General features: G+C 64.1%; 205 protein-coding genes, 2 tRNA genes, 3 rRNA genes, 6 pseudogenes and 1 riboswitch (2 of these 217 running past the window's edge). Of the genes and pseudogenes, 105 read left to right on the top strand and 111 right to left on the bottom strand.

The features are described 5' to 3' along the window. Positions 1-761 carry the 5' portion of a MocR-like pyridoxine biosynthesis transcription factor PdxR gene (pdxR, locus tag RD110_RS01310; protein WP_076195949.1) on the bottom strand. The gene continues 745 nt to the left of window position 1, outside the view, so the window shows 761 of its 1,506 coding nt (coding positions 1-761); it begins with the start codon at positions 759-761; its stop codon lies off the left edge, out of view. 127 nt (positions 762-888) lie between these two features. Between pdxR and RD110_RS01305 the strand changes: the two genes are divergently transcribed. The 8 genes from RD110_RS01305 to RD110_RS28780 all read left to right on the top strand — a co-directional run bounded on the left by RD110_RS01305 (position 889) and on the right by RD110_RS28780 (position 8,493). Then, entirely contained in the window at positions 889-2,157 is a 1,269-nt protein-coding gene (locus RD110_RS01305) for a 4-aminobutyrate--2-oxoglutarate transaminase (protein WP_076195947.1), read from the top strand. Between the two features lie 23 nt (positions 2,158-2,180). Continuing rightward, positions 2,181-3,287, top strand: coding sequence for an ABC transporter ATP-binding protein (locus RD110_RS01300; protein WP_076195945.1), 1,107 nt, complete (start codon positions 2,181-2,183; stop codon positions 3,285-3,287). Positions 3,288-3,325: 38 nt separating this feature from the next. After that, entirely contained in the window at positions 3,326-4,360 is a 1,035-nt protein-coding gene (locus RD110_RS01295) for an ABC transporter substrate-binding protein (protein ID WP_076195943.1), read from the top strand. A gap of 76 nt (positions 4,361-4,436) precedes the next feature. Continuing rightward, on the top strand, positions 4,437-5,690 hold the full coding sequence (locus RD110_RS01290; RefSeq protein ID WP_076204211.1) for an ABC transporter permease: 1,254 nt from the start codon (positions 4,437-4,439) through the stop codon (positions 5,688-5,690). 22 nt (positions 5,691-5,712) lie between these two features. Beyond that, a complete protein-coding gene (locus RD110_RS01285) occupies positions 5,713-6,546 on the top strand; it encodes an ABC transporter permease (RefSeq protein WP_076195941.1) in 834 nt (277 codons plus the stop codon). A 13-nt stretch (positions 6,547-6,559) separates the two neighbouring features. After that, on the top strand, positions 6,560-8,023 hold the full coding sequence (gene gabD, locus RD110_RS01280) for an NADP-dependent succinate-semialdehyde dehydrogenase (protein WP_076195939.1): 1,464 nt from the start codon (positions 6,560-6,562) through the stop codon (positions 8,021-8,023). An 84-nt stretch (positions 8,024-8,107) separates the two neighbouring features. Next, entirely contained in the window at positions 8,108-8,371 is a 264-nt protein-coding gene (locus tag RD110_RS01275) for a type II toxin-antitoxin system prevent-host-death family antitoxin (protein ID WP_076195937.1), read from the top strand. Further along, entirely contained in the window at positions 8,371-8,493 is a 123-nt protein-coding gene (locus RD110_RS28780; RefSeq protein ID WP_275425859.1) for a PIN domain-containing protein, read from the top strand. Before RD110_RS01275 ends, RD110_RS28780 begins: the two co-directional genes overlap by 1 nt. Before the next feature lie 124 nt (positions 8,494-8,617). On the opposite strand, the gene RD110_RS01270 is transcribed toward RD110_RS28780, so the two are convergent. After that, the gene (locus RD110_RS01270) at positions 8,618-9,463 is read right to left on the bottom strand and encodes a M48 family metallopeptidase (RefSeq protein ID WP_076195935.1); all 846 of its coding nucleotides are present in this window, start codon (positions 9,461-9,463) and stop codon (positions 8,618-8,620) included. Between the two features lie 31 nt (positions 9,464-9,494). Here RD110_RS01270 and RD110_RS01265 point away from each other — a divergent pair, with 31 nt between their 5' ends. The 3 genes from RD110_RS01265 (at position 9,495) to RD110_RS01255 (ending at position 13,336) form a co-directional block, all read left to right on the top strand. Further along, a complete protein-coding gene (locus tag RD110_RS01265; protein ID WP_239467148.1) occupies positions 9,495-10,865 on the top strand; it encodes an AmpG family muropeptide MFS transporter in 1,371 nt (456 codons plus the stop codon). 166 nt (positions 10,866-11,031) lie between these two features. Beyond that, complete coding sequence (locus RD110_RS01260) at positions 11,032-11,748, top strand: response regulator (RefSeq protein ID WP_076195931.1); 717 nt, start codon at positions 11,032-11,034, stop codon at positions 11,746-11,748. A 157-nt stretch (positions 11,749-11,905) separates the two neighbouring features. Next, complete coding sequence (locus RD110_RS01255) at positions 11,906-13,336, top strand: sensor histidine kinase (protein ID WP_076195929.1); 1,431 nt, start codon at positions 11,906-11,908, stop codon at positions 13,334-13,336. 12 nt (positions 13,337-13,348) lie between these two features. Here RD110_RS01255 and bla read toward each other — a convergent pair whose 3' ends face one another. Further along, the gene (gene bla, locus RD110_RS01250) at positions 13,349-14,284 is read right to left on the bottom strand and encodes a class A beta-lactamase (RefSeq protein ID WP_076195927.1); all 936 of its coding nucleotides are present in this window, start codon (positions 14,282-14,284) and stop codon (positions 13,349-13,351) included. A gap of 95 nt (positions 14,285-14,379) precedes the next feature. Here bla and RD110_RS01245 point away from each other — a divergent pair, with 95 nt between their 5' ends. Next, entirely contained in the window at positions 14,380-15,612 is a 1,233-nt protein-coding gene (locus tag RD110_RS01245; protein ID WP_076204209.1) for an FAD-dependent oxidoreductase, read from the top strand. Positions 15,613-15,682: 70 nt separating this feature from the next. Here RD110_RS01245 and RD110_RS01240 read toward each other — a convergent pair whose 3' ends face one another. The 6 genes and pseudogenes from RD110_RS01240 to RD110_RS01215 form a co-directional block, all read right to left on the bottom strand. After that, a complete protein-coding gene (locus tag RD110_RS01240) occupies positions 15,683-16,165 on the bottom strand; it encodes a nuclear transport factor 2 family protein (RefSeq protein ID WP_076195925.1) in 483 nt (160 codons plus the stop codon). A gap of 129 nt (positions 16,166-16,294) precedes the next feature. Then, positions 16,295-17,305 carry a lipopolysaccharide heptosyltransferase II gene (gene waaF / locus RD110_RS01235; protein ID WP_076195923.1) on the bottom strand — a complete coding sequence of 337 codons (1,011 nt, stop codon included), beginning with the start codon at positions 17,303-17,305 and terminating at the stop codon, positions 16,295-16,297. Then, a complete protein-coding gene (locus tag RD110_RS01230; RefSeq protein ID WP_076195921.1) occupies positions 17,295-17,504 on the bottom strand; it encodes a zinc-finger domain-containing protein in 210 nt (69 codons plus the stop codon). The genes waaF and RD110_RS01230 overlap by 11 nt, the downstream gene beginning before the upstream one ends. Before the next feature lie 2 nt (positions 17,505-17,506). Beyond that, complete coding sequence (locus tag RD110_RS01225) at positions 17,507-18,445, bottom strand: branched-chain amino acid transaminase (protein WP_076204206.1); 939 nt, start codon at positions 18,443-18,445, stop codon at positions 17,507-17,509. 91 nt (positions 18,446-18,536) lie between these two features. After that, on the bottom strand, positions 18,537-18,968 hold the full coding sequence (locus tag RD110_RS01220; protein WP_076195919.1) for a glycerate kinase: 432 nt from the start codon (positions 18,966-18,968) through the stop codon (positions 18,537-18,539). A 34-nt stretch (positions 18,969-19,002) separates the two neighbouring features. Next, positions 19,003-19,590: pseudogene (locus RD110_RS01215) on the bottom strand (magnesium chelatase domain-containing protein); the annotation flags it as partial. Positions 19,591-19,938: 348 nt separating this feature from the next. On the opposite strand from RD110_RS01215, the gene gmtY reads away from it, so the two are divergent. The 4 genes and pseudogenes from gmtY (at position 19,939) to gmtX (ending at position 26,467) form a co-directional block, all read left to right on the top strand. Further along, a complete protein-coding gene (gmtY, locus tag RD110_RS27395) occupies positions 19,939-21,387 on the top strand; it encodes a gamma-mobile-trio recombinase GmtY (protein WP_083686050.1) in 1,449 nt (482 codons plus the stop codon). 9 nt (positions 21,388-21,396) lie between these two features. Further along, on the top strand, positions 21,397-24,378 hold the full coding sequence (gene gmtZ / locus RD110_RS01205; RefSeq protein WP_076195915.1) for a gamma-mobile-trio integrase GmtZ: 2,982 nt from the start codon (positions 21,397-21,399) through the stop codon (positions 24,376-24,378). Next, positions 24,350-25,716 (top strand): annotated as a pseudogene (gene radA / locus RD110_RS01200) (DNA repair protein RadA). Before gmtZ ends, radA begins: the two are co-directional and overlap by 29 nt. Before the next feature lie 19 nt (positions 25,717-25,735). After that, a complete protein-coding gene (gene gmtX, locus RD110_RS01195) occupies positions 25,736-26,467 on the top strand; it encodes a gamma-mobile-trio protein GmtX (protein ID WP_076195913.1) in 732 nt (243 codons plus the stop codon). Positions 26,468-26,546: 79 nt separating this feature from the next. Here gmtX and RD110_RS27675 read toward each other — a convergent pair. Continuing rightward, positions 26,547-26,725 (bottom strand): annotated as a pseudogene (locus RD110_RS27675) (transposase domain-containing protein); the annotation flags it as partial. 1,462 nt (positions 26,726-28,187) lie between these two features. Between RD110_RS27675 and RD110_RS01185 the strand changes: the two are divergent. Beyond that, entirely contained in the window at positions 28,188-28,544 is a 357-nt protein-coding gene (locus tag RD110_RS01185) for a hypothetical protein (protein WP_157900027.1), read from the top strand. 158 nt (positions 28,545-28,702) lie between these two features. Here RD110_RS01185 and RD110_RS01180 read toward each other — a convergent pair whose 3' ends face one another. From RD110_RS01180 to RD110_RS01165, 4 genes are all read right to left on the bottom strand, one after another. Beyond that, positions 28,703-28,885 (bottom strand): hypothetical protein, encoded by a 183-nt coding sequence (locus RD110_RS01180; RefSeq protein WP_076195909.1) that lies wholly within the window; start codon positions 28,883-28,885, stop codon positions 28,703-28,705. A 153-nt stretch (positions 28,886-29,038) separates the two neighbouring features. Then, entirely contained in the window at positions 29,039-29,929 is an 891-nt protein-coding gene (locus tag RD110_RS01175) for a metallophosphoesterase (protein WP_076195907.1), read from the bottom strand. After that, positions 29,929-30,237 (bottom strand): hypothetical protein, encoded by a 309-nt coding sequence (locus RD110_RS01170; protein ID WP_157900026.1) that lies wholly within the window; start codon positions 30,235-30,237, stop codon positions 29,929-29,931. The genes RD110_RS01175 and RD110_RS01170 overlap by 1 nt, the downstream gene beginning before the upstream one ends. Positions 30,238-30,618: 381 nt before the next feature. Beyond that, positions 30,619-30,891, bottom strand: a complete 273-nt coding sequence (locus tag RD110_RS01165; protein ID WP_076195903.1) for a helix-turn-helix transcriptional regulator — start codon at positions 30,889-30,891, stop codon at positions 30,619-30,621. Between the two features lie 503 nt (positions 30,892-31,394). Here RD110_RS01165 and RD110_RS01160 point away from each other — a divergent pair. Beyond that, on the top strand, positions 31,395-31,592 hold the full coding sequence (locus tag RD110_RS01160) for a hypothetical protein (RefSeq protein WP_076195901.1): 198 nt from the start codon (positions 31,395-31,397) through the stop codon (positions 31,590-31,592). 38 nt (positions 31,593-31,630) lie between these two features. On the opposite strand, the pseudogene RD110_RS01155 reads toward RD110_RS01160, so the two are convergent. The 7 genes and pseudogenes from RD110_RS01155 to RD110_RS01125 all read right to left on the bottom strand — a co-directional run. Further along, positions 31,631-31,951: pseudogene (locus RD110_RS01155) on the bottom strand (IS66 family transposase); the annotation flags it as partial. A gap of 48 nt (positions 31,952-31,999) precedes the next feature. Then, positions 32,000-33,511 carry an IS66 family transposase gene (gene tnpC / locus RD110_RS01150; RefSeq protein ID WP_076195899.1) on the bottom strand — a complete coding sequence of 504 codons (1,512 nt, stop codon included), beginning with the start codon at positions 33,509-33,511 and terminating at the stop codon, positions 32,000-32,002. A 77-nt stretch (positions 33,512-33,588) separates the two neighbouring features. After that, positions 33,589-33,924, bottom strand: coding sequence for an IS66 family insertion sequence element accessory protein TnpB (gene tnpB / locus RD110_RS01145; protein ID WP_076195897.1), 336 nt, complete (start codon positions 33,922-33,924; stop codon positions 33,589-33,591). 207 nt (positions 33,925-34,131) lie between these two features. Further along, positions 34,132-35,718 (bottom strand): IS66 family transposase, encoded by a 1,587-nt coding sequence (gene tnpC / locus RD110_RS01140; protein WP_076195895.1) that lies wholly within the window; start codon positions 35,716-35,718, stop codon positions 34,132-34,134. Between the two features lie 75 nt (positions 35,719-35,793). Continuing rightward, positions 35,794-36,129 (bottom strand): IS66 family insertion sequence element accessory protein TnpB, encoded by a 336-nt coding sequence (gene tnpB, locus RD110_RS01135; RefSeq protein WP_076195893.1) that lies wholly within the window; start codon positions 36,127-36,129, stop codon positions 35,794-35,796. Continuing rightward, positions 36,126-36,524: a transposase gene (locus RD110_RS01130; protein WP_083686048.1), complete on the bottom strand. Its 399-nt coding sequence runs from the start codon at positions 36,522-36,524 to the stop codon at positions 36,126-36,128. Before RD110_RS01130 ends, tnpB (RD110_RS01135) begins: the two co-directional genes overlap by 4 nt. Positions 36,525-36,577: 53 nt before the next feature. Beyond that, entirely contained in the window at positions 36,578-36,841 is a 264-nt protein-coding gene (locus RD110_RS01125; RefSeq protein WP_157900025.1) for a transposase, read from the bottom strand. Positions 36,842-36,940: 99 nt separating this feature from the next. Between RD110_RS01125 and RD110_RS01120 the strand changes: the two genes are divergently transcribed. Further along, positions 36,941-37,258, top strand: a complete 318-nt coding sequence (locus tag RD110_RS01120; RefSeq protein WP_157900024.1) for a hypothetical protein — start codon at positions 36,941-36,943, stop codon at positions 37,256-37,258. Between the two features lie 1,188 nt (positions 37,259-38,446). Here the strand turns inward: RD110_RS01120 and RD110_RS27670 are convergent. The 3 genes and pseudogenes from RD110_RS27670 to RD110_RS01100 all read right to left on the bottom strand — a co-directional run. Then, positions 38,447-38,623, bottom strand: a pseudogene (locus tag RD110_RS27670) (arsenical-resistance protein); the annotation flags it as partial. A 289-nt stretch (positions 38,624-38,912) separates the two neighbouring features. After that, positions 38,913-40,349, bottom strand: coding sequence for a heavy metal sensor histidine kinase (locus tag RD110_RS01105; protein WP_239467147.1), 1,437 nt, complete (start codon positions 40,347-40,349; stop codon positions 38,913-38,915). 4 nt (positions 40,350-40,353) lie between these two features. Further along, complete coding sequence (locus tag RD110_RS01100) at positions 40,354-41,034, bottom strand: heavy metal response regulator transcription factor (protein ID WP_076195882.1); 681 nt, start codon at positions 41,032-41,034, stop codon at positions 40,354-40,356. 226 nt (positions 41,035-41,260) lie between these two features. Between RD110_RS01100 and RD110_RS01095 the strand changes: the two genes are divergently transcribed. The 10 genes from RD110_RS01095 to RD110_RS01050 all read left to right on the top strand — a co-directional run bounded on the left by RD110_RS01095 (position 41,261) and on the right by RD110_RS01050 (position 50,928). Further along, positions 41,261-41,551: a CopK family periplasmic copper-binding protein gene (locus RD110_RS01095; RefSeq protein WP_076195880.1), complete on the top strand. Its 291-nt coding sequence runs from the start codon at positions 41,261-41,263 to the stop codon at positions 41,549-41,551. A 51-nt stretch (positions 41,552-41,602) separates the two neighbouring features. Then, a complete protein-coding gene (locus tag RD110_RS01090; protein ID WP_076195878.1) occupies positions 41,603-42,034 on the top strand; it encodes a hypothetical protein in 432 nt (143 codons plus the stop codon). A 121-nt stretch (positions 42,035-42,155) separates the two neighbouring features. After that, the gene (locus RD110_RS01085; protein ID WP_076195876.1) at positions 42,156-42,473 is read left to right on the top strand and encodes a hypothetical protein; all 318 of its coding nucleotides are present in this window, start codon (positions 42,156-42,158) and stop codon (positions 42,471-42,473) included. Between the two features lie 10 nt (positions 42,474-42,483). Next, positions 42,484-43,905 (top strand): TolC family protein, encoded by a 1,422-nt coding sequence (locus RD110_RS01080; RefSeq protein ID WP_076195874.1) that lies wholly within the window; start codon positions 42,484-42,486, stop codon positions 43,903-43,905. A 28-nt stretch (positions 43,906-43,933) separates the two neighbouring features. Then, positions 43,934-45,346, top strand: a complete 1,413-nt coding sequence (locus RD110_RS01075; RefSeq protein ID WP_076195873.1) for a multicopper oxidase family protein — start codon at positions 43,934-43,936, stop codon at positions 45,344-45,346. A 35-nt stretch (positions 45,347-45,381) separates the two neighbouring features. Continuing rightward, positions 45,382-45,852, top strand: coding sequence for a cupredoxin domain-containing protein (locus RD110_RS01070; RefSeq protein ID WP_076195871.1), 471 nt, complete (start codon positions 45,382-45,384; stop codon positions 45,850-45,852). A gap of 98 nt (positions 45,853-45,950) precedes the next feature. Continuing rightward, the gene (locus tag RD110_RS01065) at positions 45,951-46,289 is read left to right on the top strand and encodes a copper-binding protein (protein WP_076195869.1); all 339 of its coding nucleotides are present in this window, start codon (positions 45,951-45,953) and stop codon (positions 46,287-46,289) included. A gap of 108 nt (positions 46,290-46,397) precedes the next feature. Further along, positions 46,398-48,779: a heavy metal translocating P-type ATPase gene (locus RD110_RS01060; RefSeq protein WP_083686047.1), complete on the top strand. Its 2,382-nt coding sequence runs from the start codon at positions 46,398-46,400 to the stop codon at positions 48,777-48,779. Beyond that, positions 48,776-49,615, top strand: coding sequence for a creatininase family protein (locus RD110_RS01055; RefSeq protein ID WP_239467146.1), 840 nt, complete (start codon positions 48,776-48,778; stop codon positions 49,613-49,615). The genes RD110_RS01060 and RD110_RS01055 overlap by 4 nt, the downstream gene beginning before the upstream one ends. Before the next feature lie 38 nt (positions 49,616-49,653). Continuing rightward, on the top strand, positions 49,654-50,928 hold the full coding sequence (locus RD110_RS01050) for a YncE family protein (RefSeq protein WP_076204194.1): 1,275 nt from the start codon (positions 49,654-49,656) through the stop codon (positions 50,926-50,928). Positions 50,929-50,982: 54 nt separating this feature from the next. Here RD110_RS01050 and RD110_RS01045 read toward each other — a convergent pair whose 3' ends face one another. Next, on the bottom strand, positions 50,983-51,141 hold the full coding sequence (locus RD110_RS01045; protein ID WP_076195867.1) for a heavy-metal-associated domain-containing protein: 159 nt from the start codon (positions 51,139-51,141) through the stop codon (positions 50,983-50,985). 139 nt (positions 51,142-51,280) lie between these two features. Here RD110_RS01045 and RD110_RS01040 point away from each other — a divergent pair, with 139 nt between their 5' ends. Further along, complete coding sequence (locus RD110_RS01040) at positions 51,281-52,219, top strand: IS5 family transposase (protein WP_076195865.1); 939 nt, start codon at positions 51,281-51,283, stop codon at positions 52,217-52,219. 291 nt (positions 52,220-52,510) lie between these two features. Here RD110_RS01040 and RD110_RS01035 read toward each other — a convergent pair whose 3' ends face one another. Continuing rightward, positions 52,511-52,792, bottom strand: coding sequence for a CopK family periplasmic copper-binding protein (locus RD110_RS01035; RefSeq protein WP_076195863.1), 282 nt, complete (start codon positions 52,790-52,792; stop codon positions 52,511-52,513). Positions 52,793-53,262: 470 nt separating this feature from the next. Between RD110_RS01035 and RD110_RS01030 the strand changes: the two genes are divergently transcribed. The 4 genes from RD110_RS01030 (at position 53,263) to RD110_RS01015 (ending at position 59,935) form a co-directional block, all read left to right on the top strand. Continuing rightward, on the top strand, positions 53,263-53,661 hold the full coding sequence (locus RD110_RS01030) for a hypothetical protein (protein ID WP_076195860.1): 399 nt from the start codon (positions 53,263-53,265) through the stop codon (positions 53,659-53,661). Positions 53,662-53,796: 135 nt separating this feature from the next. Then, positions 53,797-55,122, top strand: a complete 1,326-nt coding sequence (locus tag RD110_RS01025; protein ID WP_076195858.1) for a TolC family protein — start codon at positions 53,797-53,799, stop codon at positions 55,120-55,122. A gap of 2 nt (positions 55,123-55,124) precedes the next feature. After that, complete coding sequence (locus RD110_RS01020; RefSeq protein ID WP_076204192.1) at positions 55,125-56,774, top strand: efflux RND transporter periplasmic adaptor subunit; 1,650 nt, start codon at positions 55,125-55,127, stop codon at positions 56,772-56,774. Continuing rightward, positions 56,771-59,935, top strand: a complete 3,165-nt coding sequence (locus RD110_RS01015; protein ID WP_076195856.1) for an efflux RND transporter permease subunit — start codon at positions 56,771-56,773, stop codon at positions 59,933-59,935. The genes RD110_RS01020 and RD110_RS01015 overlap by 4 nt, the downstream gene beginning before the upstream one ends. A 126-nt stretch (positions 59,936-60,061) precedes the next feature. Here RD110_RS01015 and RD110_RS01010 read toward each other — a convergent pair whose 3' ends face one another. From RD110_RS01010 to RD110_RS00995, 5 genes and pseudogenes are all read right to left on the bottom strand, one after another. Continuing rightward, complete coding sequence (locus tag RD110_RS01010) at positions 60,062-60,733, bottom strand: hypothetical protein (RefSeq protein ID WP_239467145.1); 672 nt, start codon at positions 60,731-60,733, stop codon at positions 60,062-60,064. Beyond that, on the bottom strand, positions 60,730-61,872 hold the full coding sequence (locus tag RD110_RS01005) for a hypothetical protein (RefSeq protein ID WP_076195854.1): 1,143 nt from the start codon (positions 61,870-61,872) through the stop codon (positions 60,730-60,732). The genes RD110_RS01010 and RD110_RS01005 overlap by 4 nt, the downstream gene beginning before the upstream one ends. Further along, on the bottom strand, positions 61,869-62,873 hold the full coding sequence (locus RD110_RS01000) for a PD-(D/E)XK nuclease domain-containing protein (RefSeq protein WP_239467144.1): 1,005 nt from the start codon (positions 62,871-62,873) through the stop codon (positions 61,869-61,871). Before RD110_RS01000 ends, RD110_RS01005 begins: the two co-directional genes overlap by 4 nt. A gap of 438 nt (positions 62,874-63,311) precedes the next feature. Further along, on the bottom strand, positions 63,312-63,968 hold the full coding sequence (locus RD110_RS27665) for a hypothetical protein (protein WP_157900022.1): 657 nt from the start codon (positions 63,966-63,968) through the stop codon (positions 63,312-63,314). A 425-nt stretch (positions 63,969-64,393) separates the two neighbouring features. Beyond that, positions 64,394-65,179, bottom strand: a pseudogene (locus RD110_RS00995) (DUF7125 family protein); the annotation flags it as partial. Between the two features lie 105 nt (positions 65,180-65,284). Between RD110_RS00995 and RD110_RS00990 the strand changes: the two are divergent. Next, entirely contained in the window at positions 65,285-66,100 is an 816-nt protein-coding gene (locus RD110_RS00990) for an aldolase/citrate lyase family protein (protein ID WP_076195852.1), read from the top strand. A gap of 71 nt (positions 66,101-66,171) precedes the next feature. On the opposite strand, the gene RD110_RS00985 is transcribed toward RD110_RS00990, so the two are convergent. Continuing rightward, the gene (locus RD110_RS00985) at positions 66,172-67,221 is read right to left on the bottom strand and encodes an acyltransferase family protein (protein WP_076195850.1); all 1,050 of its coding nucleotides are present in this window, start codon (positions 67,219-67,221) and stop codon (positions 66,172-66,174) included. 116 nt (positions 67,222-67,337) lie between these two features. Here RD110_RS00985 and RD110_RS00980 point away from each other — a divergent pair, with 116 nt between their 5' ends. Then, the gene (locus tag RD110_RS00980; protein ID WP_076195848.1) at positions 67,338-68,330 is read left to right on the top strand and encodes a 2-dehydropantoate 2-reductase; all 993 of its coding nucleotides are present in this window, start codon (positions 67,338-67,340) and stop codon (positions 68,328-68,330) included. A gap of 18 nt (positions 68,331-68,348) precedes the next feature. Here the strand turns inward: RD110_RS00980 and alr are convergent, their stop codons facing one another. Beyond that, complete coding sequence (alr, locus tag RD110_RS00975; protein WP_076195846.1) at positions 68,349-69,470, bottom strand: alanine racemase; 1,122 nt, start codon at positions 69,468-69,470, stop codon at positions 68,349-68,351. 174 nt (positions 69,471-69,644) lie between these two features. Between alr and lplT the strand changes: the two genes are divergently transcribed. Together lplT and RD110_RS00965 are read left to right on the top strand one after the other, a co-directional pair. After that, the gene (gene lplT, locus RD110_RS00970) at positions 69,645-70,925 is read left to right on the top strand and encodes a lysophospholipid transporter LplT (protein WP_076195844.1); all 1,281 of its coding nucleotides are present in this window, start codon (positions 69,645-69,647) and stop codon (positions 70,923-70,925) included. A 22-nt stretch (positions 70,926-70,947) separates the two neighbouring features. Continuing rightward, positions 70,948-71,436, top strand: a complete 489-nt coding sequence (locus RD110_RS00965) for a glutathione peroxidase (RefSeq protein ID WP_076195842.1) — start codon at positions 70,948-70,950, stop codon at positions 71,434-71,436. A gap of 75 nt (positions 71,437-71,511) precedes the next feature. Here the strand turns inward: RD110_RS00965 and RD110_RS00960 are convergent, their stop codons facing one another. The 10 genes from RD110_RS00960 to glnK all read right to left on the bottom strand — a co-directional run bounded on the left by RD110_RS00960 (position 71,512) and on the right by glnK (position 80,354). After that, on the bottom strand, positions 71,512-72,240 hold the full coding sequence (locus RD110_RS00960; protein ID WP_076195841.1) for a helix-turn-helix transcriptional regulator: 729 nt from the start codon (positions 72,238-72,240) through the stop codon (positions 71,512-71,514). Between the two features lie 52 nt (positions 72,241-72,292). Continuing rightward, positions 72,293-72,742, bottom strand: a complete 450-nt coding sequence (locus tag RD110_RS00955; RefSeq protein ID WP_076195839.1) for an EVE domain-containing protein — start codon at positions 72,740-72,742, stop codon at positions 72,293-72,295. Next, positions 72,729-73,118, bottom strand: coding sequence for a VOC family protein (locus RD110_RS00950; RefSeq protein ID WP_076195837.1), 390 nt, complete (start codon positions 73,116-73,118; stop codon positions 72,729-72,731). The genes RD110_RS00955 and RD110_RS00950 overlap by 14 nt, the downstream gene beginning before the upstream one ends. Positions 73,119-73,197: 79 nt before the next feature. Next, positions 73,198-74,445 carry a glycolate oxidase subunit GlcF gene (gene glcF / locus RD110_RS00945; RefSeq protein WP_076195835.1) on the bottom strand — a complete coding sequence of 416 codons (1,248 nt, stop codon included), beginning with the start codon at positions 74,443-74,445 and terminating at the stop codon, positions 73,198-73,200. 11 nt (positions 74,446-74,456) lie between these two features. Continuing rightward, positions 74,457-75,269, bottom strand: coding sequence for a YoaK family protein (locus RD110_RS00940; protein ID WP_076195833.1), 813 nt, complete (start codon positions 75,267-75,269; stop codon positions 74,457-74,459). A 12-nt stretch (positions 75,270-75,281) separates the two neighbouring features. Next, on the bottom strand, positions 75,282-76,409 hold the full coding sequence (gene glcE, locus RD110_RS00935; RefSeq protein ID WP_076195831.1) for a glycolate oxidase subunit GlcE: 1,128 nt from the start codon (positions 76,407-76,409) through the stop codon (positions 75,282-75,284). 89 nt (positions 76,410-76,498) lie between these two features. Further along, positions 76,499-77,428, bottom strand: a complete 930-nt coding sequence (locus RD110_RS00930) for an SMP-30/gluconolactonase/LRE family protein (protein WP_076195829.1) — start codon at positions 77,426-77,428, stop codon at positions 76,499-76,501. After that, a complete protein-coding gene (locus tag RD110_RS00925) occupies positions 77,425-78,288 on the bottom strand; it encodes an aldose 1-epimerase (protein ID WP_076195827.1) in 864 nt (287 codons plus the stop codon). The genes RD110_RS00930 and RD110_RS00925 overlap by 4 nt, the downstream gene beginning before the upstream one ends. A gap of 148 nt (positions 78,289-78,436) precedes the next feature. Then, the gene (locus RD110_RS00920; RefSeq protein ID WP_076195825.1) at positions 78,437-79,984 is read right to left on the bottom strand and encodes an ammonium transporter; all 1,548 of its coding nucleotides are present in this window, start codon (positions 79,982-79,984) and stop codon (positions 78,437-78,439) included. A gap of 31 nt (positions 79,985-80,015) precedes the next feature. After that, positions 80,016-80,354 (bottom strand): P-II family nitrogen regulator, encoded by a 339-nt coding sequence (gene glnK, locus RD110_RS00915; RefSeq protein WP_076195823.1) that lies wholly within the window; start codon positions 80,352-80,354, stop codon positions 80,016-80,018. Positions 80,355-80,727: 373 nt separating this feature from the next. On the opposite strand from glnK, the gene RD110_RS00910 reads away from it, so the two are divergent. Further along, a complete protein-coding gene (locus RD110_RS00910) occupies positions 80,728-82,275 on the top strand; it encodes a YifB family Mg chelatase-like AAA ATPase (RefSeq protein WP_076195821.1) in 1,548 nt (515 codons plus the stop codon). Between the two features lie 11 nt (positions 82,276-82,286). Here the strand turns inward: RD110_RS00910 and RD110_RS00905 are convergent, their stop codons facing one another. From RD110_RS00905 to metH, 4 genes are all read right to left on the bottom strand, one after another. After that, the gene (locus tag RD110_RS00905; RefSeq protein ID WP_076195819.1) at positions 82,287-83,096 is read right to left on the bottom strand and encodes a PEP-CTERM/exosortase system-associated acyltransferase; all 810 of its coding nucleotides are present in this window, start codon (positions 83,094-83,096) and stop codon (positions 82,287-82,289) included. A gap of 404 nt (positions 83,097-83,500) precedes the next feature. Continuing rightward, positions 83,501-84,385: a YihY/virulence factor BrkB family protein gene (locus tag RD110_RS00900; protein ID WP_076195817.1), complete on the bottom strand. Its 885-nt coding sequence runs from the start codon at positions 84,383-84,385 to the stop codon at positions 83,501-83,503. A 60-nt stretch (positions 84,386-84,445) separates the two neighbouring features. Next, entirely contained in the window at positions 84,446-84,919 is a 474-nt protein-coding gene (locus RD110_RS00895) for a hypothetical protein (RefSeq protein WP_162277342.1), read from the bottom strand. A gap of 172 nt (positions 84,920-85,091) precedes the next feature. Further along, positions 85,092-87,833: a methionine synthase gene (gene metH / locus RD110_RS00890; protein ID WP_076195813.1), complete on the bottom strand. Its 2,742-nt coding sequence runs from the start codon at positions 87,831-87,833 to the stop codon at positions 85,092-85,094. A 23-nt stretch (positions 87,834-87,856) separates the two neighbouring features. Continuing rightward, positions 87,857-87,931, bottom strand: a riboswitch (S-adenosyl-L-homocysteine riboswitch). 93 nt (positions 87,932-88,024) lie between these two features. Between metH and ddpX the strand changes: the two genes are divergently transcribed. The 7 genes from ddpX to RD110_RS00855 all read left to right on the top strand — a co-directional run bounded on the left by ddpX (position 88,025) and on the right by RD110_RS00855 (position 94,897). Further along, a complete protein-coding gene (gene ddpX, locus RD110_RS00885; RefSeq protein WP_083686613.1) occupies positions 88,025-88,624 on the top strand; it encodes a D-alanyl-D-alanine dipeptidase in 600 nt (199 codons plus the stop codon). A gap of 71 nt (positions 88,625-88,695) precedes the next feature. After that, entirely contained in the window at positions 88,696-90,309 is a 1,614-nt protein-coding gene (locus RD110_RS00880) for an ABC transporter substrate-binding protein (RefSeq protein WP_076195811.1), read from the top strand. Beyond that, positions 90,310-91,392 (top strand): ABC transporter permease, encoded by a 1,083-nt coding sequence (locus RD110_RS00875; RefSeq protein ID WP_394329448.1) that lies wholly within the window; start codon positions 90,310-90,312, stop codon positions 91,390-91,392. After that, complete coding sequence (locus RD110_RS00870; protein WP_076195809.1) at positions 91,389-92,309, top strand: ABC transporter permease; 921 nt, start codon at positions 91,389-91,391, stop codon at positions 92,307-92,309. The genes RD110_RS00875 and RD110_RS00870 overlap by 4 nt, the downstream gene beginning before the upstream one ends. After that, positions 92,306-93,145 carry an ABC transporter ATP-binding protein gene (locus RD110_RS00865; RefSeq protein WP_076195807.1) on the top strand — a complete coding sequence of 280 codons (840 nt, stop codon included), beginning with the start codon at positions 92,306-92,308 and terminating at the stop codon, positions 93,143-93,145. The genes RD110_RS00870 and RD110_RS00865 overlap by 4 nt, the downstream gene beginning before the upstream one ends. Then, positions 93,133-93,912 carry an ABC transporter ATP-binding protein gene (locus RD110_RS00860; protein WP_394329432.1) on the top strand — a complete coding sequence of 260 codons (780 nt, stop codon included), beginning with the start codon at positions 93,133-93,135 and terminating at the stop codon, positions 93,910-93,912. The genes RD110_RS00865 and RD110_RS00860 overlap by 13 nt, the downstream gene beginning before the upstream one ends. 7 nt (positions 93,913-93,919) lie before the next feature. Continuing rightward, entirely contained in the window at positions 93,920-94,897 is a 978-nt protein-coding gene (locus RD110_RS00855) for a dipeptidase (RefSeq protein ID WP_076195805.1), read from the top strand. A gap of 63 nt (positions 94,898-94,960) precedes the next feature. Here RD110_RS00855 and RD110_RS00850 read toward each other — a convergent pair whose 3' ends face one another. Beyond that, entirely contained in the window at positions 94,961-96,370 is a 1,410-nt protein-coding gene (locus RD110_RS00850) for an MFS transporter (RefSeq protein ID WP_076195803.1), read from the bottom strand. A gap of 250 nt (positions 96,371-96,620) precedes the next feature. Between RD110_RS00850 and RD110_RS00845 the strand changes: the two genes are divergently transcribed. Beyond that, positions 96,621-97,406, top strand: a complete 786-nt coding sequence (locus RD110_RS00845) for an IclR family transcriptional regulator domain-containing protein (RefSeq protein WP_076195801.1) — start codon at positions 96,621-96,623, stop codon at positions 97,404-97,406. A gap of 38 nt (positions 97,407-97,444) precedes the next feature. Here the strand turns inward: RD110_RS00845 and RD110_RS00840 are convergent, their stop codons facing one another. From RD110_RS00840 to urtA, 10 genes are all read right to left on the bottom strand, one after another. After that, positions 97,445-99,145, bottom strand: coding sequence for a nitric oxide reductase activation protein NorD (locus tag RD110_RS00840; RefSeq protein WP_076204165.1), 1,701 nt, complete (start codon positions 99,143-99,145; stop codon positions 97,445-97,447). Next, a complete protein-coding gene (locus RD110_RS00835; RefSeq protein WP_157900020.1) occupies positions 99,129-99,962 on the bottom strand; it encodes a CbbQ/NirQ/NorQ/GpvN family protein in 834 nt (277 codons plus the stop codon). The genes RD110_RS00840 and RD110_RS00835 overlap by 17 nt, the downstream gene beginning before the upstream one ends. Before the next feature lie 4 nt (positions 99,963-99,966). Then, positions 99,967-101,007, bottom strand: coding sequence for an aliphatic amidase (locus RD110_RS00830; RefSeq protein WP_076195797.1), 1,041 nt, complete (start codon positions 101,005-101,007; stop codon positions 99,967-99,969). A 153-nt stretch (positions 101,008-101,160) separates the two neighbouring features. Further along, a complete protein-coding gene (locus RD110_RS00825) occupies positions 101,161-101,505 on the bottom strand; it encodes an FmdB family zinc ribbon protein (RefSeq protein ID WP_076195795.1) in 345 nt (114 codons plus the stop codon). 30 nt (positions 101,506-101,535) lie between these two features. Beyond that, positions 101,536-102,759 carry a formamidase gene (gene fmdA / locus RD110_RS00820; protein ID WP_076195793.1) on the bottom strand — a complete coding sequence of 408 codons (1,224 nt, stop codon included), beginning with the start codon at positions 102,757-102,759 and terminating at the stop codon, positions 101,536-101,538. 37 nt (positions 102,760-102,796) lie between these two features. Continuing rightward, entirely contained in the window at positions 102,797-103,486 is a 690-nt protein-coding gene (gene urtE / locus RD110_RS00815; protein ID WP_076204162.1) for an urea ABC transporter ATP-binding subunit UrtE, read from the bottom strand. A 132-nt stretch (positions 103,487-103,618) separates the two neighbouring features. Then, positions 103,619-104,362 carry an urea ABC transporter ATP-binding protein UrtD gene (urtD, locus tag RD110_RS00810; protein ID WP_076195791.1) on the bottom strand — a complete coding sequence of 248 codons (744 nt, stop codon included), beginning with the start codon at positions 104,360-104,362 and terminating at the stop codon, positions 103,619-103,621. Positions 104,363-104,400: 38 nt separating this feature from the next. Next, positions 104,401-105,594 carry an urea ABC transporter permease subunit UrtC gene (gene urtC, locus RD110_RS00805; protein WP_076195789.1) on the bottom strand — a complete coding sequence of 398 codons (1,194 nt, stop codon included), beginning with the start codon at positions 105,592-105,594 and terminating at the stop codon, positions 104,401-104,403. 39 nt (positions 105,595-105,633) lie between these two features. Then, positions 105,634-106,548: an urea ABC transporter permease subunit UrtB gene (gene urtB / locus RD110_RS00800; RefSeq protein WP_076195787.1), complete on the bottom strand. Its 915-nt coding sequence runs from the start codon at positions 106,546-106,548 to the stop codon at positions 105,634-105,636. 178 nt (positions 106,549-106,726) lie between these two features. Next, positions 106,727-107,989 carry an urea ABC transporter substrate-binding protein gene (gene urtA / locus RD110_RS00795; protein ID WP_076195785.1) on the bottom strand — a complete coding sequence of 421 codons (1,263 nt, stop codon included), beginning with the start codon at positions 107,987-107,989 and terminating at the stop codon, positions 106,727-106,729. Positions 107,990-108,177: 188 nt separating this feature from the next. On the opposite strand from urtA, the gene RD110_RS00790 reads away from it, so the two are divergent. Then, positions 108,178-111,690 carry a hybrid sensor histidine kinase/response regulator gene (locus RD110_RS00790; protein WP_076195783.1) on the top strand — a complete coding sequence of 1,171 codons (3,513 nt, stop codon included), beginning with the start codon at positions 108,178-108,180 and terminating at the stop codon, positions 111,688-111,690. Continuing rightward, positions 111,687-112,592: a response regulator transcription factor gene (locus RD110_RS00785; protein WP_076195781.1), complete on the top strand. Its 906-nt coding sequence runs from the start codon at positions 111,687-111,689 to the stop codon at positions 112,590-112,592. Before RD110_RS00790 ends, RD110_RS00785 begins: the two co-directional genes overlap by 4 nt. A gap of 85 nt (positions 112,593-112,677) precedes the next feature. On the opposite strand, the gene RD110_RS00780 is transcribed toward RD110_RS00785, so the two are convergent. From RD110_RS00780 to RD110_RS00770, 3 genes are all read right to left on the bottom strand, one after another. Continuing rightward, positions 112,678-113,331, bottom strand: coding sequence for an RraA family protein (locus tag RD110_RS00780; RefSeq protein ID WP_076204160.1), 654 nt, complete (start codon positions 113,329-113,331; stop codon positions 112,678-112,680). Between the two features lie 79 nt (positions 113,332-113,410). Next, positions 113,411-113,788 (bottom strand): energy transducer TonB family protein, encoded by a 378-nt coding sequence (locus tag RD110_RS00775; RefSeq protein WP_076195779.1) that lies wholly within the window; start codon positions 113,786-113,788, stop codon positions 113,411-113,413. 92 nt (positions 113,789-113,880) lie between these two features. Further along, entirely contained in the window at positions 113,881-114,933 is a 1,053-nt protein-coding gene (locus RD110_RS00770) for a homocysteine S-methyltransferase family protein (protein WP_076195777.1), read from the bottom strand. 157 nt (positions 114,934-115,090) lie between these two features. Between RD110_RS00770 and recQ the strand changes: the two genes are divergently transcribed. Next, on the top strand, positions 115,091-116,959 hold the full coding sequence (gene recQ, locus RD110_RS00765; RefSeq protein ID WP_076195775.1) for a DNA helicase RecQ: 1,869 nt from the start codon (positions 115,091-115,093) through the stop codon (positions 116,957-116,959). Positions 116,960-116,986: 27 nt separating this feature from the next. Here the strand turns inward: recQ and RD110_RS00760 are convergent, their stop codons facing one another. Then, positions 116,987-118,126 (bottom strand): nucleoside hydrolase, encoded by a 1,140-nt coding sequence (locus RD110_RS00760; protein ID WP_076195773.1) that lies wholly within the window; start codon positions 118,124-118,126, stop codon positions 116,987-116,989. Between the two features lie 221 nt (positions 118,127-118,347). Next, a complete protein-coding gene (locus tag RD110_RS00755; RefSeq protein ID WP_076195772.1) occupies positions 118,348-120,657 on the bottom strand; it encodes an ATP-binding protein in 2,310 nt (769 codons plus the stop codon). Positions 120,658-120,780: 123 nt separating this feature from the next. On the opposite strand from RD110_RS00755, the gene RD110_RS00750 reads away from it, so the two are divergent. From RD110_RS00750 to RD110_RS00745, 3 genes are all read left to right on the top strand, one after another. Then, complete coding sequence (locus RD110_RS00750; RefSeq protein ID WP_076195770.1) at positions 120,781-122,019, top strand: threonine ammonia-lyase; 1,239 nt, start codon at positions 120,781-120,783, stop codon at positions 122,017-122,019. A 44-nt stretch (positions 122,020-122,063) separates the two neighbouring features. Then, a complete protein-coding gene (locus RD110_RS28290) occupies positions 122,064-122,216 on the top strand; it encodes a hypothetical protein (protein ID WP_204250013.1) in 153 nt (50 codons plus the stop codon). A 444-nt stretch (positions 122,217-122,660) separates the two neighbouring features. After that, positions 122,661-124,529 (top strand): phosphoenolpyruvate carboxykinase (GTP), encoded by a 1,869-nt coding sequence (locus tag RD110_RS00745; RefSeq protein ID WP_076195768.1) that lies wholly within the window; start codon positions 122,661-122,663, stop codon positions 124,527-124,529. Positions 124,530-124,719: 190 nt separating this feature from the next. Here RD110_RS00745 and RD110_RS27660 read toward each other — a convergent pair whose 3' ends face one another. Next, positions 124,720-125,424: a hypothetical protein gene (locus RD110_RS27660; protein ID WP_076195766.1), complete on the bottom strand. Its 705-nt coding sequence runs from the start codon at positions 125,422-125,424 to the stop codon at positions 124,720-124,722. Between the two features lie 538 nt (positions 125,425-125,962). Between RD110_RS27660 and RD110_RS00735 the strand changes: the two genes are divergently transcribed. Then, positions 125,963-126,943: a LysR family transcriptional regulator gene (locus RD110_RS00735; protein WP_076195764.1), complete on the top strand. Its 981-nt coding sequence runs from the start codon at positions 125,963-125,965 to the stop codon at positions 126,941-126,943. On the opposite strand, the gene RD110_RS00730 is transcribed toward RD110_RS00735, so the two are convergent. Next, positions 126,933-127,127 carry a hypothetical protein gene (locus RD110_RS00730; RefSeq protein ID WP_076195762.1) on the bottom strand — a complete coding sequence of 65 codons (195 nt, stop codon included), beginning with the start codon at positions 127,125-127,127 and terminating at the stop codon, positions 126,933-126,935. The two genes, RD110_RS00735 and RD110_RS00730, sit on opposite strands and share 11 nt — an antisense overlap. A 196-nt stretch (positions 127,128-127,323) precedes the next feature. On the opposite strand from RD110_RS00730, the gene RD110_RS00725 reads away from it, so the two are divergent. After that, positions 127,324-128,169 (top strand): metallophosphoesterase, encoded by an 846-nt coding sequence (locus RD110_RS00725; protein WP_076195760.1) that lies wholly within the window; start codon positions 127,324-127,326, stop codon positions 128,167-128,169. 107 nt (positions 128,170-128,276) lie between these two features. Here the strand turns inward: RD110_RS00725 and RD110_RS00720 are convergent, their stop codons facing one another. Next, positions 128,277-128,894 carry a TetR/AcrR family transcriptional regulator gene (locus RD110_RS00720; protein WP_076195758.1) on the bottom strand — a complete coding sequence of 206 codons (618 nt, stop codon included), beginning with the start codon at positions 128,892-128,894 and terminating at the stop codon, positions 128,277-128,279. Between the two features lie 142 nt (positions 128,895-129,036). On the opposite strand from RD110_RS00720, the gene RD110_RS00715 reads away from it, so the two are divergent. Further along, on the top strand, positions 129,037-129,600 hold the full coding sequence (locus tag RD110_RS00715; protein WP_076195756.1) for a hypothetical protein: 564 nt from the start codon (positions 129,037-129,039) through the stop codon (positions 129,598-129,600). 22 nt (positions 129,601-129,622) lie between these two features. On the opposite strand, the gene RD110_RS00710 is transcribed toward RD110_RS00715, so the two are convergent. Beyond that, entirely contained in the window at positions 129,623-130,531 is a 909-nt protein-coding gene (locus RD110_RS00710; RefSeq protein ID WP_076195754.1) for a LysR family transcriptional regulator ArgP, read from the bottom strand. A 97-nt stretch (positions 130,532-130,628) separates the two neighbouring features. Here RD110_RS00710 and RD110_RS00705 point away from each other — a divergent pair, with 97 nt between their 5' ends. Further along, entirely contained in the window at positions 130,629-131,966 is a 1,338-nt protein-coding gene (locus tag RD110_RS00705; protein ID WP_076195752.1) for a D-amino acid dehydrogenase, read from the top strand. Between the two features lie 13 nt (positions 131,967-131,979). Here the strand turns inward: RD110_RS00705 and RD110_RS00700 are convergent, their stop codons facing one another. After that, complete coding sequence (locus tag RD110_RS00700; protein ID WP_076195750.1) at positions 131,980-132,909, bottom strand: LysR family transcriptional regulator; 930 nt, start codon at positions 132,907-132,909, stop codon at positions 131,980-131,982. A gap of 98 nt (positions 132,910-133,007) precedes the next feature. Here RD110_RS00700 and aptA point away from each other — a divergent pair, with 98 nt between their 5' ends. Then, complete coding sequence (gene aptA, locus RD110_RS00695) at positions 133,008-134,360, top strand: omega-aminotransferase AptA (protein ID WP_076204157.1); 1,353 nt, start codon at positions 133,008-133,010, stop codon at positions 134,358-134,360. 93 nt (positions 134,361-134,453) lie between these two features. On the opposite strand, the gene RD110_RS00690 is transcribed toward aptA, so the two are convergent. Further along, positions 134,454-134,885, bottom strand: coding sequence for a GNAT family acetyltransferase (locus RD110_RS00690; protein WP_076195748.1), 432 nt, complete (start codon positions 134,883-134,885; stop codon positions 134,454-134,456). Between the two features lie 163 nt (positions 134,886-135,048). Here RD110_RS00690 and RD110_RS00685 point away from each other — a divergent pair, with 163 nt between their 5' ends. From RD110_RS00685 to RD110_RS00675, 3 genes are all read left to right on the top strand, one after another. After that, positions 135,049-138,909, top strand: a complete 3,861-nt coding sequence (locus RD110_RS00685; protein WP_157900019.1) for a response regulator — start codon at positions 135,049-135,051, stop codon at positions 138,907-138,909. A gap of 73 nt (positions 138,910-138,982) precedes the next feature. Continuing rightward, a complete protein-coding gene (locus RD110_RS00680) occupies positions 138,983-139,576 on the top strand; it encodes a flavodoxin family protein (RefSeq protein ID WP_076195744.1) in 594 nt (197 codons plus the stop codon). A 48-nt stretch (positions 139,577-139,624) separates the two neighbouring features. Next, positions 139,625-140,308, top strand: coding sequence for a DsbA family oxidoreductase (locus RD110_RS00675; RefSeq protein ID WP_076195742.1), 684 nt, complete (start codon positions 139,625-139,627; stop codon positions 140,306-140,308). Here the strand turns inward: RD110_RS00675 and RD110_RS00670 are convergent. Continuing rightward, complete coding sequence (locus tag RD110_RS00670; RefSeq protein ID WP_076195740.1) at positions 140,305-142,929, bottom strand: PAS domain-containing protein; 2,625 nt, start codon at positions 142,927-142,929, stop codon at positions 140,305-140,307. The genes RD110_RS00675 and RD110_RS00670 overlap by 4 nt on opposite strands. A 146-nt stretch (positions 142,930-143,075) precedes the next feature. Between RD110_RS00670 and RD110_RS00665 the strand changes: the two genes are divergently transcribed. Next, entirely contained in the window at positions 143,076-143,462 is a 387-nt protein-coding gene (locus tag RD110_RS00665) for a response regulator transcription factor (RefSeq protein ID WP_076195738.1), read from the top strand. Between the two features lies 1 nt (position 143,463). Here RD110_RS00665 and RD110_RS00660 read toward each other — a convergent pair whose 3' ends face one another. The 6 genes from RD110_RS00660 to RD110_RS00635 all read right to left on the bottom strand — a co-directional run bounded on the left by RD110_RS00660 (position 143,464) and on the right by RD110_RS00635 (position 150,405). Next, a complete protein-coding gene (locus RD110_RS00660) occupies positions 143,464-144,309 on the bottom strand; it encodes a DMT family transporter (protein ID WP_338053089.1) in 846 nt (281 codons plus the stop codon). 105 nt (positions 144,310-144,414) lie between these two features. Beyond that, positions 144,415-146,760 carry a xanthine dehydrogenase family protein molybdopterin-binding subunit gene (locus RD110_RS00655; protein ID WP_076195734.1) on the bottom strand — a complete coding sequence of 782 codons (2,346 nt, stop codon included), beginning with the start codon at positions 146,758-146,760 and terminating at the stop codon, positions 144,415-144,417. 109 nt (positions 146,761-146,869) lie between these two features. Next, positions 146,870-147,931: a serine hydrolase gene (locus RD110_RS00650; RefSeq protein ID WP_076195732.1), complete on the bottom strand. Its 1,062-nt coding sequence runs from the start codon at positions 147,929-147,931 to the stop codon at positions 146,870-146,872. Next, entirely contained in the window at positions 147,876-149,051 is a 1,176-nt protein-coding gene (locus tag RD110_RS00645; RefSeq protein ID WP_083686042.1) for a serine hydrolase, read from the bottom strand. The genes RD110_RS00650 and RD110_RS00645 overlap by 56 nt, the downstream gene beginning before the upstream one ends. A 17-nt stretch (positions 149,052-149,068) precedes the next feature. Beyond that, positions 149,069-149,359: a hypothetical protein gene (locus RD110_RS00640; protein WP_076204154.1), complete on the bottom strand. Its 291-nt coding sequence runs from the start codon at positions 149,357-149,359 to the stop codon at positions 149,069-149,071. 113 nt (positions 149,360-149,472) lie between these two features. Further along, positions 149,473-150,405 (bottom strand): LysR family transcriptional regulator, encoded by a 933-nt coding sequence (locus tag RD110_RS00635; RefSeq protein ID WP_076195728.1) that lies wholly within the window; start codon positions 150,403-150,405, stop codon positions 149,473-149,475. Between the two features lie 118 nt (positions 150,406-150,523). On the opposite strand from RD110_RS00635, the gene RD110_RS00630 reads away from it, so the two are divergent. From RD110_RS00630 to RD110_RS00620, 3 genes are all read left to right on the top strand, one after another. Then, on the top strand, positions 150,524-151,078 hold the full coding sequence (locus RD110_RS00630) for a carboxymuconolactone decarboxylase family protein (RefSeq protein ID WP_076195726.1): 555 nt from the start codon (positions 150,524-150,526) through the stop codon (positions 151,076-151,078). A gap of 28 nt (positions 151,079-151,106) precedes the next feature. Further along, complete coding sequence (locus tag RD110_RS00625) at positions 151,107-151,967, top strand: alpha/beta fold hydrolase (RefSeq protein WP_076195724.1); 861 nt, start codon at positions 151,107-151,109, stop codon at positions 151,965-151,967. Positions 151,968-152,225: 258 nt separating this feature from the next. After that, positions 152,226-154,058, top strand: a complete 1,833-nt coding sequence (locus RD110_RS00620) for a PAS-domain containing protein (RefSeq protein ID WP_076195722.1) — start codon at positions 152,226-152,228, stop codon at positions 154,056-154,058. 12 nt (positions 154,059-154,070) lie between these two features. On the opposite strand, the gene RD110_RS00615 is transcribed toward RD110_RS00620, so the two are convergent. Beyond that, complete coding sequence (locus RD110_RS00615) at positions 154,071-154,880, bottom strand: alpha/beta fold hydrolase (protein WP_076195720.1); 810 nt, start codon at positions 154,878-154,880, stop codon at positions 154,071-154,073. A 98-nt stretch (positions 154,881-154,978) separates the two neighbouring features. On the opposite strand from RD110_RS00615, the gene RD110_RS00610 reads away from it, so the two are divergent. Continuing rightward, positions 154,979-155,497, top strand: a complete 519-nt coding sequence (locus RD110_RS00610) for a flavin reductase family protein (protein ID WP_076195718.1) — start codon at positions 154,979-154,981, stop codon at positions 155,495-155,497. Here the strand turns inward: RD110_RS00610 and RD110_RS00605 are convergent. Together RD110_RS00605 and RD110_RS00600 are read right to left on the bottom strand one after the other, a co-directional pair. Next, the gene (locus RD110_RS00605; RefSeq protein WP_076204153.1) at positions 155,494-157,578 is read right to left on the bottom strand and encodes an acetoacetate--CoA ligase; all 2,085 of its coding nucleotides are present in this window, start codon (positions 157,576-157,578) and stop codon (positions 155,494-155,496) included. The two genes, RD110_RS00610 and RD110_RS00605, sit on opposite strands and share 4 nt — an antisense overlap. A gap of 61 nt (positions 157,579-157,639) precedes the next feature. Then, a complete protein-coding gene (locus tag RD110_RS00600; RefSeq protein ID WP_076195716.1) occupies positions 157,640-158,941 on the bottom strand; it encodes an AsmA-like C-terminal region-containing protein in 1,302 nt (433 codons plus the stop codon). A gap of 130 nt (positions 158,942-159,071) precedes the next feature. On the opposite strand from RD110_RS00600, the gene RD110_RS00595 reads away from it, so the two are divergent. The 3 genes from RD110_RS00595 to RD110_RS00585 all read left to right on the top strand — a co-directional run bounded on the left by RD110_RS00595 (position 159,072) and on the right by RD110_RS00585 (position 161,657). After that, complete coding sequence (locus RD110_RS00595; protein WP_076195714.1) at positions 159,072-159,497, top strand: hotdog fold thioesterase; 426 nt, start codon at positions 159,072-159,074, stop codon at positions 159,495-159,497. Positions 159,498-159,647: 150 nt separating this feature from the next. Further along, positions 159,648-160,592, top strand: coding sequence for a CysB family HTH-type transcriptional regulator (locus RD110_RS00590; protein WP_076195712.1), 945 nt, complete (start codon positions 159,648-159,650; stop codon positions 160,590-160,592). A 90-nt stretch (positions 160,593-160,682) separates the two neighbouring features. Further along, positions 160,683-161,657, top strand: a complete 975-nt coding sequence (locus RD110_RS00585) for a Bug family tripartite tricarboxylate transporter substrate binding protein (RefSeq protein ID WP_076195710.1) — start codon at positions 160,683-160,685, stop codon at positions 161,655-161,657. 1 nt (position 161,658) lies between these two features. On the opposite strand, the gene RD110_RS00580 is transcribed toward RD110_RS00585, so the two are convergent. After that, positions 161,659-162,234, bottom strand: a complete 576-nt coding sequence (locus RD110_RS00580) for a cob(I)yrinic acid a,c-diamide adenosyltransferase (RefSeq protein WP_076195708.1) — start codon at positions 162,232-162,234, stop codon at positions 161,659-161,661. Positions 162,235-162,437: 203 nt separating this feature from the next. Here RD110_RS00580 and RD110_RS00575 point away from each other — a divergent pair, with 203 nt between their 5' ends. The 3 genes from RD110_RS00575 (at position 162,438) to RD110_RS00565 (ending at position 165,086) form a co-directional block, all read left to right on the top strand. Continuing rightward, entirely contained in the window at positions 162,438-162,743 is a 306-nt protein-coding gene (locus RD110_RS00575; protein ID WP_076195706.1) for an EF-hand domain-containing protein, read from the top strand. Between the two features lie 68 nt (positions 162,744-162,811). Continuing rightward, positions 162,812-164,236, top strand: coding sequence for an FAD-binding oxidoreductase (locus tag RD110_RS00570; RefSeq protein ID WP_076195704.1), 1,425 nt, complete (start codon positions 162,812-162,814; stop codon positions 164,234-164,236). 229 nt (positions 164,237-164,465) lie between these two features. Continuing rightward, a complete protein-coding gene (locus RD110_RS00565) occupies positions 164,466-165,086 on the top strand; it encodes a GntR family transcriptional regulator (protein ID WP_239467143.1) in 621 nt (206 codons plus the stop codon). A gap of 151 nt (positions 165,087-165,237) precedes the next feature. Here RD110_RS00565 and rrf read toward each other — a convergent pair. From rrf to mnmG, 13 genes are all read right to left on the bottom strand, one after another. Continuing rightward, a 5S ribosomal RNA gene (gene rrf, locus RD110_RS00560) occupies positions 165,238-165,350 on the bottom strand. A 157-nt stretch (positions 165,351-165,507) separates the two neighbouring features. After that, positions 165,508-168,384: ribosomal RNA gene (locus tag RD110_RS00555) — 23S ribosomal RNA — on the bottom strand. Between the two features lie 377 nt (positions 168,385-168,761). After that, a tRNA-Ala gene (locus RD110_RS00550) sits at positions 168,762-168,837 on the bottom strand. Positions 168,838-168,859: 22 nt separating this feature from the next. After that, positions 168,860-168,936: transfer RNA gene (locus tag RD110_RS00545), tRNA-Ile, on the bottom strand. A 109-nt stretch (positions 168,937-169,045) separates the two neighbouring features. Then, a 16S ribosomal RNA gene (locus RD110_RS00540) occupies positions 169,046-170,580 on the bottom strand. Together the 16S, 23S and 5S rRNA genes with 2 tRNA genes alongside form the textbook arrangement of a ribosomal RNA operon. Before the next feature lie 491 nt (positions 170,581-171,071). Then, on the bottom strand, positions 171,072-172,121 hold the full coding sequence (locus tag RD110_RS00535) for a peptidoglycan-binding protein (protein ID WP_076195702.1): 1,050 nt from the start codon (positions 172,119-172,121) through the stop codon (positions 171,072-171,074). A gap of 92 nt (positions 172,122-172,213) precedes the next feature. After that, positions 172,214-172,954: a class I SAM-dependent methyltransferase gene (locus RD110_RS00530; RefSeq protein WP_076195700.1), complete on the bottom strand. Its 741-nt coding sequence runs from the start codon at positions 172,952-172,954 to the stop codon at positions 172,214-172,216. Positions 172,955-172,958: 4 nt separating this feature from the next. Beyond that, positions 172,959-173,888 (bottom strand): ParB/RepB/Spo0J family partition protein, encoded by a 930-nt coding sequence (locus RD110_RS00525; RefSeq protein ID WP_076195698.1) that lies wholly within the window; start codon positions 173,886-173,888, stop codon positions 172,959-172,961. 7 nt (positions 173,889-173,895) lie between these two features. Continuing rightward, entirely contained in the window at positions 173,896-174,450 is a 555-nt protein-coding gene (locus RD110_RS00520; RefSeq protein WP_076195696.1) for an RBBP9/YdeN family alpha/beta hydrolase, read from the bottom strand. Positions 174,451-174,495: 45 nt separating this feature from the next. Beyond that, entirely contained in the window at positions 174,496-175,266 is a 771-nt protein-coding gene (locus RD110_RS00515; RefSeq protein WP_076195694.1) for a ParA family protein, read from the bottom strand. A 4-nt stretch (positions 175,267-175,270) separates the two neighbouring features. Continuing rightward, positions 175,271-175,885, bottom strand: coding sequence for a LysE family transporter (locus RD110_RS00510; RefSeq protein WP_076195692.1), 615 nt, complete (start codon positions 175,883-175,885; stop codon positions 175,271-175,273). 67 nt (positions 175,886-175,952) lie between these two features. After that, positions 175,953-176,606 carry a 16S rRNA (guanine(527)-N(7))-methyltransferase RsmG gene (gene rsmG / locus RD110_RS00505; RefSeq protein WP_076195690.1) on the bottom strand — a complete coding sequence of 218 codons (654 nt, stop codon included), beginning with the start codon at positions 176,604-176,606 and terminating at the stop codon, positions 175,953-175,955. Next, on the bottom strand, positions 176,603-178,585 hold the full coding sequence (mnmG, locus tag RD110_RS00500) for a tRNA uridine-5-carboxymethylaminomethyl(34) synthesis enzyme MnmG (RefSeq protein WP_076195688.1): 1,983 nt from the start codon (positions 178,583-178,585) through the stop codon (positions 176,603-176,605). The genes rsmG and mnmG overlap by 4 nt, the downstream gene beginning before the upstream one ends. Before the next feature lie 178 nt (positions 178,586-178,763). Here mnmG and RD110_RS28440 point away from each other — a divergent pair, with 178 nt between their 5' ends. Continuing rightward, positions 178,764-179,057, top strand: coding sequence for a YkgJ family cysteine cluster protein (locus RD110_RS28440; RefSeq protein WP_076195686.1), 294 nt, complete (start codon positions 178,764-178,766; stop codon positions 179,055-179,057). Here RD110_RS28440 and RD110_RS00490 read toward each other — a convergent pair. After that, a complete protein-coding gene (locus RD110_RS00490) occupies positions 179,029-179,949 on the bottom strand; it encodes a transglutaminase-like domain-containing protein (protein ID WP_239467142.1) in 921 nt (306 codons plus the stop codon). The genes RD110_RS28440 and RD110_RS00490 overlap by 29 nt on opposite strands. Further along, the gene (locus RD110_RS00485; protein WP_076195684.1) at positions 179,946-180,131 is read right to left on the bottom strand and encodes a DUF1328 family protein; all 186 of its coding nucleotides are present in this window, start codon (positions 180,129-180,131) and stop codon (positions 179,946-179,948) included. Before RD110_RS00485 ends, RD110_RS00490 begins: the two co-directional genes overlap by 4 nt. Positions 180,132-180,333: 202 nt before the next feature. Here RD110_RS00485 and gstA point away from each other — a divergent pair, with 202 nt between their 5' ends. After that, on the top strand, positions 180,334-180,942 hold the full coding sequence (gene gstA / locus RD110_RS00480) for a glutathione transferase GstA (protein ID WP_076195682.1): 609 nt from the start codon (positions 180,334-180,336) through the stop codon (positions 180,940-180,942). Between the two features lie 66 nt (positions 180,943-181,008). Here the strand turns inward: gstA and RD110_RS00475 are convergent, their stop codons facing one another. Then, complete coding sequence (locus tag RD110_RS00475; RefSeq protein WP_076204147.1) at positions 181,009-182,211, bottom strand: YbfB/YjiJ family MFS transporter; 1,203 nt, start codon at positions 182,209-182,211, stop codon at positions 181,009-181,011. Between the two features lie 167 nt (positions 182,212-182,378). Between RD110_RS00475 and RD110_RS00470 the strand changes: the two genes are divergently transcribed. From RD110_RS00470 to RD110_RS00455, 4 genes are all read left to right on the top strand, one after another. Next, on the top strand, positions 182,379-183,482 hold the full coding sequence (locus RD110_RS00470; RefSeq protein WP_076195680.1) for an alkene reductase: 1,104 nt from the start codon (positions 182,379-182,381) through the stop codon (positions 183,480-183,482). Positions 183,483-183,655: 173 nt separating this feature from the next. Beyond that, on the top strand, positions 183,656-184,114 hold the full coding sequence (locus RD110_RS00465; RefSeq protein ID WP_076195678.1) for a hypothetical protein: 459 nt from the start codon (positions 183,656-183,658) through the stop codon (positions 184,112-184,114). Positions 184,115-184,190: 76 nt separating this feature from the next. Beyond that, complete coding sequence (locus RD110_RS00460; protein WP_076195676.1) at positions 184,191-184,676, top strand: YegJ family protein; 486 nt, start codon at positions 184,191-184,193, stop codon at positions 184,674-184,676. A gap of 47 nt (positions 184,677-184,723) precedes the next feature. After that, complete coding sequence (locus tag RD110_RS00455; protein WP_157900018.1) at positions 184,724-185,002, top strand: hypothetical protein; 279 nt, start codon at positions 184,724-184,726, stop codon at positions 185,000-185,002. 92 nt (positions 185,003-185,094) lie between these two features. Here the strand turns inward: RD110_RS00455 and RD110_RS00450 are convergent, their stop codons facing one another. The 4 genes from RD110_RS00450 to RD110_RS00440 all read right to left on the bottom strand — a co-directional run bounded on the left by RD110_RS00450 (position 185,095) and on the right by RD110_RS00440 (position 188,605). Next, positions 185,095-185,508 carry a DUF4279 domain-containing protein gene (locus RD110_RS00450; protein WP_239467323.1) on the bottom strand — a complete coding sequence of 138 codons (414 nt, stop codon included), beginning with the start codon at positions 185,506-185,508 and terminating at the stop codon, positions 185,095-185,097. 101 nt (positions 185,509-185,609) lie between these two features. Continuing rightward, positions 185,610-185,912, bottom strand: a complete 303-nt coding sequence (locus tag RD110_RS27655) for a DUF6678 family protein (RefSeq protein WP_076204133.1) — start codon at positions 185,910-185,912, stop codon at positions 185,610-185,612. A 59-nt stretch (positions 185,913-185,971) separates the two neighbouring features. Next, a complete protein-coding gene (locus RD110_RS27650) occupies positions 185,972-186,328 on the bottom strand; it encodes a hypothetical protein (protein ID WP_157900017.1) in 357 nt (118 codons plus the stop codon). A 69-nt stretch (positions 186,329-186,397) separates the two neighbouring features. Continuing rightward, complete coding sequence (locus RD110_RS00440) at positions 186,398-188,605, bottom strand: heavy metal translocating P-type ATPase (protein ID WP_076195670.1); 2,208 nt, start codon at positions 188,603-188,605, stop codon at positions 186,398-186,400. A 451-nt stretch (positions 188,606-189,056) separates the two neighbouring features. On the opposite strand from RD110_RS00440, the gene RD110_RS00435 reads away from it, so the two are divergent. Together RD110_RS00435 and cueR are read left to right on the top strand one after the other, a co-directional pair. Continuing rightward, complete coding sequence (locus RD110_RS00435) at positions 189,057-189,257, top strand: heavy-metal-associated domain-containing protein (RefSeq protein WP_076195668.1); 201 nt, start codon at positions 189,057-189,059, stop codon at positions 189,255-189,257. A gap of 25 nt (positions 189,258-189,282) precedes the next feature. Next, complete coding sequence (gene cueR, locus RD110_RS00430) at positions 189,283-189,714, top strand: Cu(I)-responsive transcriptional regulator (RefSeq protein ID WP_076204131.1); 432 nt, start codon at positions 189,283-189,285, stop codon at positions 189,712-189,714. Here cueR and RD110_RS00425 read toward each other — a convergent pair. Then, positions 189,692-190,129, bottom strand: a complete 438-nt coding sequence (locus tag RD110_RS00425) for an OsmC family protein (RefSeq protein WP_076195666.1) — start codon at positions 190,127-190,129, stop codon at positions 189,692-189,694. The genes cueR and RD110_RS00425 overlap by 23 nt on opposite strands. Positions 190,130-190,285: 156 nt before the next feature. On the opposite strand from RD110_RS00425, the gene RD110_RS00420 reads away from it, so the two are divergent. Next, positions 190,286-190,936, top strand: coding sequence for a YbhB/YbcL family Raf kinase inhibitor-like protein (locus RD110_RS00420; protein ID WP_076195664.1), 651 nt, complete (start codon positions 190,286-190,288; stop codon positions 190,934-190,936). Between the two features lie 5 nt (positions 190,937-190,941). Here the strand turns inward: RD110_RS00420 and RD110_RS00415 are convergent, their stop codons facing one another. Next, a complete protein-coding gene (locus tag RD110_RS00415) occupies positions 190,942-191,517 on the bottom strand; it encodes a bactofilin family protein (RefSeq protein ID WP_076195662.1) in 576 nt (191 codons plus the stop codon). Positions 191,518-191,807: 290 nt separating this feature from the next. Here RD110_RS00415 and RD110_RS00410 point away from each other — a divergent pair, with 290 nt between their 5' ends. The 7 genes from RD110_RS00410 (at position 191,808) to RD110_RS27645 (ending at position 198,498) form a co-directional block, all read left to right on the top strand. Next, positions 191,808-192,911, top strand: coding sequence for an ABC transporter ATP-binding protein (locus RD110_RS00410; RefSeq protein WP_076195660.1), 1,104 nt, complete (start codon positions 191,808-191,810; stop codon positions 192,909-192,911). A gap of 59 nt (positions 192,912-192,970) precedes the next feature. Next, complete coding sequence (locus RD110_RS00405) at positions 192,971-194,257, top strand: ABC transporter substrate-binding protein (protein ID WP_076195658.1); 1,287 nt, start codon at positions 192,971-192,973, stop codon at positions 194,255-194,257. Positions 194,258-194,469: 212 nt separating this feature from the next. Then, positions 194,470-195,387 (top strand): ABC transporter permease, encoded by a 918-nt coding sequence (locus tag RD110_RS00400; RefSeq protein WP_076195656.1) that lies wholly within the window; start codon positions 194,470-194,472, stop codon positions 195,385-195,387. A gap of 2 nt (positions 195,388-195,389) precedes the next feature. Then, positions 195,390-196,280, top strand: coding sequence for an ABC transporter permease (locus RD110_RS00395; RefSeq protein ID WP_076195654.1), 891 nt, complete (start codon positions 195,390-195,392; stop codon positions 196,278-196,280). A gap of 53 nt (positions 196,281-196,333) precedes the next feature. Next, on the top strand, positions 196,334-197,062 hold the full coding sequence (locus tag RD110_RS00390) for a GntR family transcriptional regulator (RefSeq protein ID WP_076204128.1): 729 nt from the start codon (positions 196,334-196,336) through the stop codon (positions 197,060-197,062). A gap of 67 nt (positions 197,063-197,129) precedes the next feature. Further along, positions 197,130-197,885 (top strand): aspartate/glutamate racemase family protein, encoded by a 756-nt coding sequence (locus tag RD110_RS00385; protein WP_076195652.1) that lies wholly within the window; start codon positions 197,130-197,132, stop codon positions 197,883-197,885. A 94-nt stretch (positions 197,886-197,979) separates the two neighbouring features. Then, positions 197,980-198,498, top strand: a complete 519-nt coding sequence (locus RD110_RS27645; protein ID WP_157900016.1) for a hypothetical protein — start codon at positions 197,980-197,982, stop codon at positions 198,496-198,498. Here the strand turns inward: RD110_RS27645 and RD110_RS00375 are convergent. The 7 genes from RD110_RS00375 to RD110_RS00345 all read right to left on the bottom strand — a co-directional run bounded on the left by RD110_RS00375 (position 198,495) and on the right by RD110_RS00345 (position 206,473). Beyond that, entirely contained in the window at positions 198,495-199,472 is a 978-nt protein-coding gene (locus tag RD110_RS00375; RefSeq protein ID WP_239467141.1) for a recombination-associated protein RdgC, read from the bottom strand. The two genes, RD110_RS27645 and RD110_RS00375, sit on opposite strands and share 4 nt — an antisense overlap. A gap of 219 nt (positions 199,473-199,691) precedes the next feature. After that, entirely contained in the window at positions 199,692-200,519 is an 828-nt protein-coding gene (locus tag RD110_RS00370; RefSeq protein ID WP_076195648.1) for an amidohydrolase family protein, read from the bottom strand. Positions 200,520-200,529: 10 nt separating this feature from the next. After that, positions 200,530-201,531, bottom strand: a complete 1,002-nt coding sequence (locus RD110_RS00365; protein ID WP_076195646.1) for an NAD(P)-dependent oxidoreductase — start codon at positions 201,529-201,531, stop codon at positions 200,530-200,532. 13 nt (positions 201,532-201,544) lie between these two features. Next, on the bottom strand, positions 201,545-202,609 hold the full coding sequence (locus RD110_RS00360) for a LacI family DNA-binding transcriptional regulator (protein ID WP_076195644.1): 1,065 nt from the start codon (positions 202,607-202,609) through the stop codon (positions 201,545-201,547). Positions 202,610-202,628: 19 nt separating this feature from the next. Then, the gene (locus tag RD110_RS00355; RefSeq protein ID WP_076195642.1) at positions 202,629-204,542 is read right to left on the bottom strand and encodes a TRAP transporter large permease; all 1,914 of its coding nucleotides are present in this window, start codon (positions 204,540-204,542) and stop codon (positions 202,629-202,631) included. A 4-nt stretch (positions 204,543-204,546) separates the two neighbouring features. Next, positions 204,547-205,575, bottom strand: coding sequence for a TRAP transporter substrate-binding protein (locus RD110_RS00350; protein WP_076195640.1), 1,029 nt, complete (start codon positions 205,573-205,575; stop codon positions 204,547-204,549). 154 nt (positions 205,576-205,729) lie between these two features. Beyond that, the gene (locus RD110_RS00345; protein WP_076204123.1) at positions 205,730-206,473 is read right to left on the bottom strand and encodes a maleate cis-trans isomerase family protein; all 744 of its coding nucleotides are present in this window, start codon (positions 206,471-206,473) and stop codon (positions 205,730-205,732) included. Between the two features lie 134 nt (positions 206,474-206,607). Between RD110_RS00345 and RD110_RS00340 the strand changes: the two genes are divergently transcribed. Next, positions 206,608-207,354 (top strand): GntR family transcriptional regulator, encoded by a 747-nt coding sequence (locus tag RD110_RS00340; protein WP_076195638.1) that lies wholly within the window; start codon positions 206,608-206,610, stop codon positions 207,352-207,354. Between the two features lie 138 nt (positions 207,355-207,492). On the opposite strand, the gene RD110_RS00335 is transcribed toward RD110_RS00340, so the two are convergent. Next, positions 207,493-208,914, bottom strand: coding sequence for an amidase (locus RD110_RS00335; protein ID WP_076195636.1), 1,422 nt, complete (start codon positions 208,912-208,914; stop codon positions 207,493-207,495). A 219-nt stretch (positions 208,915-209,133) separates the two neighbouring features. Between RD110_RS00335 and RD110_RS00330 the strand changes: the two genes are divergently transcribed. The 13 genes from RD110_RS00330 to RD110_RS00270 all read left to right on the top strand — a co-directional run bounded on the left by RD110_RS00330 (position 209,134) and on the right by RD110_RS00270 (position 224,665). Further along, complete coding sequence (locus RD110_RS00330) at positions 209,134-210,219, top strand: ABC transporter ATP-binding protein (protein ID WP_076204121.1); 1,086 nt, start codon at positions 209,134-209,136, stop codon at positions 210,217-210,219. 31 nt (positions 210,220-210,250) lie between these two features. Next, positions 210,251-211,294: an ABC transporter substrate-binding protein gene (locus tag RD110_RS00325; protein ID WP_076195634.1), complete on the top strand. Its 1,044-nt coding sequence runs from the start codon at positions 210,251-210,253 to the stop codon at positions 211,292-211,294. Positions 211,295-211,425: 131 nt separating this feature from the next. Beyond that, positions 211,426-212,295, top strand: coding sequence for an ABC transporter permease (locus RD110_RS00320; RefSeq protein ID WP_076195632.1), 870 nt, complete (start codon positions 211,426-211,428; stop codon positions 212,293-212,295). A 4-nt stretch (positions 212,296-212,299) separates the two neighbouring features. Continuing rightward, positions 212,300-213,115: an ABC transporter permease gene (locus RD110_RS00315; protein WP_076195630.1), complete on the top strand. Its 816-nt coding sequence runs from the start codon at positions 212,300-212,302 to the stop codon at positions 213,113-213,115. An 11-nt stretch (positions 213,116-213,126) separates the two neighbouring features. Next, positions 213,127-214,560: a dihydropyrimidinase gene (gene hydA, locus RD110_RS00310; RefSeq protein ID WP_076195629.1), complete on the top strand. Its 1,434-nt coding sequence runs from the start codon at positions 213,127-213,129 to the stop codon at positions 214,558-214,560. A gap of 194 nt (positions 214,561-214,754) precedes the next feature. Further along, positions 214,755-215,498 (top strand): aspartate/glutamate racemase family protein, encoded by a 744-nt coding sequence (locus RD110_RS00305; RefSeq protein WP_076195627.1) that lies wholly within the window; start codon positions 214,755-214,757, stop codon positions 215,496-215,498. Continuing rightward, entirely contained in the window at positions 215,495-216,667 is a 1,173-nt protein-coding gene (locus RD110_RS00300; RefSeq protein ID WP_076195625.1) for an MFS transporter, read from the top strand. Before RD110_RS00305 ends, RD110_RS00300 begins: the two co-directional genes overlap by 4 nt. Before the next feature lie 159 nt (positions 216,668-216,826). Then, positions 216,827-219,505, top strand: a complete 2,679-nt coding sequence (locus RD110_RS00295) for a type VI secretion system Vgr family protein (RefSeq protein ID WP_076195623.1) — start codon at positions 216,827-216,829, stop codon at positions 219,503-219,505. 75 nt (positions 219,506-219,580) lie between these two features. Then, positions 219,581-220,228, top strand: a complete 648-nt coding sequence (locus RD110_RS00290) for a T6SS immunity protein Tli3 family protein (protein ID WP_076195621.1) — start codon at positions 219,581-219,583, stop codon at positions 220,226-220,228. 2 nt (positions 220,229-220,230) lie between these two features. Continuing rightward, positions 220,231-222,297 carry a T6SS effector phospholipase Tle3 domain-containing protein gene (locus RD110_RS00285; protein WP_076195619.1) on the top strand — a complete coding sequence of 689 codons (2,067 nt, stop codon included), beginning with the start codon at positions 220,231-220,233 and terminating at the stop codon, positions 222,295-222,297. After that, on the top strand, positions 222,294-223,661 hold the full coding sequence (locus tag RD110_RS00280; RefSeq protein ID WP_076195617.1) for a DUF2875 family protein: 1,368 nt from the start codon (positions 222,294-222,296) through the stop codon (positions 223,659-223,661). Before RD110_RS00285 ends, RD110_RS00280 begins: the two co-directional genes overlap by 4 nt. Before the next feature lie 46 nt (positions 223,662-223,707). Further along, the gene (locus RD110_RS00275; RefSeq protein WP_076195615.1) at positions 223,708-223,965 is read left to right on the top strand and encodes a PAAR domain-containing protein; all 258 of its coding nucleotides are present in this window, start codon (positions 223,708-223,710) and stop codon (positions 223,963-223,965) included. Positions 223,966-224,089: 124 nt separating this feature from the next. Beyond that, positions 224,090-224,665 carry a Spy/CpxP family protein refolding chaperone gene (locus RD110_RS00270; protein ID WP_076195614.1) on the top strand — a complete coding sequence of 192 codons (576 nt, stop codon included), beginning with the start codon at positions 224,090-224,092 and terminating at the stop codon, positions 224,663-224,665. A gap of 43 nt (positions 224,666-224,708) precedes the next feature. Here RD110_RS00270 and RD110_RS00265 read toward each other — a convergent pair whose 3' ends face one another. Continuing rightward, positions 224,709-225,071, bottom strand: a complete 363-nt coding sequence (locus RD110_RS00265) for a glutaredoxin (RefSeq protein WP_076195612.1) — start codon at positions 225,069-225,071, stop codon at positions 224,709-224,711. Positions 225,072-225,219: 148 nt separating this feature from the next. Here RD110_RS00265 and RD110_RS00260 point away from each other — a divergent pair, with 148 nt between their 5' ends. The 3 genes in view from RD110_RS00260 to RD110_RS00250 are tightly spaced (at most 50 nt apart) and all read left to right on the top strand, a layout consistent with a single transcriptional unit that may run on beyond the window. Beyond that, positions 225,220-226,380 (top strand): AI-2E family transporter, encoded by a 1,161-nt coding sequence (locus tag RD110_RS00260; RefSeq protein ID WP_076195610.1) that lies wholly within the window; start codon positions 225,220-225,222, stop codon positions 226,378-226,380. 2 nt (positions 226,381-226,382) lie between these two features. After that, complete coding sequence (locus tag RD110_RS00255) at positions 226,383-227,645, top strand: YbfB/YjiJ family MFS transporter (RefSeq protein ID WP_076195609.1); 1,263 nt, start codon at positions 226,383-226,385, stop codon at positions 227,643-227,645. Positions 227,646-227,695: 50 nt separating this feature from the next. Then, positions 227,696-227,858: the 5' end (the start) of a GntR family transcriptional regulator gene (locus RD110_RS00250; protein ID WP_076195607.1), read on the top strand. Its footprint extends 980 nt past the window's final position; only the first 163 of its 1,143 coding nucleotides appear in the window; it begins with the start codon at positions 227,696-227,698; its stop codon lies beyond the right edge, outside the window.

Below are 227,858 nucleotides of genomic sequence, written 5' to 3'. Positions count from 1 at the left end.
TTCGCGTCGGGGTTGATGCCTTCGCCATCGACCGGTATCGGCGTGAGCTTGAGCCCTGAAGACAGCAGGATGCCGCGCAGGCCCCAGTAGCACGGCTCCTCGATCCACACCTGGTCGCCCACGTCGCACAGCAGGCGCACCGCCAGGTCCACCGACTGGTGGATGCCGGTGGTGATGACGATCTGCTCGGGCTGGCAGTTGGCCGAGCGGGCCACGCGCAGGTGGTCGGCCAGCGCACGGCGCAGCGGCCGGTAGCCGCCACCCGGCGCATAGGTCATCAGCTCGGGCTTGGGGTTGCGCCAGATGCGGCTTTGCAGGCGGGTCCAGGCCTTGAGCGGGAACTCGGTCACATCGGGCACGCCAGGCATGAAGGCGCCCCACTGCTGCTTCGACACACCGCTGAGTTCGATGGTGCGTTTGCCGCGCGCCGACAGGCGATGGCGGTCGCGCACCGCACGCCGCGGCGCACCGGCCGAGCCTTCGTCCACACGGTCGGGCGAGGTGTCGGCCACGTAGGTGCCGCTTCCGCTCTGGGTCTCGACGTAGCCCTCGACCAGCAACTGCTCGTAGACCTGGATCACGGTGTTGCGCGCGATGGCAAGGTCGGCGCCCAGCGTGCGCGACGACGGCAGCTTGGCGCCGGCGGCCAGCCGGCCGGACAGGATGGCCTGCTGCAGCAGCCTGAAGAGTTGGCGGTAGGCCGGCTCCGGGGCATCGGTATCGAGGCGCTCGAGCAGCCAGTCGGACAGGATGGCATCCATGTTTCTTCCTCGCTAACCCTTAGAAAGTGGTTCCATGAAAAAGCGCTGAATGGTTCTTCAGTATAGGACCGAAAGTCCGCACACTCCGGCCACGCTTCAACGATCCAGCCGAACCGAGGACCATCCAGTGAACAACCAGACCCTGCAACAACGCAAGGATGCCGCCACCCCGCGCGGCGTGGGCGTGATGTGCAACTTCTACGCCGACCGCGCCGAGAACGCCGAACTGTGGGACGTGGAAGGCCGCCGCTACATCGACTTCGCCGCCGGCATCGCCGTGCTCAACACCGGCCATCGCCACCCCAAGGTGGTGGCCGCGATCCGCGCCCAGCTCGACCGCTTCACCCACACCGCCTACCAGATCGTGCCCTACGCCTCTTACGTGGAACTGGCCGAGCGCATCAACGCCATCACGCCCGGCAAGCACGCGAAGAAGACAGCGTTGTTCAGCACCGGCGCCGAGGCCGTGGAAAACGCCGTGAAGATCGCGCGCGCCGCCACCGGCCGGCCGGGCGTGATCGCCTTCGGCGGCGGCTTCCACGGCCGCACCATGCTGGGCATGGCGCTGACGGGCAAGGTGGCGCCCTACAAGGTCGGCTTCGGCCCTTTTCCGAGCGACATCTACCACCTGCCCTTTCCGAACGCACTGCACGGCGTGACGGTGGATGCCGCGCTCAAGGCGCTGCAGCAGTTGTTCAAGGCCGACATCGACCCGACGCGGGTGGCCGCCGTCATCATCGAGCCGGTGCAGGGCGAAGGCGGCTTCTACATGGTGCCGCCCGAATTCATGCGCGAACTGCGCAAGGTGTGCGACACGCATGGCATCCTGCTGATCGCCGACGAGGTGCAGACCGGCTTCGCACGCACCGGCCGGCTGTTCGCCATGGAGCATTACGACGTGTTGCCCGACCTGATGACGCTGGCCAAGAGCCTGGCCGGCGGCATGCCGCTGTCGGCCGTGTGCGGCCGCGCCGAGATCATGGACGCGGCCCAGCCCGGCGGCCTGGGCGGCACCTATGCGGGCAATCCGCTGGCGGTGGCGGCGGCGCATGCGGTGCTGGATGTCATCACGCAGGAGCAACTGGCCGAGCGTGCCCAGGGCCTGGGCGAGAAGCTCAAGGCGCGGCTCCATCGCATCCGCAAGGACGTGCCGCAGATCAGCGACGTGCGCGGGCCGGGCGGCATGGTCGCGGTGGAGTTCAACCGTCCCGCCGACGGCGAACCCGACGTGGATTTCCTGAAGAAGGTGCAGTCGCATGCATTGGGCCACGGCCTGCTGCTGCTCAGCTGCGGCACCTATGGCAATGTCATCCGTTTCCTGTTTCCATTGACGATCCAGGACGCCGTCTTCGACGAGGCGCTGGACATCCTGGAAGGCGCGCTGCGCCAGGCCTGAAGCGATCACCCGAAGGAGTTCCCATGCCTACCGACAAAGACATCCTGGTCAGTTTCCGCGGTGTGAAGAAGACCTACGACGGCGAGAACCTGGTCGTGAAACAACTCGACCTGGACATCTACCGCGGCGAGTTCCTCACCCTGCTCGGCCCCTCCGGCTCGGGCAAGACCACCTGCCTGATGATGCTGGCCGGCTTCGAATTCCCCACCAGCGGCGAGATCCGGCTGGACGGCAAGCTGCTCAACCGCGTGCCGCCGCACAAGCGCAACATCGGCATGGTGTTCCAGAACTACGCGCTGTTCCCGCACATGACGGTGGCGCAGAACGTGGGCTACCCGCTGCAGGTGCGCGGCGTGAGCGGCGAGGCGCGGCAGCGCCAGGTCCGCGAGGCGCTGGCGATGGTGCGCATGGAGGCCTTCGGCGAACGTTTCCCGGCGCAGCTCTCCGGCGGCCAGCAGCAGCGCATCGCCCTGGCCCGCGCGCTGGTGTTCAAGCCGCAGCTGGTGCTGATGGACGAACCGCTCGGCGCACTCGACAAGCAACTGCGCGAACACATGCAGCTCGAGCTCAAGGCCCTGCACCGCCAGCTCGGCGTGACCTTCGTCTACGTGACGCACGACCAGGGCGAGGCGCTCACCATGTCCGACCGCGTGGCCGTGTTCGACCAGGGCCTCATCCAGCAGCTCGACCCCGTGGGCGCCTTGTACGAGACACCGGGCAACGCCTTCGTGGCCAGCTTCATCGGCGACAGCAACCGGCTGCAGGGCCAGATCGGCCTGCGCGAAGGTGATCGCTGCACGCTGAATCTTCCGGGCGGCCACGTGCTGCGCGGCGTGCGCGTTGGCGAGGCCACGCCCGGCCAGGCGGCCACGGCCAGCATCCGCCCCGAACGCATGCGCCTGGTGGATGCGAGCGATGCCGCCAAAGCCGCGGACGCCGGCAACGTGCTGCGCGGCCACGCCGCCGGCGTCATCTACTTCGGCGACCACGTGCGCCTGCAATGCGACTTCACCGAGCAGCCGCAATGCTTCGTCAAGGTGCCGCTCGACACACCCGCGCTGGCCAGCCTGGCACCGGGTCAGCCCGTCGCGCTGGCCTTCGAGCCCGAGCATCTGCGCATCTTTTCCTGATTCCTTCCCCGCCCTCCAAAACCTGAAAGGTCTTCACCATGCATCGTTTCACCCTCCATGTCTCCGCAGCCGCCGCCCTGCTGGCCTGCGGTCTGGCCTCGGCCAAGGACCTCACCGTCGTCAACTTCGGCGGCGCCAACGGCAACGCGCAGAAGGCGGCCTTCGTGCAACCCTATGAAAAGCAGACCGGCAACAAGATCATCGGCGTCGAATACAACGGCGAGCAGGCCAAGGTCAAGGCCATGGTCGAGGCCAAGCGCGTGACCTGGGACCTGGTCGAAGTGGAGACGGGCGATCTGGCGCGCGGCTGCGAGGAAGGCCTGTACGAAAAGCTCGACTACAGCAAGATCGGCCCGAAGACGAGCTTCATCCCCGAAGCCCCGCAGGAATGCGGCATCGGCATCTTCGTCTGGTCCACCGTGCTGGCCTACAACAGCGAAAAACTCAAGACCGCACCCACCGGCTGGAAGGATTTCTGGGACGTGAAGAAGATCCCCGGCAAGCGCGGCATGCGCAAGACCGCGCTGTACAACCTCGAGTTCGCGCTGATGGCCGATGGCGTGCTGGCCAAGGACGTGTACAAGGTGCTGGCCACCAAGGAAGGCGTGGACCGCGCGTTCAAGAAGCTCGACGAAATCAAGCCCTTCATCCAGTGGTGGGAAGCCGGCGCGCAGCCGCCGCAGTTCCTGGTGGCCGGCGACGTGGTGATGAGCACGGTGTTCAACGGCCGCATCGACGCCGCGCGCCGCGAAGGCAAGGCATTGAACGTGGTGTGGGACGGCGGCATCTATGACCTCGACTACTGGGCCATTCCCAAGGGCTCGCCCAACAAGGACCTGGCGCTCGAATACATCGCCTTCAGCGTGGCGCCGGCCCAGCAGGCCGCCTACGCGAAGAACATCGCCTACGGCCCGGTGAACCAGGCCGCGATCAAGATGCTCGACGCCAAGACCCTGGCCGACCTGCCCAACGCGCCGGCCAACAGCAAGAACGCCGTGCTGCTCGACGGCGCCTTCTGGACCGACCACGGCGAGGAACTGCAGCAGCGCTTCACCGCCTGGGCCGCGAAGTAAGCCGGAACGCCGTACCATGAACGCCGACACCGCCCTGCCGCCACCGCCGCTGGGCGGTGCCGCGTCCACGCCAGCCATGACCGCGCCCCCCGCCACCCCTGTCGCCGCCCCTGTCGCCGCCCAGCGCAAACTCAAGCAGGAGCTGCGGCGCGCCGAGCTGCGCAAGAAGGCCTCGGCCCTCGCGCTGATCGCGCCGCTGGCCCTGTTCCTGCTGGTGGTGTTCGCGGTGCCCATCGGTGCGCTGCTGCAGCGCGCCGTGGCCAGCCCCGAGATCCCGAACGCCTTGCCGCAGACCGTGGCCGCACTGGCCCACTGGGACCGCAAGGCCCTGCCGCCCGACGTTGCGTTCACGGCCCTGGCTGCCGACCTGGCCACGGCCCGCCAGGGCAACGCGGCAGGCGAACTCGCGCGCCGGCTCAACAACGAGATCAGCGGCTACCGCTCGCTGGTCACCAAGACGGCGCGCGCCATGCCTGTCGAAGGCGACGCCAAGGCGGCCCTCGTCGCCATCGATGCACGCTGGGGTGAACTGCCCTACTGGCAGGCCATCGCCAAGAACGGCAGCCGCACCACGCCCTTCTTCCTGCTGGCCTCGCTCGACCTGCAGCAGGACAACTTCGGCAGCATCCACAAGGCGCCGCCCGAAGGCGCCATTTACCTCGACATCTTCGGCCGCACGCTGTGGATCGGCGCGCTCACCACCGCGCTGGCACTGCTGATCGCGTTCCCGCTGGCCTACTGGGCCTCCACCCTGCCGGCGCGCCAAGCCAACCTGGTGATGATCTGCGTGCTGATCCCGTTCTGGACCTCGGTGCTGGTGCGCATCGCCGCCTGGGTGGTGCTGCTGCAGCAGTCGGGCCTGGTCAACACGGGCCTCATGGCGCTGGGCGTCACCAGCGGGCCGATCGCGCTGCTGTTCAACCGTACTGGCGTGACCATCTCCATGGTGCACATCCTGCTGCCGTTCATGATCCTGCCGCTGTACAGCGTGATGAAGGCGATTCCGCCGACCTACCAGCGCGCCGCCATCTCGCTGGGCAGCCATCCGTTCGCCGCGTTCTGGCGCGTGTACGTGCCGCAAACCTACGCGGGCATCGCCGCCGGTGTGCTGCTGGTGTTCATCACCGCCATCGGCTACTACATCACACCGGCGCTGCTCGGCGGGCCGGGCGACCAGATGGTGAGCTACTACGTCGCCTACTTCACCAACCAGGCCGTCAACTGGGGCATGGCGTGCGCCCTGGGTGCACTGCTGCTGGCGGCCACGCTGGTGCTGTACGCGGTGTACCAGCGCATCGTGCAGACCAATGCCAACGCCAACATCCGCTGACATCCAAGGACACGGACCCACCATGCGCACCCTGCTCCACACCTTCCCGCCCTACACCTCGCTGGCCGAGCGCGCCTGGTACTACACCCTGCGCGGCCTGTGCGCGCTGGTGCTGCTGTACCTGGTACTGCCGATCCTGGCCATCGTGCCGCTGTCGTTCAGCGACAGCAGCTTCCTGGCCTATCCGATCACCGGCTTCTCGCTGCGCTGGTACCAGAACCTGTTCGAGGCCGAGGAATGGATGCGCGCCGCGAAGAACAGCTTCATCGTGGCACCGGCCGCGACGCTCATCGCCACCGTGCTCGGCACCCTGGCCGCCACTGGCCTGGCCAAGGCCGAGTTCCGCGGCAAGGCGCTCTTGATGGCGGTGCTGATCTCGCCGATGGTGGTGCCGGTGATCGTGGTCGGCGTGGGCATGTACCTGTTCTTCGCGCCGCTGGGCCTGTCGGACAGCTACACCGCGCTGATCCTGGCCCATGCCGCGCTGGGTGCGCCCTTCGTCGTCACCACCGTGCTGGCCACGCTGCAGGGTTTCAACCACAACCTGGTGCGCGCCAGCCTGAGTTTGGGCGCAAGTCCACTGGCCACGTTCTTCCGCATCACCCTGCCGCTGATCGCGCCGGGTGTGATCTCGGGCGCCTTGTTCGCGTTCGCCACCTCGTTCGACGAAGTCGTCGTCACGCTATTCCTCGCCGGCGCCGAGCAGGTGACACTGCCGCGCCAGATGTTCACCGGCATCCGGGAAAACATCAGCCCGACGATCGCCGCCTTGGCGACCATCCTGATCCTGTTCTCCACCACCTTGCTGCTGAGTCTTGAATGGCTCAGAGGACGCGCCGCTCGCCGAGGCGCTTGATAGAAGGAAACCCATGCTGAAACTCCGCAAACCCGAACTCTTCCGCCAGCAGGCCTACCTCGATGGCCAGTGGTGCAATGCCGACAGCGGCGCCACGTTCGAAGTCACGAACCCCGCCACCGGCGAAGTGCTCGGCCACGTGCCCGAAATGGGCGCGGCCGAGACGCGCCGGGCCATCCTCGCGGCGCAGACGGCCTGGGCCACCTGGCGCCGCAAGACGGCCAAGGAACGCAGCGCCATCCTGCGCAAGTGGAACGACCTGATGCTGGCCCACACCGACGACCTAGCCGCCATCATGACCGCCGAGCAAGGCAAGCCGCTGGCCGAATCCAAGGGCGAGATCGCCTATGCCGCCTCCTTCATCGAGTGGTTCGCCGAAGAGGGCAAACGCGTGAACGGCGACACGCTGCAGTCCCCCGCGAATGACAAACGCCTCCTCGTGGTGAAGGAGCCGATCGGCGTCTGCGCGGCCATCACGCCGTGGAACTTCCCCGCCGCGATGATCACGCGCAAGGCCGGCCCGGCCTTGGCGGCTGGCTGCACCATGGTGCTCAAGCCGGCGGAAAGCACGCCGTTCTCGGCCCTGGCGCTGGCGGTGCTGGCCGAAGAGGCCGGCGTGCCGGCCGGGGTGTTCAGCGTGTTGACCGGCGACGCGCGCGCCATCGGCGGCGAACTCACGGCCAACCCCATCGTGCGCAAGCTCAGCTTCACCGGCTCCACCGAAGTGGGCAGGCTGCTGATGGCGCAAAGCGCGCCGAGCATCAAGAAACTGTCGTTAGAGCTCGGCGGCAACGCGCCGTTCATCGTCTTCGACGATGCCGACCTCGACGAGGCCGTGGCCGGCGCCATCGCCTCCAAGTACCGCAACGCGGGCCAGACCTGCGTCTGCGCCAACCGGCTCTACGTGCAGGACGGCGTGTACGACGCCTTCGCCGCCAAACTCGTCAAGGCCGTGCAGGCGCTGAAGGTGGGCGCTGGCACCGAGCCCGGCGTGGAACAGGGCCCGCTGATCGATGGCGCGGCGGTGGAGAAGATCGAATCGCACATCGCCGACGCCGTCGCCAAGGGCGGCAAGGTGTTGACCGGCGGCAAGCGCCACGCCTTGGGCCACACCTTCTTCGAGCCCACCGTAGTGGCCAACGCCAGCGCCGACATGCTCGTGGCCCGCGAGGAAACCTTCGGCCCGCTGGCGCCGCTGTTCCGCTTCAAGACGGACGCCGAAGTGGTGCAAATGGCCAACGACACGGAATTCGGCCTGGCCAGCTATTTCTACAGCCGCGACATCGCGCGCATCTGGCGCGTGGCCGAGGCGCTGGAGTACGGCATGGTCGGCATCAACACCGGCCTGATCTCCAACGAAGTCGCGCCCTTCGGCGGCGTGAAGCAGTCGGGCCTGGGGCGCGAGGGCTCGTCGTACGGGATCGACGACTACGTGGTTGTGAAGTACCTTTGCATGGGTGGGTTGAAGAGTCTTTGAGGAGCCGGTGCGTTGACCAGACGGCCTCAATGTCATAACACACATGCATTGAGGTCCCTACTCTCCTCATCCAAGGAGAATCAGATGTCCGTTCATACTTTTTCGAGCCGCAATTTCACGCGTGATGTCGGTGCCGCCAAACGTGCAGCGGCCGATGGCCCGGTGTTCATCACCGACCGCGGCCGGCCAGCCTTTGCCCTGCTGAAGATCGAAGACTATTACCAGTTGGCCGGACACCAGGAAGCGTCGCTGCTGGACGTGATGGACGCCTTGCCCGGCGACGCGGCCGACTTCGAATTCGAGGCGCCGCGGCTGGAGGTCGAGTTCCGCTCGGTCGAACTCGGCTGATGCCGCAAACTGTTCCGCCGGTGTTCATCCTGGACACCAACGTCCTCTCGGAACTGCGCCATGGCAAGCCGAACCAGTCGGCCGAGGTCCGGGCCTGGGCTGCCCGCCAGCCGGCGCGATGATTGCGGCCACGGCGGTGGAACACGGCATCGTGGTGGCGACGCGCAACCTGGCCGACTTCAACGGCACCGGCGCGCAGATCGTCAATCCGTTCGCGCCTTGAACGCCTGACGCGAGGCCAGTGGCCTACCGCTTCCTCGCCTGCTCGTACAAGCCCTGCACCCGCGGCACGTTGGCCTGCAGCTCGCGGATGCGGTTCGGCCCGCTCGGGTGGGTGGACAGGAAGCCCGGCCCGCCCGCGCCGCCGGAAGCCTTGGCCATCTTCTGCCACAAGCTGACCGAGGCCTGCGGATCGTAGCCGCCGCGCGCCGCGAGTTCCAGGCCGACCAGGTCGGCCTCGGTCTCATCATCGCGGCTGAACTTCAGCGTGACGAGTTGCGTGCCCATGTCGGCCGCGATGTTGCCGAGCTGCCCCAGCCCGAGCAGTTGCGCGCCAAGTGACAGGCCCATGCTCGTGGCCTGCGTCTTGGCCAGGCGCGAACGCGCGTGTTCGCGCAGCGCATGCGCCATTTCGTGGCCCATGATCATCGCCGCCTCGTCATCGGTGAGCTTCAATTGGTCGAGGATGCCGGTGTAGAACGCAATCTTGCCGCCGGGCATGCAGAACGCGTTGATCTGCTTGCTGCCAATGAGGTTGACCTCCCAGCGCCACTGGCGCGCGCGGTCGTTCCATTGCGCGGTCAGCGGGATCAGCCTTGCTGCGATGGTGCGCAAGCGCTGCAATTGCGGGTTGCCGTCGGGCGCGAGCGCACCTTTGGACTTGGCTTCGGCGAGCATTTTGCTGTACTGCTGCGTGGCCGAGGCTTCCAGGGTTTCGGCGGGCACGAGCTGGCGCATGGCGGACGCGTTGCCCACGTCGACCTGCGCCAGCGACGGCACGGCGACGGCGCTGGCACCAGCGGCCAGCAGAAAGCCGCGGCGGCTGGACCAGGGCGAGGCACCGGGGGTTTTGAGGTCGCATGAAAAACACATGGCTAATAATAGTCAGAACTTCCCGCCGCCCATGTCAGCCAAACCCCTTACAGAACCCAGCCCATCGAAACTGCCCTGGCGCGCCACGCTGAAGGTCTACCTGGAGCCGGCCACGCTGCGCATGCTGTCGCTGGGTTTCTCGGCCGGTTTGCCGCTGCTGCTGGTGTTCGGCTCGCTGAGTTTCTGGCTGCGCGAGGCCGGCATCGACCGCACCACCATCGGTTACCTGAGCTGGGTGGGCCTCGCCTACGCCTTCAAATGGGTCTGGTCGCCGCTGGTGGACCGCATGCCGATCCCGCTGCTCACGCGTTTCATGGGCCGTCGGCGCAGCTGGCTGCTGCTGTCGCAGCTCGGCATCATGGCGGCGCTGGTCGGCATGGCCGTCACCGACCCGAAGGTGTTGCTCGAACCCATCGTATGGGGGGCGCTGGCCGTGGCCTTCTGTTCGGCCACGCAGGACATCGCGCTCGACGCGTTCCGCATCGAATCGGCCGCCACCGACCGCCAGGCCGCGCTGGCCGCCGCCTACCAGACAGGCTACCGGCTGGCGATGATCTGGGCCGGCGCCGGCGTGTTGTGGATCGCCGCGCGCTCCGAGGTCGCAGGCGTGGCCGGCTACCAGCACGGCGCCTGGCAGACGGCCTACCTGGTGATGGCGGCCAGCATGCTGGTCGGCGTGGTCACCGTGCTGTTCTCGCCCGAGCCCGCGCAGCAGGCGATCCCGCCGAGCCGCAACGCCGCCGAATGGCTGCGCGGCGCGCTCGTCGACCCATTCGCCGACTTCATCCGCCGCTACCGTTGGCAAGCCGCGCTGATCCTGGCGTTGATCGCCACCTACCGCATCAGCGACGTGGTGATGGGCATCATGGCCAACCCGTTCTACGTGGACATGGGCTACACCAAGGACGAGGTGGCCAGCGTCACCAAGGTCTTCGGCGTGGTCATGACGCTGGTGGGCGCGTTCATCGGCGGCGTGTTGTCGATGCGGCTGGGCACGATGCGGGTGCTGATGCTCGGCGCGCTGCTGAGCGCGGCCAGCAACCTGCTGTTCGCCTGGCTCGGCACGCGCGGGCACGACGTGACGGCGCTGGTGGCCGTGGTGTCGGCGGACAACCTGGCCGGCGGCATCGCCTCGGCGGCCTTCATCGCCTACCTGTCGAGCCTGACCAACGTGAGTTATTCGGCCACCCAGTACGCGCTGTTCAGCTCGATGATGCTGCTGTTGCCGAAGTGGCTGGCGGGCTTCTCGGGCAAGGCGGTGGACCTGTACGGCTACGCCAATTTCTTCACCGCCACCGCGCTGCTGGGTGTGCCGGTGCTGCTGCTGGTATGGCTGGCCTCGCGGCTGGAAGTGCGGCCCCATGTTCCGGCGGTCGCCGCGGCCAAGATCGTCAACTCCTGAATCGATAGCGGCACGCGCAGTACTGAACGGCCTTGAGCGTCGATTTGGCCTGAAAACTGGCGCCCTGGCCTGCGCCGGTTTTACTTTACTTTACAGCGCCTACAACGCAGGGTGGCGGCAAGGGAACAACATGGCTCAAAACCACCGCAAAGGCTAGACTGACCCCATGAGCGCACAACTTTTGATGATCGAAGACGACTCCCGCCTGGCCCACATGGTGGGCGAGTACCTCGGGCAGTCCGGTTTCACGGTGACGGAATGCGCCACGGCGCAGGCCGGCCTCACGCACCTGCAGAACCCGCCGTCTGGCACCGCGCCGGAGCTCGTGATCCTCGACCTCATGCTGCCCGACATGGACGGCCTCGAAGTCTGCCGCCGCATCCGCGCCGCGCAGGGCGACATGGCGCAGATTCCGGTGCTGATGCTCACCGCCAAGGGCGATCCGCTGGACCGCATCATCGGCCTCGAACTCGGCGCCGACGACTACCTGCCCAAGCCCTTCGAGCCGCGCGAACTGCTGGCGCGCATCCGCGCCATCCTGCGCCGCCGCGTCGAGGGTGCACCCGTGGCCAACAAGCTGCTGCGCTTCGGCTCGCTGGAGATCGACCGCGATGCGCGCGCCGTGACCGTGGCCGGCCAGTTGTGCGACCTGACCGCCTACCAGTTCGACCTGCTGGTGGCGCTGGCCGAACGCGCCGGCCGCGTGCTGTCGCGCGACCAGATCATGGAAGCCGTGCGTGGCCGCGAGCTCGAGGCCTTCGACCGCTCCATCGACGTGCACATGGGCCGCATCCGCGCCGCCATCGAGGCCGACCCGAAGAACCCGAAACGCATCGTGACCGTGCGCGGCGCGGGCTACGTTTTTGCGAAACAACAAGACTGAATAGGCACACCCCCAAGTCGCGCACTGCGTGTCGCTCCTCCCCCTCCTTCGACAGGCTCAGGACAGGCTTGCAGGGGGCAACATCTGCGGCCTGGCAAAGCCAGTTCCGCGATGTTCTGGAATTGGCGGCTCGCTGCGCATCGCCTCGTAACCACACATGCCTGCAACTGAAATCGACGAGTCCACACTGCCCGGGCCCACTTTGCCCGCGTTGCTGCAGCGGCTGTACGTGCGCATCTGGATCGCGGTGCTGCTGGCGGTGGCGGTGTTGACCATGCTGGTGGGCTGGGCCTGGCGCATGGCCACCGACCCGCCGCTGCGCGATGTGGTGGTGCGCAACGATGCCGGGCAGATCATCGGCAAGGGCGTTTCCCGCCGTGCGGGTTCGCACCGCGGGCTACCCGGCCCGTCGTATGGCGTGGCCGATACCGAAGCGCCACCGCCGCCGCCGTCCGATGACGACGAGACCGACGAGGCCAAGTCACCGGTGGCCGAAGGCGAGATGCAGTCGCCCGGCGAACCGGGAAGCCGCGCGCCCGTCTCGCGCGGCCCGGAGTTCGTGGTGCGCATGCAGGACGGGCAGCGCCTGCTGGTACACCTGCCGCGCCCGCCGCGCTCCTCGTGGTGGAACCGGCCGCCGTTCGGCTTTTTCTGGATGCTCGGCCTGGTGGGCGTGGCCATGGCGCTGGCCATGTACCCGATCATCCGCCGGCTCACGCGGCGGCTCGAATCGCTGCAGCGCGGCGTCGACCAATGGGGCCGGGGCGACCTGTCGGCGCGGGTGCCGATCCACGGGCGCGACGAAGCCGGCCTGCTGGCGCAGCGCTTCAACTACGCGGCCGAGCGCATCGAGACGCTGGTGGCCTCCCACAAGACGCTGCTGCAGTCGCAGAAGTCCCTGCTGGCCAATGCCTCGCACGAACTCCGTTCGCCGCTGACGCGCATCCGCATGGGCATCGAGCTCATGGGTTCGACGCCGTCGCCGACCTTCAAGAACGAGATCGCGCGCAACATCGGCGAGTTGGACGAACTCATCGAAGAGATCCTGCTGGCGAGCCGGCTCGACGCGCGTGAAGCCGATCTCGGCACCGTGGAAGAAGTCGACATGACCGGCCTGGTGGCCGAGGAATGCGCACGGCTCGGCGCGAGTTTCGAAGGCAACCAGGAAGGCGACCCCGACAGCGTGCCTGGCGCGCTCGCATCGGCCGAAACAGAAGACACCGGAGAAGCCGAAGGCCCGCCGGTGGCCGTGCGCGGCGTCACCAAGCTGCTGCGCCGCGCCGTGCGCAACCTGCTCGAGAATGCGCGCCGCTACACCACCGGCCCGGTGACCGTGACGCTGCAGCACACAGCCGACCGTGCGGTGTTGCAAGTGTTCGACCGCGGCCCCGGCGTACCGCCCGACCAGCGCGAGCGCATCTTCGAGCCGTTCTACCGCCTGCCCGGCGCGAGCGAGCGCGACGGCGGCGTGGGGCTGGGCCTGGCGCTGGTGAAATCGATCGCCGAACGCCACGGCGGCAGCGTGCGCTGCGAAGGCCGCGAAGGCGGCGGCGCCTGTTTCGTCATCGACCTGCCGAGCGCGGCCTGAACGGCGGCGCGCTCAGGCCGCACCGGTCGCCAGCGCCACCACCAGGCGGCCGACCTCGGCCAGGGCCTGGTCGCGCACGGCCTGGTCGGCGCTGGTGTCGGTGAGGTAGGCGGTGACCAACACCGGCAGCATTGGCAGTCGGCCCGGCGGCCAGAGCACGGCGATGTCGTTGTTCGTGCCGAACGCCCCGGCGCCGGTCTTGTCGCCGACACGCCAGCCCGCGGGCAAGGCGGCGCGGATCTTCCGGTCGCCCGTCTTGTTGTCCACCAGCCATCGGGTGATCTGTGCACGCGAGGGTGGCGACAGGGCGTCGCCGAGCACGATGCGGTGCAGGGTCTGCAACATGGCCTCGGGCGTGGTGGTGTCGCGCGGGTCGCCGGGCAGCGCCTGGTTCAGCTCGGGCTCGATGCGGTCGAGCCGGGTCTGCCCATCCCCCAGTCCGCGCAAGTAGGCCGTAAGCGCCGCCGGCCCGCCGAAGCTGCGCAGCAGCAGGTTGCCGGCCACGTTGTCGCTGAGGGTGACGGCGGCGTCGCATAGCTCGGCCACCGTCATCGGTTCGCCGCCGACACGCGGCTGGGTCACGGGGGCATATGGAACCAAGTCGGAAGCCAGCACGGCGATGCGCCGGTCGAGTTGCTCCGCGCCGCTGTCCACGCGCGCCAGCACCTGCGCCGCCGCCAGGAACTTGAAGGTGCTGCACAGCGGAAAACGCTCGCCGCCACGATGGGCAAAAGCCGCACCGGAATGCGTGTCGCGCACGGCCACGCCGAGCCGGCCGCCGCTGGCCTGTTCGATGGCCTGCATGCGCTGGCGAAAACGCGCGGCCGGCGCATCGCTCGCCGCAGCGCTCGGGCCGGACCGCGGTAACGCGCAGCCCGAGGCAGCGATGGCGGCGAGCGCGGCGATGGCAGCCTTCGCAGCTTTTTGGGTGAAGTCTCGTCTTTGCATGGTGTTGGTTCGCTTGGTGTCGTCCGGGAATATGCCAGACGGCGCGGCCGGCGCCGCGGGCTAACATGCGCAATCGACCCGGCCAGGAGTTCGCCATGCCCGTCATCCACACGCATTGCTGCATCGCCGGCGGCGGCCCGGCCGGCATGGTGCTCGGCTATCTGCTGGCGCGTGCGGGCGTGCCGGTGGTGGTGCTCGAAAAACACGCGGACTTCCTGCGCGACTTTCGCGGCGACACCGTACATCCGTCCACGCTGCGTGTGCTCGACGACATCGGCCTGCTGGCGGCCTTCGACCAACTGCCGCAGCAGAAAGTGGATCACCTCGGCATGCGTTTCGGCACGCGGCTGCAGCCGGCGATCGACTTCCGCGGGCTGAAGCCCTTTGCCTATATGGCGCTCGTGCCGCAGTGGGACTTCCTCGACTTCATCGCCTCGCAGGGCCGGCGGCGTTATGCCCATTTCGACCTGCGCATGCGGCATGCAGCCACGGCCCTGATCGAAGAAGGTGGCCGTGTCTGCGGCGTTCGCGTGCGCGCGCCCGAGGGCGAATTCGACATCCGCGCGGAGGTGGTGATCGCGTGTGACGGCCGGCATTCAACGCTGCGCAGCGCCGCCGGGCTCACCGCCACCGACTACGGCGCGCCGATGGACGTGATGTGGTTCCGCCTGCCGCGTGAAGCCACGGACCCCGACGACACCTTCGCGAGTTTCAGCGAAGGCCACATGATGGTGTTGCTGAACCGCGGCGACTATTGGCAGGCCGCCTTCGTGGTGCCCAAGGGCAGCGACGCGGACTGGCGCGCGGGGCCGCTCGGCGTCTTGCGGACGGCCATCGAAAAACTCGCCCCGTTTTTCCACGGGCGTCTGCAGGTGCTGACGGCGTGGGAGGAAGTGAAGACCCTCGAAGTGCGCGTGGATCGGCTCGCACGCTGGACGCGTCCGGGCCTGCTGCTGATCGGCGATGCGGCGCACGCGATGTCGCCCATCGGCGGCGTGGGCATCAACCTCGCGATCCAGGACGCCGTGGCCGCCTCCAACCTGCTCGCGCCCACGCTTCGGGCCGGTGGCCCCATCGACGAAGCGCTGCTGCGCCGCGTGCAAAGCCGGCGCGAAGCACCCACCAGGCTGATCCAGGCGCTGCAATTGCAAGTCCAGCAACGCCTGATCTCGCGCGCCCTCGCGCACAGCGCCAAGCCGATCGAAGTCCCCGGTCTGCTGCGCTGGCTGCTGCAATTTCGCGCGGTGCGCAACCTGCCGGCACGGCTCGTGGGTTATGGGTTTCGCGCCGAACGTGTGCAGACGCAGGCAATGACACCGGTTCCATGATTCGTGATTCGCACACGCCGTACCTTGCCGCGCCGGCGGCTCGGCGATTCCGGCGAGCCCCTTCCCGGCTTTACAGGCCGAGATCGCTCAGGCTGGCGTGGTCGTCGGGCCGGCGGCCGAGCGGCCAGTGGAACTTGCGGTCGGCTTCGGCGATCGGCAGGTCGTTGATGCTGGCGTGGCGCTCGGCCATGAAGCCGTGGGCATCGAATTGCCAGTTTTCATTGCCATAGGCGCGATACCACTGGCCGGCCGCGTCATGCCATTCGTAGGCGAAGCGCACGGCGATGCGGTCGCGGTCGTTGGCCCACAGTTCCTTGATGAGCCGGTAGTCCAGTTCACGCTCCCATTTGCGCTGCAGGAACTGCACGATCTCGGCACGGCCGCGCGGAAACTCGGCGCGGTTGCGCCAGCGGCTGTCGGGCGTGTAGGCCAGGGCCACCCGCTGCGGGTCGCGGCTGTTCCAGGCGTCCTCGGCCAGCCTCACCTTCTGCACGGCGGTTTCGCGGCTGAAGGGTGGCAAGGGCGGGCGGGGCGCTTCGGCGGGGATGTTCATGGCGGGCTCCTGAAGGGTGGTGCATGCACTGTAGGGCGTCGCCGCCCCGAGCGGAATGCACACCCGGCCCAATTCACCATTGCCAACGTCGGAACAATTCGGGCCGGCAGCACGCCTTGATGGACACTGCTAGGCGGCCAAGCCCGCCAGCACCCGCTCCGGCGTTACATCGACCAGGCAACGCGTGTGCCCCAGCGGGCATTCGCGCTGGAAGCATGGCGCGCAGTCCAGCGGCGGCTGGTAGGCCGGGTCCTGCTTGAGCCACACCACGGCGGCGCGATCGTTCAAGGGCGGCGTGTGCAGCGGGCTGCTCGATCCGAAGATGGCCGCCTGCGCGACGCCGAAGGCCGCCGCCACATGCATCAGGCCGGAATCGTTGCTCACTACCAATTTGGTAGCTGATATCGCAGACAGCGCCTGCGCCAGCGTTGTTTTTCCTGCGAGGTTTTGGGCCCAACCCGGGCGCTGCGCGTTGACCGCCGAGGCGATCTCCTCGCACAGCGCCGCCTCCTTGCCGGAGCCGAGCAGCACCACGGGTACATCCAGCCGCAGGCCCAGCCCTGCGAAATGGCTGGCGGGCCAGCGTTTGGCCGGGCCGTATTCGGCGCCGGGCGCGAACACGGCATACGCACCGCGCTGCAGGTGGAGTGCCGCCAGGGCTTCTTGGACCTGCTGCGGATTCATTGCCAGGTGCGGCACATCGACGTCAACGTTGCTTTCGCCACTGAGCGCCGAGTAGAACGCCACCATTGGCGGACGCACGTCCCGGGGCGGATTCCTGAGCCGTTCGTTGAGCAGGCCGATGCGCGATTCGCCCAGGTAGCCCACGCGTCGCGGAATGCGCGCCAGAAAGGGCAGCAGCGCACTCTTGAGCGAATTCGGCAACACATAGGCCGCGTCGAAACGGCCCTTGAGCTGGGCGGCCATGGCGCGCCGCGCGGCCCACTGCAGGCCGCCGTGCTGGAACGGGAAATCGATGACCTCGGCCACCTGCGGCATGGCGCGGTACACCGGCGCCACCCAGGGCAAGGCCCCGACGGTAAGCCGCTCGCCGCGCGCGGCCAGGCGGCGCATCAGCGGCTCGGTCATCACCGCGTCCCCGATCCACTGGGGCGCGACGACGAGGCTGTTAGTGGCCACCGGCGAAGTGCTCGCCCGCTTTCAACTGATAGACCGTGCCGCAATACGGGCACTTGGCCGAGCCGGTGCGGGCTACGTCGAGGTAGACCTTGGGGTGGTTATTCCACAGCTTCATGTCGGCCTTGAGGCTGGGGCAGAACACACCGCCTTGCGGGTTCAGATCCTTGGCGAGTAATTCAACGACGGCATTGGTGGACATGTTCAGACTTTCGCGAGCCAGTGGGCGTATTTTTCGTTGCGGCCGTTGACGATGTCAAAGAAGGCGCTCTGGATTTTTTCGGTGATCGGACCCCGCGTCCCGCTGCCGATCTCGATGCGGTCGAGCTCGCGGATCGGCGTGACTTCGGCGGCGGTGCCGGTGAAGAAGGCTTCGTCGGCAATGTAGACCTCGTCGCGGGTGATGCGCTTTTGCACCAGTTCCAGCCCGAGGTCCTTGCAGATGTGCGAGACGGTGTTGCGGGTGATGCCGTTCAGCGCGCCAGCCGACAGGTCGGGCGTGTAGACCACGCCGTTCTTCACGACGAACACGTTTTCGCCCGAGCCTTCGCTGACGAAGCCGGAGGCATCGAGCAGCAGCGCCTCGTCGTAGCCGTCGTCCAGCGCCTCGGTGTTGGCCAGGATGGAATTGGTGTAGTTGCTCACCGCCTTGGCCTGCGTCATGGTGATGTTGACGTGGTGGCGGGTGTAGCTGGAGGTCTTGACGCGGATCCCCTTGGTCATGCCGTCGTCGCCCAGGTAGGCACCCCAGGCCCAGGCGGCCACCATCAGGTGGATGGTGTTGCCCTTGGGCGAGACGCCGAGCTTGCGGTCGCCGATCCAGGTCAGCGGGCGCAGGTAGCAGCTTTCCAGCTTGTTCTCGCGCACGACGGCCTTCTGCGCCTCGTTCACTTCTTCCTTGGTGAACGGGATCTTCATGCGCAGGATCTTGGCGCTGTTGAACAGGCGCTCCGTGTGCTCTTCCAGGCGGAAGATCGCCGTGCCCTTGACGCCGTTGTAGGCGCGCACGCCTTCGAACGCACCGCAGCCGTAGTGCAGCGTGTGGGTCAGCACGTGGATCTTGGCATCGCGCCAGTCGACCATCTGGCCGTCCATCCAGATTTTGCCGTCGCGGTCGGACATGGAAGGTGCTGGGGGGATCAGGCTCATGCGGGCGTCCTTGTGGGGTGTTCTGGCGGAATCCGGCAGGGCAACGCCGGTTCCGCGCGTGGTTTTTCGGGCGAAGCGGCTGATTTTACGGCGCGGGCGCGCCTGTTGCGCCGTTGGCGTCGTCGGCCTGCACGGGGCGGAACAGCGCCCACTGCACGAGCTTGCCGTCGGCGAATTCGCAGTCCACGCGCGACTGCGTGCCGTCCGTCCAGCGGAAGATTTCGGGCTGCACGTCCTTGGCCGAGATTTGCTCGCCCAACGCCTTGGTCATGGCGATGACGTGCAGCAGCGTCATGCCCGGCTTGAGCTTGGCATTCAGCATGACGGCACTGCCGACATAGCCGATCGGCCGGTTGGCCGCGTTCTGCATCACCTTCATCGTGCGCGTGATGTGCAGCAGCGCCCACATCACGATGCCGCCGGTGACGACCAGCACGCCCTGCCAGCCGAAGCGCTGGTAGGCGAAGACGGTCAGCGCGACGCCGACCAGCATGGGGACGTATTTCATCAATTTCATGGGCGGCATTTTCGCAGGCCGATGGGGATCGCCTTCAGGTAAGACCACGTACCACCTCCATCGCCTCCTCCACCCGCTCGACCGCATGCACCGTCAAGCCTTCGATCGGCTTCTTCGGCGCATTGGCCTTGGGCACCACCGCCACGCTGAAGCCGAGCTTGGCGGCTTCCTTCAGCCGCTCCTGGCCGCGCGGCGCGGGCCGTACCTCGCCCGCCAGCCCCACTTCGCCGAAGGTGATGAAGCCCTTGGGCAGCGGCTTGCCGCGCAGGCTCGAGGTGATGGCCAGCAGCACGGCCAGGTCGGCCGCGGGCTCGCTGATGCGCACGCCGCCCACGGCGTTGACGAACACGTCCTGGTCCATGCACGAGATGCCGGCGTGGCGGTGCAGCACGGCCAGCAGCATGGCCAAGCGGTCGCGGTCCAGGCCGACGCTCAGGCGCCGCGGGCTCGGGCCGCCAGTGTCGACCAGCGCCTGGATCTCGACCAGCATCGGCCGCGTGCCCTCCAGGGTGACCAGCACGCAACTGCCGGGCACGGGCTCGGCATGCTGGCTCAGGAAGATCGCGCTCGGGTTGGTCACGCCCTTCAGGCCGCGCTCAGTCATGGCGAAGACGCCGATCTCATATGGGGTGTTACCGTTACATACTGATCATCTCTAAAAACCGTCTTTGCCATCAAGAACTGTTCGCTGAACTTGGTGATAAGCACACTTGGTTAGCTCAAATGGGGTGTGATAATTTACCGATTACCACAAGCCTCGGAAGTAGCTCCAGACTGCTCGGGAGAGCAGATCTGAACGGTGAGACGCACCGGAACGGATGTTCCGACCATGGCCTTGCGGCAGGTTCCGAAGGTTGTGATTTGCTTGTTGTTTAGTACAGCTTGACGCCTCGAAAGGCTACAACAGGGCAAGAGCGCAACCTATTAAGAATAATAAATTTTCTTTAGAAAAAAATAAATAAGCCAATCAATGAATCACGTTCGCCGATATTGCAATCTTATTACCGACAATACTGGCGTCACGACCAATGCCTTGGTAATACTTACAGACAATGGTCCAATTATTCCGCTTCTACGCTTTGTCGAAGAAAACCTTTATCGAAGCGCGAGTTGGCTAATAAAACTACATCAAGCGGTAAGCTTACTGATCGACTACATAAGCTCAAATCAGAATATCTTCTCGAGTGCAGACAAGCTATTCGGCGGCTTCGTGAAGCGACTTTATTCAGGAACCGTTGGAGCTGATGGGAAAGATCCGAGTGAGCTTTATTGGACTGGGAAAAATTCAACATTGGTCAGGCAGTTAGTTGGTCCATTGTCTGAGTTCTCTGATTGGATGGTAAAAGAAGGTTACTCCCAAAGCCCTATAAATCCCTGGAGGCCTGCCAATCATGTCGAAGAGATTCTCGCTTGGGCATCTTGGCAGCATGCAAACAGGAACGCATTTTTAGGACACACGTGGAATAAGAACGTCGCAGCGATCGAAATGAGCCAAGCTAGAAACGTCCTACTAAAAAGAGAGCCAGCCATAGATCACGCGGCGACAAAACGCTTTCCGGGTGATTCAATTGGAAAATTATTATTTAACGGCTTCTTGGTTCCACGCAAGAACTCATCCGATGGACTTGGTGGATTGAATCTGAGGGACATCTTAATCACGATGCTGATGCATTATGGTGGGCTGCGCGTTTCCGAGCCGTTTCACATATACGTCCATGATATACGACCAGACGTCATCAATCCTCAAATGGCAAATGTCCGAGTCTTTCACCCATCTGAAGGCAAAGCTCCCTTAGATTGGAAGGACGCCATAGGAAAACCGATCAATACAAATAGAGCAAATTATCTGAAGGGCAAATATGGTCTTCTCCCGCGGACAGACTACAAGGATACCAGCCAGATGTATGCAGGCTGGAAAAACAATTTACTAACCGACAGCACGAAAAGCATGCACGTACATTGGTTCCCAACATGGGCGGGCGAGCTCTTCCTAAAAATTTGGTCTCTTTATTTAATTCGCAGAGCGCAATTCAATGATCACCCGTTTGCATTTGTTACCCTCTCTGGAAAACCCTACGCGCTTGATTCTTTCCAATCCGCCCATAAAGCAGCAGTCAAAAGAATTGGACTCTCCTATTCGAAATTTGAGGGCACAACTCCTCATGGCCATCGGCATGATTTTGGACGCCGACTTGCTGAAGCCAAGGTAAATGAATTAGTAATAAAAAAGGCCCTTCACCATAAATCAATGAAGGCGCAAGTCGTATATACCGAGCCAGATATAAATCAAATATCGAAGATCTTTGAAGAGATAACATCCGAAAATTCCGACTTAAACATCACCCCAGCATCAAACCCTGTGGATTTTGGATTTCCGCAGTTAAGCTTGAGTGATTATTTTAAAAAACATTTCGATTAAGACAAGAAAATGGCGAGAAAAAGAAACTATAACCGACTGGGTGGACCCGAAAATATCGATCTGACTTTCGACGCAGATTTTAAATTCCTTTGCCAATCTGACAAAGAATTCGCCGCCTGGTCCAAGTATGCTGCAGAGTGGTTTAGTTTGGAGACAACTAATCGCTACACAAAGCAGACCGCCTTAACTTGCTTTTTCTTTGGATACATTAAAAAAAACTCAATAAGCAAAGATCCAGTTGCACTCTTTGACTCAAGTAGTCAGCTGCCTGATTTTGTCTCGATACTCAAAAATGATTTCGACCTATCCAAGAGCACGATCAATCAATATCATGGAACGATTTCTGAATTTTTGAATTGGGTTTTATATACATATTTCTCTTCTATTGATGGCGACGGCTATAGGGTTGTTCAATCGGGCCTGATGCACCCGTTCCCTAGGGATACCACTAGATATAACAAGCATAGAAGTAATCTCGATTTTCCAGACATTCGTCAGCCGCATCCAAAAATGGGGCCATGGTGTGATTTTGCTCGTGAGTGGATAACATTGCCAGACTCACCGAGAGAAAAGCGGCTCAATGCTGTAAGAGCATTTTTTGATAGGTATCTTATTCCCAAAAATGTCACACAAAATCCGCTTGCTTTTTTCAGTCGGAAAAATTCATTGCCGGATTTTCTTGAATCGTATGTGACATCAAAACTTCGAAACCCTGGGATTAAAGCGTCAACGGACGTTTCTGTGCATAACTATGTCACGGAATTTTTGGACTGGGTACTTAAAGAGAAATTTTCTTTCAGCGATGGCTCAGATGAAAATCGAGTTATTCCCACTGATTTGCGAAACCCGTTTAAAAAGGCTAGTTATTCTGGCCTTGAAACTCCTAATGAGTCCGTGCGGGCCCCGCTCTCGATACGCTATATCAACGACCTCCGGAAAATGGTGGCACAAGGTCCGAATTTCTGTGATTGGAAGCGAATGCAAGATGATCGTGGTGATCCTGCTGGCGGCGACTGGTTTTATATCGATTTTATTCCGCCGGATCATGGGGATCCCGATTGTGTTATTCGATACCGTGAAACCAGTAGATGGGAGCAGCAGCAAAATAATCTCCCAGAGATTGTCACAGAGATGTGGAGCCCGGTTCGTGCTGTGGCACTGTATCTAAAACTTGAGCTTCCACTTCGCACTTTCCAAGTTCGGATGCTTGATTCCGGTGAATCGGATACTTGGCGATACGTGCGCACCAACGGAGCTGGGACTGGAACGTTCGTACGTAGTGAATCAACCTTAGCTCGAGGCACGCCTGCACGCCCCCGCCAAACCGGTGTTTTTCATAGAACGCTTAACGAAGCGGATGCTGGCATTTATGTAAACACGAACAAGACAGCCGACATCAATAAACCCGAAAACAAAAAGGGATACGTGATCCCATGGGCTCACGCGGAAGTTCTTTACTGGCTCGAAAAACTGCGCAATTGGCAGGAACGGTATAACCCGATCATTGAACCCACGCCATGGAATACCCTTGACGCCAAACATTTTGGAAGAATAAAGCCGGCTCCCAGTGTCTTAGCTGAGCGCGGCGCGGCATGCTTTTTATTCAGGGATGCAGCAGGCCAAGGAGATGACAAGAAGAAGCCGATTACATCAGCCGCATTGGATGTTCCCTGGTTTCATCTATTGCACGATTTACAAAGGATGGTGCATCAACGTGGTGAGCGACTAGAAGACGGAAGTCAAATTGAGTTTGCACACAGTGACCGGCGCACCACGCATTACCCAATGCATAGCCTGCGCGTGTCACTGATCAGCTATTTAGTTCTCGATGTGCAACTGCCTCTTGCTGTGGTTTCTAAGTTGATCGCAGGCCATTCGCGCATTCTCATGACGATCTATTACACCAAGTTTGGTAAGGAATACATGCGTGAAACCATGGAGTTAGCCGAACGGCGGCAGTTGGAAATTGATCAGAAAAATCACATTCGATGGTTGAAAGACGCTTCAGTTGAACAGCTTGAAAATCGATTAGCTTGCTTTTCGCCCGATGCATTTGCGGCAGCCGTAGAACAGAGCAGCGCCGCGTCTTTCATTGTGGAAGATAAGGGAATTTGCCCCGTATCAGCATCGATGTGTAGCAGCGGCGGAGAGGAACTTGAGAGAAAAGGCTCTTTTGGTCCGGTACCTGGATGGCCAAAAGAGAGAAACTGCCCACGTTGCAGATTCTTTCTAACAGGGCCTGCTTTTTTACCAGGTCTACATGCGCATTTCAACACCTTGAGTTTTCTTGCTCATGAACAGTCCGAGCGACATAACGACTTGCAGGCCAAAGTCTCCGATTTGGAAAATCAACGGTTCGATTGCGAGAATGCCGGCCTAGCGTTTACCGGTGCACTAGATCTGCAAAAATTTCAACAGAGGTATGAGGCCGAGGCTGAAGGCCTAAGTAAAGCAGTCAATGATTTGCAGGCTACTTACCATTTGATTCGGCGAAGCTTAGAGATCTTAAATGACGAACACAAAGGCGCAGTTCAATTGGTCGCCGCTGGAAATATATCTGATGTGAAAGTTGGTTTCTACCAAGATGCCTCGAAACTCCATCAACTACAAGTCTTGTGCGAGAACGCTGTCGTATATCCGGAAATCGATGCACGTAAACCGTGCTTGGAAAGAAGCCAAACACTCGATGTCATGCTCGAAATGAACGGACTAGGCCCTGTCTTCTTTAAACTCACGCCTGAGCAACAACTCGCCGCCGGCAATGCAGTCATGCAACTCATCCAAGCGAGAACTGGATCGTTGAAGACCGCTCTCGACTTCGTCGAAGGAACACGCCTGTTGCAAGAAATTGGATTGGTTGAAGCGACCCAAGAGTTAATCGAAGGAGAAATTTCAACGGGATTGCCGCAGCGGGTGCTCGCTCGTCCTGGTCTCAAAATAACCTCATACGGAAACCAAAACGATGGCCAAAACAGCTTACACCTGCAGTGAATGCGGGGGGTCACAGCGAAGTGGCTAGGGAAATGCCCCAACTGCGGCTCATGGAACACGCTCATTGAAACCCGAGCCGAGAGCACTGGGCCAAGCAAAAATCGCTTTAAAGGTCTTGCTGCAAGTCAGCCTGCGAAGCTTCTCAACCAAATACCCGCAGAGGACGTACGCCAAATACCTACTGGCCTAGATGAACTAGATCGAGTGCTAGGCGGAGGCATCGTGGCTGGAGGAGTTGTGCTGATCGGAGGCGATCCCGGTATCGGCAAATCAACGCTCCTGTTGCAGGCGGCCGCATCGCTGTCACAGGCCATGGATGTCTTATATGTCAGCGGAGAGGAGAGTGCACATCAGGTTGCACTACGTGCGCAGCGTCTTGGTTTTGGAGACAGGCCAATCCACGTTCTCACTGAGATCAATCTTGAAAAGATTCTCCAAACGATCGACGCAACAAAGCCAGCTTTTGTGATCATCGACTCCATTCAGACTTTGTACAGTGAAGAGTTGACATCCGCTCCCGGGTCGGTCGCCCAGGTCAGGGAATGCGCTTCTCATCTCACAAGAACGGCTAAGGCAACAGGGTGCAGCATCGTTCTCGTCGGGCACGTGACGAAGGACGGTGCACTCGCAGGCCCTCGCGTGTTGGAGCACATAGTCGACACGGTGCTCTACTTCGAGGGTGATTCGCACTCAAGTTTCCGGCTTGTCAGAGCCATAAAAAACCGATTTGGAATGTGCGAACTTGCGGTCTTCGGTATGACCGAAAGAGGGCTCAAGGGAGTGACAAACCCTAGCGCTCTATTTCTTTCGACCCATGAAGATCCAGTTCCAGGATCATGCGTGCTAGTCACTTTAGAAGGCACTCGACCGCTCTTGGTCGAGATACAGGCGCTGGTGGACAGTGGTGGAGCAAATCCGAGGCGGCTCAGCGTCGGCTTAGAGAAGGACCGGTTAGCGATGCTCCTCGCCGTGCTGCATCGTCATGCAGGAATTTCATGCACCGACCAGGACGTGTTTATCAACGCAGTGGGTGGTGTACGGATCAGCGAGCCCGCGGCCGATTTGGCTGTTCTGCTCGCTATTCACGGTAGCCTTCGAGGCAAGGCTCTTCCGACGGGCTTTGTGGCGTTTGGGGAAGTCGGACTAGCCGGAGAGGTGCGTCCCGCCCCACGCGGACAGGAGCGTTTAAAGGAAGCAGCAAAATTGGGTTTCCGCGTCGCGCTTATTCCACGAGCTAATGCCCCCAAGAAACCGATCGAAGGATTGACCGTTCATTTGGTGGACCGAATAGAGGATGCAATTGAATCCGTTCGCGACCTGCATGATGGCAAAGCTTGACCACAGTTGAAAGAATCAAATGCATCCTGATGATTTTTTAGTTCAACTGAAAGCCAAATCAAACCCGCGAAAGCAACGCAATCTTGAAATAATTCATGCGGTTTGCAAAGAACAGTCTGAACGTGGCAGCAAAGATTTCACCATAGCGACGGTCGCGAAGTACGCAAAAATCGCGGGCGGTCCCGCCGCATCGACGATCCACAATCGTACTGGTGACGACTTCAAAGCACTGATCGCAGTTTGGTCAGCACATGTGGGCGGTGAAGAGAAAAAGCCCCGCCCAGTTGCAGAGGACCCTTTCACGACGGTCTTAGATCAGATTGATAATCCGGCGGTTCGAGCTTTGATGGGAGCAGTGCTAGCTGAGAATAAAAAGCTTAAACGCGAGATTAACCTACTTAAAGCGAATACCGATGTCACCATCGATTTACGCGGCGGAAGTGGCCCTGTCAAGTCAACGCCTTCGGCAAATGACCGATCATTACCGATCGGGTTTGAAGCTTTACCTGCGACAGTGACATTCACCAGTTCTGAGCGCGACGCTTTATTACACGCCATTAGCGAGCGGTTGCTTGTTGATGAAGGGTGGAAGAAAGATGCATATGGCAGGATTTTGACCAATGCAGGACGGCAAATCTTTAAACCAGGGTTCTTGACTGCAGTTTCCAAAGTTGTTGCCGGTCCGGAAACTTCGCCCCTTGAGATCCGCGATGGCGCAAGCGCGTTGGCCCCGCTCAAAACCTCTAGATAGGTCCAGTCAGATCGCTCAGGTTTTGCTGTTTTCTCGTATGCGTCCCGCCAAGTAATCTTGACCTGAACGGCCAGCGCAATCAGGCGGCGGGTGCCAGATTCGGCAGCAGTTCACTGATGCGCGATGCCGGCTGGGTCGGCGACCGCTCGAGCACGTCTTTGAAATATGCGTGGGATCGTGCCCCTTGATCCGGGCCGAATGCAGCAGGCTCATGATCGCTGCGGCACGCTTCCCAGCGCGCAGGCTGTCGACGAACAGCCGGCTCACGAACCCGCTTTGTCGACGTGTGCACCATGGCGAGCGCAATACCGGTAATTGATGAAGTGGCGGAGCGTGGCCGCTACAGCCAGACGCTCGCGAAACACGCGGGCCAGACCCGTGCACAGAAGTCCTCGCCAGGACTCCCTAAAGATGCGTCGGCAATGCACCTTGCTCCAAGTAGTCCACGAACGCTGCGTCGGCGATGACGCCGGTATAGAACACGTGTCCCCACGAGTTCGCCGACTCCTTGGCTAAGCCCTACGGTAGCGCGCAACTTCTTTAAAAACCTCGGCTCACGCTGTAGATACGACATGGTCTCCAAATCTCGACATAAGTTTGACTGCGAGCCAATCTCGGCCTATAGTTATATGCTTTTAGTCACCGGCTTATAGTCACTCATCGTAACTAACCGGTTTCGGCTGCATAAACGGAACGGGGTGAAATGGTTTCAAAAGACGTTCCACCGTCACCAATAAGTGATGTGTCGGATGGAACCAACAATTACTGCGGAATTGCTTGGGATTGGACAGGGATCCTGTGCGCATTCTGCGATCGGGAGTCTGATGATGTGACACCCCGACTCCTGTTGATAGCACCCACTTTTGAGGGCCTAACAGCATTTCTGGAGGACGGTCCTGCCACCCGAACTGTTTGGCTGGTGTTACCTTCGCGAAGAACCTCCAGTCTCAAAAGAACGGAGATCGTTGATCGCATCACTGTTTGGGATGCGCGGTCAGTTAAGGGCGAACCCGTAATAGTGCTTGAGTGTCGCTCCGGTGCAAATTTTGCGGTGGGTCCTTCAGGATGCACAAACTGGGCGCCAACCGGCGTCGTCTGGAGTGCCGCGAGCGAGCGCGCCGCGTTGGCGCCTAGTTCATGGGTGACACTCGGAGGAGGCCATCGCTCGCGTGATGAGCGGTTTAGAGATTTTCAGTGCGACGATCGTGACGCTGCATGACTTTGATTGGCGCATTCAACTTCGTGCGTCTAAGCTGTCAGAGCCTAGGCGGGAACATGGCGTGAAGGTCGAGATCTCCACTGGGAACTGAGGACTCACGCATGGCGTCCACCATTCCTGCTGCCCATAACTGCCTCTGATCCACTCGACTGGGTCGAATTTTGTAGCGGTCGGCTTTGCACCGCGAGCCACGCTTATCCTGATGGCAGCCATCGCTGAGCGGCAGCAAGCTGCCGACACAACATCTCGGGCAAGCATTAGCATCGGGCGATGACGACACAGGTCCATGATTCACTGCAACACTGTGGCGAACAGCATGTCCTGTTGGCGTGCAGCGATTGCCAACCGTTTTCTCCCGCCGACGCGGGATACCGCCCATTCATGACAAGCACGGCCTGTTGGCGGGGGTACATCGCCCAGTACCAAGTCGTCGATGGCCAACTAAAGTTGCATGATCTGTCCCTTAACCATCGCCCCAGAGTGGTACCAGGCCCGCGTCGCTTGGAACCACCCAGCCTCAATGGCGTGCAAGCGGTCCGTGAAGACGAAATGTTCTTCTGCGACTGGGGTTTCTCGAACGTCAATCTGCCGCTTGGCTACACCGGCGGCGTGGTGATCGGCCGAGACTTCATCGATGATCTGTCGACGCACCGGGGATTCGACCCGGTCTGGGAGTACCGACGCGTTCAAGAGCTGGTGTTTGACAAGGGGCGTCTGGTTGAGACGAACGATGCAAGTAATGACCTGGATCGCCGGCGAATCGAGTTGAAAAGCCAGGGGGCTTTTGATGATGCCGCGAAGCTCGGCGCGATCGACACGAAGATGATTGAAGGCTTGAGACGAAGCTACTTTCGGTAAGCCGGATCCGGGGTGCTACGCCGAATTATGGGGAATTATGTTGAGGCCCAAGAAGGACTTACGAAGCCCGCTCCGCTTTTCCGCGCGCGAGCACCGCAAGGATCTGTTTTAGCTTGACCGGTCATGGGCATTGCCCGCGCGAGACTGCGCAATCGCCTTCACCGACTGCGCGGGGTGGCGACGACGCTTCCGCAGTCGTCGCAGACCCCCACGAGGATGTTCTTGGCGATGCCTTGGCCATCGCTGAACCGAACATCGCGCAGAAGGATTGTCGTGTGAACGATATCCAAGCAGTGGTAGCAGTAGGCTCTGCTCTTGTCGCCTGCAGTGAAGACCTTCATCGCGCTCACTTTTGATGGGTGCTGCTCGCGGCAACCTGGATGGTCGGGTCCGGATGCCTCGGTTGCCGTGCAAGACCACCGGCGCCCTCTGTCGTTGTGGACGGCGGCTGCCACGCGTGATCGGCAATGCGCCCATCGATGCGGCTAAGTTGGTTACGCTCCACGATCGGTGCGCGTCTTCGAAGCGACACGTGGGAGTGCGCGCATTGCCGAGTGGTACGTGGATGGCTTGGCACCGCCCTCCTGGTCAAGCTTCCGATGCAGCGCAGTATTGAGAGAGGTGATCGGCGGTGCGACCGAATGTGCCAGGGGTCCAAAATGGAACTTGAAAGTTTCCAGCTCGAGAAACGCGAAACGACCGGTCGGCATCCACCCGCCGGTATCGATGTAGAACACGTTGCCCAGGGCCTTGGGCATTTCCAATGTCGCGTGGCCGTGAACGATCGCGCGCACATTCTTCACCGGTTCGTTCCAGCCGTTCGTCAGCCTGCGCGGCGACCAAAGACATTGGGCGGCAAGGCCATGCAGTTGGTTCATGTAGGACCAGTCGATACATCCGAAGCGTTGCCAGTCCTGCTCGGGATAGTCCGCGTGAACGATGGCGACCGGCCCCGCGCCTGTCTCGACCACCAACGCGCCTGGCAACGCGCTCAGCCTCCTCGCGACCAGCGCTCGCTGAGGTGGGGTAAGCGATTGGACCCAGGCGCCACCATGCGCCTGGTGGTTGACGCCATTGAAGGCCTGTCCCATGACCGAAAGCCAAGCCATGACGTCGTGGTTCCCCACGCAACTCGCAACCCACGATTCTCCGAGCAGCTCCACCATCTCCATCGATTCCGAGCCACGGTCGACGAGATCTCCGGTCAGGAACAACCGATCTTTCCCAATGTCGAATCCGATGTACTCGAGCGACCGCATCAGCACGCTGAAGCAGCCATGGGTGTCGCCACACGCAAAGTCGCGGCCCTGTGTATTGCGGTCGAAGTGGATGACAGGTGTGACGGCAAGCTTCGTCCCGGGAGCCGTCGACAATGAAGGTGGCATCAATTCAGCCTCCGTTGCATCTCCGCCCAGACTGCGTGCGTGACATCCGATACAGGCATCGGAAGCGCCGCATGCACGGCGGAGATCAGAATGTGGGCGCTCGCGAGCGAATCCCCTGGCGGTTCATCGCACAGATACCGGCGGCCCGACACTGTCACAAGAAGACGTTGGACATAGTCAATCGCCTGGACCTCAGTGGTCAGGCGCACTTGCTTGTGTTGAAACCTCAGTCCGAGCAGATAGAGCTTGCCATCGCTCGCACTGATCACACGCCATTCGCGCAGCCGCACAACAGGCTGCTCATTCACGGAAGGCGCACGTTGAGAGGGGATCATCACCTACCTGAGGTCACCGTTTTCCGACGCCGAATGGCAGAGCGACACAAACCGGCGCGATGACCACATTTGGGCCGTTGCGGAAGCTGTTTTCTGCGCACATGTGGAAACTCATCTGCCCATTCTCGGGCGATATGTCAGCAGACCCAAATCAGCGCCGAGGGATTTATGCGATTCGATGGAATGCTGATACCTCCCACACCATCGTGCCAAGAATTCACATGAAGTGTGGCCCGTAACCGGTTCTTGTAGAAGCTCCCGGTCGCCACGGAAAATTTCGCAGTAACCACTTACTGCACTTGGTTATGTACGCCCTCGGCGCCCAAATGAAAACAGGGAAGCTGGCTCAAGCAGTCACTCGCCGCCTGCTTCTGAGCTATGTGTCTTGCTCCACTCGCGATGAACCATCGCTACAACCTTCTGTGGTGTTTGATCGACAGCTTGCGCGATTGAGAAGATCAAACTCAAGCTGGGCTGCCTGGATCCCGCTTCAAGTCGACTGACAGATGTTCGATCGATACCAGAGATCAACGCGAGCTCTTCTTGGCTGAGCCCATGGGCTTGCCGCAGTTGCTTCAGGACTGCTGAGAAAGCTGTGGTTATCCCTTCATCGCGCGATTTCGTCATACGCTTGACCGTAACCAAGGCGAGGCTTATAGTCCACGGCGTTTAGTCACCGGCTTTTAGTCACATATATTTTTGTTTTTCCGAAAGAGCAGATGACGGTTGTTCCTAACGGAGAGCCTGGAGATTGCTTATCTTCAGCCACTTTAAGGTGCGGTATATCCGAAGCCGCCCATGGCTGACCGGTCGGTGATGCAGCGATACAGCTCCAATCAGGAGTAGCCGATGTGCCTCTGGGGCGGAAGATGCCAGAGGCAGCAGCCAAAACCGGCTGTGCGCGCTCTCGGTCAATGCGTCCCGCACTGACTATCACGAGGGTCGATCCTTATCCTTTTTAGGATAGAAGCAAGATCACGAGCGGGTATCAAGTGCCCATCGGCCTGCCCCCATCACTGGTCGTGCCGCAAATGCACTGAAAGGGCCTTTCAACGCGTCACGCATCAAACGTGGAATGACCTCGCCCTGTCCTGAAAAGCCCCCTACGGCCGGTTTGAGTAAGGTGAAGCATGGCGGTGAATGTGCAGTATGAACTCGTTTGCGTCGACAGCGCTCAAAGTGAAGAGGACGTCGCTCTCGGTATCTTTTTCCCGCTCGAAGCTGTCACCACGGATGAGTTGGAAAAAGCGCATCGGGTTGCTTTTGCGCTGCTGGACTATCGGCCCACGGACCGCGCTGAGCACCTGTATGCGGGCAGATGTGGGTAAGCGCGCGGCAAACCCATCTTGACAAGGGGTTGCGGGGGCTAGCCTAGCGGCTGCCAGCGATGCGGCAACAGTTCATGTACCAAGCTGGCCCGTTGGGTTGGCAGGCGCGTCAGCACATCTTTGAGATAAGCGTATGGGTCATGCCCATTGAGCCGGGCGCTTTGAATCAGGCTCATCATAGCTGCGCTGCGTTGACCCGCCCGTAGCGAACCGGCGAACAGCCAGTTGTTGCGGCCGATGGCAATCGGTCGGATTTGGTTCTCGATGTGGTTGTTGTCGACGGGCAATTGCCCATCATCCACGAAGCGGGTCAGCGCCTGCCACCGCCGCAGGCTGTAGTCCAGCGCTTTGGCTGTTGCCGGTAAGCGCGCAGCAAACCCATCTTGACGAGGTAGTGCAGTCGCAGGCTATGTCTGCGGTTGCCAGCGATGCGGCAACAGTTCATGAACCAAGCTGGCCCGTTGGGTTGGCAGGCGCGTCAGCACATCTTTGAGATACGCGTACGGGTCATGCCCGTTGAGCCGAGCGCTTTGAATCAGGCTCATCACAGCGGCACCACGCTGACCCGCCCGTAGCGAACCGGCGAACAACCAGTTGTTGCGCCCGATGGCTATCGGTCGGATTTGGTTCTCGATGTGGTTGTTGTCGACGGGCAGTTGCCCGTCATCCACGAAGCGGGTCAGCGCCTGCCACCGCCGCAGGCTGTAGTCCAGCGCTTTGGCTGTTGCCGTGCCATCCGTGACCTTCTGCCGGGTCAACAGCAGCCACGCGTGCAACGCATCGAGCAGCGGTTTTGAGTGTTCCTGACGTCCACGTTGGCGTTCTTCGGCGCTGCATGCTTTGAGCTCTCGCTCAATCTCATAGACCTGTGCAATGTGCTCCAACGCGCGCTGCGCCACCGGGCTCTTGGTCGCCGTGTGCAGGTCAAAGAATTTGCGCCGGGCATGGGCGAGGCAACCGACCTCGGTGACGCCCTGCACCATGAGCTGTTTGTAGCCACTGAAGTCGTCACATACAAGGCTGCCACGCCAGGTGCCCAAGAAGGCTTTGGCGTTCTCCCCGGCGCGTGATGCACAGAAGTCATACACCACCGCCTTGGTGTCTTCGAACGCACCGGCGGCGTACGCCCACAGGTAGGCGCGGTGGGTCTTGCCGTGTCCTGGTTGGAGCATCTGCACCGGCGTCTCATCGGCGTGCACCACCCGGTGCGTCAGGATGTCTGCTTTCAAGGCGTCGACCAGCGGCTGGAGCTGCACCCCACAACTGCCCACCCAAGCACCCAGTGTGGAGCGTGGAATGGCCAACCCGGCCCGGCCAAAGATGGCCTCCTGGCGGTACAGCGGTAAGTGGTCGGCGAACTTGGCCACCAGCACCTGGGCCAACAATCCAGTGGTCGGGATGCCTTTGTCGATGACGTGTGCCGCCACGGGGGCCTGCACCAGAGTCTCACACTGGGCGCAAGCCCATTTTCCCCGCACGTGGCGCTCAACACTGAAGACACCTGGCTGGTAGTCCAGCTTCTCGGCCACGTCCTCCCCAATGCGTTGCATCTGACAGCCGCAACGGCAGGTGGTGACGTCTGGCTCGTGGCGGATGTCGATGCGTGGCAGGTGCGCAGGCAACGGTTGGCGCTTGGGCTGGTCTTTGACGCGCGCCGGGATAGGTTCGGTATTGAGCTCGGCCATCTCGTCATGAACGGCCTGCGTGTCCTCATCCAGCGTTTCTTCCAGCAGGCTGCGTTGCTCGGCGCTGAAGCGCTCGGACTGCGCCGCAAACTTCAGCCGCTTGAGCAGCGCGTTCTCATGCGTGAGCTTGTCGATGGTGGCTTGTTTGAAGGAGACAGTTTGACGCAGCGACTGCACCATCTCACGCAGTTCGTCTGCGTTCAGATGGGAGAGCGTGTCGGTGGCGACGTCCATGAGGCAGAGTCTGCCAAACCAAGCCCTACCCAGCTATCGGCACATCTCCCGATTGATGGTCACCGCCACGTCACGCGTCAGATGAGGGTGATGACGCCAGCCTCACCGAGACGCTGCCACGGTAGGCCCAGCACGAGGGCGTCGAGTTGCTCACGTTGAAGAGATTGCTGCGCCGTGCCGCCCGGTGAGGGCCAATGGAAGCGGCCTTGGTGCAACCGGCGTGCGGCCAGCCAGATGCCCATGCCGTCGTGCACCAGAACCTTCAAACGCGTGCCGCGCTTGTTGGCAAACAGGTAGGCCGTGTGCGGGTGTGCCGCACCGAACACCGCCACCACCCGCGCCAAAGCCGTCTCAGTGCCCGCTCGCATGTCCATGGGCGTGATGGCCAGCCACACGGCATCGATGCGAATCACTTGAGCACCGCCGCCGCCCACTGCGCAAAATCGGCCGCTGCATGTATGGGCCAAGTGACGGTCATGGACAGGGGCCCCTTGCGCAGTTCGACCTTGAGCTCGACCGGGACGGCCTCAGTGGTGGAGTTGGACAGGCGCAGGGGGATGAACTCTGTAAGCGTCTGGCCATCCCACGTTGACGCGATCGATCTGCCGTGATCTCGTTGTTCAGCGAGTCGGGGTCCACCGATGTGGCAGCAATTCGTCGATGCGATGGTTCGGATGCATCGGCAACCGTTCGAGCACGTCCTTGAGGTAGACCCAAGGATCATGACCATGTAGCTTGGCCGAGTGCAGGAGGCTCATGACGACTGCAGCACGCTGACCGGCGAGCTCGCTGCCCGCGAACAGCCATGCCTTTCTTCCCATGGCCCACGGACGGATCAGGTTCTCGCAATGATTGTTGTCGATGCTCACGTCACCGTCTTCCAGGAAGTGGCCGAGCGCCTTCCAGCGATTGAGGCTGTAGTCGAGCGCTGCGGCTGCGCCGCCACCATCAGGCACCTTGCGGCGTTCAGCAATCATCCAGGCATGTAGGGCGTTCCAGAGCGGCCGGCTGCGCTCGCCTCGAGCCTCCAGACGTTCACCCGTCGTGACCGTGGCAACTTCGTGCTCAATGCGATAGAGGGCAGCGATGCGCTGCAATGCCGGTGCAGCGATCGCACTTGCGCCAGCCTTGAGCAGTTCGTCGAACCTTCGTCTGGCGTGTGCCATGCAGCCCGCTTCGACGCGATCCTCCAGTTTGAAGACCACGTCGTAGGCACCGTAGTCGTCGCAGGTGAGCGTGCCGCTCCACCCACGTAGGAAGGCGACCGGATGCCGCGCCGCCCGGCTGACGCAGAAGTCGTAGACCACGCCCGGGATCTTGTCGAACACACCTCGCGCGTAGGCCCACACATAGGCCTTGCGCGTCTTGCCAGCGCCGGGGTCGAGCAGACTGACGGGCGTCTCGTCGGCGTGCAGCACTCGCGTGCCAAGGATGAATGCGCGATGTGCGTCATACAGCGGCGCGAGTGCTGCACCGGCTGCTCCGCTCCAACTTGCCAGCGTCGCGCGCGGCGTCACGACGCCCGATCGCGCGTTGATCTGCTCCAGTCGGTAGTAAGGCAGGTGGTCGATGAAGCGGCCGACGAGCGTGTGGGCGACCAAGCCTGCGGTTGGCATGCCTTTGTCGATGATCTGCGGATCCACTGGCTCTTGCACCAACGTCTGGCAACACCGGCACGCCCACTTGCCGCGGATGTGACGGTGCACGAAGAACTCGGCCGGGATCACGTCCAGTCGCTCACTCACGTCCTCGCCCACGCGAGTCATAGGCTGGCCGCAGCCGCAGGTGGTATCGGCCGGCTCGTGATGGTGGTCGACCCGGCGCAGGTGATCGGGCAAGGGCTTGCGGCGCGGTTGCGTCTTCGGCCTGGACGAGGGTGCTCCAACGGCCGACGTGTCATGACCTTGCAGCGCAGCGAGTTGGGCGGCCAGGTCGGCTTCGTCCTCGGCAGCCGTGGTCTCGAACATCTGCCGCTGCTCGGCGTTTAGTCGCTCGGTATGGGCGCCGAACTTCCACGCCTTCAACCGCGCGAGTTCGAACGTGATCTTCTCGAGCTTGGCGTCCTTGAAGCGGATCGTCTTCGCATCGCGCTCGGCCTGCACAGTGCGAACCTTGAGCTCGGCCAGCAAGCGCGTGGCCAGCTCGGTGACGACGCCAGGGCTCAGACCTTGAAGGTCCTCGGCCTGGAGCGAGGAGAGATCGACCATGAGCGCCAATTGTGCTGAGAGCACTGGCGCTCGCCATCAGAACAACCTCGAATTGCCGAAGCCCTCAGCATCACATCACACATAGGCGATGCGCTGCATTTCTTCAAGCCGCGCCCATGGCAGCCCGATGATGAGCGCGTCGAACTGCGGCTGCGTGAGCGCTACGCCGTTGGCCGCGGTCTGTGCCGTCCACAGGAAGCGGCCCTGATGCAGCCGTCGAGCAGCGCACCAGACCCCGAAGCCATCGTTGACCAGCAGCTTGAGTCTCGTGCCGCGGGCATTAGCGAAGATGTAGCCATGATGCGCCTGGGCAGCACCGAACACGGCCACGACGAGCGCAAGAAGCCGGCCTGGCCCAGCGCGCATGTCCACTGCCTCCGTAGCGAGCCACATCGCGTCGATGCGGATCATCGCAGCAGCTCGCGCATCCAGGCCGCGCACTCGGACGCCGCGCCTACCGGCCACGTCACGCTGATCGCCATCGCGCCGCGACGAAGTTCTACGCGGATCTCCGACAGCGGCGGGCTGGGTGGCAGGGATGCCGGAACAAATGGCGGAGGTAGCGCCAGCTTCGGCGACGCCGTCTCAACGGCGCGGTCCTCCTGGACAGGCACGCGATCACGCGCGCCACTTGCATCGAAGATCCAGCGTCGCGCGAGGTTGGCGTTCACCCCGTGGGCCATCGAGACTGCCGCGATGGATACGCCCGGCTGGCTGCAGGCAGCAACGACCTGTACCTTGAATTCATCGCTGTGCTTGCGCCGTCGGCGGCCAATCAGGATGCTCGGTTCAGAGATAGTGTTCACGAGTCCACGGAGAAGTTAAGTGGACTGGAGGCTCCTATGTCCTCGGCTTCGAATCAAGATGGGATGGCTGTTCGCTTACTGAACTCTGGCATCGAAGGTGATGGTGTCGGCGCGATGGGCTGGTGGCATCCAGTGCGCTCATGCTCCTTGAGCCAGCGATGCAGCACGTTGGCGTTCATGCCATGACTGCTGGCCAAGGCCGCGATGGAAGTTCCGGGTTGCAGGCAAGCGGCAACTAGTTCTGCCTTGAAGGCCGGGGCGTAAGTCCGATGGGTGCGTCGAGCCGCGTATCTCGCAATGTCTGAGTCTTTGAGCATGGTGTGCACGATGGTTACGTGCACACGATGTTGCGAGACGGAGAGAGTCACCTCAAGATGGGTTCACTGGGTGCTTACAGATGTGGCGCGAAGATAGTGATGGGAGAAACCACGGCCGACGTAGCCACCGCGGAATTTAATTTGGCGAAACTCGACGTGAAATCGATCGGAGCGATCGCAGAAATCGCGGCCGAGATGCGATGCAAACTCGTACCTCGCTGTGGCGGGCCGGCTCTGGTCCCCACCACTGCGGCCTTGCTGCTCGACCTGGCACGCCGTGCGGCTCAAAATGTATGTCCGTCTAGCACGACGTTGTTCGATGATGCCTGCGCCAAGAAGCCCGGGCTCAGAGATTCTGAATTGGTGTGGAACCTGGAGAGGATGTCGATTGACCAAGCCAAGTATGCCTCTCAATGATCGCTACCGGCCGACCGAGCTTTACAAAAATGCCTCGAGTTGCACCGGATCGGAGTGCACAAAATCCCGTGGGAGCCACTATTGTTTCCTTGCGTTCAAGAAACGCTTGGTCCGCGGTACCACAGTAGGCTGCCGCAGCACGGCCTGGCCTTGCTGCGTGATAAGGCTTCGTCGACCATGGAATGGAGGTCGCTTTGTTGATCGCACTGGGAGATTCTGAACGTGCTCGAACCTTGCGGCAATCATCGCCGTTTGCGGGGATCCTGACCGAGGTGGAGCGCGTCGCATTTCTGAATGCCTGGGGATCTGTCGCACGAGCCGCTGCAACAAATACCGGGCTCATCAACTCAGCGGCTCGCACCGTTTCTGCAATTTCCTCCAGATGCGGCGTTTTCCAGAAACTCTGAGAGGCTCATGGTGCAGGGCGCGCATGGTTTGGTTCTGATCCGCACCGGCCGCTCGCCACGGTGAACCCAGAGCGTTGTATCTCCGCTGTTGAGATTTTCCCGCGCGAGTGCCCTCAACCCCTCGCAAAGGCATTCGAAGAAATCGATTTCTGACGGCATGGCTAGCTCCGCGGATCCACGGCGCAAGTCCGCACTAGGCCGAACGCGGAATCGACGCAATGGTCCCAATGCGACTCATCCGCGATATGGCGCCGGATGTCGTCCCCGGTATCTGGCACGCACCAGGCATCAATCTCAAATGCCGAAGGGAAATGCCGGAGGGTCCGGCGTACTGCGTCACACCACTCATCCTGCTTGTCTCTCGAAATCGCCGAATCGACGAGCAGTTCCCGCACCATGTGCATAGCGCATGCGAGTTCGAGTGGTACAGGCATATCGGGTTGCTTCAGAAAATCTACCCAGCGTTGCGACGTGGGGTAAACAGTCAATGCTTTTTTCGCGATATCACGCATGAGAGGCGCTACTGAGCGGTCGATTTCGAGTATCTCAGACAGTTCGCGCCCGAATCGAAGCGCACGCATACGTTCAGAAGGTGTTGTCATAGTAGTGGGCTTTCATCAATACACAGCGTCTGATCAACTGTTCGGACGACCTTACGCCTCTCAGCCGGCGCTGTCCGGAAAAACCACACCAGCCAATATCTTCCCAGACGTGTGCGGTCGATGCTGTATTGAGCACCGTTCCGAAGCGGACGCGCGTTGCCACCGGACGGCTCCACGGTCACCAGCGGTTGTGCCAGGGTAGCATGCCCCTGGAAGGCGAAGAGCAGCACCAAGGTCAGCAGCAGCGCGGAAATCGAATACGGCCCCAGCTTGCTCACGGCGGCCTGGAAACGCGCCTTACCACCGGCCAGCAAGGCCTTGCGAATGAGCTGCGACACGACCACCGGCACCACGATGCAGGCCGACCGAGATGAGCAAGGTACGCGGAAATACGCACTCCGCGCTCCCGGCGATATATTCGTTTTCACCGGACCTCGTCGATCAACGCCCCAAGACCATCGGCCAAAGCCGAGTTTGGATACCAAGCCATACCTGGAAAGTGATTTACAGCCCTGGGGAAAATCGTGCTTGGGCGTATTGGAGGACCAATCCCGGAGGCAAGCACAGCCTTCAACCGATCAGCTACCAAGTATTCCAGCAGCGATCTGGCATCACCCTCCTTCGAACCGATACGCCAGCAGGTTCTCAGCTGGGCAGCGGTGATTGACGACGTCCATCGATGATAGGGAAGGTCAAGACAAAAGACGTTTCATCGATAGGCCGATGGAATGAAGACACACTGCCGCCGTGGGAAATCATGATTGAACGCACGATGGCCAAGCCCAAGCCGTTCCCACCATCCATTCTCGCCCGTGCCGAATCAACGCGGTAGAAGCGATCAAAGATTCTTTTTAAGTGCTCGTCGGCGATGGCTTCACCATGATTCATCACGGTCAACGTCACATTTCTTTCGTCAGTCGAGATGTTGATCGCGATCGTCGTATTCTCGTAAGCATGCCTGATGGCATTCGTCAACAAGTTGGATATCGCTCGTTCCAGCAGAAGGAAATCCCCCATCACCTCAGCATTACCGTGGACTTCTACGGATACGTTTCGCTCCTCCGCAACGATGGCAAGGTAGCTTGCGACTTTCTGGGTCGCCAGCGTTAGATCGACAGATTGGAAAGCAGTTGGCTTATCTACGCGCTCCGTGCGAGCGATAAACAACATGTCGGAAATAAGGCGAGACAGACGCTCAAGTTCATCAACATTACCCTCGATCACTTCTCGAAGTTCTGCGATGGTGCGCGTATGCGAAAGTGCGACCTGTGATCGACCAAGCAGGGTGGAGACCGGTGTGCGCATTTCGTGTGCGAGGTCACCTGAAAACTCCTGCAGGCGCTGATAGCCTTCATGCACCCGCTCAAGCATGCTGTTGAACTCTGTGGCGAGTTCCGTCAATTCTGCGGGCAATCCGGCAGAAGAGACACGGTGACCCAGCGATTGGGTACCCACAGATGCGGCCAACCGATGGAATCTGTGAAGAGGCGCCAAGCCGGTTTTTGTGATGATCCAGCTCCCCAAAGCAACGATCAATAGGAGCACAGGTAATCCTGCCATCGTCGATCGGATGAAGTCGCGAAGCAGCTGTGCGTCGCGCTCGCGATCAAGGGACAGATAGACCCTCACTTCCTGACCATTGCGCAGTCGGCTCGTTCCCTTGAAGGAATCCAATCTTGCCCCAGTCGCTGAAAACCATGTACCGGTTGAATTTTCTTGGACATCTTTCAAAGCTGCCAAAGACTGGTCCGCCAAAGGTGAGAAACTAGCCAGAACTTGGCCAGTGTCTGTCCTCACTACTGCAAGGTGAAGATCCCCATGGCCGGTGAGTAAATCGCCGAATCGGTGGTTATCTGGTCCGATATCTTCAATTGCGGGAACTTCGGACAAGGCGTGCAGCACCAGATCCCGCTTTCCTTCGATTTCAGTGCGGGAACGGGTATCCAGCTGCGTTGACAATGCAACACACCCAAGCAGGATGGCGCCACTGGCAGTAATCAAGCCGAACAAGGCCGAAGCAAATGCGGTCCGTAGCGCAAACGACATTGGTGCTGTCAACCGAAAAAATCGAAACTGCTTCACGCCGTCATTCCCTTGCGCGGTGCTCCATCACGTAGCCCACACCTCTTACTGTGTGAATCAATTTTTCCTCGAATGGGTCGTCGATCTTGGCTCTTAGCCGCCGCATGGCAACCTCCACCACGTTGGTGTCGGAATCGAAGTGAATGTCCCAAACCAAAGAAGCGATCTGTGTGCGTGAAAGGACTTCGCCCGTCTTTTGAGCCAGGAGACTCAGCAAAGCAAACTCTTTCGCTGAAAGATCGATCCGCTGACCGGCTCGGGTGGCGCGGTGCCGTATCGGATCTATAAGAAGATCAGTTACTCGCAAAGTTTGAGCAGGCACCTGCGATTGCCCGCGCTTGAGCAATGCTCGCACGCGGGCTAGCAGCTCTGGGAACTGAAAAGGCTTGACGAGGTAATCGTCGGCACCCATGTCGAACCCCCTCACCTTGTCATCAACATTCTCTCGAGCGGTAAGCATCAGCACAGGTATTTGCCTGAACGTACGCAACGCGGACAGCACGGCAAAACCATCGATGCCTGGAAGCATCACGTCCAAGATTACCAAATCGTGGTCGCCATTAGCAGCCGCATGCAAGCCATCGGTGCCGTTGTAGGCTACCTCGACCGCATAGCTGCTTTCCGTCAGTCCCTGACGTAAATACTCAGCTGCCCGTGGTTCATCTTCGATCACCAGAATTTTCAAGAGACCTCCGCAAGCGTTGACTTAGGTGGGGCCAATGCCGCACGTGAGGCATTTTGGCGCATATGCCAGATCGCGGGATTGGGTGTAGGCGAACATCTCAAATCTGTAATGTACGGGTCATGCCTCTGTGCGCGTGGCATCTCTACATTCACTACCAGTGATGCAAAAAGCGCGTCACTGGCCCCAAAAAATTTGGGGATTTCGCAAAATATCTTATGGATTTCAAATGAACTTTCGTACAGCAATCGTGTCTTTCGCCCTTCTCGCCCCGGCCTTGTCTGCTTTTGCAGTGGATCAAGCAGACATCGAGAAGTCGGTCCAACTCAAGGACGGCAGTACCGTGCATATGTTCAAGGACGGCAAGATGGCGATGGAAAGCAAGTTCGGCCGGGCTTACCGGATGAAGGAAGGTGAGAGCATGCAAGCCGCTGATGGCAGCATCATCACGATGAAAGGTGACGAAGTAGCGCGCCTTTCCAGCGCCCTTCAAGCACACTACGGCGGTGGGAACAAGTAAACTGTCGCAATTTGCGCACTGACCCCACGTATCGCTAGAATTCCTGTCCACATGCGACTCCTCTCGTCATTTTTGCTATGGCTCGTGATGCTGGCGATTCCTGTTCAGGGATTCGCTGCCGCATCAATGCTGTACTGCGGGATGGGCGCGGAGCATCACGCTGTGCAGGTTCAGACGATGCCAGAGTCAGCTCAAATGGCTCAGCCCACCGTTCACATGGACCACGGTGGTGGTGCCATGGATGACGAGGCCATGATGATGGTGATCAACGCACAAGTTGATCAGCCCGATCACATGTCGGCCAAATTACCCGATGCCACGCACAAGTGTGGCATCTGCGCTGCTTGCTGCAATCTCATCGGTATTGCAGAGGTGCCCTCACTGATGGCATTCGCCATTTCTCCCCCCGCGCAGTATCTGGAGCCCTTGGCCCAGTCCTACGCCGCGCCGTCAAGCCTTCTCGAGAGACCGCCCCGCTCCTGACGCACCCTACCGACAGGGCCTGATGGCCTGAGTGGTTCGAGGTGCCTTTTCATTGCCCGCCTTAAAGCGTCCCGTTGCGGGTTGCTTTCTGTGCGCCGTCCCATGAATTGCAAGGAATTCCATGATCAATCCTTTATTGGCTGCCGGCATGGTGCTGTGCGCTGCCGTCCCAGCCACCGCTGGAGCGCAGAACACGCCCCTTCCAGCTCTCCCCGCTTCACAAGCAAAGGCAGCAACGCCGGACACCTACCGTTCCGCTTTTGAGGGCTACAAGCCCTACACCGAAGAAACCGTTGGCGATTGGAAGGCCATCAACGCGACGACCGCCAAGATTGGCGGATGGCGTGTCTACGCCAAGGAGGCCCGTGAACCCCAGGTTCCCAATACCACCGTCGACCCAGGCAAGGGCATTGCGCCCGCTGAACCCGCCAAACCTTGACTGGATCACCATGAAAAGCTTTTTTAAATTGGGCGCGGTCGCGATGGCGACCTTTGTCCTGGCCGGATGCGCTTCGGTCAACTTCGACCAAACCCTCGCCGATACGAGCAGCAGCGTGGGAACCTTTACCGGTGGCAAGCTTGAGCTGAGCCGCACTAAACAGCAGACGCAGGCGCGGAACAAACTTACAGCAGACCTGTTGGCGCAGCCACTCGGAATGAACGAAGCGGTTCAGCTGTCGTTGGCCAACAGTCCATCGTTGCAAGCCTTGCTGGCCCAAAGCTGGGCCGAAATGGCGCAGGCCGAGCAGTCTGGCAGGTTGGCAAATCCCGTGTTTACCTTCGAGCGCATGCGTTTTGTTGACGAACTGGAGATCGGTCGGCTGCTGTCGTTCGGCTTGCTGGATCTCCTGACGCTCCCGCGACGCCAGGCCATCGCGCAAGGCCAGGTCGCACAGGCGAAGATCCAGCTCAGCGCGTCCGTGGTCGAACAGGTCACTCAGGTACGTCAAGCCTGGGTGCGTGCGGTCGCAACTCAGCAAACGCTGCAATACGCACAACAGGTCAACGCGGCAGCACAGGCAGGTGCCGAATTGGCGCGCCGTATGCAACAGGCTGGCAATTTCAACAAGTTGCAGCGTGCCAAGGAACAAAATTTCTACGCTGAAGCTGCAGCGCAACTGGCAGCTGCTCAACACGCTTCAACGGCCGCACGGGAAGAGTTGGTTAGGCAGTTGGGGCTGACGGATGCGCAGGTCGAACAGCTGAAGTTGCCTGAACGTTTGCCTGATCTCCCGAAAACGCCAATCCAAGCCAGCGTCCTCACGGCGAGCGCAAAAGAGCAGCGCCTGGACGTGCAACTGGCCAAGCATCAGTTGGATGTTGCCGGCAAATCGCAAGGTTTGAATCTTCTCACCAGCTTGCTGGATGTCGAGCTCGGCATTCGCCGCGACACGGTGTTTGACAACGGTGCCGGTACCTCCGCAGTCCGCAAAGGTTACGAGTTGGACGTGCGGCTGCCCATCTTCGACTGGGGAACGTCGCAGCGCGCAGCCATGAATGCGCAATCGCTCGCCGCGGCCAACCGGTACGAGAGCACCGTGCGCGGTGCCTCTTCCCAGCTTCGCGAGAGCTACTCAGCCTACCGGACCGCCTACGACGTCGCGCGTCACTACCGCGATGAGATCGTTCCTTTGCGCAAGACTATGGGTGAGGAAACCATGCTTCGCTACAACGGCATGCTCATCGGCGTGTTCGAGTTGCTGGCAGACACCCGAGAGCAGATCTCGAGTGTTTCCGCAGCGATCAACGCCTATCAACAGTTCTGGCTTGCGGATGCCGCCCTTGCTGCGTCCGTGACCGGAAAGCCCACCTCTGCAGGCGCGATGTCGGTCTCGAGCGCCGCAACTGCTGGCGCCGAAGGCGGCCACTGAGCCGACCTCAATCAAATACGGAAAACATATGACGAACAGAAGAAATTTCCTGACCGGCGCCGGCGCAATCACTACGGCGGTAGCTGCAGCTTCCGTCAGCCGAGTGGCGATGGCGGCTCTGCCCGAGCCGGTGTTGCAGACAAAGCCCGACACCATGGATCCCTTGGTTCCCAACACGGGACGACCCTACAACCCAGTGGTCACGCTCAACGGATGGACGCTGCCTTGGCGGATGAACAACGGTGTCAAGGAGTTCCACCTAGTGGCCGAACCTGTGGTGCGTGAGATGGCGCCGGGTTTCAAGGCCCATCTTTGGGGCTACAACGGCCAGTCTCCTGGACCGACCATCGAAGTGGTCGAAGGCGACCGGGTGCGCATCTTCGTGACCAACAAGTTGCCCGAACACACCAGCGTTCACTGGCACGGCCAACGGCTTCCCAATGGCATGGACGGTGTCTCCGGTTTGAACCAACCGGCGATTCCATCAGGCAAAACCTTCGTCTACGAATTCGTAGCCCGTCGCCCAGGCACTTTCATGTACCACCCGCATGCCGACGAGATGACGCAGATGGCGATGGGCATGATGGGTTTCTGGATCACGCATCCAAAGGCCAAACATCCACTAATCGACGAGGTCAACCGCGATTTCGTGTTCTTGCTGAACGCCTATGACATTGATCCGGGTGCCTATACGCCCAAGATCATGACCATGCTCGACTTCAACCTGTGGAGCTGGAACAGCCGCGTGTTCCCGGGCATCGATCCGCTGGTCGTCCGCAAGAACGACAAGGTACGCATCCGTATTGGCAACTTGACGATGACGAACCACCCGATCCATCTGCACGGTCACGAGTTCCTTGTGACCGGTACCGATGGCGGGCCGACACCAAAATCGACACGCTGGTACGAGGTCACTACCGACGTGGCAGTCGGGCAAATGCGGCAGATCGAGTTCCTGGCTGACGAAGAAGGCGACTGGGCGTTCCACTGCCACAAGAGCCACCACACCATGAATGCGATGGGCCATGAAGTGCCGACCATGATCGGCGTGGACCACCGAAAGGTTGCACGCGACATCACCAATGTGATCCCCGACTACATGGTGATGGGTGAGCGTGGCATGGCCGACATGGCGGAGATGGAGATGCCACTGCCTGACAACACCGCGCCCATGATGACCGGGACCGGCCCCTTCGGTTCCGTTGAAATGGGCGGCATGTTTTCCGTGGTCAAGGTTCGCAAGGACCAGAAAGCCGGTGATTACAAGGATCCTGGTTGGTACAAGCACCGACCCGGAGAGGTCGCCTACGAATGGACGGGGGCCCTGCCAAACCCTGCCCGCTTTGCCGCGGAAGGAGGTAAGTCCATGCCGGTACAGAACATGCCGGCCAAAGAAGTTGAAGTCCAGGTACGCAAGCCCATGGGCAACATGAAGCACTGAGTCAGTTTTTTTACACCCACAGAAAGGTTATTTTTATGAAAGCAATTCACCTCCTCATCGCAGTCCCAGCCATCCTTTTGGGGATGAGCGCCATGGCCTCGGGCAACCACGCAGGCGGCCACGGCGATGATGCCATCGGTAAACCCGGCGTCGCATCCAAAGTGACCCGTACCGTGAACGTCGACATGACCGACGACATGAAGTTTCACTCATCCCTCATCGACGTGAAGCAAGGCGAGACCATCAAGTTCGTCGCCAAGAACTCCGGCAAGGTCAAGCACGAGATGGTGCTGGGGACAGAGAAAGACTTGCAGGACCATTACGAGGTCATGAAGAAAAACCCTGAGATGGAACATGCGGACGCCAATATGGTCACCGTGGCTCCGGGCAAGACTGGGGAGATCATTTGGCAATTCACCAAGTCCGGCAAAGTTGATTTCGCCTGCTTGCAGCCTGGCCACTACGACGCCGGCATGAAGGGGCTGGTCAACGTCTCCAAGAAGTAGGTCGCGAACCTCAGCACCTGCGTTTACCACCAGCAGACGAGGTGCCACCTTTGCTTCTGACAATTTCGTCAAGTGACAATTTTTAAGGACAAGTCATTATGAAAAAGCTCAACACGTTGATGATCCTTGCTGCAGCTCTGGTTGCCGCAGTCCCAGCATTTGCCGCCACGCCCGCGGGGACACCAATGGTGATGGCCGAAGGCGCCGCCGCAGGTGACATGGTCGATGGCGAAATTCGCAAGGTCGACATGGAAGCCAAGAAGATCACCATCAAGCACGGCGACATCAAGAACCTGGACATGCCTGGTATGACGATGGTGTTCCAGGTGAAGGACCCGGCCATGCTCGACAAGGTCAAGGCAGGCGACAAGGTCAAGTTCAAGGCTGAAAAGGCCGGTGGCGCGATCGTGGTGACCGAGATCGCTCCTGCAAAGTAAAGCATCGGCGTAGGCTGTGGACGGGTTGTAGTCCGAGCTGCTCCAAATGCGGCAGCGACTTGCCCTTTAAGGCAGGTCGCTTTTGTCTTTTCCAACTCCAAGGGCGATATGGACCATCCACACCATGAGCACAGCAGCGGCCCCTCGAAGACACGGGGCGGAGCGATTCCCGTTAAAGCGGAACCCACCACTGTTGACACGCCGACCTTGAAGGATCCGGTGTGCGGCATGGCAGTGACGGAGCAGTCGCCGCATCAGCTCGAACATGGAGGGCTAAGCTATTTTTTCTGTAGCACCCGGTGCCAAACCAAGTTTGTTTCAGAGCCTGAGCGCTACTTGAAATCGTCCTCGACCACGGCCAGGCCGCCAGTGGCCCAGGTCGAGCAGACTGGCAAGGTCTACACCTGCCCTATGCATCCAGAGATTCGCCAGGACCATCCCGGCAATTGCCCCAAGTGCGGGATGGCACTGGAGCCGGAAATGCCGGCGCTTGATGATGACGAAAATCCAGAACTGAAAGACTTTACAAGACGGTTTTGGTGGACCCTTCCCCTCACGGTTGTTGTGACGGTTTTGGCCATGTTCGGACATCAGCTTGGATTTCTGGAAATGGCAACACAAAGCTGGGTGGAGCTTTGTCTTTCTCTTCCAATCGTTCTATGGGCGGGTTGGCCATTTTTTTTGCGAGGTTGGGAGTCGGTGGTCAATCGCAGTCCCAACATGTGGACCTTGATCAGTCTAGGCACCTCCGCCGCGTTCATCTATAGCGTCATTGCCACGGTCAAACCTTCGGTATTTCCGACCAGTTTTGTGTCCATGGGGCGGGTGGCGGTCTACTTCGAAGCCGCGGCCGTGATCATTTCCTTGACGCTGCTGGGGCAACTTCTTGAACTCAAGGCACGTTCACAGACGTCAGCGGCGATCAAATCCTTGCTAGGCCTGGCACCTAAAACCGCCCGGCGCATTGCGGCGGACGGCACCGAAGAAGATGTGCCTTTGACGCATGTTCACGAGGCCGACCTGCTCAGGGTACGGCCTGGCGAAAAAGTGCCCGTGGATGGAGTGGTGATCGAAGGTAGCAGCGCCGTCGACGAATCCATGCTCACCGGCGAACCCTTGCCTGTGACAAAACGGCCGGGAGACAAACTCATCGGTGCAACCCTGAACACGTCGGGGGCACTCGTCATGCGGGCTGAGCACGTAGGGGCATCCAGTGTTCTTTCTCAAATCGTCCAATTGGTTGCGCAAGCCCAGCGATCCAGGGCGCCGATGCAACGCATGGCGGATCACGTCGCGGGCTACTTTGTCATGGCCGTTGTCGTAGCGGCATTGCTAACCTTGGTACTTTGGGGTTGGCTTGGACCACAGCCAAGTTGGGTTTACGGCCTCATCAACGCGGTTTCCGTGCTCATCATTGCCTGCCCTTGCGCACTGGGTCTGGCCACACCGATGTCCATCATGGTGGCCACAGGAAGGGGGGCAACGCAAGGTGTTTTGTTTCGGGATGCTGCAGCCATCGAAAATTTGCGCAAGGTCGATGTTTTGATCGTGGATAAGACAGGGACTTTGACCGAAGGAAGGCCAACGTTCAACAGAGCCGTTCCCGCAGAAGGCATCACCGAGCAAGAGGTTTTAAGGCTGGCTGCCAGTATGGACCAAGGGAGTGAACACCCCTTGGCTCAGGCGATTGTCAGCGCTGCACATCAGCAGGGTTTGACGCTTGCAAAAGTTGACGCCTTCGATTCGATCACCGGCATCGGGGTACGCGGCCTCGTTGAATCGCGCACCTTGCTGCTTGGGAACACAGCGCTGATGTCTCAGGAGGGTGTTGTCATCGATCCCAGCGTGACGGCGAGCGCTGAAGCATTGCGTGTCGAGGGGGCCAGCGTCATGCTGCTTGCCGCAGACGGAAAGTTCACGGGTTTGCTCGCCGTGTCCGATCCGATTAAAGCGAGTACCCAAGAGGCGCTCCAGGCGTTGCGTGCTGCGGGTATTCAGATTGTCATGGCCACTGGCGATGGCGTCACGACGGCCCGGGCAGTGGGGCAAACACTTGGTATTGACGAGGTTCACGGCGAGGTCAAGCCGGCTGACAAACTAGAACTGGTGCGAAGCCTGCAGGCCCAGGGACGCATTGTGGCCATGGCAGGTGATGGCATCAACGATGCCCCGGCGTTGGCGAAGGCGGATGTGGGTATCGCCATGGGTACCGGCACCGATGTCGCCATGAACAGCGCGCAGGTGACACTGGTGAAGGGAGACCTTCGCGGTATCGCCACCGCCCGCGACTTGTCGGAATCAACCGTCGCGAACATGAAGCAGAACTTGGGCTTCGCGTTTTTTTACAACGCGTTGGGGATACCCTTGGCCGCAGGTCTGCTTTATCCCTTCACCGGCTGGCTTCTGTCCCCCATGATCGCGGCTTTGGCCATGAGCCTGAGTTCCGCCTCCGTGATCACCAACGCCTTGCGCTTGCGCCGCACTAAATGACGCTCCTTAAAGATCACTGGCGTTTTGCCTGGTTTCGACGCTGGCTCATCTCTACCGTGGTCATCGGAGCCATGACGTCAGGGGTGCATGCGGCCCCCAACCAGGTCTACCTGGACGACATGACGTGGACCGAAGCCCGGGATGCCGTTCGATCCGGTGCGACCACTGTCATTGTCCCGGTCGGTGGCACCGAGCAGAGCGGCCCTCACATGGCGCTTGGCAAGCACAACGTCAGGGTGCACGTTCTGGCGGGTCAGATCGCGGAAAAACTCGGTAACACCTTGGTTGCTCCCGTTGTCGCTTATGTGCCGGAAGGCATCATTGGTTCGCATTCCGGACACATGAGGTTCACAGGCACGATCTCGATACCAGCGGATGCCTTCACGGCCGTGCTTTCCGGCGCTGCCCGCAGCCTAAAGCAACATGGGTTTCTGGATGTCGTGTTCGTTGGGGACCATGGCGGCTATCAGAGTCTGCTGCAACAGACAGCAGACCGCTTAAACCGCGAATGGACTGGCTCGAAGACCCGCGCCCACTACGTGGCGGACTACTACCGGGCAGCAGACAACGGCTTCTCGCAGGCGTTGCGTGCCAAGGGTTTTACAAGCGCTCAAATTGGGGCACATGCTGGGCTCGCGGACACATCGCTGATGCTCGCCGTCGATCCGAATCTTGTCAGGATGGACAAGCTTAGCGGCTTCTCGACTCCTGAGTCTGTCACCGGAATCTCAGGAGACCCCAAGGCATCGAGTGCGGTGATCGGAAAAATTGGCACTGAGCTGATCATTGAGTCGAGCGTCAGGGCCATTCAGGAAGCCGTCGATCGACGACGCTAAATCATTCGCTTGATCATCCATTGAAATTCATGCATACGATGAAATACCTCAACTCATCGGCACTACCAGCCGTCGCTCTTTCCGTACTCTCTGCCGTATCCGTGGCGACCGGTTACGCACAAACTACCAAAGAAGGCGTGCCTGAAAGTCGAGCCTTGCCTGCGACGAAAGATCGTCCTAACGTCTACAGTGAGACCACTGCGGGGCGACTCTCTCCTGCCGTCAATGGCGCTCTGAACCGAATTTATGTCCCAAACCGCTCTGCTGGCACTGTCTCAGTGATTGACCCCACCACGCTGAAGGTAGTGGACACGTTGAAAGTAGGCGTGGATCCACAGCACATCGTGCCTTCATGGGATCTCCAGACACTTTGGGTTGCCAATAATGCTGAAGGTCGATCCGACGGAAGCTTGACACCCATCAACCCCCGCACAGGAAAAACCGGAACATCAATTCCGGTCGATGATCCCTACAACCTCTACTGGACGATAGACGGCCGCTATGCCATCGTGGTGGCCGAAGCCTTCAAGCGGCTCGACTTTCGGGATCCTCTCACGATGAAGCTGGCTTTCTCAATTGAAACCCCGCTGTGCGAAGGCATCAACCACGCCGACTTCTCTGCAGAGGGCGACCAGGCGGTGTTCACTTGCGAGTTCGGTGGTGCCATCACAAAGATCGACATCGGTAAACGCAAGGTCGTACAGACCCTCAAACTCAGTGCTTACTTCGACCGCCCGCAGGTGCTTGCCTTGTTGACCGATTCGGGCAAAACATTCATGCAGATCCCTGACCCTGAGAACCCCACGCTGAAGATCAGCACGGCACAAGGCATGCCACAAGATATTCGAGTCTCGCCAGATGGAAAGACCCTCTTTGTTGCCGACATGGTGGCTGGCGGTCTGCACGTGGTTGACTTCGATTCATTTCGACAGGTCGGGTTCATCACCACGGGGGTCGGTGCACACGGCCTTTATCCCAGTCGCGATGGCAAGCACCTCTATGTTGCCAACCGAGGCACCAACCGAATTCGTGGAAAGCCAGGTGGCAAAGGCAGTGTGTCGGTCGTCGACTTTGCCAAGCGCGAAGTGCTGGCGACTTGGAAGGTGCCTGGCGGTGGGAGTCCCGACATGGGCAATGTGAGCGCAGACGGAAAATACCTTTGGCTATCGGGCCGTTACGACAACGTGGTGTACCGATTTCAGACCTCCACCGGTTCGGTCGACAAGGTGAACGTGGGCAAAGAGCCACATGGACTGACAGTCTGGCCTCAACCCGGCCGGTACTCCCTGGGGCACACTGGAAACATGCGCTGAGTCAGCGATCCGAAAATGTGCCCAGATTGTCGGATAACCCGCTTCTGTCAGCGCCTACGCAAACGTGGTGCGATCTGCTGCGGACTGAACGCTGACCTTTTTGGTGGGTAAGTCGACCTCAACCAATGCACCAGGGTCGATCTGTTTGACGGTTTTGGTTACGTTGCCGACACAGTGGCCGCAGCTCATGTTCTTGACTTCGAATTCGATCATGGAAACTCCTTGATTTTGGAAATTCAAACTCTAAACCTTGTCCTTGTGGGAGAGTCAACTGTCATTCCGTTCCAGCTCATTTCAAGTACGACCGGCTTTGTTGCACCAAGCGCCCGCCCCGCGCTGGTAGGCTGAGCTGATGGAGCAAGACAAGCCGAAGCAGGGCAAGTACAAGACGACGAACTGGGCGAGCTACAACACTGCACTGAAGGCGCGGGGCTCGCTGACGGTGTGGCTGGATCGGGACATGCGATGGCTGGCCGAGCCCACCGGCAAACGAGGTTGCCAGCCGATCTTCTCGGACGCAGCGATCCAGTTCTGCCTGAGCGTCAAATGCCTGTTTGGTCTGCCGCTGCGGCAAAGCCTGGGCCTGGTGCAAAGCCTGCTGCAACTCGCCCAACTCGACTGGCCGGTGCCTGACTTCAGCACCGTGTGTCGGCGACAGGCCCGGCTGCAAGTGCAGCTGAGCTACCGGCCCAGCAGCGCGCCGTTGAACCTGCTGGTGGATAGCACCGGCATCAAGTTCGTCGGCGAAGGAGAATGGAAGCGCAAGAAGCACGGTGCCGAGTACAGGCGGCAGTGGCGCAAGGTTCACCTGGGCATCGACGAGCAGACGCTGGAGATCCGGGCCATCGAGGTGACGGACAACACTGTGGGCGATGCGCCCATGCTGGCCGAGCTGCTCAAGCAGATTCCTGCGGACGAAGCGCTGGCCAACGTGAGCGCTGACGGCGCCTACGACACCAAGGGCTGCCATGCCGCGATTGCCGAGCGGGGCGCGATGGCGGTGATCCCGCCGCGCAAGAACGCGCAAGTCTGGAAGGGCGCGGGGGTGGGGGCGCAAGTGCGCAACGCGGCCGTAGCGGCATGCAAGCGCCTGGGCCGCACGATCTGGAAGTGCTGGAGCGGCTACCACCGGCGTAGCCTGGTGGAGACCAAGATGCACTGCTTCAAGCGCCTGGGCGAGCGGGTGATGGCCCGCAGCTTCGCGCGTCAGGTCGTGGAGCTGCATGTGCGCGCGGCGCTGCTCAACCGCTTCACCCAACTGTGCACTCCCGCCACGGTCGCCGTGGCATGAGTGCGTCTGGGGTAGGGGTTATTGCGGCTGATCGTCAATTTGCGCAACAAAGCCAGTACGACCGCATGGCGCCAATCACGACATCCCACCCTTTGCCTATCGACAAGGCCGAACTCGCCAAGATGCTCCATGAGATGGCATCCCAGCGTTCCGAACAGTCTATGACGTTGCATTTTCCGTCATCTATGCTCCGTACTTATTCAAGAACAAGGCGATCGGCAGAACCGCGTCCTCGCTCACGTCCAAAGTCTGATCTGGTTCGTTTCAGCGAGGAACACTGTTCACTTCGCATTAATTCTTGTAATGTTTTTGCAATGCCTGATTCAGTCGGGCAACTTCGTCACCGACCATAGTGATGGATTTGCCATCGGCCGTTTCCATGACCGTGCTGTGGTTCAAGTGAGAGGCTCGCCCGTATTTGTCTTCCATGGCCATTTTTCCATCGCTGAACTCGTGCAATACGGCGCCACCTTTCAAAGGTGTGGATTTGACGATACCGCTCGAATCGAGAGCGAAGGCGGACAATGCAGGGAGAGAGAGGGCCAGGACAATGATCGATTTGCGAATGGACATGATGGGTATCTCCTTGGGTAGTACGTGATGCCCCAGTTTGTGTGGAGCAGTGACGCAAGTGCTGCATCACTGGTAGTAAATGTAGATATTGAGCACCGTGCCCTGACTGACCAAAACATTACAAGTTTGATACCCAGGCTGGGGGTGGCTTCATAGATTCCATTACCGAACTCCACTGGAAGCCGCATTTGGCAATGCCTACTGTTCGGTCCACCCATTCGGCTGCTGGGGCAGGTCATGGCATCAACGATGCCGCTGCGATTGCACCAGTCGGTACTGAAAGCCTGAGTACGGCTCAATTTAGGCAACCGGCAAAAGTAAGCTCAGCGGATAGTGGAAAATCTAGTACCCCTGCGATCGCCACACTGCCAAAATAGTGCTTGTATCAAACAGGAACTTTTTGTACCGACAGCAATCGGAAACGTTCAGTTACCAGTCATCTGCAGTGCAACTACCGTTCTCATAAGTCCATGCCCTCCCGTCGCCAATCCCGCCTCATCACAGTGTTCATCGCACTGGTGAGCCTGCTGTTCATGCAGCTGGCGGTGGCAGGCTATGCGTGTCCAGGTGTGCAGCAAAAGATCGCAGAAGCTACTGCTATGGCCGAGGCGACGATGCCCTGTGCCGAATCCATGTCCATTAACATGGACGATGCCCAACCCAACCTGTGCCAGGCACATTGCCAGGTGGGGCATCAAACGGCAGACAAGTACGAACTGCCCGCGCCGCTAGACATCAGTGCGGTTCCAGTCAGCTTTTTACTGCCGGATATGGCTTCAGTGCTTGGGGGGGCACCACTGCAGCAGCCCCACTTGAAGCGCACCACGGCACCGCCCGTGGCCATACGATACTGCTGCTTCCGAATTTGATCCTCCAGACGATCTTGCACTGACTGCTTTCAAGCTGGAAGTGCTTTTGTCGTGCTCGTTTGCGGTTGCCGGATCCCCTCCTGCACCGGCGTGCCGGGCCGACATGAAACCCCCGTTTCATTGTCTGGAGATTCCATGTTTTCTGTTCTCTTTCAGCGCGTGCACTCACGTCCTCGGCACGGCCGCCGGGCTTATTCGGTCTGTCTACTGATCCTGGCTTCAACCCTGCTGTGCCTGGGTGCCCAGGCCCAGCAGGCATTGAGCCTCGACCAAGCCCTGCAGCTCGCACAAGACCGGTCGCGCCAACTCGTCGCCCAAGATGCCGTAGCACGATCGTCCCGCGAGATGGCTGCCGCCGCCGGGCAACTGCCCGACCCGGTCCTCAAGGCAGGAGTCAACAACCTGCCCATCAATGGCGAAGATAGCTTCAGCGTCACGCGGGATTTCATGACTATGCGCTCAATCGGCGTGATGCAGGAAATCACTCGGAGCGACAAACTCAAGGCCCGCTCCACTCGCTTCAACCGGGAAGCCGAGGCCGCCGAAAGCAGCCGTGTAGTGGCACTGGCCAACCTACGACGGGATACCGCGATGGCTTGGCTGGACCGCTACTACCAGGAACGCATGCTGGATGTCTTGCGCGCACAGCGGGCCGAGGCCAGCCTGCAGATCGAAGCCAGCGATGCCGCTTACCGGGGCGGGCGCGGTAGCCAGACCGACGTGTTTGCCGCACGCTCGGCAGTGGCGCAGATGGACGACCGCATCCGGCAAACCGAGCGTCAGATCAGTACCACCAAGATCAAGCTGGCACGCTGGATCGGAGAGCCCGCCAGCCAAGCTCTGGCACTTCCACCCAACTTGAACCAAGTCCACCTCGAACCGACCAGCCTGGATGCGCAATTGGCCCACCATCCAGAGATCGCGCTGATGCTCAAGCAGGAAGAGGTTGCACAGGCAGACGTGGATATCGCGCAAAGCAACAAACGTTCTGACTGGAGTGTGGAGCTGATGCTGAGCCAGCGTGGCCCGGCCTACTCCAACATGGTGTCATTCAACGTCTCGATCCCGTTGCAATGGGACCAGAAGAACCGGCAAGACCGGGAAGTGGCCGCCAAGCTGGCCATCGCCGAGCAGATGCGCGCCCATCGCGAGGAAGCCACACGTGAACACGTCGCCGACACCCGCATGTGGCTCCAGCAATGGCAGAGCGACCGTGACCGTGTGGCCCACTTCGACAGCACGCTGGTCCCGCTTGCTGCCGAGCGCACCCGTGCAGCCTTGGCCGCCTACCGTGGTGGCAGCGGCTCACTTACTGCTGTGCTCGAAGCCCGGCGTATGGAGATCGATACCCGCATGGACCGCCTTCGCTTGGAAATGGAAGCTGCCAGCCTGTGGGCGCAGCTGGAATACCTGCTGCCCGCAGACCACCCAGCCACCACGACCACCTCAAGGGAGAAATGACCATGCCGAAACTCAAAACTTTCATTGCAGGCCTGATCTGTGTCGGTGTGCTCGGGGCCGTAGGTTATGGCCTCTATGCCATGGGCATGCAGCGTGGCAAGGACCTGACCGCCATGCCGGCGTCTTCAGAATCTGCTGCAACGACACCAGCGTCGACGGTGGCTGTGGCCGGACCGCAAAGTGTGGCCCAAGGCGAGGAAGCAACCCGTCGACATATCGCGGCGGGTATCAAGGCGGGGGATATCGATCCCACCACTGGAAAGAAGATCCTCTACTACCACGACCCCATGGTGCCGGGGAACAAGTTCGACAAGCCTGCCAAGTCTCCATTCATGGACATGATGCTGGTGCCCGTCTATGCCGACAGCGACGGAGATGGCAGCAAGGTCACAGTGAGTTCGCGCATCCAGCAGAACCTGGGCGTACGTACTGCGGAAGTGACACAGGGCACACTGGCGCCCCAGCTATCCGCCGTCGGCAACATCGCATTCAACGAGCGCGACCAAGCCTTTGTGCAAGCCCGGGCCACGGGTTACATCGAACGTCTGCACGTGCGCGCTACGCTCGACCGAGTCAACAAAGGGCAGCCTTTGGCCGAGCTCTACGTGCCGGACTGGATTGCCGCACAGGAAGAGTTTCTCTCGGTGCGGCGCATGCAGGGGACGGATCTGGCGAGCCTGGTCGATGGCGCACGCCAGCGCATGCGCCAAGTCGGCATGAACGAGGAACAGATGCGTTGGGTCGAGAGCAGTGGCAAGACCCAGCCACGGACCACGCTTTTCGCACCCATCGCCGGTGTGGTGGTGGAACTGATGGCCCGCGAAGGCATGACCGTCATGCCCGGTGCAACGCTGTTCCGCATCAACGGTTTGTCGTCCGTCTGGGCGAATGCCGAAGTACCGGAAGGCCAGGTTGCGTTGATCCGCCCTGGCACCAAGGTCCAGGCCAATAGTGCCGCTGCACCCGGCACCGCCCTGCAGGGCACAGTGCAAGCCCTGGTACCCGAAGTGAACATGGCCACCCGGACCCTCAAAGCCCGAGTGGAACTGCCCAACCCCGGCGGCCTGCTGGTACCCGGCATGTTCGTCAATATGCAGTTCATGGACATGCGGGCCGAGAAATCGCTGCTGGTTCCGACCGAAGCGGTGATCCAGACCGGTAAGCGTGTTGTGGTCATGCTCGCCGAAGACAAAGGCAAGTTCCGGCCCGTCGAAGTGGAAACCGGTATCGAGAGCAATGGACAGACTGAAATCAAGCGAGGCTTGCAAGCCGGGCAGCGCGTGGTGGTGTCATCCCAGTTCCTGATCGATTCCGAAGCGAGCCTCAAAGGCATCGAAGCCCGTCTGAACGACACACCCCAGCCCAATGCGGCCAACACGGCACCCCGCCACGAAGGTGAAGCCAAGATCGAAGCCATCGGAAAAGATGCCATCACGTTATCGCATGCGCCGATCGCCTCACTCAAATGGGGTGCAATGACCATGGATTTCAAGCTGCCGGCCAGCGGCAAGCCTCGTAATCTGGAGCGTGGCGACAGGGTCAGCTTTGAGTTCTACATGGACGCCGAGGGCTTGCCGCAACTCACCCGCATCACCTCCGTGGCTCCTGAATCCCAGGCTGCGCCGGCCAAAGTGACAGGAAACAAGCCATGATCGCCAAGTTCATCCGCTGGTCCATTGCCAACCGCTTCCTCGTCCTGTTGGCAACCGTGATGTTGTGCGCCTGGGGGATCTATTCAGTCGTGCGCACACCGCTGGACGCATTGCCTGATCTCTCGGACGTGCAGGTCATCATCCGCACCACCTATCCTGGGCAGGCACCGCGAATTGTCGAGAACCAGATTACCTACCCGCTGACCACCACCATGTTGTCGGTGCCGGGGGCCAAGACGGTGCGCGGCTATTCGTTCTTTGGCGATAGCTTTGTCTACGTGCTGTTCGAGGACGGAACCGATCTCTACTGGGCCCGTTCACGGGTTCTGGAGTACCTGAACCAGGTGCAGTCACGCCTGCCGGCCGCGGCCAAGGCGTCCATCGGGCCAGACGCTACCGGAGTGGGCTGGATTTATCAGTACGCGCTGGTGGACCGCAGCGGCACCCAGGACGCTTCGCAGTTGCGTGCCCTGCAAGACTGGTTCCTCAAGTTTGAGCTGAAAACCATCCCCAACGTAGCCGAGGTCGCTTCAATCGGTGGCATGGTCCGCCAGTACCAAATCGTGCTCGACCCAAACAAGCTGGTGGCCTATGGCATTCCACACACCAAGGTGGTCGAAGCCATACAGAAAGCCAACCAGGAAACCGGCGGCTCGGTGCTGGAGCTGGGCGAGGCCGAGTACATGGTACGTGCATCGGGCTATTTGCAAGGCCTGGACGACTTCCGCAAGGTGCCCTTGATGACCACCGCTGCGGGTGTGTCGGTACGTCTGGGCGACGTAGCGCGCATCCAGCTTGGCCCGGAAATGCGCCGTGGCATCGGCGAACTGGACGGTGAAGGCGAGGCTGCAGGTGGCGTGATCGTGATGCGCTCTGGCAAGAACGCGCTGGAGACTATCACTGCGGTGAAGGAAAAACTCAAAACCTTGCAGTCCAGCTTGCCCCAGTGCGTGGAGATCGTGCCCGTCTACGACCGCTCCAACTTGATCGAACGTGCGGTGAACAACCTGACCTACAAGTTGCTGGAAGAGTTCATCGTTGTCGCGGTGGTGTGTTTCCTCTTCCTGTTCCACCTGCGCTCCGCTTTAGTGGCCATCGTCTCGCTGCCACTGGGCATTCTGGCGGCATTCATCGTCATGCACTACCAAGGCGTCAACGCCAACATCATGTCTTTAGGAGGGATTGCCATCGCCATCGGGGCCATGGTGGATGCGGCGGTGGTGATGATCGAGAACGCGCACAAGCACTTGGAGCAATGGGGTCACGCGCATCCAGGGGAAACGCTGCACGGAGAAGCCCGCTGGCGGGTGATTGGCGATTCAGCCGCGGAGGTGGGGCCGGCTCTGTTCTTCTCGCTGCTGATCATCACCCTGTCGTTCATTCCGGTGTTCACCCTGGAGGCGCAGGAAGGCCGCCTGTTCTCACCGCTGGCATTCACCAAGACCTATTCGATGGCCGCTGCAGCAGGCTTGTCAGTGACCCTGATCCCGGTGCTGATGGGCTACCTCATTCGCGGTCGCATCCCCGAAGAAAAGAACAACCCGCTGAATCGCCTCCTGATCGCGGTGTACCGCCCGCTGCTCAATGCGGTGCTGCGAGCACCCAAGATGACCTTGGTGGTCGCAGCGGTGCTGCTGGTACTGAGCCTGTGGCCCCTGCAGCACATCGGCGGCGAGTTCATGCCGCGTCTGGACGAAGGCGATCTGCTCTATATGCCCTCCGCTCTGCCGGGGCTGTCCACCGGCAAGGCCAGCGAGTTGTTGCAGCAGACTGACCGCCTGATCAAGACCGTGCCCGAAGTGGCCAGCGTCTACGGCAAAGCCGGACGGGCCGAGACCGCAACCGACTCCGCGCCCATGGAGATGTTCGAGACCACGATCCAGTTCAAGCCCAAGGAGCAGTGGCGCCCCGGCATGACGCAGGACAAGCTGGTGGAGGAGCTGGATCGCATCGTTAAATTACCGGGATTGGCCAACATCTGGGTACCACCAATCCGCAACCGCATCGACATGCTGGCCACCGGTATCAAGAGCCCGGTGGGCGTCAAGGTGGCGGGGACCGATCTGGCCGAGATCGACCGTATCGCCGGAGAGATTGAGCGTGCAGTAAAAGACGTGCCGGGTGTGAGCAGCGCCTTGGCCGAGCGCTTGACCGGTGGCCGCTATGTGGACATCAATATCCGTCGGGAGGAAGCTGCGCGGTTCGGCCTGAACATTGCCGATGTCCAGTCGGTGATCTCGTCGGCGGTCGGTGGCGAGAACATCGGCGAGACCGTCGAGGGCCTGCAACGCTTCCCCATCAACCTGCGCTATCCCCGCGAAATCCGGGATTCGCTGGAAAAGCTGCGCGTACTACCCATCGTCACGGAACGCGGCCAGCGTCTGGTTCTGTCGGATGTGGCCGATATCCGCATTACCGATGGCCCGCCCATGCTGCGTAGCGAGAACGCCCGCCTGTCCGGCTGGGTCTACGTGGACATCCGCGGGCGCGACCTGCGCTCCGCGGTGCAGGACATGCAAAAGGCTGTGGCGCAGCAGGTCAAGCTACCTCCCGGCTACTCCGTCTCGTGGTCGGGCCAGTTTGAGTACCTGGAGCGCGCCACGGCCAAGCTCAAGGTGGTAGTGCCATTCACGCTGCTCATCATCTTCGTACTGCTGTACCTGACGTTTGCCAGTTTTGGCGAAGCAGTGCTGATCATGGCAGCGCTGCCGTTTGCGCTGATTGGGGGCATCTGGCTGCTCTACCTTCTGAACTACAACCTGTCGATCGCCGGCGCGGTGGGCTTCATTGCGCTGGCCGGGGTGTCCGCCGAGTTCGGCGTGATCATGCTGCTGTACCTGAAGAATGCTTGGCATGAACGGCTGGACCAAGGCAAAACCACGGAAGCTGACTTGCTGGATGCCATACGGGAAGGGGCGGTACTGCGGGTGCGGCCCAAAGCCATGACGGTCGCGGTCATTCTTGCGGGTCTGTTTCCGATCATGTGGGGCACCGGTACCGGCTCCGAAGTAATGCAGCGCATCGCAGCGCCGATGGTCGGCGGGATGATCACTGCACCCCTGCTGTCGATGTTCGTGATTCCGGCTGCCTATCTGCTGATGCGGCGTCCAAGAGAAGCTAGGGCCAACGCCTCCAGGCGGGTATTGTTTTGGACAAAGTAATCTGCAGGCCGGCCGCAACGCACATGCCCGGACCTTCAAAACCTAGCCTCTGAGTGAGAAAAAGCGGTGGTCAACAAAACCCCCAATTGGTAAATATCACCACGTCATCATGTTAGAAATACCAACTCAGCGGGGCAGTGAATCTCGGAGCGCTTCGAGAATTCGCTCCTCTGGATCATCTACGCCCAATGATGCCGAGGCGGTGTTTCCGAAGATGATCGTACCGATGCTTGGCTTGGTAAAACGAAGCTGAATCTTCTCCATGGAAAATTTTCGCGGACCAGTCAATGTCGTGCAGGAGGATCGGACGTCACGATCTCCTTTGATCACAATCTTTGCGCGAATACCAGGTTCGAGCTCCAAGGAATTGACCTGCAGCGAGTCGACCACTGATGTAAGTTCGGCCAGGCTTTGGAACTTCGCGCTCCATGCAAGTACGTCCACTGCCTGAGCCGTGATGGCCACCTCAAAGTCAGAAGCCTCTGAAAGCCGATTAAGCAGCGACTGAACGCTGCGTGGTGGGTCTCGCAGCTCCAACCCTGGGCCCGATGGAGTCGCGCGAAATGAACTCTGACGGAATTCAACTCGCTCAAAAGCCAACTCGACGCCGAAGGGATCAGTCACGGTGTCTGTGTACTCGATGCGCTCGATGTATCGTCCCTCTAACAAGTCATCGCGTACCCGATCAATCACGAAGCCATGAGAAACGTCGGAGCCAAACGGCCGCGCCTTCAGACGCTTGCCGAGCGCACGCATCGAGATAGGCCAGTCAGCCTGCAGCCAACGATATCGTTTCAAGGCTTTTCTCCCTGTTCGCCATCGCTACCTTGCGAAAGCTCAGCATCTTCTGCAATTAGCTCAACTAGCACCTTGCGCGCGGTCGTTTCAATCAAACCAAGCAACTTGGCCTTCTCAGTGTCGCCCACTGGAGCGATCGTCTTACGATGAGCGCCTTTATGTGCGCGGAAAGCGCCCTGCACGTTGTACTTGAAGCCAGTCCCCAGTTTTCGGTCTTGAAAGCCAGCCTCAAACTGAACTATGTCAGGAGGATTTGCATCCTGCTCTGAACGCCACGAGATAGAAGTGATGTAGAAGCCCCGTGCAGTTAAATCTTTGTATTCCTGTGATTGCACCAGATTCTGCCCCGACAGTGCCATGCTATGGACAACCGCGAACATTTCAGCACGTGCTTCGCTTTCTTCAACATCCTCAAGATCCAGTGCCTCATCATCTTCACCCTGTTCCGAGAGGTTAGACGACACGCGCAGATTCATCACGTTTTTCAACTTAAAACCATCCAACGTTGAAATCAGTCGCGTAAAGAACTTGGACCGCAATGCCACCGAGCTGAGTCCCCCCAGCTCGATCACCTCTTCTTGAATCGATTCTTTTCGTCGTCGTTCAACGTTGTCTTTTAAGGCCTCGACGATCCGCTTTGCTTTCTCGGTGGCGGGCATCCGAACGACCGTCTGTCCATCTACAACGAAAAACTCAATATCGGCCTCTTGTCGCTCGCGTTGAAGAAGACGAGCGCGCGAATGATTGAATTCCTCATACTTCACATTAACGATAAAGCCTTCATTGCTTGCAGGCCGGTGAGTAACACGCTCCGTTCTGGCCGCTCCTCCAATGTATTCCTCCACCGCGGCCCGAAGATCCGCCGGAGGGACAACGACGTTTAGCCGGATCGACGTCATCTTCTCCTTACGGCCACCAGGCTCGCGCTTGTGCACGATGCTCGCCACGTCTTGAAATGCATGAGGCAAAATCGAGAGGTAGTCGGCCAAATCCTCTCGAGAGTCCTGTGGCGAACAGAAAATTCCCCGATCTCGGGCAAGCTCCCTGAGAACGTTTTCCGTGATCTTCTGCCTGCCGGAAATCAACAGATCGTAGATGTCGTTGTCGTTCGCACTTAGATGGTCAAGAAAGTCGCTCATGACCACGTCCCCAGGTCAATGTTGGAGTACACGCTACGCGTCTCCCTCATCGGTTCATAACGGATCGCTTTAACGTACTCACCAAGATCGGTGTCCACGCCTGCGCCGGTAAGCCCCTCAATGTATTGAAGCTGCGCCTTCTGAAACGTGGGAGACGAAATAGGTGAGGCGCCAAGCGTTTTGACCTTCACGGACGTGTTTTCGTCGAGAAGTTCGTACTTGCGCATGGTGTCGATGAGATACATAAACTCGTCTACGGTGTCACCTGGCCTCGAATAGAAGACGATTACCCCACGCTGGTGCGAACGACGAGGGTCGCGGTGCTCCAAAATGATGATCGGAGACGTCAGTGTCTCAAGCGTTGCTGCTTTTGCCTTCTTCACTTGCAAATTTGCGCGCCGCATCAGTTGAGGATGAAAAAAGAAACAGAACTCAGGCGCAGGCACCTCAGGGTTGCTTTTTCCACGCATCTGCTGAATATCGGCGCGGATGTTGTCAAGCCAAAAAATTTCCTTCGGACCAAGAACGAAAAGCTTGCTACCGCGCGGTAGTTGAAGACTTTCCGGTGCGATATGCATCAAATTTTTCTGGAAGTCGGCCTCATATTCACCGTCGTGGTTGTAGACGAAAAGTAGGCCGCTAACTGAAAAGGTGACGTTGTCGTGAGTGTGCAGCTTGCGCCACTCTTCGCTTCGCTCAGCGCATGCCACCTGTTTTGCCAAACTCTCAACAGCCGCTTTCACTGCCGCCGCTGTGATTGTTCCCTTGGCATAGCTTTTAAGATCACAGTGCACGTACGTCTGTCGAGCCGCATAGGGCTCGTCGTAGTAGTACACGACATCACAGGGGTGAGTGGCAACTTGATGACGTTCTTTGTCTTCACATGGCCAGTCGTGGTTTGTAGGTCCAAGCTTCGACCAGAAAAATTCCGAAAAGAGCTCGCTTGCCAAAAGCTCGGCTTGATGCGCCGTATGTTCGTTTTCTGCCAAAGTACCCCCCATTTTTGGCAAATGTTACAGGGCGCCGAGAACTTTGTGATGTTGTAACTCAAAACATGCGGATTTTTGAGTGTTCATTTACATGGCTGCGTGCTGCAAGTCGTGCTGAGTTGATGCGGTAGGCATTGCTACAGGAGCTGAAATCTGCTGCCTACTGGGCGACCATATCGTCACCGGTTCGTGGTGATCGGAACGACGTCCGCGCTCACAACAATTATGAAATGGGTCGATCGCGCTTTGAGCATAAAAAATTTTGAGCCTTCGCTGAACTCGCCAAGTGCGCCAAGTCGTTTATTGAATTGAGGCAGAATCTCCTGGTAATCGTGAAACTCTCACGGTTGCATCCGTTCATGTCGAGATATAGCAATTCCAATAGAGAAAACTAAAATGGGAGCTAATAATAATTTATTTGCGATACAGTGGCGCAGATTATTTTTATTGTTAGCTAACCATGCCCTTTAAGAGGGCCTCATAGTTCATTGACGGAGGTGCGCCTCGGAAATAATCGTCCGCTCCAGCAGGTTCTTCAGAAAATCTCTGAATCTGAAGATGTTCAGCGGCCTTCTGCTCAATAACACTCTTCAAATCGGAATTTTCAGAGATAGTCTGCATAAAAGGCTTTGCTGATTCAGGAAAGTCTTTATGGTAAACGTGTGTTACTAAGCCCTTGAGAAATTCAAATTCATTGATTAGTACGCTGCCTCGAAGCTGCATTTCAGGTCGCTCGGTCAGCCAGAGCGAGATATCTGTTTTTTTCCCCTCGTGCTCTATCCAAGCATGAGAAGTAGCCCCCGCCCAACTCTCGTCTGTGATCCATCCTACGATCATCTGAACACCGATGCCTTTTTCTCTCGCAAGATATTCGCGAAGAAAAAACGCAAGGTGATAACAACCAGCAAACATTTTTCGAGGAATTACGATATTTTCAAATGCATAGATTGCTGCCTCTGCCACGACTTTAGAATCACCCTTTAGATCATTTCGCCAAGCTTGTACGCGATTTTTTAATTTCTCGATCTCTGCCTTGCGGCGTTTTGCATCACCCACAACCTGCTCCCTTTTTAGTTTGTAGTTAAATTTTTTTAAAGTACCGTCCATGATGTCGGGCGTAGTATCAGCTGGGTATCTTTCGCAAGGGCTAGGGAAAAGTTGCCAAAATGAACTCGGTCCAAAATTTTTTATATTTTTCTCTAGGGAAGTTCGATTTTTCTGCACGCTGAACCTAGTGAGTGAAATGGAACGGAATACCCAACTCGCTGCTTATTATGGGGAAAGGCTGAAGAGAACGAGGCTTCGCGCAACGCAGACACTAACCGTCAAGCACGCGTTCGAGGCATCCAACGGCGAGCTAAGCAGGACAAGCAAGACACAGATGGAGCTCTCATACTGCCACTGCCCCACGACGCGTTGATAGCATTGCTAACCCCTGAGAATAGTAGAGATTAGTAGTAGTCTTACTATTAAGTCATCATCCCATCTTGACTGGCTCAGGTCATCAATAGTAGTGATCCCACACCCCATTGGATCTCGTTGACCGCGCCGAAGCGGTTCTTGATGGCCCGCACCAGGCGAAAGCTGCTGTGGGTGTCGCCCTCGAAATACAGCACGGTATCGACCATGTGTTCCAGCACGCGCGGCCCGGCGAGCGCGCCCTCCTTCGTCACGTGGCCGACCAGCACGATGGCCACGCCACTGGCCTTGGCGGCGCGCGTGAGGTGGGCCGCGCATTCGCGCACCTGGGCCACGGAGCCCGGCGCCGAGGTCAATTGCTCGGAATAGACCGTCTGGATCGAGTCGATGACGGCGATGTTCGGCTGGTGCGCGTCGAGCGTGGCCAGGATTTTCTCGAGCTGGATCTCGGCCAGCACCTGCACCCGACTGCCCTCGATGCCGAGCCGGCGCGAGCGCAGCGCCACCTGCGCGCCGCTCTCTTCGCCCGTGACGTACAGCGTCTTCTGGCCGGCGCGCTGCAGCGCGTCGAGCGCCTGCAGCAGCAGCGTCGACTTGCCGATGCCCGGATCGCCGCCGATCAGCACCACGCCGCCTTCGACGATGCCGCCGCCGAGCACGCGGTCGAGCTCGTCCATGCCGGTGGGCGTGCGTTCGACCTCGCTGGCTTCGATATCGGCCAGCGCCACCACGGCCGCCGTCTTGGCCAGCGCGGCAAAGCGGTTGCGCGCGGGCGCGGCGCTTTCGGCCACCGACTCGACGAGTGTGTTCCAGGCATTGCAGTGCGGGCACTTGCCCAGCCACTTGGGCGTGGTGCCGCCGCACTCGTTGCAGACGTAGATTGTTTTTTCTTTGGCCATGCCGGAATATAACTGGACGGATAACCAGTGTCGACCCGTGTCGATGCGCGCCACCCGGCCAAACCTAGAATCGATGCGGTCACAACAGCCCAGCCAGGAGACCAGATGCACACGCCGATCAACCCGTTCAAGCAGGCCATGCGCGAGGGCCGGCCCCAATTCGGCCTGTGGCTGGGCCTGGCCGACGCGTATGCCGCCGAAATCCTCGCCGGCACCGGCTACGACTGGCTGCTGGTGGATGGCGAACATGCGCCCAACGACCTGCGCAGCACCTTGGCGCAACTGCAGGCGATCGCGAGCTCGAACGGCGCCTTCGCGGCCGAGCCCGGCTCGCACGCCGTCGCACGGCTGCCGGTCGGCGAAACGGCGTTGATCAAGCAGTACCTGGACCTGGGCGTGCAGACGCTGCTCGTGCCGATGGTCGACACGCCGGAACAGGCGCTGGCGCTGGCGCAGGCCATGCGTTATCCGCCGCAAGGCATCCGCGGCATGGGCAGCGCGCTGGCACGCTCGTCGCGCTGGCAGCGGTATCCGAACTACATCCATGAGGCCAACGACCAGGTGTGCCTGCTGGTGCAGGCCGAAACCGTGGAGGCGATGCGCAACCTCGACGCGATCGCCGCCACGGACGGCGTGGACGGCATCTTCATCGGGCCGGCCGATCTGTCGGCCTCCATGGGTTACCCGGGCCAGCCCGGCAATCCCGAGGTCCAGGCCGCGATCGAGGACGGCATCCGCCGCATCCTGCGCGCGGGCAAGGCGCCGGGCATCCTGGCCACGACCAAGGACCAGGCCGACAAGTGGCTTGCGGCCGGCGCTTTGTTCGTGGCCATCGGCATCGACACCATGCTGTTGACCGCAGCGGCGACGCACCTGCTGACGCAGTTCAAATACACGGCCACGCGCGGTGACAGCTATTGAGCGGACCGTTCAGTACTATCGAAACATGAGCACTCGGCGCTCACAATTCATGGCCTCCAGGCCGATTTGATTCACGAAGCCAACGTCGTCGATTGGTTTGCACTGCGCAACGCCTGCCGGCGAGATTGCCATAGCCGCAGGTAGCGCAGGCTGGGTCTTTCGATCCAGAAAGTGAAGGCGCTCGCCAGCGCCAGCACGCCGGCGAGGACGATGAAAAATGAAATGCGACTGTCGACACCCAGCGCATGCAGCTTGAAAAGCGCCACGTATCCGACGTTGCGATGCACCAGATAGAGCGAGTAGGAAATGGCGCCGAGCCACAAGGTGGGTGCGGCAACGAGCAGACGCAATTTGCCGCTCAGTGCCAAGCCCATCAGCACGAACACCACCGCAGCGACCACGCCGATTTCGGTACCCCCGGTGTTCCATGCGGTGAGCACGCACAGCGCGAGGACACCCAGCCCGGGCATCGGCGTCTTCCAGGCGGATTTCCGCAGCAGGTGGAAAACCATGCCGCCCACGAAGTAGGGCGCGTAGACCAGCACGCCGGCAAGCGTCTTGATCACCGGGAACTGCACTGCCGGGACGTCGATGACCAACGGCCATAGGTTGGCCACGAACAGCCACAGCACGGTCACGGCCACCGCATGACGGATCGCGCCCGTGACCATGAGCAGCGCCATCAAACCGTAGAAGGTCATTTCGACCGCGAGACTCCAGAACACGATGTCGATGTCTCCCTCGCCAACGAAAGCCTGCAGCATCGTCGCATTCCAAAAGTAGGCCCTGAGCCAGGGGTGCTGGTGGGCGATCAGGACCTCATAAGCCATCCATGCCGCCAAGGTCGCCCAATACACGGGATAGAGCCTGCTGAAACGCAGGGCCAGAAACTCCCGGGCGTTTCGGCATTTCTCCACCGTCATGAAGATGAAAAAACCCGAGATCACGAAGAACATCTGCACGCCATAGTGACCGAGCTGGAAATCGAATGGGAAATCCGTCATGTAGCGATGCAGGTGCCCGGTAAAGTGAAAAACCACCACGGCCAACGCCGCCAGACCGCGGAGCACGTCGATCTCCCCAAGCCGCGTACTCGCCGTCTGCCCTGTCGAGTTGCTCATCGCTCGATTCCTTTTTTAGTAGCAGCGCTCTGGAACGCTTTCATTGACGCCTCGAAGCAAGTTACGCTTACGCGTTGCGTCGCTCGCACCATCGTACTTGGACTCCAGGCATCAACATGATCACCAGCAAAATCTCGCGTGTTTGCATCTACGGCGCCGGCGCCATCGGCGGCTGGATCGGCGCGCGGCTGGCCGCCATCGGCCAGGACGTCAGCGTGGTGGCCCGCGGCGCGACCCTGCAGGCCCTGCAACAGCATGGCCTGCGCCTGGAGGCAGACGGCGCGACGACCTCGGCAGCCGTGCAGGCCACTACCGACCCCGCCACGCTCGGCGTGCAGGACCTGGTCGTCGTCGCCGTGAAGGCGCCGGCGCTGCAGGACGTGGCGCGCCGGATCGGGCCGCTGATCGGCCCGCACACCATCGTGCTCACCGCGATGAACGGCGTGCCGTGGTGGTTCCTGCAGGGTTTCGGCGGCGCATTCGAAGGCCGGCCGCTGCAGGCCGTGGACGCCACCGGCGACATCGCGCGTGCGATCCCGGCCGCCAATGTCATCGGCTGCGTGGTCCATGCGAGTTGCGCGCTCAACGGCCCCGGCTTCGTGCGCCACCACTTCGGCAACAAGCTGATCCTCGGTGAACCCTCGGGCGAATACACGCCACGGGTGCAGGCCCTGGCCGCGCTGCTCGCACAGGCCGGCTTCGAGGCGCCGGTGTCGGAGCAGATTCAAAAGGACACCTGGTTCAAGCTCTGGGGCAACATGACGGTGAACCCGATCAGCGCCTTCACCGGCGCCACCACCGACCTGATCATGGACGACGACCTGGTGCGCGGCTTCGTCTCGCAGGTGATGCTCGAGGCCAAGGAGATCGGCGCGCGCCTGGGCATCGCCATCGACCAGCAACCCGAGGACCGCCATGCCGTGACGCGCAAGCTCGGCGCATTCAAGACCTCGATGCTGCAGGACGTGGAAGCCGGCAGGCCGGTCGAGCTCGACGCGCTGGTCACGGTGGTGCGCGAACTCGGCGCGATGACCGGTGTGGCCACGCCGTTCACCGATGCCCTGCTCGGGCTGGCGCGGCTGCATGCGCGCAGGCACGGGCTGTATTGAGCCCGGCCGCCCGGAACGCTAGTCCACCACCACCGGCACCCGCGGTGCCAGGCCGCACATCAGCTCGTAGCCCACGGTGCCCGCCATGCGGGCCACCTCGTCGATCGGCATCAGCGCGCCGTTGGCCGCCCGGCCCCACAAGGTGACTTCGCTGCCGAAGCCCGCGTCCGGCACCGGCGTGAGGTCCACGGCCAGCATGTCCATGCTGACGCGGCCGACCGTCTGCGTGCGCACGCCGTCGACCAGCACCGGTGTGCCGGTGGGGCAGATGCGCGGATAACCGTCAGCATAACCGCAGGCCGCCACGCCGATACGCATCGGCCGCTCGGCGACGAAGTGGCAGCCGTAGCCCACGGCCGCGCCGGCATCGAGTTCCTGCACGCCGATGAGCTTGGCGGCCAGCGTCATCGCCGGCTGCAAGCCCCACTGCTCGGCCGTGTACTCGGGAAAATCGGGCGCGCTGCCGTAGACCACGATGCCGGGGCGCACCCAGTCGGCCGCCACCTGGGCGGCGAGATCGGGCCGCTGCAGCGGCCCGCCGACGGTGTGGCGCAGCGTGGCGGCGCTGTTGGCCACCGTGCGTTCGCCAGGCAGGTCGGCCGTGACGGCATTGAACACCGCCATCTGTTCGGCCACGCCGCGCCGGCCGTCGGAATCGGCGAAATGCGTCATCAGCGAAATCTCGTCGACCTGCGGCAGGGCGTTGAGCCGGGTCCAGGCGGCGCGGTAACGCTGCGGCGTGAAGCCCAGGCGGTTCATGCCCGAATTCATCTTCAGGAACACCCGGTGCGGCACCTGCGTCTTGTGCGTGGCCAGCATGTCGATCTGCTCGTCGCAATGCACGGTGTGCCACAGGCCGAGCCGCGAGCACAGCTCGAGGTCGCGTTGCTCGAACACGCCTTCGAGCAGCAGGATCGGGCCGCGCCAGCCGAGTGCGCGCACACGTTCGGCCTCGTTCAGGTCGAGCAGCGCAAAACCGTCGGCGCCGCGCAGGCCTTCGAACGCCCGTTCGATGCCGTGGCCGTAGGCGTTGGCCTTGACCACCGCCCAGACGCGGGCCTCGGGTGCGGCCGCGCGTGCGCGGGCCAGGTTGTGACGCAAGGCTTCGGTGTGGATGGTGGCCTGGATCGGACGTGGCATGGCAAAAAACCTGATGTTGGATCAGGCCATTGGGCCGGTTGCCGGCCCAGGGACCTAGGAGTTGCGGGGCTTTCAGGGATTTTGGCATTGGCCCGCGTGATATAACCCGCTCTCCTAAGAGAGATGTCTTAAATCACCCTGCATCAGCCCCACTGATGCCGCCCACAGCATTTAATGAAGCGCGGTTTTTTCACCATCATGTCGGCGCAGTTTTTCAGCTCGCTGGCAGACAATGCATTGTTCGTGGGTGCCGTGCAGTTGTTGCGTACCAGTGGTGCGCCGGAATGGCAGCAGGCCGCGCTGGTGCCGATGTTCGCGCTTTTCTACGTGATCCTGGCACCGTTCGTGGGTGCGTTCGCCGACGCCATGCCCAAGGGCAAGGTCATGCTGTTCAGCAACGGCATCAAGGTGCTGGGCTGCCTGATGATGCTGTTCGGCTCGCATCCGCTGATCTCCTACGCGGTGGTGGGCCTGGGCGCAGCCGCCTATTCGCCGGCCAAGTACGGCATCCTCACCGAGTTGTTGCCGGCCTCGCAGCTGGTCAAGGCCAATGGCTGGATCGAGGGCCTGACGATCGGCTCCATCATCCTGGGCGTGCTGCTGGGCGGCCAGCTGATCGGCGCGGCAGTGTCCAAGCACCTGCTGGCCATCGACATCCCGCTCATCGACACCGGTGTCGACACCCCGGCCGAGGCCGCGATCTCGGTGCTGATCCTGGTCTACGCGCTGGCCGCCTGGTTCAACACCCGCATTCCGCACACCGGGGTGGAGATGCGGCCCATGCCCAAGAACACCATCGCGCTGCTGCCCGACTTCTGGCGTTGCAACAGCCGGCTGTGGCGCGACAAGCTGGGCCAGATCTCCCTGGCCACGACCACGCTGTTCTGGGGCGTGAGCGGCAACCTCAAGTACATCGTGCTGGCCTGGAGCGCGGCCGCGCTGGGCTACAGCACGACGCAAGCGTCCAGCCTGGTGGGCGTGGTGGCCATCGGCACGGCGGTGGGTGCGGTGGTGGCGTCGATGCGCATGAAGCTGGACACCGCCACCAAGGTGATTCCGCTGGGCATCGCCATGGGCGTGCTGGTGATCCTGCTGAACTTCATCCACAACGTGTGGATCGCCGCGCCCTTCCTGATTCTGCTCGGCGGCCTGGGCGGCTTCCTGGTGGTACCGATGAACGCGCTGCTGCAGCACCGCGGCCACAACCTGATGGGCGCGGGCCGCTCGATCGCGGTGCAGAACTTCAACGAGCAGGCCTGCATCCTGGGCCTGGGCGCGTTCTACACCCTGTCCACCGGCATGGGCCTGTCGGCCTTTGGCGCGATCACCGTGTTCGGCCTGGTGGTGGCCGGGTTCATGTGGCTGATCCGCCGCTGGCACCAGCGCAATTGCGTGAACTACCGCGAAGAGGTGGATCACCTGCTGTTCATCGCGCGCAACGACAACCTGCATTGAGTTTTTGGAGTCCAATGGGCGCATGACCTCTTCCATCTACGACTTCGAAGCGCTCGGCATCGACGGCCAGCCGGTGCCGCTTTCCCGGTTCAAGGGCCAGGCCCTGCTCATCGTGAACACCGCGAGCGCCTGCGGTTTCACACCGCAGTTCGCGGGGTTGGAAGAACTGCACAAGGCCTACGGCCCGCAAGGCCTGGTGGTGCTGGGCTTCCCGTGCAACCAGTTCGGCGCGCAGGACCCGGGCGCCAACGCCGAGATCGCCAGCTTCTGCCAGCTCAACTACGGTGTCGATTTCCCGATGATGGCCAAGATCGACGTGAACGGCGCCAACGCCCATCCGCTCTACCAATGGCTGACCAAGGAGGCGCCTGGTTTGCTCGGCACCAAGGCGATCAAGTGGAACTTCACCAAGTTCCTCGTGGGCAAGGACGGCCAGGTCATCCAGCGTTTTGCGCCGACGGACACGCCCAAGAGCCTGCGCAAGGACATCGAGGCCGCACTCGCGGCCTGAGCCGAGGATGGATAACTAAATCGGCCTCTGGCGCAATCCATCTCTGCGCAGGTAGCTATATTTTAAATAGCAATTCTAGCCAGCGCTATTTCCGTTATTGCCCCGTGCCGCCTTGGCGGCCAGTTCCCCTTTGACCTTGCGCAGCATGTCGGCCAGGGTCTTGCCGGCTTCGTCGCGGAAAGACGCGTCCAGCACCTGCCATTGCCGGATGCGGTCGATCCGGAAACTGCGGAAATCCTGCCGCGTTTCGCACCAGGCCGACAGCGTCCAGATCTTGCCCCAGTAGAAGCAGCCCAGGGGGCGCACCACGCGCTGGCTCGGAAGGTCGGCCAGGTCCAGATAGCCGAGCCGCAGCTTGCGCCGGGCCTGCGCGGCCTCGCGCACCGCCTGCAGCAGGTTCTGCTCCGCTGGTGTCAGGCCGCCCACTTCCTGCGCATACAGCGCCAGGCTTTCCGCCGAGGCCCGCGCCGTCGGCGGCAGCACCGAGAGGATCTTGCCCAGCGCGCCCTCCACCTCGCCCGCCAGCCCCGCGTCGAGCCAGGCCTGCGCCACCCGTGCGGCGGCCACCAGCGCGTTGGCCTCGCCCTGGGTGAACATCAGCGGCGGCAGTTCGAAGCCCCGGCCCAGCCGGTAACCCACGCCGGCCTCGCCCTCGATGGGCACGCCCTGGTGCTGCAACTGGCCCACGTCGCGGTACACGGTGCGTTCCGACACCTCGAGCCGCGCCGCCAGGAAAGCCGCCGTGGTCAGGCGCCGGCCACGGATCAGCTGGACGATCTGGAACAGGCGGTCGGCGCGGCGCATGGGCAGTCACTATTTCGACGAATAGAGCAGGTGGATACTGCGTGAGAAGCTATCAAAAACAGAGTGCATCGAGCGGCGCCGCCATCGCTTGCGCGATGAGCCGCATGTCCGGACCACTCACTTCGAACAGGCCGAAGCGGAACTTATAACCCCAACGGCTGCGGTCCTCCACGAATTCGAAGGCATCCAGCAGCGGCGCGATCGGCGCCTCGCGGGCCGGCACGTAGGCCACATCGCGCCGGTAGGGCACGAAGCCGCCGCCCATGTCGACCGTGTACGGCGCGCCCGGCTGCACCAAGCCGATGGCGACGAAGCTCTGCAGCCTGTCCTTGCCGCCCATGGTCAGCGCCGGCGCGTAGTAGGCCACGCGGTCGCCCGGCGCCACCTTGCGCAGCGGTGCAGCCTTGCCGTGGCAGACCTGCATGAAGCCCGAAGGCTGCGCCGCGCAGCCGCGCCGCGCGTGTTCGGCGCTGGCCACGGCGATCCAGTTACGCGGCGGCATGCAGGCCCACCCGGTTGCCCTCGAGGTCCTGGATGTGGGCGAAGCAACCCATGCCCGGCGGCAGCGCCGTCTTCGCCTTGAGCAACATGCCGCCGGCCTGCCGGCAACGCGTGATGGCCGCATCGATGCTGTCGCCGCAATCCAGGTACACCAGGCTGCCCTCGGTGCTGGAGGCCAAGGTATCGTGCCCGCTCATCAGGCAACCCTTGGTGCCGTGTTCGGTGGCGGGAAAAATCGCCAGAGGGTACACCTTGTCGCCCATCGGGAACTGCTGGCGCAGGAGTGTCTTGCGCAGCACGGTTTCATAGAAATTCTGCGCACGGTCGAGGTCGCGCACGGGAATCTCGAACCAGCTGATGGCGTGTGGGTTGGACATGATGGAGGGACCTTTCGAACAAGTTGTGAAGGCCTCCATGGTGGGCGGGGGCTGCTGACAACGTGGTGTCAGCAGGCTGTCACGCTGCGGCCAGCGCCGCGTCGAGCACCTCCACCCAATGCCTCACCGGCGTGGCCGTGCCGCTCTGCAGATGCGTGATGCAGCCGATGTTGGCGCTGATGATGGTCTCGGGCTGGTCGGTGCCGAACGACTGCGCGAGGTGGCCGAGCTTGCGGTCGCGCAACTGCGTGGCAATGCCGGGGTTCAGCACCGAATAAGTGCCGGCCGAGCCGCAGCACAGGTGTGCTTCGTTCACACAGGTGCGCACGTCGAAGCCGAGCGCGCGCAGGTGGGTTTCCACGCCGCCGCGCAGTTGCTGGCCGTGCTGCAGGGTGCAGGGCGGATGGAACGCGAGTTTCTCGCCCGCGTGCGCGGGCCGCGCCTGCAGCGCCGCGGTGAGCGCGGGCAGCATCGTCGGCAGCAACTCGCTGAGATCGCGCGTGAGGGCGCTGATGCGAGCGGCCTTTGCGGCGTAGGCCGGGTCGTCGGCCAGCAGATGGCCGTATTCCTTGACGGTGACACCGCAGCCCGAGGCGTTCATCACGATGGCTTCGACCTGTTCGACGAATGGCCACCAGGCATCGATGTTGGCGCGCATCTGCGCCTTGCCGCCTTCCTGGTCGTTGAGGTGGAACTTCACGGCCCCGCAGCAGCCGGCCTCGGCCGCCACCAGGGTCTGGATGCCGGCCGCGTCGAGCACGCGCGCGGTGGCGCCGTTGATGTTGGGCATCATCGAAGGCTGCACGCAGCCCGTCAGCATCAAGACCTGGCGCGCGTGGCTGGCGCTGGGCCAGACGCCGGCGCTCTGCGGTGCCGGCACCTTGGCCTTGAGCTTGCCCGGCAACACGCCACGCACGGCCTGGCCCAGTTTCATGGCCGGCCCGAACATCGGCGAGTTCAGCCCCTCCTTCAGCGCCCAGCGCATGGCGCGCTCGCTGGCGGGGCGCGGCACCTTGGCGTCCACGATCTTGCGGCCGATGTCGACCAGGTGGCCATAGTCCACGCCGCTCGGACAGGTGCTTTCGCAGTTGCGGCAGGTGAGGCAGCGGTCGAGGTGCAGCTGCGTGCTGCGCGTGGGCTCGGCGCCTTCGAGCACCTGTTTCATCAGGTAGATGCGGCCACGCGGGCCGTCGAGCTCGTCGCCGAGCAGCTGGTAGGTCGGGCAGGTGGCGGTGCAGAAGCCGCAATGCACGCACTTGCGCAGGATGGCCTCGGCGGCCAGACCGTCGGGGGTGTTCTCGAATTCCGGGGAGAGCTTGGTCTGCATCGTGCGGTTTCTCAGGCGGGCGGTGACGCGGGTTTGCGGCCGCGGCGCAGGCGTTGCCCCAGCGCGACCAGGCGCGCGCGCAGGTACAGCGAACGCCGCAGGTCATGCCGCACGGTGGGCAGGGACAGCGCCAGCAGCAACGCAGCCAGCGGCACGACCCACAGGAATCCGACGTACTTGAAGCCGGCCGCGCCGAACAGGCCACCGGCGATGAACATGCCGATCAATCCGCCGTGCAGCGTCATGCGGCTGCGGTTGGAGCGCACCTGCGCCTCAGGCGGCGTGCCGTTGCGGTTCCAGTACAGCAGCTTGCCGAGTTCCATGCCGAGGTCCGTCAGGTTGCCGGTCATGTGGGTGGTGCGGATGCGCCCGGCGGAAACCTTGCTGCCCACCGCGTTCTGCAGGCCCATGATGAAGGACAGCAGCAGCACCGTCAGCGGCACGGCAAAGGGTGTGTCCCAGGTGAGCGTGATCGCCCCCATCAGGCCGAACGGCAGCAGCAGCGCGGCTTCCAGCAGCAGCGGCAGGGCGTAGGCGCTGCGCAGCCGGTGCACGCGCGCCCAGTTGACGATGATGGCGGTGGTGGCGGCACCCGCGGTGAAGGCCAGCAGCGCGCCCAGCGCGCCGAGCAGCAGGGTGACGTTGCCCAGCACCAGGCTGTCGGCCACCTGCGAGGCGAAACCCGACATGTGCGAGGTGTACATGTGCACCACCAGCAGGCCGCCCGCATTGATGGCGCCGGCATTGAAGGCCAGCAGCAATCCGAGCAGCCGGGTGGTCGAGGCTGTGCGGTGGCGGTCGGCAACGTGGAGCAGGCGGCGCACGGTGTGGATGGGTCAGAACTGCGGGTACAGCCGGCCAGGGTTGAAGATGCCGGCCGGATCGAACTGCTGTTTCAGGCGGAGATGGATGCCGTCCAGCGGCGACAACAGTGCATCGAAACGCGCCTCATCGGCCACCGCTTCTGTGGCGTCAGCTCTGAAAAGAGTAGCACTTCCGCCGACTTGCCGGGCCGTCGCGCGGATGCGGGCTTCGTCGCCGGGCGCCGCCTTGAGCCAGCGCTGCCCGCCGTGCCATTCGACCAGGGTCGGGCCGGGCAGATCGAGCACCGGCGCGGTCTGTGGCACGGAAAGCCGCCACAACTGGCTTTCGGCGGGCGTTGTCGATCGGAACCAGGGCAACCGATGGTTGCGCAGCGCCTGCCAGGCGAAGCCGTCTTCGCCTGCCAAAGCGGCGGGTGCGAGCAGCTCCCCGCCCAGGCGCGTGCAGGCCGCTTCCACCGCGGCCACGGCGCCGCGCAGCCGCAGGAACAGCACGCCCTCGCCCGCCGGCGCTTCCATCCAGCAGCTCGCGTTCAGCGGCAGCGGCTGGCCGCCCCAGGCGTGCAGCAGGCGCAAGGCTTCGGCCTGGCCGCAGGCGAAGCGCAGCGTGGCCTCGGCCGGCGGCACCGGCAGCACCTTGAGGTGCACTTCGGTGATCAGGCCGAGCGTGCCGAGCGAGCCGGCCATGAGCCGCGACACGTCGTAGCCCGCCACGTTCTTCATGACCGTGCCGCCGAAGCTCAACAGCTCGGCGCGGCCATTGATCAGCGTCACGCCTAGCATGTAGTCGCGCACCGCGCCGACGCTGGCCCGGGCCGGGCCGCTGAGGCCGGCAGCGACCATGCCGCCCACCGTGGCACCTTCGGCGAAATGCGGCGGCTCGAACGGCAGGCACTGGCCTTTCGCGGCCAGCACGGCCTCGAGTTCGGAAAGCGGCGTGCCGGCACGTGCCGACACCACCAGTTCGCTCGGCTCGTAGCTGGTGATGCCGGAGAACACCGTGGTGTCGACGATCTCGCCCCGCAGCGCCTGGCCGTAGAAATCCTTGCTGCCGCCACCGCGAAAACGCAGCGGCGTGGCCGTGGCCGCCGCATCGGCGATGCGCGTGATCAGGCTTTGCAGTGCGGCGTCCATGCCGGTCATGGTAACTGTTGGTATCCGCTGCGGCGCTGGAGCGGCTTGTGAATTTTTTGCAGGCGCGGCGTGCAATTCTTGCGCGGCTTCACAACAGGTCAGTCCTGGAAGAAGTTGACCGGCAGGCCCGGCACATCCACGTCCATGGCGAACACGCAGCCCGATCCCGGCAGGGCCGCGAGTTCGGCCGCCGGGCGCTTGTGGCGCGCGGTGGTGAGGTAGAGCGTGCGTAGTTCCGGCCCGCCCAGGCAGGGCATGGTCGGGCATTGCGCCGGGGTTTCGATTTCGGCGAGGAGGCGGCCGTCGGGTGCGAATTTGCAGACGCGCCGGCCTTCGAACATGGCGGCGTAGTAGTTGCCTTCGGCGTCCACGGTGGCGCCGTCGGGTCGGCCGCCATAACCCCCGTTGTCCGGCAGGCCCGGCGTCCAGCCCGCCGGTTTGCCGGCGAACTGCTGGAACACTCGATGCCGCGTCAGCGTGTTGGTGTCGGCCGCCCAGTCCCAGGCGTGGATGACGTGGTGCGGCGTATCCGACCAATACACCGTGTCGCCACGCGGCGACCAGGCCAGGCCGTTGGCCGTGATGGCGTCGCCGGCCTGCAGCTTCACCTCCGGCGCGCGGCCGCCGCGGCCATCGACGGAATACAACTTCGCCTCGTTGGCGCTGCGCGGCTCGAAGATGGTGCCGGCCCAGAAGCGGCCCAGCGGATCGCATTTGCCGTCGTTGAAACGCGTGGTGGCCGGGTCGTAGTCAAAAGTCGCGATGCGCGTGAGCGCGCCGCCCCATTCGTGTGCGCGGTACACCCCGTCGCGCAGGGCCACGACCAGCCCGCCGCGCGCCGCGGGGGCGATGCAGCCCGGCTCCTGCGGCACGGCCCAGCGCTCGACCAAGCCGCTGCCGGGCTGGGTGCGCAGGATCAGCTTCGCCTCCAGGTCCACCCAGTAGAGCCGCTGCTCCGCCGGATGCCAGAAGGGGGACTCGCCGAGTTCGTTGGGTTCGGCCACCACGGTGCGCCAGCGATCCGTCATACGGCCTCCACGCTGATGCTCATGGTGGCGGTCTTGGTTTCGCCGGGCTGCAGCACGCTCACGCCGAGTGCCGCGGCGTTGTAGCGGCCGGCGGCCATCAGGTTCAGCGCGTTGTTGACGTGGCTCACCGGCTCGATGGCGACGAAGTTCTTGCCGGCGTTGGTGAACACCACCAGATGGTCGAGGTTGGAGCCGATGCGGATGCGCAGCCTTTCGTCGGTGAGCTGCACCACGCCGTTCCAGCCGTCGAAGCAATGGTCCACGTCGATGGCGGCGCAGTCGGCGTCGATGCCTGTGCTGGCCTCGCGGTGCGTGGGCAACATGTCGGCGCCGTTTTCCCAGCGGCCGGCGGCGGTGAAGGCGATATGCGCCTCGCCGCGTTTCGCGAAATAGGGATGCCAGCCCAGCCCGATCGGCGCTTCGGTGGCGGATCGGTTGGTGGCGCTCAAGGTGATCTCCAGCGCGTGGCCGGTAATGCGCAGGCTTTGGGAGGTGTCGAAGGCGAACGGCCAGGCCGCGTCGGGCCGGTGCTCGAAGCCGATCAGCGCCGAGGTGGCGTCGCACTCGAGCACTTCCCATGCGCGCTGCCAGCCATGGCCGTGGATGGCATGCGGCTCGGGGCCGTTGTTCTGCACCAGCGGATGGCTCGTGCCCTGCCAGAGCAGGTGGGCCTGCGCGATGCGGTTGGAAAACGGCACCATCGCGTAGCTGCCGCCAAGCCGCGCGGTGGCCACGGTGTGGGCCGGTGCGGAGCGCAGCACCGGCACGTCGCCGAACCAAAGGCCGGTGATGCAGCCGCCGAGTTCGGGCCTGAGTTCGCAGCGCAGCGCGCCGCTTTGCAGGACGAGGGGAGAAGTCATGGGAATGTCTCTAGAGGTCGCGAAATTGTTTCGCGCCATTGTGCGCCGACTGACATCGACCAAAGACAAAAGCCCGCGGGAACCGGAGCTCCTGCGGGCTTTTCGAGACAGGAGCCGGAAGCGCCCTGCGCTCCCGGTTGCCTCCAGCTTATCTGTTGTAGGCGGTTTCGCCGTGGGACGTGATGTCCAGGCCTTCGCGTTCGTCTTCTTCGCTGACACGCAGACCGATGGTCATGTCGACGATCTTGTAGGCGATGATGGAAACCACACCCGACCAGACGATGGTCAGCAGCACGGCCTTGGCCTGGATCCACACTTGCGAAGCGATGGAGTAGTCGGCAGCGGTGACACCGGTGGCCGTGACCCAGTCGGCCACGAAGCCGGGGCCGCCCAGGGAAGGCGAGTTGAACACGCCGGTCAGCAGCGCACCGACGATACCGCCGACACCATGCACACCGAACACGTCGAGCGAGTCGTCCGCGCCGAGGATCTTCTTCAGGCCGGTCACACCCCAGAGGCAGGCGAAGCCGGCGATGAAGCCGATGATCAGGCCGCCGCCGATGCCGACGTTGCCGGCAGCCGGCGTGATGGCGACCAGGCCGGCCACGGCGCCGGAAGCGGCACCCAGCATCGAAGCCTTGCCCTTGTGCAGCGCTTCACCGATGGACCAGGCCAGCACCGCGGCCGCCGTGGCGCCCAGGGTGTTGATGAAGGCCAGGGCGGCGAAGCCGTTGGCTTCGAGTGCGGAGCCGGCGTTGAAGCCGAACCAGCCCACCCACAGCAGCGAGGCACCGACCATGGTCAGCGTCAGGCTGTGCGGCGCCATGGCTTCCTTGCCGTAGCCGATGCGCTTGCCGACCATGAAGGCACCGACCAGACCGGCGACGGCGGCGTTGATGTGCACCACGGTGCCGCCGGCGAAGTCCAGCGCGCCCCATTGCCAGATCTGGCCGGCCTTGCCGTTCATCGCGTCGACCACTTCCTTGCCGGTGTAGGCGTCAGGGCCCATCCAGAACCAGACCATGTGGGCCATCGGCGCGTAGCTGAAGGTGAACCAGATGACCATGAACAGCAGCACGGCGGAGAACTTGATGCGTTCGGCGAAGGCACCGACGATCAGCGTACAGGTGATGCCGGCGAACGTGGCCTGGAAGGCGGCGAACACGATTTCCGGAATCACGACGCCCTTGCTGAAGGTCGCGCCGTTGGCGAACGTGCCCGCGGCGTTGTCCCAGATGCCCTTCATGAACAATCTGTCAAAGCCCCCGATATAGGCATTGCCCTCGGTGAATGCGAGGCTGTAGCCGTAGATGAACCACAGCACCACGATCAGCGAGAACGTGACCATGACCTGCATCAGCACGGACAGCATGTTCTTGCTGCGCACCAAGCCGCCATAGAACAGGGCCAGGCCGGGCACGGTCATCAGGATGACCAGCAGGGTGGAAACCAACATCCAGGCGGTGTCGCCCTTGTTCGGAACGGGAGCGGGCGCAGCGGCGGCGGAAGCCGCATCAGCCGGTGCGGCAGCAGCAGGCGCCGCGGCGGCGGGAGCGGCGGCAGCCGGCGCCGGTGCGGCGACGGAAGCCGCAGCGGCCGGCTCGGACGCGGTGGCGGCCGGCGCCTGGGCCATGGACATCGTGCCGCCGGCCAGCAAACTCAGGCCAAGCACAAAAGAAGCAAGCAGTTTTTTCATTTCGAAGTTTCTTTCTTTTTGCGAATGCGGCTTACAGCGCCTCTTTGCCGGTCTCGCCGGTGCGGATGCGGACAACCTGCTCCAGGTTGTAGACGAAGATCTTCCCGTCGCCGATCTTGCCGGTGCGGGCCGCGCCTTCGACGGCCTCGATCACGCGGTCGACCAGTTCCTCGGAGACGGCCGCCTCGATCTTGACCTTGGGCAGGAAGTCGACCACGTACTCGGCGCCGCGGTACAACTCCGTATGGCCCTTCTGGCGGCCGAAGCCTTTGACTTCGGTCACGGTGATGCCCTGCACACCGATGCCGGACAGGGCTTCACGCACCTCGTCAAGCTTGAACGGTTTGATGATGGCCGTTACGAGTTTCATATTGCATTCTCCAGTGGAAGATTCAGGAATTGCCGCAGACGCGGCCAACGGAGACCGCCCCGACAGCGCAAGCCAAGGTGTTGTCGGGCGCAGGTGCCGGCTGTGCGGAAACACGGCCGGACGCTGCGGGATCCACAAGAACCAAGGTCTTGGGGGCTGTCAGTTTCATGGTTCGCTCCAAATGTAAAAAAAGGAATGACGCGTCGTCATAAGCACGGAGCGTGCCAAATTCCCCAAGGCCAGGGTGCACGCGGCACCCGCGTAGCGCGTTAAACCCAGACACCCATGGTGGTATTGGCACCATGGTGGTGCGAACAAACTGATGCATTGTTTTACTTTGCGCGCATGCACCGAATGAGGGAGGAATGAACGAATGAGCTTATCTTTGGTGCAAAGCCGCGCTTTGCTGGGGTTGGAAGCGCCGGCTGTCACCGTTGAGGTGCATCTCGTCAACGGTTTGCCGAGCTTCACCCTCGTCGGTCTCGCCGATGTGGAGGTCAAGGAGGCCCGCGAACGCGTGCGGTCGGCCATCCAGAATGCCGGGCTAGCGTTTCCGCACAACAAGCGCATCACGGTCAACCTGGCCCCGGCCGATCTGCCGAAGGACTCGGGCCGCTTCGACCTGCCGATCGCCCTGGGCATTCTTGCAGCCAGCGGACAGATCGACGGCAGCCGCCTTGCCGGCTACGAGTTCGCGGGCGAACTTTCGCTTTCGGGTGCGCTGCGACCGGTGCGCGGCGCCCTCGCGGTGAGCCTGGCGCTGCAGGCGCAGCAGGTGCGCACGCGTCTGGTGCTGCCGCCGGCCAGTGCGGAGGAGGCCGCACTGGTGCCCGATGCCGAGGTGTACCGCGCGCGGCATCTGCTGGACGTGGTGCGCCACTTTCTGCCGGAACCCGCAACGGCAACGGCCGAAGACAGCCACCTTGACGCCGATGGCTGGGCACGGTTGGCACCGCGCGTGCTGCCGCCCACCGCGCCCTACGCCGACCTGTCCGACGTGAAGGGCCAGGCCGCTGCCAAGCGTGCGTTGGAGATCGCCGCGGCCGGAGGCCACAGCCTGCTGATGGTCGGTCCGCCCGGTTCCGGCAAATCCATGCTGGCCCAGCGTTTCGCCGGGCTGCTGCCGCCAATGACCGTGGAGGAAGCCCTGCAAAGTGCCGCCGTGGCCAGCATCGGGGGGCGTTTCGTGCTCGAACGCTGGGCCACCCGGCCCACCTGCACACCGCACCACACGGCCAGCGCCGTGGCGCTGGTCGGTGGCGGCTCGCCGCCGCGCCCGGGGGAAATTTCGCTGGCGCACCACGGCGTGCTGTTCCTCGACGAACTGCCCGAGTTTCCACGCTCGGCGCTCGAGGCCCTGCGCGAACCGCTGGAGACCGGCCGCATCACCATTGCGCGTGCGGCGCGGCGAGCGGAATTTCCGGCCCGGTTCCAGATGATCGCGGCCATGAACCCTTGCCCTTGCGGCTACCTCGGCTCCAGGCAGACCGCCTGCCGCTGTTCTCCCGATCAGGTGCTGCGTTATCAGAGCAAACTCAGCGGGCCGCTGATCGACCGGATCGATCTCCACGTGGAGGTGCCGGCGCTCGCACCGCAGGAGCTGATCCATGCGCCGCCCGGCGAATCGACCGATGCCATCCGCACACGCAGCAGCGCGGCGCGCACACGGGCCATCGCACGCCAGGGCAAATCCAACCAGGCGCTGGAGGGGCAGGAGATCGATGCGCAATTGCGGCTGGACGCGGGGGCGGCGAAGTTCCTCAACACCGCGGCCGCGCGATTGGGCTGGTCGGCGCGCAGCATCCACCGTGCGCTCAAGGTGGCGCGCACCATTGCCGATCTGGCCGGGGCGGAGAACACCGAAACGGCCCACGTGGCCGAAGCCGTGCAATACCGGCGGGCATTGCGCCCGCAGGCTTGACGCCGAGCGCGTCAGTGCAGTGCGAGCAGTTCGCTATTGGTTTCGAAATCGGCCTGGGAAGACACCACCGGCAAACCGGCTGCGTAGGCGACGTCGAGCTGTTTCTCGATCGCGTGCCAGATCGGTCGAAACAGCGTGCGCAAGCCGGGGTAGATTTCGGCCACGCGCATCACCGACGGCACCCGGATGCCATGGAAGTCGATGGGTTCGCCGATCGGGGTGATGTTCACGCCGAATTTGGCGAAATGCTTGGACAGGCGCGGCTCGGTCAGGACGAACAGGTATTCGATGTCCTGGCGCTGCGCCATCAGCACGGCCGCGCTGTACAGGCTCAGGGGGATGTTCGGGAAACGGTGCACACCGACGCCGCCGAAGTCCTGCTCGTTCAGGCTCGCGTCGGCCGAGAGCTTCTCACCCTTGCGCCGCCGAAAATCCGCCATCACGGCGAGGCGAGACACCTCGGCGATGCGGTGGCGCGGCAGCTTGGCCGGGTCAATGATGCTGCGGTCCAGCGTGTCGCGGCAGGCGATCTCGAAAGGCAGCGGCGCATGCGGTGCGTCGGGGTCCGGCATGACGATGCGGGCACAACCCACGAGGTGATCGGCGTCGTCGGCGGTCTTGACGATGCAGTGCAAGGAATGGCGGTCGTAGGCGTCTGTCTCTTTTTCGTCAGCACGAAGCGGTTCGAATCCGAATTCCCGTGCGTAAACCTCGTGGCGAATGTGAAACACCTCGTTACGAAGTTGATCGCACAAAGCCGGGGCAATCTTGAAATAGCGATTGAACCGATCCCCGGGCTGCGTGTGATGTTGTTGTGGCATTGGAGTTCCCTCGGACTGTGTGCCATTGCAGTAGACACCGCTTGTATGACATCTTTAAAACTACAATGCTACGGGCATTCGTCCTACGATGAGGTCACAAAATGTCAGTAAACGTGACTAGTACCCTTTGATTTCAGGGCAGACTCTGGTATAGCGGGCTGTCATCATATTGACGCAAATCGGCGTTTCCAAAAGGCGGAAAAGGCCGCAGCCGCTCGGCCTTTTTTGACCATGATCTGCTATTAAATCAGTAGCTGCTTCTGCAGACTGCGCTTGCGGAATGGACGATTTTCGTATTTCCCTGGCTGGATTGCCACCCGAGTAGGGGCAGCGGTGGCACGGTCGGCGGACTGGCGACACAACTCATTACCTGCACCGGCGTTTATTACGTCTCGGGGTCGCCGTCAGCCCGGCGCACCGCGGTCGAGCGCGGCGTCCGCAATGCAACGCGCGCAACAGGCGGAAAACAGCAGGATGGCGGAGGAGAAATAGATCCACATCAGCATCACCACCAGCGAGCCGGCGGCACCGTAGGCCGACACGGCCGCCGCGCCCGACAGGTACGCCGCGAGCAGGTGCTTGCCCAGCGTGAACAGCAGGGCGCCGACCATCGCCCCCATCACCAGGAAGCGCAGCGACGGTTTGCGGCCCACGCTCATGCGCATCAGCGCCACGAACAGGCCGGTGCAGAAGGCAAAAGACACCAGTTCGTTGAGCACGAAAAACACGGCCTCGAGCAGCCATCGGCTGCCGGCCCATCCCGAGACGAAGTTCAGCGCCGCCGAAATCACCAGCGACACCAGCAGCAGGAAGCCGAAAGCCAGGATGTAGGCGATGCCGCGCAGGCGCAGCGAGGCACTGCGCCACCACTTCGGCTTGACGGGATTGGGCACGCCGTGCTGCCAGAGCATTTCGAAGGCGTTCTGCAGTTCGGCAAACACCCCGGTGGCGCCAGACAACAACAGCACGAACGCCACCACCGATGCCAGGGCGCCCTCGGCGGGCCGCTTGGCGCTGTCGAGCGCCTGCTGGACGAGCTGCGCCCCCTGCACGCCGATCAACTCGCGGATCTGCTGGATCAGGTTGTGTTCGATGATGCTTTTGTCCACCCACCATCCGACCACGGCCACCACCAGCACCAGCAGCGGCGCGAGACTCAGGATGCCGTAGAAGGACATGGCGGCGCTCATGCGCAGGCCGTCGGCCTCGAGCCAGAGTTCGACGGCGCGATGCACGGTGCGCACGGGCGCGGTCAGCGTGGAAAGAAGTCTTGGCAAGGACAGGCGCATGGCCACATCCTAAGGCGCCGCGCCGCCGCGCGTGAAACGCCAACCCCGGTCAAGCGGGGATCAGGCGCTGGCGACGCGCAGAACGCCGTGCTCCAGCATCACCGGGGTGCCCACCGCCAGGCGCTTTTCCACACGTACCGTCTGGGCGCGACCATCCTCCATGCGCACCCTGACTTCGAACACGGTCTTCTTGCCGGACGCCTGGACATGCGGCATCGACGCGACGGCTTCCACCCTGCCGCAGACGGCGCAGGTCGGCGTGGCCGCGGCCTGGGGTGCCGCGGCTTGCGCCGCAGGGCCCACACCCAGCGGAGAACTTGCGGCCCAGTCCCGGTCCAGCGCATAGCCCGGGGAAGCCACGTGCTCCTCGCTGCCTGTGTAGACGAGGGAAACGCCAAGCGAGGCGGCGGCCAGCAGCCACACGCCTGCCTTCATCCACGGCGAGGAGAACAAGCCTGGCGCGGGCACGGGCGCCCGGTGGGAAGATTCGACAGAAGAAGGGTGCGGCGAAGTCCGCATCTCGGCACGTAACATGAGGTTCCTCAGAGTCAAAGACCCTGACGCAATTTAGAGGCCAGAAGGAAAGGTAAATCCGCACAGCGGTACCGTGGCGCCTTTTTTGTAAGCCAGGGTAAACCCGAAGTGGGTGACGGCGCGTCTCGGAAAATGCCATCCAGAGCGGATGGAGAGCTCAACTCATCCGCGGTCACCCCAGCACCGGCGCCAACAGCCGCCGCAGTTCGCCCTCGGCCATGCCGCGTCGGCGCGCCAGATCCTGCAACTGGTCTTCGCCGATGCGGCCTACATTGAAATACACACTTTCCGGCTGGCCGATGAAAAAGCCACTGACGCTGGCCGCGGGCCACATGGCCAGGCTCTCGGTCAGGCTCATGCCGATCTCCTCGCACTGCAGCAGATCGAACATGGCCGGCTTGACGCTGTGGTCGGGGCAGGCCGGATAACCGGGCGCGGGCCGGATGCCCTGGTATTTCTCGCCGATGAGTTCCTCGATGCTGAGCGACTCGCGCGGCGCATAGCCCCACAGGTCGGTGCGCACGCGGTGGTGCAGGCATTCGGCGAAGGCTTCGGCCAGCCGGTCGGCAATCGCCTTGAGCATGATCGACGAATAGTCGTCCAGGTCTTCCTGGAAGGCCTTTTCCTTTTTCTCGGCGCCGATGCCGGCCGTGACCGCGAATACGCCCGCGTAGTCGGCGATGCCGCTGGAAGCGGGTGCCACGAAGTCGGCCAGGCAGCGGCTCGGGCGCATGACGCCATCCACCGCCTGCTTTTCCGCCTGCTGGCGCAGGCCGTGCCAGGTCAGCGCGATCTCGCTGCGCGACTCGTCGGTGTAGAACGCGATGTCGTCGTCGTTGACCGTGTTCGCGGGGTACAGGCCGACGACACCGTTGGCGGTGAGCCAGCGGCCTTCGATGGCGCGCTTGAGCATGCGCTGGCCATCGGCGTAGACACGCACCGCCTCGGTACCGACAACCTCGTCCTTCAGGATGGCGGGAAAAGGCCCGGCCAGGTCCCAGGTCTGGAAGAACGGGCCCCAGTCGATGTATTTGGCGAGTTCGGTCAGGTCGAAATTCTTGAACACGCGCCGGCCCAGAAACTTCGGTTTGGTGGGCTGGTAGGCGCCCCAGTCCACCGGCGTCTTGTTGGCGCGGATCTTGGCCAGCGGCCACAGCGGCACCTGCTTCTTGTTGGCGTGCTGGATGCGCACCTTCTCATAGTCGGCGTTGAGCTCGTCGATGTATGCGGCCGCCTGGTCGGACAGCAGGCTCTGCGCCACGCCCACGCTGCGCGAGGCGTCGGGCACGTAGACGACGGGGCCCTCGTAATGCGGCGCGATCTTCACCGCGGTGTGCACGCGGCTGGTGGTGGCGCCGCCGATCATCAGCGGAATCTTCTTGATGCGGAAGTGGTCGTCCTTCTGCATCTCGCCGGCCACGTACTGCATCTCTTCCAGGCTCGGCGTGATCAGGCCACTCAGCCCCACGATGTCCGCGCCCTCCACCTTGGCCTTGGCCAGGATCTCGTGGCAGGGCACCATCACGCCCATGTTCACCACCTCGAAGTTGTTGCACTGGAGCACGACGGTGACGATGTTCTTGCCGATGTCGTGCACGTCGCCTTTCACCGTGGCGATGATGATCTTGCCCTTGGTGCGCACGTCGCGGCCGGCGGCCTCGTCCTGGCGCTTTTCCTCCTCGATGTAGGGGATCAGGTGCGCCACGGCCGACTTCATCACCCGCGCTGACTTCACCACCTGCGGCAGGAACATCTTGCCCTGGCCGAACAGGTCGCCCACGATGTTCATGCCGGCCATGAGCGGGCCTTCGATCACGTGCAGCGGCCGGCCGCCCTTGGCGAGGATGGCCTGGTAGGCCTCTTCGGTATCGGGCACGATGAAGTCGGTGATGCCGTGCACCATGGCATGGGCGAGCCGGTCTTCCACGCTCACCGGCGCCTCGGGCGTGCCGCGCCAGTCGTTCTTCTTGCTCTCGTCCTTGGCGCCGCTCTTGGCGGTTTCGGCCACCTCGACCAGGCGCTCGCCGGCATCGGGCCGGCGGTTCAGCACCACGTCTTCCACGCGTTCGCGCAGCACCGGCTCGAGCGCGTCGTACACGCCGACCATGCCGGCGTTGACGATGCCCATGTCCATGCCGGCCTGGATCGCGTGGTACAGGAACACGGTGTGGATGGCCTCGCGCACCGGGTCGTTGCCGCGGAACGAGAAGCTCACGTTGGAGACCCCACCCGACACCTTCGCGCCCGGCAGGTTCTGCTTGATCCAGCGCGTGGCCTCGATGAAATCGACGGCGTAGTTGTTGTGCTCCTCGATGCCGGTGGCCACGGCGAAGATGTTCGGGTCGAAGATGATGTCCTCGGGCGGAAAGCCCACCTCGTCCACCAGCACGCGGTAGGCGCGCTCGCAGATCTCGATCTTGCGCGCGAAGGTATCGGCCTGGCCCTTTTCGTCGAAGGCCATGACCACGGCCGCCGCGCCATAGCGCCGCACCAGCCGGGCCTCGTGCTTGAACTTCTCGATACCTTCCTTCATGGAGATCGAGTTGACGATGCCCTTGCCCTGGATACAGCGCAGGCCGGCCTCGATCACCTCCCACTTCGAGCTGTCGACCATGATCGGCACGCGCGCGATATCGGGCTCGGAGGCGATCAGGTTCAGGAAGCGCACCATGGCCGCCTTGCTGTCGAGCATGGCCTCGTCCATGTTGATGTCGATCACCTGCGCGCCGTTCTCCACCTGCTGGCGCGCCACCGACAGGGCCTGGTCGAACTCGCCGTTCAGGATCATGCGGGCGAAGGCCTTGGAGCCGGTGACGTTGGTGCGCTCGCCGATGTTGACGAACAGCGCGCCTTCGCCGATGGAGACGGGCTCCAGGCCGGACAGCTTCAAGGGAGGAACGGAAATTTCGGGCATGCGGCTCACCTGTGGGTCGAGGAATCAGGCGAGCGTCGTTGGTGTTCCCAAGCCTGACGGCACCCATCCGGGTGGGCCGCTGCAACGCTCCTTGGGAGCCCGGATTTTACCGCCACATCCCGGCGCCAGCAGCGAGGCGGCTTCCACCCGATAATCGAAGGTTTTTCGCCGTGTTCGCCGCCTGCGCGCCGATGCCCATGCCACACCCTCTCGTCCAGATCACCCCAGAAACCCACCAGGTGCAGCTGCACCTGGCCTATGCCACGCCGGACAACGTTGCCGGACAGCGCATCTACGACCGGGCCGTCTGCCTGCTGCACCGCGACGCCGAAGCCTGCCTGCGCCGTGCGGTCGCGCTCGCCGCGGACGCCGGCTACCGCCTGAAGATCTTCGACGCGTTCCGTCCGCACGAAGCCCAGGTCAGGCTGTGGGAAACCGCGCCGGACCAGGCCTATGTGGCCGACCCGAAGATCGGCTCCAACCATACCCGCGGCACGGCCGTGGACCTGACCCTGGTCGATGGCCAGGGCGCCGAACTCGACATGGGCACCGGCTTCGACGACATGACCACGGCCTCGCACCATTTCAGTGACGCCGTGTCGCCGGTTGCCCAGGCCAACCGGCTGCTGCTGATGAAGGTAATGGAAGACGCCGGTTTCGTGCACCTGCCCCACGAATGGTGGCATTACGCCCTGCCGGCGAACGACCGTTATCCGCTCATCGACAGCGCCCTGCTCGGCGAACTGAGCCCGATGCACCTGGCAACGACGGAGACCGCCACCGAGGGTTAGCATGGTTCTTGCGTTGGAAGTCGATCGGTAAGCTTCACCCGTTTGCCGCTATACAACAGAAGGACTTCCCCATGCGCACCCTGAGCCCCGTGTTGAATCGCCGAATCCTCGTCGCGGCCGCCGCGTCCGCCCTCGTGCTCGCCGCGGGCATGCATTCCGCCGTCGCCGCCACGCCCAAGGACACCCTGGTCGTGGCCTTCGGCTTCGACGACATCATCACCATGGACCCGGCCGAAGCCTTCGAGCTGTCTGCCGGCGAGATCATGGGCAACACCTACGACCGCCTGGTGCGCCTGGACCCCGCCGACTCCTCCAAGCTCGTCGGCGACGTGGCCAAGGCCTGGACCATCTCGCCCGACGGCAAGACCTATACCTTCGAACTCAAGCCCGGCCTGAAGTTCGCCTCGGGCAACCCGCTCACGGCCGAGGACGTGGCCTATTCACTGCAGCGCGCGGTGATGCTCGACAAGTCGCCCGCCTTCATCCTCACCCAATTCGGCTTCGGCAAGGATTCCGTCAAGGACAAGATCAAGGCCACCGGCCCGCTCACGCTGACGATGGAAACCGACAAAGCCTACGCGCCGTCGTTCGTGCTCAACTGCCTCACCGCCAACGTGGGGGCCATCGTCGACAAGAAGCTCGTCGCCAGCCACGAAAAGGACGGCGACTGGGGCTACGCGTGGATGAAGACCGGCTACGCCGGCTCCGGCCCGCTGAAGCTGCGCGAATGGCGCGCCAACGAAGTCATCACCCTGGAGCGCAACGACAACTACTACGGCCCCAAGATGCCACTGGCGCGCGTGCTCTACCGCCACGTGAAGGAATCGGCCACGCAGCGCCTGCTGCTGGAGAAAGGCGACATCGACATCGCGCGCAACCTGGCGCCGCAGGACCTCGCCGCGCTGGCCAGCAACAAGGACGTCAAGACCACCTCGGCACCCAAGGGCACGGTCTACTACATCAGCCTGAACCAGAAGAACCCGAACCTGGCCAAGCCGGAGGTGCGCGAGGCGTTGAAGTGGCTGGTGGACTATTCGGCCATCGGCGACACCCTCATCAAGAACATCGGCGTGATCGACCAGAACTTCATGCCGGTCGGCCTGCTCGGCGCGAGCACCGAAATGCCCTACAAGCTCGACGTGGACAAGGCCAAGGCGTTGCTGACCAAGGCCGGCCTGCCGAACGGCTTCAAGGTCACCATCGACATGCGCACCATCCAGCCGGTGCAGGGCATCACCGAATCCTTCCAGCAGACGGCCAAGCGCGCCGGCATCGACATCGAGATCATCCCCGGCGACGGCAAGCAGGTGCTGACCAAGTACCGCGCGCGCACCCACGACATGTACATCGGCCAGTGGGGTGCCGATTACTGGGACCCGCACACCAACGCCACCTTCGTGCAGAACAGCGACAACAGCGACGACGCCAAGGCCAAGCCGCTGGCCTGGCGCAACGCCTGGATCGTGCCCGCGCTCGACAAGATGGCCGACGCCGCCGTGCTCGAACGCGACACCGCCAAGCGCAAGAAGATGTACGAGGACATGCAGGCCGAGTTCCGCAAGACCAGCCCCTTCATCATGCTGTTCCAGCAGACCGAAGTGGCGGCCGTGCGCAGCAACGTCGATGGCTTCAAGCTCGGCCCGACCTTCGACACCAACTACATGTTCCTGGTCAGCAAGAAGTAACTGCCGAAGCCGAAGTTGAGCGTTTCGAGCCCACTGCCCGGCGCCGGGCCAGCCAGGAACCGTCGCCTGCGCGCGCTCCGCAACGCAGGCCGTTTCCTGGTGGTCATCCTGTTGACCTACCTCGGCCTGCTGGCCGTCACTTTCTTCATCGGCCGCGTGATGCCGATCGACCCGGTGCTGGCCATCGTGGGCGACCGCGCCTCGGGCGAACTGGTGGCGCGCGTGCGCGAGGAGATGGGCTTCAACAAGCCGCTCTACGAGCAGTTCGTCATCTACATCGGCAAGATCCTGCGCGGTGACTTCGGCACCTCGGTGCTGAGTTCGCACCCGGTGATGGACGACATCCGCCGCGCGTTTCCTGCCACGCTGGAGCTGGCTACGCTGGGCATCCTCATCGGCGTGGGCTTCGGCGTGCCGCTCGGTGTGTGGGCCGCCGTGCGCCAGGGCCGCTGGGTCGATCAGATCGTGCGGGTGATGGGCCTCATCGGTTATTCGGTGCCGATCTTCTGGCTCGGACTCATGGCCCTGGTGCTGTTCTACGCCCGGCTCGGCTGGGTCGGCGGGCCGGGGCGGGTCGATGTGGTCTACGAATACACGCTGGCCAACGTGTCGGGCCTGCTGCTGCTCGACGCGGCCATGGCCGGCCAGTGGGATGCGTTCGCCAACGTGTTGTCGCACCTGATCCTGCCCGCCTCGCTGCTGGGCTATTTTTCGCTGGCCTACATCAGCCGCATGACGCGCTCCTTCATGCTGCACGAGCTGTCGCAGGAATACGTGGTGGCGGCGCGCGCCAAGGGGCTGTCGGAGGCGCGCATCATCTGGCGCCATGCGCTGCGTAATGCCATGGTGCCGCTGGTCACGGTGATCACGCTGTCGTACGCCGGCCTGCTCGAAGGCTCGGTGCTGACCGAAGCCGTGTTCGCCTGGCCGGGCCTGGGCCTGTACATCACCAATTCCTTGCAGAACGCCGACATGAACGCCGTGCTCGGCGGCACCATCGCCGTGGGCTCGGTGTACATCGGCCTCAATCTTTTGTCCGACGTGTTGTACAGAACCTTGGACCCACGCACCCGTAGCCGATGAGTACATCGCCCATCAAACCCGGCCTGCACGACTGGCTGATGTCCGACCGGCCCGCCTCGCGGCGCCAGGCGGCCTGGGGCCGGGCCTACGGCGCCTGGCGCGTGTTCATGCGCAACCGGCTGGCCATGCTCGGCCTGTTCATCGTGCTGGCGCTGATCCTGGTGGCGATCTTCGCGCCGCTGCTCGCGCCCTATTCGCCGACGGTGGGCGACCTGCGCACCACGCGCCTGTTGCCGCCTTCGGGCCAGTTCTGGCTCGGCACCGATGACCAGGGCCGTGACATCCTTTCGCGGTTGATCCACGGCTCGCGTATCACGCTCTTCGTCGTCGTGCTGGTGGCGGTGCTGGCCGCGCCCATCGGCCTGCTGGTCGGTACCGTCGCGGGTTATGCGGGCGGCCTGGTGGACGCCACGCTGATGCGCATCACCGACATCTTCCTGGCCTTCCCGCGGCTGATCCTGGCGCTGGCCTTCGTGGCCGCGCTCGGCCCGGGCATCGAGAACGCGGTGATCGCCATCGCCATCACCGCCTGGCCGCCTTATGCGCGCATGGCCCGCGCCGAGACGCTGACGATCCGCCAGACCGACTACATCGCCGCCGTCAAGCTCATCGGCGCCTCACCGTGGCGCATCGTGCTGCACCACATCATGCCGCTGTGCCTGTCGTCGCTGATCGTGCGTGTGACGCTGGACATGGCCGGCATCATCCTCACCGCCGCCGGGCTGGGTTTCCTCGGCCTGGGCGCACAACCGCCGATGCCTGAATGGGGCGCGATGATCGCCAACGGCCGGCAGTACGTGCTCGACCATTGGTGGGTGGCGGCAGCACCCGGTGCGGCGATTTTCCTGGTGAGTCTGGCGTTCAATCTGGTGGGCGACGGACTGCGCGACGCACTCGACCCCAAGGGGGTCAAATGACCGAGCCGCTCCTCGTCGTCGACGACCTGCGTGTCTCGTTCCCCAACCGCGAAGGCGGCCGGACCGAGGTGGTGCGCGGCGTGTCGTTCACGCTGGGCCGCGAGCGCCTGGGCATCGTGGGTGAATCGGGCTCGGGCAAGTCGCAGACCGGCCGCGCCATCCTGGGCCTGACGGCACCGGGCGGCATCGTCACGGCGAAGCGCCTGGCCTTCAACGGCATCGACCTGTTGAACTGCCCGCCCAAGCAGCGGCGCGCACTGCGCGGCGGCCACATCGCCATGGTGCTGCAGGACCCGAAGTTTTCGCTCAACCCGGTGATGACCATCGGCGAGCAGATCGTCGAGGCGCTGCAGGCCCACACCAAGGTGCCGGGCGGCGAGGCGAAAAAGCGCGCGCTGGCCGCGCTTGAATCGGTGCAGATCGACGACCCCGAACGCGTCTACCAACTTTATCCGCACGAGGTCTCGGGCGGCATGGGGCAGCGCGCGATGATCGCGATGATGCTGATCGCCAACCCCGAGCTGCTCATCGCCGACGAACCCACTTCAGCGCTCGACGTGACGGTGCAGTTGCAGGTGCTGGCGATCCTCGACGCCCTCGTGACCGAGCGCGGCATGGGCCTGGTGTTCGTGTCGCACGACCTGCGGCTGGTCTCCACCTTCTGCGACCGCGTGCTGGTGATGTATGCCGGGCGCGTGGTCGAGGAACTCAGCGCGGGCGGCCTGGCCCAGGCCAAACACCCGTACACGCTGGGCCTGCTGAATTGCCTGCCGCAACTCGGCGAACACCGGCATCCCTTGCCCACATTGGACCGGAGGCCGGAGTGGGCCCTGTAAGTCACCAACCCATCGGCCTCGACGTGCAGCACCTGCGCGTGAGCTTCGACGGCTTCGTCGCCGTGGCCGACAGCTCGTTCACCGTAAAGCCCGGAGAGAGCTTCGGCATCGTCGGCGAGTCGGGCTCGGGCAAATCCACCGTGCTGCGCGCCATCTGCGGGCTGGCGCCGCGCGAATCGGGCGAAGTCAGGCTGCTCGGCCCGGGGCCCCAGCCCGAACCCGGCAGCAAGGCATTTCGCCGCCTGGTGCAGATGGTGTTCCAGGACCCGTATGGTTCGCTGCACCCGCGCCACACCGTGGACCGGTTGCTGGCCGAGCCGCTGGCCATCCACGGCATCGGCGACGAACAGGCGCGCATCGAGCGCGCACTCGACGAGGTGGGCCTGGGCACGGGCTTCCGTTTTCGTTATCCGCACCAGCTGTCCGGTGGCCAGCGTCAGCGCATCGCCATCGCCCGCGCGCTGATCCTGGAGCCGCAGATCCTGCTGCTCGACGAACCCACCTCGGCGCTCGATGCCTCGGTGCAGGCCGAAGTGCTCAACCTGCTGGAGACGCTGCGCGCGCGCCGGGGCCTGAGCTTCGTCATGGTCAGCCACGACCTGGCCGTCGTCACGCACCTGTGCGAACGGCTGATGGTGATGCAGCGCGGCCGCACGGTCGAGATGCTGGCCTCCGGCGACCTGGCCGCGCACCGTGTGGCCGAACCCTATACCCGCCAACTCATGGACGCCTCCACCGGCTTCCGCCGCAAACCCGTCATTTCCTGAAAACCCCATGATCCCTGCCCGCGTCAATTGGGAATCCCATGCCTGCCTGCCACTGCACCCGCAGGCCAGCTTCGCGCCGATCGACCGGCTGCGCGAGGCCGGCGTGAACTACGTGTCGATCAATGTCGGCATGGACATGAATCCGGTGGCGCAGGTGATGGCCGTGATCGCCGGCTTCCGCGCCACCATCGCCGCCCATCCCGACCGCTACCGGCTGGCCGGCAGCATGGCCGACATCGCGCAGGCCCAGGCCGGCGGCCAGATCGCCATCGGCTTCGACCTGGAAGGCGCCATGCCGCTGCTGGAGCAGCCCGACATGGTGGCGCTGTACGCGAGCCTGGGCGTACGCCAGATCCACTTCGCGTACAACCGCAACAACAGCGTGGCCGACGGCTGCCATGACGTCGAGCGCGGCCTGACCCCGCTGGGCGTGCGCATGGTGCAGGCGGTCAATGCGGCCGGCATGTTAATGGACTGCTCCCACACCGGCCGCCGCTGCAGCCTGGACATCATGGCCACCTCGAACCAGCCTGTGATCTTCAGCCACGCGAATCCGCTGGCGCTCGTCGAACACGGCCGCAACGTCAGCGACGAACAGATCCGCGCCTGCGCGGCCACCGGCGGCGTGGTGTGTGTCTCGGGGGTGTCGTTCTTCCTCGGCAACGATGCGCCCACCGTGCAGGATGTGGCGCGCCATGCGGCCTATGTGGCCGACCTCGTCGGTGTGCGCCATGTCGGCATCGGCCTGGACATCAGCTTCCACCAGGGCGAACTCGACGACCGGCCGCCGGGCGACTACGACCCGGCCTACTGGTGGCCCCGCTCGGCGGGCTACGACCGCGCCATCATGAAGGCGACCTACACGCCGGTGGAGAGCTGGCGGCTGTTGCCCGACGCGCTGCGCGCGGTGGGCATGGACGGTGACGATGCGGCGCTGGTCATGGGCGGCAACATGGCGCGCGTGGCCCAGCAGGTCTGGCGCTGAAGCGTTGGAGCTCCAAAAAAATGGCCCGCATCGGCGGGCCATTTGTATGGGGATTCGGTCGCTTCAAGCCGTCCGGCGCGCCATCTGCGCTTCGTCGATGATTTCCTTGCGCATGCGGTCGTAGTCCGCCTTCGGGATCGGCACGGCGTTCGGATTGCCCAGGTCGTTCATGCGCACGCGGTAGGTTTCGCGGGCGGTGAAGGCGGCGATGGCGGCGATCACACACACGGCCAGCGTGATCGAGCCGATCATGATCGGGATGTTGGCCGCGCCGGGAGGCGCCACGGCCACGAACAGCGCCGGCAGCAGGGCCGACACCAGCGTGCCCAGGTTCTGCGAAATCGCCATGCCGGAGACACGCGTGCGGGTCGGGAACATCTCGGGGTAGAAGCTCGGGAAGATCGCGTTGTAGCCCTGGTAGACCACGCCCCACATCAAGAGCGACATGACGATGGCCAGCGGCACGTTGTGGATGCTGATCGCGTACAGGTAGCCGAACGACAGCAGGCCGGCGAGCAGCGAGCCGATGATGATCGGCGGCTTGCGGCCGATCTTGTCCGACAGGTTGCCCACGAACGGGATCACCAGCACGGCGACGATGTTGCCCATCACCGGAATCCACAGGTAGACGTCTTTCGCGAAGCCGATGCCGTAGCCCGGTTGCACCGCGTAGGCCGCGCCGAAGATGGTCGTGACCACCGGGATCACGTTCATCAGCGAGCAGCACATCACGCGCAGCATGTCGCGCCAGTTCTCCGTGACGGCCTGGATCACCGGCGCCTTCGGAATCGCCTGGCGTGCGCCTTCCTCGGCGAAAGCGGGCGTTTCATCGACTTCGCGGCGGATGATGTAGCCGGCCACGATCACCAGGAAACTCAGCAGAAACGGAATGCGCCAGCCCCAGGTGTTGAAGGCTTCGGTCGGCATGTAATGCGCCAGCGGCAGGAACACCGCCGCGGCCAGGATCTGCCCGGCCTGCACGCCCTGCAGCGTGAAGCTGGCATAGAAGCCACGCTGCCCGAAAGGCGCGTGCTCCAGGATCATCGAACTCGCGCCCGAGATTTCCCCGGCCACGGCGAAGCCCTGGATCAGCCGCAACGTCACCAGCAGCGCCGGCGCCCACAGGCCCACCTGTGCATAGGTCGGCAGCAGGCCCACGGCCACGGTGGAGAAACCCATCAGGAACATGCAGATGATCAGCACCGTCTTGCGGCCATGGGTGTCGCCCCAATGGCCAAGGAAAAACGCGCCGATCGGCCGCGCCACGTAACCGACGCCGTAGGTCGCCAGCGAGGCGATGATGGCCACCTTGGGATCGGTCTGCGGAAAGAAGATCTGCGGGAAGATCAGCGACGCCGCGGTGGCGTAGATGAAGAAGTCGTAGTACTCGAGCGCGGAGCCGATCCAGCCGCTGGCCGTGGCCTTTTTCGACTGATCCTTGTTGTGCGCGGCTTGTCCGGTGTGATTGGCCATGGGATGTCTCGCTAGTTGATGCTGATGAAGGCGCAGGCCATCGACGTGGACGGCCACACCTGTGAGGCGGGGAATGGGGGGTGCACGCTTGTCTCCTGGAAATGTCCTGGCCGCTTTGTACGCACGGCGACCATTGAAAGTGGTGCGACTTTACGTCTGATCGCAGTGACGCCGCCATCCCCGCCACCGTTTGCGCGATCGCTGAGTGAACGCTTGCGTACACTATGCGCACAAAACACGGGTTACCCCTATGACCAACTTCATCAAGGATGCACCGGCGCCGATCAATCCCCGGCTGCTGATCGAGGGCCTGGGCAAAGGCTTGCGCGTGATCGAAGCCTTCACCGAAGACCGCCCCCGCCTCACCGCCACCGAGGCGGGCGTGCTCACCGGCCTGACCCGCACCGCCGCGCGCCGCTACCTGCTGAGCCTGGTGCACTACGGCTATGCCGATACCGACGGCAAGTTCTACTGGCTGCTGCCGCGGGTGCTGCGGCTGGGCCAGGCCTTCCTGGAAGGCGCGCGCATTCCGCGCATGGTGCAGCCGTACCTGCAGCGGGCCTCGCTGCAATGCGGCGAAACGCTGAACGTGGGCGCGCTGGACGGTCACGAGGTCGTCTACCTGGCGCGCAGCAGCGCACCGCGCATGATCTCCATCGGCTTCCACCCCGGCGCCCGCGTGCCGGCGCATGTGGTGGCCCAGGGTTTCGCGCTGCTGTCCACGCTGGACGACTTCGCGCTCGACACCTGGATCGCCGAACACGACTTTGCCAACTTTACCGGCTCCACGGTCGACGACCCGGCCCTGTTCAAGGAACACATCCTCGCCGCGCGCAGCATGGGCTACTGGGCCGCCGACCAGTACCTGAGCTTCGGCCTGCGCGGCCTGGCGGTCGCGCTGAAGGACCGCAAGGGCCGCTGCCACTATGCCCTGAGCGTCACGGTGCAGCGCGATGCCTATCCGGGGGATCAACTGGTGGCGAAGTTGTTGCCGGTGCTGCGGGAGGTGGCGGAGACGCTGCGGCCGATCTTGTGAAGCGGCGCGGGCAACCGCGCGCTTCGGGCCCACCCCGCTCAGCCCAAGCCCGCCAGCAAACCCGGCAGACGCCGCGCCAGATCGGATGCGCACGGCAGCGGCGCGCAACTGCCTGGCCCCAGCAAGCGCGCCAGCGCCTCCGGCTTGCCCGGCGGCAGGACGAGTGCACGCACGACCATGCCGCGCTGGCGGGCCTCCATCGCGGCGCGGCGCAGGTCGGCGCCGAGGTAAGTGGGGTTGGGCACGTCGATGTCGTGCGGCTCGCCGTCGGTGACGAACACGATCACGCGGTGCCAGCCGGGGCAGCGCACCGCATCGGCCGCACACACGGCCATGGCGTGGCGCAACACGGCGCCCAGGCGCGTGGAGCCGGCGCTGTGCAGCGCGGCCATGCGGCGGGCGACGGCGGGCGCGTGTACCGGTTCGTCCCAGTGCTTGAGGCAGGGCATGTCGATGGATTGCCGGCCATTCGAAGCAAAGGCCCATAACGCGGCGCGGTGGCCCAGCGTCTGCAGCGCGGTGCCGGCGCCAAGCGCGGCGTGGCGGATTTCGTCGAGCAGCGGCGCATCGGCATCCGGGCCCCGATGCGCGGTGGAGGCGGACGCATCGAGCAGCAACAGCACGGCCAGCGGTGGCGCGGGGCGCGACACGCGGCGGTAGATGCGCGGGTCGGGCGGCTGGCGCAGGTGCCGGGCGATGCGCGTCTCCACGAGCGCGCCGAAGTGCAGTTCGTCGCCTTCCCGGGCGCGGCTACCCGTCAGCATCGCGGCACCCTGAAGGCCGGCCAGGGCCTGGACCAGGCGGCTTGGCGTAACGGGAACCGACGACGCAGCGGTCGTCTCCGCAAGGCGTGGCGAAAACACCTGGCACCACGCGGGCCGATAGCGGCCGATCACGCGGTCCCATTCGGGGTAGACGGCCACCGGCGCTTCCGCCTCCTGCGGCGGGCCGCTGTCCCGGGGCGAGGGCGATGCCGGCAGCACCATCGGCGCCCCGGCCGCGTCGTCGGGCTGCGCCGATGCGCCCTGCCCGCCTTCGAGCGGCGTGTCCGACGGCGGCAGGTCGTCGTCGGCTTGCCACAGGTGGCTGTTGTCGTCCCGGTAGGCCGCATGGACGCGGTAGGTGCGCACGTTGAACGGCAGGCGCATCTGGCCGATGTCGGCGCCGAGCAGCGAGGCCGCTTGCCGCACGGCCTCAGGCGTGTGCAATGCCGGCGTTTGCCCATCGGCCTCGAAGAACACGGCACGAGCCTTGGCCACCCATGGGTGCGGATCAATGTGTGCTGGATCCAGCAGCGTTCGCGCCAACCGGCCGAGCAAGGCGTCGAAACCGCTGCCCTGGGCCGCCCCGGAACCTTCGTGAAACGGCAACCACAGCCCGCGCAGCCCAGGCAGCGCCTGCAGCGCCAGCCACTCGACCCGTGCGTCCTCGAGCACGCCGAGCAGCGCCTGCTGCACGGGCTTCAGCTTGCCGCGCGGAATCGGCGGCCCGCCGAATCGCCAATGGGCAGCGGCATGACTTGCGGCGGCCTGGCGCCATGCGTCTTCTTGTGCGAACGTGGCGTGCAGCGGCAAGTGCAGCACGCGGGGATCGATGCCCGAGAGGATGGGCCGCGGCGGCACATCGGCTTCGTTCGGCGACGGCTGCATGGGTGCCAGGCGCGGCTCCATGCCCCAGAGCGCGGCCAGGTAAGGCGGCAGCGAGGCGCCGGGGGTGTTGGCCTCAGGCGAAGCTGGCATGGACCACGCCACGCAGCGCGACACCAATGTCCGCGTCGTCCGAAAGCGGCGTGGCGATGGCCTGCAGACACGCCGCCCGCGGCGCCAGCCCTTCGCGCAACAGCACGGCCGCATGCACCAGCATGCGCGTGGAGGCCCCTTCTTCCAGGCCATGTTCCTGCAGCCGGCGTGTGCGTTGGCCGAGTGCGACCAGACGCGCGGCCATGTCGAGTTCAACACCGCCTTCACGCGCCACGATCGCGGCTTCGATCCCCGCTTCGGGGTAGTCGAAAGCCAGTGCCGTGAAGCGTTGCCGCATCGACGGCTTGAGCCCCTTGTGCAGGCCCTGGTAGCCGGGGTTGTAGCTCACCACGAGCTGGAAATCAGGATGGGCGTGCAGCAACTCACCACGTTTTTCCAGCGGCAGCACGCGGCGCGTGTCGGCCAGTGGATGCAGCAGCACGGTGGCGTCGGAGCGTGCCTCGACCAGTTCGTCGAGGTAGCAGATGCCGCCATAACGCGCGGCCTGCGCGAGCGGACCGTCCTGCCAGTGCGTGCCCTCGGCGTCGAGCAGCCAGCGGCCGGCGAGATCCCCCGCGCTCAGGTCTTCGTGGCAGGCAATGGTGATCAGCGGCAAGCCGAGCCGCCAGGCCATGTGTTCGACGAAACGCGTCTTGCCGCAGCCGGTCGGCCCCTTGAGCAGCAGCGGCAGGCGTGCGGCGTGCGCGGCCAGGAAGGCTTCGACTTCTTGCCCCGCCGGCTGGTAGAACGGCTCGGCACGCAGCCGCCAGGCGTCGAGCTGGTGCACGACCGTACCACCGTCACCCATCATTCCCATGGCCTCAGCGGTGCCCGGCACTCTCGGGATTCGGAATGCCCTCGATCGGGCATTCCTCGGTGCCGACCATCGGCCGCGTGAACGCCTCCACCGACTTGCGCGTGCCTTCCGGGTCGTTGACCCAGCGCGTGTAGAAGTCGTAGGGGCAGGCGGCCACGCCCTTGTCGCCTTCCTGCGAATTGATCATGCCGGTGTAGCCGCGGTGCAGCAGCTTGAACAGGTGGTTCTCGCTCTGGCCGTTCTTGCGGAAGTCGCGGATCAGGCTGGTGGACAGCGCCGCGTACTGCACGCCGTATTCCTCCTCACCACATTCGCCGAGCGTGCGCCCGTCGAAGCCGATGAGCGCGCTGTGGCCGAAGTAGCTGTACACGCCGTCGAAGCCGGCCGCGTTGGCCACGGCCACATAGGTGTTGTTGGCGAAGGCCATGGCCTTGCTGATCAGGATCTGCTGCTCCTTGGCCGGGTACATGTAGCCCTGGCAGCGCACGATGAGCTCGGCACCCTTCATCGCGCAGTCGCGCCAGATCTCGGGGTAGTTGCCGTCGTCGCAGATGATGAGGCTGATCTTCAGGCCCTTGGGGCCTTCGCTCACATAGGTGCAGTTGCCCGGGTACCAGCCTTCCACCGGCACCCACGGCATGATCTTCCTGTATTTCTGCACGATCTCGCCCTGGTCGTTCATCAGGATCAGCGTGTTGTACGGCGCCTTGTACGGATGTTCCTCGTGCTGCTCGCCGGTCAGCGAGAACACGCCCCACACCTTGGCTTTGCGGCAGGCCTCGGCGAAGATCTCGGTCTCGGCGCCGGGCACGGTGGCGGCGGTCTCGTACATCTCCTTGGCGTCGTACATGATGCCATGGGTGCTGTACTCGGGGAAGATCACCAGATCCATGCCGGGCAGCCCAGCCTTCATGCCGACCAGCATGTCGGCGATCTTGCGCGCGTTGTCCAGCACCTCGGCCTTGGTGTGCAGGCGTGGCATCTTGTAGTTGACGACCGCGACGCCGACGGTGTCCTTGCTGCTTGAAATGTCGCCGTGAATCATGGGGTTTCCTGTTGATCGAATGTCTGGAAACCGATTATGGAAACCGCCACGTCCGGCGCGAATACGTTGTTTGACGTAGCGGCGCCGGACGAAAAAATGGGCCTGTTCCACGTTGGTGAAACAGGCCCCGAAGCGATCGATCAAGGGAGGTGGCTAGTGGCTGATCATCCAGGGCCGCTTCGACGGGAATGTCTTGTTGCCATTCGCACCGGTGACCGTCGCCCCGCGCTTGCCCGCCGTGCTGCAGCAACCGCAGCCCGAGCCATGTTTGAGCCGCGCGTAGTCGCCCGAGCGTTTGGGCTCGTGCGAAGCGCGTTCGTTGGTGGCGATGGCACGGCGCGTGCCGTCGGCCATCAGCGCCAGGCGCGGCGCGGCCGACATCACGCGCACCGACGCCGCGCTGCAGTCCGGGCAGGCGATGGGTTCGTCGCGTTCGCTCACGCTGCGCCGGGCTTCGAAGCCGCCGCAGGCGCTGCATTGGTAGTCATAGGTCGGCATGGCGCGGGTTCCTCTGTAGGTCGGTTCGGCTTATAGATCGTGCGACAGCGGCATCTGGATGCTGCCATCGATGAACTTCGTCGGCCCATTCGCATTCGGGTTGATGTCGAAGTCGAAGATGCCGGTTGGCAGCCATAAGGTAGCACAAGCGTTGGGCACGTCCACCACGCCGCTGATGTGGCCCTGCACCGGTGCCGTGCCAAGGATGGAATAAGCCTGCGCGCCCGAGTAGCCGAACTTCTTCAGGTATTCGATGGCGTTCAGGCAGGCCTGGCGGTAGGCCACGTTCACGTCGAGGTAGTACTGCTTGCCGGTCTCGTCGACCGAGATGCCTTCGAAGATCACGTAGTCGTTGTACTGCGGCGTGATCGGGCTCGGCTTGAAGATCGGGTTCTTGATGCCGTACTTGGCCATGCCGTCCTTGATGATCGACACCTTCATGTGCACCCAGCCGGCCATTTCGATCGCGCCGCAGAAGGTGATCTCGCCATCGCCCTGGCTGAAGTGCAGGTCGCCCACGGAGAGGCCGCCGCCGTCCACGTACACGGGGAAAAACACCTTGGATCCGCGCGACAGATCCTTGATGTCGCAGTTGCCGCCATGTTCGCGCGGCGGCACGGTGCGCGCGCCTTCGGCCGCGGCCTTGTCGCGGGCCTCGCCCTTCATCTTGCCCATGTGGGCGGTGCCGGGCGATGGCGGATTGGCCAGGCCGCCGGTGGGGTTGGTGTCGATGAGTTGCTGCTCGCGTTTATTCCAGAGCTCCAGCATCTTGGGATCGGGCAGGCAGCCGATCAGGCCGGGGTGGATCAGGCCGGCGAAGTTCACGCCCGGGATGTGGCGCGAGCTGGTGAACATGCCCTTGAAGTCCCAGATCGATTTTTGCGCTTCGGGGAAATGTTCCGTCAGGAAACCACCGCCGTTCTTCTTGGAGAAAAAACCGTTGAAGCCCCACAGGCTGTCCTGCTTGGCACCGATGTCGAGCAGTTCCACCACCAGCAGGTCGCCGGGCTTGGCGCCTTTCACACCCACCGGGCCGCTCAAATAGTGCACCGTGGTGAGATCGATGTCGCGTACGTCGTCGGCACTGTCGTTGTTCTTGATGAAGCCGCCGGTCCAGTCGAAGGTCTCGAGGATGAAGTCGTCACCCGGATTGACCCAGCAGGCCATCGGGATGTCCGGGTGCCAGCGGTTGTGGATGTTCTCGTTTTCGGTGGGCGACTTCGTCAGGTCGACTTTGATCAGCGTGTCTGTCATTGCAATGGCTCCTGGGTGGTTGTGGTGAGTGAAAGGATCAGACCGACAGATAGGCTTTGATGTGATTGATGTCAGTCTTGTCGCGGGCCGTCTCATGGACGAGCCGGCCGCCTTCGATGACGAACAGCCGGTCGGCCACGTCCATGGCAAACGACAGCACCTGCTCGGACACGATGATGGTGATCTTGCGCATCTTGCGGATCTCGTTGAGCGCCTTGGCGATGTCCTTGATGATGGACGGCTGGATGCCTTCGGTGGGTTCGTCGAGCAGCAGCACTTTCGGGTCGGTGACCAATGCACGTGCGATCGCGAGCTGCTGCTGCTGGCCGCCGGAGAGGTTGCCGCCCTTGCGCCGCTTCATGTCCCACAGCACCGGGAACAGCGCGTAGATTTCCTCGGGAATCTGCTTGACCTTGGCGTTCTCCAGGCCGGTCTGGATGTTCTCTTCCACGGTGAGCGTGGGGAAGATCATGCGGCCCTGCGGTACGTAGGCGATGCCCTTGGCCACGCGTTTGTAGCTCTCGTCCTTCGACACGTCCTGCCCGGCCACGGTGATGCTGCCGCTCTTGAGCGGCAGGATGCCCATCAGGCTCTTGAACAGCGTGGTCTTGCCCATGCCGTTGCGGCCCATGATGGCCACGGTCTCGTTGGCATGGCCTTCGAAGCTCAGGCCGTGCAGGGCCTCACTCTGGCCATAGGCGACGTGCAGGTCGTTCACTTTCAACATCACGCTGCTCATAGGTTCTCCTTTAGTCGTGGAACACCGCGGAACCGGCTTTGCCGGGCCGCTGGTGTTGCCCCCTGCAAGGGGGTTGGTGGCCACACGAAGTGGGCAAGCCTGGGGGTGTGCAACATTTTTTCAGTGCCCCAGATAAACGTCGATCACCTTCGGGTCGGCCTGCACCTGCTCCATCGGCCCCTCGGCCAGGATCTTTCCCTGGTGCATCACGGTGACCTTGTGCGCGATGCGCTTGACGAATTCCATGTCGTGTTCGATCACGATCACCGCGCGGTTCTTGCAGATGCGCTGCAGCAGTTCCGCAGTGAGCTCACGTTCGCGCGAGCTCATGCCGGCGATGGGTTCGTCGAGCATCAGGAGCTCGGGCTCCTGCATCAGCAGCATGCCGATCTCCAGCCATTGCTTCTGCCCGTGGCTCAGCAAGCCGGCCTCGGTGTCGAGCTTGTCGGCCAGGCCGATGTCCTCGGCCACCACCTGCACCTTGGCCTTGACTTCGTCCGTGCACTTGAAGCCGAGCGCGCCGAACACCGAGCGCCCGCCGGGGTACGACACCTCGAGGTTCTGGAACACCGACAGGTTCTCGTAGATCGACGGCGTCTGGAACTTGCGGCCGATGCCCATGCGCACGCGGCGGTATTCGGCCATCCTGGTGAGCTCGGTGTTCTTGAACTTGATGCTGCCGCTGCTGGCGCGCGTCTTGCCGCAGATCAGGTCGAGCAGCGTGGTCTTGCCGGCGCCGTTGGGGCCGATGATCACGCGCAGCTCGTTCTTGTCGATGTACAGGGTCAGCGTGTCGATGGCCTTGAAACCGTCGAAGGACACGGTCAGGTCTTCGACGGCGAGGGCAAAGTCGGTGTTGCTCATGGGAGTTGCTCGGTGGACGTGTCGGGGGATCGAACGCTTCAGCTGCGCGCGCCGTCGGGCAAGGCGTGGTCGGGCGCCTGGGGCACCGTGGCCACGGCCGGGGCGGCAGGCACATGAGCCGCAGGCGGGTGCACTTCGGCGCGGCGCAGGGCTTCGCGGCGGCCTTTCCACCAGGGCACGATGTGGCTTTCCCACAGGCCGGCCAGCCCCATCGGGAAGGCCATGGTCACGCCGATGAACAGGCCGGCCATGAGGAACAGCCACAGGTCGGGGAAACTTTCTGAGAAGAAGGTCTTGCCGGCGTTGACCAGCAGCGTGCCGTAGACCGCGCCCACCAGGCTCATGCGCCCGCCGACCGCGGCGTAGATCACCATCTCGATCGAGGGCACGATGCCGACGAAGCTCGGCGACATGAAGCCCACCTGCAGCGAAAACAGCGCACCACCGATGCCCGACAGCGCCGCCGCCAGGCAGAAGGTGAAGACCTTGAAGTTCGCCACGTCGTAGCCTGAAAAGCGCACGCGGTCTTCCTTGTCGCGCATGGCCAGGAGCAGCGTACCGACCTTGCCGACCTGGATCCAGCGGCACAGCAGGATGGCGCCGGTGAGCAGGGCCACGCACAGGTAGTAGAGGATGTACTTGGCGCTGTCGGTGCGGGTGTCCCAGCCCAGCACGGTCTTCAGGTCGGTCATGCCGTTCACGCCGCCGGTGTAGCCCTGCTGGCCGATGATCAGCACGGTGAGGATCAGCGCAACGGCCTGCGTGATGATGGCGAAGTACACGCCGCCCACGCGCCGCTTGAACATGGCGAAGCTCACGATCCAGGCCAGCAGCGTGGGCACGGCGATGATGGCGATCAGGGTCAGCGGCAGGCTCTTGAACGGCAGCCAGAACGCGGGCAGTGCGGTGATCTGGTTCCAGTCCATGAAGTCGGGAATGCCGGGTGTGGACTGGATCTTGGTGGTGATCGGGTCCGAGGCCTCGAGCTTGAGGAACATCGCCATGGCGTAGCCGCCGAGGCCGAAGAACACACCCTGCCCCAGGCTCAGCACGCCGCCGTAGCCCCACACCATCACCAGGCCGATGGCGACGAAAGCGTAGGTGAGGTATTTGCCGACCAGGTTCAGGCGGAAGATGTCGAGCGTGAGTGGCAGCACCACGGCCAGCAGGAACACCAGCAGCACGACGCTGGTGAGCTGGTAGCGCAGGATCCAGAACTTGAGGGACTTCATGAGAGGGCTCCGGGGCAATGCAATAGGGGGAACGGGCGCTTATCTGCGGACCTTGGAGGCGAACAGGCCTTGCGGACGCATCATCAAAATCAGCACGATCAGTGAAAGCGTGATCACTTTGGCCATCGAGCCGGCCAGGAAGAACTCGGTGATCGATTGGGTCTGCGCGATGCCGAAGGCAGACACCACCGTACCCAGCAGGCTGGCTGCGCCGCCGAAGGTGACGACCAGGAAGGCGTCGACGATGTACAGCGAGCCTGAGGTGGGGCCGGTGGAGCCGATGGTGGTGAAAGCCGCACCCGCCACGCCGGCGATGCCGCAGCCGATGGCGAAGGTCAGCCGGTCGGTCTTCTTGGTGTCGATGCCGATGGCGTTGGCCATGACGCGGTTGCTCACCGTGGCGCGCACCCGCAGGCCCCAGCGGCTCTTGTGCAGGGCCAGCAGCACACCGCAGGTGACGACCACCGTCAGGCCGAGCACGAACAGGCCGTTGATCGGGATGTCCAGGCCCTCCGAGGGCGCCCAGGAGCCGAGCAGCCAGTCGGGCAGCGTCGGGCTGACCTCCTTCGGGCCGATGAAGGTACGAAAGCACTGTTGCAGTGCCAGGCTCACGCCCCAGGTGGCCAGCAGCGTGTCGAGCGGGCGCTTGTAGAGGTGGCGGATCAGACCCCACTCCACCAGCCAGCCCGCGATGAAGGCAAAACCGAAGGCCGCGAGGATGGCCAACGGGAAGTAATAGGGCATGAACTGCGGCGCGTGTTCGGCCGTGAGCACGGAGCCCAGGTAGATGGTGTAGGCGCCGATGGTCATGAACTCGCCATGCGCCATGTTGATCACGCCCATCTGGCCGAAGATGATCGCCAGCCCCAGGCCCATGAGCAACAGCACGGCGAACAGGCTCAGACCCGCGAAGCCCTGCATCAGGCCGATGTTCATCATCTCGGAAATAGTCATAGCGGCAATCTCATCAAAGACATCAAACGGTCAACAACAGCTTGCCGCTCCTCAAACGGCAAGCGCAGCGAAGCCCCTTCCAGGGACACCGCGGAACTGGCTTTGCCAGGCCGCTGGTGTCGCCCCCTGCAAGGGGGGAGGAGCTACACGAAGTGAGCGACTTGGGGGTGTGCCCAGTTCACTGATAGCCTTTTGGAAACGGATCGGGTTTGATCAGTTCTGGCGATTCGGCAACGACCTTGAAGGTCGCGTCCGGCATGCCCATGGCGATGCGCGACTTGCTCCACAGGTGGTGGTTCGCGTCGAGCTTCACGTAGCCTTCGGGCGCGGTCTTGAGTTCGATGCCGGGCGAGGCGGCAACCACCTTGTCCACGTCGAAGCTCTTGGCCTTTTCCACGGCGGCCTTCCACAGCCAGGGGCCGAGGTAGCCGGCCTGGGTCACGTCGCCGATCACGGCGTCCTTGCCGTACTTGGCCTTGAACGCGGCCACGAACTTCTTGTTGTTCTCGTTGTCGAGCGACTGGAAGTACTTCATCGACGAGTAGAAGCCGGCGAAGTTTTCGCCGCCCACGCCGGTCATTTCGTCTTCGGTCACGGCCAGCGTCACAAGCAGTTGCTTGTCACCGGTGATGCCCGCGGCCTTCAGCGCCTTGTAGAACGCCACGTTGGAGCCACCGACCACGGCGGCGAAGATGCAATCGGGCTTCTGCACCTTGATCTTGTTCATCAGCGAGCCGAAGTTGGTGCTGCCCAGCGGGTAGTACTCTTCGCCGACGACCTTGCCCTTCTGGAAGTTCTCGATGTGCTTGCGCGCGATCTTCATGGAGGTACGCGGCCAGATGTAGTCGGAGCCGATCAGGAAGAAGGTCTTGGCCTTCTTCTCGGTCTTGGCCCAGTCCAGGCTGTACAGGATCTGCTGCGTGGCTTCCTGGCCGGTGTAGAACACGTTCTTCGACTGCTCCAGGCCTTCGTAGAAGGTCGGGTAGTAGAGCAGGCCGTTTTCCTTCTCGAACACCGGCAGCACGGCCTTGCGCGAGGCCGAGGTCCAGCAGCCGAACACCGCGGCGCAGTGGTCGTTGATCAGCAGCTTCTTGGCCTTTTCGGCGAAGGTGGGCCAGTCGGAGGCGCCGTCTTCCTTGATCACCTTGATCTTGCGGCCCAGGATCCCGCCCATGGCGTTGATTTCGTCGATGGCCAGCTGTTCGGCCTGGATCGCGCCGGTTTCCGAGATCGCCATCGTGCCCGTGGCCGAATGCAACTGGCCGACGGTGACTTCGGTGTCGGTCACTGCCAGCTTGGTGGTGTTGACCGAAGCGGTCGGCTGGGCGGAAGACCAGGCCGGCAGGCCCGCGACCGAGGCGGCGCCCAGTGCCTGCAGCAAACGGCGGCGGCCAGCGTCCGTGGTTGGGGTGGGGACGTTGGCGTCGGATTGATGCTTCATGATGGAAAAGCTCCTTGCAGCGGACAGGTTGAGGTTGGTTCGGCGACGGTTTCTGGGTGGTGCCGCGCTGGAGAGAAGGTTAGGGACAACCCCTAAGCACGCACATACGTCAATTAACGTAGGCGGGCGCTGACACGCCACGAAGTGCTGGCCAAATCTGCCTAGAACGTTTCTTGCATCAATCCCCCATGGCCCTTCCTCCCGTTCTCGAACCCAAACCTGCCGGCCCGGCCGCGCCGCAGACCATCTTCCGCTTCCGTCGCGAATACAACGCCTGGGTGGCCGACGAGACGATGGAGGACTACGCGCTGCGCTACACGCCCAAGAGTTTTCGGCGCTGGAGCGAATTCCGCGTGGCCAACACCGCGTTCGGCTCGCTGTCGTTCCTGGCGCTGGAAGCCATCGGCGGCGCCATCGCGCTGAACTACGGTTTCGCCAACGCGATGTGGGCGATCCTGGCGGTCGGCGTCATCATCTTCCTCACCGGCCTGCCGATCGCCTACTACGCGGCGCGCTACGGCCTGGACATGGACCTGCTCACCCGCGGCGCGGGCTTCGGCTACCTGGGCTCGACCATCACCTCGCTGATCTACGCGGTGTTCACCTTTATCTTCTTCGCGCTGGAGGCGGCGATCATGGCGCTGGCGCTGCAGATGGTGGTCGACTGGCCGCTCGAATGGTGCTATGTGCTGTCGTCGGTCATCGTCCTGCCGCTGGCCATGCGCGGCATCACGCTGATCTCCAAGCTGCAGGCCTGGACGCAGCCGCTGTGGCTGTTCCTGCTGTTGCTGCCCTTCGTGTGGATCGGCATCAGCCAGCCGCAGCTGTACCGCGACTTCGCCGGCCTGTCGGGCCTGAAATCGGGCAGCAGCGGCTTCGATCCGCTGATGTTCGGCGCCGCCGCGGCGGTGATCTTCTCGCTGGTGGTGCAGATCGGCGAACAGGTGGACTTCCTGCGCTTCCTGCCCGAGCGCACGGCGGCCAACCGCAAGCGCTGGTGGGGCGCGGTGCTCGTGGCCGGCCCGGGCTGGGTGGTGATGGGCATGCTGAAGATGGCCGGCGGCGCGTTCCTGGCCTTCGCGGCGCTGCAGTTCGAGGTGGGCGCGGGCCGCGCCGCCGAGCCCACGCAGATGTTCCTGGCCGGGTTCAACCAGATCATGCATGCGGTGGGCCTGCCCGGCGCGGCGGTGGGCATCACCGTGCTGTTCGTGGTGGTGTCGCAGATCAAGATCAACCTGACCAACGCCTATGCCGGTTCGCTGGCCTGGTCGAACTTCTTCGCGCGCGTGACGCGCAGCCACCCGGGCCGCGTGGTCTGGCTGGTGTTCAACGTGGGTATCGCCACGCTGCTGATGACCATGGGCGTGTTCGGCGCGCTGGAAAAGGTGCTGGCGGTGTACAGCAACGTGGCCATCGCCTGGGTGGGCGCGCTGGTGGCCGACCTGGTGATCAACAAGCCGCTGGGTCTGTCGCCCAAGGGCATCGAGTTCCGCCGCGCGCATCTGTACGACTTCAACCCGGTCGGCCTGGGCGCGATGATCCTGGCCGCCATCGCCGGCTGCTGCGCCTATGCGGGATGGCTGGGCGAGACGGCTGCCGCGTTTTCGCCGATGGTGGCGCTGGTGGTGTCGATGGCGCTGGCGCCGCTCCTGGCCTGGGCCACGGGCGGCCGCTACTACCTGGCGCGTTCGCCCGACACCGGCTGGGCGCCGGGCGAGATCGTGCGCTGCACGGTGTGCGAGAACCAGTTCGAATCGGAAGACATGGCCCGCTGCCCGGCCTACGGCGCGCCGATCTGCTCGCTGTGCTGCTCGCTCGAATCGCGCTGCCACGACCGCTGCAAGACCGGCTCGCGCGCTACCGACCAGCTGCGCGCCGTGGCTGCCCTGCTGCTGCCGCGGCAGTGGGCGGCCAAGGTCAACTTCCGGCTCGGCCAGTATTTGATGGTGATGATCACGTTGTGCGCGGTGATGGCCTTCCTGGTGGGCGTGGTGTACGTGCAGGAAAGCCTGGAGACCCCGGCGCAGTTCCTGCGCGCGCCCTTCCTCAAGGTGGCGCTGCTGCTGGCGCTGCTGGCCGCCGTGTGCGCCTGGTGGGTGGTGCTGAGCACCGACAGCCGGCGCATGGCGCAGGACGAATCCGAGCGCCAGACGCAACTGCTGCTGCAGGAAATCGAGGCCCACAAACGCACGGACGCCGAACTGCAGGCCGCCAAGGACCATGCCGAGTCGGCCAGCCTGGCCAAGACGCGCTACGTGGCCGGCATGACGCACGAGCTGCGTTCGCCGCTCAACAGCATCCTCGGCTACACGCAGATCCTGCTCAAGAACCCGCAGACCGATGGCTGGATGCGCGAGACGCTCTCGACCATGCAGCACAGCGGCCAGCACATGCACGCGCTCATCGACGGCTCGCTGGAGCTCGCGCGCATCGAGGCCGGCCGGCTGAGGCTCGACCCGGCGCCGCTGCCGCTGGCCGGCCTGCTCGACGACGTGGACGGCATGCTGCGGCCGCAGGCCGAGGCCAAGGGCCTGCGCTTCACCGTGCAGACCGAAGGTGCGGCGCCGGCCTGGATCCGCGCGGACGCCAAGCGGCTGCGGCAGATCCTGATCAACCTGCTGGCCAACGCCGTGCGCTTCACCGACCAGGGCGAGGTGCGCCTCAGGCTCGACTTCCGCCAGCACGTGACCCGCATCGAGGTCATCGACACCGGCATCGGCATCGCGCCGCAGGACCAGGAGCGCATCTTCCTGCCGTTCGAGCGCGGCAGCGCGGGCCGGCGCGCCAGCGAAACCGGCACCGGCCTGGGCCTGACCATCACCCATCTGCTCACGCAGTTGATGGGCGGCGAGCTCAGCATGACCAGCACACCCGGCCAGGGCAGCACCTTCACCGTGCGGCTGTACCTGCCCGGCATCGCCGCCGACCCGACACGGCCGCCTCTGCGGCCCGTGGCGCTGCGCCCGGTCATCGGCTACCTCGCGCCGCGGCGCACGCTGCTGGTGGTGGACGACCAGCCGCTGCAACGCCAGCTGCTCGCCGGCCTGCTGGTGCCGCTGGGCTTCGACGTGCGCGAAGCCGCCAGCGGCCGCGAATGCCTGGAAATCGTGCAGCACGAGCCGCCCGACCTGGTACTGCTCGACTTGACCATGGACGACCTCGACGGCTGGCAGACCGCGGCCCTGCTGCGCGGCCTGATGCCGGCCGGGCAACTGCCCATCGTCTTCGTCTCGGCCAATCTGTTCGACCACCAGCCTGAACGGCTGGCGACGCTGGATTGCCAGGGCTTCGTCGGCAAACCGGTGATCGAGTCCGAACTGCTCGATGCGCTCGAGCGTGCGCTGCAGCTCGAATGGGTGCGCGACAACACGCCGCTGTCGCTCGTGGACCGGCACCGGCCGATGCGCACGGCCGGCACGCCCTATGATGCGATGCGAAGCGATGACGACGAGGCCACGCCGGGCCGGGCGAATGCCGATCCTGCCGCACAGCTGGCCGCGTTGCCGCAAGCGCTGCGCGAAGACCTGAACCGGCTGGCGCGCCAGGGCCAGGCCGGCGCCCTGCGCGAAACTTTGCGCACGGCGCGGGCCACGTGGCCCGAACACGCCGCCGCGCTGCAACGGCTGCAGGCCTGCGCCGACCGTTTCGACTTCCAGGCCCTGGCCCACCATTTGCGAGAACCCGAACATGACGCGACATGAACCGATTTGACCCCCCACCCGAACCTGCGCGCCGCGTGATCCTGGTGGTGGACGATGCCCTCGACACGCTGCGCATGCTCGTGGATGCGCTCGACGCCGAAGGTTATGCGGTGCTGGTGGCGCGCGACGCCGAAGAGGCCCTGCAGCGCTTCGAGATCGCCGTGCCCGACGGTGTGCTGCTCGACGCGGTGATGCCCGGCATCGATGGCTTCGCCCTGTGCCGCCAGCTCAAGGCGACACCACCGTGGTCGCATGTGCCGATCGTGTTCATGACCGGCCTGTCGGAGACCGAACAGATCCTGCAGGGCTTCGCCGCGGGCGGCGTGGACTACGTGGTCAAGCCACTGCGCATCCCCGAGGTGCTGGCGCGGCTCGCCACGCACGTGCGCAATGCGCAGGCGACACGGCTGGCGCGCGAAGCGGTGGACGTGGCCGGCATGGGCGCCGTGGTGCTCGACGGCCTCGGCCGCGTCGCCTGGCGCTCGCCGCAGGCCACGCGCTGGCTCGACGAAGCCTTCCAACCCGACGCGGCGGATGAACGCACGACCTGGCTGCAGTCGGCCATCGGGCTCGGCCAGACCAGCGCGGCCATGCCCGGTCGCCGGCGCCTGGTGGCGCGGCACATGGGCCAGAGCGGATTCTCAGAGGCCACGCTGCTGCTCCATGTGCTCGCGGCCGACACGGTGACCGCGCTGCGCCAGCCCGACGTGCCGCTCACGCCACGCGAGACCGAGGTGCTGTCGTGGCTGGCCAAGGGCAAGACCAACCGCGACATCGCCGACATCCTCGGCATGAGCCCGCGCACGGTGAACAAACACCTGGAGCACATCTTCGAGAAGCTCGGCGTGGAGACGCGCTCCGCGGCCACGGCCATCGCCGGGCGGCTGCTGCCGCCGGCTTAGGTTCACCTGATCACCCGTTCGCCTTGAGCCTGTCGAAGGGCCGTGCAAATGCTTCGACAGGCTCAGCACGAACGGCAAGCGTGGATCAGAACTTGCCGTGCCGCAGGTACGCCTCCTGCGGGTCCACCCCCTCCAGGATGGCGTTGCGCACCAGGTTCTCCTTGCCCATGGCCTCCTCGGCCGCGGCCACGATGGACTCGGCCTGGGCCTTCGGCAGGCGGACCATGCCGTCCGTGTCGCCGAACACGTAGTCGCCCGGCGCGATCGTCACGTCGCCGATCTGCACCGGCACGTCGAACGCATCCGGCAACCAGTGGCTCACGATGTCGCGCGGCGTGAAGTAGCGGTGCCAGACTTGCAGCCCCATGTCGATGATGAACTCGGCGTCGCGCGTGCCGCCATCGGCCACCACGCCGCGTACGCCGCGGAACTTCAGCGTCTCGGCCGAGAGCTCGCCCATGTGCGCCACGGTGGAATCGTTGGGCTGGATCAGCAGCACATGGCCCGGCTTGGCTTTCGACAGCAGCCCCGTCCAGGCCAGCAAGGTGGTGTGCGCATCCGCGCTGGTGTCGACCTTGCCGCTCACGGTGAACACCGGCCCGCACAGCTTCTGGCGCGGGATCAGCGGGCGCAGGCTCGGCGGCAGCGTGAAGTCACGCAGCCCTTGGCCGCGCATCACGTCGTTCAGTACGCCGGAATAGGTTTGTTCGAGTCGCGCGACCAGAGGGTCGAGGGTCATGGCCAGGTCCTTTTGGAAAACCTGCATGTTGGCCTGTGCGGGGCGGGCTGTCCATTCGGTCAACCAGGGTTGACAGGACTCAGAGTTTCTTCACCGGCACATGCATGGGCATCACCACGCTGACGGCCTCGGGCGCGCCGTCCACGGTGTAGGGCGCGAAACGCGCCTCCAGGAGTGCCAGCTTGGCGGCCTCATCCACGCGGGCGTGGCCGCTGGATTGTTCGACGCGTGAGCGAACCGCCTTGCCCTGCGCATCCACATGCACCACCAGCACGGTGGTCAACACGCCGCTCTTTTCCTCGGAGGTGTGGATGAACTTCATCCGGATCGGCGTGAGCACTTTCATCTGGTCCACGCTGACCACCTTGGCTGGCCAGGGCTGGGGATCGGTGCTGGCACAGCCGGCCAGTGCGGCGGCGATCAGTACGGCAGCGACACGTACGTTGAAAACTCTCAAGGGATTCCTCCTGCTGTTGGAATGAAACGCGGTTCGTCACGCCGCGCACTGTCGAGCGACAGCAGGAATCCTACCGCGTGCCCGGTCCGGTCTCAGGCCGCCGCTTCGTAGAAGCGCACGTTCCCGCCCAGCAACGCCCGCCCCGCCAGCGGTGCCACCGCCTCATGGATCGCCGCGATGTGGTCCGGCGTGGTGCCGCAGCAGCCGCCGACGATGTTGACCAGGCCCTCGGCCGCGAACTCGCGCACCAGGGCCGAGGTGTCGGCCGGGGTTTCGTCGAAGCCGGTGTCGCTCATCGGGTTGGGCAGGCCGGCGTTCGGGTAACAACTGATGAAGGTGTCGGGCGCGGCGCGGTTGAGCTCCTGGATGTAGGGGCGCATCAGCGCGGCGCCGAGGGCGCAGTTCAGGCCGATGGCCAGCGGCTGCGCGTGGCGCACGCTGTGCCAGAAGGCGGTGACGGTCTGGCCGCTCAGGATGCGGCCGGAGGCATCGGTCACCGTGCCGCTGATGATCAACGGCAGGCGTTCGCCGGATTTCTCGAAGTATTCGTCGATGGCGAACAGCGCAGCCTTGGCGTTCAGCGTGTCGAAGATGGTCTCGACCAGCAGCACGTCGCTGCCGCCTTCGACCAGGGCCTCGGTCTGCTCGTAGTACGCGGCGCGCAGTTCCTCGAAGCTCACGTTGCGCGCGCCGGGGTCGTTCACATCGGGGCTGATGCTGGCCGTCTTGGGGGTAGGGCCGAGGGCGCCGGCGACGAAGCGCGGCTTGTCCGGTGTCGAATATTTGTCGCAGGCGGCGCGGGCCAGTTTGGCGGAGGCCAGGTTCATCTCGCGCGCCAGGTCGGCCATGTCGTAGTCGGCCTGGGCCACGGTGGTGGCGCCGAAGGTGTTGGTCTCGATCAGGTCGGCACCGGCGGCGAGGTAGCCCTCGTGGATGTCGGTGATGACGTCGGGCCGCGTCAGGCTCAGCAACTCGTTGTTGCCCTTCACGTCCTTGTGGAAGTCCTTGAACCGCTTGCCCCGGTACTGCGCCTCGCCCAGCTTGAAGCGCTGGATCATGGTGCCCATGGCCCCGTCGAGGATGGCGATACGCTGCGCCAGGATGGCGGGCAGTTGCTGGGCGCGGGTGTAGGTGGGCGTTTTCATGAGGCCTCGATTGTAGGAACAGCCGGTTTTCCTTGGACAATACGGGTTGATGCCGCGCCGCATGCGCCATGTTTTGAATCAAATCAGCCTCTCGCGCAATTTCCATCTACGCTTCCAGCTATCTTTTGGATAGCAATCTCTCCTTTCCCATCGCGCCATGAATTCCAACCTGACCGCCATCCTGCGCGAGACTTTCGGCTACGAGCAGTTCCGTGGCCCCCAGCAGGCCATCGTGGAGCACGTGGTGGGCGGCGGCGATGCGCTGGTGTTGATGCCCACCGGCGGCGGCAAGTCGCTGTGTTACCAGATCCCGGCGATCGCGCGGCAGCAGGCCGGCCAGGGCGTGGCCATTGTGGTGTCGCCGCTGATCGCGCTGATGCACGACCAGGTGGGTGCCCTGCACGAAGCCGGCGTGTCGGCGGCGTTCCTGAATTCGACCCTGAGCTTCGACGAGGCGAACGACGTCGAGCGCCGGCTCCAGCGCGGCGAGATCACGCTGCTGTATGCCGCACCCGAGCGGCTGACGACGCCGCGTTTTTTGCAGCAGCTCGACGCGTTGCATGCGCGCGGCCAGCTCAGCATGTTCGCCATCGACGAGGCGCATTGCGTGAGCCAGTGGGGCCACGACTTCCGCCCTGAATACCGCGCGCTGACGGTGCTGCACGAACGTTTTGCCGGCGTGCCGCGCATCGCGCTCACGGCCACGGCGGATGCGCTCACGCGCGCCGACATCGTGGAGCGGCTGCAACTGGAGGAAGCGCGCCATTTCGTCAGCAGCTTCGACCGGCCGAACATCCGCTACACCATCGTCGAGAAGAAGGACGCGACTTCGCAGTTGCTGCGCTTCATCCAGCGCGAACACGCGGGCGCCGACTTCCAGGACGCGGGCGTGGTGTATTGCCAGTCGCGCAAACGCGTGGAAGAGATCGCCACCATCCTCAGCGACAACGGCATCAAGGCCCTGCCCTACCACGCCGGGCTGGACGCCAAGGTGCGGCAGGACCACCAGGACCGCTTCCTGCGCCAGGAAGGCATCGTGATGGTGGCCACCATCGCCTTCGGCATGGGCATCGACAAGCCCGACGTGCGTTTCGTGGCGCATGTGGACATGCCGAAGAACATCGAAGGCTACTACCAGGAGACGGGTAGAGCAGGCCGCGACGGCCTGCCAGCGGCCGCGTGGATGACGTACGGCCTGCAGGACGTGGTGAACCAGCGCCGCATGATCGACGAAAGCCCGGCCGGCGAGGAATTCAAGCAGGTGATGCGCGGCAAGCTCGATGCGCTGCTGACGCTGGCCGAAGCCACGGATTGCCGGCGCGTGCGGCTGTTGCGCTACTTCGGGGAACAGTCGGTGCCTTGCGGGAACTGCGACAACTGCCTGACGCCTCCGCAGGTCTGGGACGGCACGGACGCCGCGCGCAAGCTGCTCAGCACCATCTACCGCGTACAGCAGGCCAGCGGCATCAGCTTCGGCACCGGCCACATCATGGACATCCTGCGCGGCAAGGCAACGGACAAGGTCAAGCAGTTCGGCCATGAACGCGTGAGCACCTTCGGCATCGGCGCGGAGTTCAGCGAGACACAGCTGCGCGGCGTGTTGCGCCAGCTCATCGCCATTGGCGCGGTGGCGGTGGACTCCCAGGCCTTCAACACCTTGCAGCTCACCGACGCCTCACGCGCCGTGCTCAAGGGCGAAACCAAGGTGCAGCTGCGCGAGACGTTGTCCAGCCCCACCGACCGCAAATCGCGCCGCAGCAACGGTGAAAAGACCGCCGCCCCGCCCGCCGCGCTCGGCCTGGACGACGCGGCGCAGGTGCGCTTCGCCAACCTCAAGGCCTGGCGCGCCGAGGTGGCCAAGGAACACAATCTGCCGGCCTATGTGATCTTCCACGACGCGACGCTGGCCGCCATCGCCGGCCGCTCGCCGCATTCGCTGGAAGATCTGCAGGGCATCAGCGGCATCGGCACCAAGAAACTCGAGGCCTACGGCGCGGAAGTGCTGCGGGTGTGCACGGCGGGCTGATGCCGCCTGGCCCGCCGCGCACGGGGCTCAGGGCGCGAGGGTGACCGGCACCGGACGGGTGAGCAGGTCGACGTAGAGTTCGAAGAAACGCTTGTTGTCGAAGGTCTTCACCACCGTCATCTTCTGCAGTGCCGGCCCGGCGGGCTGCTCGGCATAACCGACCGAACGGCCGTTGTCCGCCGCGCCGGGCTTGGCCAGCACGTCGACGTAGCGCTGCACGGTGCTGGTGGCGTAGGCCGGGTCGAGCAGGTAGGCCAGGGTCAAGGTGTCCCAGATGTTCTGGGTGTAGCTCGGGTTGGTCTCGAAGCCGTTCTTGCCGTCGAAGCCGTAGCCGTTGAGTTTCTGGAACACGTCCGTCACCGCCGTGGGCTTGGCCGGATGGGCGATGCGGTCGTAGACCGTCTTGTCGAGCAGCACGGTGTCGGTCACGTCGAGCGGCACCACCACCTGCGGGATCGGCAGCCGCACGACTTCCTGCGCGGCTTCGGGGTCGAACCACCAGTTGAACTCGGCCAGCTTGGTGGTGTTGCCAGCCACATCGACGGCGCCGCCCATGTAGATGATCTGCTTGATCAGCGGCACGATCTCGGGATTGCGACGGGCGGCCATCGCGATGTTGGTCAGCGGGCCGATCGCGAGGATGGTGACCTCCTTCGGATTGGCCTTGACCGTGTCGACGATGAAATCCACCGCGCTTTTGGCCTGCACCTTGGTATGGGTGGCGAAGCCGTCGGGCGAGGGTTTCAGGTCGGCATCGCTCAGCGGCTCGGGGCCGTTCCACGCACCTAGGTAACCGTCACCGCCCGCACCCGCGGCGAGTTCACGCTGGATCGTGGCGAAGTCGTGGTTGAAGGCATGGTTCGCGCCCGCGTAGACACCGATGCGGTCTTCCACACCGAGACGCTCGACCGATTTCAGCGCGTCCGCCACGCCCTGCTTGAGCCATTGGTTGCCCGACACCACGCTGATGCCCATGACCTTGAGTTTGCCCTGCGCCTGCAGTTGCGCCGCCATGACACCCAGCTGGCCGTCGTCGCTCATGGTGTTGTAGTCGCTGTCGATGATGACCTTCGGCACCACCGCGGAAGAACTGCTGCCGCCACCGCAGGCAGACACCGCCACCGAAAGAACCGCCACCGCCAGGAAAATACGCCGCTGAATTTTCATTCCCACTCCCGTTGTTGTCCGATCACGTTGAAAAAGCAAACGTTTGCGGCTTAAGCGGGATCGAGTCTAGAGGGCAGGTCGCGCGGGCGGCAAGGAGGCGCTTGTAAAAATTTGCACGCCGCCTGATTCGCGCAGAATCGATTCACGGCAGGTGGAGAAACCCAGTCAGACGTTTCATCAAATGTGCGGCGACCATCGGTCGCCGCGTTGCGCGCGCCGACTCAGCGCATGAAGCCCATGCCGCGGGCTTCGCGCACCTCGGGCTTGATGCGGTGTTCGGCTTCGAGCTGGTCGAGGAACTCTTCGGCGGGCAAGGCTTCGCCGAGGATGTCGGACTGGCGTTTCACCGCGGCGAAGTCACCGGGACATAGCTGCTCGAGCCGGGCCAGCCGCGCGGCCAGCGCCGCGTCCAGCCGGGCGGCATCGCCGGCAAGGGCCTCGACCACGAACATGGCTTCGCGCTGCGCCCGCGTCAGCGGATTGAACTTGATCTTGAAAGTGAAGCGGCGCAGCGCGGCCTGGTCGATGCGGTCCAGCAGGTTGGTGGTGCAGACGAAGATGCCGCGGTAGCGCTCCATGCCCTGCAGCATTTCGTTGACTTCCGTGACTTCGTAAGTGCGCTGCGCACCGCGCCGGTCCTGCAGAAAGCTGTCGGCCTCGTCGAGCAGCAGCACGGCCTGCTCGGCTTCGGCCTCCCGGAACATCGCCGCCATGTTCTGCTCCGTTTCCCCCACGTATTTGCTCATGAGGTCGCTGGCTTGCTTGATGATCAGCGGCTTTTCGAGCGACTTGGCGATGTGTTCGGCCAGCGCGGTCTTGCCGGTGCCTGGCGCACCGTAGAAGCACAGCGTGCCGTGGCCGCGGGCCTTGAGCGCCTCCACGATGCGCGGTACTTCGAAGCGGCTTTCCACGTTCAGCATGTCGAGGCTGTAGGTGGTGACGCTGAGCCGGCCGGTGGTGTCCGCGCTGCGGTTGCCCAGCGCCATGTCGGCATTGCGCAACTGGCGTTCGATCAGGCTTTCCATGCCCGCCGCATCGTTCGTGGCAAGGTCGGCAAAACGCACCGCGGTGCGGATCTGCGCCGGCGTCAGACCCTTGCGTTCGGTAAGCTTGGCCACGAAGGCATCCGACACCTGCACGCCTTCGAGGGTCTTGCGCACCAGGCCTTCCCTTGCGCCGGGAGGCGGCGACTTGAGCTCGAGGTGGTAGGCGAAACGGCGCCGGAACGCCGGGTCGATCTGCTCGATGCGGTTGGTCACCCAGATGGTCGGCACGCTGTTCGATTCGAGGATCTGGTTGACCCAGGCCTTGCCGCTGACCGAGCCGTTGCTCGGCGCCACGACCTGCTCGGCGCGCGCCATGAGCTGCGCGGCCTCGGAACTGATCGGCGGGAACACGTCCTCGACTTCGTCGAACAGCAGCGCAGCCTGCACGCTGCCCTTGAGGAACACCTGCGCGATCTGCAGCGAGCGGTAACGGTCGCGGCCGCTCAAGGAATTGCCGTCGCGGTCGGCGTACTCGACCTCGAAAAGATCCAGCCCCGCGGCCTGCGCCACGACGCGCGCGAGTTCGGTCTTGCCGGTGCCGGGCGGGCCGTACAACAACACGTTGACGCCCGGCTCCTTGCGCACCACGGCGTTGCGCAACAGCGCCAGCAACACCTGCGCATCCTCGTCGACGAAGGTGAAATCGCGCAGGCTCAGCGTGCTCTTGGTGGCCGGCCGCGTGAACACGGCCATGAGTTCGTTCTGGTCGCGGTATTCGCGCATCAGCACCGGAGGCAGCTTCTCGCTGACCTTCATCAGGTCGGCCAGGTCGGTGATGTTGTGTTCGGAGATCAGGTTCTCCACCAGGCCGATACGTTCCAGCCGGGAGCCGGCACGCAAGGCCTCGCCGACTTCGGCCGCGCTCACGCCGGCGACTTCGGCGATCGCCGCATACGCCTCGGGCGCGTTGTTGACCTTGACCTCGACGAGGATGGTGCGCAGGTCGCGCTGGTAACGCGCGAGCGTGCCATACAGCAGCAAGGCGCGCTCCGCCTTGTTCAGCTGCAGCAGGCCCGACAGCGCGTCGATGTTTTTCTCGACGAGCGTGGATTGTTTCTTCAGCACGTGGGTCAGCCAGTCGCCAGTGACGGCGAGCGCGGCCAACAGATCCTTGGGCTGATCCTTCGCATATTCGTCGAGGTAGAAGAACAGCGTGCCTTCTTCGTAAGGACCGCGCCAGACACCGTGGCGCTCGAGGAACTCCGCCGTGTCCAGCGTGGTGTGGCCGCGCCAGAACTCGTTGTCCTTGCAGCGGCGGCCGAGGAATTCGCGCAGGCGCAACAGCACGGGTTGCGGCCAGACCAGATGCCGGCCGGCCATCGCCAGCAGACTGTTGAGATCTCGCCGCACGTTGAACTTGGCGCCTTGCCGGGCCACCAGCGTCAGTACGAAATGCGAGCACATGAGATCCAGCACCGGCGCTTCCTGCAAGCCGGGAGACGGGATCAGATGGGCGTCGGCCGCGGAGGCAAACGAGCGTTTCATGGGGAAAGCATGCTCCAGCAACGAGATACGTTGGTCCGCACCATAACGCAGCCCGACAGGCAAGGGAATACCGGCCGGCCGAAAATGCGCCAGCCGCATGGGCATTTGGCACACAATCCGAGCATGACATCGATCGACGACATCCGCCAGGCCGCCGCGCGCCTGCAAGGCCAGATACTGACCACGCCTTTCGTGGACTCCCGCACGATTTCCGAAATCGCGGGTGCGCACGTCTTCCTGAAATTCGAAAACCTGCAGTTCACCGCCTCGTTCAAGGAACGCGGTGCGTGCAACAAGCTGGCGCAGCTCGTCGACGCCGAAGCCGCCCGCGCCGCCGGCCTGGCCCCCGATACCCCGCACCTGCGCGGCGTGGTGGCGATGAGCGCGGGCAACCACGCGCAAGGCGTGGCGTACCACGCCCAGCGGCTCGGCCTGCGCGCGGTGATCGTCATGCCGCGTTTCACGCCCGGCGTGAAGGTCGAGCGGACCCGCGGTTTCGGGGCCGAAGTCGTGCTGCATGGTGAAACGCTGGAAGAAGCGCGTGCCCATGCCTTCGAACTCGCCGAGCGAGAGCAGCTGGTCTTCGTGCATCCCTACGACGACGTGGCCATCATCGCCGGCCAGGGAACGGTCGGGCTGGAAATGCTGGAGCAGGTGCCGGACATCGACACCCTGATCATCGCCGTCGGCGGTGGTGGGCTGATCGCCGGCATTGCCACTGCCGCGCGGGCGCTGAAGCCCGGCATTGAGATCGTGGGTGTCCAGGCCTCTCGCTTCCCGGCCATGGTGAATGCGATCCAGGGCACGCACCACGCGCAGGGCGGCAGCACGATCGCCGAAGGCATCGCGGTCGGGTCGCCGGGAAAACTCACGCAGGAAATCGTGAGGCAACTGGTGGACGACCTGGTGCTGGTCGAAGAGGCCGACATCGAACAGGCCATCCTGATGCTGCTGGAAATCGAGAAAACCGTGGTCGAAGGCGCCGGTGCGGCGGGCCTGGCCGCGCTGTTGAAATACCCCGACCGCTTCCGCGGCAAGAAGATCGGCCTGGTGTTATGCGGAGGCAACATCGATCCGCTGCTGCTGGCGGCCATCATCGAACGCGGCATGGTGCGCGCGGGCCGGCTGGCGCGCATCCGCGTCGGGGCGCGCGACAACCCGGGTTCGTTGGCGAAGATCACGGCCACCGTGGCCGGTGCGGGCGCCAACATCGACGAGGTGCACCATCAGCGCGCGTTCACCGCGCTTTCGGCGCAGAACGTGGACATTGAACTGGTGATCCAGACCCGCGGCCGCACCCACATGGACGAAGTCATCGCCGCGCTGCACGCCGCGGGCTTCGAGGCCAGCGAGCAGAGGTAGAAATCCTCTGCTCTAGAATAGCGCGAACCTGCAAGGAACCCTCCATGTCCAGCCCGACCCCGTCCGCCGACCGTTCGGCCGAAAACCATGCGGCCGATCCCATCGAAGCCATCGTGCCGCTGATCCCAATCGTGCTGCCCGTCGTCGGCGGCGTGCTGATCTTCCTGCTGGCATTCATCGCCGTTTTCATGGCGTAATCGCGCCGAAGCGCCCGCCTGTTCGGCGTAACTCGCTTCCAATTTCATAGCAGATTCTCTTCGCCCCGATGCCGGCGCGCATCGGCTGGGCCGCATGCCCTGCGGCGCCAGCGCGCTCAATGCCCCACTTTCCTCTTATTGAGCCGGTTGCACCTACCGGCTCAGCCGCTGCATGTACGCGCCAAGCCCCTGTTTCGCCGCAATAGTTTGATGCATAACCCCATGCGTCTTTTGCATGAAATTCGCTCGTAATCGTTTGGTAACTCGGGGGCATCTCCCTAAAATCGATTTCCCAGCCGACCCGCGGACCTTGGAACCCTCTCGGGATTCGACCCGCCGCCCGCCGACTGAGCAGCCCAAGCCGTTTTCTGAAAAGGCCGCTCTCAGCATTCAAGTCCGGAGCTCCTTTTGAAAAGACGATTTTCAACTTAGGAGTTTCCCCCGATGAACGCACCCACCATGCCGGGTCTGCAGATCAATGCGCCCAAATATGTGAAGAACGCGAAGCTGATCGCGTGGGTGGCCGACATGGCCGCCCTGACCCAGCCCAAGGACATCTATTGGTGCGATGGCAGCGAAGAGGAATACGCACGCCTGTGCCAACAACTCGTCGACGCGGGTACCTTCAAGAAGCTGAACCCGGCCAAGCGCCCCAACTCCTTCCTGGCCTGCAGCGACCCGAGCGATGTGGCGCGGGTGGAAGACCGCACCTACATCTGCTCCGAGAAAAAGGAAAACGCCGGCCCCACCAACAACTGGATGGCGCCCGCCGAAATGCGCGCCACGCTGCAACCGCTGTTCAGCGGCTGCATGCAGGGCCGCACGATGTATGTGGTGCCGTTCAGCATGGGCCCGCTGGGTTCGCCCATCGCCCACATCGGCATCGAGCTTTCCGACAGCCCTTATGTCGCCGTCAACATGAAGACCATGACCCGCATGGGCCAGGCTGTGTACGACGTGCTGGGCGTGGACGGTGAATTCGTGCCTTGCGTGCACACCGTGGGCGCACCGCTGCAGCCCGGCCAGGCTGACGTGAAGTGGCCTTGCAACAGCACGAAATACATCGTGCATTACCCCGAAACGCGCGAGATCTGGAGCTATGGCTCGGGCTACGGCGGCAACGCGCTGCTGGGCAAGAAATGCTTCGCGCTGCGTATCGCGTCGAACATGGGCCGCGACGAAGGCTGGCTCGCCGAACACATGCTGATCCTGGGCGTGACCAATCCCGAAGGCAAGAAATACCATGTGGCGGCGGCGTTCCCGAGCGCCTGCGGCAAGACCAATTTCTCGATGCTGGTGCCGCCCGCCGGCTTCGAAGGCTGGACCGTCACCACCATCGGCGACGACATCGCCTGGATCAAGCCCCAGGCCGACGGCACGCTGCGTGCGATCAATCCCGAGGCCGGCTATTTCGGCGTGGCGCCCGGCACCAACATGCTGACCAATCCGAACTGCATGAAGAGCCTGGACAAGAACGTCATCTTCACCAACGTCGCGCTCACCGACGACGGCGATGTGTGGTGGGAAGGCATGGAGCAGGATGCGCCCGGCAAGGCTTTGCCTGCACATCTCATCGACTGGCAGGGCAAGGACTGGACGCCGCAGATCGCCAAGGAAACCGGCGCGAAGGCCGCACACCCGAACTCGCGCTTCACCGTGGCCGCCACCAACAACCCGGCGCTCGACGGGGCCTGGGACGACCCGAAGGGCGTGAAGATCGACGCCTTCATCTTCGGTGGCCGCCGTTCGACCACCGTGCCGCTGGTGACCGAAGCCCGCAACTGGGTCGAGGGGGTCTACATGGCGGCGACCATGGGTTCGGAAACCACGGCCGCCGCCACCGGCCAGGCCGGCGTGGTGCGCCGCGACCCGTTCGCCATGCTGCCCTTCATGGGCTACAACATGAGCGACTACTTCCAGCACTGGCTCAACCTGGGCGAAAAGCTCGCGAAGTCCGGCGCCAAGCTGCCGGCGATCTACACCACCAATTGGTTCCGCAAGGGCGCGGACGGCAAATTCGTGTGGCCCGGCTACGGCGAGAACATGCGGGTGCTGAAGTGGATGATCGACCGCATCGAAGGCAAGGCCGACGGATCGGAGCATGTGTTCGGCGTGAGCCCCACCTATGAAGAGCTCAACTGGACCGGCCTGGACTTCAGCCCCGCGCAATTCGAGACGGTGACCAGCATCGACAAGGCCGCCTGGCAGAAGGAGCTGGCCCTGCACGCGGAGCTTTTTGCCCAGCTGGCCTACCACTTACCCAGGGAGCTGGAGGAGACCAAGGCGCAGATCGAACGCCGGCTGGCCGCCTGAGAGACCAGCCCGAGAGCCAACAAGATCATCTTGGCGGGCGGCGCATGCGATGCGTGGCCCGCAAATGGCAGACCCGGTCACAAGCCGGGTTTTTTTTCGTCCGATCACGGATGCTGCGCACATGAAAAAGCCACCCGCAGGTGGCTTGAAGATGTCGTCCGGCCCAGGGGCCGGGGTGACCAGACGTGGATCAGACGTAGTAGGCGAACTTGGGGCGCAGGGCAAACAGCGCCTCGCGCAGGGATGCCGCATTGTCGGCCTTGATCAGCGTTTGCGTCTCGGCGGGCAAGGTCTGTTGTGTTTCGACTTCGGCACGGGACTGCGCAGCCATCAAGTCGTCCATCACACGAGAGTCGCGTTGCGCCACGGCCCACAGGCGGGCGTCGGCGCGGGCACGGGCGGCATCGGCACGCCATTGTGCAAGGGCCTTGCTGGCGGAGAAGGTCTGCTTCGGCGCAGCGACGGCGATGGCCGGAGCCGACACTTCGCTGCGTTCGATGGCGGCCTTCAGGTCGGCCATGACGCGGGGATCGTTCTGGGCCGTGTTCCACAGGCGCTCATCGGCACGGGCCTGGGCCACGCGGAACGACCAGGCATCGAGCGACTTGACCGTCACCGAAGCCACCTTGCGAGCAACACCGGCGAACAGGGCGATGGCGGCGAAGCCGACGACCCACAGCAGGATCCAGGCGGTCATCGAATCGCTGGCGAAGCTGTCGACCATGCGGTCGGCGGCCACGATGAGGGCCGAAGCGACGGCGGCGAGCAGCACGGTCGACAGGCCCTTGGTGCTGTCGAAACCGCGACGCAGCCGGCTGGCCGCGGAGAAGACCGATTCCGCACGCGCCACGCCCGGATGCACGTTGGAGTAGGTGGTATGGACAAAGCTGGTCATGGTGAATTCCTTTTAACAATCACACCAGAAGGCCGAATGGCTTGGTGCGTGACTGAATATTAGGGTTAACACTAGTCGTCTTCAACTTTATCTTGGTGATTGGATTCATTCACCTTGGTGATGAGTCAAACCGGACCTGTGGTGCCTGTGCCGCCTTCCGCCGCGAGAGCGTGAAATAGTTGGCAATTCAGATTTGTCATTGATTTTCAACGGTTTTTGGCAGTTACGTGAAGCTACATGCGCATATAGCGCTACATTTAGCATAGCAAATCTATTGCTTGAAATGTTGCGACGCAACAAATCTTTGGCTTTCTACGGTTCAAAGCCACCGCAGGGAAAGTGACATCGTCAATTGGGCGTGCAACTCTAATTTGCAATAAAACAACAGTTTACAGGCCAAGGTCTGCTGCGCGGCAACACAGCCAGGGGGCCTTGCGGTGAACACCGCCGCCAGCGTATGCAAGGGTTTTCACTTATATGATCCAAGCCAAGGCAGCGCACGCTCCACATTCACCACAGTGATACACCCCTTCCAGCCATGTCGACCACCGCGCCCAACTTCCGCACCCTGGATCTGAATCTCTTGCGTGTCTTCGACGAGGTGATGGCCGAACGCAGCCTCACGCGGGCGGCGCGCAACCTTTCCCTGACCCAGCCGGCGGTGAGCAACGCGCTGCGCCGATTGCGCGATGCGCTCGGCGATGAATTGGTACGACGCAGCGGCCAGGGCATGGAGCCGACGCCGCGCGCCCTGGTGTTGTGGCCCGCGGTGCGCGAGGCCCTGCGGCAGTTGCAGCAATCGCTCGCGCCGAGCAACTTCGAGCCTGCGGAGGCCGACAACACCTTCGTGCTGGCGATGGCCGACGCCACGGCCGCGGCGCTGATTCCGGGGCTGGTCGACATCGTGGAGACCGAGGCGCCCGGCATCTCGCTGCGCGTGGTGCCGCTCACGACGCGCGACCCGCGCAAACTGCTGGAAGAGGAAACCGTGGATTTGGCCGTGGGCTTCTTCCCGGCCATGCTGGCCGACCTGACGGCCCGCGCCCAGGTCGGCAAGAACGTGGCGTTCGCACACCAGCGCCTTTATGACGGCCAGTACGTGTGCGTGATGCGCAGCGGCCATCCGCTGGCAAGCGGCGCGTTCACCTTGAACCGCTTCTGCGCCGCGCGCCACCTGCTGGTCAGTTTTTCGGGCCGGCCCTATGGCTTCATCGACGAGTCGCTGGCGCACCTCAAGCGCGACCGGCGCGTGGTGCTGACGGTGAATCAGTTCTTCACCGCGGGCCGGGTGGTGGCCAATTCGAACCTGCTGACGGTGCTGCCCAAACATTTCGTGGGCGTGACCGGCATCGCCGATGAACTCGTGCAGCGGGAGCTGCCGTTCGACGTGCCGGCCGTGCACGTGGATGCCGTCTGGCACCGCCGGATGGAGCACAGCGGCGCCCATGCCTGGCTGCGCCACGCCATCGCCCGTTCGGGCGGCCAGGCCTTCGAGGGGGAAACGATGCTCAGCGAATGACGCTGAGGAATGCCAGGGCGGCCCCGCGCAATTCGGCGGCTTCGTGCGGGTTCTGCCCGGCACGCGCCTCGGCGGACTGCATCAGACCATTGGCAACACCGCCGGCGGCCGGGTCGGCGCCGATGGCGCTCTTGCCCAGTTGCCAGTAACGCAAGTGGGCCATTTGGTTGATGAGATTCAACATGGTGAGGTCACCGGGTTGGCGGTGAAAAGTTTCGATGCATGAAGAATAAGGGTTTTCCCTTATTTTCCAAGCCCATCCTGATGCGCTTACGGCATAACTTGCCAGCGACCAGGAATGAAGTCAGGTTTCGCCGACGATTTGTGAACGATTCGTGGTTTTTGATCACCCGCCGATCTGCCCCTAGACTCGCAGCGCCATGCAAATCCAGCTCCTGTCCGACCTGCACCTCGAAGTCCACCCCCATTTCAAGCCCGAACCCGCGCACGGTGCCGACGTCCTGGTGCTGGCCGGCGACATCGGCTCCTACCAGCCCGGCTCGCTTTTGCAGGATACGGATTTCGGTCTGGCGCGCTTCTCGCCGCTGCCGCAGTTCGCCGGCTGGCCGACGCCGGTGCTCTTCGTGCCCGGCAACCACGAATACGACATGCAGGATTTCGACGTGGCGCACGCCCGGCTGCGCGCCATCTGCGAGCGGCTGGGCATGGTTTGGCTCGAGCGCGAAGTCGCGCACATGCGCTTCGGCACGCAGGCCGTGCGGTTTGTCGGCACCACACTGTGGACGGACTTCGACGCGCTCGGCCCCGCGGCGGAGGATCCCCAGGCCACGCTGGCCGACGCACTCAAAGCCCGGGACAAGGCCTTTCGCGCAGCGAACTTCTACCTGAAGAAAACCGGCAGCACACGCAGCGGAGAAGCCATGCTCGCGCCCGCCATCCGGGAACAGGGCCTGGCCTGCCAGGCGTGGCTGCGCGAGGCCCTGGCGCGCCCGTTCGACGGCGACACGGTGGTCGTGACCCATTTTGCGCCGAGCCTGGCCAGTGCGGACCCGCGCTATGGCCTGACACCCGGCACGGCCGGCTTCTGCAATGCGCTGGATGACTTGCTGCCCCAAGCCCGCCTGTGGCTGCACGGCCACCTGCACGCGCCGAGCGACTACCTGCGCAACGGCTGCCGCGTGGTGGCCAACCCGCTGGGTTATGCACGCAAGAATGAGCAGCAGGGGTTCGATCCGCGTCGCCTGATCCAGCTTGCAGCGCGCTGACGCCCAAGATTGCACCGGGCATCACACGCCGGATGCAGGAAACGGTGACATCGCGTGGTCCGATGGCAAGACCAGCCTGAAGACGCCTCTCGGAGGCGCCGATCGCCTCAGCGGGTCCGCAGCCCGTCGAAACAGCTGGACAAGACCAGCTCGATGATTTCCCCGTCGCTGTGTTGTCCGCCTGCCTTCAGGAATTCAAGCACCGGGTCGCAGGCGCGCGCGTACAGGGTGTAGAGCACCACCAGGGGCGGGAGCCGGGTGCTGAGCTGGCCTTGCTGCTGCGCGGCTTCGATCCAGCCACCGAGTTCGTCGCTCACCGTCACCAGCGCATCCAGATAGGCCTTGTTGCCCAGCAGGTTGGCGCGCAGGCTGGAGTTCTGGCTCGGCAGCGAGGGCATTTCACCGGCCAACTGCACTTCCATCGCCCACCGTGCCACCGCGCGCAGCTTTTCGATGGGCGCATCATCCTCGGGCAGCGTGGCGAGAAACACCTGGGCGCGGTGCAGCACGCGCACCATCGCTGCGGCAGCCAGGTCTTCCTTGCTGGCGAAATGCTTGTACAGGCTGGCCTTCGCAATGCCTACGCCGGCCGCCACTTCGTCCACCGTCATCGCGTCGAAACCCTTCTCGGCCAGGAGGCGGTTGACGGTCTGCACGATCGCTTCTTCCCGCGCCTGCAGCATCTTTTCCTTGAACGAGATCTTGGCGACGGTGTTGGTTTTCATGCGTCGATTTTAACCTCCATCGTCGTTAGGCAGTACGCCAGGCTGTTTAAAAACCAGCAAGTCACAAAACATTCGGAACGAACGCACAAATAGTGTTTCCAAACGTCGCATCGGTACTATCGTGATCACATGGAGGTCTGCCATGAAAACTGTCTGGCTCAACACTTTGGCCTGGATCGCCGCGATCCTGGCCGCCATGACCCTGGCCGTGGCGACGCCCACGGAGTCCTCCGTCATGGGTCGCCTGCCCTCGCTGATGGTGACGCGGTTCGACCAGCAGGCCATGCCGCTGCAGGCCGGCCTTTCCGCTGATCGCACGCTGGCGCTGATCGGGTTCGACCGCAGCCATCGCGCCGACATCGAGAGCTGGATCAAGGGCCTGTGCCTCACGCGCAGCGACGCGATCCCGTGGGTGCGCATGCCCGTGCTCAACGATCCGGGCGATGCGGCGGGCCGCCAAGCCATCGAAGAGCGCCTGCGCACCCGGTATGCCAACGATCCCACGCGTGCCAGCGTGATGCCGGTGATCACCGACCGCGCCGCGTTCAGTCGCGCGGCGGGTCTTTCGAGCACCGACAAGGCCTATGCCGTGGTGATCAACCGGCACGGCGAGGTGCTGGCCCGCGTGGAAGGCGAATACAACCCGGAAAAGGCACAGACGTTGCGCGCCACCCTGGAAGACGTGAACCCTTTGTACGGGTTCTGAAGCGGGCGGCCGCGCGCCAGGTTCAACCCAGCGCCGCGGCGGCGGCCAGCGTCAGCGCGGTGCTCAGCGTGTCGAGCACCTCCGACTGCAGGTTCCAGCAATGCCAGTAGAGCTGGATCTGCAGGCTGTGCGCGGGCGCCAGATTCACCAGTTGCCCCTGCGCCAGCAAGCCGCGCACCAGCAGTTCCGGCACCACGCTCACACCCCAGCCGGCCAGCACGGCGCGCACCTGGCCTTCGGAACTCGGCACGAACAACTGGCTCAGCGTCACGCGCTTCAGGCCGAAGGCGCGGCCGACGAACTCGGTCTGCATGTCGTCCTTGCGGTTGAAGGCCACGAACGGCACCTTGCGGAAGTTGTGCGGGGTGAGGCCGCCTTGCAGCCGCTCGGCTGCGAACGCGGGCGCGGCCACGGCCACGTAGTTCATCGCACCGAGCGGCACCACCTTGCAGCCACGCAGCGCCTGCTTGAAGGTGGTGACGCAGCCCAGCACCTGGCCCTCTCGCAGCCAGTCCTGCGTGAAGTCCTGGTCGTCGGTGATGATCTCCAGCGGAAGGCCCTGCTGCACCACACCCTGCAGAGCCCCCATGGCCCAGGTGGCGATGCTGTCGGCATTGATGGCGATCGAGATGCGTTCCTCGTCGCGCGAGCCGCCGAGCAGGCTGGGCGCGAGTTCGCGCATGTCGCGCTCCAGGTCGGCCCGCAGCAGCCGCAGCTGTTTCGTGTGTTTCAGCAGCAGATGGCCCGCGGCCGTGGGCCGCAGCGGCCGGCTGCGCACGATGAGCACGGTTCCTGCTTGCGACTCGAGGGAACGCAGGCGCTGCGATACCGCCGACTGCGTGATGTTCAGCCGCTGGGCCGCGCGTTCGAAGCCGCCTTCCTCGACGATGGCGGCCAGGCATTCGAGGGCGTCCGGGTCAAGGGTGCTCATCTTCCGCTGCTCTTTGTTGAATTAGTTCTACTGATGTTTTCACTGTTAGTTTAATTTTTCTTTTGTTGAAACGCCACTTCGCAGAAACTTCACTCCCATGAAAATCATCGTTCTTGGCGCAGGCATCATTGGCATCAGCACGGCGTGGCACCTGCTCGAGCGGGGCCATGAGGTCACCATCGTCGACCGCCAGCCCGATGCCGCCCTGGAGACCAGTTTCGCCAACGCGGCGCAGATTTCGGTCAGCTACTGCGAACCCTGGGCCAACCGCGACGCCCCGGCCAAGCTCGTGAAATGGATGTTCCGCAACGACGCGCCGCTGCTGTTCCGCCCGCAACTGGACTGGCAGCAATGGCGCTGGGGCCTGCAATTTCTGAGCCAGTGCAATGACACCGCCTTCGAGCGCAACGTGCAGCAGATCGTGGCCCTCGGCGCCTACAGCCATGTCGCGCTGAAGGAAGTCGTGCGCCGCACCGGCATCGAATACAACCGCCTGGAGCGCGGCATCGCCCACTACTACACCGACCAGAAGTCGTTCGACACGGCCGGCGACGCCGCGGCGCTGATGCGCAAGTTCGGCGTCGACCGCAAGGTGGTGAGCCGCGACGAACTGATGCGGATCGAGCCCGCGTTCAAGTCCTTCGCGCACCGCATCGTCGGCGGCACCTACACGGCCAGCGACGAGAGCGGCGATGCACGCGTCTTCACGCAGGAACTGGCCAAACGCTGCGCGGCGCGCGGCGCGCAATTTCTGTACAACCACGACGTGCTGCGCTTGAACCAGGATGGCGATGCTATCAAGTCAGTAGCTGTACGCGCACGCTCCACGAGCGCTGGAGGCCAAAAAGACCAGGTATTGCAAGGCGATGCCGTGGTCGTGGCCTGCGGCTCGTACACCGCGCCGCTGCTGCGCACCGTGGGCGTGGACCTGCCGATCTACCCCGGCAAGGGCTACAGCGCTACCTTCAAGCTGCTCAGGCCCGAACTCGCGCCGATGGTCTCGAGCATCGACGACGAGGTGAAGTGCGCCATGAGCCGCCTGGGCGACCACCTGCGCGTGGCCGGCACCATCGAGGTCGGCGGCTACGGCCTGTCGCTCGACACGCCGTTGGCGCGTGCGCGCTGCCAGATGCTGGCCGACCGCATCGAGGCCGTGCTGCCCGGTGTCTGCGACACGCGCAACGAAGCGCAGGGCGGCCAGCCGAATTTCTGGACCGGCCTGCGCCCGGCCACCCCGACCAACATCCCCTACATCGGCCGCACCAAGGTCGGCAAGCTGTGGGTCAATGCCGGCCACGGCACGCTGGGCTGGACCCACGGCGCCGGTTCGGGCAAGGCCATGGCCGAACTCATCAGCGGAGAGCAGCCGGCGATGCAGTTCGGGTTCTACGGGTTCAAGGCCGGCAAGCGCCACGGGGAGATGGCGAACGCCTGAACCAGGCCCGGGTTCAGCCGATGCCGTGCGCCTGCCGCAGGCACTGCTGGAAGGCCAGCGCCACCCGCGACGGCTGGGGTGAGCGGCGCAGGATGCCGAAGAAGCGGCACTCGTAACGAAACAGCGACGGCTTCACCGCCTGCATCTGGCCGGCATCGACAAAGCCCTGCGCGTAATGGTCGGGCAGGAAGCCGAGGTAGCGGCCCGACAGGATCAGGTTGGCGATCGACTCCTGGTCCGAGCCCGTGGCCTTGCGCGGCAGCCGCATGCGCTGGCTGAGCTCCATGTTGGGCGAGTGGTAGCCGAGCCCCGCGAACTGGTGGCGGCGCAGCGCCTCCCAGTCCATGGCGGCGTGGTCGGCACCGAACAACACGTGGCGCGCGCCGCAGTGCAGGCTCATGGTCTCGCCGAACAGATCGTCGTAGCTCAGGCTTTCGGAATGGCGATGGCCGGGGATCACGCCGACCTGGTATTGCCCGTCGATCACGCCGCGTTCGATCGCGTTCAACGAGCCGACATGCAGGTTCAGCCCCACGTCGGGCGCCTGCTCGCTGAACAGCGCAATCGCGTCGCCAAGATGCGCTTCGGGATTGCTGGCCGTCTTGTCGAACACCGCCACATGCAGCTCGCCGCCCATGCGCCGGTGGATCTCGTCCACGCTGTGTCGGAAGGCATCGGCACCGGCGAGCAGCCGCAGGGTTTCGGCGTAGATGCGCTGGCCCTCGGCCGTGAGCGCGAAGCCGGCCCGGCCACGCCGGCACAAGGTCAGGCCGAGCCGGGTTTCCAGGTCCTTCACGTGCCGGCTGACGGTGGAGGTACCGATGTTGAGTTCGAGCTCGGCCGCGGCCATGCCGCCGCAATCGACCACGCTCTTGAACACCCGCAGCAGCCGCAGGTCCATGTCGGTCAACTGGCCCAGAACGGCGCGGCTTTTTACTTGCATGGATCGTCAACTGAACATTGATATTTAGGCCTTTATAAGAGTAACAGAGGCGACAAGAATGGGCGAGCACTCCGCACCACCCAGGATTTCCCATGGACATGACCGACGCCAGCCACCTCGCCACGAAAACCGCCGTCCGCACCGATGCCGCCTGGCTCGACGCGCACTGGATGCCCTACACCGGCAACCGCGACTTCAAGGCGAATCCGCGCATGATCGTCGGCGCCAAGGGTTGCCACTACACCGATGCCGACGGCCGGCAGATCCTGGACGGCCTCTCCGGCCTGTGGTGTTCGGGCCTGGGCCATGGCCGCAGCGAAATCACCGAGGCCGCCACGCGCCAGCTGGCCACGCTCGACTATTCACCGGCCTTCCAGTACGCGCATCCGCTGTCCTTCGAGCTGGCCAACAAGCTCAAGGAACTCACACCGGCCGGGCTCGACCACGTGTTCTTCACCGGCTCGGGTTCGGAAGCCGCCGACACCTCGCTGAAGATGGCGCGCGCCTACTGGCGCGCCAAGGGCCAGGCCAGCAAGACGCGGCTGATCGGCCGCGAAAAGGGCTACCACGGCGTGAATTTCGGCGGCATCTCGGTCGGCGGCATCGCGGCCAACCGCAAGGTCTTCGGGCAGACCATGGAAGCCGACCACCTGCCGCACACCATGCTGGCGAAGAACGCGTTCTCGCGCGGCCTGCCGACGCAAGGCGCCGAACTCGCCGACGAACTGCTGAACATCATCGCGCTGCACGATGCGTCGAACATCGCCGCGGTGATCGTCGAGCCGTTCGCGGGATCGGCCGGCGTGATCGTGCCGCCGCAGGGCTACCTGCAACGCCTGCGCGAGACCTGCACGGCGCACAACATCCTGCTGATCTTCGACGAGGTCATCACCGGTTTCGGCCGCACCGGCGCCTACACCGGCGCCGAGGCCTTTGGCGTGACGCCCGACATCATGAACGTGGCCAAGCAGGTCACCAACGGCGCGCAGCCGTTGGGCGCGGTACTGGTCAAGAAGGACATCTACGACACCTTCATGGGCCAGGGCGGGCCCGACTACATGCTCGAATTTCCACACGGCTACACCTACTCGGCGCACCCCGTGGCCTGCGCCGTGGGCCTGGCCGCGCTGGACATCCTGGTGCGCGAGAACATGATCGACCGCGTGAAGGCCATCGCGCCGCACTTCGAGGCCGCCGTGCACGGCCTGAAAGGCGCGAAGCATGTCACCGACATCCGCAACTGCGGCCTGGCCGCTGGCCTGACGCTGGCCGCCCACCCCGGCGAGCCGGCGCGCCGTCCGTACGAGGTCGCGATGGCCATGTGGAAAAAAGGCTTCTACGTGCGTTATGGCGGCGACACGATCCAGCTCGCACCGCCGTTCGTCATCGAAGCCGCGCAGATCGACAGCTTGGTCAACGCATTGGGCGAATGCCTGAACGCGGCCGATTGACCTATCCCCCATCCCCCGTTCGAACTGCGCACGTCGAAGTGCCTCGTCGGCATCACGCAGGGATTTCGACAGGCTCAGCCCGAACGGTATTTCTCAAGCGGCCGCCGGGCCGTCTTCGATCAGCCGCTTGCCCAGGGCGACCACGTCGTCCTGCCTGTAACCCAGCGCCTCGTAGAAGGCCACGACGCCCGCGTTGCTGCTGCGCACCATCAGGCTGAGCTTGGGGCAACCCAGCGCCGTGAGCCGCTGCTCGGCCTCCTGCATCAGTCGCCGGCCGATCGACTGCTTGCGAAAGGCCGGTGCCACCGCGAGGTAGTTGATCCAGCCGCGGTGCCCCTCGTAGCCGATCATGATGCTGGCCATCAGCACGCCGTCCACCGTCCCCACCAGGAACAGTTCGGGGTGTTCGCCGAGCTTGCGGGCGATGTCCTTGCGCGGGTCGTTCCACGGCCGGGTCAGGCCGCAGTCCTCCCATAGCCGCACCACCGCCTCTTCATCGCCTGGCGCGAAACACCGGATCTCCATGGATGGCCTCTCCTTCTGGAACCGTGGAATACGGCCTTTCCATTGTCCCGCAAGTACTGGAGCGTTGACCGGGTCGGTATTACACTGGATTACATCGGGTGCCCGAACTCGCATTCGTTTACATATTGTCCGGGCTTCGGTCGCGGTCGGTTCAGGAGAGCGCATGGCAACAGGGAAAGACGGCCTGGAAGGCTTGCTTGCTGCGGCTGGACAGCGTTCCAGATTTCCCCGAAGTGCCCTGGGCGCCTGGGCCGCCCTGATGGCGCTGGCCTGGCTGCTCGCCGGCGGCGCGTTGGCCTATTGGCTGTCGAACCGCATCGTCGTGGCCCATGTCGAGGCCATCGCGGCCAGCGCCGACCACGACGCCGTCGCTACGGCGCGCATCATCGACCGCAGCTTCATCGAGATGGCCAGCATCGCGCAGATGGTGGCCCGCCAGCGGCAGACCCTGGAGCTGGCGCTCAAGTACAACGAGCGCCACCAGGACGGGCCGATGCCGCAGGCGGTGCGACGCGACGCATTGCGCGAGGACTTTCAGGTGCGCACGCTGAGCGAATTCCTCGAGCAGATCGCCGACGACATCGGTTACAGCCGCATCTTCGTGCTCGATGCCCGCGGGGCGGTCACGGCCTCCAGCGACTGGCGCAAGCCGGAATCGATGCTCGGCCAGTCGCAGCGCGACAGTGTCTTCTTCAGCGACAGCGTGGCGATGGGCAGGAGCCTGCAATTCACGGCCGGCCTCGCCCCCGACTTGCCCGGCTTCTATTTCTCCAGCCGCATCGACCAATGGGGTGTGCCGCTCGGCGCCGCCGTGATCAAGCAGGACGCCGACCAGGTGCTGACCATCCTCTCCGGTGGCCGCCTGGCGCTGGTGGTCGACAGGCAGGGCACCGTCGTCAGTGGCTCGCGCGCCGACTACATCCTGCGCCACATCGGCCCGCTGGCGGAGGATCGTGCGGATCCGGCCGCGGCGCGTGACGTGCCCGCCGCGGATGGACGGCCGACCCTCCCCATCGCACGCCCCGCCCGTGTCCTGAACGCCGGGCACTGGCGGGTGGATGGCGACGACTACCTGGTCACGCGCAAGCCGCTGGCCCAGAACGCCTACCAGCTGATCACGCTCAGCGGGCTCGGCGATATCCAGGCCACGCGGCGCTGGCATGCGGCCGTCGCCGCCGTGGTGCTGCTGCTGGGACTGGCGCTGATCCTGCTGGGCCATCGCATCGCCCGGCAAAGCGGGCAAAAGCATGAGGACGAGCTGCGCATCCACACCGAGCACAACCTCTTCCTGCAGGCAATGATCGACCGCATTCCCAGCCCGGTGTTCTACAAGGACCGGGAGGGCCGGTTCCTGGGCTGCAACAAGACCTTTCTCAGCGCCTTCGACTACCGGCTCGAAGACCTGATCGGTCGGACGGTGCTCGAGATGAAGCTGTCCGACGAAACCAAGCGCCCGGCCTTCCTCGCGCTGCACGAAGAGCAGCTGGCCCTGATGAACAAGGGCACGGACCTGCACCGCGAGCAGGTCCTCACCTTCTCCGATGGCCAGCCGCACAACACCCTGTATTCGGTCAGCACCTTCGAGAACGCGCAGGGCGAGGTCGCGGGCGTGGTCGGCGCGATGGTCGACGTCACGCCGCTGGTGCACGCCCAGGCCGAACTGCGCAAGGCGCTGGCCCTTGCCGAGGAGGCCACGCAGGCCAAGTCCATCTTCCTGGCCAACATGAGCCACGAGATCCGCACGCCGATGAACGCCGTCATCGGCCTGTCGCACCTGGCGCTGAAGACCGAGCTCTCGCCGCGCCAACGCGACTACCTGACGAAGATCCACACCGCCGGCATGTCGCTGCTGGGGCTGATCAACGACATCCTCGACTTCTCCAAGATCGAAGCCGGCAAACTCGAAATCGAAGCGGTGGATTTCGAGCTGGATCAGGTGCTGGCCAACGCCACCGCGCTCGTCGCCGACCGCGCGGCCGACCGTGGCCTCGAGCTGTTGCTCGACGTGTCGCCCACCGTCACCCAGTCCCTGGTCGGCGATCCGCTGCGCCTCGGCCAGGTGCTGGCCAACCTGCTGAGCAACGCGGTGAAGTTCACCGAACACGGCAGCGTGACCGTGACGGTGCGCCAGACGGAGGCAACCGCCGAGCGCGTGCAGCTGCAGATCGACGTCAGCGACACCGGCATCGGCATGGACGCCACGCAACAGGCGCGCCTGTTCAGCGCCTTCACCCAGGCCGACGGTTCGGTGACCCGCAAGTACGGCGGCACCGGGCTGGGCCTGGCCATCACGCGCAACCTGGTGGAGCTGATGGGCGGGCACATCGAGGTGCATTCGGCACCCGGCCTGGGCAGCAGCTTCGGCTTTTCGATCTGGTTCGGCGTGGGCGGCGCCAGGACCAGCCGCAACGTCGTGCCCGACGTGCTGAACCGGGCGCGGGTGCTGGTGGTGGACGACAACGCCTCGGCCCGCCACATCCTGGCCGAGCACCTGCGCGCGCTCGGCGCCGGCCTGAGCGTGAGCGAGATGGACTCCGGTGCGCGTGCCCTCGACGCCGTGCGCGAAGCCGACGCCGACCATCCCTTCGACGTGGTGATCCTGGACTGGAAGATGCCGGGCCTGGACGGCATCGAGACCGCGCGCCGGCTGCGGGCGGACACCAGCCTGGGCGCGCCACCGCGCCTGGTCATGGCCACCGCCTTCGGCCAGGACGAGGTGCGCAGCCAGGCCCGCGGCGTCGGCATCGAGGCGTTCCTGGTCAAGCCGGTGAGCCAGTCCACACTGGCCGACACGCTGATGGACATGTTCGCGCACCAGGCGGCGTCGGCCGAAAGCTCTTTGCCGCCCGGCCCCGCCGTGGCCGACGCCGTGGCCGGCAGCATGGCCGGTCTGCGCCTGCTGCTGGTGGAAGACAACGAGATCAACCAGCAGATCGCCCTGGAGCTGCTGCGCGGCGCCGGTGCCGAAGTGCAATGGGCCGACAACGGGCGCAAGGCGGTCGACATGGTGCTCGCAGCGGGCCCTTCGGCCTTCCACGCCGTGCTGATGGACCTGCAGATGCCGGTCATGGGCGGACTGGAGGCCACGCGCCTGATCCGCGCCGACGCGCGCTTCCAGGCGCTGCCGATCATCGCCATGACGGCCCACGCCATGCGCGAGGAGCGCGAGCGCTGCACGGCCGCCGGCATGGTCGACCACATCAGCAAGCCGCTGGACCCGAACAGCATGCTGCTCACCGTAGCGCGCTGGGCCCGGTCGCACACCGCGGCCAGCGCCGCGCCTGCGCCCGAAGCCCCGGAGGCTCCCGATGCGCCAGCACCGCCAGCGGGCATCGGCGCGCCGATGGCGCAAGCCGTCGCCAGTCCGGTTGGCGACCAGCCGCCCGCCAACCCCTTCGCGACAGGCGCTCTGGCCTCCGTGCCGGGCCTGGACGGCCAGGTCGGGCTGCGCCGCGTGGCCGGCAACCAGGCGCTCTACCTGCGCCTGCTCGGCCAGTTCCTGCAGAACCATTCACAGACGCCGCAGCACCTGGACCAAGCGCTGGAACGTGGCGACCGCGAGGCCGCACTGCGCATGGCCCACACCATCAAGGGTGTGGCGGGCAACATCGGGCTGGGGCCGCTGGCGCAGGCCGCCGCGGCGCTGGAAGATGCGCTGCGTCAGGGTCTGGGCCCGGCCGAGCTGGCCCCGGCCCTGGCCCGCTTTCAAACGGCGAACGCCTCGGCCGTGGACGGGCTGCGGCAGGCCCTGGCGCTGCCTCTCGAGCGCGCCAGCACCACCGGGGGCATGCCGGACGGGCCGCCGGTACCGACGCTGCCGATACAGCCGGCCGCGACCGCGCTCGCGGCGCTGACACGCCTGCTCGAAGACAGCGACAGCGAAGCCGTCACCTTCTTCGAAAGCCAGGCGTCCCACCTGCGCACCGCGATGCCGCCCGAAACCTTCGGCGCGATGGAAGCCGCGGTGCAGCGGTTCGATTTCGAGGCTGCGCTGCGGCTCATCCGGCCGTTGCAAGGCGCCTGAACCCCGCGCCGAGCGGTGTTTCGCCGGCTCGGCCAGAATCGCGGCTGGCCTCAACGCTCCAGATTTCCGCAACATGCCCCAGACCCCCTCTCCGAACCTGCGCCAGGACGGGCGCCATTTCCTGTTCCTCGTCGGCTCCACCCGCGAGCCCGGCCATCTTGGCAACACCGAATGGCTGGCCCGCCAGGCCGCGGCCGCACTGCCCGAAGGCACGCGCCAGACCTGGCAACCGCTCGCCCGCCTGCAACTGCCCACCTTCGTCGACCGGCGCCACACCAGCGGCAGCTACGCGCCGCCCACGGGCGACATGGCCATCCTGCTCGAAGCCACCCTGGCCGCCACCGACATCGTGTTCGTCGCGCCGGTGTACTGGTACGGCCTTCCCGCGCCGCTGAAAACCTACATCGACCACTGGAGCGCCTGGATGCGCACGCCCGGCGTCGCCTTCAAGGAAGCCATGGCGCAGAAGACGCTGCGCCTTGTCACCACCAGCGGCGATCGCGCCAAGGCCCAGCCGATGATCGACTCGGTGCGGCTGTGTGCGCAGTTCCTCGGCATGGCCGACGGCGGCGTGCTGTGGGGCAAGGGCGGGCCGCCGAATGCGGTGTTGGCCGATGCCGAGGCCACGGCGCATGCCGCTACGTTTTTGGAAGCAACTGGCGCTTGATCCGCCTGCGCCGCAACCCGTTTTGATGCATCGAAAAAGGAACCCAGGATGACCACGCCACTGACCATCGACATCGTCTCCGACGTCGTCTGCCCCTGGTGCTACATCGGCAAGCGCAAGCTCGAAGCCGCGCTCGCCCTGCCGGAAGCGGCCAGCCTGCCGCCGGTGGTGATCCGCTGGCATCCGTTCCAGCTCAACCCCGACCTGCCCGAGACGGGCATGCCGCGCAAGCAGTACCTGGAGGACAAGTTCGGCGGACCCGAACGCGCGGCCACCATCTACGAACGGGTGCGTGCGGCCGGCAGCGCCGTCGGCCTGGCACTGAACATCGACGGCATCGCGCACCAGGCCAACACGCTGGCCGCGCACGCGCTGATCGCGTTCGCGCAGCGCGGCGACCGGGACGGCAGCGACATGAAGGAGCGCCTGCTCAAGGCCTACTTCGTGGAAAACCGCAACATCGGCGACATCGAGGTGCTGGTCGCCATCGCCACGGAGGCCGGCTTCGACCCGGCCGCGGCGCGCGCCTTCATCACCAGCCCCGAGGAACGCGCCGCCGTTTCCGAATCCGACCAGCAGGCCCGCCAGCTCGGCGTGAGCGGCGTGCCGTTCTTCATCTTCAACCGCCAGCTCGCGGTGTCGGGCGCGCAGGATCCGGCGACGCTGCTCGAGGCGATGAAGCAGGCCGTGGCGGGCGCGCCAGAAGCGGCTGGCGACACGGCCGACCGCTAATCCAGCATCTTCCGCACCTTCTGCGCCAGATCGACGAACTCGAAGGGCTTGGTGATCAGCGCCATGCCCGGGCCGAGCAGGCTGTCGCCGGTGGTGCCGACGTGTTCCACATAGCCGGTGATGAACAGCACCTTGAGCGCGGGCCGCACCAGCCGCCCGGCCTCGGCGATCTGCTTGCCGCTCAGTCCGCCAGGCAGGCCGACGTCGCTGATCAACAGGTCGAGTTGCTGGTCGGACTGCAACACGGCCAGCCCCTGCGGGCCGCTCTCGGCCACGACCACGCGGTAGCCGGCCTCCGTCAATTCCTCGTCGAGCAGCGTGCGGATGATGGCATCGTCCTCGATCAGCAGGATCACCTCCTGGCGAGCCGTCGCCGGGGCGGGCGCGTTGCGAGCCCCGGCTGGTGAGTCCGGCGCTGCGGCGTGCCAAGGCAGGTACAGGTTCATCGTCGTGCCCTGCCCTGGCTCCGACGCGATGCGTACCTGGCCGCCCGACTGCCGCACGAAGCCGTAGACCATGGACAGGCCCAGCCCCGTGCCTTCGCCGAGCGGCTTGGTGGTGAAGAACGGATCGAACGCGCGGGCCATGACCTCGGGTGTCATGCCGCAGCCCGTGTCGGCGACCGAGATGCAGACATAGGGCCCGGGCGGCAGGTCCAACTGCGCGGCCGCCTCGGCGTCGATGCGGCGGTTGGCGGTGCCGATGACGAGCCGGCCGCCGCCGTCGCGCATCGCGTCGCGCGCGTTGATGCACAGGTTGAGCAGCGCGTTCTCGAGTTGCGGCGCATCGATCAGCGTCGGCCACAGCCCCTCTTCCAGCGCGGTCCCGACCTCGATGCCCGGGCCGACCGTGCTGCGCACCAGGTCGCCAAGGCCGGCGATCAGCTGGTTCACGTCGGTCGGGCGCGGGTCCAGCGCCTGGCGGCGCGAGAAGGCCAGAAGGCGCTGGGTCAGCGAAGCGGCGCGTTGCACCGCCCGCTGGGCCATGTCGATGTAGCGCTGGTTGTCTTCGGTCTTGCCGAGCTGCAGCCGCCGTTGCAGGATTTCCAGGCTGGTGCCGATGCCGTGCAGCATGTTGTTGAAATCGTGCGCGATGCCGCCGGTGAGCTGGCCGATCGCCTCCATCTTCTGCGCCTGGCGGAACTTGGCCTCTATCTCCATCAGTTCGCGGCCCCGGGCCTCCACCTTGGCTTCCAGCGTTTCGTTGGCTTCGCGCAGCCGCGCCTCGCTGAGCCGCAGCGCGGCCTCGCCCCGGGTGCGCGCCAGCGCCGACCAGGTGCGCTCGGCCACCTCGCGAACGAAGGCCAGCTGTTCCAGCCGCCACTCGCGCACCTCGGCCGCGTTCACGAACAGCACCGCCACCAGCCGGCCATGCTCGACCACCGGCACGTTGATGAAAGCCCGCGTCGAACGGCCTTCGAGTGCGGCGGCGGCGGCCTGGGTGCGCGGGTCTTCGCGCACATCGCCGATGGCGACGAAGTCGTCGCACTTGAGGCTGTCGATGAAGGCGCCGTAGTCGCGCAGCCGGGTCACACCGGCCAGTGACTCGACGCCGGGTGCCGTCCAGTCGCGCTCGACGTGCAGGGTTTCCGCATCGTGGTCGATGCGGCCGTAGCCGACCCGGCTCGCACCGAGGGCTTCACCGAGCGCCTGGGACGCCGCGAAAACCACCTCGCCCGGCTCGCTCAGGTCGCGCAGGTGGTCGGCCAGCGAGGCCAGCCTTTCGCGCAGGCGGTCGGACGCGACGCGGCTGGTCACGTCCACGCCTTCGATGAAGATGCCATCGACGGCACCATTGCGGTCGCGGATCGGCTGGGCCACGAAATCCGAGAACGTCTCCCGCCGCGGCGCCCCGGGCGCCGCTTCCAGCACGAACCGGAAGGCCTCGGCCGAAAACGCCTCGCCGGTGGCATACACCTCGTCGAGCAGCGCCACGAATCCCTGTTCCACGGACTCGGGCAGGACTTCGGCCAGGGGACGGCCGATCACGTCGGCCCGGTCCAGGGCACGCAGATAACTCGGGTTGGCCAGTTCGATGCGGTGCTGCGGCCCGCGCAACATGGCCATGAAGCTCGGCGCCTGCTCGAACAGCTGGGCCAGCCGCTCCCGCTCGCCGCCGAGCAGCCGCTCGGCCTCCACCTTGGCCGTGGTTTCGACGACGACGGCCAACACCCCGGCGGGCACGCCCTCGGCATCGAGCAGCGGCGAGTAGTCCAGGTTCATCCACACCGGCTCGGCGCGGCCGTTGCGGTGCAGGATCAGATGCTGGTCGCGGTAGCTCAACGTGCCGCCGGCGAGGCCGACCTTCATCACATGGTCGTTGAAATCGGCCACCTCGGGCCAGCCTTCGCGCACACGGGAGCCCAGCAGTTGCGGATGGCGCCCCCCGGCGATCTTGGCATAGGCGTCGTTGTAGACCATCACGCCGGATTCCCCCCACAGCATGACCATGGGCACGGCCGTGCGCAGCATCAGCGCGGTGGCCACGGTCACATGCGGGGGCCAAACGGCGATCGGGCCGAGTTCGGTCCGTTGCCAGTCGAAGGCGGCGATCAGGCCCCCGAGCTCACCACCACCTTGCACAAATGAAAGGGAGGCGCTTTCCGATTCGACGTGCGGCATCCGTGTTTCCTTGACTCTTTTGTTGCATTTTGAGGCCAGGTGCACCGATTCGGCGATCGCCGGCTTCAGAACCGCCGTGGTCCTACAAGAGGGCGCGCGCGAGGTTCATAAAATGCAGTTTTTATCGATGGAAACAAGGCGAGTCGATGTCCCAAGATGACGTTCAAGTGCTGGTGGTCGACGATTCGCTCGACGCCGCCGCCGGCATGGCCGAATTGCTGGAACTGGACGGCTATGTCGTGCGTACCGCCTCCGATGGCCACGAAGCCCTGCGCCTGGTGGCGCAGCAGGTGCCGCACTGCGTGATCCTCGACATCAACATGCCGGGCATGGATGGCTGCGACCTGGCCCAGGAACTGCGTGCGCGGTACGACAACAGCATGGTCATCATCGCCATCACCGGCATGGGCGACAAGTCCGAACGCGTGGCCAAGACCATCGCGCTGGCCGATCACTTCCTGCGCAAGCCCTTCCAGTCCTCGGTCGTGCGCAAGCTGCTGCGGCCATCGCACCGGCCTGCCGCCGAGACCTGAATCAAGGCTTCGCGCGTTCCTTGCGCACCACGTAGAGACCGCTGCCGATGATGATGGCGCCGCCGAGCAGGGTGGCTTCGTCGGGCACGGTCTGCCAGAGCAGCCAGTCGAGCACCACACCCCAGGCCAGCGCCGTGTATTCGAACGGTGCCACCACGGCCGCCTGGCCATGGCGGAAAGCCTGGGTGATGGCCAGCAGTCCGAAGAAGCCGGTGAAGGCCAGCCCCGCCACCAGCGGCCAGTGCGACGGCTGCACCGGCACCCAGCCCGGCTGCGCCAGGACGCCCCCGGACACGGCCACGAACGCGGTGGTCCAGAACACCAGGCTCGCCGTCGAATCGGTGCGGGTCAGCACCCGGCCGATGATGGCGGACAGCGCGTAGCAGGTCGCGGCGCCCAGCACCGCGAGTGCGCCCAGGGTGAAGAACGCCTCCTGGTCGGGTCGCATGGCCACCAGCACGCCCAGCAGGCCGACAGCGATGGCCAGCCAGTGCGCGGGCCGCACCCGTTCGCCCAGCACCACGGTGGACAGCGCCGTGATCAGCAGCGGCGCGATGAAGAAGATGGTGTAGGCCTCGGCCATCGGCAGCGACTTCAGCGCGTAGCTGAACAGGCTCAGCGTGAGGATGTTGCACACGCCGCGCAATACATGCAGCCCCCAGCGCACGCGCCCCAGGCTCGCCACCTCGCGTCGCCACAGCACATAGAACGTGACCAAGGGCAACGCGGCCATGCCACGCAGCGCGGCCACCTGGATCGGCGGATAGGTGCCCGCCAGCGTCTTCATGAAGGCGTCCATCAACGAAAAGCAGCCCACGGCGATGAGCATCGCGCCGATGCCGCGCAGGTTCTCCGCTTTCGATCCGTGTCCGCCCGCGAGGGGCTTTGCTATTGTTTCGGTAGCTGCTTGTACAGGATGGGATTGCGCTGGAGCCCGATTCGACTCAGACAATCATGCCCCCTGTAACAGGCTCCACAGACGGCCTGGCGACAGCGGCATCTGCAGCCTGGTCGTCAAGCCGGCATGGCCGGCCCGGGCCAGCGCGTCGGCCACCGCATTGACCACCGCGGGTGCGGCGCCGATGGTGCCGAGCTCGCCCACGCCCTTCACGCCGAGCGGATTGTTCTTGCACGGGATGGTGGTGTTCATCTCGGTCTTGAAGTCGGGCGCATCTTCCGCGTGCGGCATGGCGTAGTCCATGAAGCTGCCGCTCACGAGCTGGCCGGTCTCGCCGTCGTACACCAGGTGCTCGCACAGCGCCTGGCCGATGCCCTGCACCGCGCCGCCATCGAGCTGGCCTCGCACCACCATCGGGTTGATGACTCGGCCCACGTCGTTCATCGAGGCATAGGCCACCACCGCGACCTGCCCCGTGAGCGGGTCGATCTCGACTTCGCTGATGTGGCAGCCGTTGGGCCAGGTCGGCCCGTCCACGGTGCTGGTGGAATCCATGAAGATGCGCTGCTCGGGCTGGCGGCCGGCCAGGTCGAACAGGCCGATCTGCAGGTCGGTGCCGGCCACGGTGAAGCGGCCTTCGGCGTATTGCAGGTCTTCGGGCGCGGCCTCGAGTTCCTTGGCGGCCAGTTGCTTTGCCTGGTCGATGGTGCGTTCGGCGCCGATGCGCACGGCCGAGCCGCCGGTGAAGATGCTGCGCGAGCCGGCGCTGCCGAAGCCGTTGCCGCGGTCGGTGTCGCCGAGCACCACACGCACCTGCTCGATGCCGACGCCGAACGCGTCGACCACCAGTTGCGCCAGCGTGGTGGCGATGCCCTGGCCCATGGCGTTGACGGCGGAGAAGACCTCGATGATGCCGTCGGCCTGCACGCTGACGGTGACGCGCTCCTCGAACACGTTGCCACCGGTCCATTCGAGAAACGTGGCGATGCCGAGGCCACGGAGCTTGCCGTTTTTCGCCGACGTTGCGGCGCGCGCCTCGAAGCCGTTCCAGTCGGCCAGCGCCAGGCCCTCGTCCATGATCTGCTCGAAGTGGCCGGTGTCGTAGGTCTGGCCCATCGGGTTCTTGTACGGCATCTGCTCGGGCTGGATGAAGTTGCGCCGGCGCAGCGCCACGCGGTCGATGCCGGTCTGGCGCGCGGCCTCGTCCATCAGCCGTTCCATCATGAAGATGGCCTCGGGCCGGCCCGCGCCGCGGTAGGCGCTGGTGGGCGTGGTGTTGGTCAGCACGGCCTTGAAGTTGAAGTCGATCGTGGGGATGTCGTAGACGCTGGTCTGTACCCAGGGGCCGATCAGCAGCTGGATGGCCACGCCGGCGCCGGTGGCGTAGGCGCCGACGTTGGCCAGCGAGGACAGGCGCAGCGCGAGGATCTTGCCGTCTTCGGCGAGCGCGAGTTCCGCATGGCTGTGCAGGTCGCGGCCATGGTAGGCGGCGAGGAACTCCTCGCTGCGTTCGCTGACCCATTTCACCGGCCGCTTCAACAGGCGTGCGCCGTAGGCCACGGCCACGTCTTCGGGATAGACGCCGGTCTTCATGCCGAAGCCGCCACCCACGTCGCCGACGATCACCCGCACCTGCTCCTGTTCCAGGCCGAGCGCCGCGGCCACCGAGTTGCGCACGCCGGTCGGCATCTGCGTGCTCATGCGGATGGTGATGCGGCCCGGCCCCTTGTCGCTGTCCGCGTCGGCCTCGGCCAGCACGGTGCGCGGCTCCATGGTCACGGCGACGATGCGCTGGTTCACCACCTCGAGCTTCACGGTGTGGCGGGCCTTGGCAAACGCCGCGTCCGTGGCCGCCGTGTCGCCATGGTGGGCCACGGCCGCGATGTTGTCGGGAGCGGCCTCGGCCAGCGCGGGTGCGCCCGGCGCGGTGGCGGCGGCCATGTCCACCACCATCGGCAGTTCTTCGTAGTCGACGAACACGGCCTCGGCCGCGTCGCGCGCCTGCTCCAGGGTTTCGGCCACCACCAGCGCCACGGCCTCACCAACAAAACGCACGCGCTCGTGGGCCAGCACCCGCTGCGGCGGTGTGACGGCCGCGCTGCCATCGGCGCGCTTGAAGCCGCTGACCCCGGGCAACACCTTCACGCCCTCGGCTGCCAGGTCGGCGCCGGTGACGATGGCCAGCACGCCGGGCAGTTCCAACGCCGGGGAGGTATCGACCGACACGATGCGCGCATGCGGATACGGGGAGCGCACAAAGACGGCGCTGGCCTGGCCCGCGGGCACCACGTCGGCGGTGAAACGGCCGGCACCGGCCAGCAACTGGTCGTCTTCGAGGCGTCGCACCGACTGGCCGCTGCCGAAACGTAGGGGGTTGTTGTTCTGCACTGAGGTCTCCATGGGGGAAGTGGTCCGGCCGCCGGCCACGCGAGGCGGCGGCAGCCTGGGAATACCGAAGGGAACACTATAGGCGGAGTCGGCGCGGCCTGCAGGGACCGGCCGCCCGGTCTCAACGTTCGGTCAGCATCGTCTGTGTGATCGCCCGGCCGATCTGCTCGAAGGCGCGGCCGGCCTCGGCGTGTTCGTCCAGGCCTTCCGCGCAGGTGGCCACGACGATGGCCGCGCGGCCGCCGTCCTGCGGGTCGATCACGCCCATGTGGCAGGCGCGGTGCATCTGGGTGCCGGTCTTGTGGATGAACTTCACCGTGCGCGGCAGGCCGGCTTCGAGCCGGTAGGCGTCGTAGGTATCGAACTTGAGGTCGGTGTAGAGCAACTTCATGTGTTCGGCCGACAGCAGCTTGCCGCGCACGAGTTGCTCCAGCATGCCGCCGTAGCCTTCGAGCGTGGCGGTGTTGGCACCTTTGGCGTAGTACCGCGCATAGGCCTCGTCGATGGTCTTGACCCGCACCGCGGCCTTGTCCACGCCCATGGTGCGCACCAGGGTGTCGAAACGTTTCGGGCCGAGCGGCGCGGCGGCGGCGCGCACCAGGTCCATGTTGCTCAGCTTGCGGGCATCGGTGTGGATCTCGGCATAGACGTCGTAACGCACGGCCGTGAAATCGGTGATCTTCTCGAAGCCCTTGCGGCCCAGGTAGTCCCTGGCGTAGTCGTTCAGTGTGTCTTCGCCGATGGTGCGGATCAGCATGTTGGCGGCGGTGTTGTCGCTGTCCATGAGCATGCGCTTGAGCAACGAATCCACGGTGTAGGAGGTGCCGTTTTTCTGCCAGACCACGGCGCCCGAGCCGTCGACCTTGTCGGTCTCCTTCAGCACGAGTTTGTCGCTCAGCTTGATCTTGTTTTTCTCCACCTCCTGCAGCAGCGCGATGGCCACGGGCAGCTTGGCCGAAGAGGCCAGGTACCAGGGGCGATCGGCTTCAAAGCGCATCGTCTCGCCGTTGTCGAGCCGCTTGACGTAGACACCGAGCTGGCCCGGCGTGGCCTGGTCGATCTGCGCCACGCGTGCCTTCAGCGCGTCGGACCAGTCCGCCGCATGGGCCGGTGCCAGCCATGCCAGGCTAGTCAGCAACAGTGCCAGGCACGAGGCTGGGCGTGGCGAAACAAATGGGTTCATCGGGTTTCCCGTCGGTCAGCAGGCCGGATTTGCAAAGGGCCGTGCCCACCTGCCGCAACGTGTGGTCCGACCGGGTGGAAGACAGCTCGCCGCTGGTGCAGGCCACCACGACCACGCGCTGGTCGCGGCCGAGCCTGGGCAGGGTGACCACGCCCGAGTCGCAGGTGCGCGCGCGCTGCGTGCCGGTCTTGTGCGCGAAATGGGCGCGCGGGGGCAGGCCGGCCTTGATGCGGTTGGGCCCGGTGCGCACGCGCTCCATCACGCCGAGCAGGTACTTGGTGCTGCCCGCGCTCAGGGCCTTGCCACGCGCGAGCAGTTCGAGCAGGTCGGCATACGCATCGAGCCGGCCCGAATTCAGGCCGGTGGCGTAATACGCCTCGAAAGCCGCGCCGACGCTGGGCAGGCGGAACGCCGCGGTCGGCACCTGGATCAGGTGGCTCAGCGCGGCCTGGCGTTCGGCATCCGTGCGTTGCGCCTTGAGCAGCAGGAAGTCGTAACCCGAAAGCCGCGCGGCCTCGGGCGCCAGGTTTTCGTAGGCGTGGCGGCGCACATCGGCGAGCGTGGTGATGCGCTGGAACCCCTGCGGCACGAGTTCGTGCACCACGGCGTTGACCGCGTCGATGCCGACCAGGCCGATCAGCATGTCGCTGGCGGTGTTGTCGCTGTAGACGATCATCTGGTTCAGCAGGTAACGGATGGACAGCGGCGCGCCCACATGCTGCTTCACCGTCTGGCCCGCGCCGTCGACGAGATCGGTGTCGCGCAGCACGAGCCGGGTGTCGAGCCGGTAGTCGCCCCGATCCACGCCGCGCAGCACGGCGATGGCGATCGGCACCTTGACCGTGGAGGCCAGATACCAGGTTTCCTCGGCACGGTGGGAAGCCGCATGGCCGGTGCCCAGGTCCCGGACGTAGACGCCCAGGCCCGCGCCGCTCTGAGTTTCGATGCGCGTGAATTCGGCCTGCATGCGGCCAACCCATTCCGGCTCTGCGGTCTCACTGGCCGCCTGGGCCGGACCCTGGACCCAAAACATGCAGGCGGCGACGGCCGGCACGAAGCCGAGCACGACGGCCCGGCGAAACCCTGGGAGCTGGCGCAGTGAAGGCCTGGGGAGGTGCATGCGCGGCGGGCAACGCCTCAACGCTGCTTCTGGTAGGCGCGGTCCATCTCCGCCCCCTTGCTGGTGTCTTCCAGGCCGCGCTCCACGTCCTTCGCGGCCTGCCGCACCTTGGTGCTCGGCACGCCGTCGGTCATGTGGCTGCTCTGGTCGCGCTCGTGCGGAAGCGGCATGTCGCCCTGCACATCGCCGCCATCCTGCCGGGCGGCCTTGGTATCGGGCTCCGCAGGTGTTTTCGTCGGGCCATTGCTGCGAGTGGCAGCAGGGCCTTTTTGCGCTTGATGCGCATCGTGCTGGGTGGCTGCGGTCATGGTCATCTCCTGGTATCACACCAGTATCGAAAAATCACCGCCAGCCATCTGTCGGCCGGCCGTCAGCGCCTCGCGTAGGAGACTGCGCCGCGCGGCCGGCCCGCAGACCCGGCTCACCGCCGGCCCATGACCGCCTCGACATCGGCCAACCGCTGCACCAGGCGGGGCGACGCAAAGTCCAGCAGCGCCCGCAGCTTCAAGGGGATCAACCGCTTGCCCGGGTAGACCAGGGTCACGGGGTAAGGTTCACTGTCATGGGCCGTCAGCACGGGTACCAGCCGCCCGGCCGCGACATGCGGTGCCACCTGGTAGCTCGTGGCCTGCACCAGGCCGAGCCCGGCGATGGCGGCCTGCAGCGCCGACTCCGGCGTGGTGGTGGACGTGCGCACGCGAACCGGCACCTGCGCATCGGTGCATCGATCTGCCCGGCGCACCGTCAGGGTCCAGACCCTGTGGGGCCCCAGCCCCGTCCAGCTGATGCAATCGTGATCGGCCAACGCCGCCAGATCCGGCGGTGTTCCACGCGCCGCAAGATAGTCCGGCGACGCACACACCACGACCCGGACCGCGCCCAGTTCGCGGGCCACCAGGCTGCTGTCACCCAGGTTGCCAATGCGCACTGCGCAGTCCACATGTTCGTCCACCAGCGCCACCACCCGATCGGACAGCTGCAGGTGGACATTGACCTGCGGGTAGGCGCGCAGGAACTCGTGCACCACCGGCTGCAGATGTTGCTGGCCGAAGCCCAGCGGCGCGGTGACGACCAGGTCGCCCTTGGGCTGGCGGTATTCGCCAGTCACTTCTTCGTCGGCGTCGCGCAATGCATCGATGACCCGGCTGCAGGCCTCGAAGTAGCGCTTGCCGGCTTCGGTCAGGGCCACGTGCCGGGTGGTGCGCACGAACAGCCGCACGCCCAGCGCATCTTCGAGCAAGGCCACCTTGCGGCTGACGTTGGCCACCGGGGTGCCAAGCGTGCGGCCGGCGGCCGAGAAGCCGCCGGCACGGGCGACGGCGACAAAGGCGGTGATGGCGTCAAACCGGTCCATTGTTCCAGTTTTCAAGAAGGTTATTCACAAATCATCTGGATTATCAAACTCAATGGTAAGAAAAATAATCCTTCCACGCCAACAAGGCGTGTACCTCAACCCACTTCTGGAGCACCTCATGTCCCGTCTGAACACCCCCGCCACCATCGACGCCGCACCCGCCGCCACCCACACCGCATTGAAGACCGTGGAAAAGCAATTGGGCGTGGTGCCCAACCTGTTCAGGGTGGTCGCCAACAGCCCTGCCGCGCTGGCCGGCTACCTGCAATTGAGCGGGGCGGCCGCGCAAGGCGGCCTGGACGCGGCCACCCGCGAGCGCATTGCCTTGGCGGTGGCCGAGATCAACGGCTGCGGCTATTGCCTATCGGCCCATGCATACCTGGGCCGCAAGCTGGCCAAGCTGGACGACGCCGAGATCGCAGCCAACCGCCACGGCGCGTCCAACGATCCCAAGGCCGACGCCGCCGTGCGCTTTGCGGTTGACGTGGTGCGCCAACGCGGGCATGTGAGCGACGACCAGGTCGGGGCGGTGCGCAGCGCCGGCTACAGCGACGCACAGGTGCTGGACATTCTGCTGGCGGTGGCACTGAACACCTTCACCAACTATGTCAACGAAGTGGCAGAGACCGAAATCGATTTCCCGGTCGTCCAACCGCTGAAGCTGGCGGCCTGATGACGTGATGCCAGAGCATGCGAACACCATGAGCGCATCCACCGCCTCCATCCTGGTCGAGCACCACCATGTCGACGTCAAGGGGCTGAGCATGTTTTACCGCGCGGCCGGCCACCCGGCGAGCCCGGTGATCGTGCTGCTGCACGGCTTCCCGTCGTCGTCGCACATGTTCCGCGACCTCATCCCGCTGCTGGCCGACCGCTTTCGCGTCGTCGCGCCCGACTACGTCGGCTTCGGCCATTCGGCGGCACCCACGGTCGACGAGTTCACGTACAGCTTCGATGCGCTCGCCATGCAGGTGGGTGCCCTGCTCGACCGCATCGGCGTGACGGACGCCATCTACTATATGCACGACTACGGAGGCCCCATCGGCCTGCGCCTGGCCACGGCGCACCCGGAACGCGTGCGCGGCCTGGTGGTGCAGAACGCCAATGCCTACATGGAGGGCCTGACCCCGGCGGTCGCTGGCGTGTTCATGCCGCTGTGGGAGAAGGGCGACGAGACCGGCGCGCGACAGATGCTGCTGGCCGAAACGACACGCATGCAATACGTTGCCGGCGCGCGCCAACCGACGCTGCTGAATCCGGATGCCTGGGTCATGGACCAGGCCCTGCTGGACCGAGCGGGCAGCGCCGAGCGCCAGATGGCGCTGTTCAGAGACTACCGGCACAACGTGCCATTGTTCGATGTGTGGCAGGCCTACTTCCGTCGGCATCAGCCGAAGACGCTGGTCGCCTGGGGGCGCGGCGATCCGTTCTTCGGCGTGCCCGGGGCGGAGGCTTTCCGGCGCGACCTGCAGGACGTGCGCGTCGAACTGCTGGACAGTGGCCACTTCGCGCTGGAAGAGGATGCGCCCCGCGTCGCGGAGCTGATCAGGCAGACGTTCTGAGCTGCCCCCGGGTCGCGTGTGAGCGGCCCGGCCGAGGCCATCGCGCGTGCTCGATCCGGCCTCATCGCTCCCTTGAGCCGGCCTGAATTGCCAGGGTTTGTCTGCATGGCCCCTGCGCCACTGTCGAGCCGCAAACCCACCGGACTCGGCTACAGTCTTTTTGGACGACCCGCAGCCAAATAAAAAATCGGGCGTACGACGGGGGAACACGCGATGAAGCAGCAAGCCAATCTTTCGCATCCTGCGCTTGACACAGGCATGCCCGCCGCCACCGCGCAAGCCCTTCTGGGACGCCTGCTCAGCCCCCACGACGATCAAAGGACTGCCGCGTTGGTGTGGACGGTGGCCGAAGCCCTTGACAGCCTGGGCGTGGCGATCTGCCTGTTCGACGAATCCGACAATGTCTGCCTGTGGAACCGCTGCTTCACGCGCCTGTTCCCCGAACACGCCGGCCACGTGGCCATCGGCGAAAACTACCGTGGCATCCTTCAGCGTTTCTACCAGGTGCGGCTTTCGGCCGAGGAGTTGCCGGCCATCGATCGCTACATCGAGGAGGCGGTGGCGCGGCACCACACGCAGCGGCGGCCTTTCGATTTCGAGCACCACGGCGTGCGCCTCTCGGTGGCGTCGCTGCCGATACCGGGCGTCGGACGCATCCGCATCTGGCAGCAGCTGGCGGCGCCTCCCACTCAAGCCATGCAGCCGCCGGCCGCGGTGGAAGGGCCGCTGCCGATCGACGGTGCCGCTTTGTTCGATCAGCTGGCCGATGGGGTGATGGTCAGCCGTGCCGACCACCGCATCGTCTGGGTGAACCTGCCCTTCGTCGAGATGTACGGCCTGGGCGCACGCAGCGCCGCGCTCGGTATGCGCTTCGAGGACGCGTTTCGCAAGGCCTGGCAAACGGTGCCGACAGCAAGCCGCGCACTCTTCGACCGCGGGCTGGCCATCCTCGCCGATCAGATGCGTTTCGCCGGCGCACCTTTCGAACTGCCGCTGCCGGGGATGCGCTGGACGCGGGTGATTGAGCAGCGCAGCGCAGACGGCCACTGCTTCTTCATGCATGTCGACATCACCATGCTCAAGCGCCAGCAGCAACAACTGCTCGAGGCCGAGCGCCGCGCGCGCGAGAGCGAGCAGGTGCTGCAGGAAAAGTCGGCGCTGCTCGAGGCCACGCTGGAACGCATGGAGCAAGGCGTGATGATGGTCAATGCGGAGCAGGTGGTCGAGGTTTGCAACCGCCGCGCGCGCGAGTTGCTGGACTTGCCGCAGGCCTTGATGGACAGCCGGCCCACGCTGGACGCGCTGGCGCAATACCAGATCGCCCAAGGCGAATTCGACAGCACACCGCCGGACCTCATCGCCTCCAGGAGCACAGGCCGAGCCTTCCGCCAGGCCTATTCCTATGACCGCAAGCGCCCGAACGGCCGCGTGATCGAGGTCTCCAGCGTGCCGACCGAAAGCGGCGGCGTACTGCGCACCTACACCGACGTCACCGAGCGCAAACGTGCCGAGGAACGCATTCGCCACGTGGCGCGCCACGATGGCCTGACTTCGCTGGTGAACCGCGAGGTGTTCCTCGAATGCCTGTCGGCCGCCCTCAACGATCCGGTGCGACGGGCCGAAGGTTTCGCCGTGCACTTCATCGACATCGACCGCTTCAAGCCCATCAACGACCGCTGCGGCCATGCCATCGGCGACAAGGTGCTGGCCCTGCTGGCCAAGCGCATGCGGCAGGTCGCGCGCGATGTGGACGTGGTGGCGCGCATGGGTGGCGACGAGTTTGCGGTGCTGCAATACCAGGTCGACCAGGCCGAGGGGGCGGTGGGCCTGGCGAACCGGCTGCGTGACGGCGTGGCGCGCCCGATGGAGATCGAAACCCAACGGCTCACCGTGGGGGCCTCGGTGGGCATCGCGCTCTACCACGCCGAGGATACGCAGGCCGAACTCGCCTGCGGGGGCGCTCGGCCGCAGACCGCCGACAGCCTGCTGCGCCACGCCGACGCCGCGATGTATGCGGCCAAGGCCGCCAATGGCGTGCGCATCTTCGGCGTGGACGGGCTGGACAGCCACTGGGCGGCGATGCAGCCCTAGTCACCTGCGCGCTCAGTTGAGCAGGCTGGGCATCGCCAGGAAGTTCAACACCAGGCCGTCGAAATCGTCAGGCGCCTCGAGCTGCGGCAGATGGCCGATGCCAGGCAGTTCGAGGTAGCTGCTGCCGCCGATGGCCTGGGCCATCTGGCGCATCACGGCCGGAGGCGACACGGTGTCGGCCGCGCCGCCGAGCAGCAGCGTGGGCACGTGGATCCGGTCCAGGCTGGCCTGGCGGTCGAAGCCGACCAGCGCTTCGAGCGCACGCCGGTAGGTGGCCGGGCTCAGCTGCGCCATCACATGCTTGGCCAGGGCCACGCCCTCGGGCAGGGCCGCCGGGCCGATGAGCTGCGGCACGACGGTCTGCGCCAGCGCGGTCATGTCCTGCCCATCCTCGAGCGGCGCGAGCGAGGCGGCCACGTAGTCGCGCTGCCAGTCCAGCCGTGCGTCGGCCTCGGCCGGGCCGACCTGGGCACTGGTGGCGCACAGGACGAGCCGGCGTACGAGTTCGGGCCGGCGCGCGGCCACCTCCTGCGCCACCATGCCGCCCATGCCGTGGCCGAGCAGGATCACGCCGCCGCCGCCGCGCGACTGCATGAGGCTGTCGATGAGCACGCCGCAGCTCTGCGCCAGGCCCTTGAAGGTGTAGGGGTCGATGGGCGCGCTGTGGCCGTAGCCCGGCATGTCCCAGGCCACGGCGCGGTAGCCGGCGGCGGCGAAGCTTTCGACCTGCGGCGCAAAGGCGCGGTGGCCGCCGCCGATGTCGTGCAGCATCAGGATGGTGGGGCCGGCGCCGAGGGTGGTGAAGGTGGGCAGAGTGGTCATGGGAGAGGCAGGCGTGATCAAAGGCTCGGGTCGTTCGATCCATTATCACCATGGGTCCGCGGCCGCGTCCTGGCGGGGGAATGGGGTAAATTCCAGGCATGCCCTCTTCTCCCCCGCCGCCCAAGGCCAGCCCGCCGAGTTTCTCGGCCCAGGAATTCCGCAGCGCGCTGGGCATGTTCGCCACCGGCGTGACCATCGTCACCGCGCGCACGGCCACGGGTGAACTTGTGGGGCTGACGGCCAACTCGTTCAACTCCGTGTCGCTGAACCCGCCGCTGGTGTTGTGGAGCCTGGCGCGCGCGGCTGGTTCGATGCCGGCGCTCAGCACCGGCTCCCACTACGCGATCAACATTCTCGCGGCGGACCAGAAGGCCCTGGCCGAACGCTTCGCCACCAAGGGCGTGAAACGCTGGGCTGGCGTGGAATTCAGCGAGGGCGTGGCCGGCGCACCACTGCTGGCCGGCGCCGCCGCCACCTTCGAGTGTTTCAACCGCAGCCGCTACGAGGAAGGCGACCATGTGATCTTCGTGGGCGAGGTGGAGCGTTGCCACCACGCGGCGGGCGCCTCGCCGCTGCTGTTCCACGGCGGGCGTTTCTACACGGAACACGCGCTTTAGTCGGCCTTCTTTTTCAGCCGCGAAGCCGCAAAGTCTTCGTACCACGCCAGGCAGGCCGCGTTGGCCATGGCGTCGCGGTTCAGCACCTTGGCCAGCGGCTGGCCGAGCAGCAGCTTCTTGATCGGCAACTCCTGCTTCTTGCCGGTGAGCGTGCGCGGGATCTCGGGCACGGCGAGGATGTCATCAGGCAGGAAGCGCGGCGACAAGGCATTGCGGATTGCCTCGCGCAGGCGTTCACGCAGGGCCGCATCCAGCACCGCGCCGGGACGCAACACCACGAACAGCGGCATGTAGCTGGCGCAGCCGAGTTCCTCGATGTCGACGACCATGGCATCGAGCACTTCGGGCAGCGCTTCCACCGCGCGGTACAGCTCGCTGGTGCCCATGCGCAGGCCGTGGCGGTTCAGCGTGGCGTCGGAGCGGCCGTAGATGGTGCAGCCGCCATCGGCGTCGATCCGGAGCCAGTCGCCATGCCGCCACACCGGGCCGCTGCCGCCATGCCGGCCATGGCCGGGCGGGTACATGTCGAAGTAGCTCGCCAGGTAGCGCTGGTTCTGGTCATCGCCCCAGAAGTACAGCGGCATCGAGGGCAGCGGCTGGGTGCAGACCAGTTCGCCGACCTCGCCGATCACGGATTCGCCTTCTTCGTTCCAGGCCTCGACGGCGCAGCCGAGCAGGCGGCACTGCATCACCCCTGGGGTCTGCGGCAACTCGCGGTTGCCACCGATGAAGGCGCCCGCGAAATCGGTGCCGCCCGAGATGTTGTCCCACCAGATTTCAGTGCCGAGTTTTTTGAATTGATCCGTACCCCAAGCCTGCACCTCCGGGCTCAGCGGCGAACCCGTGCTGCCCAGGGCGCGTACGCGCGACAAGTCACCGCAGGTTGACAGGTCGAGCCCGGCCTTCATGCAGCCCGCGTAGAAGGCCGCGCCAGCGCCGAAGAAACTCACTCCCGTGCCGGCGGCGAAACGCCACAGCGTGGACCAGTCGGGCAGGTTCCTGCCGGTGACGGGGTCGATCTTCGCGCCGGCCGGGTTGCCATCGTAGATGCAGGCCGTGGTGCCGTTCAGCAGCGCGGCCATCTGCACGTTCCACATCACCCAGCCGGTGGAGCTGTACCAGTGGAAACGCTCACCCCAGGTGTTGGGCGCGTAGCTGCAGCCGGCGTCGTTGTGCAGCACGTTGAGCACCAGCGCCACCAGGATGCTGCCGCCATGGCCGTGCACGATGGGCTTGGGCAGGCCGGTGGTGCCGCTCGAATACACGATCCAGGCCGGATGGTCGAACGGCAGCCAGCGTGGCTCGAAGGCCATGACTTCGGCATCGTTTCGCGCAGTGGCGCTCGTGAAATCTGCGGTGTCTGCTATCATTTCTGAAGCAACCGACTGGTATTGCACGATCACGTGCTGCAGCGACGGCAGGGCCGCGCGCAGGGCCTGCACCACCTCGCGTCGGTCCAGATCGCGGCCACCGTAACGCACGCCGTCCACGGCGATCAGCACCTTGGGCGCGATCTGGCGGAAGCGGTCGAGCACGGCCTGGCTGCCCATGTCGGGCGCGCAGATGCTCCAGATGGCGCCGAGGCTGGCCGTGGCCAGGAAGGCGACCATGGCCTCGGGAATGTTCGGCAGGTAGGCGGCCACGCGGTCGCCGGGTTGCAGCCCCTGGGCTTGCAGATGCAGGGCCAGGGCCGAGGCCTGGCGCCGCAGTTCGGGCCAGCTCAATTCGATGCGTTCGCCGCGCTCGTTGAGGCTGACGATGGCCGGCATGCCGGCCGCATGCGCCGCGTCCACATGCCGCCAGACTTGCCGGGCATAGTTGCACTGCGCACCGGGAAACCATTGCGCGCCGGGCATCGTATTGCTGGCGAGCACCGCGCCGTGCGGCGTGGGGGAGACAAGTTCGAAGTAGTCCCAGATGCTTTGCCAGAAGGCCGGCAGGTCGCTCACCGACCACTGCCACAGGGCCTGGTAGCTGTCGAAGCGCAGGCCGCGCTGCGTGTGCAGCCAGTCCTGGTAGAGGCGAATCTGCGGAAGGTTCTGTGGAAGAGTCCGAGGACTGTGGGCGGGCAGGCTTGTCATGGCCTGCGAGCTTAAGGCGCCGGTCGTGCCGCCGCACAGCGGGAATGCCCGAGGCGCACGGCTACGGCCGCCGCGGCGCGGGCTTCGGCGGCGGGTCGTCGCGGCCAAGCAGCTTGTCGATGGTGGCGCCGATGCGCGCGCCGATGGCCGTGCCGATGCCGGGCAGCACCGCGGTGCCGACCACCGCGCCCGCGACCGCGCCGCCGGGCACCGACACCTGCATCTTGGCCAACGGCCCGGTGATCCGCAGCGGCACGCCGACCACGCCGTCCACCAGGTCCACCGCCGCCGTGGCGTCGATCTGCTGCTGCGCCAGCGTGACATCGCCCGAGGCGGTGAGGGAGCCCGATTTGGCCTTGAGGCCGGTGAAGCGCACGATCATGCCGTCGGCGGAATTCTGCGTGTCCATCAGCCCGGTGAGCGTATCGAGCCGGGTCGTGCCCGCATGCTCCTTGCCGAGCGTGCGCACGGCGCGGTCGAGGTCGAAACGCACCAAGGTGGCCGGCGCCATGCGGAAACTGGTGTGCGTGTGCGCAGAGCGCACGATCTCACCGAACTTGAGGCCCTGCGCCGCGACTTCGGTCTGGCCCGAGGCCCGGCCCGAAACCGGCGAACGGCGGCCGAAGGCGTCGAGCGCGCTCTGCACCTCGATGTTCTTCGGCGCCAGCTGGCCGCTGATCTTCAACAGATCACCGGGGTCGATCTGCAAGGCCAGCTCGCCATCGGCCGTGCCGCCACCGATACGGACCTCGGTCTGCCAACGGTCGGCACCGTCGACGCGCATGAGCTGCAGTGTGGCGGGGTCCGTTGCACCGGGCCGCCGCAACCGCGCGCTGTGCGGACGCCAGCCGGGATCGAAATCCGCCTCGCCCTCATAGACCGCGGTGCGGCCATTGCGAGAGATCCAGCGGATGTCGCGTACCTGGAGGTGCGCCAGCGGCCTCTCCTGCTTGGCTAGGTGGGAAGCGACCGGCTGGCTGTCCGCTGCGCCCAGGCCGCGCAGCGAGAGTTGCGGCACGGTTGCGCCGTCCACCTCGAGCCGGGTGAGCTCGACCTGGCCACGCCACAACGCCGCGACACGCAGCGTGGCGTTGGCGCGATCGATCACGATGGGCTGCGGCTGGTCCGTTCGCACGTTCTCCACCTGCACACCAGGCGCCGGCAGCAGCTGCCAGTGCAGCGCCCCCACCGTGACCGGCACGCCGAGCCGCTCGCTCGCCGCCCGGGCCGCGCGCTCGGCCAGGTCCTGCTCCGAAGGGAACCACCAGGCCAGGCCAAGGCCTGCGACCACCGCCACGCCCCCCGCGATCAGCAGGCGCGGGTGCCTGCGTCGCCCGGGGGAAGGTGAATGCGGATCGGTCATGGGAACAGGGTAACTTAGCGCGGATGGCTGCCACGTAGGCGACCACCGCTAACGGCGGCGGGGCCGCGGACCCAGCCGGAATTACCTATAGTCGGGCCTTCGTCTTTTCCTTCTCTTGCAGGACCCGGCCATGCCCATCTGGAAACGCCCCATCAGCCTCGAAGCCCTGAATGCCGCATCGCCGAACACGGCCATCGCCCACCTGGGCATCGAGTTCACGGAGATCGGCGACGACTTCCTGCGTGGCCGGGTGCCGGTGGACCACCGCACGGTGCAGCCCTTCGGCCTGCTGCACGGCGGCGTGTCGGTCGTGCTGGCGGAAACCCTGGGCTCGATGGGCGCCAACTATGCTGCGCCCGAAGGATGGGGCGCGGTGGGCCTGGACATCAACGCCAACCATCTGCGCGCGGCCACCTCGGGCTGGGTGACGGGCACGGCCCGCGCCGTGCACGTGGGCCGCACCACGCAGGTGTGGCAGATCGACATGGTCAATGACGAAGGCAAACCGTCGTGTGTCTCGCGCATCACGATGGCGATGTTGCCGCCCAAGTCGTGAATGTGGCCACCCGGGCGTTGGCGCGCGTCCAAAGATGATTTGACTATTTGGATTCAATAAATCAGTCGTTTTCAAACTAAGGCGGCGTCTCCACAATCCGGCTTCTGTCCTTCTGGAGCCTTTTGCCGCGGTTTTGCCGCGCCGCCCGCCATGAACTTCCAACAACTGCGCTCCGTGCGCGAAGCCGTGCGCTGCAGCTTCAACCTGACCGACGTGGCCAACACGCTGCACACGTCCCAGCCCGGCGTGAGCCGGCAGATCCGGGAACTCGAGGAAGAGCTCGGCATCGAACTCTTCGTGCGCGCCGGCAAACGCCTGACCGGCCTGACCGAGCCCGGCGGCCACGTCCTGCCGATCATCGAACGCATGCTGCTCGACAGCCACAACCTGAAGAAGGCCGGCGAGGAATTCGTGGCCCAGCAAAGCGGCCTGTTGTCGATCGCGGCGACCCACTCCCAGGCGCGGTACGCCCTGCCGGGGGCGGTACAGGAATTCCGCGAACAGTTTCCCGGCGTGAAGCTGCACCTGCACCAGGGCTCGCCCAAGCAGGTGGCTGAGATGCTGCTGTCGGGCGAAGTGGATGTGGGCATCGCCACGGAAGCACTGAGCGAATACGACGAATTGCTGGCCCTGCCCTGCTACCGCTGGACGCATTCGATCGTGGTGCCCGCGGGCCACCCGTTGCTGGACGGACCACTGACGCTGGAAGCGCTCGCGGCCTATCCGCTGATCACCTACGGCCCGGGCTTCACGGGCCGCAGCCACATCGACGAGGCCTTTGCCCAGCGGCAACTCACGCCCAACATCGTGTTGACCGCGATGGACGCGGACGTGATCAAGACCTATGTGGAGCTGGGCATGGGCGTGGGCATTGTGGCGTCGATCGCCTTCGAGGCCGAGCGCGACACGGGTCTGCGTGCGCTGGACGCCGGGGCGCTGTTCGGCATCAACCAGACCAAGCTCGCGGTACGCAAGGGCAGCTACATCCGCGGCTATGTGTATGCCTTCATCGCGTCGTTTGCGCCCAGCCTGCCGCGCGAGGTGGTGGAGCAGGCGCTCAAGGGCGAAGTCGAACACCTGCACGAGGGTCTCTGACGCCGGCAGCCCGGGTGCCTAGAATGCGGGGTTCCTGCACGGCGGCTTCGGCCATCGCGCCGCTTTTCGAATCCCCCTCAGGAGACACCCATGCTTCGTAGAAAGCTGCTGACCTTTGCGTCGCTCACCCTGGCCATGGCGGCCGGTCACGCGCAGCCCGCGCCGGCCTTCCCGGCCAAGCCGATCCGCCTGATCGTGCCGTTCCCGCCCGGCGGCGGCACCGACATCCTGTCACGCCTGGTCGCGCAGAAGCTCACCGAGACCGCCCATTGGACGGTGGTGCCCGACAACCGCGGTGGCGCCGGCGGCACCATCGGCATCGCGGAAGCCGCGCGCGCCGCGCCCACCGGCTACGACATGGTGATGGGCCAGAAGGACAACATGGTCGTCGCCCCGTGGCTCTACAAGAACCTGAGCTACGACCCGACCAAGGACCTGGTGGCGGTGGCCCACGTGGCGTATACGCCTGTGATCATCGTCACCAATGCCAATTCGCGTTTCAAGACGCTGGCCGACGTGGTGAAGGCTGCCAAGGCCGACCCGGACGGGTTGACCTATGGTTCGCCAGGGAACGGTACCACCATCCATCTGGCGGGCGAGATTTTCAAGACGGCCGCCAACATCAAGATGCGCCACGTGCCCTACAAGGGTTCGAACGCGGCGCTGATGGACGTGCTGGCCGGCAATGTGGATCTGCTGATGTCTTCCGTGCCATCGGCGATCCAGCAGATCAAGTCGGGCAAGCTGCGGCCACTCGCCGTGACCTCCGCGAAGCGCAGCAGCTCGTTCCCCGACGTGCCGACGGTGGCCGAACTCGGCTACAAGGATTTCGACGTGAGCACCTGGTACGGCCTGTTCATGCCGGCCAACACGCCGAAGGACATCGTCGCCACGGTGAACGCCGAGGTCAACAAGCTGCTGGCCACGGCGGACATGAAGGCACAGATCCAGGCCCAGGGCGCCGAAGCCGAGAGCATGACGTCCGAGCAGTTCGGCGCGCTGCTGAAGTCCGATTACGCGAAGTGGAAGGGCATCGTGCAGGCCTCGGGCGCCACCGTCGAATGATTCATCCGGGCGGCGGCGTTTGCGCTGCCGCCAGCCGCTCGCTTTTCCAGTAGACGTCGTCGCCGCCGTTCAGGCGGTTCAACACCCGCGCCAGCACGAACATGAGATCGCTCAGGCGGTTCAGGTATTGCCGCGGCGTGTCGTTCAGTGTTTCCTGCTGCTGCAGCGCTACGACGCTGCGCTCGGCACGGCGCGCCACCGTGCGGCACACATGGGCCAGCGCCGCCGGCCGGCTGCCCGCGGGCAGGATGAATTCCTGCAGGCGCGGCAGCGCGGCATTGTGGTCGGCCAGGGCCTGGTCGAGGTGCAGCACGGCCTCGGGCTTGAGCAGTTCGAAGCCCGGGATCGACAATTCGCCGCCAAGGTTGAACAACTGGTGCTGAATCTCGACGAGCAGGGCTCGGACCGCCGGGGGCAGGTCTTCGCACAGCAATACGCCGATCTGCGAGTTGAGTTCGTCCACGTCGCCCATGGACTGCACACGCAGATGGTGTTTGGGCACGCGGGTGTTGTCGCCCAGCCCGGTCGTCCCGTCGTCGCCGGTGCGCGTGGCAATTTGTGTAAGGCGTTGGCCCATGAGGTCTCCTGTTGCAGCGTTCGGTTCGGTCCCGTGGTTCGGTCCCGTATTAGAACGGAGCGCGATGTGTCGCATGTGTGGCCGAATGTTGCCGGAGATTTGTCTTTAGTTGTGAGCGAGAGAAACAGCGGGCAAGAGTGCTGGCCTCCGGGCCTGGGCTGGGGTGCAATCCGGTCCTGTTCCACTCTTGAAAGACAAGCTCCATGTCCGTGAAGCGACGAAACAAGTTCAATCTCCTGCCCAATTTTGAAGCCTGCAGCGTTGCGCTGTTTGCCGCCTGCGCCATTGGTGCCGCCGTGGGTGCTCACGCCCAGTCGCCGAATGGCAATGCCGGTCGCAGCCGCAGTGGAGACACGGCTTTTTCGCGCGCGGACACCAACAAGGATGGCAAGCTGAGCCGGGACGAGGCGAAACTGCTGCCCGCGATTTCGGAGCGATTCGATGAGATCGACGCGGATCGGGACCAGTTCATCTCTCGTTCCGAGTTCGAAGAAGCCTTGAAACACTGACGGCCACAGCTGCGGCCAATAGGCAGGAGACCGGGCATGCCGCAAAATGGCGTCTTCAAGGAGACACCATGAACGCGCCCACCCATCCAGACGATCTGATGCCCGAAGTCCACCAGCGCGAGGTGCCGCAGGTGCTGATCGACGCGCTGAAGGTCCGTTTTTCCGAACGATGCTCCACCGCATTGGTCGTGCGCGAGCAGCATGGCCGCGACGAATCGTCCTTCACCGTACCGCCGCCTTCGGCCGTGGTGTTTGCGGAAAGCGCCGCCGAAGTGGCCGAGATCGTGCGCCTCGCCAGTGAGTACGCGGTGCCTGTGATCCCCTTCGGTGTGGGGTCCTCGCTGGAAGGCCATCTGCTTGCGGTGCAGGGGGGCATCAGCATCGACGTGAGCCGCATGAACCGCGTCCTTTCGGTGAACGCCGACGACTTGACCGTGACGGTGCAGCCGGGCGTGACGCGCAAGCAACTGAACGAAGAGCTCAAGAGCACCGGCTTGTTCTTCCCGATCGACCCGGGCGCGGACGCTTCCATCGGCGGCATGAGTGCCACGCGCGCCAGCGGCACCAATGCCGTGCGCTACGGCACGATGCGCGAAAACGTTCTGGCACTCGAAGTGGTGACAGCGAGCGGAGAGATCATCCGCACCGGCACACGTGCCAAGAAATCGAGCGCGGGTTACGACCTGACGCGGCTGATGGTGGGCAGCGAAGGCACGCTCGGGGTGATCACGGAAATCACGCTGCGCATCTATCCCTTGCCGGAGGCCATATCGGCCGCCATCTGCTCTTTCCCGAGCATCGAAGCCGCGGTACGTACGACGATCCAGGTGATCCAGCTCGGCGTGCCGATCGCGCGCGTGGAGCTCATCGATGCGAACACGGTGCGGATGGTCAACGCCTATGCCAAGCTGGGCCTGCGCGAGGAGCCGATGCTGCTGATGGAGTTCCACGGCTCACCCACTGGCGTCAAAGAGCAGGCGGAAACGGTCCAGGAGATCGCCTCGGACCACGGCGGCAATGCCTTCGAATGGGCCAGCACGCCGGAAGAACGCACGCGCCTTTGGACGGCACGGCACAACGCCTATTTCGCCGCTGTGCAGTCACGACCGGGTTGCAAGGTCATCTCCACCGACACCTGTGTGCCGATCTCCCGCCTGGCCGATTGCCTGCTGGATTCGGTGCGCGAAACCGATGCCTCGGGCATTCCCTATTTTCTTGTCGGCCATGTCGGTGATGGCAATTTCCATTTTGGCTACCTGCTCGATCCCAATCTGCCGGAAGAACGCGTCATTGCCGAGAAGCTCAATCACGACCTGGTCAGCCGTGCGCTGCGCCTGGAAGGCACTTGCACGGGGGAACACGGCGTGGGCCTGCACAAGATGGAATTCCTCGTGAACGAAACCGGCGCCGGCGCGGTCGACATGATGCGCACGATCAAACGTGCACTTGACCCGAAGAACATCATGAATCCCGGGAAGATATTCGCGATGTAGGTGATGCGGCGGTCGCGGGCGCCCAGAACTTGGCCCCGCTGACGAAAATGGGAACAGAAGCGGGTCGGTCAGTTGATTTGTAGGATGATATGACCCTTCCACAAGCGGCTTCAGATTGAACGACAATTTGGACATGCCAACCACATCACCCGCCACTTCCTCTCGAGCAGAGGTCTCCGCAGTTTCAGCATCCACCCTGAGTTCGCCGGCCACGAGTGCATCGGACACCGTGTTCTACGGCATCGTCAATGGGCTGGAGGTGCAGACATTTGTTCCGTCGCAACGCCTGGTGGAATCGGACTTGGCCGCCTTGTTCAAGGTCGGGCGGAACTCTGTGCGGGAGGCACTGCAGAGGCTTGCGGCCGAGGGTTTTGTCGAACTTTCGCGTCACAAGGGCGCAGCGGTCCGGCTGCTTTCTGCGGAGGACACCCTAGCCGTTTTGGATGTGGCCGAGAGGATGACGGGCTTGTTGGCCAGGTCGGCGGCAATCAATGCCTCGTCGTCCGGGTTGGTTGCGGCATTGAAGACATGCGTCGAGGATATCTCTGCCGCCGATGCCGCGCAGGATGTCGTTCTTTTCGCGAAGGTCAGGCGTCGTTTCTACCGTGTCCTGCTCGACATGAGCGGAAGCCGCGAACTGAAGCGACTCTTCCCTGCGATCCAGTTGCCCATTGTCCTGGCACAGCACCGCTTGCCCTCCTTGCAAAAAATCCGCGTACGGGACTATCGGCAGATTGCCACCGCAGTCGCGGCGGGACAGGTTGATGCGGCGGACGCGGCAGGCATGGCCCACGTGCAGCATGTGCGCGAAGAGATTGTCCGTTTGTTGAACGACCCACCGGCCGATTGACGTGATCGAATCGCACTCGACATGGCTGCATGGTCGAGAGGGAATCTGACGAGACGTTACGCTTAGTGTTCAGGACAGGCGTGGAGGTAGTTGATTTGCGCAAAGCAAAACGCCCAGCCTGTTGAGGGGCTGGGCGGTTTGGGCTGTAGGAGCCTGACGATGACCTACTTTCACACGGGAACCCGCACTATCATCGGCGCGGAGTCGTTTCACTGTCCTGTTCGGGATGGGAAGGAGTGGGACCAACTCGCTATGGTCATCAGGCATAACTTGGTGCTTTGTTGATTTTGTGGTCAACAAGGCGAATTCATAGAGATTTAATCAGTACCGGGGTAGCTTTTGTGGCGTACCGGTTGTTATTTTGAATGCGTCTACTTGGCATAACTAATTCTTTGAATCACGGGATGGTGATCAAAGTTATAGGGTCAAGCCGCACGAGCAATTAGTATCAGTTAGCTTAACGCATTACTGCGCTTCCACACCTGACCTATCAACGTCCTGGTCTTGAACGACTCTTTAGGGGGCTCAAGGCCCCGGCAGATCTCATCTTGAAACGAGTTTCCCGCTTAGATGCTTTCAGCGGTTATCTCTTCCACACTTAGCTACTCGGCAATGCCACTGGCGTGACAACCGATACACCAGAGGTGTGTCCACTCCGGTCCTCTCGTACTAGGAGCAGGCTTCCTCAAATCTGCAGCGCCCACGGAAGATAGGGACCAAACTGTCTCACGACGTTTTAAACCCAGCTCACGTACCTCTTTAAATGGCGAACAGCCATACCCTTGGGACCGGCTACAGCCCCAGGATGAGATGAGCCGACATCGAGGTGCCAAACACCGCCGTCGATATGAACTCTTGGGCGGTATCAGCCTGTTATCCCCAGAGTACCTTTTATCCGTTGAGCGATGGCCCTTCCATACAGAACCACCGGATCACTATGTCCTGCTTTCGCATCTGCTCGACTTGTCAGTCTCGCAGTTAAGCACGCTTATGCCATTGCACTATCGTCACGATGTCCGACCGTAACTAGCGTACCTTCGAACTCCTCCGTTACGCTTTGGGAGGAGACCGCCCCAGTCAAACTGCCTACCATGCACTGTCCCCGATCCAGATAATGGACCTAGGTTAGAACCTCAAACACACCAGGGTGGTATTTCAACGTTGGCTCCACAAGATCTAGCGACCCTGCTTCAAAGCCTCCCACCTATCCTACACAGATCTGTTCAAAGTCCAATACAAAGCTACAGTAAAGGTTCATGGGGTCTTTCCGTCTTTCCGCGGGGAGATTGCATCATCACAAACATTTCAACTTCGCTGAGTCTCAGGAGGAGACAGTGTGGCCATCGTTACGCCATTCGTGCAGGTCGGAACTTACCCGACAAGGAATTTCGCTACCTTAGGACCGTTATAGTTACGGCCGCCGTTTACTGGGACTTCAATCAAGAGCTTGCACCCCATCATTTAATCTTCCAGCACCGGGCAGGCGTCACACCCTATACGTCCACTTTCGTGTTTGCAGAGTGCTGTGTTTTTAATAAACAGTCGCAGCCACCGATTTTTTGCAACCTCATTGGGCTCCGGGAGTAAATCCCTTCACCTACTAAAGGCACACCTTCTTCCGAAGTTACGGTGTCAATTTGCCGAGTTCCTTCTCCTGAGTTCTCTCAAGCGCCTTAGAATACTCATCTCGCGCACCAGTGTCGGTTTGCGGTACGGTCGTGTGTAGCTGAAGCTTAGTGGCTTTTCCTGGAAGCAGGGTATCACTCACTTCGGCTGCAAGCAGCCTCGTTATCACCCCTCATCTAAGCCCGGCGGATTTACCTACCAGGCACGACTACAGGCTTGAACCAACATATCCAACAGTTGGCTGAGCTAACCTTCTCCGTCCCCACATCGCACTACACATCGGTACAGGAATATTGACCTGTTTCCCATCAACTACGCATCTCTGCCTCGCCTTAGGGGCCGACTCACTCTACGCCGATGAACGTTGCGTAGAAAACCTTGCGCTTACGGCGAGGGGGCTTTTCACCCCCTTTAACGCTACTCATGTCAGCATTCGCACTTCTGATACCTCCAGCACGCTTTACAACGCACCTTCACAGGCTTACAGAACGCTCTCCTACCACTTGCAATAAATTGCAAATCCGCAGCTTCGGTAACTGGCTTAGCCCCGTTACATCTTCCGCGCAGGACGACTCGATCAGTGAGCTATTACGCTTTCTTTAAATGATGGCTGCTTCTAAGCCAACATCCTGACTGTTTTAGCCTTCCCACTTCGTTTCCCACTTAGCCAATTTTAGGGACCTTAGCTGGCGGTCTGGGTTGTTTCCCTCTTGAGTCCGGACGTTAGCACCCGGTGCTCTGTCTCCCAAGCTGTACTCGTCGGTATTCGGAGTTTGCATTGGTTTGGTAAGTCGCCATGACCCCCTAGCCAAAACAGTGCTCTACCCCCGACGGTAATACTTGAGGCACTACCTAAATAGTTTTCGGAGAGAACCAGCTATTTCCAAGTTTGTTTAGCCTTTCACCCCTATCCACAGCTCATCCGCTAGTTTTGCAACACTAGTCGGTTCGGACCTCCAGTACCTGTTACGGCACCTTCATCCTGGCCATGGATAGATCACTTGGTTTCGGGTCTACACCCAGCGACTGAGACGCCCTATTCGGACTCGGTTTCCCTACGCCTTCCCTATTCGGTTAAGCTTGCCACTGAATGTAAGTCGCTGACCCATTATACAAAAGGTACGCAGTCACCCTTGCGGGCTCCTACTTTTTGTAAGCATGCGGTTTCAGGATCTATTTCACTCCCCTCCCGGGGTTCTTTTCGCCTTTCCCTCACGGTACTAGTTCACTATCGGTCAATGATGAGTATTTAGCCTTGGAGGATGGTCCCCCCATATTCAGACAGGATTTCTCGTGTCCCGCCCTACTTGTCGCAAGCTCAGTACCACACAGGTCATTTCACGTACGGGGCTATCACCCGCTATGGCCAGCCTTTCCAAGCTGTTCCGTTATGTCTTGTGCTATCACTTGCAGGCTTCTCCGATTTCGCTCGCCACTACTTTCGGAATCTCGGTTGATGTCTTTTCCTCGAGCTACTGAGATGTTTCAGTTCACCCGGTTCGCCTCGCATGACTATGTATTCATCATGCGATACCTTTCGGTGGGTTTCCCCATTCAGAAATCTCCGGATCAAAGCTAATTTGCCAGCTCCCCGAAGCTTATCGCAGGCTATCACGTCTTTCGTCGCCTATCATTGCCAAGGCATCCACCACATGCTCTTATTCACTTGACCCTATAACTTTGATTTCTCTTATCGAGATTTCTCCGTTGTTTCAAGGAATGTCTGTCAGGTCTTGCACCTGACGCGTTATGCCGTAAACGACTCTAGCTCTTTCGAGCCATCATCGTTAATTTTGAATTTCAAACCTAAGTCTGAATATTCGTTTTGACGCAATCAAAAATTTGTCGCTAACCACCACCACCAGGCACGGTCTGCACTAAACCTTTACGAATGTGCAGTTTCCCAGAGGCAGCTAAACGGTTAGCAACACTGATTAAACTCTATGAATTTTTAATGAACAGCCGATTGACCAGGAGATCCTGATCAACAACAAAGTAGCCTCGTTAAAAGCCACTTTGGTGTTGATTTTTTTGTTGTCGAGAAAGAATTGGTGGAGGTGACAGGACTCGAACCCGCTACCTACTGCTTGCAAAGCAGCCGCTCTCCCAGCTGAGCTACACCCCCAAAGCACTAGGTATTGAAGGAATGGTGGGTCTGGTTGGTCTCGAACCAACGACCCCCGCCTTATCAAGACGGTGCTCTAACCAACTGAGCTACAGACCCGAGTCGGTCACCAGCAACCAGTCTCCAGCAAAGCCAGAGCCTCAGTCGTCAGCGACTACCTTCCAACAACCGATAAGTGTGGGCGTTCAAATTTGATTGCAGTTTCCAGAAAGGAGGTGATCCAGCCGCACCTTCCGATACGGCTACCTTGTTACGACTTCACCCCAGTCACGAACCCTGCCGTGGTAATCGCCCTCCTTGCGGTTAGGCTAACTACTTCTGGCAGAACCCGCTCCCATGGTGTGACGGGCGGTGTGTACAAGACCCGGGAACGTATTCACCGTGACATTCTGATCCACGATTACTAGCGATTCCGACTTCACGCAGTCGAGTTGCAGACTGCGATCCGGACTACGACTGGTTTTATGGGATTGGCTCCCCCTCGCGGGTTGGCAACCCTTTGTACCAGCCATTGTATGACGTGTGTAGCCCCACCTATAAGGGCCATGAGGACTTGACGTCATCCCCACCTTCCTCCGGTTTGTCACCGGCAGTCTCATTAGAGTGCCCAACTGAATGTAGCAACTAATGACAAGGGTTGCGCTCGTTGCGGGACTTAACCCAACATCTCACGACACGAGCTGACGACAGCCATGCAGCACCTGTGTTACGGCTCTCTTTCGAGCACTAAGCCATCTCTGGCAAATTCCGTACATGTCAAAGGTGGGTAAGGTTTTTCGCGTTGCATCGAATTAAACCACATCATCCACCGCTTGTGCGGGTCCCCGTCAATTCCTTTGAGTTTCAACCTTGCGGCCGTACTCCCCAGGCGGTCAACTTCACGCGTTAGCTTCGTTACTGAGTCAGTGAAGACCCAACAACCAGTTGACATCGTTTAGGGCGTGGACTACCAGGGTATCTAATCCTGTTTGCTCCCCACGCTTTCGTGCATGAGCGTCAGTACAGGCCCAGGGGATTGCCTTCGCCATCGGTGTTCCTCCGCATATCTACGCATTTCACTGCTACACGCGGAATTCCATCCCCCTCTGCCGTACTCTAGCGATGCAGTCACAAATGCAGGTCCCAGGTTGAGCCCGGGGATTTCACATCTGTCTTACATCACCGCCTGCGCACGCTTTACGCCCAGTAATTCCGATTAACGCTCGCACCCTACGTATTACCGCGGCTGCTGGCACGTAGTTAGCCGGTGCTTATTCTTACGGTACCGTCATGAGCCGTCTTTATTAGAGACAACCTTTTCGTTCCGTACAAAAGCAGTTTACAACCCGAAGGCCTTCATCCTGCACGCGGCATTGCTGGATCAGGCTTGCGCCCATTGTCCAAAATTCCCCACTGCTGCCTCCCGTAGGAGTCTGGACCGTGTCTCAGTTCCAGTGTGGCTGGTCGTCCTCTCAGACCAGCTACAGATCGTCGCCTTGGTGGGCCTTTACCCCGCCAACTAGCTAATCTGATATCGGCCGCTCCAATCGCGCGAGGCCCGAAGGTCCCCCGCTTTCATCCAGAGATCGTATGCGGTATTAGCACAGCTTTCGCTGCGTTATCCCCCACGACTGGGCACGTTCCGATATATTACTCACCCGTTCGCCACTCGCCACCAGGATTGCTCCCGTGCTGCCGTTCGACTTGCATGTGTAAGGCATGCCGCCAGCGTTCAATCTGAGCCAGGATCAAACTCTATAGTTCGATCTTGATTTTTTTGCCACCGACTATTACCACCGGTGGCCACTCAAAGAATTGAAGGAAATTCACAAGTGAATCTCTCTTCTATTTCATGAGCGTTTGATAGTGACAAGCACTAGTTCCGAAGAACTTGGCAATCGCACTCAAACGCCCACGCTTATCGGCTGTATGTTTTTAAGGAACCCGAAGAACTCAACCAGCCTCGCAGCCCGTCAACCTCTTCTTTTATCAGCGCGCTGTGATCAGCGCAGCCTTGAATTATATACCGAATTTTTTGCTACTTTCAAAAGTTTCGAAAAACTTTTTTTACTTGCAACCCACTCGACCTACTCTTCGCCTCGACCGATCTGAACAAGTCCATCATCAGCCGAGCCCTCGACTATAGCACCGTTTTGACACGCTTGGCAAGACCCGTGTGAAAAAGCGGAACAACCAAAGAAAATGGCCTCCCCGGCTGGCGCCGGGGAGGCCATTCGATCGATTCTGCTGGGTGCTTACTGCTTGGACAGTTCAGCCGAGGTGGCGGCGTCCAGGCGGCCCGTCTGCGGCAGGTTGCGGCTTTGCTGGAAGGAGCGGATCGCCGTTGCGGTCTTGCGTCCCATCGCGCCATCGGGCGTGCCGACGTCATAGCCGAGCGTATTGAGTTTCTCCTGCGCGGTCTTCAGGCTGATCAGAGGAGCACCTGCAGCGCCCGGGGCGTAGGTTTGCGAAGGAGCGGCCGCCCCGTCCACGCCCAGCCGGCCGCCGCCGCCCAGGCCCTGCCCTTGCACGCTTTGAGCTTTATAGGCGCGCAGCGACTTGACCATGCCGTTGTAGGCATCCATAAAGGCCGCCGCGATCACCTTGCCTTGGGGCGTGCTGCTGTAGCCACCGACGGCACCTGCACCCGAGCCGCCGAACAGGCCGGCCATGCCGCCCCAGTCCGTCTTCGACGCGCTGCCCTCCGAAGCTGCGATCTGCACGCTTGACCGGTTGTCGATCATGGTCAGCATCACGCTGGCTTCACGCGTGGCCGTTGCGCCGGCGACGGTGCCCAGCACCCGGCCGGCGTTGCCGAAAAGCCCACCCAGGGAGGCCGCCGTGCCGCCGGTGTTCTGGTTGAAGATCACTTCGGGCGACAGGCCGTAGTCGGACGACACCACCTGGCCCTTGCCGAAGTTGCTGCCGGCGCGCATTTCACCCGAGCCCTGCAGTGCGCGTTCGCGGCTCATGGCGTTCATGCCGGCCGCAGAGCGTTCCACCACCACGAAGCAGTTGGACTGCTGGATCATCAGGCGCAGCAGATTGGCCGTGGGCGGCAGGCGGTATTCGTTGCGCAGGATGGTGTACCAGCCCGCCTGTTCGTTTTCGATCAGCGAAACCGTGCCCAGGGGCGACTGGCATTTCTCCAGCTGGGAGTTCTCATTGGTCGCCGTGGCTCCGCCAGCGCTGCCGGTGGCAACCGTCTTGGCTTCCGAACTACCCATCTTCATGTCCGTGGTTTCACAGCCGGAAAGCAAAGCGGCGACGGCGATGGCGCTGAGAGACAGGTAGCGGATTTTCATGATTTTCGGGCCCAGGGCGGGACTGTAATAAGAGGTCAACAGACGCCGGTCCTTGCACCGAGAGCGCAACAAACCGGCAAAGGCGTAACAGTTTACCCGTGGAAAGGCGCCCGATACAACCAGATCAAACGCTGATTTTGGGTAGTAAGCACAGTGTCGGCGCGCAATCCGGCCGCCTCGAATTCCAGGCTCACCAGCCAGGCGCCGGGCCGCAATTCGGCACGCGCCTTCTGGACGGCGCGCGGCATGCTTTCGGGTCGCTGGAACAGGTACACCATGTCATAGCCGCGCCAGTCCGCGCGCCAGATGTCCCCGTGCCGCACACGTGCCCAGGGGCAGCGCAACGCAGACGCGGCGCGCAGTGGCCAGCTCCATTCCAGCCCATGCAGACGCGCGCGTGGATACGCCTGGTGCAGTGCCTGCAGGCCGTGGCCGAGTCCGCAGCCGGCGTCGAGCACCAGCGCGCCATCCGGGAGCGGCGCGGCGGCCGCCAAACCGGACAGCGCGCCCGATGGCGTGGGAAACAGGGGCGCATCGCGCCAAGCATTGAGCGGATAGATCAACAGGCACAGGCCCAGCGGCAGCAACCAGGCCCAGCCGGGCAAGGCCGCCGCGCCCGACAAGGCCAGCGACAGCGGAAAACCCAGCGCGATCCATCCGCGCCGCCACCAGGTGCCGCCCAGCCCACTCAGCGCCACACCCCAGGCGGAAGCGAGCGCCAACGCCATCAACGCCGACAGCCCGAGGCGCCCCAGACCTAAGAAAAGCCCCCAGGCACTGGCCCAGGCCAACAGGGCGGGCAGCGGCCAGACCAGCCAGCGCGGCGTCGCCACAGACTTAACGCCCGGCCGCGCGCGTCAGCTTTTCGATCAGGCCGTTGAGTTCGTCCATGGAGCCGAATTGCACCACCACCTCGCCCTGCTCTTCCACGCGGCCATGCCGTTTGACACGTTTCTTGATGCGGATCTCGACATCGGCCATCAGCAGGTCGGACAACTCTTCCTCCACGCGCTTGAGGTCGCGCGATTTTTCCTTCTTCGGCTTGTGCGAGGTCAGGGCGAACTCCGCGCCGAGTTTCTTCACCAGGCTCTCGGCCTCGCGCACCGACATCTTCTTCGCCGCAATCTGGTTGCCCGCGGTGATCTGCGTCGCGCGGTCGAGTGCCAGCAGCGCCCGCGCATGGCCCATGTCGAGGTCACCGGCCATCAGCATGGTCTGCACCGGATCGGCCAGGTTCAGCAGCCGCAGCAGGTTGCTCGCCGCGCTGCGCGAACGGCCCACAGCCTGCGCCGCCTGCTCATGGGTGTGGCCGAACTCGCGCACCAGGCGCTGCAGGCCCTGGGCTTCCTCGAGCGGGTTCAGGTCCTCGCGCTGGATGTTCTCGATGAGCGCCATGGCCGCCGCGGATTCGTCGGGCACGTCGCGGACCAACACCGGCACGCTGTCGAGCCCGGCCAGCCGCGCGGCCCGAAAGCGCCGCTCGCCGGCGATGATTTCGTAACGGCCTTCGTTGACGCCACTGAGCAGCCTGCGCACCAGCACCGGCTGCATGATGCCCTGCACCTTGATGCTTTCGGCCAACTCATACAGGGCGCCCTCATCCATGCGGGTGCGCGGCTGGTACTGGCCGGGCACCAATTCGCTCAAGGCCAGCACGGTCGGCAGGCCGGGTTCGGCGGGCGTGTCGGCGGTGGCGCCCTCCTCCACCTTGGGTCCGAGCAAGGCTTCCAATCCGCGGCCGAGGCCCTTGGGTTTTTTCGTCGCCATGTGCGGATCAGCTTTCTGTTGGATGAGAGGAATGGGGCAGCGCCAACAGCCAGGCACGGCCCTGGGGCCAGTCGCCAAGGCCGGATTCGGCGTTGACATGGCCACGTGCGCCGACATCGGCCAGATCCGCGCCCCAATCGCGCGCCAGGTCGGCCGAGGCTTCGAAGCTGCAGTACGGGTCGTCGGTGGAGGTCACCAGCTTCGACGGAAACGGCAGCGGCTGCAACACGGTTGGCGACCAGCGGTGCAGTTGCGGCGGGAAATTGTCGCGCCGCACATCCGGCGGCGCCACGAGCAAGGCACCGGCCACACGCGCCGTCTGCTGCGAATGAGCGGCCCAGGCCGCGACCAGATGACAGCCCAGGCTGTGCGCAGCCAACAGCACCGGCCGGTCCTGCTGCAGCAACACTTCTTCGAGCCGGGCGATCCAGTCGCCGCGCAGCGGCTGCATCCAGTCGTGCTGTCCGACGCGTTCGTCGCCGTAGGCCGCTTCCCAGCGGCTTTGCCAATGATCCGGGCCGGAGTTCTGCCAGCCGGGCAGCGTCAACACCTTGAAATTCATGATGCTATCTTTTATGTAGCTAGATACGCAGGAAAAATCTGTGTCCTACATCGATTTGATGCGCTGGACCATTTCTTCGGCGAACTGCAGGTAGGCCAGGCTGCCTCTCGCCGCCGGATCGAACACCACACCGGGCAGGCCATAACTCGGCGCCTCGGCCAGGCGCACGTTGCGCGGGATCACGGTGTTGAACACCTTTTCGGCGAAGTGCGACTTGAGCTGTTCGCTCACCTGTTGCTGCAAGGTGATGCGCGGATCGAACATCACACGCAGGAGGCCGATCACCACCAGTTCCTTGTTCAGGTTCGCATGCACCTGCTTGATGGTGTTGACCAGATCGGTCAGCCCCTCGAGCGCGAAGTATTCGCACTGCATCGGCACGATGACGCCATTGGCGGCGCACAGGCCGTTCAGCGTCAGCATCGACAACGACGGCGGGCAGTCGATCAGTACGAAGTCGTAACTGGATGCCGCATCGGCCAAGGCCAGCTTCAGGCGGGTTTCGCGGCGCTCGATGGCCACCAGCTCGACCTCGGCGCCGGCCAGGTCGCGGCTGGCGCCCAGCACGTCATAGCCGCATTTCTCGGAATGAACCTTGGCCTCGGCAATGGACGCCGATTCCAGCAGAACGTCATAGACCGACATCTCCAGCTTGCGCTTGTCCACACCCGAGCCCATGGTGGCATTGCCCTGCGGGTCGAGGTCGATCATCAGCACCCGTTGCCCGACCTTGGCCAAACCGGCGGCCAGGTTGACCGTGGTGGTGGTCTTGCCCACCCCACCCTTTTGGTTCGCGATACAGAATACTTTTGCCATGGGTTTATTTGCTCAGAGCCAGTTTGACGCCGAAACCGATCAGCATGACGCCGGCGAGCTTGTTCAGGGCGTTCGCCACCGAGGGATTGGCACGCATGCGGGCGGCCAGAAAGTGGGTCAGCAACACCGCCACCAGGCAGTAGGCAAAGGTCAGCACCGCCACTGTAGCCGCCATCACGCCGAAGGTGAACAGACCCTGATGCCGCGCGGGATCGACAAACAGCGGGAAGAAAGCCATGTAGAACACGATGGCCTTGGGGTTGAGCAAGGTGATCATCAGCGCCTGGCGCAGGAAGTGAGAGGGCCGGATGTTCAAAATCGGCGCCGCGCCCGGCTTGGCCAGCAGCATCTTCACGCCCAGAAAGGCCAGGTAAGCCGCACCCAGCCATTGCACGGCCGCAAATGCAAGCGGGTAGCTGGCTAACAGTGCCGCCACACCCGCAACGGCCGTCCACATCAACAGCTGGTCCGCCAGGATCAGGCCGCACGCCGCCGCCAGACCGCCACGGATACCCCCCTTGCCGGTGGAGGTGATCAGTGCCAGGTTGCCAGGGCCGGGAATCAGCAGGAATACGATGATGGCGGCGACAAAAGCGCCGTAATTTGCGATGCCGAACATGCTTACTTCCGCGGGGATAGGAGTCGGAGTTTAAGCGACGACTCCACCTGCTCGGCTGTCTTCTAACTCAGCCGGCGGAAGCGCGCATCCAGACGATGCAGCGTTCGGCATCCAAACCGGGCACTTTCAACTGTTCCACGTGAAACACCTGCACGGTGGGTGGCAATGCAGCCACCTCTTCCACCGGATTTTTGCCCTTCATCGCCAGCCAGACACCATCGGCGGCCAGCGCCTGTTTCGACCACGCCGTGAAGTCCGCCAGCGAGGCGAAGGCGCGTGAACTCACGACGTCGAAAGTTTGCGTCAAACTCTCGACCCGGGCATGCACACCGCGCAGATTGCGCAGGCCAAGCTCGGCCGCGGCCTGCTGCACAAAGGCCGCCTTCTTGCCCACCGTGTCGACACAACTCACTTCCAACCCCGGGCAGCAGATGGCGAAGACGACCCCCGGCAGGCCGGCACCCGAACCGACATCCAGCAGTCTGCCGCTCCTGCCCTGCAGGTGCTTCTGCAAAGGCGGCACCGCCGCCAGGCTGTCCAGCAGATGGTGCGTGAACATCTCCGCCGGCTCGCGCAGCGCGGTGAGGTTGTAGACCTTGTTCCATTTCTGGATCAGCGCGAGGTACTGCAGCAGCTTGCCCAACTGCGCCTCGTCCAGCGAAAGCCCCATCTGCAGGGCCAGCGCCGGAAGCTGAGCCGGTTCGATCGATACCGCACTCATGCTTCGATCTGCACGGCAGCCTGGCGGTCTTTCCAGCCATGCTTCTTCAGATGCACGAGCAGCAGCGAAATCGCCGCCGGCGTCACGCCCGAAACCCGGGACGCCTGCCCCAGGGTTTCCGGCCGCAACTTGCTGAGCCTTTGACGCACTTCGAAGCTCAAGGCCGTGACCTGCAGGTAGTCCAGCTCGGCCGGAATCTTCAGATGCTCGTAATGCGCCGCGCGATCGATCTCGTCCTTTTGGCGGTCGATGTAGCCCGAATACTTGGCGCTGATGTCGATCTGCTCCACCACGGCGTCGATGAAGCTGAACTCCGCTGTTTCACGTGGAACATCTGCATTGCCGACCGGCAACTCGGCACTGGCAAACCGCCCCGCATCCAACGACATCAGGCTCGCATAACTCACGTCCGGCCGGCGCAGCAGTTCGGCGAGGCTGTATTCGTGGTCGATGGCCTTACCGAGCACGCGCTCCGCTTCGGCCGCGGCCAGGTTTTTCGGGCTGATCCACAGCGAACGCAGTCGCTCTGTTTCACGTGAAACAGCGTCGCGCTTGCGGCTGAAAGCTTCCCAGCGCGCATCGTCCACCAGGCCCATTTGGCGCGCTGCTTCGGTCAAGCGCATATCTGCGTTGTCTTCGCGCAGCTGCAGGCGGAACTCCGCCCGGCTGGTGAACATGCGGTACGGCTCCGTCACACCCTTGGTGATCAGGTCGTCCACCAGCACCCCGAGGTAGGCCTGGTCGCGGCCCGGCAACCAGGGCGCCTGTTCCCGGCACAAGAGCGCGGCGTTGATGCCGGCGAACATGCCTTGCGCCGCCGCTTCCTCGTAGCCGGTCGTCCCGTTGATCTGGCCGGCGAAGAACAGCCCCGCGATCGGCCGCGTCTCGAAGTTGCTCTTCAGTCCCCGCGGGTCGAAGTAGTCGTATTCGATGGCATACCCAGGCCGCAGGATGTGCGCGTTCTCCAGTCCGGCCATGGAGCGGACCAGTTCGTACTGGATGTCGAAAGGCAGGCTCGTCGAGATACCGTTTGGATAGATCTCGTGTGTCGTCAGCCCTTCGGGCTCCAGGAAGATCTGGTGGCTTTCCTTGTCGGCGAAGCGGTTGATCTTGTCTTCCACGCTCGGGCAGTAGCGCGGCCCCACCCCTTCGATCTTGCCGGTGAACATCGGGCTGCGGTCGAAACCGGAGCGGATGATCTCGTGCGTGCGCGCGTTGGTGTGGGTGATCCAGCACGGCACCTGCTCGGGGTGCATGCCGGCATGGCCCATGAAGCTGAACACCGGCACCTTGTCGCCCATGCCGCCCGGCATGCCGTCGCCGGGCTGTGGCGTGCACTTGCTGAAATCGATGCTGCGACCGTCGATGCGCGGCGGCGTGCCGGTCTTGAGCCGGCCCTGCGGCAGCTTCAGTTCCTTGAGCCGCGCGCTGAGCGACACGGCCGGCGGATCACCGGCGCGACCGGCCGCGTAGTTGTTCAAGCCGACGTGGATCTTGCCGTCGAGGAAGGTGCCGGCGGTCAGCACCACGCTGCGGCTGCGAAAACGGATGCCGACCTGCGTCACCGCCCCCACCACGCGGTCGCCTTCCACCATCAGGTCGTCCACGGCCTGCTGGAACAGCCACAGGTTGGGCTGGTTCTCCAGCATGCGGCGGATGGCCGCCTTGTACAACACGCGGTCGGCCTGGGCCCGCGTGGCGCGCACGGCCGGGCCCTTGCTCGAATTGAGAATGCGGAACTGGATGCCGGCTTCGTCCGTCGCCAGCGCCATGGCGCCGCCCATCGCATCCACCTCCTTCACCAGGTGGCCCTTGCCGATGCCGCCGATCGAGGGGTTGCAGCTCATCTGGCCCAGGGTTTCGATGTTGTGCGTCAGCAGCAGCGTCTTGCTGCCCATGCGGGCGGCCGCCAGCGCGGCCTCGGTGCCGGCATGGCCGCCGCCGACCACGATGACGTCAAATTCTTGGGGGTACAACATACGCTTCCTCTGGGAGTTCAGGCGCCCAGGCTGGCAGACTGCGCCAGGGCGGCACATCGAAAATCAGGTGGGCAGGGGGTGATTTTAATAAGCTGCCCATTTCCGTGCGAGGCCACGCTTATCATGGCCGACCTTGTCCGAAAGCCGTCCCCCCTTGAGCCCATCCCTTCCCGCCGCGATGCCATGCCAAACCGCCTGCCGCGATGGTTGCGGCGCGTGCTGCATCGCGCCGAGCATCAGCTCGCCAATCCCGGGCATGCCGGTCAAAGATGGCATCAGCAAGCCTGCAGGGGTGCGCTGCGTCCAGCTGGACGATGCCCAGCGCTGCCGCATCTTTGGCCGACCGGAACGGCCGGCCGTGTGTGGCGGACTTCAGCCGTCGCGTGAGATGTGCGGCGACACCGCGCCCCAGGCCATGCGCTACCTGGTGCGGCTCGAAGAGGCTACGCGGCCTCGCCCGCCGTCTCGCTGACGGGCGGTTCGGTCGGCTGTTTCTGTCCCGCTGCCATGATCGGCACGACGTTGGTCGCAGGCCGGGTGCGGCCGTCGTACACGTCGAGCAACATGCCGGTCATGTAGGCCGCGCCGAACAGGGTGGCAAAAGCCACGTCCTTGGCGTCGCGGCCGCTGCCCACGCGCACCAGTTTTTCCACCGGCGCCATCTTGGTCGGATCGAACAGTACCCAGCGGTCGCCGAGCCAGGCTTCGAAGATTGCGTGGAAATCCTGCGGCGGCTCTTCGAACTCCACATAACCCACCACCAGGCGCGCCGGAATGTTGAGGGCGCGGCAGAAGGTGATGGCCAGGTGAGCGAAGTCGCGGCACACGCCGGCGCGCTGCACGAACACCTGCTGCGCGGTGGTCGTGGCGTCGCTCGAACCGAGCATGTAGGCCACGTTGTCGTGCACCCAGTCCACCACCGCCTCCACCCGCTTGATGCCGGGTTCGATGCCGCCGAACTGCTGCTGCGCCGCACGCGACATCAGGTCGGATTCGCAGAAGCGCGTGGGCAGCAGGTAATGCAGCGCGGCGTCGGGCAAGGCATTGATTGAGGCCTGGGTCAAACCGCTGCGCGAATGCTTGCGCCGCACGAGTTCGACCTTGGCCTTGTAGCGCACCGAGACCTTGCCGGGCTGCGCATCGAAACGAAAGAAGCGGTTGCCCTTGGAATCGTCCATGAAATGGTGCACCTGCACCGGCGGACTCACCGTCAACGACTCCTCGATGATGCGCTGGCTGGAGTGGTGTGCGGCTTCGAGGTTGAACAGGAAATGCGTGTCCTGCTGTACTTCGTAATCCAGCGTGGCATCGATGTTGGAGGTGGTCATGGTGTCGCTCGGCCCGGTCAGGTGGTGCGCAGTCATTTCAGGGCTTTGCGCGCCGCGCCTACGCCGAGCGCGGCCAACACCACGAACACCACCGCAAGGATGAGAAACAGGCCGAACAGGATCTTGGCAATACCAGCTGCGCCGGCCGCGATGCCGCCGAAGCCCAGGGCACCGGCCACGATGGCGATCAGCGCAAAAATGATGGCGTACTTCAACATACAAGGCTCCTTGCGCGGACGGGCCGCAGTGGTTTCAACGATGGTTCAATCCTACGAAAAGCCGTGTATGCAACGCATCGGCCAAACCCATCTCGGGATGTAGGACAACGGCACAAGCCACGCCGCGCCCTGGCTGCGGCAAAATCGGTCCGCTCACCCCTCCGCGATCCCCTTCCTATTCCCAGCACATCCAAGGAAAACCATGAAGCTGTACTACTCGCCCGGCGCCTGCTCCCTGTCGGCCCACATCGCGCTGCATGAATCCGGCCTCGCCTTCCAGGCCATTCCCGCGCCCACCAAGACCCACCAGTTGCCCGACGGCACCGACTACTACACCATCAATCCCCTGGGCTACGTACCGCTGCTGGAACTCGACGACGGCACACGGCTGCGCGAAGGCCCGGTCATCGTGCAGTACGTGGCCGACCAGGTGCCGCTGAAGAACCTCGCCCCGGCCAACGGCACGCTGTCGCGCTACCGCCTGCAGGAATGGCTGTCCTTCATCGGCACGGAATTGCACAAGGGTTTCTCGCCGCTGTTCAATCCCGCCATGCCGGCGGAAGCCAAGGCCATCGCCACCACCAAGCTGCTGTCGCGCTACAAGTGGCTCAACGCCGAACTCGAAGGCAAGCAATTCCTGTTGAACGACCACTTCACCGTGGCCGACGGCTACCTGTTCACCGTGACCACCTGGGCCGCGAAGGTGGGCGTGGACCTGTCCGGCTTCGCCAACATCCAGGCGTTCCAGGCCCGCATCGCCGCCCGCCCGGCCGTCCAGGAAGCCTTGCGCGCGGAGAGCCAGGCTGCCTGAGAATTTAGAAGAATTGGCCTATAACGCAGTCTGCATCTGCGTTGGAAGCTATCTAAAATATAGCGTCTAGCGATCCAGCGGGCGTTGCCGCCAGGCCAGCGCCGCGCCCAGCCACAGCGCGGCGGCTGAGAACACCAGGCCACGCGCCAGTCCGCCCGGGCCGTCGGCGATCCAGCCGACCACCGTCGGCCCGACGATCTGCCCGGCCGCGAACACGATGGTGAATGCGCTGATGCCCGAGGCCCAGGCACTGGCGGGCAGGTTGTGGCGCACGAGCGCCGTGGTCGACGCCACCACCGACAGGAATACCCCGCCGAACACCAACCCCGACAGCAGCACCGCCGGCCAGGCCGAGGTCAGCGCCGGCAGCACGGTCGCCACGCCCAGCAGCGCATTCAGCCGGGCCAGCGCCTCGCCACCCCGGCTGCGGTCCAGCAAACCGGCCCAGATGCGCGAAGACGCCAGCACCGCCAGGCCGAGCAGCGCGTAGAACACCGTCACGGCCGTGGCACTGGCGCCCTGCTCGCGCAGCAAGGCGATCACGAAGGTCATGTAGCCGATGTAGCCCACGCCGAACATGCCGTAGCCCGCCAAGGCAAAGCCGAAGGGCCGCCAATGGAAATCCGGCGCCGCCGCGGCGGGCTGCGCGCTCGCCGCCTGCGGGCCTTCGGGCAACACGCGAGCCGGCCAGCACAACACCGCCGTCGCAAGCACACAGGCCAGCGCCAGCGCCCACCATGCCCAGGCCCAGCCGTGCGGCGCACCTTGCATGGCTGCCAGCACCGCCGGCACCAGCCAGGCCGACAGCACGATGCCCCAGCCCGTGCCGCCGTAATACAGCCCGAGCACCAGGCCCCCGCGGCCTGGCTGCTGGCCGCCCAGCCGCGCGGCCAGCAAGCCACCGGCGATGAAGACGAAGGCGCTGGCCACGCCCGCCAGCAAGCGTTGCGCCAGCAGCGGCGCCGCCTCGGTGAAGAACCCGCTCAAACCCATGAACAGGCTTGCCAACACCGCGCCCGCCACCAGCAGCCTGCGCGGGCCGTAACGCCGCATCAGCCTGGGTGTGACCAGCGCCCCGAGCAGATAACCCAGCGCGTTCACCGTGTTCATCGCCCCGGCCAGCGTGTACGACCAGCCAAGGTCGGCACGCATCGGCGGCAACAGCAGGCCGTAGGCGAAACGCGTGATGCCCAGCGAGATCGCGGCGCCGAGCGACAAGGCCAGCGCCAAAGCCAGAACCGGTACATGTGCATGCTCGGGTGCAGGCATGTCATCGCTTGAGGAAGATTTCAGTTGTTCGGTCATGGCCCGTCCATTGTCGCGGGGAAGCAATACCACAGGCGCGCCACGCGAGTGACACACAAGGCTTTGTATTTGGGTTTACCCTGCAATCCCGCCAGACCCGTCTGGCGAAATTTTTTTCCAGGAAAAAACCAATGACTTCTCTGTTCGAACCCACCAAGGCCGGCCGCATCGAGCTCGCCAACCGCATCGTGATGGCGCCGCTCACGCGCAACCGCGCACCGGGCGCGGTCCCCACGGCGCTGATGGCCGAGTACTACGCCCAACGCGCCAGCGCCGGCCTGATCGTCACCGAAGGCACGGCCATCAGCCAGCAAGGCCAGGGTTATGCGGACGTGCCCGGCCTGTACGGCACCGAACAGCTCGATGCCTGGCGCGTCGTCACCGACGCCGTGCACAAGGCCGGCGGCAAGATCGTGGTGCAGCTCTGGCACGTGGGCCGCGTCTCCCATGTGGACCTGCAGGAAGACGGCCAGGCGCCGGTCGGCCCGTCGGCCATCGCCGCCAAGACCAAGACCTTCCTGATCAAGGACGGCAAGGGCGGCTTCGTCGAAACCTCGGTGCCGCGTGCGCTGCGTGCCGACGAATTGCCGGGCATCGTGCATGCGTTCCGCCACGCCGCGAGCAACGCCGTGCACACCGCCGGGTTCGACGGCGTCGAAGTCCACGGCGCCAACGGCTACCTGTTCGACCAGTTCCTGAAACTGGGCAGCAACCAGCGCACCGACGACTACGGCGGCAGCATCGAGAACCGCTCGCGCCTGCTGCTCGAGACCATGCGCGCCATCGCCGACGAAATCGGCGGCGACCGCACCGGCCTGCGCCTGTCGCCCGTCACGCCGGCCAACGACGTGAACGACCCGCATCCGCAGCCCTTGTTCGAACACGTGGTGCGCGAGCTCGCGCCGCTGAACCTGGCCTTCCTGCACATCATCGAAGGCGCCACCGGCGGCCCGCGCGAACTGCCCGACCGGCCCTTCAACTACGCCGACCTGGAGGCCGCCTACCGCAATGCTGGCGGCAAGGCCGCCTGGATGGTCAACAACGCCTACGACAAGGCCCTGGCCGAAAAAGCCGTGCAAAACGGCGCCGACCTGGTGGCCTTCGGCAAGGCCTTCATCGCCAACCCCGACCTGGTGCGCCGCCTGCGTGAAGACGCACCGCTGAATGCGCCGGATCAGAAGACTTTTTATGGCGGTGGGGCGCAGGGGTATACGGATTACCCGGCGTTGGGGTGAGTCCCCTGCTCCGCGCGCCCTGAGGTTGTCGAAGGGCGTTTGAACATCCAGATGGCCCGACCGATTGAGTTTCGTCGGGCCATTTCAATTTGCAGCTGGTTTGAAGATTCTGAACCTGACTTCGGGAGCGGTTGTACGATGGCTGCTATCGGCCAAAAGCGGACCTTCGACTTATGACCAGAGTTCAAAAGCTGTGCGCGGCCTACGAAAGCTTCGGAATCGCCATTGCGAATGTGCCAGATGACCGAGCGAAGGTCCTGTCACGGACGAGTGCGGGTGTTCGTGAGTTCGTTACTGCTGCTCTTCAGCGTGTTCCAAAGCCCACACCCTCGCAGGTTGCAACAGGCTTAGAGCAAGGCTGGCGCGAAACGCCAGGACTCATCCAGGAAATTGCTCAACAGTGGCGATCTGACGTATCGCGAGCCTGGACAGACGCAAATCGGGCGCACTACCCCGAGTTCCTTGTCAACGAGGAGCAGCGTCTTAACAAAGTGATCGCACGCGGGAAAATCAAGACCGAATCTGAGTTCTTTCGGGTGAGGCACCAGATCGATATCTTGGAAGGGGAAGTGGCTCAAAAAGACGACCTGCAAACCTTGTATTCATTGGTCGATGCCTACGAGAGCCGCTAACGGCCAAGAGCCGACATTCAACGGTCAAGTCCTACGGCATTCTCAGTCAACAGTAAAGTTGCGGAGGGATTTATACATGCGCTTTTTGAAGGGAGTCTTCTCGTTAATTTTGGTGGCCTGCTCGTCTCTCGCATCGTCGCAGCAAAGAGACGAGAATGAAGTTGTGTTGGTTGGCGAAACAGACCCGGAAGTGGTCGCTGCGATAAAGCAGGCTCGTAAAACGCTGCCGGAATTTCTCAAGCTTGCCGCTGCACCTCCCTCTAACACGGACGACTACAAACTGAAGGTAGTCGTTGTTGACGGTACCAAAACCGAGCATTTTTGGGTGACGCCGTTTAAGACCTTGCCAAATGGGTTCGCAGGCGTACTTGCCAATGAGCCAAAGGTCGTTGGTAACGTGAAGAAAGACCAGATCGTGCGCTTTGATGAATCACTGGTCTCCCACTGGGGATACGTCAAGGACGGCCGTCAAGTCGGAAGCTTCACGGTATGCGCACTCTTCAAGAAGATGCCAATTGCGCAGGTTGAATACTACCGAAAGACCCACGGATTTGATTGCTAGGGCATTCGGCAGCAGTTGGCCAGAAGAAGACGTTGGAGATGCGACCTATGTATGCCTTGGCACGGCTTGATGCGCTTGTGAACGAGCGATTGGGAGGTGACAAGTCTCGCCTCTTCGAACTGTTTGAAAGTCGAGAAGTCTTTGATCTTTTACGAGCTGCCGACCAACCTGAGGATTGGTATCACTTCGAGCCCAAAACCTTCGACGGGGACTATCTGGTGGAAACGCCTGAGGGTTTTCAGATTTATTGGCAAGAGCGAGGCACCAAGGCCGCCGTTCGAAATTTCACATTGCTGCTCGATGCTGCAAGGGCATTTTTCCGCTGACGCCGAATGCCGGCTTTCGCAAGCCTCGAACTTCTGCAAAGGGCCCAAAGCAGTCCTAGCGTTTGCTCCATAGCTGACATTCACCAGTCAACCTATCCCTGTGGCGAGGCCTCGTCGGAACTATCACCATCCGAGGTGTCGGGACCGTAGATGTCGAGTGACAACCGAATGCCGCGCTGCCCCAACGCAAGCATGGTGGAGGGCAAAATCTCTACGCCTTCATTCCCGCTGCCCATGAACCATCCGCAAAACAAATCAACGCGAAACCGGGCCGTGAGCTCGTGCCAGACCGATGGGTCCGAAGTCACTCGACCGAGCAACTCAGAGACTTGGCCGTTCAAATCTTCTGGCTCGCTATCTGTCGCTTGGAGACGCCACATGCCCGAGTTCCTGGTGACGATGCGACCCGACGGTTCAGAGAGAAATTGAGGCCCTTTCACATGCGCAGACGTGGGCTCAGCGTTGAGTAGCCTCGAAACTTCTTCGGGCACAAGTTCGTCGCCCATAAGCCGCAAAGTTGCCACTGACCGTTCAAGTTGAGCCATCGGAGAAGCCTATGCAGATTGGGGATGACGAGAGACCGTTACTGGCCGATAGACGCCATGCCTTACAGGTAGTCTACCGGTGTACCCGGTTCAACGTAACCGAATATTTTGAATCCGCTATCAGTCGCTACGCCAGGTACATGAACACGGCGGAGCACTGCCAAAACTGCCGCTCGCTGCGCAGGGGAGACCACGGCAATTTCAACCCACTCATCTTCTTCGTGGCGTCCGTAGAAATGATGAAACCATTCGCCATCCCAAGCCCCGATAAGACCTGATTTGATGCTACGCGCTCGGTATCTTGGATGCGGGCCTTTCAATGCACACACACCCAGGCGAATTTCGTTCCATTTTGTGTTGTTCATGACAGGCGTCATCAGCATCCCCGATGATGATTTTTATGTCAGGTTCTGGTCGATTGGCGTCACTGCCCAAGAGCTAGCAGAAGGTCTCGGGCTGCTCTGCGGGGGGCGTCCCAAGCGGCATGACTCATGTCCGCCAGAGATGCTGCGGCTGAAGTATCACTATTTCTTGCTTCTGGGGGAACTCTGCCGACGCAAGCGCGAAGGCGTTTAAGGGCATCTCTTTGGTCGTCAGACATCGCCAATTCATCAAGTACAGGCAATGGCTCTTGCAGAAAATGGAAGAGTTCTGTAGCCACCAGATAACTTCCTTGGTCCTCGCAGCACTCTTTTGGACTCATGGCAAGGGAGCGAACGTGCCCGATAAACCATGCTGCTGATTCGCTTGAATGGAACACGGTTTTTGGCATATTGGTCATACAGGAAACTTCTGGGCTTGAATGTCCGCTTCTGGCCGATAGCAGCCATCCTACAGTCACCACAAAACTCTATCGCCCGCGATTCTCCCCAGCCCCCCACCGCTTCAACAACAACGCATTCCCCATCACACTCACCGAACTCAACGCCATCGCCGCGCCGGCCAGCACCGGGTTGAGGTAGCCCAACGCGGCCAGGGGGATGCCGGCGACGTTGTAGGCGAAGGCCCAGAACAGGTTCTGCCGGATCTTGTGCACGGTGCGCCGGGACAGGTCGAGCGCGGCCGCCACCAGGCGCGGGTCGCCGCGCATCAACGTGATGCCGGCAGCCTGCATGGCCACGTCGGTGCCCTGGCCCATGGCGATGCCGACATTCGCCGCGGCAAGGGCCGGTGCGTCGTTCACACCGTCCCCCACCATCGCCACGGTATGGCCACCTTGTTGCAGCCGCCGCACTTGATCCGCCTTGTCGCCCGGCAAGACTTCCGCCAGCACTTCGCCCTCTTCCGGTTTCAGGCCGATGCGCCGCGCCATGGCCTCGGCCGCGCCGCGGTTGTCGCCGGAAATCATCACAGGGCGGATGTGGCGGCGACGTAATTCGGCAATGGCTTCGGCGGCGCCGGGCTTGGGTTCGTCGCTGAATGCGAACACGGCGCGTGCCAGATGGCCTGCGCCCTGACGCTCCGCAAGGTAGGAAACAGTCGCACCCTCGGCCTGCATCGACCGCGCAAGGCCCACCAGGGGCCCCAGATCGACCGCCAGCGCCTCCATCCAGCGAACGCTGCCCATCACCATCGCCCGCCCGTCCACGTCGCCCTGGCTGCCCCTGCCGGGCACGGCCTGCAGGTTGGCCACCGTCGCGAGGGCCAGGCCCTGCTGCTTCGCCGCGCTGCGCACGGCCTCCGCCAGCGGATGTTCGCTGCCGCTTTGCAGGCTGGCGGCCACGGCCAGCCAGCGCGCCGCGTCGCCATCCACCGCCTCGGTGCGCGTGAGCTGCGGCCGGCCGATGGTCAGCGTGCCGGTCTTGTCGAAGGCCACCACGTCGACCTGGTGCGCGGTCTCCAGCGCTTCGGCGTCCTTGATCAGGATGCCGTACTTGGCCGCCACGCCGGTGCCGGCCATGATGGCCGCCGGCGTGGCCAGGCCGAGCGCACAGGGGCAGGCGATCACCAGCACGGCCACGGCGCGCAGCAAGGCGGTTTCCATCGGCAGGCCCAGCGCCAACCAGGCCAGCAGCGTGGCCAGCGCGATCACCAGCACCACCGGCACGAACACGGCCGACACCTGGTCCACCAGGCGCTGCACCGGCGCCTTCACGGCCTGGGCGTCCTCCACGAGGCGGATGATGCGCGCCAGCGCGGTTTCCGCGCCCACCGCCTGCACCTGCATCACCAGCCGGCCTTCGCCGTTGACCGCGCCACCGGTGAGCGGCGCCTCGGGTTCCTTGGCCACCGGCAGCGGTTCGCCGGTGAGCAGCGATTCATCGACCTGCGACCGCCCCTCGAGCACCCGGCCATCCACCGGGATGCGTTCGCCCGGCCGGACCACCAGTTGGTCGCCGACCAGCACCTCGGCCACCGGCACGTCGATTTCCCCATCGCGGCGCAGCAGGTGCGCGGTGGCGGGCCGCAGGGCCTGCAGCGCGCGGATGGCCGCCGTCGCCTGGCGCTTGGTCCTCGCCTCCAGCCACTTGCCCAGCAGCACCAGGGTGATGACGACGGCCGACGCCTCGAAGTACACGTGCGGCATCTCTCCCGGTGCGGCTGTCAGCCAGAGCCAGACCGACAGGCTCCAGGCCGCGGTGGTGCCGATGGCCACCAGCAGATCCATGTTGCCGCTGCGCGCCAGCACGGCATGCCAGCCGGCCCGGTAGAAGCGCGCGCCCAGCACGAACTGCACTGGCGTTGCTAACAAAAACTGTAGCGGGGCCGGCAGCATCCACGTGCTGTGAGGGCTGAAAAAACCGATGAACATCGGCAGCAGCAACGGCGCGGACAGCACCAGGCCCAGCGCCACCGGTAGGAACCCGGCCCAGGGCGATAGGTCCTGTGAAGCTTCGGCTTCGGCCTGGGTCCTCGGCAGGTAGCCCGCATCGCGCACGGCCCGGCGCAGCTTGGCTTCCATGTCGGCGTCGGCGGTGTAGGTGATGCGGGCCGTTTCGGTGGCCAGGTTCACGCTGGCGCTCTGCACCCCCGGCACTTTCTTGAGCGCGCGTTCGACACGCGCCACACACGAGGCGCAGGTCATGTCGCCGATACCGAGGTCGAGGGAAGTTTCCATGCGGCAAGACTAAACCCTTCCATCGTGGGAGGGTCAAGCCATCATGTTCAGTGTCATTTTTAGGATCAACGCAGTCTGAATCTGCGCTGTTAGCTATCAAAACAGGAGCAAAAGAAATTTTTTCGGCTCGTTTTGGTGTTCAGGCTGTCCAGCTTGTCTTCTCTTCTAATGGTTCTATATCTAAATAGTAGTAGTAGTAAGGGTCCGGCCACCCTGTGGGTAAGCCTTCTTTCCTGTTTTGGATCAAGCACTTGCATGACTTTGACGGGTGTGGGCGAGCGCGCTTCGCTACTGCGCCCGGAATATGAACAACTTTGCCGCAAGGCTCTGGCCTGTGGATAAGCCTGCGGTTGTGCCGGAACTATCCACAGTGTTGTTAGGGCCGGCCGAAACGGCTTGACCTTGCCACCGTGTCAGGGTTCAACATCGGGGTTTCAGAAGGGGAAAAGAGATGACGCAACACCAATTCCAGGTCCAGGGCATGACCTGCGGCCACTGCGAACGCGCGGTGACGCAAGCCGTGCAACAGCTCGATCCATCGGCCACGGTGGTGATCGAACGCGCCAGCGGCGCCGTGGAAGTGACGTCCGAGCAACCGCGTGCCGCGTTGGCGCAGGCCATCACCGAAGAGGGCTACCGGGTTGAAGGCTGAGGCGCAGGAACTGACGGCCGGGCCGATGACCATCGGCGCTGCGGCACGGGCCAGTGGCATCTCGGCCAAGATGCTGCGGCATTACGAATCGCTGGGTTTGTTGCCGCCGGTGGCGCGCACCGAAAGTGGCTACCGCCTGTACCGCGCGGAGGATGTGAACACCTTGCGTTTCATCCGGCGTTCGCGCGAGCTCGGTTTTTCGATGGCGGAAATCGCCGAACTGGTGAGCCTGTGGCAGGACCGCAGCCGTGCCAGTGCCCAGGTGAAGCACATCGCGCAGCGGCACGTGGACGATCTGGACCAGCGCATTGCCGCCATGCAGGCCATGCAGCGCAGCCTGCAGAAGCTGCTGGCGTGCTGCCATGGCGATGCGCGGCCCGAATGCCCGATTTTGGACGACCTGGCCGGCGTGGCGCCGGCCTCGGGCAGCGAGGTTATTTCAGCAATGTCGCCTTGAGCGAGATGTCCGGCACGCTGGCCAATGCCTTCGACAGAGGGCAGTCGCGCTTGGCGCTGGCGGCGATGGCCTGGAACATTTCCTCGTCGATGTCGGGCACCCGCGCCTCCAGGCTCAGGCCGATGTGGCCGATCACGAAGCCTTCGCCGTCCTTGTCGAGCCGGACCTGTGCCTTGGTGTCCACCGCATCGGTGGCGAAGCCGGCCTTGTCGCAGGCGAACGAAAACGCCATGGTGAAACAGGCAGCGTGTGCCGCGGCCAGCAGTTCCTCGGGATTCGTCCCCTTGCGATCGTCCTCGAAGCGGCTGCCGAAGCCGTAGGGATAGGCACGCAGGGCCTCGGTGTCGGTGCTGATCTGGCCCTGCCCCTTCTTGCCTCTGCCCTCCCAGTGCACGCTGGATGTCTTGGTGATCATGGTCGCTCCTCACATTGGTTTTGAAAAACAAAAGTTTCGGACAGCAAGGCGGCCCACACCGTGGGACATGGCCGCAAGCGCAACAGGGCACGGGCCTACACCCCTGGCACGCGGGTGGCGCTCTAATGAGCTTACGCTTCTGAAGGACTTCTGACCATGCTGGAAAAACTACCCGAAGCCGTGGGCCACCTGCTGCGCGACCAGCGCGCGGGTCTGGATGCGGTGGTCTTCAACCGTGTCGACTTGCGCAACGGCACCGGTGCGCTGGTCCTGCAGAGCCTGTCGTTTCAGGACCATGCGCCGATGCCGGCCTTGTTCACCGCCGATGGCGAAGGCATTTCGCCGCCGCTGCACTGGAGCGGCGTGCCCGAGGAAGCAGCTTCGCTGGTGTTGGTGGTGGAAGATGCGGACGCTCCCACGCCCCAGCCCTTGGTGCACGCCATCGTGGTCGACATGCCGGCCAGCCTGGCCAACCTGCCCGAGGGTGCGCTGAAAAGCCCGGACCACGATGGCACGGGCTTTCATACAGGGCGCAATTCCTACTTGATGCAAGCCTGGCTGCCGCCGGATCCACCACCGGGCCATGGCGTGCACCGCTATGTATTCCAACTGTTCGCGCTGCGCGCAGGGCCCGATTTCGAGGAAACGCCTGGCCGTGACGCCGTGGTGGAAGTTCTGCGCGAGCGTGCCGTGGCCAGCGGCATGCTGATCGGTACCTACACCCGGCCCGACGGCAGCATCAAGGCCGATGAAGAAGCCGTGGATGAGGCGCCGGTCAACCCCGTGGGATCAGCTCGCCTGGCCTGAAAACTTCAGGCGATCGCCTGCAACGGTGCCTTGGCGCTGGCGTTTGCGGCCTTGCCCGAAGCCGCGGTGCCGAAACTGATCTCGCCGGACAGCTGGCCGCCCTCTTCGATCACCACCTTGCCGTAGCGGATCTTGCCGGTGACGCGACCGGTGGCATAGATCACCAGCTTTTCGCGCACGGTGAGGTCGCCATTGAACGCGCCGTGGATTTCCGCGATGTCGATTTCGGCGGAGCCGTTGAAGGAACCCATCTCGGCGATCTGCATCACCCGCGAGTCCATCGTGGCTTCGACCGTGCCTTCGACCACCAGGGTGTCGCAATCGGTGATCTCCACGCCCTTGAGCTTGATGTTCGGGCCGACGGTGAGCTTGCTGCCGCCTTCCTTGGCGGTGCCGGAGGGGGTGGTGCTCGAAGCGGTGGTGTTGGTCGTCATGGAAGTGGCGCTGGAAGGCGCTGGCTGGGACAGACTGTTGTGAGAACCGAGCACCGAATGCGCACCCGCGCTGGCGGGCTGGGTGGTCGGGCGGGTACCCAGGGATTCGTTTTCTCGCTTGCCGAAAAAGGGTGATTGCAGGGCCACTGAGATACCTCCTAAAAGCAGTGGATGCTACGGGCGCCCCACCGGCAAAGCGCCACCCGCGATGCAATATCTGTAACGAAAATAAAACGATGGCGGCTGCAATTAGGCGTTAAATTGTTACGGCTGAAAGCATGCGCTTGGTGGCGCACCATGCAGGCGCTTGAGTTCCACCAGCAACCCCTTGAATGCACGAGCAGGAACCGGTGTGCACGAAGGCGGTGCGTTTTTGTACGCAAAGAGGCTCCTCCGTTGAGTGCAAGGCTGGCACGCTGTTTGCACACAGGCAGGCCATGCAAGCTCCCAACACCTCCGTGACTTCCTTGGCGACACCGGCGCCCGCGGCCATCGAAATCATTTCCTTGACCAAGCGTTACGCCCAGGGCAAGCCGGCGGTGGACAGCATCAACCTGCGCATCGCCAGCGGCAGCTACTGCTGCCTGCTCGGCCCTTCGGGTTGCGGCAAGAGCACCACGCTGCGCATGATCGCCGGGCACGAGTCGGTGACCAGCGGGGACATCCTGCTCGAAAACCGCAACATCACCGACCTGCCCGCGGCCGAACGCGGCACCGCCATGATGTTTCAGAGCTTTGCGCTGTTTCCGCACCTCTCGGCGCTGGACAACGTCGCCTTCAGCCTGAAGATGAAGGGCGTGGACAAGGCCAAGCGCCAGGCCGCGGCGAAGGATCTGTTGGAGCGTGTGGCCATGGGCCATCTGGCCGAACGCAAGCCGGCCGAACTCTCCGGCGGCCAGCAGCAACGCGTGGCGCTGGCGCGCGCCCTGATCACCCAGCCGCGCGTGCTGCTGCTCGACGAACCGCTTTCCGCACTCGACCCCTTCCTGCGCATCCAGATGCGCGCCGAGCTGCGCCGCTGGCAGAAGGAACTCGGCCTGACCTTCATCCACGTGACCCATTCGCAGGAAGAGGCCATGGCGCTGGCCGACACCATGGTGGTGATGAACCACGGCCTGATCGAACAGGTCGGCCCGCCGCACGAGGTCTACAACCGGCCCAACAGCGAATTCGTGGCGCGCTTCATGGGCGGCCACAACGTGATCGACACACCCGCCGGCAAGATCGGCGTGCGCACCGACCACATGCTGGTCACGCCGGCCGCCGAAGCCGCCGCCGACGGCCCGCACAACATGCCAGCCGTGGTCACCGACGTCGAATACCAGGGCACCTATGTGCTGCTCGGGCTGCAGAAGCCGGGCAAGGCACAGACGGCCAGTTCCACCGCCGAGTTTTCGGTGATGGTGTCGGAGGCGCAGTTCGGTGCGCGTCCCTACCAGGTCGGCGAGCCGGTGCAGCTTTCGTGGGCACCGACCGCCGCGCATTCGTTGACCACATTGACCAAGGCCATGGCGGCTTCCCCTGCGGCTGCGATGGCCTGACGGCCGACTTCCTCTTCACGCGCTTTCGCTTTTTTCACATGCCTCAAGGAGCATTTCCCATGTCCGACTCTCTTCCAGAATCCATCGACGCTTCCACGGCCGCCAACGTCAAGCGCCGTTCGCTGCTCAAGGGCACGGCCGGCATTCTGGCCGCCGGTGTGTTTCCCGCGATCCACGCGCAGGAAAAAATCGTGCTGCGCTACCTCGGCACCGCGGTGAACCAGGACAAGGCCATCGCCGAAAAATTCAAGGCCGATACCGGCATCGAAATCCAGTACGTGGCCGTGACCACCGACGACGTCACCAAGCGTGTGGTCACCGCACCCAACAGCTTCGACCTGGTCGACACCGAATACTTCTCGCTGAAGAAGATCGTGCCCACCGGCAACCTCAAGGGCATCGACACCAAGCGCATCAAGAACGCCGACAAGATCACCACGCTGTTCACCACCGGCGAAATCGGCGGCAAGAAGGTCGGCGACCAGGGCACGGCGCCGAAGAAGGTGATCTACCTCGAAGGCGAGAAGAGCAAGGTCTTCGCCAAGAGCCCGACCCAGTTCATGTCGCTGATCCCCACGGTCTACAACGCCGACACGTTGGGCATCCGCCCCGACCTGATCAAGCGCCCGATCGATTCCTGGGCCGAACTGCTGAACCCCGAATTCAAGGGCAAGGCCGCGATCCTGAACATCCCGTCGATCGGCATCATGGACGCGGCCATGGTGGTGGAAGCCAAGGGCCTCTACAAGTACCCCGACAAGGGCAACATGACGAAGAAGGAGATCGACCTCACCATCAAGACCCTGATCGAAGCCAAGAAGGCCGGCCAGTTCCGCGCGCTGTGGAAGGACTTCAATGAGTCGGTGAACCTGATGTCGTCTGGCGAAGTGGTCATCCAGTCGATGTGGAGCCCCGCCGTCACCGCCGTGCGCACCAAGGGCATCGCCTGCAACTTCCAGCCGCTGAAGGAAGGCTACCGCGCCTGGGCCGCCGGCTTCGGCCTGCCGACCACGCTGTCGGGCAAGAAGCTCGACGGCGCCTACGAGTTCATCAACTGGTTCCTCGACGGCTGGGCTGGCGCCTACCTGAACCGCCAGGGCTACTACAGCGCCGTGCTGGAGACCGCCAAGGCCAAGATGGAAGCCTACGAGTGGGCCTACTGGATGGAAGGCAAGCCCGCCACGCAAGACATCAAGAGCCCGAACGGCGACGTGCTGGCCAAGACCGGCCAGGTGCGCGACGGCGGCAGCTATGAAGCCCGCATGGGCGGCATCGCCTGCTGGAACGCGGTGATGGACGAGAACAACTACATGGTCCAGAAGTGGAATGAGTTCGTCGCTGCGTAAATAGGCTTACCCCCAGGTTGGCTCACTGCGTGTAGCCGCCCACCCCCTTGCAGGGGACACAACCAGCGGCCGGGCACAGCCCGTTCCGCGGTTGTTCTGGAATCAGGCAGGGGCGTCCGCCAGCCACCGTTCGTGCTGAGCCTGTCGAAGCACTGTTTGCTGGGCCGAGGGTGCATTCGGCGCCCAAGAATTTTCAAACCTAGAGAACTTTCATGAGCTCCACCGCCGCCCCGCCGCCCTCCGCCAACGCCAGCCCGGCGCCTGGGCGCAGCCTTTCCGCCTGGTGGCAGGCGACGCCGCTGACGGTGGTGTTCGCCTTGTTCTTTTTGATCCCGCTGGCCCTGATCCTGATGGTCAGTTTCTGGGACTTCAACGAATACGAATTGCTGCCCGGCTTCACGTTCAAGAACTACATTTCGGTGTTCGACGGCTGCAGCAACATGGCCGACATGTGCACCACGCTGCGCACCTACCTGTCGACCTTCAAGTTCTGCCTGCTGGTCTGGCTGATCACGCTGGTGATTGGCTTCGCGGTGTCGTATTTCCTGGCCTTCCACGTGCGATCCTCGGGCGTGCAGACGCTGCTGTTCGTGCTGTGCACCATCCCGTTCTGGACGTCGAACGTGATCCGCATGATCTCCTGGGTGCCGCTGCTCGGACGCAACGGGCTGGTGAACCAGACGCTCATGGAAATGCACCTGGTCGATGCCCCGGTCGAGTGGCTGCTGTTCTCCGATTTCTCGGTCACGCTGGCCTTCGTGCACCTCTACACCATGTTCATGATCGTGCCCATCTTCAACTCGATGATGCGCATCGACCGCAGCCTGCTCGAGGCGGCCAACGACAGCGGCGCGAGCGGCTGGCAGACGTTGTGGAACGTGATCGTGCCGCTGTCGCGCACCGGCATCATTATCGGCTCGATCTTCGTCATCACCATCGTCATGGGTGACTTCGTGACGATCGGCGTGATGGGCGGCCAGCAGATCGCCTCCATCGGCAAGATCATCCAGGTGCAGACCTCCTACCTGCAATTCCCGCTGGCCGCGGCCAACGCCGTGATCCTGCTGGCCATCGTGCTGATGATCATCTACGGCCTGACGCGCCTCGTCGACATTCGCAAGGAGCTCTGACCATGTCCCTGAGAGAAAAACGCGCCGCCAGCTTCTGGCCGCTGGCCCTGGTCTTTTCGCTGTTCGTGCTGTTCATGTACGGCCCGATGCTGGTCATCTTCATCCTGAGTTTCCAGGGGCCCGAAGGCGGGCTCACCTTCCCGGTGCGCGGCCTGTCGCTGCACTGGTTCTACAAGCTGGCCGAGGGCCTGGGCGTGGTCGACATCGGCGCGGCGCTGCGGCGCTCGCTCGGCCTGGGCCTGGCGGTGATGGCCTGCACCGTGGTGCTGTCGGTGCTGGCCGGGCTGGCGTTCCGCAAGAAGCTCAAGGGCGGCAACGCGCTGTTCTTCATCGTCGTGGCCAGCCTGATCATGCCGTCGATCATCGTGTCGCTGGGCATCGGGCTGGAGTTCCGCCTGCTCGACACCGGCATCAAGGCCGCGCTCGGCGCCTTCGGCATGGACAGTGCGCTCGAAGGCTTCGGCACATCGCTCGGCCTGTTCACCTCGGCGCTCGGCGCGCATCTCACCTGGACGCTGCCTTTCGGGCTGCTGATCATGTTCGCGGTGTTCAACCGCTTCAGCCCCTCCTACGAAGAAGCCGCCCGCGATCTCGGCGCCACGCCGTGGCAGGGGTTTCGCCACGTGGTGCTGCCGCTGATCGCGCCGTCGGTCGTGGGCATCGGCATGTTCGGCTTCACGCTGAGCTGGGACGAGATCGCACGCACCTCGCAGGCCATCGGCGACGTCAACACGCTGCCGCTGGAACTGCAGGGGCTGACCTCCACCGTCACCACGCCGTCGATCTACGCGCTGGGCACCGTCACCACCATCGTCTCGTTCGTGGTCATGGGCCTCACGCTGGCCCTGGTCTGGCTGCTGGGCCGGGGACGCAAGGGCCGCGCATCGGCATGACATCTCCTTCGATGGCCGTCAGCGCGCCAGCCGTTCCCGTGAAAAAGAAGACCATGTCATCGCCAGTTGAATCTCCGACGCCTGCCAGCGCCGCGCTCAGCGACAACGACATCTACGAACGCGTGATCTCCGCCATCCTCGACCATCGGCTGCCGCCCGGCACCAAGCTGGTCGAAGACAAGCTCGCCACGGCCTTCGGTGTGTCGCGCACGCGCATCCGGCCGGTGCTGGTGCGCCTGGCGGGCGAGCAGGTGGTGACGCTCACGCCGAACCGTGGCGCCGCCATCGCCCAGCCCACGGTGCAGGAAGCGCGCGAGGTGTTCGAGGCGCGCCGCATGATCGAGCCGCGCCTGGTGGCACTCTTCATCGCCCAGGCCGGCGCCGACGACATCGCCAACCTCATGGACGGCATCGCGGGGGAAGAAGCCGCCCGCAGGGCCGGGGACATGCGCCGCGCGATCCGGCTCGCGGGCGACTTCCACCTGCGGATTGCGCAGGCGGCGGGTCACCAGACGCTGGGCCGGATCCTGCGCGAACTGGTCTCGCGCACCTCGCTGATCCTCATGACCTACAGCCCGAGCCACACCAGCGAACGCGAGGAGGCCACCGCCTGCGGCTGCCGCGAACACCGCGCGCTGATCGACGCGATCCGCCTGCGCGATGCGAAGGAGGCCGCGGCGCTGATGCTCGACCATCTGGTGCGGCTCGAATCGCAACTCGATTTCAGCCCGCCGGGCACGGCTGCGCCTGATCTGGTGAGCCTGTTCGGCCAGGCGGCATAGATGGAACACCCCCGAAGCGCCTGCGGCGCCTCCGCTGAAGCGGTGCTGAGAAGCTAGGATCGGTGTGATGCGCAACCTGCTCGTCATCAATCCCAACACCTCCGCCAGCGTCAGCGCGCTGCTGCAGCACCACGTGCAGGCCGCGGCCGGCAGCGCGGTCGCCGTGTCCACCCGCACCGCGCGTTTCGGTGCGCCGTACATTGCCTGCGAGGCCAGCTTCACCGTGGCCGGACACGCCACGCTCGATACCTGGGCCGCGGCCCTGGCCGAGGAAGACGCGCCCGCGCCCGACGCGGTGCTGATCGGCTGCTTCGGCGACCCTGGCCTGCTGGCGCTGCGGGAGAGCAGTCCGGTGCCGGTCACCGGCCTGGCCGAGGCCTCGTTCATCGCCGCGACACGGCGAAGCGATGGGGGCCGCTTTGCCATCGTCACCGGCGGCGAACGCTGGGCGCCGATGCTGCAGCGCCTGGCGCTCTCGCTCGGCCATGGGCCGGCCCTGGCGGGCATCCATACCGTGCAGCCTACCGGTGCCCAGCTGGCGGCGGATCCGGTGGCGGCCAGGCTGCTGCTGGCCGAGGCCTGCCGCCAGGTGGCGCGCCAAACCGGCGCGCGGGCCGTGGTCCTCGGCGGCGCGGGCCTGGCTGGCATGGCCGCGGCCATCCAGTCGCAGGTGGATGTGCCGGTGATCGACAGCGTGGTGGCGGGGGCGACCTGGGCGCTGCGCGGCGACGCGCCTGCGGCGGAACGCAGCCTGCCAGGCTTTGACGTGGCCTGGGAGCACGTGTCCGCCGAACTCACGGCGCTCGGAACGACCCGGCGCTGAGGCCGGAAACCCCTCGGAAGAGGGGATTCGCGTGGCGCGCCGTGGCGCAACACAATGCCGGGACGCTGGCCGCCAACCGGCCCGCCCACCCGCCATGGAAACTCTCGATCCTGCCGTCAGTCCGTATTGGTCCTTTCCTTCCACCACGTTCGTGGACGAGGCCTGCGCGTCCCCGCGCGGCCGGCAGCTTTTCAAGCTCTCCTCGGCGCGCCATGCCGCCGCCGCGCGACGGCTGACGCCCGAGCTGCCCGACATGGTCTTCGATCTCGACATGGTGGCCGGCCTGCGCCGCGCCGGTGGCGACCGCAGGGCCTATTTGGACCTGCTGCGCCGTTTCGGGCGCAACCAGCGCAGCTTTGCCACCCAACTCAGGGCCCCGATGGCGCGGCAGGACTGGAGCACGGCCGAGTGCGTGGTCCACGGGTGTGCGCTGGCCGCCGACCGCATCGGTGCGCACCATCTGGCCGCGCGGGCGCAGGTGCTGGAGACCGCCTTGCACGAGCGGCTCGACATGGGCCAACTCAGGCCGCTGGTGCGGGAAGTGGCCGCGCTGGTGCAGGCGCTGGCCCAGCAGCTGCACGCCCAGCTGGCGCCGGACGCGGCCAGGGCCTAGAAGGGGGCTTCTGCGGGTTCTGCAGCCGTCGCGGGGGCTTCGGGCGTCGCCTCGTCCTTGGGTGCGGCCACACCGATCTCCACCTCGCCGCCGAGCGCCAGCATCAGCGCCGGGATGAGTTGCTGCATCTCGCCGGTGGCGATCGCCGCGTCGGCATCGAAGCCGTCTTCCTTTTCCTGCTGTCCTTGCGAAGGGCCGTCGAACACACCGTCGAGGAAAGCGATCTTCTTCACCTGCAGGCCTTCGGTCAGCATGAAGGACACACGGCCTTCCCAGGTCAGGGCCAGCTTGGTCGGGATCTTGCCCTCGGCCACGTGCTGGCGCACCTCCTCGATGTCGAGCGCATGGCGGGCGTATTTCACCACCGACTTCGATTCGTCGGCGGCCTTGAGTTCGCATTCGCGGTCGATGCTGAAGCCCGCCGGTGCTTCCTGCGTGGTCAGCCACTCGGCCATGGCCGCGGCCGGCGAGAGCTGGGTGTTGATCTGCATCACGCTGAAGCCGTCGATGGCCTTGACCAGGTTGCTGATGACCTCGTCGGCACGGCCCTGGCTGCCGGCGTCGATCACCAGCGTGCGCGATGCCGGGTCGATCCACACCAGCACGCTGCTGCGCTTGGTGAAGGCCATCGGCAGCAGCGACTGCTTCACGTCTTCCTGGATTTCCTTGGATTCCTTCTTGCCGGGCTTGCGGCCCGTGGTGGCCTCGATCTCCTGCAGCCGTTCCGCGGCCTTGCGCTTGATCACCGAGGCTGGCACGGACTTGCTTTCGATCGAGAGCTTGAGAATCCACTGGCCGCCGACGGATTCGGCCAGCGGGCCATGCGCCTCGCCGCGCGGCTCGGACCAGCCGAGCGACATTTCCTGGCTCGCGCCGCATTCGACGAAGCGGTGCTTGTCGAGGCTGGCTTCGATCTGTTCGAGGGAGGGGGACCAGGCGGGTCCGATGCGGTACACCATCACGTTCTTGAACACGGGCTATCTTTCTGCGATCTGGGTTGGGTTGGACGATGCGTGGGCGCGCGCAAGGGCGGCCCGGACGCCGGCCGGGGAAACCGGCGGATGTCCTATTGTCCGTGTTCGCGCGGGCCCGCTGCCCGCGATGGAGGCACGTTTCCGGCGGCGCCCGGCCCTACTCCGCTTTTGATAGCGGCCTGCGCAGAATTGATCTGCCCTGTGGCGTGTCAAGCAGGCTCAAAAGCCATAGAGCGACGCAGGGTTGTCCACCAGGATGCGCTGGCGCGTCGCGCTGCTCACGGCCCAGTCGGAGAGCAGTTCGTACATCGCCGCGTCCGACGGCGCCGGATGGCGGCCGGGGTGCGGCCAGTTGCTGGCCCAGAGGCAGCGTTCGGGAAACTTCTCGGCCAGGGTGCGCGCCAGCAGGCTCACGTCTTCGTAGGCCGGTGCGCCGGTCTTCGAGGTTTCATAGGGCGCCGACAGCTTGATCCAAGCGCGGCCGGTATCGAGCACCCGCAGCAGCGACTGGAACGATGCGTGCTCGGGCCGCACGGGCTCCAGGAACTTGCCGACGTGGTCGATCACCAGCGGGCACGGCAGGCGCTTGAGCACGTCTTCGTGCGCCGGCATGTCGCGGCCGTCGAGCTGCAGGTTGACCATCCAGCCGAAGCCGGCCAGCCGCGCCGCCATCGGCGCCAGCACGTCCCAACCCAGGGGCCTGGGTGCGTCGCCGATCATCATGAAACGCACGCCGCGCATGCCCGCGGCATGCAGGCGATGGATTTCGGCGTCTGGCGCATCCGGTGCGATCAGCGCGATGCCACGCGCCGTGTCGCCGAGCTGACTCAGCGCGTCGACGGCGCAGCTGTTGTCCCAGCCGTAGCCGCTGGGTTGCACGATGATGGCGCGCTGCAGGCCCAGCGCCTGCTGCACGGCCCGGTAGGCCGAGACGGGCGCATCCGGCGGCACCACCGGGACGTTGGGGATCAGCGCGAAGCGGCTGTCGTAGACGTGCACATGGCTGTCGCAGGCGTTGGGGTAGGTGGTGGGGGCCGTTGTTTGCATGTCGATCCTGTCAAGCCGCGGGGGCAAGGCTGCGCTGCCAGCGCAGGGCGTGGGGGGCATTCACCGCGCCAGCCGGGATGCGGCCCTGCCGCAGTTCGGCGACCTGGGCCACCGTCTCCAGGGCCTGGTGTTCCACGGCCGGTGGCGTCAATCCACCGATGTGCGGCGTGGCGATCACGCGCGGATGGGCGGCCAGTGCGGGCGACGGCATCTGGTCGGGTGCGCGGCCCACGTCCATGGCACAGCCGGCGATGCGGCCTTCGTCTAGGGCCCGCAGCAGCGCGGCTTCGTCGACCAGGTTGCCGCGCGACGCATTCACGAAGAATGCGCCCGGCTTCATCGCGGCGAAAGTCTCCGCGTTCATCAGGTTTTCGGTTGCCGCGGTGGCCGCGGCCAGGCAGACCACATAGTCCGCGCCTTGCAGCAGCGGCAGCAGGTCGCGCTGCGGCAGCTCCGCGCGGCCGGTGGCGGTGTAGGGGTCGTGCACCACGATGCGCATGCCGAAGGCCAGCACCAGGTCGCACAGGTAGCGGCTGATCTGGCCGTAGCCGATCACACCGAGCGTGGCGCCGCGCAACTCGCGGCCCATCACCGGCGTGACGGGCCGGCCCGCGTGGTAGAGCGCGGTCGAGGCGCTGATGTGGCGGCTCAGGTCGATCATCACGCCGACGATCCACTCCGCCACCGAGGCGATGAAGCCGGCGCTGGCCTGCGTGACCAGCACGCCGTGGCGGCTGGCCGCGGGCACGTCGATGTTGCGGATGTCGATGGCGCAGCGCACGAAGGCCTGCAGCCTCGGCAGCGCGGCGAACAGGGCCTCGGTCCCGGGCGTCTGGCGGTAGGCGATGATCACCTCGCAATCGTGCGCGAGCGCGGACAGTTCGGCGGCAGGCAGGTCGGCATTGCCGGGGTTGAAACGCACTTCGGCGATGGCCTGCAGTGCGGTGGCGGCCTTGTCGCCGAAGTAGTGGGCGAGCTTGTCGCGCGGGTGGCTGACGAACACCTTGGTCATGCAATGGCCTTGTTCAGATGGATTTCGATTTCGACGCAGGCGGCCTGGCCACCGACTCGCGGCTGACCAGGCTCGGCTGGAACATGAATTCGCCGGTGGGCACTTCGGCGTCCGCCAGGCGCAGCATCAGGCGTTCGACGATGGTATGGGCCATCTCGGCCACCGGCAGGTGCACGGTGGTGAGCGCCGGCTGCATCAGCGCGGAGAGGAACACGTCGTCCATGCCCACCACCGACATGTCCGCCGGCACCGACAGACCGGCCTCGCGCAGCCCGGCCATCAGGCCCAGGGCCATCATGTCGTTGACGGCAAGCACGGCGGTAGGTCGCTGACCCGCGGGCATGGCGGCGATCTTCGCGGCTTCGAGGCGGCCGAGCTCGCTCATCACCGCGTCGCCGTATTCGTTGTGCGGCGTGCCCTCGATCACCTGCGCGCCCGCGGTCAGTCCGGCACGCGCGGCGGCGGCGTGGAAGCCGCTGATCTTCTCGCGCCGGCTCATCGTGATGCCGGCGGCCGTCACGAAGGCCAGCCGGCGGTGGCCGTGGGCGATCAGGTGCTCGGTGGCCAGCCGGGCGGCCTCGAAGTTGTCCACCGAGACGTGGTCGATGCCCGAGTCCACGCCCGGTGTGGCGCGTCGGTCGTAGCTCACCACCACCAGGCCGCGTTCGCCGGCCGACTCGAAATGCTGCTCGTCCACCAGCGAGGAGATGATCACCACGCCGCGCACGCCGTGCGCCATCAGGTCGTCGAAGAAGCGCGCCTCCTTGTCCTTGTCGCGGTAGGTGTTGCCGATCATGATGCGAAAGCCGTGGCGCTCCTGCGCCTGGGTCTCGATCTCGCGTGCGATGGCGCCGTACATCGGGTTGGCGATCGACGGCACGAGCAGCCCCAGCAACGGCGTGTGGCCGGTCTTCAGCTGGCGCGCCGTGGTGTTGGGCCGGTAGCGCAGTTCGGCGATCGCCGCCTCGACGCGCGCCAGCGTCTCGCGGGCCATGCGGTCCTTGCGGCCGTTGAGCACGTTGGAGACCGTGCTCGCGGACACGCCGGCGCGGCTGGCGACATCCTGGATCTTGCTCACACACACCACCTTTTCATCGTCACAGGCCCATGCGGGTGGGCAGCCAGAGGGAGAACGCCGGCACCAGGACCAGCACCACCAGCGTCACGAACAACACCGCAAGATACTTCATCATCGGCCGCGCCACGTTCTTGACCTCGGTACCGGTGATGGCACAGGTGGCGAACAGGCCCAAGCCCAGCGGCGGCGCGAACAGGCCCAGGCCCATGGCGATCACCATCACCGTGCCGAAGTGCAGCGGGTTCACGCCGAGCTGGGCGGCGATCGGCGTGAGCAGCGGGCCGAAGATGATCAGCGCCGGCGCGCCTTCGAGCACGGCACCGAAGACGATCATGATCAGCACCGACAGCATCACGAACATGGTGCTGCCGAAGCTGTGCGCGAAGTCGATCATGAAGGCTGAAAGGTATTGCGGGATCTGCTGGATGGTGAGCGCGAACGACACGCTGGAAGCCGCCGCCACGATGAACATGATGCCACCGGCCATCGAGGCCGAACGCATGAAGAGTTTCGCTACCGAGCGCAGCGACAGTTCGCGGAAGGCCAGCCCGCCGACCACCAGCGCGTACATCACGGCGAAGGCGGAGACCTCGGTGGAGGTGGCCACGCCCGAGGTCACGCCCTTGCCGATCATCGCCACCATGAGCAGCGCCACCAGCGCGCCGCCGAGCAGGCGCAGCATCGGCGTCTTCACGTCGAAGGCCTCGTCGGGATCGATGCGCGTGCCCACGTAGATGGTCACGGCGGCCAGCGACGCCGCCAGCACCACGGCGGGCACCAGGCCGGCCATGAACAGCCCGGCGATCGAGATGTTGGCCACGAAGCCCATGATGATCATGTTGATGCACGGCGGAATGGTCTCGGCCATCACGGCGGTGCAGGCCAGCAGGCCGGCGGTCTCGTTCGGGTCCTGCTTGGTCTTGCGCACCGCCGGCATGATGATGCCGCCCACGGCCGCGATGTCGGCCAGCTTGGAGCCCGACACGCCCGAGAAGAAGGCCGTGGCGGTGATGGTGATCAACCCGAGCCCGCCGCGCACGCGGCCGAACAGGCGCAGCAGCAGCTCGATGAGCCGGGCCGACATGCCATTCGATTCCATCAGCAGGCCGGCCAGCACGAAGAACGGAATCGCCAGCAGCACGAAATGGTCCATGCCGGCCATCACCTGCTGCGAATACACCAGCATCGGCAGCGACGGGTCGGCCATGAAGAACACCAGCGACGACAGCGCCAGCACGAAGGCGATCGGAACGCCCAGCACCAGGCCGCCGACGAAGCCGATGGTCAGCAGCATCCAGGGCTTGACGGCCAGCGCGGGCAGCAGATGGTTCCATGCGGTCACCAGCAGCACCAGGCCCACACCCACGGCCAGCGTGCGCCACACCGTGTGCCGCGGCCCGTTGAGCGCGTTGGCGCAGCCGAACATCGTCATGAACAGGCTGCCGATCACCACCGGGTAGACGTAGATCCATTGCGGCATGCCGATCGGCGTGGTCATGTCGTAGGAATCGACCAGCAAGGCGCAGGACGAGAGGAACAGGCTGGCCGACACGCCGACGATGATCCAGCTGCCGAACTGGATCAGCGCCGGCTGCCAGGCCGCGGGAAAAAAGCCGCGGAACAGGTCGATGCCCACGTGCTGGCTGCGCGCGAGCACCGTGGCCGCGCCGAGGAACACCAGCACCACCATCAGCGCGCGCGCCACCTCCTCGGCCCAGTCGAAGGGCTCGTGCAGGAAGTAGCGGAACACCACGGAGGCGAACACCACGAGCACGTCGATGGCCAGCACCAGGCCCGCCGCACGTTCGGTCCAGCGCAGCAGCGCGGCCAGCGCACGGCCGGCCGTGCTGCCGACGTCGAAGCCCAGGCCCGGCGCGGCGCCGTGCCCCGGCGGGTGCGCGCTCGGCAGGGCGGAAGAAGGCAGTGCGCTCATCGCCTCAGGCCCGTGCCTGCGAGATCGCGGCGAACAGCGGCGCGGTCACCGGATACTGCTTGGCGAAGTCGGCCCACAGGCGCGCTTCCATCTGCTGGCGCACGGTGTCGCGCTCGGCCTTGGCCATGGGGCTGAACACCATGCCCAGCTTGGTCAGGGCCTCGATGGCCTGCGCGCCCTTTTCGGTGGCGATGGCGCGCTGCTTCTGCGTGGCGTCGGCCACCGCCTTGGCGAAGGCCGGGCGCAGGTCGGCCGGGATCTTGTCCATGCCGCGCTTGCCGATCACCACCACCATCGGGCTGAACAGGTGCTCCGTGAGCCAGCCGTACTTCACCACCTCGTTGAGCTTGCTGGCCTGCACCGTGGCTGCGTCGTGTTCGAAGCCGTCCACCACGCCGGTCTGCGCGGCCATGTACAGCTCGCCGAACGGGATCGGCGTGGGGATCGCGCCCATGATCTTGAAGGTCTCGATGAAGGCCGGCGTGGGCAAGACGCGCAGCTTCACGTTTTTGATGTCGGCCAGCGACTTCACCTGCTGCTTGGTGTAGACGCTGCGCGCGCCGAAGTGCGAGGCCCAGGTGAGGACGGTGCAGCCGGTGGCCTTCTGCAGCATTTCATTGAGCTTGGCGCCGACGCCGCCGTCCATCGCCTTGGCCACGTGGTCGTAGCTGTCGAACAGGTAGCCCAGGTCGAGCATGCCGAACTGCGGCGCCACCGTGGCCCAGATCGACGAGCCGGTGACCATCATGTCGATGGAGCCGACCTTCACCTGCTGCACCACGTCGCTTTCCTTGCCCAGCTGGTTGTTGGGGAAGTAGTCGATCTTGATGCGGTCGCCGACCAAACCCTTGAGGTTGGCCTCGAGCTGCTGGAACCACACGTAGTGGGCGGCGTTCTGGTCGGCCACCATCGACGACGAAAAGCGCAGGTTGATCGGCGACTGGGCCTGCGCCAGCCGGGGCAGGCCCGCCGCAAAGGCCACCGAGGCGGCGGAAGCGGACTGGACGAATCGTCGGCGTGAGGGGGAATACATGCTTGTCTCCTTTTTGGGGTTGCTTGACGGACGGAAAAGGGCTTTGTGCAACGATTTACTGTATCGTTGCACCAAATACCCGGTCAAGCCGTTCCCGGCGCGTTCGCCTAGGTGTATTCCTCCGTAAACGGTGCCTCGTCGGCACCGGGCCTGCTCAACGCGCGAAGAGGCTGCCCCAGTGCGAGAGCCGGCTGGTGTCGATGCCTGCGAGTTGCAGCGACTTCCATACCACGGTGGCGATGGAGTCATAGACCGGCACGCCGAATTCGGCCTCGAGCTCGGTCACCAGGGGCGCGCCGCGCAGGTTGGTGCAGAGGATGGTCACGGCCTGCGGGCGATGCCCGGCGCTTTCGCCGCTGTCCGCCATCACGTCGCGCACCATGGCGCGGATGTCCTCGCCGCTGACCTCGGAGAAGGAAAAGTTGTCCTGCAGCCGCAGGTGGCGCTCGGCCACGCAATCGATGCCGATGCTCGCGTAGTTGCGCACGATGGCCGCCTGCACGTCGTCGCGGTAAGGCGTGACCAGGCCCAGGCGCTGCACGCCGGTGGCCTGCAGCACTTCGTTGAGCGCCAGCACCGAGGTGCAGGCCTTCGCGCCTGTGCGCGCTTCGATGGCGGTGCACAAGGCGCGGTCGGTATCGAAGCCGAGCCAGCTCGACGAGGTGCCGTTCCAGCCGATCACCTGGCAGTGCGCATGCGACAGCAGCTCGGCCGCGGCCAGGATCTCGCGGTTGTCGAATTGCGCCAGCGCGTTGGCCGACAGCGCGATCTCCGTCACGCGGAAGCGGCCGAAATGGGCACTGACCTCGGGCAGGTCGGCCAGCATGGCGGCGGTGACCGGCTCCAGCGTGGTGTTGGACGAAGGGGTGAGCATTCCGAGAAGCGTGCGGGCCGACATGGGCTTTCTCCATTGGATCTGGATGGACATGACGCCAGAATCATGCCAGCTCAAAATTTTGGATACGATCGTCGCAAAAGTTTGTATCCATGATTTGCAGTGCGCTTGCACGCTTTTTGCAAGCCCCCGATCCGATGGCCACACCAAGCAAATCCAAACCGAAATCCGCCGCAGCCGCGAAGGCGTTGCCCGCGGCGCGCAGCGTCGCCAGCCAGGCCGACATCCACCAGAGCGTCTACGACGCCATCGTCGAGCATCGTCTGCTGCCCGGCACCAAACTCTCCGAGGAGCGCGTGGCCGAGCTGTTCGCGGTCAGCCGCACCCAGGTGCGCGGCGCGTTGCAGCGGCTGGCCACGGAGCAACTCGTCACGCTGATCCCGAACCGTGGCGCCTTCGTCACCACGCCCAGCGCGGAAGAAGCCCACGACGTGCTGGCCGTGCGCCGCACGCTCGAGCCCGCGGCGGTGGAGCGGCTCATCGAACGCATCGCGGCCGGCAAGGCACCGACGGCCGTCAAGCAGTTGCGTGCGCTGGTCAAACGTGAGCAGCAGGCCCACGTGCGCGGCGACCGCCGGCAGTCGGTGCGGCTCTCGGGCGATTTCCATGTGTTGCTGGCCGAACTCTCGGGCAGCAGCATCCTCGCGCGGCTCATGCGCGAACTCACGCCACTGACCTGCCTGGCCATCCTGACCTTCGAGGCGCCGACCGCCGTGGCCTGCCCCAACGACGAACATGCGCTGCTGATCGACGCGATCGAGGCCGGTGACGTGGCTGGCGCATCGGCCATGATGGTCGAACACCTGAACCACATCGAGAACGCGCTGAAGTTGGACGCGCAGACGGTGGCGGAGGTGGACCTGGCGGACGTGCTGTTCGGCTGAATTTGGCTCACCCCCAGGCTGCGCGCACTTCGTGTCGCTACGCCAACCCCCCGCTTCAACAAGCTCAGGACAGGCTTGCAGGGGGCAACACCTGCGGCCCGGCAAAGCCGGTTCCACGGTGTTCTCGAAGGGGCAGCTTCAATCCATCAAAGGTGAGAACAGGCCGCTGCCCAGCACCTGCTCCGCATGCCAGCCGAGCTGCAGCACCAGTGCATCCGCATAGCGTGGCCCGGCGATCTGCAGCCCCACGGGCAAGCCCTGGCGGCCGGTGCCGCAAGGCAGGGAGAGCGCCGGCACACCGCCGTAGTTGAAGATCGGCGTGAACGCCGCGTGGCCCCGCGGGCCTGCGGGCAGGCCTCCGATCTGGCTCGGCCCCAGGCTGCCGAGCGGCCAGGCTTCGACCGGGCTGGTCGGGCAGAGCAGTGCGTCGAATTCGCCGAAGAAGCGTGTGAAGCTCGCGTGGAATTCCTCGCGCAGCTTCAGCAATTCCGTGATGCGCGTGCCGGTGATGCCAAAGCCGAGTTCGATCTGCGCGCCGATGTCCGGATCGAGCATCTCCGGCGTCTGGCGCCACACCGCGCCAAACCGCTGGGCCAGCGCGGCCTGCTGCAGCGCGATCAGCGGGTATTCGCGCGCCTCGGGCGGCCAGGCCGGGTCGGCGCGTTCGATGGACCAGCCGGCGCGGCGCAGGGCATCCACTGCGGCTTCGAAGGTGGCGAGCACGTCGCTGTCCACGGCCAGTTCGCAGCCGAGCTGTGGCGACCAGGCAATGCGCATCTTGCGTAGCGGCTGCTTGAGTGTGTCCATGGCATCCGGCACCGCGAATGCGGGTGTGGACAGGGTGTCGGCCGGCTCCCAGGCGGTGAGTGCGTCCAGCATCAGCGCCACATCCTCCACGTCGCGGCCGATCTGGCCGATCACCGACAGCAGGTGGTTCGGGTCGTCGAAACCCCATGGGTTGGGCACGCGGCCCAGCGTCGGCTTCATGCCCACCAGGCCGGCGTGTGCGGCCGGCCGGCGCGTCGAGCCACCGGCGTCGGTGGCCAGCGCCAGCGGGCCGATGCCTGCGGCCACCGCCGCCACCGCGCCGCCCGAAGAGCCACCCGGCGTGCGCGCCAGATCCCAGGGGTTGCGCGTCTCGCCGTGCAGGGGCGTGGCGGTGATGCCCTTGCAGGCGAATTCGGAACAGTTGGTCACGCCCAGCGGTACCGCACCCAGCGCACGCAGCCGCGCCACGCACCAGGCATCGCGCGGCGCCACGAAGTCGGCGAACACCTTGGAGCCGAAGGTGGCCGGCCGGCCGCCGAGCCACAGGTTGTCCTTCACCGTGAACGGCACACCGGCCAGCGGCAGCTTTTCGCCCGCGGCCAAGCGGGTGTCCACCTCGCGCGCGGCGGCCAGCGGCACGGCCGGGTCGAAGTCGGCAAACGCGTTGAGCTGCGGCTCCAGCCGCGCCACGCGGGCGCACATCGCCTCGGCCACCTCGGTGGCGGAAAGCGTTCCGGCCGTGACCTCCTGCGCGAGGCGCCGTGCCGTCCAGCGATGAATTTCGTCCTGCATGCTTGCCTTTGGTATTGAAGTGGATGCACCACTGTGCGTATTTTGTATCCAATCTGGTGCGATCCTGCACCGGATTGCGCCGCCCGCGCAGCGCGGACCGTAGCTGCAAGCAAGACTGGTTCCAGCCTGTCCAACACGTTCGCCAGGGGGAAAAGCTTAGGGCCCATGTCTTCGATAGATTGGATACAAAGCTGGCACAGCGTTTGCATGAGCTTCGCCATGGAATCGACCGCCGGACAAAGCCTCACCCTCGACGACATCGTGCACCGCTACGGCGGCTCGGTGGCGGTGGACCACGTCACCCTCGAAGTCGCCGCCGGCGAACTCGTCGCCTTGCTCGGCCCGAGCGGCTGCGGCAAGACCACGCTCCTGCGCATCATTGCCGGCTTCATCACCCAGACCTCGGGCAAGGTGGTGATCGGCGGGCGCCGCATCGACGAATTGCCGCCGGCCAAACGCAACGTGGGCATCGTGTTCCAGAACTATGCGCTGTTTCCGCACATGACGGTGGCCGAGAACGTGGGCTACGGCCTGGCCGCGCGCGGCACCGACAAGCACGCCGCCAACAAGCGCACGGCAGAGATGCTGGAGATGGTGCAGCTCGGCCATCTGGCCGGCCGGCTCACCAAGCAGCTCTCGGGCGGCCAGCAGCAACGCGTGGCGCTGGCGCGCGCGCTGGCCATCGAGCCGCGGGTGCTGCTGCTCGACGAACCTTTCTCGGCGCTCGACAAGAGCCTGCGGCTGGACATGCAGATCGAGATCAAGCGCATCCAGCGCGCCGCCGGCACCACGGCCATCATCGTCACGCACGACCAGGAAGAAGCCCTCGGCATGGCCGACCGCGTGGCCGTGCTGAGCCAGGGCCGGCTCGAACAGTTCGCCGCGCCATCCGCCGTGTACGACACGCCCGCCACCTACTTCGTGAACCAGTTCGTGGGCACGGCCAATGTGCTCGCCGGCACGCTCGAATCAGTGGGCACCGATGGCACGTTTGTCCATCTCGACGACGGAACCGTCATCCCCGCACGCACCCCTGCCGGTCTGGCCCAGGGCAGCAAGGTCGTGGCCTGTGTGCGCCCGGAAAACATGCGCCTGGCCGACGAGCCGCTCGGTGCGCTGGCCGGTACGGTCGAACTCGGCATGCCGCTGGGCGCGACCATCGTGCACGAGATCCGCACCGCCAGCGGCCAGCGCATCAAGCTCTCCGAGCCGCGCATGCCGGGCACCGTGCCGCGCGAGCCCGGCACCCGCGTTTGGGTCAAGCCGGTCACGGCTTCCAGCGTCACGGTGTTCGCCGCCCCCTGATTTCAATTCACTTCAACCCAAGAGGAACGCCATGGAACTCAACCGCCGTCACCTGCTCGGCAGCGCACTCACCCTGAGCGCGATGCAACTCTTCCCCGGCATCAGCCATGCGCAGGCGCGCAAGCTGGTGTTCGCCACCTTCACCGGCAGCTGGGAAGAGGCCCACCGCGACGTGCTGGTGCCCGCCTTCAAGAAGGCCACCGGCCAGGACATGCTGCTCGACGCGATGCTGTCGGTGGACCAGATCGCCAAGGTCTCGGCCGCGCGCAACAACCCGCCGATCGACGTGATGCTGCACGATCCGGGTCCGGCCCTCACCGCCGTGCGCCAGGACCTGGTCGAGCCCTTCCCCGTGGCCACCAGCAAGAACTACAAGGACCTGATCCCCGAGGCGCAGGACCCGATGGGCCCGTCGATGTTCTTCCAGGTCGTGGGCCTGACCTACAACCCCGAGAAGATCAAGACGCCGCCGACCTCCTGGGCCGACCTGTGGAAGCCCGAATACAAGGGCCGCGTGGGCATCACCAACCTGAACTCGACGCTCGGCACCGGCTTCCTGGTGGAGATCGCACGCATGCACGGCGGCAGCGAAGGCAACGTCGAGGAAGGCTTCAAGGCCATCGAAAAGCTCAAGCCCAATCTCGCGGCCGTGGCGGCCAATCCGGGCGCGCTGGCGGCACTGTTCCAGCAGGGGCAGATCGACATCAGCCCGGGCAACTTCAACGCCATCCAGATCCTCAAGGCGCGCGGCGTGCCGGTGGAATTCGTGGCGCCGAAGGAAGGTGCCATCGCCTTCAAGACCAGCATCCACATCGTGAAGAATTCGCCGAACAAGGCGCTGGCCGCACAGCTCATCGACGTGGCGCTGTCGCCCGAGGTGCAGGGCAAGCTGATGCAGGCGCCCTACCTGGTGGTGCCGACCAACGCCAAGGTCAAGATGGAAGGCGAGATCGCCCGCGTGCTGGCCAAGGACACGGCCGAGATGAAGAAGAAGTTCGTGTTCCAGGACTGGAAGAAGATCAACGAGAACCGTTCTTCGTGGATCGATCGCTTCAACCGCGAAATCAAATTGTGATTGGCACACCCCCAGGTTGCGCACTTCGTGTCGCGCCCACCCCCTTGCAGGGGGCGACACCAGCGGCCCGGCAAAGCCGGTTCCGCGGTGTCCCTGGAATGGGTCACGCTTAACTTCAACTCTCCCACTCGATGAACACTGCCGCCACCCTCAAAGGCCCACCGGTCACAGGCTACAGCCTGGGCTTCGCCACGCCGCTGGCGGTGTTCTTCGTGCTGTTCTTCCTGGCTCCGCTGCTATTGCTGATCGCCATCAGCTTCTACACCACGCCGGATCTCACGGCCTTCGGCACCGACCAGTACGTGAAGATCGCCACCGACGGCTTCACGCTGCCGGTGTTGTTCGACACGCTCTGGCTCGGCCTGCAGACCACCATCCTGTGCCTGCTGCTCGGCTATGCGCTGGCCTGGAGTTATGTGCGCAGCCCGGCCGCGCTGCAGAAGGTGCTGATGCTGATCATCATCATGCCGTTGCTCACCAGCGTGGTGGTGCGCACCTTCGCCTGGGTGGTGATCCTCGGGCGGCAGGGCATCGTCAACAACCTGCTGGCGCAGTTCGGCTGGATCGAGGAGCCGCTGAAGCTGCTCTACACGCGGTACGGGCTGATCGTCGCGTTGGCCAATGTGCAATTGCCGCTGATGGCCTTGCCGCTCATCACGGCTTTGCAGAAACTTGATCCGAACCTTGAAGACGCCTCCTCGGCTCTCGGTGCGAGTGCGTTCCGCACCTTCTTCAAGATCACCTTGCCGCTGACCTTGCCCGGCATTTTGGCGGGTTGCCTGCTCACCTTTGCGGCCAGCATCACGGCCTTCATCTCGCAGTCGTTGATCGGCGGCGGGCAGATGTTGTTCATGCCGATGTACATCTACCAACAGGCCTCTTCGCTGCAGAACTGGCCGTTTGCGGCGGCGATTTCGTTGGTGTTTCTGGTCGCAGTGATGTTGTGCGTCACCATCTTCAACCTGCTGGGGCGACTGAGCCGCGGCCACATCGCAGCATGACGCCATGAGTTCAGGCCGCAGGCACCAAGCCTCCACCATCTTCCTGACCGCCATCCTCGGCGGTATCGCCACGCTCGCCACCATTCTGCTGCTCGCGCCCACGGTAGTCGTGGTCGTCCTGTCCTTCACCAACGGCTTCTCGCTGAAGTTCCCGCCGCCAGGCTACTCGCTGCGCTGGTACGAATCGTTGCCCGACGCCTACCAGTTGCAATACGCGGTGATGAACAGCCTGAAGGTGGCGTCGGCTTCCACGCTGATCGCGGTGGTGCTCGGCGTGGGTGCGGCCATGGCCATCGCGCGGTCCGAGAAGGCCATGGCGCGTGTGCTCGATGCGTTCTTCATGTCGCCGCTGATCCTGCCCGCACTCGCCTTCGGCCTGGCCTCGCTGATCTACTTCTCGCGCATCGGCATCGAACTCTCGCTGTGGACGCTGGTGATCGGCCACACGGTGGTCGGCGTGCCCTATGTGATCCGCACCACCATCGCCGCACTGTCGCAGATGCCGCCCGCGCTGCTCGAGAGCTCGGCCAGCCTCGGCGCGAGCCGTGCCTACACCTTCCGCCGGGTCACGCTGCCCCTGATCGCACCGGGTATCGCGGCCGGCGCCTTCATCGCCTTCATGTCCTCGTTCGACAACGTGCCGGTGTCGCTGTTCCTGCGCGACGCCTCCACCGACATGTTGCCGATCCGCATGTGGCAAGACCTCGAAGGCCGGCTCGACGTGAGCATCGCCGCGGTGTCGAGCCTGATGGTCCTTGTCACGCTGATCCTGATGGTGGTGATGGAAAAACTCACCGGCATCAGCAAACGCATCAGATAACCCAACGCCAAATGACCACTGAATTCGACCTCGTCATCCGCAACGCCCACGCCGTCACGGCGTCCGATGAATTCGACTGCGACATCGCCGTCAAAGGCGGCCGCATCGTGCAACTCGGCACCGGCCTGGCCAAAGGTGCGCGCGAGATCGACGCCGCCGGCCGTACGGTCACGCCAGGCGGCGTCGATGCGCACTGCCACCTCGACCAGCCGATGCCGCCGCCCACGCGCAATGCCGACGACTTCAACACCGGCACACGTTCTGCGGCCTGCGGCGGCACCACCACGGTGATCCCGTTCGCGGCGCAGCAGAAAGGCCAGTCGCTGCGCGCGGCCGTGGAAGACTACCGCGCGCGCGCCGCCGGCAAGGCGCACGTGGACTACGCCTTCCACCTCATCGTGAGCGACCCCACACCCACCGTGCTGCAGGAGGAACTGCCCGCGCTGATCAGGGAAGGCTTCACCTCGTTCAAGATCTACATGACCTACGACGACATGAAGCTCGACGACGGCCAGATCCTCGACGTGTTGTCGGTGGCGCGCGAGCACGGCGCCATGGCCATGCTGCATGCCGAGAACTCCGACTGCATCGAATGGCTCACCAAACGCCTGGAGGCCGCCGGCCGCACCGCGCCGCGCTTCCATGCGCATGCACGGCCCATGCTGGTCGAGCGTGAGGCCACGCACCGCGCCATCGCACTGGCCGAACTCGTCGACGTACCCATCCTCATCGTGCACGTGTCGGGCCGCGAAGCCGTGGAACAGATCCGCTGGGGCCGCGCCCACGGCCTCAACATTTTCGCCGAGACCTGCCCGCAATACCTGTTCCTCACGGCCGAAGACCTCGGCATCGACGACAGCTACAAGGGCGCCAAATGCGTGTGCAGCCCGCCGCCGCGCGACAAGGCCAACCAGGAGGTCATCTGGGACGGACTCAATGATGGCCTGTTCACCGTGTTCTCTTCCGACCATGCGCCGTTCAAATACGATGCGCCAGAAGGCAAGAAACCGAACGGCGAAGAGGTCGGCTTCCGCCACATCCCGAACGGCATTCCTGGCATCGAAACCCGGATGGCCCTGCTGTGGTCCGAAGGTGTGCTCGCCGGGCGCATGACGCCGAACAAATTTGTCGAACTCACGTCCACCGGCCCGGCCAAGGCCTACGGCCTGCACCCGAAGAAGGGCGCCATCGCCATTGGCGCCGATGCCGACCTGGTGATCTGGGACGAACGCAACTTCGTGCTGAAGAACGAACAACTGCACCATGAGGTCGACTACACGCCTTACGAGGGCATGCGCCTGAAGGCCTGGCCAGGCCTCACGCTGGCGCGCGGCGAGGTGGTGTGGGACGGCCAGGATTTCCACGCGCAGCCGGGCCGTGGTGAGCTGCTGGTGTGCGGTCTGCCCACGCTGATACCGAAGCGGCCAGTCGCCCGTTCGTCCTGAACTCCTTACCCGTTCGTCCTGCGCCCTCCCTCTTCCGTTCGTCCTGAGCCTGTCGAAGGACTTGTCTCGTGCCCCCCACCGTTCGGGCTGAGCCTGTCGAAGCCCTCTACAGTCCCTTCGACAAGCTCAGGGCGAACGGATGAGAACCCAGGCTCAACGGGTAGAAATGAGCCACCGCCTTTTGGAGCCCCGCCATGCGCCTGCTGATCATCAACCCCAACATCTCCGACAGCGTCACCGCGCTGATCGAGGCCGAAGCCCGGCGCAGCGCATCGCCGGGAACGCAGATCACGATGCAGACCGCGGCCTTCGGCGTGGCCTACATCGAGACGCGTTTCGAAGCGCTGATCGGTGCCTACGCCACGGCGCAATTGGCCGCGGAGCACCACGCGGGGCATGACGCGGTGATCGTCGCCGCGTTCGGTGATCCGGGCCTGGCCGGCCTGCGCGAGGCCCTGCCCGTGCCCGTGCTCGGCATGACCGAATCGGCGCTGGCCACGGCCTGCCTGCTCGGCCACCGCTTCTCCATCATCGCCATCTCGCAGCGCATCCAGGCCTGGTACCGCGAGGTGGTGGAAGCCAATGGACTCATCGGCCGGCTCGCCAGCATCCGTGCGCTGGACCGGCCGCTGGCCAGCATCGGCAGTGTGCAGGACGACCATGCCGAGGCCTTGCGTGCCTTGTGTGAACGCGCCGTGCGGGAGGACGGCGCCGAGGTCATCGTGCTCGCCGGCGCGCCGCTGGCGGGCCTGGCGCGTGCGCTGCATGGGCAGTTGCCCGTGCCCGTGGTGGACGGGGTATCGAGCGCCGTGCGGCATGCCGAAACCCTGGGCGCACTGCAACCCGGCAAGGCCACCCTCGGCAGCTTCGCGCCGCCGCCGGTCAAGCCGAATCACGGCCTGCCGGACGCGATCGCACGTTTGCTCGCCCGGTCGTGACAAGCGCCATTTCGCGCACGCTGCCCGCCATGACGGCGGTGCAGGCCGTCACGGCGATGGGCACGTTCGCGCTGTCCGTGCTTGCGCCGCAACTCGGTGTTGGTTTGTCTGCGCTGGGCGTGCTCGGCAGCGTGCTGTTCGGCATCGGCGCATTGTCCTCCCTGGCCACTGGCCGGATGATTCGTCGTTTCGGCGACCTGCCCTTAGCGGCCATGTGCATGGCTGCGGTGCTGCTGGCGATGTTGTGCCTGGCTGGCGGTGCCTTGGCCGGCGGCCTGTCGCCGTGGTCACTCTGGCCCGCCGTGTTGTTGCTCGGCCTGGCCTTCGGCCCGGAGACGCCGGCCTGCGCCTCGGTGCTGGCGCGTGTCACGCCACTCGCGCGCCGGCCCTGGATCTTCTCCATCCGCCAGACCGGCAACCAGATCGGCGCCATGGCCGGTTCACTCGCCCTGCCGCTGCTGCTGGTGCAACACGCGGCCCTGCCCTTCGTGCTGGTGGCGGTGATCGCGCTGGTGGTCGGCCTCTGGTGTCTTCGGTTGGTGACCAGCGACGGCGGCGCGCCCACGCTCGCCTCAGCACCAGGCGACGCCAGCGGGCTGCGCGAACTCTCGGGCTCGCCCGCGCTGCGTCTGCTTACGTTGACCCTGGTGGTGTTCATGGCCACCCAGGTCTGCCTGAATTTCTTCGTGATGAGCCATGCCGTGCGGCATTGGCAACTGCCCGTGCCGCAGGCCGCGGCCTGGGTGGCGCTGATGCAGGGCGCGGGCCTGATCGGGCGGCTGTTGTGGGGCCGTGTGGCGCAGCGTCCGGGCGTGGTTACGGCGCGGCTGCTTGGTGCGCTCGGCCTGTTGATCGCCAGCGCGGGACTGGTCTTGTTCCTGTGGCCCGGCACGCCCCCGGCTGTGGCGCTGACCGTATTGTTCGTGCTGGTCGGCATCAGCGCCAGCGGCTGGAACGGCGTGATGATGGCCGAGATCGCCCGCATCGCCGGCCCGGCGCGCGCGGGCGCGGTTACGGGGGCGGCGCTGATGTTCGGGTATGCGGGCTTGGCGCTGGCGCCCATGCTGTTCGCCGCCGCGGGCTCGGTCTGGGGCACGGCAATGACCTATGCGGGAATGCTGGTGATGACTGGCGTGATGGGAATCTGCCTGCTACTGCGCAGCGGTTGAAGCGCATCGGGCACCCAGATCCTTCGCCCTCAATTCGCGCTGGAAGCATACCAATTCGACCCGTTATTCGCGCAGTCTTCGTGCGTTGACTTTTCCCTGTTGGATCGACACGATTTACGCTGTTTCAAACAGCGTGGGTCTCCCACAGCAGAGGCGATCATGTCGACATATTCCGCAGTTCATACACTCGAAATCCAGAGCGAAGCCATTCCCATGGTCAACGGCCGCCCGGTCCTGGCGCCGGTAAGGCTGTCGGGCCATGACGGGCTGAACGGTCTCTTCGAATACGAGCTGTTGCTCAAGACCCCGGACGGCTTGAACATAGGTGCCAGCGAGGCCGCGGACTTCGACCTCGACGGCTTCATCGGCCGCGAAATCTCATGCCGCATCCAGCTCGACGGCGCGGGCCTTTTCCTGCCAGGCGGAACCGGTGCGGCAGCGGACCACGTCGGCGCCGGCGTACGCGAGATCAACGCTCTCATTACCGAGGCCGAGTTCTGGGGCGAGGAAGGCCGCTTCTCGCAGTACCGGCTGGTGCTCAAACCCTGGTTGTACCTGGCCACGCGCAACACCGACTGCCGCATCTTCCAGAACCAGACCGTGTTGCAGACGCTGGACGCGTTGCTCGCGCGTTACCCGTTTCCGGTGGACAAACGGCTCATCGAAAACTATCCGCTGCGCGACTACCAGACCCAGTTCAACGAAACCGACTTCGAGTTCTTCAGCCGGCTCACCGCCGAGAACGGCATTTCGTATTTCTTCGAAAGCCGTGGTGGCCATCACCGGCTGGTTCTGATCGACAACATGGGCGCCTACCAGCGCATGCCCAGCGCCGCCTACCAGCAGGTCGACTACCACCCACCCGGCTGGAGGACCGATGCCGAGTACATCCACAGCTTCGTACCGCACCATCGGCTCACCAGCGGGCGCTACAGCAGCCGTGACTACGACTACACCCGGCCCCGAGCGGATCTTTCCGTGAGCCGCGCGGAGCCGTGTCCCACTGGCCAGGCCGATGGCGAGGTCTACCAGTGGCACGACGGCCTGGCCGGCAGCCACTACGCGCAACCCCGCGCTGGCACGGCCGAGGCCAATGACCCACAGGCCGAGGGCCGCGACTTCGCCCTCCTGCGCATGCAGGCCCTGCGCACGCACGGCGCCCGCGCCCGGGCCAGCGGCAACCTGCGCGGCATAGTGCCGGGCTGCAGCTTCGAGCTCAAGCTCCATCCGCGGCAAAAGGCCAACGCGGAATACCTGGTGCTCGACACGCGCTTTCTGATCGAGGACACCGATCAGGCCAGTCAGGTGAAGGAGGCCAGTCCCGGGCGTAGGCAACAGTGGCGCGTGGAGGTCGACTTCACCGCGCATCCCATGCGCGAGCCATTGCGTCCGGCCCTGACCTTTCCCAAGCCCTACAGTCCGGGCGCGCAGACCGCGCTGGTGGTCGGCCCCGACGGAGAGAACCTGTGGACCGACCAACTCGGTCGCATCAAGGTCCAGTTTCCGTGGGACCGGATCGGCATGAAGAACCAGCACAGCAGCTGCTGGGTACGGGTTAGCAGCGAATGGGCGGGCAACCAGCTGGGCGCCATGCACCTGCCGCGCATCGGGCAGGAGGTGTTGATCAGCTTCATCGGTGGCGACCCCGATCTGCCAGTCTGCACCGGCCGCCTGTACAACCAGAACAACCTGCCACCATGGGCTCTGCCGGCGCAAAGCGCGCTCAGCGGCCTGCGTAGCCGCGAACTTGCGTCCCAGGGCGGCAATAGTGCGGCGGGGCGGTCCAACCACCTGGTCCTGGACGACACCGCTGAAAAACTGCAGGTGCAACTCAAGAGTGATCACCAGTGTTCCAGCGTGAGTCTGGGCCACATCGCGCGCATCGAAGACAACGCCGGGCGCAAGGAGCCACGCGGCGAGGGGGTCGAGGTCCGCACCGACGGGCACGTCGCCGTGCGCGCCCAAAAAGGTCTGCTGCTCACGACCGACGGTCGCAGCGAGGCCGTGGGTGGCATGTTGAGCCGCAACGAACTCGTGGCCTGCCTCGAGAAAGCCCTGGCCATTGCCAAGGACCTCGACCGCACCGCCGGCCAATGCCAAGCCGGCGCTCGCGAGACCGCGCCGCAGCAGCACCTCAGCGAAGCGGTCGTGGCCCTCGGCCACGGCGCCAATGACGAACCACTGGCGAGCGGCACGGTGCCCGGCGGCCAGCCGGTGCTGGCCCTCAGCGGCGCTGCGGGCATCGCGAGCGCCACGCCCAGGGACCATACCCAGTATGCCGGCCTGAACATTGACACCATCGCTGGTCACAACCAGCAACACTACGCCGACCTGTCGATCCTGCAGGCCGCCGGGCAGGACATCGAACAGTTCGCGCACCGTGGCGACATCCGCGCCATCGCCAGCAAAGGCAAGATCATCCAGCAGGCCCAACACAACAGCGCCGAGTTGACCGCGCAGAAATCCGTCACCGTCACCTCCACCGAGGAACACGTCATCCTGCGTGGCAAGAAAAGCATCCTGCTCGTGTTGGAAGACGGGACCTACCTGCGGCTGGCCGACGGCAAGCTGGTGGCCGGCATGCAAGGCGAGTTCACCGTCAAGTCGGCGGGCCGCCAGTTCGAAGGACCTGCCACGCTGGCCACCGACCTGCCGGAATTCAACCGCACCGACCTCGCGCAGAAGTTGAAGCTGCACAACGGCGCCGACCGGCAGTTGCATGCGCCGCAGCGGGCCTACCAGATCGTCAAGGGCGAAGGTGCGCCTGTCGTCGACAAGACCGGCGCCGACGCGGCCGCGGTCATGAAGCCGTATGAGCCGTTCGACATCGGATTCTGAAGGTGAGCACACCATGAGAAAGATGGCGACGACGGCATTGGACATCCCAAGCCTTCACTTTCAGAAAGCCGCCGCATGAACATCAAGAACAGCCGCTTCCAAACAACCGTCGCCGTTGGTGTGGCAACCCTCCTGCTGACCGCCTGCGGCGTAGGCGGGCCCTACCCCGACGTGCCCGAACTGCTGCCAGCCAACAGCATCCCGGTGTACCGCGGGCCGGTGGCGCCACCGCAGATCACCTATCGGATTGACGAGAACCGGTACTTCGAGTACCTGCCGAGGGGCGCAGGCGCTTGTACCAACGCCATGGTTTATTACAACGACAAGAAGCTTGGCATTCGCAGCGCTGTGGTGGAACTCGACAGGGCCGTTGCGGGCGCGAGCAACTTCATCATCGATGCGGCCAATGACCAATATCTTGTGGGGCCGATGACCAGGGGCAATACGGATTGTTCGTCGGGGGGAGGCGGGTGTGGCGGGGCGACGTTGCCGTATTCCACCGATGGCGGTCGAACGTGGAATCGTGCGATTCCAGGAGCTTACGGTGGTTACGCCGTTTATATGAGTGGCGACCAAGTCTACACGTCTGGTATGCGTGCCAAGCTGTCCGAATTGTCGAGTGGGCCCAGCGTATGGACCGATGATTTGCTTAGCAACTTTCCGCCACCGCGCAGACAGCCTCTCGACAAAAAATTTCGGTGCACGGCCAACGGAAAGGAGTAGAGATGAAAGGTCTCAGTTGGATAGACGCAGTGGTTCCCGATCCCGGCAAATACCAGTGGGTCAAAGGTCAGTTCACCGGCGTCGAACAAGATGCAAGCGAACGCACCTATATGGTCGGCATTCCGCACCTGATGCCTGGCACGATCATTTTCGTGCATGGGGTGAATTCCGAGGGTGAGTGGTACGGCGATGCCGCCGCGCAGTTTTGTTTGGGTTTGAACTACCGCCTTGGCCGGACTGATTTGACCAGTGCGACGGTAGATCCCGTCAGCAAACGTTTCAAAGATAAAACGGAGGCGGGCAAAAAACCCAACTCCCCCATCATCCCCTTCTACTGGGGCTACAGCGCCGCCCGCGACGCCCAAAAACAGATCGTCAAGAAAGAGGTCGTCGGCTCCCCCGACGCCATCACCGACCAATACGGCAACCCCTTGGAGCGGGACGGCAGTTGGGGCGGTGGCCCGTTCCAGAACGGTACCAACGACCTGCTGTCCTTCTGGCGCAAGGAGGGCTTCAACCCGAAGATCGGGCTGATCGACGTGAACTGGATCAACCCCGTGCTCGGGCGCAAGCTCACGCCCTGCCCGCCGCGCCTGTACTACGCCCACGCCGCGCGCCGCCTGGCCCATCTGGTGAGCACCATCCGCACCGACTTCCCCAACGAGCCCATCAACATCGTGGCCCACAGCCAGGGCACGATGGTGGCGCTGTGCGCCTTGTTCTATGGGAAGCAAAGCGGCCTGCGCGGGCCTGATACCGTCATCCTCAACAGTTCCCCCTACCGCTTCGACACCTTCGCCACCGACTTCCTCACGGCCGCCAACGGCGGCAAGGAAGTGCAGAGCGCGGCGGCGCGGCTGAAGACCTTTGCCAACGCCGCGGCCATCGTCAACGAATCCAAGACCCAGTTCACCTACCGGCCCGCGCCGGACGCCGCCTGCACGCGTGAACACACGCCGGCCCATATCCATGACGACGTGATCTTCATCCACCAGCCGGCCGACAACCCCGACTGGCGGGCCGAGATCGGCGCGGCACCCGTGAAGGGCGAACTGCGCTGGTGGAGCGTGCCGCAGCACAAGCGCGACAACCGCGGCAAGCTGTTCGTGAACTTCAACCCCGCCGACCGGGTGATCGGCGTCTCCGCCGTCGAGGGCATCGGCTGGCGCGGCCTGCCCACCAAGTACTTCGATGCCGGTAACAACCAGCTCGGCGCCAACGTGATGCAGCGGCTTTTCGTGCGCGGCAGCAACAATGACCACAACCCCGCAGTGGGCGCGCGCACCGGCTACAAACAGCGCTATTTCTACAGCCAGATGGAACGCACCCAGGCGGCCTCCGGCGACGCCGGCGTGCAATGGCGGACCGGCTCCGGCGGCGCCTTGATCACGGAAAACGAGAACTGGCACTACCTCGACGGCAACAGCCCGAACACGCAGTGGCGCGTCGCTTCAGAGAGGATGCTGCTGGTCACCACCGTCCATGGCGACCTCAGCCCGCGCGGCGACCACGGCGAGAGCGAATCCGTCTACATCAACGCGCCGGTGGTCCCTGAGCCGGCGGTGCTGGGCGACGACTTCGATGCGAAGGCCGTGTTGTTCAGCGGCGCGGCGCGCCCGGCCAAAGGCGATCAACCGGCCATCGAGGCCAATACCGAACAGCAAGCCACCTGGAAAGAATTCCTGAAGTACCAGGATCGGGAAAAACTGCCCGCCACGAAGCAGAAGGTGCCGTGCGTGGACGCTTGTGGCCTGCCGAGCACGCGTTACGAGACCGACCTGGAACTCGCGCAACGTCTGGAGCAGAAAGTCGGCCAGGAGGTAGTGTCGCCGACCAACCACGCGCAGATCCTTCGGTATGGCGTTGACGGGGCGGGGCCGGTATCGCAAGTCCTCAGCTACGACCTCACCGTCGGCCAGGGCTACGCCTTCCACGACGAAGCCTACTGGAACTACCTGCTCGACCTGGCAGACTGGAAGCGCAGCGATCCGTATTTCAAGTCCGGCGCGCTCGACCCGCAGGCCGAGGCCATGCCACCGGGCATCGACCCGGAGACGGTGTCGTCATGACGGCGCAGCGGTACCGTTACGAGCCGAGCGCGGCGCCAGACATCCTGCCCGTGGCGCTGCAGGTCTTCGGCGTGGGCATGCGCATTGCCCACCATCCGGCGCGCGACCTCTGGGCCCTGGTCGAGGCCGGTGGCGGGCGGTTGATCGAGCAGCCGGCCCCACCCGGTTCGCTGCGCGCCTGCCAGGACGAGGCCGCGCTGTGGCGGCGCACCACGCTCGGCGACGTATTGCGTTACTGGCCCGCCGGTGACGGGCCCCGCAAAACCTTCGTGGAGAACTACCCGGTCCCGGCCGTGCTGGTCGGCCCGACCCGCTGGGCGCAAGCCGCCGCCTCGGCGGCGGTGAACCGGGCCTACTTCGAGAACCTGGTGTGGTCCATGCAGAGCAGCGGCCTGCCCTTCCATCGGCTCAGCGGCGAGCGCAGCACCGTCAGTTGGGAGACCGGCAACGACAACCTGTGGACGGCCATCTTCCAGCGGTTCGACAAGGCCGGCGACCTGAACAGCCTGCTGCTGTGGGCCGAGGACGGTTATGCCATGCGCGCGCAAACCGGGGGCTGGCAGGCACCACCCAGCGGTGCGGCTGGCGCGGGCCAGCCGGAGACCCTGCAGGCCATTCTCTCGCGCGACCGGCGCGCCAGCGACTTGAGCGACGCTTTCGTGAGCCTGCTGCTGGGCCGACACGCCGCGGCTGAATGGCTGCGCGAACTGGCGCCGCATGTGGTCGACAGCGTTGAGGTGACCCAGTTTCCCGACGGCCGGTCGGGCCGCGGGAAGCACGGCTTCGGCGGCCTGGGCCGGTACAACGACGTGGGCCATACGACCTACCGTTCACCCAGGACCTACACCCGCACGCCCCATGTGCCCGAGCCATGGAGCCAGGCGCAGATGGCGCAGTACGACGAGACACCGACGCTGGCCTGGGTCTATCGGCCGGCGGAGGCCAGCTACAGCAAGGTGGAACCGCAGGCGCAACGCGTGGCGGCGCTGCAGCAGGCATTGCAGTCCGCGCTCGATGGTCCCTTACAGGGCCAGCCGCCGGCGCGCATCATGTTCGATCCTGGCGTGGGGGAAACGAGTCAGGAGCGCATGCTCGTGTTGCGCCAAGCGGTGCGTGCGGTGCTGCCTGCATTCGCGTTGCACGATCCGCGCGCCGGTTACCACCTGGGCGAAAGGCTCGGCGACTGTGGGGCGGCCAGTGCCTTCGCGGGCATTGGCCTGGCCAGCCTGGCCGCCTGGGAAACCGGCGCTTCGGCGATCGTGATCAACGCGCGGCGCGACGATGGCGCCACGGTGCTCGTGGTGCAGCCCAACAACCCGGCCTACCGGGCCCATTTCAGGAAACGCCCTTATGAACACGCATGAGTTGGCGAGGTTGGCACCGGTCACACGCAACTTGGCGGGATGAGCCATGCCGAGATACATCATCCTGGTCGGTGACCGTACAAGCGACGGCGGTGTGGTGATCACCGGCTCGCCCACGGACCATGTGCACGGCCGCGCCATCGCTCGCCAAGGCGACCTGGTGGACTGCCCACGTCATGGCGTGAATGCGATCGTCGAGGGCGATGACGTCACGCGGCTCGATGGCCGGCCCATGGCGCTCGAGGGGCATCGCACCGAATGCGGCTGCACGCTGATCGGCGGGGGCCACGGCACGGTGGTGTGACGCGCCGGACATCTTTACAAAATCTCATCGGCGCGTTATGGCGCCGATACATCGCCGCGCGAGACTCGTTTCCAACCTGAGACCGATGTTGGCATCAGGCGTCTTCTAGAAAGGAAGCACTCTCATGCGATCAACCTCCACCTCCCCGTTCAAGCACCTGGTATTGGCTGGCCTGCTGGCCTCCATCGGTCTGGCGGCTTCCGCCCAGACGGCGGCGCCTGCCGCACCGGGCACCCCCCCCGCACCCATGGCCGACAAGGCCGGTCCGCCGACTGCGCGCCCTGGCGAACGCATGGGCCGTCACGACCCGGCCAAGATGCAGGAACACATGGCCAAACGCGCGGCCGAGCTCAAGGCCAAGCTCAAGCTCACACCGGCCCAGGAACCGGCCTGGACCACCTTCACCACCAGCATGCAGCCGCCTGCGCCGCACGCACGCATGGAACGCGGCGACATGGCCAAGCTGACCACGCCCGAACGCATCGACAAGATGCGCGCCATGCGAGCCCAGCGCGATGCCGAGATGGACAAACGTGGCGATGCCGTCAAGGCCTTCTACGCCGTGCTCACGCCGGAACAGCAGAAGGTGTTCGACGCCAATGCCATGATGCACCGACCCGGTGGCCGGGACGGGCATTGGGGCCGAGGCGGCCCGGACGGTCGCCCCCACGGTGGTCCTGAGGCCCAGCCCAAAGGCTGATCGCGCAGTCCGATGAACAGCAAAGGCCCCTCGGGGCCTTTTCTCATTTCAGCATGCGCTGCAGCTCGCCGCTCTGGATCAGCCGTTCCAGGTCGCTTGCGCCACCCACCAGCGTGCCGCGCACGAAGACCATGGGCAGCGTGGGCCAGCCGCACCACATCTTGAGCTGGGTGCGTTCGCGCCAGCCGCCGAAGTAACTGCCATAGCCCAGGTAATGGAACGGCACGCCGGCCGCGTCGAGCAGGCGCCGCGCCTTTTTCGGGTAGGGATTCAACCCCATGCCCACGACCACCACCGCGTGTGCCGCGATCGCGGCCTGCACCTCGGCCACGATGGGTGCAACGGCGGCCAGCCTGGCGCGAACGGCCGGGTGGACATGGTTTTCGTCGAGAACGGGACGCGGCATGGGTGATTCCTTCAAATGGCAGATGGCCAGGCCGGGAGGATAACGCGCGGGGTTCCGAGCCTGTCCGGCATTTCTCGCCCAAACGGCAATGTCGATACCATGGCGGCATTCACAGTCCCGGCGTTCCGCCGCCACCGCACCGTTTGCCATGTCCATTCCCGAATCGCCACCCGTCGCCGCCCCATCCGTCCCCTGGTCCGCCCTGGAGAACAAGACTTTCCTGCTGCTGCTCGTGGCGGTCACGCTGGGCTTTGGCTGGATCCTGTGGCCGTTCTACGGCGCGGTGTTCTGGGGGGTGGTGATGGCGATCCTGTTCTCGCCCCTTTTTCGCCGGCTGCTGAAGGCCTTCGGCCAGCGGCGCACGCTGGCCGCACTCGGTACGCTGGTGGTGTTCCTCGTGATCGTGATCCTGCCCATGACGCTGATCACGGGCATGCTGGTGAAGGAAGGCAACGGCCTGTACCTGCGCATCCAGTCGGGTGAACTCAACTTCGGCAACTACTTCGGGCAGATCCTCGCCGCATTGCCCGACTGGGTGAGCAATCTGCTCGACCGCTTCGGCCTGGGCAACCTGAAGGATTTGCAGACCCATCTCAGCGCCCGGCTGGCCCAGGGCAGCCAGGCGCTGGCGGCGCAGGCACTGAGCATCGGGCAGAACACTTTCGATTTCGTGATCAGCTTCTGCATCATGCTGTACCTGATGTTCTTCCTGCTGCGTGACGGCGCCAGCCTGTCGCGCCGCATGCGCGACGCGATCCCGCTCGACGCCAACACCAAGCGGCAGCTGTTCACCAAGTTCACCACCGTCGTGCGCGCCACGGTGAAGGGCAATGTGCTGATGGCCGTGGCACAGGGCGTGCTCGGCGGCCTGGCGTTCTGGTTCCTCGGCATCCATGCCACGGTGCTGTGGGCCGTGCTGATGGCGTTTCTCTCCCTGCTGCCGGCCGTGGGCGCGGCCGTGGTGTGGGTGCCGGTGGCGGTGTACTTTTTGGTCACGGGTGCCATCTGGCAAGGCGTGGCGCTGACTTGTTACGGCGTGCTGGTGATCGGCATGGTCGACAACGTGCTGCGCCCGGTGCTGGTGGGCAAGGACACCAAGATGCCCGACTACGTGGTGCTGATCTCCACCATTGGCGGTATCGGCATCTTCGGGCTCAACGGCTTCGTGATCGGCCCGGTGATCGCGGCCATGTTCATGGCGGTGTGGGACATCTTTTCCGGTACGCTGGAAGAGGCGACGGCCGGCACCAACGCGGCCACGGCCGAGCCGCCCGCGACCGCCCCCGCATCCAATCAGCCTCTGCCCTGACCATGGCGGATTCGACTTCCGCGCGCGCTCCCGGGCGCTGGCGTATCGCCATGGCCGGCATGGTGGCGCTGGCCGTGGCCATGGGCATCGGCCGCTTCGCCTTCACACCGCTGTTGCCGATGATGCTGCACGACGGCGTGATCGACCTGCCCGCCGCGAGCTGGCTGGCCAGCGCCAACTACCTCGGCTACATGGTGGGCGCGGTGTGGTGCACCTTCCAACCCTTGGTCTGGCGCCAGTTCCGCCGCCTGCCGCCGGTCGTGGCGTCGCACATGCTGCATGCGGGGCTGATGGCCACCTGCTTGCTCACCCTGGGCATGGCCCTGCAACTGCCGGCGCTGTGGCCGCTGGCGCGTTTCCTGGCCGGTGTGGCCAGCGCCTTCGTGTTCGTCTACACCTCGAGCTGGTGCCTGGCCGCGCTGGCGCGCCTGGGCGTGCCGGCGATGGGCGGCTTCATCTACGTGGGACCGGGCGCGGGCATCGTGCTCAGCGGCCTGCTTGCCGGCGCGATGGTGGCCTGGGATTGGCGGGCCGCTTCGGCCTGGCTGGTGTTCGGCGCGCTGGCCGTGACGCTCACGGCGCTGGTCTGGCGTGTGTTCCGGGCCCCGGCAGCACCCGCCACGCCGGCTGCGTCGGCCTCGGCGGCGGGCCCGGCGGCAGCGGCTCCTGGTGCGCCGCCGGCCCCGGCCGAGCTGGCGGGGCAGCTGACGCTGCTCACCGTGGCCTACGGCATTGCCGGCTTCGGCTACATCATCACCGCCACCTTCCTGCCAGTCATCGCGCGCGACGCATTGCCCGGTTCGCCCTGGATCCAGCTGTTCTGGCCTTTGTTCGGCCTGGGCGTGATGCTCGGCGCGATGCTGGCCACGCGCGTGCCCGCGCACGCCGACATGCGCCTCTGGCTCGCGGGCTGCTACGTGCTGCAGACCCTCGGTGTGCTGGCCAGCGTGGTCAGCCCGAGCCTGGCGGGTTTCGCGCTCGGCAGCTTCATGCTGGGCTTGCCATTCACCGCCATCACCTTCTTCGCGATGCAGGAAGTGCGCCGCCTGCGGCCGGTGGCGCCGGCCGCGACCATGGGCCTGCTCACCGCGGTTTATGGGTTGGGCCAGATCGTCGGACCCCTGCTCGTGGCCTGGGTGCTGCGGCAAGCCGACACGCGCGGCGCGGGCTTCACGCTGTCGCTGGAGATGGCCGCCGCATCGCTGGCCGTGGGCGCGGGCTTGTTCGGCTGGATGGTGCGGCGCAATCCGCTGCCGCGGGCCTGAACTTCCGCGGTGCGGCCGGGCCTTCACCGAAATTGCGGTATCTTCCCCCGATGCTTCACGTTGCGCCGGACCTCGAGGACTATCTTGCCGAATTTGTGGCCCATGGGCGCCGTGGCGACCGCCTGCCCCCGGTTCGCGACCTGATGAAGCGTCACGGCCTGTCGCAGGCCGTGGTGCAGCGTGCGATTCACCGGCTGCGCGAACATGGCGTGG

The sequence above is a fragment of the Rhodoferax koreense genome (assembly GCF_001955695.1).
Classification (GTDB): Bacteria; Pseudomonadota; Gammaproteobacteria; order Burkholderiales; family Burkholderiaceae_C; genus Rhodoferax_B; species Rhodoferax_B koreensis.
This window is presented reverse-complemented; position numbering and strand designations above follow the sequence as displayed.

Excerpts from the sequence above, each read along its gene's own strand:
- RD110_RS00595 (WP_076195714.1), top strand. The coding sequence starts at position 159,072 with ATGCCCATCTGGAAACGCCCCATCAGCCTCGAAGCCCTGAATGCCGCA.
- RD110_RS27650 (WP_157900017.1), bottom strand. The coding sequence starts at position 186,328 with ATGACCAATATGCCAAAAACCGTGTTCCATTCAAGCGAATCAGCAGCA.
- gmtZ (WP_076195915.1), top strand. The coding sequence starts at position 21,397 with ATGGCGAGAAAAAGAAACTATAACCGACTGGGTGGACCCGAAAATATC.
- RD110_RS00620 (WP_076195722.1), top strand. The coding sequence starts at position 152,226 with ATGCCCGCCGCCACCGCGCAAGCCCTTCTGGGACGCCTGCTCAGCCCC.
- RD110_RS00720 (WP_076195758.1), bottom strand. The coding sequence starts at position 128,894 with ATGAAAACCAACACCGTCGCCAAGATCTCGTTCAAGGAAAAGATGCTG.
- RD110_RS00485 (WP_076195684.1), bottom strand. The coding sequence starts at position 180,131 with ATGTTGAAGTACGCCATCATTTTTGCGCTGATCGCCATCGTGGCCGGT.
- mnmG (WP_076195688.1), bottom strand. The coding sequence starts at position 178,585 with ATGTTGTACCCCCAAGAATTTGACGTCATCGTGGTCGGCGGCGGCCAT.
- RD110_RS00590 (WP_076195712.1), top strand. The coding sequence starts at position 159,648 with ATGAACTTCCAACAACTGCGCTCCGTGCGCGAAGCCGTGCGCTGCAGC.
- bla (WP_076195927.1), bottom strand. The coding sequence starts at position 14,284 with ATGCAAAGACGAGACTTCACCCAAAAAGCTGCGAAGGCTGCCATCGCC.
- RD110_RS01120 (WP_157900024.1), top strand. The coding sequence starts at position 36,941 with ATGGGAGAAACCACGGCCGACGTAGCCACCGCGGAATTTAATTTGGCG.
- RD110_RS01275 (WP_076195937.1), top strand. The coding sequence starts at position 8,108 with ATGTCCGTTCATACTTTTTCGAGCCGCAATTTCACGCGTGATGTCGGT.
- recQ (WP_076195775.1), top strand. The coding sequence starts at position 115,091 with ATGAATTCCAACCTGACCGCCATCCTGCGCGAGACTTTCGGCTACGAG.
- RD110_RS00260 (WP_076195610.1), top strand. The coding sequence starts at position 225,220 with ATGTCCATTCCCGAATCGCCACCCGTCGCCGCCCCATCCGTCCCCTGG.
- RD110_RS00730 (WP_076195762.1), bottom strand. The coding sequence starts at position 127,127 with ATGTTGAATCTCATCAACCAAATGGCCCACTTGCGTTACTGGCAACTG.
- RD110_RS00470 (WP_076195680.1), top strand. The coding sequence starts at position 182,379 with ATGACTTCTCTGTTCGAACCCACCAAGGCCGGCCGCATCGAGCTCGCC.
- RD110_RS00280 (WP_076195617.1), top strand. The coding sequence starts at position 222,294 with ATGACGGCGCAGCGGTACCGTTACGAGCCGAGCGCGGCGCCAGACATC.
- RD110_RS00850 (WP_076195803.1), bottom strand. The coding sequence starts at position 96,370 with ATGGCCAATCACACCGGACAAGCCGCGCACAACAAGGATCAGTCGAAA.
- RD110_RS00325 (WP_076195634.1), top strand. The coding sequence starts at position 210,251 with ATGGAACTCAACCGCCGTCACCTGCTCGGCAGCGCACTCACCCTGAGC.
- RD110_RS01165 (WP_076195903.1), bottom strand. The coding sequence starts at position 30,891 with ATGACGAAATCGCGCGATGAAGGGATAACCACAGCTTTCTCAGCAGTC.
- RD110_RS01045 (WP_076195867.1), bottom strand. The coding sequence starts at position 51,141 with ATGATCGAATTCGAAGTCAAGAACATGAGCTGCGGCCACTGTGTCGGC.
- RD110_RS00585 (WP_076195710.1), top strand. The coding sequence starts at position 160,683 with ATGCTTCGTAGAAAGCTGCTGACCTTTGCGTCGCTCACCCTGGCCATG.
- RD110_RS00855 (WP_076195805.1), top strand. The coding sequence starts at position 93,920 with ATGATCCCTGCCCGCGTCAATTGGGAATCCCATGCCTGCCTGCCACTG.
- RD110_RS01175 (WP_076195907.1), bottom strand. The coding sequence starts at position 29,929 with ATGCCACCTTCATTGTCGACGGCTCCCGGGACGAAGCTTGCCGTCACA.
- RD110_RS00710 (WP_076195754.1), bottom strand. The coding sequence starts at position 130,531 with ATGAGCACCCTTGACCCGGACGCCCTCGAATGCCTGGCCGCCATCGTC.
- RD110_RS00575 (WP_076195706.1), top strand. The coding sequence starts at position 162,438 with ATGTCCGTGAAGCGACGAAACAAGTTCAATCTCCTGCCCAATTTTGAA.
- RD110_RS01125 (WP_157900025.1), bottom strand. The coding sequence starts at position 36,841 with ATGCTCAAAGACTCAGACATTGCGAGATACGCGGCTCGACGCACCCAT.
- tnpC (WP_076195899.1), bottom strand. The coding sequence starts at position 33,511 with ATGGACGTCGCCACCGACACGCTCTCCCATCTGAACGCAGACGAACTG.
- RD110_RS00270 (WP_076195614.1), top strand. The coding sequence starts at position 224,090 with ATGCGATCAACCTCCACCTCCCCGTTCAAGCACCTGGTATTGGCTGGC.
- RD110_RS00490 (WP_239467142.1), bottom strand. The coding sequence starts at position 179,949 with ATGACTGCGCACCACCTGACCGGGCCGAGCGACACCATGACCACCTCC.
- RD110_RS00990 (WP_076195852.1), top strand. The coding sequence starts at position 65,285 with ATGCACACGCCGATCAACCCGTTCAAGCAGGCCATGCGCGAGGGCCGG.
- RD110_RS00910 (WP_076195821.1), top strand. The coding sequence starts at position 80,728 with ATGAGCTTATCTTTGGTGCAAAGCCGCGCTTTGCTGGGGTTGGAAGCG.
- RD110_RS00700 (WP_076195750.1), bottom strand. The coding sequence starts at position 132,909 with ATGCAAGTAAAAAGCCGCGCCGTTCTGGGCCAGTTGACCGACATGGAC.
- RD110_RS00685 (WP_157900019.1), top strand. The coding sequence starts at position 135,049 with ATGGCAACAGGGAAAGACGGCCTGGAAGGCTTGCTTGCTGCGGCTGGA.
- RD110_RS00790 (WP_076195783.1), top strand. The coding sequence starts at position 108,178 with ATGGCCCTTCCTCCCGTTCTCGAACCCAAACCTGCCGGCCCGGCCGCG.
- RD110_RS01005 (WP_076195854.1), bottom strand. The coding sequence starts at position 61,872 with ATGAGCGACTTTCTTGACCATCTAAGTGCGAACGACAACGACATCTAC.
- RD110_RS01180 (WP_076195909.1), bottom strand. The coding sequence starts at position 28,885 with ATGAAGGTCTTCACTGCAGGCGACAAGAGCAGAGCCTACTGCTACCAC.
- RD110_RS01035 (WP_076195863.1), bottom strand. The coding sequence starts at position 52,792 with ATGTCCATTCGCAAATCGATCATTGTCCTGGCCCTCTCTCTCCCTGCA.
- RD110_RS01060 (WP_083686047.1), top strand. The coding sequence starts at position 46,398 with ATGGACCATCCACACCATGAGCACAGCAGCGGCCCCTCGAAGACACGG.
- RD110_RS00880 (WP_076195811.1), top strand. The coding sequence starts at position 88,696 with ATGCGCACCCTGAGCCCCGTGTTGAATCGCCGAATCCTCGTCGCGGCC.
- RD110_RS00320 (WP_076195632.1), top strand. The coding sequence starts at position 211,426 with ATGAACACTGCCGCCACCCTCAAAGGCCCACCGGTCACAGGCTACAGC.
- RD110_RS01000 (WP_239467144.1), bottom strand. The coding sequence starts at position 62,873 with ATGGGGGGTACTTTGGCAGAAAACGAACATACGGCGCATCAAGCCGAG.
- RD110_RS00670 (WP_076195740.1), bottom strand. The coding sequence starts at position 142,929 with ATGCCGCACGTCGAATCGGAAAGCGCCTCCCTTTCATTTGTGCAAGGT.
- RD110_RS00745 (WP_076195768.1), top strand. The coding sequence starts at position 122,661 with ATGAACGCACCCACCATGCCGGGTCTGCAGATCAATGCGCCCAAATAT.
- RD110_RS00465 (WP_076195678.1), top strand. The coding sequence starts at position 183,656 with ATGACCAGAGTTCAAAAGCTGTGCGCGGCCTACGAAAGCTTCGGAATC.
- RD110_RS00650 (WP_076195732.1), bottom strand. The coding sequence starts at position 147,931 with ATGAACCCATTTGTTTCGCCACGCCCAGCCTCGTGCCTGGCACTGTTG.
- RD110_RS27645 (WP_157900016.1), top strand. The coding sequence starts at position 197,980 with ATGGAAACTCTCGATCCTGCCGTCAGTCCGTATTGGTCCTTTCCTTCC.
- tnpB (WP_076195893.1), bottom strand. The coding sequence starts at position 36,129 with ATGATCCGCATCGACGCGATGTGGCTCGCTACGGAGGCAGTGGACATG.
- RD110_RS00615 (WP_076195720.1), bottom strand. The coding sequence starts at position 154,880 with ATGACCACTCTGCCCACCTTCACCACCCTCGGCGCCGGCCCCACCATC.
- glnK (WP_076195823.1), bottom strand. The coding sequence starts at position 80,354 with ATGAAACTCGTAACGGCCATCATCAAACCGTTCAAGCTTGACGAGGTG.
- RD110_RS00265 (WP_076195612.1), bottom strand. The coding sequence starts at position 225,071 with ATGCCGCGTCCCGTTCTCGACGAAAACCATGTCCACCCGGCCGTTCGC.
- gmtX (WP_076195913.1), top strand. The coding sequence starts at position 25,736 with ATGCATCCTGATGATTTTTTAGTTCAACTGAAAGCCAAATCAAACCCG.
- RD110_RS00455 (WP_157900018.1), top strand. The coding sequence starts at position 184,724 with ATGTATGCCTTGGCACGGCTTGATGCGCTTGTGAACGAGCGATTGGGA.
- RD110_RS00770 (WP_076195777.1), bottom strand. The coding sequence starts at position 114,933 with ATGAAAACGCCCACCTACACCCGCGCCCAGCAACTGCCCGCCATCCTG.
- RD110_RS00725 (WP_076195760.1), top strand. The coding sequence starts at position 127,324 with ATGCAAATCCAGCTCCTGTCCGACCTGCACCTCGAAGTCCACCCCCAT.
- RD110_RS00525 (WP_076195698.1), bottom strand. The coding sequence starts at position 173,888 with ATGGCGACGAAAAAACCCAAGGGCCTCGGCCGCGGATTGGAAGCCTTG.
- RD110_RS00515 (WP_076195694.1), bottom strand. The coding sequence starts at position 175,266 with ATGGCAAAAGTATTCTGTATCGCGAACCAAAAGGGTGGGGTGGGCAAG.
- RD110_RS00440 (WP_076195670.1), bottom strand. The coding sequence starts at position 188,605 with ATGGAAACTTCCCTCGACCTCGGTATCGGCGACATGACCTGCGCCTCG.
- RD110_RS00520 (WP_076195696.1), bottom strand. The coding sequence starts at position 174,450 with ATGAATTTCAAGGTGTTGACGCTGCCCGGCTGGCAGAACTCCGGCCCG.
- tnpC (WP_076195895.1), bottom strand. The coding sequence starts at position 35,718 with ATGGTCGATCTCTCCTCGCTCCAGGCCGAGGACCTTCAAGGTCTGAGC.
- RD110_RS01055 (WP_239467146.1), top strand. The coding sequence starts at position 48,776 with ATGACGCTCCTTAAAGATCACTGGCGTTTTGCCTGGTTTCGACGCTGG.
- RD110_RS00755 (WP_076195772.1), bottom strand. The coding sequence starts at position 120,657 with ATGAAACGCTCGTTTGCCTCCGCGGCCGACGCCCATCTGATCCCGTCT.
- alr (WP_076195846.1), bottom strand. The coding sequence starts at position 69,470 with ATGCCACGTCCGATCCAGGCCACCATCCACACCGAAGCCTTGCGTCAC.
- RD110_RS00450 (WP_239467323.1), bottom strand. The coding sequence starts at position 185,508 with ATGGGCGACGAACTTGTGCCCGAAGAAGTTTCGAGGCTACTCAACGCT.
- RD110_RS00370 (WP_076195648.1), bottom strand. The coding sequence starts at position 200,519 with ATGCAAACAACGGCCCCCACCACCTACCCCAACGCCTGCGACAGCCAT.
- ddpX (WP_083686613.1), top strand. The coding sequence starts at position 88,025 with ATGCCCATGCCACACCCTCTCGTCCAGATCACCCCAGAAACCCACCAG.
- RD110_RS00295 (WP_076195623.1), top strand. The coding sequence starts at position 216,827 with ATGTCGACATATTCCGCAGTTCATACACTCGAAATCCAGAGCGAAGCC.
- gabD (WP_076195939.1), top strand. The coding sequence starts at position 6,560 with ATGCTGAAACTCCGCAAACCCGAACTCTTCCGCCAGCAGGCCTACCTC.
- RD110_RS00365 (WP_076195646.1), bottom strand. The coding sequence starts at position 201,531 with ATGACCAAGGTGTTCGTCAGCCACCCGCGCGACAAGCTCGCCCACTAC.
- RD110_RS00345 (WP_076204123.1), bottom strand. The coding sequence starts at position 206,473 with ATGTCGGCCCGCACGCTTCTCGGAATGCTCACCCCTTCGTCCAACACC.
- glcE (WP_076195831.1), bottom strand. The coding sequence starts at position 76,409 with ATGACCGGCATGGACGCCGCACTGCAAAGCCTGATCACGCGCATCGCC.
- gmtY (WP_083686050.1), top strand. The coding sequence starts at position 19,939 with ATGAATCACGTTCGCCGATATTGCAATCTTATTACCGACAATACTGGC.
- RD110_RS01255 (WP_076195929.1), top strand. The coding sequence starts at position 11,906 with ATGCCTGCAACTGAAATCGACGAGTCCACACTGCCCGGGCCCACTTTG.
- RD110_RS01085 (WP_076195876.1), top strand. The coding sequence starts at position 42,156 with ATGATCAATCCTTTATTGGCTGCCGGCATGGTGCTGTGCGCTGCCGTC.
- RD110_RS01075 (WP_076195873.1), top strand. The coding sequence starts at position 43,934 with ATGACGAACAGAAGAAATTTCCTGACCGGCGCCGGCGCAATCACTACG.
- RD110_RS01020 (WP_076204192.1), top strand. The coding sequence starts at position 55,125 with ATGCCGAAACTCAAAACTTTCATTGCAGGCCTGATCTGTGTCGGTGTG.
- RD110_RS27665 (WP_157900022.1), bottom strand. The coding sequence starts at position 63,968 with ATGGACGGTACTTTAAAAAAATTTAACTACAAACTAAAAAGGGAGCAG.
- RD110_RS00630 (WP_076195726.1), top strand. The coding sequence starts at position 150,524 with ATGTCCCGTCTGAACACCCCCGCCACCATCGACGCCGCACCCGCCGCC.
- RD110_RS00315 (WP_076195630.1), top strand. The coding sequence starts at position 212,300 with ATGAGTTCAGGCCGCAGGCACCAAGCCTCCACCATCTTCCTGACCGCC.
- RD110_RS00665 (WP_076195738.1), top strand. The coding sequence starts at position 143,076 with ATGTCCCAAGATGACGTTCAAGTGCTGGTGGTCGACGATTCGCTCGAC.
- RD110_RS00870 (WP_076195809.1), top strand. The coding sequence starts at position 91,389 with ATGAGTACATCGCCCATCAAACCCGGCCTGCACGACTGGCTGATGTCC.
- RD110_RS00705 (WP_076195752.1), top strand. The coding sequence starts at position 130,629 with ATGAAAATCATCGTTCTTGGCGCAGGCATCATTGGCATCAGCACGGCG.
- RD110_RS01090 (WP_076195878.1), top strand. The coding sequence starts at position 41,603 with ATGCGACTCCTCTCGTCATTTTTGCTATGGCTCGTGATGCTGGCGATT.
- RD110_RS00835 (WP_157900020.1), bottom strand. The coding sequence starts at position 99,962 with ATGGGAATGATGGGTGACGGTGGTACGGTCGTGCACCAGCTCGACGCC.
- glcF (WP_076195835.1), bottom strand. The coding sequence starts at position 74,445 with ATGCAGACCAAGCTCTCCCCGGAATTCGAGAACACCCCCGACGGTCTG.
- RD110_RS00570 (WP_076195704.1), top strand. The coding sequence starts at position 162,812 with ATGAACGCGCCCACCCATCCAGACGATCTGATGCCCGAAGTCCACCAG.
- RD110_RS00785 (WP_076195781.1), top strand. The coding sequence starts at position 111,687 with ATGAACCGATTTGACCCCCCACCCGAACCTGCGCGCCGCGTGATCCTG.
- RD110_RS28290 (WP_204250013.1), top strand. The coding sequence starts at position 122,064 with ATGTCCAGCCCGACCCCGTCCGCCGACCGTTCGGCCGAAAACCATGCG.
- urtB (WP_076195787.1), bottom strand. The coding sequence starts at position 106,548 with ATGACTATTTCCGAGATGATGAACATCGGCCTGATGCAGGGCTTCGCG.
- RD110_RS01290 (WP_076204211.1), top strand. The coding sequence starts at position 4,437 with ATGACCGCGCCCCCCGCCACCCCTGTCGCCGCCCCTGTCGCCGCCCAG.
- RD110_RS00350 (WP_076195640.1), bottom strand. The coding sequence starts at position 205,575 with ATGTATTCCCCCTCACGCCGACGATTCGTCCAGTCCGCTTCCGCCGCC.
- RD110_RS00950 (WP_076195837.1), bottom strand. The coding sequence starts at position 73,118 with ATGTCCAACCCACACGCCATCAGCTGGTTCGAGATTCCCGTGCGCGAC.
- urtE (WP_076204162.1), bottom strand. The coding sequence starts at position 103,486 with ATGTTGAAAGTGAACGACCTGCACGTCGCCTATGGCCAGAGTGAGGCC.
- gstA (WP_076195682.1), top strand. The coding sequence starts at position 180,334 with ATGAAGCTGTACTACTCGCCCGGCGCCTGCTCCCTGTCGGCCCACATC.
- cueR (WP_076204131.1), top strand. The coding sequence starts at position 189,283 with ATGACCATCGGCGCTGCGGCACGGGCCAGTGGCATCTCGGCCAAGATG.
- RD110_RS01295 (WP_076195943.1), top strand. The coding sequence starts at position 3,326 with ATGCATCGTTTCACCCTCCATGTCTCCGCAGCCGCCGCCCTGCTGGCC.
- RD110_RS00690 (WP_076195748.1), bottom strand. The coding sequence starts at position 134,885 with ATGGAGATCCGGTGTTTCGCGCCAGGCGATGAAGAGGCGGTGGTGCGG.
- RD110_RS00390 (WP_076204128.1), top strand. The coding sequence starts at position 196,334 with ATGTCATCGCCAGTTGAATCTCCGACGCCTGCCAGCGCCGCGCTCAGC.
- RD110_RS00750 (WP_076195770.1), top strand. The coding sequence starts at position 120,781 with ATGACATCGATCGACGACATCCGCCAGGCCGCCGCGCGCCTGCAAGGC.
- RD110_RS00715 (WP_076195756.1), top strand. The coding sequence starts at position 129,037 with ATGAAAACTGTCTGGCTCAACACTTTGGCCTGGATCGCCGCGATCCTG.
- RD110_RS00330 (WP_076204121.1), top strand. The coding sequence starts at position 209,134 with ATGGAATCGACCGCCGGACAAAGCCTCACCCTCGACGACATCGTGCAC.
- RD110_RS00400 (WP_076195656.1), top strand. The coding sequence starts at position 194,470 with ATGAGCTCCACCGCCGCCCCGCCGCCCTCCGCCAACGCCAGCCCGGCG.
- aptA (WP_076204157.1), top strand. The coding sequence starts at position 133,008 with ATGACCGACGCCAGCCACCTCGCCACGAAAACCGCCGTCCGCACCGAT.
- RD110_RS00865 (WP_076195807.1), top strand. The coding sequence starts at position 92,306 with ATGACCGAGCCGCTCCTCGTCGTCGACGACCTGCGTGTCTCGTTCCCC.
- RD110_RS00335 (WP_076195636.1), bottom strand. The coding sequence starts at position 208,914 with ATGCAGGACGAAATTCATCGCTGGACGGCACGGCGCCTCGCGCAGGAG.
- RD110_RS00305 (WP_076195627.1), top strand. The coding sequence starts at position 214,755 with ATGCGCCTGCTGATCATCAACCCCAACATCTCCGACAGCGTCACCGCG.
- RD110_RS00385 (WP_076195652.1), top strand. The coding sequence starts at position 197,130 with ATGCGCAACCTGCTCGTCATCAATCCCAACACCTCCGCCAGCGTCAGC.
- RD110_RS00985 (WP_076195850.1), bottom strand. The coding sequence starts at position 67,221 with ATGAGCAACTCGACAGGGCAGACGGCGAGTACGCGGCTTGGGGAGATC.
- RD110_RS00760 (WP_076195773.1), bottom strand. The coding sequence starts at position 118,126 with ATGAAAATTCAGCGGCGTATTTTCCTGGCGGTGGCGGTTCTTTCGGTG.
- RD110_RS00395 (WP_076195654.1), top strand. The coding sequence starts at position 195,390 with ATGTCCCTGAGAGAAAAACGCGCCGCCAGCTTCTGGCCGCTGGCCCTG.
- RD110_RS00285 (WP_076195619.1), top strand. The coding sequence starts at position 220,231 with ATGAAAGGTCTCAGTTGGATAGACGCAGTGGTTCCCGATCCCGGCAAA.
- RD110_RS00645 (WP_083686042.1), bottom strand. The coding sequence starts at position 149,051 with ATGCACCTCCCCAGGCCTTCACTGCGCCAGCTCCCAGGGTTTCGCCGG.
- RD110_RS00625 (WP_076195724.1), top strand. The coding sequence starts at position 151,107 with ATGAGCGCATCCACCGCCTCCATCCTGGTCGAGCACCACCATGTCGAC.
- RD110_RS00955 (WP_076195839.1), bottom strand. The coding sequence starts at position 72,742 with ATGCCGCCGCGTAACTGGATCGCCGTGGCCAGCGCCGAACACGCGCGG.
- RD110_RS01285 (WP_076195941.1), top strand. The coding sequence starts at position 5,713 with ATGCGCACCCTGCTCCACACCTTCCCGCCCTACACCTCGCTGGCCGAG.
- RD110_RS01030 (WP_076195860.1), top strand. The coding sequence starts at position 53,263 with ATGCCCTCCCGTCGCCAATCCCGCCTCATCACAGTGTTCATCGCACTG.
- metH (WP_076195813.1), bottom strand. The coding sequence starts at position 87,833 with ATGCCCGAAATTTCCGTTCCTCCCTTGAAGCTGTCCGGCCTGGAGCCC.
- RD110_RS00605 (WP_076204153.1), bottom strand. The coding sequence starts at position 157,578 with ATGACAAGCCTGCCCGCCCACAGTCCTCGGACTCTTCCACAGAACCTT.
- RD110_RS28780 (WP_275425859.1), top strand. The coding sequence starts at position 8,371 with ATGCCGCAAACTGTTCCGCCGGTGTTCATCCTGGACACCAACGTCCTC.
- RD110_RS27655 (WP_076204133.1), bottom strand. The coding sequence starts at position 185,912 with ATGAACAACACAAAATGGAACGAAATTCGCCTGGGTGTGTGTGCATTG.
- RD110_RS00965 (WP_076195842.1), top strand. The coding sequence starts at position 70,948 with ATGACCTCTTCCATCTACGACTTCGAAGCGCTCGGCATCGACGGCCAG.
- lplT (WP_076195844.1), top strand. The coding sequence starts at position 69,645 with ATGAAGCGCGGTTTTTTCACCATCATGTCGGCGCAGTTTTTCAGCTCG.
- RD110_RS00780 (WP_076204160.1), bottom strand. The coding sequence starts at position 113,331 with ATGACCCTCGACCCTCTGGTCGCGCGACTCGAACAAACCTATTCCGGC.
- RD110_RS27660 (WP_076195766.1), bottom strand. The coding sequence starts at position 125,424 with ATGACCAGCTTTGTCCATACCACCTACTCCAACGTGCATCCGGGCGTG.
- RD110_RS01070 (WP_076195871.1), top strand. The coding sequence starts at position 45,382 with ATGAAAGCAATTCACCTCCTCATCGCAGTCCCAGCCATCCTTTTGGGG.
- RD110_RS00410 (WP_076195660.1), top strand. The coding sequence starts at position 191,808 with ATGCAAGCTCCCAACACCTCCGTGACTTCCTTGGCGACACCGGCGCCC.
- RD110_RS00510 (WP_076195692.1), bottom strand. The coding sequence starts at position 175,885 with ATGTTCGGCATCGCAAATTACGGCGCTTTTGTCGCCGCCATCATCGTA.
- RD110_RS00640 (WP_076204154.1), bottom strand. The coding sequence starts at position 149,359 with ATGACCGCAGCCACCCAGCACGATGCGCATCAAGCGCAAAAAGGCCCT.
- RD110_RS00655 (WP_076195734.1), bottom strand. The coding sequence starts at position 146,760 with ATGGAGACCTCAGTGCAGAACAACAACCCCCTACGTTTCGGCAGCGGC.
- RD110_RS00980 (WP_076195848.1), top strand. The coding sequence starts at position 67,338 with ATGATCACCAGCAAAATCTCGCGTGTTTGCATCTACGGCGCCGGCGCC.
- RD110_RS00825 (WP_076195795.1), bottom strand. The coding sequence starts at position 101,505 with ATGCCGACCTATGACTACCAATGCAGCGCCTGCGGCGGCTTCGAAGCC.
- RD110_RS00255 (WP_076195609.1), top strand. The coding sequence starts at position 226,383 with ATGGCGGATTCGACTTCCGCGCGCGCTCCCGGGCGCTGGCGTATCGCC.
- RD110_RS00425 (WP_076195666.1), bottom strand. The coding sequence starts at position 190,129 with ATGATCACCAAGACATCCAGCGTGCACTGGGAGGGCAGAGGCAAGAAG.
- RD110_RS00925 (WP_076195827.1), bottom strand. The coding sequence starts at position 78,288 with ATGACTTCTCCCCTCGTCCTGCAAAGCGGCGCGCTGCGCTGCGAACTC.
- RD110_RS01015 (WP_076195856.1), top strand. The coding sequence starts at position 56,771 with ATGATCGCCAAGTTCATCCGCTGGTCCATTGCCAACCGCTTCCTCGTC.
- RD110_RS01300 (WP_076195945.1), top strand. The coding sequence starts at position 2,181 with ATGCCTACCGACAAAGACATCCTGGTCAGTTTCCGCGGTGTGAAGAAG.
- RD110_RS00290 (WP_076195621.1), top strand. The coding sequence starts at position 219,581 with ATGAACATCAAGAACAGCCGCTTCCAAACAACCGTCGCCGTTGGTGTG.
- RD110_RS28440 (WP_076195686.1), top strand. The coding sequence starts at position 178,764 with ATGCCATGCCAAACCGCCTGCCGCGATGGTTGCGGCGCGTGCTGCATC.
- RD110_RS00930 (WP_076195829.1), bottom strand. The coding sequence starts at position 77,428 with ATGACGGATCGCTGGCGCACCGTGGTGGCCGAACCCAACGAACTCGGC.
- RD110_RS00600 (WP_076195716.1), bottom strand. The coding sequence starts at position 158,941 with ATGACCGATCCGCATTCACCTTCCCCCGGGCGACGCAGGCACCCGCGC.
- RD110_RS01270 (WP_076195935.1), bottom strand. The coding sequence starts at position 9,463 with ATGTGTTTTTCATGCGACCTCAAAACCCCCGGTGCCTCGCCCTGGTCC.
- RD110_RS01265 (WP_239467148.1), top strand. The coding sequence starts at position 9,495 with ATGTCAGCCAAACCCCTTACAGAACCCAGCCCATCGAAACTGCCCTGG.
- RD110_RS00535 (WP_076195702.1), bottom strand. The coding sequence starts at position 172,121 with ATGAAAATCCGCTACCTGTCTCTCAGCGCCATCGCCGTCGCCGCTTTG.
- RD110_RS00420 (WP_076195664.1), top strand. The coding sequence starts at position 190,286 with ATGCTGGAAAAACTACCCGAAGCCGTGGGCCACCTGCTGCGCGACCAG.
- RD110_RS00675 (WP_076195742.1), top strand. The coding sequence starts at position 139,625 with ATGACCACGCCACTGACCATCGACATCGTCTCCGACGTCGTCTGCCCC.
- RD110_RS00460 (WP_076195676.1), top strand. The coding sequence starts at position 184,191 with ATGCGCTTTTTGAAGGGAGTCTTCTCGTTAATTTTGGTGGCCTGCTCG.
- RD110_RS01220 (WP_076195919.1), bottom strand. The coding sequence starts at position 18,968 with ATGAAATTGATGAAATACGTCCCCATGCTGGTCGGCGTCGCGCTGACC.
- RD110_RS00610 (WP_076195718.1), top strand. The coding sequence starts at position 154,979 with ATGCCCTCTTCTCCCCCGCCGCCCAAGGCCAGCCCGCCGAGTTTCTCG.
- RD110_RS00830 (WP_076195797.1), bottom strand. The coding sequence starts at position 101,007 with ATGATTCACGGCGACATTTCAAGCAGCAAGGACACCGTCGGCGTCGCG.
- RD110_RS01065 (WP_076195869.1), top strand. The coding sequence starts at position 45,951 with ATGAAAAAGCTCAACACGTTGATGATCCTTGCTGCAGCTCTGGTTGCC.
- RD110_RS01230 (WP_076195921.1), bottom strand. The coding sequence starts at position 17,504 with ATGTCCACCAATGCCGTCGTTGAATTACTCGCCAAGGATCTGAACCCG.
- RD110_RS01260 (WP_076195931.1), top strand. The coding sequence starts at position 11,032 with ATGAGCGCACAACTTTTGATGATCGAAGACGACTCCCGCCTGGCCCAC.
- RD110_RS00905 (WP_076195819.1), bottom strand. The coding sequence starts at position 83,096 with ATGCCACAACAACATCACACGCAGCCCGGGGATCGGTTCAATCGCTAT.
- RD110_RS01040 (WP_076195865.1), top strand. The coding sequence starts at position 51,281 with ATGGAGCAAGACAAGCCGAAGCAGGGCAAGTACAAGACGACGAACTGG.
- RD110_RS00900 (WP_076195817.1), bottom strand. The coding sequence starts at position 84,385 with ATGCGCCTGTCCTTGCCAAGACTTCTTTCCACGCTGACCGCGCCCGTG.
- RD110_RS00475 (WP_076204147.1), bottom strand. The coding sequence starts at position 182,211 with ATGCCTGCACCCGAGCATGCACATGTACCGGTTCTGGCTTTGGCGCTG.
- RD110_RS01160 (WP_076195901.1), top strand. The coding sequence starts at position 31,395 with ATGGCGGTGAATGTGCAGTATGAACTCGTTTGCGTCGACAGCGCTCAA.
- RD110_RS00355 (WP_076195642.1), bottom strand. The coding sequence starts at position 204,542 with ATGAGCGCACTGCCTTCTTCCGCCCTGCCGAGCGCGCACCCGCCGGGG.
- RD110_RS00680 (WP_076195744.1), top strand. The coding sequence starts at position 138,983 with ATGCCCCAGACCCCCTCTCCGAACCTGCGCCAGGACGGGCGCCATTTC.
- RD110_RS01240 (WP_076195925.1), bottom strand. The coding sequence starts at position 16,165 with ATGAACATCCCCGCCGAAGCGCCCCGCCCGCCCTTGCCACCCTTCAGC.
- RD110_RS00845 (WP_076195801.1), top strand. The coding sequence starts at position 96,621 with ATGACCAACTTCATCAAGGATGCACCGGCGCCGATCAATCCCCGGCTG.
- RD110_RS01050 (WP_076204194.1), top strand. The coding sequence starts at position 49,654 with ATGAAATACCTCAACTCATCGGCACTACCAGCCGTCGCTCTTTCCGTA.
- RD110_RS00340 (WP_076195638.1), top strand. The coding sequence starts at position 206,608 with ATGGCCACACCAAGCAAATCCAAACCGAAATCCGCCGCAGCCGCGAAG.
- RD110_RS00840 (WP_076204165.1), bottom strand. The coding sequence starts at position 99,145 with ATGCCAGCTTCGCCTGAGGCCAACACCCCCGGCGCCTCGCTGCCGCCT.
- RD110_RS00635 (WP_076195728.1), bottom strand. The coding sequence starts at position 150,405 with ATGGACCGGTTTGACGCCATCACCGCCTTTGTCGCCGTCGCCCGTGCC.
- rsmG (WP_076195690.1), bottom strand. The coding sequence starts at position 176,606 with ATGAGTGCGGTATCGATCGAACCGGCTCAGCTTCCGGCGCTGGCCCTG.
- RD110_RS00735 (WP_076195764.1), top strand. The coding sequence starts at position 125,963 with ATGTCGACCACCGCGCCCAACTTCCGCACCCTGGATCTGAATCTCTTG.
- RD110_RS00435 (WP_076195668.1), top strand. The coding sequence starts at position 189,057 with ATGACGCAACACCAATTCCAGGTCCAGGGCATGACCTGCGGCCACTGC.
- RD110_RS00895 (WP_162277342.1), bottom strand. The coding sequence starts at position 84,919 with ATGTTACGTGCCGAGATGCGGACTTCGCCGCACCCTTCTTCTGTCGAA.
- RD110_RS00960 (WP_076195841.1), bottom strand. The coding sequence starts at position 72,240 with ATGCGCCGCGCCGACCGCCTGTTCCAGATCGTCCAGCTGATCCGTGGC.
- RD110_RS00920 (WP_076195825.1), bottom strand. The coding sequence starts at position 79,984 with ATGAAAAAACTGCTTGCTTCTTTTGTGCTTGGCCTGAGTTTGCTGGCC.
- RD110_RS00580 (WP_076195708.1), bottom strand. The coding sequence starts at position 162,234 with ATGGGCCAACGCCTTACACAAATTGCCACGCGCACCGGCGACGACGGG.
- RD110_RS01095 (WP_076195880.1), top strand. The coding sequence starts at position 41,261 with ATGAACTTTCGTACAGCAATCGTGTCTTTCGCCCTTCTCGCCCCGGCC.
- RD110_RS00405 (WP_076195658.1), top strand. The coding sequence starts at position 192,971 with ATGTCCGACTCTCTTCCAGAATCCATCGACGCTTCCACGGCCGCCAAC.
- fmdA (WP_076195793.1), bottom strand. The coding sequence starts at position 102,759 with ATGACAGACACGCTGATCAAAGTCGACCTGACGAAGTCGCCCACCGAA.
- RD110_RS00275 (WP_076195615.1), top strand. The coding sequence starts at position 223,708 with ATGCCGAGATACATCATCCTGGTCGGTGACCGTACAAGCGACGGCGGT.
- urtA (WP_076195785.1), bottom strand. The coding sequence starts at position 107,989 with ATGAAGCATCAATCCGACGCCAACGTCCCCACCCCAACCACGGACGCT.
- urtC (WP_076195789.1), bottom strand. The coding sequence starts at position 105,594 with ATGAAGTCCCTCAAGTTCTGGATCCTGCGCTACCAGCTCACCAGCGTC.
- hydA (WP_076195629.1), top strand. The coding sequence starts at position 213,127 with ATGACCACTGAATTCGACCTCGTCATCCGCAACGCCCACGCCGTCACG.
- RD110_RS01080 (WP_076195874.1), top strand. The coding sequence starts at position 42,484 with ATGAAAAGCTTTTTTAAATTGGGCGCGGTCGCGATGGCGACCTTTGTC.
- urtD (WP_076195791.1), bottom strand. The coding sequence starts at position 104,362 with ATGAGCAACACCGACTTTGCCCTCGCCGTCGAAGACCTGACCGTGTCC.
- RD110_RS01245 (WP_076204209.1), top strand. The coding sequence starts at position 14,380 with ATGCCCGTCATCCACACGCATTGCTGCATCGCCGGCGGCGGCCCGGCC.
- RD110_RS01025 (WP_076195858.1), top strand. The coding sequence starts at position 53,797 with ATGTTTTCTGTTCTCTTTCAGCGCGTGCACTCACGTCCTCGGCACGGC.